The following is a 230686-nucleotide window of genomic DNA, read 5'->3' on the forward strand; positions in this document are numbered from 1 at the left end:
GCATCAGCGGGTACGGGTAGCAATAATCATGCGCTTATTGTGATAGGAAATAAGCTTAGACGCAAAAGCGATAAATGCGCCTGGCGAGGTACAACCGAACCCGCATATAACAGAATTTATCAGGGCACTAAACAAAACGGCCACGACGGGGTTATCCGCATGGCCGACCGGTTAGCGATACAGCGGTTTTTCGGCGACGGGCACCGGCAACTGAGTCTGCCATTCGGCCAGCGTCGCCTGGGCCAGCTGGCCGAGGGTCTGGTAAAAAGGATGTTCCGCCCCGGCGACAAACTGCGCCAGAAAGCGCCCGGACCAGGGAAGCAGATGCCAGGCAAGCAGTTGATGATACGCCTCGTCCTGCCCGGACTCGCACAGCCAGGCCGCCAGCAACAGCAGGGTGCCAAAGTTATCTTCCGGCTCCTGACTCTGCGCCGCGTGAGCGATACCGTGGGCACGCATCCACTCGCGCAATGCCAGCGTCGAATCGCCGAACAACACATTCTCTTTATCCAGCCACACGGATCCCCACGGCGGTGCCGGCAGCGCCCACGGCCCGATAAACAACCGCTGCCAGGCTTCGGCGAGAGGTTCATCGCTCTCGCGGGCAAACCCGGCGACCGGTACCGCTGTCAACGGGAAGGGCCACTGCGACTGCCAGCTGCCGTCGCGCAGGGCGTTCACCAGCGCGGCGGCCTGCTCGCTATCCGGCGGGAATGAAAAGAGCGCACCCAGCGTGCGGGCGCTTAAGGCGACGGCGTCGCGATATTGTGGTTGCATCATGTTTCTGGTTCCTTACTGCGGCGCGGGCCCGTGACCCATGGCTCATCGCGCCGAACGGTGTTTCCGACCATCCGGGGGAGCCATCATACGCAAGGCGGGGAAGAAGGATATTATCCCGCGTCAACTCCGGGAGAATATCCTTCACCTGAAATGGGCAGGGTATTACTGGGCGTCGCTCTCGGCACCAGACGAACGGGTGTAGGTAATTTTGAAGGTGTCGTTGGCGCAGTGACCGACCACCTGGGTACCGGGCTGGTCAGGCTGGTCGTTCGGCACAATGGCTAAGCTAAAGCCAGACGCCGGCACGCCGTTGTTGACGATTTTTTGCTGGATATCGTTTTTCACGCGCTCGCAGGAATCGGGGGCAGCCAGCACGGAGGTTGAACCCAGCAGCAGAACCACACATAGCCAGGGTGAGCGTTTCATCATAGACTCCTTATATTCAATCCATCTGGTTTTAAGCATAGCAGAACTGGTGTAAACAATTGTATTTGCTACTATGATTGTAATCTCCACAAAAGGAATCTGGCGTGAACAAACGGTTTTTGCTGATATCGGCGGTAATGGTCCTGAGCGCCTGTGATAAGCCGGCGTCGCCGCAAGCATTTACGCCGGAAATGGCGAGTTTTTCCAATGAGTTTGAGTTCGATCCCTTGCGGGGGCCGGTGAAGGATTTCAGCCAGACCCTCTTCGACGAGCACAACGAGGTGGTGAAGCGGGTGAGCGCCCATATGTCCAGCGAAGGCTGTTTCGACCTGCTGGATTTTGAGGACCGGGAAAATAAAACCGGTGCGACGCTGCTGCTGGACGCCAATTTTTATCTCGATGCCAGAACCCGCGAGAAGAGCCTGCGTCTGCAGGGGAAATGCCAGCTTGCTGAGCTACCCTCTGCGGGCATTGTCTGGGACACGGACGATAACGGCTTTGTGATCGCTGCGCGGGGCAAAGAGACCACCGCTACCTACCACTATGACAGCGAAGGCTATCCGACCGGGAAAACCACGGTGGCGAAAGATGAGCGTTTTACGGTGCGCTCTACGCCGGTGTCTGACCCGCGTAAAAAACTGGATTACACGGCGACCAGCACCTTCAATGACCGGCAGTTGGGGAGCGTGCATCAAACCTGCGATTACGATCGCCACGATAACCCGGTGGAGTGTGAACTTCAGGTGATCGACGATAGCGTGCAGCCGCCATTAACCCGTCGATACACCATTAAAAACAACATCGAATATTACTGAGCCGTAGGCTTCAGCAGCGTCTGACCCTGATTACGGTGTTCGCTAATGTACTGATGCTGGAACAGACACATGCGGATGGTGTTGCGGTACTCGCCGTTGATGAAAAACTCATGAATCAGCTCGCCCTCGACCATAAACCCGAGTTTACGGTAGATGTGGATCGCTTTTTCATTTTCGCTGTCGACAATCAGATACAGTTTGTACAGATTGAGGACCGTAAAGCCGTAATCCATCGCCAGTTTCGCAGCCCGCGTCGCCAGCCCTTTGCCCTGATAATCGGGGGAAATGATGATCTGAAACTCGGCGCGGCGGTGGACGTGGTTAATTTCGACCAGCTCGACCAGCCCGGCTTTTTCGCCATCGCATTCAATCACAAAGCGGCGTTCGCTCTGATCGTGAATGTGTTTATCGTACAGATCGGACAGCTCCACGAAGGCTTCGTAAGGTTCTTCAAACCAGTAGCGCATCACGCTGGCGTTGTTATCAAGCTGATGGACAAAGCGTAGGTCTTCGCGCTCCAGCGGCCGCAGTTTAATGGTATGAGCGTCAGGCATGATGATTCCTGTAGATAAAAGCGAACAGGGCGCCCGCAGGCGCCGGACATGAAGGAAGGATTAAGGTGCGATAGTACGGCCGGTGCGGCGATCGAGGCAGCGCAGGGTGTTCGGTTCCCAGTACGCATTCACGTTCGCGCTTTTCTGGCAGTTATCCTGAGCATCGAAAGCGACGTCGGCCTTATCCCACTCCTTCTCGGTGCGCGTATTGACCTTCTGGCGCAGTGAACGGGTGTCGTTCCACTGCTCTTTTTCCATGGTGGCCTGCTGACGGCTTTGCGCGCTATCGCCGGACTCAATCACCAGCTTGTTGGTTTGCGCAAAAGACGACGCGGTAAACACCACGGCGCTGACGGCCAGCATCGCCGTCAGGCACCAGCGTTTTTTTTGTGTCATTTTCATCACGATTTCCTTTGAGTGATAGCCCTGCGGCCATCTTCAAGTTTACTACATCTCCTGTCGACGGCATACCCGACAAAAGAGTGCGGACAGCGGGGATTATCGCGTAACATGGGCTGACCACCCAATCTCTTTACCTGTCTTTATGTTCAAAACAACACTGCTTTTCTTCGCGACGGCGATCTGTGAAATCCTCGGGTGCTATTTACCCTGGCTGTGGCTAAAGCGTGGCGCGACACCGCTGCTGTTGATCCCCGCCGGCGTGGCGCTGGTGATGTTTGTCTGGCTGCTGACCCTTCATCCGGCCGCCAGCGGGCGAGTATACGCCGCCTATGGCGGGGTTTACGTCTGCACCGCGCTGCTGTGGCTGCGTTTTGTCGATGGCGTCAAACTCAGCCATTATGACTGGGCCGGGGCGCTGGTGGCCCTGTGCGGCATGCTGATCATCGTCGCCGGCTGGGGACGCGCCTGACCGTTGCTGAGGTTGACGGGGCGCGACCGGAACCTGCGGCAGGTGCCGGACAGCGTGCCGGTTAACCACGACCCAGGTGCTTGAACTTAGGTTTTAGTTATTTACGGTTATAATCTGAAAGGCGCTGTGCCGCAATGTGAGAACAGCGCCTTCCACTCTATTCTGCTATGTTATCGCGCAAGGTCGATACCCGGCACCAACAGACCAATATGGGAAGATAGATAAATATACCCAGTAGAATCCAGATATTGTCATTTTCCAGCAGAAAACCTATATGTATTAAAAATATTATAAATAGAGTGAAAAGGATAAAATAGTGAACTGCGTTATGTTTTTTAGAAAAAGTGGCATACCTATAAAGCATATGTTCTCCTCCAAAAAATGGGGCGAAAATATACCATAGTATCTATCGGTTTTAAAGGTTTGCCGAAATAAGTTATGTCGAAGCATGGTTTCTGTTATCAGTACTGCAAATCCCTAACGATATGGCCCACACTAATATACTCATTAATGCGGGCCATTTTAAAAGGGCTTTGCTTATTCAGGCTCGTCAGATAAACATCCTGACTGCACAATAAATAAGTAAAAGAGCCAGAATTCGATTAACTAACCGGCCATGCTTGCGAAACAGTGACTGGAACACATGGCCAGCAAAAGCCCAGACCAGATTCCCTAAACACCCTATGATGGCAAGCAAGATACTAATGGCAGTAACCCATATAACACTCTGTGTATAAGGTAAAACAAATGCTGACAGGGCGGTGATCCCATAAAGAATAATTTTTACGTTGGCAAACTGAAGCCAGAAACTAACCCAAAAACTGAGAGGCCTGGCGGTGTTATCAGAGGTGGAAGGTGAGCTATTCGCAATTTTCCATGCAAGCCAGAGGATATACGCAGCGCCAACCCAAACCAGCCAACGGGTGGCTGACGGCAACAGACTGATCAAACTATAGGTAAATACACCGCAGACCAGCATAAGCACCAAAAAACCGGCACTCATACCTGCGAGGGTGCGAAGGCTACGCCTGAAGCCATATTGATTGACTGAACCCAGGGCCAGAATATTGTTAGGTCCGGGTGTTAGCGCGGTAATTAGAGTGTATGTCAAAAAAGCACTGATGATTGTTGGTGTCACTTGTCTTCTCCTTGTTCCCGGCGCATATTAGCCACCTATATACATTCAAAAAAGCGAATGTTTTTGATGTCACAATTTCAATATATCGATGTTTATGTGTGAGGAGGTTTTATGGATCTGCGTCGTTTCATCACCTTTAAAACGGTGGTTGAAGAAGGTTCATTTGCTCAGGCCGCCCGCAAACTTTGCTGCACCCAGTCAACCGTTACTTTTCAGATTCAACAACTTGAACAGGAACTGTCGTACCAGGTTTTCGAAAAAGTGGGCAGGCGAATGGCGCTCACACCCGCAGGGAAATTGCTTCTGCCAAGAGTTCGGGAGCTGACGCGCATACTTGAAGGAATGCGTCAGATATCTACCAGTGAGGAAGAGATTGCCGGTGAATTACGTGTGATGGTCGGAGAAACACTACTTGCCTATAAAATGCCCGATGTTCTCCGATTATTCAGGATAAAAGCGCCCAAAGTTCGCCTGTCTCTGCAGTCGGTTAACTGTTATGCAATCAGAGACTCGTTGCTGAACGATAATACAGATCTGGGGGTTTTTTACCGCGTTGGTCATGATGACGCATTGCATATGGAATATTTCGGACAACAAGAACTGGTGCTGGTAGCATCCCCCCAGTTGGTGGATTTCGATTTTACGCAGGGCGAGCAGCATATCCCGGTAAGTTTCATTATCAATGAACCTCAATGTGTTTTCAGGCAGATTTTCGAATCCACTCTTCGTGAAAGAAAGATCACGTTAGAGAACACAATTGAACTCTGGAGTATTGAGAGCATAAAAAAATGCGTGGCAGGAAATCTTGGCATTTCATTTTTACCACGATTCAGCGTGTCGCGTGAGCTCGAATCAGGTGAACTGAAAGAGCTTCCTTTCTCTTCTATCCCATTGTCAATTACCGCACTTTGTGCTCACCATGCAGGCAGAACAATAAGCCCCGCGATGAAAGTATTCATTGACTGTATGCACGAATGTCTGAGTTAACAGACTCTATGAGTTTCTCAGTGCACCTGAAGTAACGCACTGTGGAAAGCATTATGTAAATGTGCTGATCTTTGGTATCGGCAGACAGATTGCCTGCCATGTTTTCTACCATCTGGCAGAGAGTCAAATCGTGCTACAAACAAGATTGTATCAATGTTCCCCGGTCACTGATTTGATACTTTTACCACACTGGGGTGAAACTAAGCTGACAGATAGTTAGCGTATGCGTATTTTTCACTGCACTTAAAAATTTTATTTCCATTTATGAAGAAAATATCATAAATTTATCATTAACCTGGCACCGCCCAGTTGCTTAGCTACGGCACCGCCCATCGCTATGCTATTGATTAACAACCACGAGGTTGATCATGCAGCATCCCGTTAGATTTGGTCGTATAGCAGCCGTAATACCAGTAAAAAACATCAAAATTTCCAGTGAGTTCTACGTCAATGGACTGAGTTTCAATGATGTTTTTGCAAATGGGGACCCTGTGGGCTTTATGATATTAAAGCGTGAAGACGCTGAGCTACATTTGACTCTTCAACCACAGCACAAAGCGCCTTCCTTTCCCGTCGCGCACCTTCTTGTAGATGACGCAAATGCATTTTATTCCCAATGTCAGAATATCGGTGCCAAAATTATCAAAGGCATACAAGATAAAGAATACGGCATTCGGGCATTTGTTTTCGCTGATCCGGATGGAAATCGAATAGACGTTGGACAGATTCTGAGGAAGTAACTCAGCAAAGTGCCCTGTATGCTTCGAATTACGGAGTATCTCGCCTGAAGATAATAACTCCAAATGACCCGCCTTTGAGCGGGTTTTTACTTTTCGGCGATACGACAGGGGTATTCGCGAGATGCATTGCATCAATACCCTTGTCACATCGTCGTAAGCAGGGGGGCTAATCGGTAGAGAAGCCTTTTACTTCGATAATTTCCTGATTGATCCACCCTGTGATAACCAGAAAGCTTTTCTGAAATGAATTTTTGCTAGCATGTGCCTCAAGAGTTTGATTTGTTGTACGGTAACGTTGCTATCGGGTAGGTTGACGTTTGGATTAATTTGCATCTGTCTGCATTATCCTCACCTGCATACAGGAGGATGTATTTTTGATTATCCGGAAAGAACAGCAGAGTATCCCCGTTAACGAAATGTGTTATCCGAAAAGGAATTTGGTTATCTGTCACATCTTTTTTCACACCAGAAGCAACAATAAAATGATCGTCCCATTTCATAGTTGAAAGTCCGTACCTGAACCGTGAAATGGTAACATCCTGCCGTTGCGGGCAGGATAATTCGATTGCGGTGTTCGCAACTGCAGGAAAGACAGAAACGTTTAATACAATGGCGCACATAATTTTTTTCATAAATACCCTTTTTGACCTAACCTGTTAATATATCACAGATTATAAGTATTTAAAAATGCATGGGTTTCTGTCGCTCGCATTGAGAACTGCAAATGTATGACTAATATTGAAGTGTCTTAATCAACGGGGAGCAGGTCAACGTAACCCCGAGACAATTACATTCGCAATTTCAATCACTCCTCCACCATCCACATGTCAGCCTCTTCAAACATCTCCTGGACAACCCGGCTGATCTGTTCCTTTTCGTGTTTGCTGGCATCGGTATTGATTGCTGGCAGCGTCATCATTGGCTTTACCCGGACATCTGCATCAGGAAAGATCTTGTTCATTCGCTTTGTCAGTTCGTTAAGTATGGACTCGCGAGCACCTACTAACCCCTCGAAATTACGCTTGTCATAAACGAGTTCTACAAACATCACAGAGTTCCTCTTTATTGGTTATGCATACAGTGCTTATACTGTGTTTTTATACAGTTATCAATAGAGGGCAACAAATTGGGGTTTCCTTCACCGACAAATGACTATGTAGAGAAACACCTTTCAGCAGACTTCCTGTGCTGCACGCCTATGATGGCCTGACCGATTTTGCGAAGGTCTTGGGGCGCGCTTTTTAAGCATTACAGCATCTATCCCTATAAAAACAGGTTTTGCCAACGGCGAAGTGGCATCAGTTTATTTAAGAGTTAAGTGAAAGGTCTTTTGTTTTGAAATATCTTTTTTGATCAAGAACATCTTTTAAATATAAGGGTTTGAGGATAAATTACGCATTCATTAATCATGAGTAAGGAATTATAAAAAACTCCAGTAGTTCAAAGTATTATGAACGTTTAAATCAAATGCGAAATCCATTTAGCATGGTCAAAAATTTGCGGTGAAACGCTAGTCACCGATATGAACGGTTATTTTCTTGAAGTGTACATTTTGATGTTAAAAGACTGATGCATAACACAATGGATGCCAGTTCAGTATATAATTAAAAAGGGATGAAATTATGACAACAAAATGTTTTTTTTTGATGGCATTGTTAGCCAATTCAGTGGCGTTTGTATTGGCTCCGTCCGTGCAGGCGACAATTTCACTCGATAGAACCCGTATTGTCTTTCCTGGCAATGTGCAATCGGTGACCCTGGATATGTTCAACAAGGATCTGGCAATCCCATATCAGGCCCAGGCGTGGCTAGAAGACGAACAGGGCGAAAAACTGCATAACAAGAGTGCGTTTGTCGTTCTACCGCCGGAGCAGAGCATTGAACCCAAAGGTCAGGTACAACTGAAAATACAGGCGATGCCAGCTGTCAACCAGTTGCCAAAGGACCGGGAAACGCTGTTCTACCTGAACCTGCTTGGAGTTCCTCCGGAAAGCGACAAAGAAAATGTTGTGCAAATCAAGTTACAGACTCGCATAAAGATGTTTTATCGCCCTGAAGTGATAGCTGTTAAACCGCAGGCTATGTCGTTTCAGGAGGGTCTTACTCTGACTAAAAATGGCACCTCATATATTGTTAATAATTCAACACCTTATTTTATAACTCTGGCAGCAGCAAATACGAAGAAAGGTGGGACTGTTTTACAGGGTTTTACTCCTGTGGTTATCTCTCCCAAAAGCAGTGCCAGCCTGGATGTTTCCATTTCCGCGTTGGGAGAGAAACCAGTGCTGGCTTATGTGAATGACTACGGCCACCAAATTGCGCTGACCTTCCATTGTACTGGCACGACTTGCAAGGTAGATGAGAGCAAATCGGGCGAGTAAAATGAGGGTGGCCGCTGCTGTGCAGTAGAATATTAAAATATGGCATATCACGAGTTTCCGGTGTGGCAACATTATTTCAGACGGACAGCCTTCCTTAGAATATAATTCAGGAAATAGCGATGGCGCTGTTTAATAAAATGCTACGTGATGATTTTTAATCAAAATCGATATCAATGATGAAAAATAAAAATATTACATTCACTGTTTTTCTGCTTACGATGTTACCGCTTATGAAGTCACTCCATGCTGAGCCAAGGCTTATAGTGATGGATGCCTTTATGATGGATAAACACGCTCTTCTGTCGAATCTGTCCGTGACGTGGTCCACAATAGATTCTAGTGCAAGTTACCCAACGGGTTTACACCCCTACGACGATGGGTATAAATATTATGGGCCTGCGGTGCAGGGTCGCGAATATGGTGATGCTCAAGAAACCTCTTATCGGGATTACTGGGATACAATGTATGGTGGTGGTAGAACCATGATAAGAATAAAACCAGAAGATACGTGGATAACTCTGGCAGAAGAATATGGTAAAACTGCTGGTGTAAATGGAACGGGAGTATGGGCGCATTATACACCAGCGGTTTATTATTCACTCGTAAGAGTATGTACCGTAGTGACACGCGTGAGTCTTTCTACGACCTTCACAGAAACCGATGTTATGCCAGATCCGTTATCTTGCAGTAATATTCCACAAATACCTGACCCAGCAAAATGCGACCTCGAAATCATGGGGGGAAATATACTAGATCATGGAACTCTACTTGATACAGAAGTTAACGGGCACACGAAAACGACTACCGTTACCCTACGATGCACAAAGCCAGCAGCAGTGAAATTCAGGCTCCTGAATCATCCTGTAGAGCTTGGTAATGGGATCACCTCAACGGTAACCATCGAAGGTAGTGAATCACCGGTTATTGCTGTTAACGATTTCAAGAGTGCGACTATTGCATCGAGGTTGTCAGCATCGAATCCAACAGCAGGCCGTTTTTCTGGAAATGTTGTTGTTATTGCAAATGTTCAGTAAAAAATAGATCCGGTAAACAGGTAGGGTTTCTTTCGTCATATCTCTCATCGGAACGGGGATCTGCACCTCCCTGATTGGTATTCTGCCGACCTATGCCCAGGTGGGTATTCTCGCGCCGGCACCATGCTGGCGGAATATGCGCCGAAGGGTAAACGCGACAAATCTTCTTGTATGGTAGTTGATGGAAATCAAAGATGTCATACCAATTGCATGAGATGGTTTACCTCACAGAGGCATTCTCCTCGAGAATGGTTGATTAGTAATCATAAAAATGAGAGTCACCATGGAAAACACGCTTTTAACAGCCAAGGCAACGCTTCCTTCTTACGACCGCAGCAAAATGGTGTCGCGCATCGTCCATCTGGGATTTGGCGCATTTCACCGGGCCCACCAGGCGGTCTACGCCGATATCCTGGCCGCGGAACATGGCAGCGATTGGGGTTACACCGAAGTGAACCTGATTGGCGGTGAGCAGCAGATTGCCGATCTGCAACATCAGGATCTGATGTACACCGTCGCCGAAATGTCAGCCGATGCCTGGACCGCGCGGGTGGTTGGCGTGGTTAAACAGGCGATGCACGCCGAGGTCGACGGTCTCGAAAGCGTGCTGGCGAAGCTGTGTGAACCTCAGGTGGCGATCGTCTCGCTCACCATTACCGAAAAAGGCTACTGCCACTCACCGGCCACCGGTGAACTGCAGTTGAATCATCCGCTTATTGCCGCAGATATTCGCAACCCGCATCAGCCACAATCGGCACCGGGCGTGGTGGTTGAAGCGCTGGCGCGGCGTAAAGCGGCAGGTTTGCCGGCCTTCAGCGTGATGTCCTGCGACAACATGCCGGAAAACGGCCACGTGATGCGCAATGTGGTCTGTGCACTGGCGGGGGCTATCGACGGTGAACTGGCGGCGTGGATTGCGGAAAATGTGACTTTCCCGTCCACCATGGTTGACCGCATTGTACCGGCCGTCACCGCCGATACCCTGGAGAAAATCGAACAGCTGACCGGCGTGCGCGATCCTGCCGGCGTAGCGTGCGAACCTTTCCGTCAGTGGGTCATTGAGGACAATTTCGTCGCAGGCCGTCCGCAATGGGAAAAGGCGGGGGCTGAGCTGGTCGCCGACGTGGTGCCTTTCGAAGAGATGAAGCTGCGCATGCTCAACGGCAGCCACTCCTTCCTGGCGTATCTCGGCTACCTGGCCGGATATCAGCACATCAATGACTGCATGCAGGATGAGCACTATCGCCGTGCAGCCCGGGCCTTAATGCTCAATGAGCAGGCGCCAACATTAAAAGTGCAGGGCGTTGACCTGCAGCGCTACGCCGGGCTGCTGATCGATCGCTACAGTAACCCGGCGCTGAAACACCGTACCTGGCAGATTGCCATGGACGGCAGCCAGAAACTGCCGCAGCGTATGCTGGATTCGGTTCGCTGGCATCTGGCGCAGGGCAGCGACTTTACTCTGCTGGCGATGGGTGTGGCGGGCTGGATGCGCTACGTCGGTGGTGTTGATGAGCAGGGGCAGGCGATTGAAATTTGCGATCCGCTGCTGCCGGTGATTCAGCAGGTTGTGCAGAACAGCGTTGAGGGGCCGGAACGTGTGAAAGCTCTGCTGGGAATTGACGCCATCTTTGGCTGCGATTTGCCGCAGGAAGGCCGTTTTGTCGATGCGGTGACCGATGCCTGGCTGTCGTTGCAAGCGCATGGCGCGAAAGAGACCGTCGCTGCCTGGGCTAAAGCACAGGCATAATCTCGTCTACCATGCCGCCAGTCCCTGGCGGCATGTTTATGTGGTGAGACTGCTATGACGCGCAATAATCCACTCCATCATCTTATTGTCTTAGTCCTGATAGTTTCCTTCAAATAGCTTCACACCTTTCGGTACACAATATTTTACTGTGCATCCGCGAAAATAATGATCGGGCGCATAGACTATACATATCTTTAACTATGTCGAGCTAACTATAAATAATTGATGTTTATTTTAACGATTCTGCCGGTCGTCGAGTGGCTTATTTGTGCTGCGTTTAAAATAAATGTGGCATGATGGCTGCAGTGAAAAATAAATATCCTCGGGATTAGGAGTGCCGACTATGTATAAAAGAATTTTATTACCTGTCGATGTGTTCGAAATGGATTTGAGTGATAAAGCGATACGTCACGCAGAGTTTTTAGCGCAGAGTGAAGGTGAAATTACCTTACTGAACGTGTTACCCAACAGCAGTCGTTCTATTCTGCGCGGTTTTTCCGCCGATATTAAAAAGTTCGAAACCTTTATGGAGGAGGAGTCGCAGAAGAAAATGAAGGCTCTGTCTCGTCTGTTTTCCATTCCCGCCTCGCGGATCCATTCCCGGGTGGTATTTGGCAACGTGCGCGATCAAATCGTGGCGATCGGCAATGCCGATGAGTTCGATGTGATTGTGGTGGGCTCACGCACGCCGGGGCTGTCTACCCATCTGCTTGGCTCGAACGCCGAGTCCATTTTGCGCTATGCCAGAATTCCGGTGCTGGTAGTACGTTAGGGATTGCCATTCGGAAACCGGCGGCAGCGGTGATATTGTCCCTGCTGCCACCAGAAGTGATTATTCTTCGCTAAACCAGTCGCTATTTTCCTGTCGAATTAACAACACCGATTCACTAATTTCGTGCAGGTGAATGTTCATTGCCTTGCCCACCGCCTCAACATCACGTTTTTCCAGCGCCTGGAATATTTCATGGTGCTGGCGCAGGAGCATATCCGGAGAGGTGACGTGATCGAGGCTCATATAACGCACGCGGTCAATCGTCGCCTTAATATTCTCTACCGTATCCCAGGCGAGCTGGCAGTCGGCAATCGTCGACAGCTTCTGATGAAATTCATCGTCCAGCTGGAAGAAATCATTTAATTGCTGACGTTCAACGGCGATACGCTGCTGGGTAAGATTTTGCTCAAGCTGGTAGATTTGCTCGGTGGTGATCATCCCGGCGGCGCGGCGGACTACCGCACATTCGATAGCCTGGCGGACAAAGCAACCGTTGCGAACCTGCGACAGCGAGATTTTATTGACGTAGCTACCGCGCTGCGGGCGGATCTGAATCAGGCCGTTTTCGGCCAGCTTGATAAACGCCTCGCGCACCGGCTGGCGTGAAACATTAAAGCGCACAGACACTTCTTTCTCAGACAGCGGGGTACCCGGAGGGATCAAACAGTGGACGATATCACTGCGAAGGATGCGGTAAATTTGCTGATTGACAGGTTGTGTCGGATTGAGTTGCGATTCTGCGGCCATTGATGGTTACTTTTAGTGGATTATAAGCGTTATTTTACGCGTATTTTATCGGTTAGCCCATACCCGGCCGTCAAGCGGCCGGGTGGCGAGATTTAACCTGCGCGATGAACGCTCAGACCGGCAAAGCTCTGGCTTACCGGCATCATTTCCAGGGTGTTGATGTTGACATGCGCCGGCAGGTTCGCGACCCACCATACAGCTTCGGTAACATCTTCCGGCGTCAGCGCCTGGGTGTTCTCGTAAGTTTTACCGGCTTTGCTGTCATCACCTTTAAAGCGCACGTTAGAAAACTCGGTGCCGCCAACCAGGCCTGGTTCAACATCGGTCACGCGGATCGCCGTGCCGTGCAGGTCGGTACGCAGGTTGAGGCTGAACTGGCGGACGAAGGCTTTGGTCGCCCCGTAGACGTTCCCGCCGGCATAAGGCCAGCTACCGGCAGTGGAGCCGATATTGATGATGTGACCGCGGTTACGCTCGACCATACCCGGTAAAACGGCACGGGTCATATAGACCAGCCCTTTGTTGTTGGTATCGATCATATCTTCCCAGTCTTCGACACTGGCTTTGTGCGCCGGCTCGAGACCAAGCGCCAGACCGGCGTTATTGACCAGTACATCGATGGCCTGCCACTCCGCCGGCAGCCCGGCAATCATCTCTTCGATGGCGGCGCGGTTGCGGACGTCCAACTGCACCGGATAAAGGTTGTCGCCGAGCTCATCTTTTAATGTTTTCAGTCGCTCTTCACGACGCCCGGTGGCGATCACTTTGTGGCCGTTGGCGATAAAACGGCGAGTCATACTTTCACCAAAACCTGCGGTTGCACCGGTAACCAGAATAATCATCATCGCTCCTGTCAATTTTCTCATTAAGCCCCGAACCACGCGCACAACTGTAGAGGGCTGGCAATATCATCAGCACTGTAGCGACAAAAGAAAACGGCGTCTACCTTCAGCACGTGAGCAATACGTTTCCAAAACAGGGTATTGCGATGACGGAAAAAGGTTGATAACGCCGGCGGCAGAGGGCCATTTTCGGGCGATTTTGTCGAAAAATAAACTGCGCGGCATTCATGGCATCAATTGATCATCGCGGCATTTTGCCGATTGCTATTCTGCGCGCCGCGCCCGTTGGGCTGCCATTTTTGGTGGGGATTCCCTATTACACCTGCCCGCTGTGGCGGGGCTTTTGATGACAGGAGATTGACAGATGAATGAATGGGACGAAGAAGAGAGCATTGCGACTCACGCGACCATAACCCGTACCGGACTCGATATTCTTGGCGTCACCGGCGCGGTGATGATCGCTTTTGTGCTCTATTTTGTGCTCTGAAGCTACGCTGACCGCCTGAACATCGCGACCGCAGGCGGAAATCATTGCGGTTAATCAACACGTTGCCTAATCTAACTGGATAACCGAGTCCAGGAGATGATGATGGCCGAAAACAACCCTTTCTTAAGCATGAGCCTGCTGCCTTATCAGGCACCGCGTTTTGATCTGATTGACGATACGCATTACCGTCCGGCCTTTGATGAAGGGGTACGGCGCCAGCGCGACGAGATCGCCGACATTGTGAATAATCCCGCGCCGGCAGATTTCGGCAATACGCTGGTGGCGCTTGAACAAAGCGGGCAGTTGCTGACGCGCGTCACCCGGGTCTTTTTTGCCATGGCCGGGGCGCATACTAACCCGACGCTGCAGGCGCTTGATGAGCAGTTCTCCGCCGAACTGGCCGGGCTGGGCAACGATATCTGGCTCAACGATGCGCTGTTCCAGCGTGTGCAGCAGATATGGCAGCAACGCGATACTCTGACCCTCGACGACGAATCCCGGCGGCTGCTGGAGGTGACGTGGCAACGCTTCACCCTGGCGGGCGCGACGCTGGCACCCGAGCAAAAAACCGCGCTGCGGGCCCTGAATACCCAGGCTGCGGCGCTGCAAAGCCAGTTCCAGCAGCGGCTGCTGGCGGCGGTAAAATCCGGGGGGCTGGTGCTGGATGACCGCGATCGGTTAGCGGGACTTAGCGACGATGAGATTGCCGAAGCCGCCGACGCAGCGCGCGATAAAGGACTGAATGACCGCTGGCTGCTGCCGTTGGTGAATACCACCCAACAGCCGGCGCTGCTGGCGTTACGCCAGCGCCAGACCCGTGAGAAGCTGTTTGCCGCCGGCTGGCAGCGAAACCAGAAGGGCGATGCCAACGATACCCGTGAGCTGGTGCTGCGTCTGGCGGAGATCCGCGCCCGCAAAGCAGAACTGCTGGGCGTGGCGGATTATGCCAGTTGGTCGATGGCCGATCAGATGGCGGGAACGCCGGAGGCCGCATTGGCCTTTATGCGCCGGATTGCCCCTGCCGCGCGGGCGAGAGCGGAGCAGGAGCTGGCGGATATCCAACAGATCATTGATCACCAAGAGGGCGGTTTTACCGCCGAGGCATGGGACTGGCATTACTACGCCGAGCAGGTGCGCCGCGCCCGTTTTGCCATCGATGAGTCACAGCTAAAACCCTATTTTGCGCTCGACCGCATCCTGCAGGATGGTGTGTTCTGGACCGCCTCGCAGCTCTTTGGCCTGCGCTTCGTCGAACGTTTTGATATCCCGGTGTATCACCCGGATGTGCGGGTCTGGGAAATCTTTGACGCCAACGGCGAAGGGATTGCGCTGTTCTATGGTGACTATTTTTCGCGGGATTCGAAAAGCGGCGGAGCGTGGATGGACGTTTTCGTCGAACAATCGACGCTGCTGGCCCAGCACCCGGTGATCTACAACGTCTGCAACTATCAGAAGCCCAAAGCCGGCCACAGCGCGTTGCTGTCATGGGATGATGTCATCACCTTGTTCCATGAGTTCGGCCACGCCCTGCACGGGCTGTTTGCCAGCCAGCGTTACGCCAGCCTGTCGGGCACCAATACGCCGCGCGATTTTGTCGAGTTTCCATCGCAGATCTTTGAACACTGGGCCAGCGAGCCGCAGGTGTTCGCCCGCTATGCCCGGCATTACCAGACCGGCGAGGCGATGCCGGATGCGCTACGTGAAAGCATGTTGCGGGCCGCGAAGTTTAACAAAGGCTATGACATGAGCGAACTGCTGGCGGCAGCGCTGCTGGATATGCACTGGCATCGCCTCGCGTCAACGAATGTGCCGCAGGATGTCGATGCCTTCGAAACACAGGCTTTAGGCGAGGAACATATGGATCTTGCCGCGGTGCCACCGCGCTATCGCAGCAGCTATTTCTCGCATATCTTCGGCGGCGGCTACGCGGCAGGCTATTACGCCTATCTGTGGACCCAGATGCTGGCCGATGACGGCTATCAGTGGTTTGTGGAGCACGGCGGTCTGACCCGCGAGAACGGCCAGCGCTTCCGCGAAGCTATTTTGTCCCGCGGCAACAGCACTGATTTAGCAGAACTTTATCGTCAGTGGCGCGGGCACGACCCTAGATTGAGCCGATGCTGGAGAATCGTGGGCTGAATGCTTAGAGTGATTGTCTAATAAAACAGAACCGGGCGCTAAGCCTGCCTAATGCTGGTTACTTAAGGTGGCCAGCATTTTTTACGGTTTATCGCAGGCCTGTGAACCAAGCGTCGGCCATCATTATCCAGTCGACAATTTGAGCGACTGACAACTTAATTTCCGGTGCCAAGTGGGGAAACTCGGAACATAAAACTTCAAGCTATACCTGTGACCGATGGCGAGAGCCACCGGCGATTTTTTGACCTCTCAGGAGGTGAAGGGTGATCTTACCATATGAAGGAATAAGGGGGATTTCGCTGCTACAAGGCCGTACCTGCGACTATATTTGGCACCCACCCACTGATACTCAAACCAGAGCGCTGATAGCTATATGCCGGACGGAAATGATGTAGTAGACCTGCTGCAAAGTAGTTCGGTATCGTCTCAGTTTCAGCAGGCGTTTGTGTTGAGTAGAAGGTTATGGGGATATTAGTATTAAATACATTTCTCTACAGGTGGTAGTTGGCGAGTGTCAAGTATATTGGTAAATGTTGTATTGGATTTATTAACATCCGACGGGTTAAAAATAAAGCAACTTTGGAATTGCTTCCTGACTAGTCGCATGAAAACTTTTTTTTCTTCCTTGTTTTCATTGAAATTTATAAACATGGTAGACCTGTAATTTATGTTTATATATTCTGGGCATAATAAAATTTTATCTCCGAGGTTGAATGGGGCTGTTGCACTGATGTAAAAATGGCTATTATCCTTTATTTTTTTAGTATTCCAGTGTTCAGCAGGGAAAATTTCGCTTGAGTATTTTGTCCCATTTACTCTGTAAGTGTTCACGCACCAGTCTGCAATACCTATTGATATCATGGTTTTTTCAATCGCATATGCGTTAACTTCTTTGATTAGAGACATTGGAACTATAAGGAGCATGAATGCCATAGCTAAAAGCTTTATATTGATGTGGTTGTTTTTAATACTCGAATAGATATATGTAATGGCAGGCGTGAAAATGCATAGTATATAAATAATAAATAGTATTGTGATTGGTATGAATGTGTTTTTTTGAGCGCCAACAATTTGTTCTAAAAGAGATTGAATGGTCCGGAATGAAATTTTCATTGATGTGCATATAATCACTATTAACGCCAGGATTTTTAGTTTTTCGTTAAATCCAATAATGAATTTAATAATGAGCGTTGTTAATACTACGTTTATTGCTAGCGTCGTCATTACATAATGACCGGGGCTGATTCCTTTCATGTTAAAAATAAATGCAATGGATGGTATTGATATTGCGAAAAGTGTAAATGCTAATAAAATAACTAGCGATAATCTGATTGGTAATTGTGTGTTGTCTTCTTCAGTGTTTTTTCTAAATAAAAAAGGCACTAGTAGTAATGGAATTGATGGGGTCAATAGTTTGAAAGTGTACAGGAAAAAAGATAAAATTACAGGGACTACATTGGCGATGTTTGTCATGCTAGGCATGAATAAATCTAGTCGGTAGATTCCCTTTAAATGAAGCCAAAGTAAAACGCAAGAAAGAAATATAAAAACAGGAATGAGTTGGATGGCGTTTTTTATGATGCTGCTCGAGGAATCAAATAGTTTGCTAATCATATTGCTTATTTCATTCATTTCTAATTCCCATGGGAGTTTGTTGTTTTTGGGGCTGCATGCATGACTTTTGACGGTCAGGTTAATTTCATATTAGCTGATGCATGGTTGTTTTCTAGCAATGAAGAAAAAACTTTATATAAGCTATGGAAATAAATGATTTTTATATGTGGGCTATAAATTTTTTCGGTAGGAGGCAGAGCGAAGCGATTTTATCCCGCGGCAACAGCACTGATTTAGCCGAACTTTATCGTCAGAGGCGCGGGCACGACCCTAAGATTGCGCCGATGCTGGAGAGCCGTGGGTTGAACGCGTAAGCCGTCATTTGAACAGGCCACCAGCCAGAAATGGCGGTGGCCTGGGCTGCTTTGCGAGTAATGAAAAGATAACTCTTTGTAATTAATCTTTTTTAGCTGTTTATTTTCGCCCGTTTAGACCAGAATATGGCCTTCGACAACGAAATGGCTGAGAAGGAACCGATATGTTAGATAAATACTTTCAGTTAGATGGTGATAGCGGCGATACGGCTATCGAAAAGCATAAGCGTCTTCTTGCTGTTCAGGCCGCATTGGAGATTTCGAAAGCAGCGGTCTCTTCGTCGACCGCCAATTCCGGTATTCGTAGCCAGATGGATTTGCGCAACGTGGCGCAGGAAGTCGCTTCGCTGGCGGACGCCATCCAGGATGCCCTCGAAGGTTACGAGGAAGACTAACCTCGCCGCCGCTGCCCGGACTGGCCTCGCATCGCGAGGCTTTTTTATGCCCGGACCACCTGCGGTCTGGCTGTCTGCTATGGCGTTGCGGACCAGTTCTCGACCAGCGTGGCGCCGATCCCTGCAATCTGCTGATTGCGCGCCGCCATGGTGGCGTCGGTGTCGGTGAGGTAGATCACCACGATGCGTGACGGTTTTCCGTCCGGGCCGAGGGCGGCGATGATACCGCGTGAGCCGCGCTGTCCGGCCCCGGTTTTATCGGCGATAAACCAGCCGGGCGGCAGCGACGCGCGCAGCAGCGGGCCAGCGACCTGATCATCGATCATCCAGCGCTGTAACTGCTGTTGCGATGAAGCGGAAAGCACGCCGCCGGTTAACAAACGGCGCAGGGTGGAGGCCATCGCCTGCGGGGTGGTGGTATCGCGCACGTCGCCCGGCACGGCAGCGTTTAGCTCCGGCTCCCAGCGGTCGAGCCGTGAGGTGTGATCGCCGCTGCGGCGTAGAAACGCGGTTAATCCCTGCGGGCCGCCGATGGCGGTCAGCAGCAGGTTTGCTGCGGTGTTATCGCTCAGCGTAATAGTGGCGGCGCAGAGTTCACCAACGGTAAGTCCGTCGTCGAGGTGCTTTTCGGTTTGCGGAGAATATTCCACCAGATCCTGCTGGCGGTAGTGGATCCGGCGATCGAGTTTTTCCTCGCCGCTGTCGACCCGGGCCAGCACCGCCCCGCAGAGCAACACCTTAAAGGTGCTCATCATTGGAAAGCGTTGGTCCGCACGGTAGCCCGCCAGTAAACGGCCGGTGGTTAAATCCAGCTCAGCATAGCCAACCCGGCCCTGAAGCTGGCTTTCGGCGGTTTTAACGCGGCTGATAGTGGCCTCATGGGCCCAGGCTGGCAGGGCCAGCGCGGCGAGTAACGGGAGCAGGGCAAAGCGACTATGGTGCATCTCGGGGGATTTCCTTGGGTCTTATTGTGAGTGTTCGCTGAGGATGAAGTGGCTGCGGCAGGGCAACGGAAATCATGATAAATAAGACTTATGAAGATTCACAATTTCTCTTTTTTCCTTCATCATTCGCCAGCTTTTACCAGCAATAATTAATGCTTAGCGCAGTATCACTTATCTGAGTAAGCGCCTGGGGGTTTACGGCCTTGCCGCCTGGAAGCACTCGAATTATTTAGGCTATAAAACGCAATTTTTTATTTCAGGCTGGTATGAACTATAAGAATATACTGAAGGTAGCGTAAATGCTCTACGATGTCGGCAATCACACATTACTTATTGACCCATCCAGGAGGAACATGGTGGACCCGTTAATTAAGGTCATGCTGGTGGGGGGAAGGGCTGATGGCCTGCTGGTCAGCGTCGCCGATAATGCGACGGAGCTGTCCGTTACTGCTGCACAGTATGGTGCAAAATCCGGCCAGCCGCTGAGCTATCGGATCGTCTCGCAAACGATTGATGACGAACGCTACTTTTTTGGTGTGTTCAGTGAGTCTCACGATGACGCGGACAAGCTCAAACGAGTGGCGCTGAGCAGAGGCATGAAAAAGTCGCTTTGCTGAGCACTGCAAGGCCAATCGGTCGGCCCGTTAATCGCAACGGGCCGCCGGTCTGCGACCTACGTCGCGTTGTTATAGCCGGTAGCCGGCAGCAAGGTTTTACTGCCTTTCAGGGTGAACAGCGAGAGCACCGTGAACCCTAACGTAATCGACCCCAGAATCAGGTATGCCTGATGGAATCCGACGGTATCGTACATCCGGCCCACCCACGCAGACAGCACCACGCCAGAGAGCTGCTTCGATAAGTTAAAGCCAATCAGGAATAGGGTGGCGGACAGTTTCGGGTTAAATGCAGACGAAATATATTTAAAGGTCCCGACCAGCAGGAACGGTACTTCAAACATATGCAGCATTTTTAATATCACCACTTCGATTGCCGAGGTGGCAAACGACGATCCGAGAATACGCACCGACATAATAATCCCGGCGGTCAGCAGCGCGTTTTTGGCCCCGATGCGGTTTACGATGGCGGGAGCGCAGAACATAATCAGCGCATTGAGCAGCTCCCCGCCGGTGGTGACAAAGCCAAACACTTCAGTGCCGCGCTGCGGGTCGGCGAAGAAGCCTTTAAAGAAGTTGGCAAACTGCTGGTCGAAGACGTCATAGACGCTGGCAACCCCTACCACATAGATAATAAATCCCCAGAAGCGCGGCATCCGCAGCAGCTCTGCCGCTACGCGCAAGGAAAAGGCCTGACGGTTGGCGCCTAAGGCATCCATTACCTGAGCGCTGTTGCTGCTCTCCGGACGGGAAAACCACAGCAATACCCCCAGCACCAGCGCAAAGCCGGAGGCAATCCAGAAGGTGATATTGGGGTCAATGCCGAACAGGATGCCGGTGATGGAAGCACAAAGCGCCCAGCCGACGCAGCCGGCGACCCGCACCTTGCCGTATTCAAAACGGTTGGCGCGACTGACGCGCTCGATGTAGGCCTCTACCGCACCGGAGCCGCTGGAGAAGACGATCCCCAGATAAAGTCCACCCACCAGCGACCCGGCGATAATATTCATCTGCAGCAGCGGCGAGAACACAAAGATAAAGAACGGCGCGAACAGAATTAATAACACCGTGATGGTCCACAGCAGGTGTTTGCGCAGGCCGAGCTTGTCCGAAATCAGGCCAAATATCGGTTGGCAGATAATGGCGAACAGCGAAATAGAGGAGAAGACAATCCCGGTCTCGGTCTTAGTTAAATGGTTAACGTCCGCCAGCCATACCGGAAAAAAGGGAAAGTAGGCCGACATAATGAAGTAGTAAAAGAAAAAGAACAGCAGGAAGTAGATATAATTATGCCGTTCTCGTGGCGCCAGTTCAGAGAATTTCATAGAGATGTTCCGTTGTTATTATACTCGTCATCATCATTCCAGCTACTGCGCCGTAGGCGTACAGTAACCCATCCGTCCCTGTGCTCTTAGCTGATTTCCGCCTAATACATCCTGAATGATGCCGGTATAACTGTTTTTATTATGGGGAGCCGAGGCCCCCCGTTGTTGTTTTACTGGAAATGAATCGCTAACTGATACTGCCATTGTGTCTCGAGCAGCAGCCACTGCTGCAGCACGCTCGGTGTCCAGGAATCATCCCCGCCGACGCCCATATGCTGGCCGTCGAGGGTGATCCAGACGCCGCTTTCTGGCGTCATCCGGTGCCAGTGGTCGGTCTCCATTAACTGGGTGGTGCTGTAAGGCTGAACCGAGAAGTGGAAGCGCTTGCCCGCAACGTGCCAGCGTCCCCAGTCCAGTGCTTTATTGTCACAACGCAGGCCGTTCTCCGTTGGGAAGATATACGGCGTGGTCATCTCCTCTAGCGGAAGCTGCCAGCGGGCGAAGCAGGCGCTGCTTTTGCGATCCGGGTAGTTTTCATGCGGCCCGTAGCCGAGCCACGAGACCGGCGTCTGTTGGTCGGCGACCTGGAAATGAAGGCCGATGCGCGGCAGCGGTGGCAGGGTACCTGCACGCTCGCCGCTCACCGAGAGCTGCAGTTGGCCGGTGCTGTCAAAAGTCATACGCCATTGGCTGACGATGACCACTTCATCGCCGCGCAGATAGTGCCAGCGGCTGTCGACGATCACCTCATGATCCAGACGGTGTGCCTCGCAGTACACGCAGCGTCTTTCCAACTGATACAGCCCGGCGCTTTTCCAGCGCTCAACCCAGGCGTTGGGATCGATGCGTTCCACTTCGCTGACGCCAATATCGTTGTCCAGCGGGGCGCGGACGAACTGATCGCTCAGCGGCGTCAGCAACTGCTCTTTGCCCTCGACCTGCCAGTGGCTTAACAGACCGCTCTGGCGATCGATAATCCACTGCTGGGAACCGTGGCTGACGGTAAAGGTCTGGTCAGCGATCGCCAGCTCAGGCGCCGGGCCGTTGGCGGTTGGCGCGGGTAAGACCAGCGGAGCGGCGAGGGCGAACTGCCCCCAGGCCACCCGGTGCCCGGCATCAGACCAGGCAGTCGCCTGCGGCTGGCGAACTTCCAGCATCAGCCACACCTCTTTCGCACCAGTCGGTAGCGTCAGCTGCTCGCAGAGGGTGAATTCGCCGTGGCCCTGTGGGGAAAGGTTCAGGGCCAGGCTTCCGCTGGCAACGCTTTCGCCAGCGCATTGCACCTGCCAGTGCAGCTGTTCATTGTCCGTCGCGCGGAACAGATATTCGCTCTCCACGCTGACCCGCAGTGGAGATTGCTCCAGCAGAGCGAACTGGAAATATTGCTGGGCATGTTGCGCTTCAATCAGCGAAGGGTGAGGGCGGCGATCCGGGAAGACCAGCCCGTTCATGCAGAACTGGCGATCGTTAGGCTTATCGCCAAAATCGCCGCCGTAGGCCCAGCCGGTGGTGCCGTCATCGAAGGTTTTTTCAATCGCCTGATCGGCCCAGTCCCAGATAAAACCGCCCTGCAGACGCGGGTAGTCGCGGAAGGCCTGCCAGTAATCGGCAAAGTTACCGAGGCTGTTGCCCATCGCGTGCGCATATTCGCAGAGGATCAGCGGGCGCTGTTCGCCGGGCAGGCTGATCCACTTTTTAATGCCCCATTTCGGCACCGCCGGGATCGGCTGATCATACTCAACACGGGCGTACATCGGGCAGATGATATCGGTGGTGGTGCTGTCGGCACCTCCGCCTTCGTACTGCACCGGGCGCGTCGGGTCCTGGCGCTTCAGCCAGTGGTACATTGCTTCATGATTTGACCCGCCGCCGGACTCATTGCCCAGCGACCAGATGATGATCGACGGATGATTGCGGTTACATTGCAGCATCCGGCTGACGCGGGCGCTGAAGGCCGGGAGCCACGCCGGATCGTCGGAGAGGCGGTTCATCGGCACCATGCCGTGGGTTTCGATATTGGCTTCATCTACCACGTACAGGCCGTAGCGGTTGCAAAGCTCGTACCAGCGCGAGGCGTTGGGATAGTGTGAGCAGCGCACGGCGTTAAAGTTATGCTGCTTCATCAGCAGAATGTCCTGCAGCATATCCGCTTCGGTGACCACCTGGCCGCGTTGGTGATGATGCTCGTGGCGGTTGACCCCGCGGATCAGCAGCGGTTTGCCGTTAAGCAGCAACAGGCCGTTGTTGATCTCCACCTTGCGAAAACCGATATCCCAGGCTTCGGCTTCCAGCAGCTCGTCGCCGCGCCACAGCGCCACCACCGCGCGATAGCAGTGCGGCGTTTCGGCGCTCCACAGGGCCGGGCGATCGACCGCCAGGCGCAGCTGGGCGCGCTCAGCATAATTGCCGCGCTCATCGATCGCCGGTGAACCCGGCTGCTGACGCGCGCTGGCGACCTGCTGCTCGCCGTCCCACAGGCTGACCTCGGCCACCAGTTGGTCCAGAGTGCCTGCAGGGGCGCTCATGGTCAGATTAACCAGCAGCTCACCCTCGCGGTACAGGGCATCCAGCTGCGGGGTGAGCTGGACGTCGCTCAGATGCTGCTGCGGTTTGTTGAGCAGCCAGACCGAGCGGAAGATCCCGCTCATCCGCCACATATCCTGATCTTCCAGCCAGGTCCCGGCGCTCCAGCGCAGAACCATCACGCACAGACGGTTATTGCCCGCCTTCAGATAAGGAGTCAGGTCGAACGCGGCGGGCAGACGGCTATCCTGGGAGTAGCCCACCCATTCGCCGTTGCACCACAGGTGAAATGCCGAGTTAACGCCGTCGAAAATCACCTGGGTCTGACCTTCGGCCTGCCACTGCGGGTCGAGGGTAAAATTCAGGGAGTAGCAGCCGGTCGGGTTCTCTTCCGGGACCCGTGGCGGAGTGGTGTCGATAGGGTAGCGAACGTTGGTGTAGATCGGCGCGTCGTAACCTTCCATCTGCCAGTTTGACGGCACCGGCGTGCTACGGCTATCCGCCAGATCCTGCTCGATCCAGTGAGGATCGACAGCAAACGGGCTGTGGGCGTAGGAGAACTGCCACTGGCCATCGAGCAGATGACGGCGCCCGGAAGCACGGTTGTCCCGCGCGTCGGCAACCGTGCGCCAGCTGGCAAAGGTCGGGTGGGCCGTTAAGCGATTCAGGTGGGTAATGGTCTGGTTTTGCCAGTCTTCGCGGGCCAGAACGTCGTGAAACGTCAATGAGCGAACCGCGCTTGAGTCATGTTGTTGCATACGCATACCTGACGGATAAGTGAGAGAAATGTCATTCGCTAGACAAGAATGATGTCGTTATCAGATATTTTTTCTGGTGCCGCAATATTGGCGAAAACGAAACCGACCTTCGATCACGAAACACCCAAAAAAGCGCAGATTTTTGTCGTCAATAAGACATAAAATGTTAGCGGACGACAATGATAGTAAAACCCCTCAGTCTGACCCGAAAGGAGAGCACCATGCAGCGGCGTACGGCAACGTTAGAGGATGTGGCGAGTGAAGCCGGGGTGTCCCAGCAGACCGTCTCCCGGGTGCTGAATAATCCGCAGATCGTCTCCGCGCGGACCAGGGAAAAGGTAGTCCGCGCGATGCAGGCGCTGCACTATGTGCCCAACCGTTCCGCGCAGCTGCTGGCAGGGAAGGCGGCGCCTTCCATCGGGCTGATTACCGCCTCATTGACGCTGCACGCGCCTTCGCAAATCGCGGCGGCGGTAAAAAATCATGCGGGCATCCATCAGCTTGAAGTCTCGATTGCTATGCCGGAGCGCAGCGATTACGCCGCTTTGCAGGCGCGACTGGATGAGTTTCGTGCGCAACATATTCGCGGGGCGATAGTCAGTCTGCCGCTGGAGAGCAGTACGGCGGAGCGGCTGGTGAAGGAAAATCCCGATATTGCCTGCCTGTTTCTCGATGTCTCGCCGGAAACGGAGGTCTCCTGCGTGCGCTTTGATCATCGCGACGGCTGCGGCGCCTGCGTGCGGCTGCTGTGGGAATTAGGCCACCGGGAGTTTGGCCTGCTGGCAGGCCCGGAAAGCTCGATCTCTGCGCGTATGCGCCTTGGTAGCTGGCGCGAGGCGTTGCATCGCCAGGGCGTCAGCCATGCCCAGACCGTTTTCGGCGACTGGAGCGCCGCCAGCGGCTGGCACAAAACCTTTGAACTGCTCCATCTCCAGCCGCGTATCAGCGCGATTGTGGTGGCCAACGACCAGATGGCCTTAGGGGTGCTGAGCGCCCTGGCACAGCTCAACCGCAGCGGCAGCCGTGCGGTGTCGGTCACCGGCTATGACGACACTGCCGATAGCCTCTACTTCCAGCCGCCGCTTACCACCGTCGCCCAGGATTTCGATCTGCTGGGCAAAAGGGCTGTGGAACAGCTGGTTCAGCTGATGGTGACGCCCCAGATGCGGATCCGTGAACTGCTGCCCACTCGCCTGATTGTCCGCCAGTCTACATGGCCGTTTGACAGAGAACAGCAACAGGAGCAGTGGGTCGCTCAGCTTAAAGCGCTGGTTGAGAAGCTGTAACCGGCGTTGGTTTACCCTTCATTGAAGATGAATGTGCTAGCGTAGCCGCAATCATAAAGGGCGATGGACATCGCCTTTATGTAAAATGTAAAACACAATCTATCCATGCAAGCATTGATTCACCGCCAGACCGCTGGCGGTTTTTTTTTGCCTGTCCGCAGGCAAAACCCCGTCCGCCATTTTATTTAACTCTGCCATGCGGTGATAATTAACGCGCTTACCAGCATAAACACGCTGTTTTTCCGGTGAGTGGTGTCAAAACCTTCCGGGGTGAGAGTTTTGGACCCAGCATAAAATGCTGATGGCAGAAGGGCGATCTAGCCGCCGATGAAGCAGGCGACGGTCGCCACGGAAAATTGTCCAAATTTAAATTTAACCCTTTGTTACAGATGGGATTTATTTGGAGATCAATACTTAAGGCTCTGATTATGGATATTAAGGATAATTGATTGTGAATAAACTCTTCCGTAACACCCTGATTGCTGTCGCGCTGAGCGCAGGTTTCTCCGTTGCTGCACAAGCGGCCAGCACCACTGATGTTCCGCCGGTATCTCAGGATCCCGTGGTACAACATCTGAAGCTGAGCAACGATCAGGTGAGCAAAATTCAGACCCTGCGTACAGAATTTGAGACCAACGTTAACAATATTAAAATCGACGGCTTCAAAGACGGCGCGCTGGTGGATGTTATCCATTCCGGCAAATGGGATGATGCGAAAGTGAAGCAGCAGCTGGCGGCCTTTGGGCAGTTAGATCAGCAAGTGCGTTACTACCGCGTGAAATACTATTTTGGCGTGAACCAGGTGCTGACGCCTGAACAGCGTACTCAGGTGAAAAACGATCTCGTTGAAGCCCTGAACTGATTTCCGACCCGCCAGCAATGGCGGGGTTATCCTGCCGCAGGCGCTCATCGCCCGCGCGAAAACCTAAAAATGAGACATTATGAAGAGACTTGCATTCATCGCTCTCAGCTTCCTCGCATTGACCAGCCTGTCTGCTGTTGCCGGTACCAAAACCGTGGTGGACTATGGTGTGGTACAGCAAAGCCAGATCATCAGTAATCAGAGCCACTCGCGGCCGCTGCGCACTCTTGCTGCCGGTGCTGTCGGCGGCGTAGTCGGGCACCAGTTTGGTAATGGTAAAGGGCAGACCGCCATGACCGTTGCCGGTGCCGCTGCCGGGGCCAGTGCCTCCCACTATCGCCAGTCACAGCGCCAGGCCATGCAGGAAGTCCAGTTGACCATCAAGACCCAGTCTGGTCAGATAATCCAGGTGCTCCAGCAGTACGATGGCCGAATGAGCTTTAACCAGGGCGACAAGGTGCGCATCCTGACCTCCGGCTCGAACACCAGCGTGGATAAAGCTGTCTGATGCTGACCTGACCGCCTGCGAATGACGCAAGCGGTCTTCCGTTGTGCCATTTCCCTCCGCGTTATCTCTCCCGGAAACGGGAAAAAATCATCATTAAGCGCAATTCCGTGATACTATTGATAATTATTATCAATAAGGATGTGATGATGAAACGCAAATACGCGCTGTTTTTAGCCGTCGGTTTCCTGCTGTCGGCCTGCAGTAGCCCGGTCAGGCAAGACGAGCCGAAGCTGCTTCACCTTGTCCAGCCAGTTTATCCCTACTATGCAGCGGCTAATAATATTCGCGGTGAAGTGAAGATTCGCTTTGATATTGGCGCCGACGGGAAAGTCGAAAAGTTATGGATCCTGTCGTCTGAACCGCAGCACCTGTTTGATGACGCGGTGATTAGCGCGGTTGCAAAATGGCGTTTCGAACCCAACAAACCCTTTAAAAACATGACCAAAACCATTCGGTTTAAGCTGCAGCCCACGCTGTAGTAGCGATGAGACGTCTTCTCTGTGGATGTCCGCCGGACTGGCACAAGCTCCATTTCTTGATCTAACTCGCAACTTTAAACCTATACTCTCTCAGCGATCGGATGGCGATCGCTGGCGGCTCGGTGCGTGGCTCTATGGTTCCCGTCACGGCATGGCAACAGGCCACCTCAGCGCCATACGCAAGACCTGCTTCAACCTTCGATAGCTAACGGTATTCAGGAGAAGAGACATGGGTTACGTAACGACGAGCGATGGTGTTGAGATTTTTTATAAAGACTGGGGACCAAAAGAGGGCAAGGTGATTTTCTTCCACCACGGCTGGCCGCTCTCCAGCGATGACTGGGATGCGCAGATGCTGTTCTTCGTAAATAAGGGCTTCCGGGTGGTGGCGCACGACAGGCGGGGGCATGGCCGTTCCAGCCAGGTGTGCAGCGGTCACGATATGGATCACTACGCGGATGATGTCGCTGCGGTGGTTCAGCATTTGGGTGTACAGGGGGCAATGCATGTCGGCCACTCGACCGGCGGCGGTGAGGTGGTGCGCTATGTGGTGCGCCACGCGGAGGATAAGGTCTCAAAAGCGGTGTTGATCAGCGCCGTTCCGCCGTTGATGGTAAAAACCGACAGCAATCCGCAGGGTACGCCGCTTGAGGTATTTGAGTCCTTCCAGGCGCAGCTCGCGGCCAACCGGCAGCAGTTCTATTATGACGTGCCGGCCGGGCCGTTCTATGGCTACAATCGTCCCGGTGCGACACCGTTACCGGGCGTTATCTGGAACTGGTGGCGACAGGGGATGATGGGCGGAGCAAAGGCGCATTATGACGGGATCGTGGCCTTCTCGCAGACGGATTTCACCGAGGATCTCAAGCAAATCGCCATCCCGGTACTGGTGATTCATGGCGATGATGACCAGGTTGTGCCTTATCATGATTCCGCAGTGCTTTCGGTCGACCTGGTACAGAACGGAACCCTGAATACCTATAAAGGAGCGCCGCACGGGATCCCCACCACCCACGCGGATCAGATCAACGCCGACCTGCTGGCGTTTGTGAACAGCTGACGATGCACCAGTTGCGAATTGCTGGCTGCGGCTTTCGCTAATACCCGCTCCACCAGGCAGTCCGTTCGTCCGCGTTTCGGCGCCAGAGGCGGGCTGCCTGTTTTTTTACGCAGACATTATTTTGCTATTTCTTATTGTTTATTGTCCTATTAAGAATTATCTCACCTCGATTCTTCTCGTTCTGAAAAATTAACATCACGCTTGTCGTTATGATAATGGCTGTATTATCCTGTCAGCACAATACAGTAACGGATTATTAAGGGCGTCATTGTGAGTGGTATCGTCTACATTATTGTCGCTGCAATACTATTACTCGTTTCTGTCTGGAGTTTGATCTCCTATATTAATGACAGAAAGAAAAATCAGCTGCCATTCAGAAGAAATGGTATTGGAAGAAATGAACGTTATTTTCGCAAGCATGGGCTTTGACCGTCATTACGAATGATTACGCTAATAAAACGGTTAAGCTCCTGTTTATTGGCGATCTCAAAGGATTTCATAATATTACTTTTATGACTGAAGATGGTTTTATAATGCACTTGCAGATGATCGGCGATGGTCATGCTATTCATACCGATCCAGAGCGCCTGAGCCACCTTTAACTGCGTCGGGGTTAACGATTTTCGCGGGCATTTGATACATTTAAATCGTGGGTTATCGGGGCGCGAAACCGAGCGGCGTAAACCAGCCATAGCGCTGAGCTTCCGGCGCAGTATCGCCGAAAATTCCGTAACCGATACCTGACGATGAATGAAAGTCGCATCATGAATGCAGGTAGGCAGCTGGTGGCCGGGCGTGGTCGCGGTTCTCGGCTGGATAATAAAAACCGCTGACGCTGCCTTGCGGTTTACCAGCGCTTTTTGACATAACAGATGTTCACCCATCGTCATTTCGGTAATGATCACCTCGGCATCCGCAATATTGCTTATGTCAGTAATGACCAACGGATTATTCCGGCCCTTGTCACTGATAATCTCAGTGACAAGATGCGTTATTGCCTGGCGCAGGAAAATATCTGAAGTATTAATTAATATCGTCGTCATGGTCGGGTTTCCGTACCTTATGGCTGATGAGTTAATAAAACGTTCGGCATTTTTATAATTTATTGTTTTTCCGGTTGCAAGCGCGAATATTTATCTTGCACGAAAAGCTTAGTTTTGCGCAGGGTTATTTGCTAGAATAAATGCATTGGACAGGGTGTCTGGTTAGGGTGTAATGGATGAGGAATATAGTTTTTGAAGCAACGCTTCACTGGGTTGAAGAAAATATATATCGGAACCCTTCCGTCGAGGAGTTGGTCAGCCACGTTGGCTACTCCCGGCGATTTATTTATAGCGTGTTTCAGGAATTTACCGGGCAGCCCATTGGTTACTATATTCGCATGCGTCGAATGACGCTGGCGGCAGGTAAATTAAAACTGACCCGGCAGTCTATCGCCGCCATTGCCCATCGGTTTCACTATGACTCCCATCAAACCTTTTCCCGTGAGTTCAAGAAAACCTTCGGCGTATCGCCGCGGGCCTACAGGAACAACCCGCTGTGGGATACGACCTTGCTACATTACAAAATCAGCTCTGCGTTTCAGTCACTGGCGCCGCCGGTAGTGGTGACCCTTGCGGAGCAAGACTTCGCAGGGCACAGGTTTAATTATGAGGTGCTGCCGCAGGATAACCACCGGCCTGAAAAAATAGCCAGTAAGAAACAACTCGACCGCTATCGCCTGGCAACCGATGACGATATCTACATCCTTTCTCGTTTTCATCCCGGGGCCGATAATCAGCAGATGATTGCCGTGGAGGCGTTTATCGGGGTGAAAAGTCCGCACCTGGCTTCTGCAGTCACGCATACCGTGGCCGCCGCCGGGCGCTATTTGATGGTCTCGTTTACCGGCAGTTGGCAGGAGTATGCCAGCCTGTCTAATTATATCTATATCAATGTGTTGCCACGTTATGGCCTGTGTCGTCGGCAGGGGGATGACATCGAGTGTTTTAGCAGAGATGATCGCCAGTGCGCGCAGACGGGGCAGGATCTTTATACGCTGACTTACTATGTCCCGGTCATGAACCTGTAGCCCACGCCATCATGCGCTGGTGCACTTTTGCGCGGGCATAAAAAAGCCCCATTGTGCATGGGGCTGAGCAGGGCTCTGGTGCGGTTATTTGACCTGTTCGATTTTAGGCGGCTGCCAGGAACCATCAAGAATCGCTTGCTCGCCCCAGTAGGCGCGAATGTACAGCGACAACGTCCCCTGTGGTGCCGGGAGCCAGTTGTTGGTTTTATCGCCACCCGGATCCTTCTGGCTGATGTACAGCGTCAGAGAACCATCGTCGTTATATTTCAAATCCTTATTTTTGGTACCCAGCGAATAACGATTGAGCTCGTTCGGGCTGAACAGATGCTTGCTGTTATAAAGGGTCAACGACCAGAAGCCTTTCACCGGCGGGAGACCGCCTTTCAGGAAGGTGACGGTATAATCATGATCCCCGGAGAGCTGAGCCCCTGTCGCATCATTATCGCTATAGAAATACTGGGTTTCATCCGGCTTGTTATCGAACATGTTCGATTTGGCCGTACCGGTGCGGTTGTAATAATCGACGCCGAATTGCGCATTGTTTTTCGAGCGGTTCCAGCCATTGCCCGCCGGTACGCCGTTATTTTTCCATTTAAAGAACTCGGCAATGACGTTTTTGTCGGTATCGATCGCCGCTTCATCCATCCATTTACGGATCTGCGGGTCTTTCTTCCCGGCTTCCACCAGATGACGATACTGGGCGTACATTGCTTCTTCACCCGGGAGCGGCGGAACCTTATTCAGTACGTTGGCAAACTGGTCGAAGAATTTCTCCGGGATAACCCAGCGGGTTTCGCCGCTGCTGGCATCCGGCGCGTCGCCAATGGACGGGATTTTGGCATATTCAAACGATTTCATCTTGCCGGTGAATTCGCTCAGCGGGTAGGTCATCACCTCTTTGATAGGCGCCTGGATAGCCGCACGGTCTTCTTTGGTATCGTCCATCTGGATACGCGGGATAATGTTGGCCATTTCGGTGGAGGAGCGGATCACGCCATTAAAGCCTTTTGGCGTTTCGCCTTTCCAGTTCGGCCCGACCAGCAGATAGAAACCGGGCTTAGTGCCGTACGGTTTGCCGACGTTACCGATTTGGTTGGTACGGGTGTCGTAGATGGCGTAGACCCAGAAGCGCTTGCCGAAATCCGGTACCTGAATGACGATGGGGCTTTTATCCAGCTCGAAGAAACCGAGACCGTATGCCACATCCTGGTTCGGACAGGTGACAAACGTCTCCTGCGGTTTGATGTAGTCCGTCAACATGCTCAGCTGGCCCATCGGCGCCACCGGCACCATCCCTCCGTTGAGCGCCGGATAAGGCGCTTTTGTGATGGTCTCACGACGGTTGAACTGGTTTACCATCGGCCATCCCCAGAGGTAAGCCTGTTGGGCTACCGCTTTGACATACGCTTCCGGCATGGTGACTTCGGCCGGGGTGGTCGCCAGCTGATCAAACTTACTGGGGTGCGGAATGGTCAGGGGGGCAGATTGCGCCGCCGCACCCGCGCTGAAGGCGAAGAGGGTTAACAACGCCAGGTATTTAAGTTTCATTGCTGATTCCTTGCTGATTAATGCGTCTGGACCAGGTCATCTGGCACCCAGGTCTGATCGTAGAAGCCGTCTTCAGTGCCATACAGGCGCAGTGCGACCAGGAAGTTGCGATCGGGAACGGTTTTGATAAAGGCGCTGTCCGCGACGCCGTCAGGTTTATTCGGACCAAACCAGATATCGATGGAGCCATCGCTGTTTTTGGGCAGGTTGTAATAGCCATTGGTGGAAGGCAGCAGCTGATCGGTTTCAGGCATCGTGCCGTCGGTAATGTTATAGGCGGTTACCGCCCAGAACAGCGCCGCTGGCGGGTTTGGCGGCAGATGCAATTTATAGGTGTTGCCGCCGTTGAGGAATTTACCGGTGTTATCTTTGGTGGCGAACGGATATTTCGATCCTGCACCGGTGGTGTGCATCACCATCGCCGCCGCACTGGAATAGGCTATCTGGAAGAAGGCCGCGCGCTGATTTTCATCGAGAGTACCGTACTGCATCCACTCTGCGGTCGCCCCGGCCCAGGAAGTTTCCCACTGGCGGTCTTTATAGTAAAGCTGGCGCTGATCGTCGCGGCCTACCTGACGACGGGCGAGGATCATCCGCGGTGCGGTTTCCACCGCTTTTTTCAGCAGCTCTTGCTGTTTTTCCGTAGGGGTGAAGGGTTTGCCTTTGACGATGCCGATGCTGAGCAGCGCGCTGCGGGTGGCATCCGGGATGGCGGTCAGCGGTTCATAATCGACGAAGTCCTTCAGCTTTTTCCAGTAACTGCTGTCGGTGGGATACATCATATTGATGCGTTTGCCGCTGGCGTCCGGGAACTGCATCGGCTTGGCCTCTTTTTCCACATCCCAGAGTGGGTAAATGCGCGTGGTTTCAGCATTTTTTACTGCCGGGGCCGGGTCGGGTTTGCCATCGCCTTTGCCCATAATGGTGCGGAAGAACAGGAAGACGTTGTAGGTCGGGGATTTAAAGGTGTAGTAACCCTGTGGAACCGGGCCGTCATAATCAGGCGGTAACAGCAGGTACAGGCCGCCACGCGCACGGTCCGGTCCGATCGCACCGACGTCGGTGATGGTCTTCTGGAAGAAATCAGTAAACATGCCAATCACGTTTGCCGGGGCCTTGATAACCAACGGGCCGGTTTCTTTGAGATCCAGATAGCTCATGGAATAAATAACGTCGCCGTTAGGAGTGGGCACCACGGCGCGGCTGTCCATGCGCTCTTTCCAGATCGGCAGGACATTGTAGTCTTTGCCAAACGCTGCTTCCGAACCGTCACGTAGGCCGATGGTGTTTAATAAAGGCAGCGTTTGAATATAGGCATGAATAGCATCTTGATAATAAAGTTCATCGCTCAGCGATTGCGCCTCTTGCTGAGGGAGCCAGTTACCGTTATTTAATTGTTTCATTAGCGGCGACAGCGGGGCGCTGGTGGTTGAGGCAAAAGCATTACTGCAACCGAGGCAGGCAAGCAAAACCGCGCTCGCCGCAAAGCGTAACGCCGGGACTTTTATTTTCATCATAACTCCATCAACAGAACAGCGGTTTGTAAAATGTAGCACATAGAATTTCGTTGATATCAAAATAGAAACTCAGGAAACACTCTTTTTGGCAGGTAATTGAATCTACTTCCGTATCAATCGGAAATAACGCGATGAGTGTCGGCTTAACATCGGGATTAGTTAGATTTTAATCCTTGTTGAATTTCAAAAAAGTCCCTGTGGAGACCTTTTGCAAAAAAGTGACGGCAGAAGATTGATACCCTGCGTCCAGGATGCCATAGTTTGCTGCACAAAGAGGATGAAAAATGAAACTAGTGTTTGAAAATATTCATGAATTTTACCGACAGCAGAATTTCAGTCGCCATCGTGACGACGTCATCGCGGTGGCTGAGCGTTTTGAAATGAAAGCCAATGCGCCGCTGCATCTCGATAAAGGCTTTATTTACTATGTCGATACCGGGGTGCTGTCCATCGCCGTGGATAATGACCCCAGAATTATCGGGACTACCATTGAGTATATGCCCATTGGCCTTCTGGAACGGTTTTGTCCGATTGCCGATTTTAAATATTCGGCGCTCACCACCACAAGCATGCTTAAAATTGCGATGGCGGATTTTGATAATATATTCTTCGGGGAATCTAAAGAATATACGAAAGAGCTGGCGGCAGTGCTTTCGTATATGCTGATTTTTATTTTAGATGTGCATGTTGAACGCAGAACCGACTCCGGTTATCACACCATTAAAGCCATGCTGCATCGTTATCTGTATCGCCGGAGCGTAAATACCGATGAAAAAGAGGGCATCGCTAACTTTATTATCCGCCGGACCAATCTTTCCCGCAGCTACGTTTTCCGGGTGCTGGCCGAGCTAAAAGAAGGGCAATATATTACCGTCAGTAAAGGCAAGCTCATCTCGATAGACCGAAAGCTGCCGAGCGACTATTAGCCCGCAGATCCACGGGATAGCAGTGAGTTTTCCCGCACGGGCGCTGTGTCGTTTCTCTTTTACGGTCATTCCAGGATATATTGGGAACACTATCGTCATTATCCCTTTGCAACAGGTAACATCGGCCATGGCTCTGATCCCTAAAAACTATGCGCGGCTGGAAAGCGGCTATCGTGAGAAAGCGTTAAAAATCTACCCGTGGGTGTGTGGGCGCTGTGCCCGCGAGTTTGTCTACTCCAACCTCCGCGAATTAACGGTTCACCATATCGACCACGATCACACCAACAACCCGGAAGATGGCAGCAACTGGGAGCTGTTGTGCCTGTATTGCCACGATCACGAGCACTCGAAATACACCGAAGCGGATCAGTACGGCACAACCGTAGTGGCGGGTGAGGACGCGCAAAAAGACGTGGGCGAAGCAACCTACAACCCCTTTGCCGATTTAAAGTCGATGCTCAATAAGAAGAAATAATCGTCGCCCTGACGATCGCCTGGTCGGGTAACAGACGCAGCCCGCCAGGCACCAGCCGCAATATAAGATGGTCGTATTCTTCAGACAATTGACTTCATTTGTAATACAATTACGCCCGTAATGAATATGAGGTCTAATTGTATGAATATTTACCAAGCCCAGCCCCAGGATATCGATACCGTCCTGCCTTTATATCTTGGCTATCGCCGTTTCTACCAGGTTGAAGAAAACGCCCCGCAGGCCAGGGATTTTATCCTCAAACGTCTACAGCTCAATGAGTCCGTTATTTTCTACGCCGAGATCGACGGCAAAGCGGTCGGTTTTACTCAGCTGTATCCGCTGTTCTGTTCGCTGGAAATGAAACGCATCTGGTTGCTTTACGATCTGTTCGTCGTTGAGTCCGCCCGCCAGCAGGGCGTCGCGCAACAGCTTATTGCCCGCGCAGAACAGCTCGCGAAAGAGAGTGATTCAGCGTTTATCATGCTGAGTACCGCCACGGATAACACCCAGGCGCAAGCGTTGTACGAGCACAATGGCTTTGTGCGCGATAACGATTTCTACGTTTACAATAAGCTGCTGCAGTAAACGAGAGATGTTGGCTGGTATGCAGCTCACTTAATATCCGGCGCTGAAAAAGCCCCAGAAGGTGAAATGGGGCTTTTCGTGTTATCAACAAGGTTGAAAAAACGCTTACTGAGCCTTCAACTGACTCCCCTCAGCAACATACGTTTTCTGATTATCCGGGCCGATAAATTCACTGGCTGGCTGTCCGACCACGAGGTTGGCATACGCTGTCGATTTCACCGCAATATAATTCTCCGCGTTATCTGGCGATCCTGAACCGGTATATTTGGCAATATACGGATAAGGAAATACCGGGCGGGTCATTTTCAAGGTTGGCATTTCGGCAGCCACCGGCGAGCTTGCGCGCTGTACGCCGTGGAAATGAGCTTCTGCATCCTGATCCCTTTTCGGTTTATTCCCCAGGGCTGGAATCGCCGGTTTTTCCTGCGCATTCGCGGACGACTTACCTGCAATCAGTGCCTTTGGTGCAATATGTTGCTCGGTCCATTTTATCAGTGGCGACAGTAGGTCGAGCTGGTCTAAGCCTTCGCCTCCGCCACAATGGCCGACACCGGGCAACAGGAACAAACGAACAAACTGCTCGGTAGATTGCTCACCGAGATATGCCTCAACGCCACGGTTGTGGATAAGCCACCCGAGGGTGGCTTTTTAATAATCACAGCAGCAACAGGCTTTACCACATTAACGAAGGCCAGGCCCATGAGAGTACCCGCCACCAGGGCCGCCTGGGCCTCCACCGTGACCTCCCGGAGGGAGGATACACCCGGATAGTGACATCGCTCCGCAGAGCACAAAAACTAAACAGATTATTTTTTTCATGATGACTCCTGAACTGGGAGTGTTAATTCAAAAACATAAATGTGAATATTTTATGGAGAGCATGGTGTGATCCGCGCTATCGCACATTAACCAGGATTAATCCAGAATAAAACCTGAGTTTACTGCCCCAAAAGAGGGGTTTAACCACGGATAAAGAACAGGTACTTAGGGACAGGGACTTATTATAAATAAGAGTTTGGGCGATGGTTTCAGCAAAACGTAAATCCCAAAATATTCATAATTGGTTGTCGGTTTAAAAATTGAAAACGCTAAATCATCCTACCGACATTAATTTTCGCGATGATGAAAACATTCAGATGAAAAGCCTGAAAGCAGAAAGCCCCCTGGCGCGATTGCAGCAGGGGGCTTTTACGGGTGGGGATTATCGTCGTTCATCAGTCATCCCATTTGTGGCTTAGATACGCAGCAAGAAATCCGAAGAACAGAATGGTTCCTAGTACTGCCATAAATACATGCATATTTCCCAGCATGATTAACCTCCATCAGTGTGTCGTGTGCGCTAAGTTGTCCTTTTTGAACGTGGTGTACGGTTGTTGAATGAATCATAGCCTGGCTAATCTAAACAAATAATTAACCAGGTATACAATTTCGTGATGAAACAAATTAACGTGTAGCGATCACAGTGGGCGTTCAAGCACGAACAGATAGGCCTCTCGCGACCAAAACAGCCCGGTTCTGCGGCGCTCCACGGACATGGTTTTGACTTCCCAGCCCTGCATCGTGAACTCATTGAGGAAACGGCTCATCTTCTCCGGGTCGGCTTTGGCTTCACCAAAAAACAGACTTCCGAGAATTCCTTCTTTATAGATAACAACGCGACACTCTTTTTTCATCAGACAGGCTCCTTGCACAATCTCATCAATGTGAACGCCATTGTGACTGGCTATGTCGATTTTTCCACTGCTGCAGGCGAAAATTTCTGACGATAGCGGGAAGGGCTGATGGCGAACTGTTGGCGAAAATGGTGGCGCAAGGTGCTGGCATCGGCAAAACCGCTGAGTTCGGCGATTTTCTCAATGCTCAGACGGGTATGGGTAAGATGCTGCTGCGCGCGCTGCAAACGCTCCTCCAGCAGCCAGCGGGCCGGGGTTTTCCCAGTGGCGGCCTGGAAACGGCGTAAAAAGGTCCGCGGACTCATGCCCGCCTGCTGCGCCAGCGAGCCGACGGTGTGGCTGGCGGCGAGATGCTGATGAAGAAAATCGAACACCAGCCCCAGCCGCTGGCTTTCTCGCGCCTGGGCGACCGGGCGCACCACCTGCTGAGCCTGCGCGCCATCACGATGCGGAGAGACCACCAGCCGTCTCGCCACCGTGTTGGCGGCCTCAATGCCGAAATCTTCACGCACAAGATGCAGGCACAGGTCGATACCGGCGGCGCTGCCGGCGGAGGTCATCACGCCATCGGCGCCGACATACAGCACATCTGCCACTACCTCAATCAGCGGAAAACGTTCGCGCAGGATCTCGGTATAGCGCCAGTGGGTGGTGGCGCTTCGACCGTTGAGCAGCCCCGCGGCGGCCAGGACAAACACCCCGGAACAGATGGATATAATCCGACAGCCCCGCGCATGGGCAGCGGTTAAGGCCTCGCACAGTACCGCAGGCACCGGAGCATCAATGCCGCGCCAGCCGGGAACCACGATGGTATCGGCCTCGCTGAGCAACGCCATGCCGCCATCGGTCATCAGCCGGATCCCGCCTGTCGCCCGCAGCTCGCCGTCATCTACCGCGGCCACTGCAAAATGGTACCAGCGTTCGCCCATCTCCGGGCGGGGAAGGCCGAACAGTTCGACGGCAATACCAAACTCAAAGGTACATAAGCCATCGTAGGCCAGTGCCACAACCCGATGGCGTGACGGCGTGGAGGGGGAATTTGTCAGGATTTCAGCGTTTTCTGTCATCGTTAGCGGCGGACGGGAAGTGGAGAGGCTCGATAAAGTAGTGGTACCACAGAGAAGGAGAATAAGCCATGAGTGTTGTTACCGCCTTTACCCCAGCCACTTCCAGCGACGCCGTAGCCTGGTTTCGCCACAAGCTGAGCCTTGAAACCGACTGCGCAGATGTCCATAGCGCCATGCGTGATGGCGAGGGTGACTTTGTCCTGCTGCATGTCGTCGGCAGCGCCGAAGCCTTTGCCCGTCGTCATCTGCCGGGGGCACTGCATTTGCCGCACCGGCAGATCGATGCTGAACGGATGCAGGCCTGGCCGCGAGAGACGCTGTTCGTAGTCTACTGCGCTGGCCCGCACTGCAACGGCGCCGATATCGCCGCCCTCAAACTGGCGGAGCTGGGGCGACCGGTGAAAATGATGCTGGGAGGGATCACCGGCTGGCAGGATGAAGGTTTCGCGTTCGCGCAATAGTGTCGATGGCCGGTGGCGTAAGGTCGTCGGCCGCAACATGAATTTAATTCATCTCCCATGAAATATTCTCGTTTGCTGCTGACGGCAGTGCATGCCAGTATTTGGACATATAGCCATCCAGAAGTCTATAAATTCAAATAGTGAACTATCACGGCAGGCAACTAACTCTGCTCACCGCTAAGGAGACACCATGCAACGTCAACAGGCCCCGTTCCGCGCTGATATCGTCGGCAGTTTTTTACGTCCGGACGCAATAAAACTCGCCCGTCAGCAGCTCGCCGAAGGCGCCATTGATGCTCAGCATCTGCGCCAGATCGAAAACGAGGCCATCCGTCAGCTGGTACAGCAGCAGTGCGACTGCGGCCTGCATGTGGTGACCGATGGTGAATTCCGCCGTGCCTGGTGGCACTTCGATTTCTTTGACGGCTTACAGGGTGTTGAGCGCTACGATTCCGACAAGGGGATCCAGTTCAACGGTATTCAGACCAAAGCGCACGGGGTACGAGTCACCGGCAAACTGGGGTTTGGCGATCACCCGATGCTGGAGGATTTCCGTTTTCTGAAAAGCATCAGCGGCGATGCCCAGCCGAAAATGACCATTCCGAGCCCGAGCGTGCTGCACTTCCGCGGCGGGCGTAAAGATATCGACGCCACCGTCTACCCGGATCTCGCCGACTACTTCGACGATCTGGCGACCACCTGGCGCGATGCGATCCGCGCGTTTTATGACGCCGGCTGCCGCTATCTTCAACTCGACGACACCGTCTGGGCCTATTTATGCTCCGATGCGCAGCGTCAGCAGGTTCGCGAACGCGGTGATAACCATGACGAGCTGGCGCAGACCTACGCCCGGGTGCTGAATAAGGCCCTGGAAGGTAAGCCGGAAGATTTAACCATCGGCCTGCACGTCTGTCGCGGTAACTTCCGTTCGACCTGGATCTCCGAAGGCGGCTACGAGCCGGTGGCGGAGGTGCTGTTTGGCGGCGTTAATGTCGATGCCTTCTTCCTCGAGTATGACAATGACCGCTCCGGCGATTTTGCGCCGCTGCGCTTTATCCGCCCGGGCAAGCAGCAGGTGGTGCTGGGGTTAATCACCACCAAGAACGGCGAACTGGAAAATCCGCAAGGGGTGAAAGCCCGCCTTGAAGAAGCCTCACAGTTCGTGTCGTTACAGCAGATTTGCCTCAGCCCGCAGTGTGGTTTTGCCTCGACCGAAGAGGGTAACGCCCTGACCGAGTCCCAGCAGTGGGATAAGGTCCGCCTGGTTACCGGGATCGCCGCGCAGGTCTGGTAAGCGCTCGTCATAGCGCAGCGTTGCACCGTTTTGAAGCAACGCTGCCGCTTTTTTCCCTTCCCCCCGCGCTACATCGCGCTTTCTGATTGCCAGACAACCTGGCACCATTTTTGCCTTATCACTTCCGGTTAGTCGTTAATTCATTTTTTGTCTTTGCGCTATTCAGGAGTGAATCATGCAGCGTCGAACATTATTAAAAGCTTTTGCACTCTCCGCCTCTGTGATCAGCATGGGCTACTCATTCCAGGTTTACGCCGCCGACACCATTAAAGTCGGGATTATGCACTCGCTTTCCGGGACGATGGCGATTTCCGAAACGCCATTAAAAGACGTGGCGCTGATGGCGATCGACGACATTAACGCCAAAGGCGGGGTACTGGGAAAAAAACTCGAGCCGGTGATAGTGGACCCCGCCTCAAACTGGCCGCTGTTCGCTGAAAAGGCCCGCCAGTTGCTGACTCAGGATAAAGTCGCGGCGGTGTTTGGCTGCTGGACATCGGTATCGCGCAAATCGGTGCTGCCGGTGTTTGAAGAGCTGAACGGCCTGCTGTTCTATCCGGTGCAGTACGAAGGTGAAGAGATGTCGCCTAACGTTTTCTACACCGGCGCGGCGCCTAACCAGCAGGCGATCCCGGCGGTGGAATACCTGCTGAGTGAAGATGGCGGCGGGGCGAAGCGCTTCTTCCTGCTGGGGACGGACTACGTCTATCCGCGTACCACCAACAAAATCCTGCGCGCCTTCCTGCATGCCAAAGGGATTCAGGATAAAGACATCGAAGAGGTCTACACCCCGTTCGGCTACAGCGATTATCAGACCATCGTGGCCAACATCAAGAAATTCTCTGCCGGTGGCAAAACGGCGGTGGTGTCCACCATCAACGGAGACTCCAACGTTCCGTTCTATAAAGAGCTGGCAAACCAGGGTCTGAAAGCCACCGACGTGCCGGTGGTGGCCTTCTCGGTGGGTGAAGAAGAGTTGCGCGGCATCGATACCAAACCGCTGGTAGGGAACCTCGCGGCCTGGAACTACTTTGAGTCCGTGGATAACCCGACCAACAAACAGTTCGTCGCCGATTATCGCGCCTATGCCAAAGCCCATAAGCTGCCGAACGCCGATACCGTAGTCACCAACGACCCGATGGAAGCCACCTGGGTCGGGATGCACATGTGGGCGCAGGCGGTGACCAAAGCTGGTACGACAGATGTTGATAAGGTGCGGGCGGCGATGGCCGGACAAACCTTTAAAGCGCCGTCGGGTTTCACGCTGACCATGGATGCCACCAACCATCACCTGCATAAACCGGTGATGATCGGGGAAATCGAAGCCAACGGCCAGTTTAACGTGGTCTGGCAGACCGAGGAGCCGGTTCGCGCCCAGCCGTGGAGCCCGTGGATCGCTGGTAACGATAAGAAGCCCGATCACCCGGTAAAAACCGCCGCGAATTAATCCTGTCCACCCGGGCCTGGCCCGGGATATTTCACCGTAGCCCCGGCATGCGTTGCTATGTCCGGGGATACCCGTAACGGGTGATAGCACAAGGAGACGATCATGAACGCATGGCGCATCATGAGTTACGGTTTTGCTTTGCTGATAATGCTGCTGCCGTGGCAGACCCAGGCCGCGGAAGCCGACGATTTTGTCGTGGCAACCCGCAGCCAGCAGGCGCAGCTGCTGGAGCAGTGGGCCGCCGCGCCCCATGCGCAACGACTGCCGCTGCTGCGGGCGTTAAAGGCGGAAACGCTGACGGTAGATGGCAGCGGTCATGCCTTCAGTCAGCAACAGCCGCTGGGTGCAGCGCAGACGCCGCAAGGGGCGACAAAACCGGTTCGCCTCACCAACCGCCTACGTAATCTGGTCGCCGGGGCGCTGGCGACGCATTTGCTGGTAAGTGACAACGTCACTGAAAGGCTCTCCGCCGTCAAAACCCTGCAGCGGGAGGCGACGCCGGAAATGGCTGGCCTGCTCGAGCAGCGTATGGCGCAGGAGACTGATGACGGAGTGAAAGCGCAGCTGGAGATTGCGCTGGCCCGGCTGCAGCTGGCCAGCCCCGACAGCGCCCGCCGCTTAGCCGCCGTTGAGCGGCTCGGCCACGCCGTTGACCCGGACACCCAGGCGCTGTTAATTCCCTTTACCGATGCCCAGCATGAGCCGGACACTCAGGTCCGTCAGGCCGCGGCCCGCAGTCTCAGTCAGATTAAACAGCGTCTGATGCTGGGCGACATTCTTGGGCAGGCCTTTATGGGACTGTCGCTGGGGTCGGTACTGCTGCTGGCGGCGCTGGGACTGGCGATCACCTACGGTCTGCTGGGCGTTATCAATATGGCCCACGGCGAAATGCTGATGCTCGGCGCCTACAGCTGCTGGCTGGTTCAGCAAGCGCTGGCGCAATTCGCACCGCAGTGGCTGGCGTTTTATCCGCTGATTGCGCTGCCGGTGGCATTTATGATCACCGGCGGTATCGGGATGGCGCTGGAACGCACCATTATCCGCCATCTGTATGGCCGGCCGCTGGAAACGTTACTGGCGACCTGGGGGATCAGCCTGATGCTGATCCAACTGGTGCGCATGCTGTTCGGCGCGCAGAACCTCGAAGTGGCAAACCCGGCCTGGCTTTCCGGCGGTTTGCAGGTGTTGCCGAACCTGATCCTGCCGTGGAACCGACTGGCGGTGCTGGGCTTTGTGCTGCTGGTCCTGTTCTTTACCTGGCTTATCCTCAACAAAACCCGTTTGGGCATGAACGTGCGGGCGGTAACGCAGAACCGGGCGATGGCGGCCTGCTGCGGCGTACCAACCGGGCGGGTTGATATGCTGGCTTTTGGTCTCGGTTCGGGGATCGCCGGGCTGGGCGGGGTGGCGCTGTCGCAGCTTGGTAACGTCGGTCCGGAGCTGGGCCAGGGCTACATCATCGACTCGTTCCTGGTGGTGGTGCTCGGTGGCGTAGGCCAGCTGGCGGGAAGCGTGGTGGCGGCCTTTGGTCTGGGTATCTTCAATAAAATTCTTGAGCCGCAGCTCGGCGCGGTACTGGGCAAGATCCTGATCCTGGTACTGATTATTCTGTTTATCCAGAAACGTCCGCAGGGACTGTTCGCACTGAAAGGCAGGGTGATTGACTGATGAGCCAACCGATAACACTGACGCTGGCGCGTAAAGCGCCGCGACCTTTGCAGTGGCTCGGGCTGCTGCTGATTCTGGGACTGGTGAGCATGCCGTTTCTGGCGCTGCTTCCCCAGTCGCATCCACTGGCGGTCTCGACCTGGCTGCTGACGCTCACCGGAAAAATCCTGTGCTACGCCATTGTGGCGGTCGCGTTGGATCTGGTGTGGGGCTACGCCGGGATGCTGTCGCTGGGCCACGGCATCTTCTTCGCGCTTGGCGGTTATGCGATGGGGATGTACCTGATGCGCCAGGCGGCAGGTGACGGTCTGCCGGCATTTATGTCGTTTTTGTCGTGGAGTGAACTGCCGTGGTTCTGGTGGGGAACGCAACATTTTGCCTGGGCGATGCTGCTGGTGGTGCTGGTGCCGGGTGTGCTGGCGCTGGTATTCGGCTGGTTTGCCTTCCGCTCGAAAATCAAAGGCGTCTACTTCTCGATCATGACCCAGGCGCTGACCTATGCCGGGATGCTGCTGTTCTTCCGTAACGAAACCGGCTTTGGCGGGAATAACGGCTTTACCGGGTTCACCACGCTGCTGGGCTTTTCCGTCACCGCGACCAGCACGCGGGCGGCGCTGTTCTTAGCGACGGTTCTGCTGCTGTTATTGACGCTATGGATCGGCTATCTGCTGGCGCAAAGCAAGTTTGGCCGCATCCTGACCGCGGTACGCGATGCCGAAAACCGCCTGATGTTCTGCGGCTACGATCCGCGTGGATTTAAGCTGCTGGTGTGGACGCTGTCAGCGGTGTTGTGCGGACTGGCGGGGGCGCTTTACGTCCCGCAGGTCGGAATTATCAACCCCAGCGAAATGTCGCCGACCAACTCCATCGAAGCCGCCATTTGGGTGGCGCTGGGCGGGCGCGGCACCTTGATTGGACCGGTGCTGGGGGCCGGACTGGTGAACGGCGCCAGGAGCCTGTTTACCGTGGCGATGCCGGAGTACTGGCAGCTGTTCCTCGGTCTGATTTTTATTATCGTGACCCTGTTTTTACCGCGCGGGGTCATTGGCCTGTTGCGTAAAGGAGATCGCTGATGCAACCAGATGATGGTTTATTTACCCGTCAGCAACCGACGGACCGCTTTCGCGAACAGACCGACCCGGTGCTGCAGCTGGAAAAAATTAACGTCAACTTTGATGGTTTCCAGGCGCTGACCGACCTCTCCCTGCAGATTGGCGTCGGGGAATTGCGCTGCGTCATCGGGCCCAACGGCGCCGGGAAAACCACGCTGATGGATGTGATCACCGGCAAAACCCGGCCGCAAAGCGGCAAGGCGCTGTATGACCAGTCGATCGATTTGATGACTCTCGATCCTATCGCGATCGCTCGTCAGGGAATTGGCCGCAAATTCCAGAAACCCACGGTGTTTGAAGCGTTAACCGTCGCGGAAAACCTCGAGCTGGCGCTGAAGGGCGATAAGTCTGTGTGGGCCAGCCTGCGGGCGCGGCTCAACGGCGAGCAGGAGGACCGCATCAGCGAAATCCTGCGCCTGCTGCGTCTCGAGGCTGAACGCGGGCGTGCGGCGGGGCTGCTCTCCCACGGGCAAAAGCAGTTTCTCGAGATCGGCATGCTACTGGTGCAGGAACCGCATCTGTTGCTGCTCGATGAACCGGCGGCCGGGATGACCGATGCCGAAACTGAGTATACCGCCGAGCTGTTTCGTACCCTGGCCGGGCAGCACTCGCTGATGGTGGTGGAGCACGACATGGGGTTTGTCGAAACCATCGCCGACCGGGTAACGGTACTGCATCAGGGGCAGGTGCTGGCGGAAGGGTCGCTGCGCGAAGTGCAGGACAACGAACAGGTGATTGAAGTTTATCTCGGACGTTAAGGAGCGCGGATGCTACAGGTTAACCAGTTACATCAATACTATGGCGGCAGTCATATTCTGCGCGGCGTAAATTTTGAGGCCCGTCAGGGCGAAATCACCTGCCTGCTGGGGCGCAATGGCGTGGGCAAAACCACGTTGCTGAAATGCCTGATGGGGCTGATTCCGGCCCGCAGCGGCGACGTTATCTGGCAGGAAAAGCCCATCACCCAGCGCAAGCCGCACCAGCGGGTGCAGGCCGGGATTGCCTATGTGCCGCAGGGGCGCGAAATCTTTCCCCGTCTGACGGTGGAAGAGAACCTGCTGATGGGACTGTCGCGCTTTCCCGCCAGGGAGGCCAGCCAGGTGCCGGAGGAGATTTATCAGCTGTTTCCGGTACTGAAAACCATGAAGCAGCGGCGCGGTGGTGACCTCTCCGGCGGTCAGCAGCAGCAGCTGGCTATCGGACGTGCGCTGGCCAGCCGCCCGCAGTTACTGATCCTCGATGAACCCACAGAGGGCATTCAGCCGTCGGTGATCAAAGAGATAGGAGAGGTGATCCGCCAACTGGCTAACCGTGGCGACATGGCAATCCTGCTGGTGGAGCAGTTTTATGATTTCGCCGCGGCGCTGGCGGATCGCTATCTGGTGATGTCTCGCGGTGCGATTATTCAGCAGGGCAATGGCGCGGATATGGAAGCCGAAGGGGTACGCGGCATGGTGACCATTTAACCTCCCCGGCCCGGCGGGGCCGAGGGTTGTCTGCACCGACGCTATTTACGCAGCAGTCGTTGCAGGCGTGCCTGACGCCAGTTGCGGATGAGCCCGCCGAAGACAAACAGGCGCAATCCGCGCACCAGCAGTAGTGCACCCCAGATCGCGGCCACCCAGGCAGACCAGTAATAGTCCGGATGAGTAAAGCGGTTTAGCAGCACCAGCAGCACGCATACCACCAGCGCCGTCGACAGCGATCGCAAAAAGCGGCTCTCCTGATGCAGGCGCGCTTTTGCCTCTTCAATACGTTGGTCCAGCGACGTCTCGTTGCCCGCTGGCGCATCAGCGGTTATGTCGGCGACGTTGACCTCAAACACCGCTGCCAGGGCACTGAGGGTTTCGAGCGCCGGACGATCGCCATTTTCGATGCGCTGAATGGTCCGCACGCTAACGCCGGTGAGTTCGGCTAACTGCTCCTGGGACCAGGCGCGTTGCAGACGTAATTGTTTAACCTGATTGCTGCTGTTCATGTTGTCTATCTCCGGGTGAAAACCTGAGATGGAGTGTGTGACAGGGCGTGAACGGGCACCACGATCCGCACCCGACAGCCACCCGACAGTAACCTGACAGCCGCATGACACGTGGCTCAGGCGCTGGCGGTCGCGCAGCCGCCGCTGTGCCACGGGCGCGCTTTCATGCCGCGTAAAATCATTATCCAGGCGACGATTATCGCCACCATCAACACCACAAACAGCGACCAGTGTGGCATATGAGTCAGGATAGCGCCGGTCATCATTGGGTTAAAGGCCGCACCCAGCCAGCCCAGCGACTGGGCGGAAAAGTAGCTGGCTTTCATCCCCGGCGGGGCAATGTTATCAATCAGCATGTATTCGCCTGGGGCATAGATAATCTCGCCGAGGGTAAATACCGCGGCAGACAGACCCCACATCAGCAAGCTGCTGTCAGAGATCATAAAACCGCCCAGCCCAAGGATGAAACAGACCGTACCGAAGGTCATCAGCGGGCGGATGTTTCTGGCGCTGAGTCGCCGACCGACGGCGTACTGCAGGGAGACAACCACCGCGGCGTTCACCGGCAGCACTACCGCCACTACCTTTTCGGCAAAGCTGCTATCGGCAACCACCAGCACATACTGGGAAATACAGGACGCGAAGGAGCCGCCAACAAACGAGGCCAGCAGGCCGGAAAAGGTAAACCAGAGTAGGGCCCGGTCGCGTAGCAGCACCGACGGCGACCACTGCACCGCGTTATCCTGGGCGACCGCCGCCGCTGTGCGCTGGACGAAAAGCTGAATAAACACCAGCGGTACCGACGCGCAGGCCGCTGCCAGCCAGAATGGCAGGTTGATGCTGTGCATCACCAGCAGCGTGCCGATGGGCGGCCCGACGGTCCAGCCAATATTGAGAATGGTATAGTTGAGGGAAAAAATCCGCGCTTTTTTCTCCGGCGACAGCATATCGGCAAACCAGGCCTTCAGCACGGTGGCGAAGACGGAATAGGCGCAGTTGATCAGGGCGAAGAAGAACACCACCAGCGTCACGCTATTGACCAGCGGAATGGCAATAAAGCCGCCGATAAAAGCCAGTATCGCAATCAGCATATAGCGTTTTTTATCAAACTTATCCGCCAGGATGCCAAACCCCATGCTGAACACCACGCCAATCGTCAGGGCGATGGACAGCGCATAGCCAATGTGATCCACCGCCAGATGGTACTGACGGGTGAGAAAGATGGTCATAAAGGGGAGCGTGGCGCCGCGACCGATAGTCAGCAACAGCGAGGACGCCAGCAACGCAATGGTCGAGCGCCTGATGGTCGGTATCATTTTTCTGCCTGATGAAATGTTATTTTTATGTTGTACCCTTCAGAAATATCATGCTCTTACTAGCTTGTATAGCCTTGCCAGGTGTCCGGAGGTGCTTTCCGACCCTGCCAAAAATAATGATCTATCCGCCGGGGCAGTTTTTCGGTACTTTGATTTAGTTCACAAAAATTTACATAACAACAGAGGCAGGGTATGACACGTAAAGACGGGCTGCTGGCGCTGCTGGTGGTCGTGGTATGGGGGCTTAATTTTGTCGTGATTAAGCTCGGTCTTCATAATATGCCGCCACTGATGCTGGCCGGACTGCGTTTTTTACTGGTGGCCTTTCCGGCGCTGTTGTTTGTCGCCCGGCCGAAAATTCCGCTGCGCTTGCTGCTGGGCTATGGGCTGACCATCAGCTTTGGTCAGTTCGCCTTTTTATTCTGTGCCATCTCTTTAGGCATGCCCGCCGGACTGGCGTCGCTGGTCCTGCAGGCGCAGGCGTTCTTCACCATTATTCTCGGCGTTTTTGCCTTTGGCGAACGGTTGCAGGGCAAGCAGCTGGCGGGGATTGCGCTGGCCATTTTTGGCGTGCTGGTGCTGGTTGAGGCGAGCCTCGGCGGCCAGCATGTGCCGGCGATTGGCTTTATGCTGACCCTGGCCGCCGCGCTGAGCTGGGCCACGGGTAATATCTTTAATAAGAAAATCATGTCCCATGCCGAGAGGCCGCAGATTATGTCGCTGGTGGTGTGGAGCGCCTTGATTCCTGTCCTGCCGTTTATGCTGGCGTCATTGTTTATTGATGGTCCGCAGGTGATGGCCGACAGTCTGCGCCACATTGATATGCTGACCGTGTTCTCGCTGCTGTATCTGGCGTTTATTGCCACTATCGTCGGTTACGGTATCTGGGGTTCGCTGCTCGGGCGCTATGAAACCTGGCGGGTGGCGCCGCTGTCGCTGCTGGTACCGGTGGTGGGAATGGCCAGTGCGGCGCTGCTGCTCGGCGAAACCCTGAACGGATTGCAGATGCTGGGGGCCGTGTTGATCATGGGCGGGCTGTATATCAACGTGTTCGGTCTGCGGGTGCGTCGGGCTGGTGCGGTGCCGAGATAAACCCAGGCGTTTGCGCTGATTTCACCGGCGCAAGCGCGGATTTTCATAAAGAAAACACGCTAAAAGGAATTTCAATGATTACGCTGTGCCCCATGCGCGAGGATCAATATCCGGGCTATCTGGATTACTTTATTGCCGATTACGCGCAAGAAATTGCGGCAAACTACCGGCTTTCGGCTGAGGAATCACTGGCCAGGGCAAAGCAGGAGATCGCGCGCGACCTTCCTGAGGGCGTTAATACGCCCGGTCAGGTCCTGCTGTGTTTAATGACCCGACAGGATAATAACGACAGGCTGGTCGGTTACCTGTGGTACAAACCCGATGCCGACCAGCGTCGGGTCTTCATCTATGATTTTTATATTCTCAGCGCCTGCCAGGGAATGGGGCTGGGTAAGCAGGCCATGCAGGTGTTTGAAGATGCGATGCGGGAGCAGGGGTTTGAGCAGATCGGGCTTCGCGTCGCGGGCGACAATGCGCGCGCCCGGCACGTTTATGAGGCCAGCGGTTTTCATGTCACCGGTATTAATATGAGCAAACGTCTGCAAGGGTAAACAGCGGCTTTCGGCAGGCAAAAAAAAGCCCCGTAAACGGGGCGAAATGCTCGGGTAGTGCAATTAGTTATAATAGGGTACGCCTAACTCATCCGATTTATCGCTACCGGCGGCCATATGATTGAAATCAAACGGCGAGTCGTTGTGCTCGGACGGCATAATCATGGCGTCGTGCTGATTGTGGCGTACCGGCGTGGTGGTTTGCTCCGCGAAGCTCTGGCTGGAGACCAGCGCGAGCAGGACAAAAGCAGCGGCAGCGAATAGTTTCATGATTTCCTCAATACGTCTTTTTGCAGGCGGTTAACAGCAGTTGTTCAGTGGCATCAGATAGCGGGAATCACCCGGTATATTGGTCATGCGATATTTATGCGGCGGAACGTCGAAATAGTTTTTAAAGGTTCTCGTCAGCGTCTGTTGCGATTCGAAACCGTAGCGCTCAGCCAGGTACAGAATCGGCTCGTTGCTCTGCTTGAGTTTTTGCGCGATTTCCGTCAGCTTGCGGCTGCGGATGTACTGGCCTAAGGAGTGACCGGTCTCTTTCTTAAACATTCTTTGCAGGTGCCATTTGGAGTAACCAGAACGCTCGGACACTTTTTCCAGCGACAGGGGCGATTCCAGGTTATCTTCGATCCACGACAAAATACTATGGATAGTGATGGCGTCATTATTGCGTCTGGACATCATCTTACCTCTTCTTATTACGGCAGGACTTTCTTGAGTAGATGCTCAAGGGTGACGATTTCGTCCGCCGACAGATTTTTTGTTAATTCCTGGTGCAACTTCTGACCCACAACCTGATGACACTGCTCACATAGCGCCGCACCGTCTGATGTCAATTGCACCAGTACACCGCGTTTGTCAGTAGGGTTGGGTAACCGTTCAATCCAGCCTTTGCAGACCAGGCGATCGAGCATGCGCGTCATTGCGCCAGGATCGACCGAAAGCACGGTTTTCAACTCAACGGGGGTAATGCATACCTCGCAACGAATGGAACAGAGCACCCGGAACTGGGTGGAAGTGATATCCATCGGGGAGAGATATTCGTTGAGCAGGCGATCTTTTTTCTGGTTAACCATTTGAATCAAGCGACCAAGAGGGATCATTTCGTTAAACAGATCACTGGTGTTTTTCACAATGGTTGCCCAGGCAATTAGTTAGTTGCTGTGGATATTATTGCCCAGGCAATCATAAGTCAACCTGACCGATTGCTGATGACACGATTTGCTAAAGTGAGCCATGCAGGAAGCAGGTGGTACCCGAGAAGCGGGTGCTGATGCTGGTATGATAACGCTGACAAAAGTTATACTGCCCCAGCAAAACGGTGATGAATGAAATATTAACGGGGCTTTAATTAATATGATTGAACTTTTTAAAGCGATTGGCCTGGGGCTGGTGGTCATTTTACCACTGGCAAATCCACTGACGACCGTGGCGCTGTTCCTCGGGCTCGCAGGCAACATGAATAATGAAGAACGTAACAAACAGTCGCTGATGGCGTCGGTGTACGTGTTCGTTATTCTGATGGTCGCCTGGTACGCCGGTCAGGTGGTGATGAGCACCTTCGGGATCTCTATTCCCGGCCTGCGTATTGCGGGCGGCCTGATTGTCGCTTTTATCGGTTTCCGCATGCTCTTCCCGCAGCAGAAATCGCATGACTCCATGGAAGCCAAGATGAAGTCGGAAGAGCTGAAGGATGAGCCTACCGCCAATATCGCCTTTGTGCCGCTGGCGATGCCCAGCACCGCCGGACCGGGGACGATCGCGATGCTGATCAGTACCGCCTCAACGGTGAAACACGGCGTTGATTTTCCCGACTGGGTGGTGCTGGTGGCGCCGCCGATCATCTTCGGCCTGGTGGGGATTATTCTGTGGGGTTGTTTGCGCAGCTCCGGGGCAATTATGCGCCTGGTGGGTAAGGGTGGCATCGAAGCGATTTCCCGCCTGATGGGCTTCCTGCTGGTCTGTATGGGCGTGCAGTTTATCATCAACGGCGTGCTGGAGATTATCACCACCTACCACGCCTGATGTAGTCTGTTCGTTAGATCGTAAAAAAGCCCGCGCGGGGAATAAACCGGGCGGGCTTTTGTTTATCTGTACTTGCTGAAATCAGCGATCAGGAGTGATGCGGTCGCTCTTCCAGCGACACCGGCCAGCGGCGGAATATCATCACCGCCCATACCAGCGCCACCAGTGCCGGAATGGCGCCAACGTAGCCGATAGAGGCCATCGACAGATGGGTACTGACCTGGCTACCCACCAGCGCACCGGCGCCGATACCGATATTAAAGATCCCCGAGAACAGCGACATTGCCACGTCGGTGGCATCGGGCGCCAGCGCCAGCACTTTCACCTGCATCCCGAGGCCGATAATCATAATGGCGATGCCCCAGAAGACGCTCAATATCATCAGGTAGTTCGCATTCTGCGAAGCCGGCAGCAGCAGCAGCAGACTGGCCAGCAGCAATCCAATGGCGATGTTGATAAGGCCGGACGCGTGCTGGTTACCCAGTTTGCCAAACAGAATGCTGCCGAAGATCCCCGCGCCACCCAGGGTCAGCAGCAGGACGGTGGCAAAATTACCGCTCAGCCCGGCGACGGTCTGGACAAAGGGTTCGATGTAGCTATAGGCGGTATAGTGCGCGGTGACCACAATCGCGGTCAGCAGATAGATGCTCAGCAGCGCCGGACGGCGGAACAGCAGTGGCAGACTTTTCAGTGAACCGGAATGCTCGCTCGGCAGTTTTGGCAGCAGCTTGAACAGACACACTAAGGTGACCAGCGCCCCCATACCAATGACCAGGAAGGTGGTTCGCCAGCCGAAATACTGCCCGACGATACGGCCAATCGGAATACCAAAGACCATCGCCAGCGCGGTGCCGGTGGCGATCAGGCTCAGGGCCTGTGCGCGTTTACCCGGTGGGGCAAGGCGAATGGCCAACGCTGAGGTGATCGACCAGAACACCGCATGAGCGAAGGCGATGCCGATGCGGCTAATCACCAGCACGTTAAAGTTCCAGGCAAAAAACGACAGCACGTGACTGGCAATAAACAGAATAAACAGGCCGATCAGCAGGCGACGGCGCTCCATCTGGCTGGTCAGCAGCATAAACGGCAACGACATCAACGCCACCACCCACGCGTAGATGGTCAGCATCATGCCCACCTGCGCGGTCTCCATGCCAAAGCTGTCGGCGATATCGGACAGCAGACCGACCGGCGCGAATTCGGTGGTATTAAAAATGAACGCGGCGATAGCAAGCGTGACGACCCGAAGCCACGCGACCCTGCGTGAAACCGTATTTGTGATCATAGATTCTGAGCTGATTACTGAAGAGAAGAGAGGCGTCGATCTTAAAACGAACGGTGGTGAAAATACAATCACTTTGTGATCTGGATCTCATTATTTCATTGGCAGACATTCCAGCGTTAACGGATTCATTTTTATATAGATAGTGTGCATGATTCGCTTTTATGTCATGTTGATGAGATGTAAAAACAGGAAGGATTGTAGGATGAAGGAAATTGATTTTTACCTCGTGGATGCCTTCAGCGACCGCAATTTTGGCGGCAATGCGGCGGCGGTGTGTCCACTTACCGAATGGTTACCGGATGACGTGCTGTTGAGCATGGCGCAGCAGCATAATCAGTCGGAGACGGCGTTTTTCGTGCGCAGCGATGAAGGGTATGAACTGCGCTGGTTCACCACCCAGTATGAGATCAACCTCTGCGGCCACGCGACGCTGGCTTCGGCACATATTATTTTCGAATATCTCGATCATCCTTCCGCCACCATCGTGTTCAGCACCCGCTTTGTCGGAGAGCTGCGGGTGACCCGCAACGGCGACTGGCTGACCCTCGATTTCCCGGCATGGCAGACCACACCGGTGGTGACGCCGCCGCCGGCGCTGTTATCCGGACTGGGGCTGAGTGAGGCGATTGAGGTGCGCGAAGGGCGCGACTATCTGGTGGTTCTCGAAAACCGCCAGCAGGTGGAAGCCGTCAGGCCAGATATGCAGCAGCTCGAGCAGCTTGGCAAAATGGTCTGTATCAGCGCCGCCTCTGATGATGTGTATGACTTTGTCAGCCGCTTCTTCTGCCCGGGCGAATCGGTCGCCGAAGACCCGGTCACCGGCTCCGCGCACAGTATGCTGATCCCGTACTGGGGCGATAAGCTGGCTAAAACGACGATGCTTGCCCGTCAGGTGTCGGCCCGTGGCGGCGATCTGCGCTGCCAGTGGCAGGGCGATCGGGTGCTGATCGGCGGCCAGGCAACCACCTACATGACCGGGTCGATTACCCTACGCTAAGGAGAAGCCGTGAAAGCGATTCCGATGTATCTGGTCTCCGCGTTCAGCGACAGCCCGTTTTCCGGCAACCCGGCGGCGGTCTGCCTGCTGGAGGAGTGGCTGGCGGATGACGTACTGCTGAAAATGGCCCAGGAACATAACCAGTCTGAAACCGCCTTCGTGGTACGGGAAGGCGAGACGTTTAGCCTGCGCTGGTTCACCACCCGCAATGAGGTCAATCTTTGCGGTCATGCGACGCTCGCCAGCGCCCATGTCATTTTCCATCATCTTGACTATCCCCAGGCATCGGTGGCGTTCGCAACTGCCTCCGGTCGCCTGACGGTGAGCCGTGAAGGTGACTGGTTGACGCTGGATTTTCCGGCCGGCGCCACCGAAGAGTGCGTGCCGCCTGCGGTATTGCTGGCCGGACTGGGCATCGACCGTTACGTCAGCGCCCGGCGCGGCCGGGCATGGCTTATCGAACTGGCGACTCGCGCAGAGGTTGAAGCGGTCCGCCCGGCAATTGCCATGCTGACGCCCGGTGAACATAAAGTGACGATCACCGCACCTGGTGACGGTGAATATGACTTTGTCAGCCGCTTTTTCTCTCCGGGAGAAGCGGTCTGGGAGGATCCGGTTACCGGATCGGCCCACACCATGCTGATCCCGTTCTGGAGCGCGAAGCTGGGGAAAAACACCTTGCTGGCGCGTCAGGTGTCAGCCCGCGGCGGCGATATGCGCTGTGAGCTGAAGGGCGATCGGGTGCTGATGTCCGGGCAGGCGGTAACCTGGCTGCAGGGGAAAATTCTGCTGCGCGACGCCTGAGGCGTCAGACGGATTGAGATCGTTGACCACGCCCGCGTTCTGCGGGCGTGTCATTGTGCACTGTCAGGCGGGAAGGCGGGCGATATTGGCTTTAATCACCGCGACCGATTGGGCGAATTTCTCGCGCTCGTCCGCGGCTAACTGCAGCTCGATAATCTGCTGAACGCCGCTCTGCGCCAGTACCGCCGGCACGCCAACCGCCACGTTTTTCTCGCCATACTCACCATCAAGAATGCATGAAATCGCCAGTGCGCGATGGCTACCGGTAAAGATATTGCGGCAGATCTCGGCGATGGTGCCGGCGACGCCGTATTCCGTACATCCTTTCCCGGCGTAAATTTCAAACCCCAGGGTGCGTACCTTCCCGGCAATCTGCTGGCAGTCGAGTTCCTGCCCGGTATGTTTGCGGTACACATCGGCAATTGGCGACCCGTAGACCGACGAGTGCGACCACACCGGAAACTGCGTATCGCCGTGTTCGCCGAGAATAAACGCGTCAATGCTCTGGGCGCCGATATCAAGGGCCTGCGCGAGCACCCGGCGCAAGCGGGTGGTATCCAGCCAGACGCCGGTGCCGATCACCTGGCTGCGCGGCAGTCCGGAGAGTTTCCATACCTGCCAGGTAATAATGTCGCAGGGGTTGGTGGCGACGAGGAAAATACCGTTGAAGCCGTTGGCCATCATCTGCGGCACGATGCTGTTGACGATGCCGGCCGTCGCGGTGAGTTCGTCAAGCCGTGTCTGGCCCTGCTTCAGGGCGCCGCCGGAGACGGTGATCACCGCGATGTCGACGTCGGCGCAGTCGCTGACGTCACGCGCTGAAATGGTCATCATGCCCGACATATAGGCCGCGGCATCGCTGAGATCCTGAACGTGGGCCTGCGCCCGGGCGGTATTCAAATCCACGAGGATCAATTCCTCACAGATATTTTGATTTAACAAGGCGTAGGCGGCCGACGTGCCGACGTTGCCGGCACCAATAATCATCACCTTACGTGCTTTGGTATTCATGGTTCTGTCCCGCTATCAAAGGTCATCTTATAAAATTACCGCCGCTCAATGGCTTAGCGCAAGCGCAGGACGGAGGTATAAGTTAACGCTATGAGGGCCAGGTGTACGCGCTGCGCTACAGTGGTCAAAAAAGGAGCTTACCTATGTACACCATCGCCCCCACCACGCTTGCCCACCCCGACTTGACGGCCCTGATTGCCCAACTGGATGCCTACCAGGAGTCCCTTTATCCAGCCGAAAGCAACCATCTGGTGGATTTGAGCCAGCTGGCGGCGGAGTCGGTGATCGTGCTGCTAATCCGCGACGCGCAACAGCAGGCGGTCGGCTGCGGGGCGATTGTGCTGGATAAGCAGGGCTTTGGTGAAATGAAGCGGGTCTATATCGATCCTACCCATCGTGGACAGATGCTGGGGGAGAGGCTGCTGGAAGCGCTGGAAAGCGAAGCTCTGCGCCGGGACTGCCATACCGTGCGTCTGGAGACCGGGATCCATCAGCACGCGGCGGTAAAACTCTATACCCGCAGCGGATATCAAACCCGCTGCGCCTTTGCGCCCTATAAGCCCGACCCGCTGAGCCTGTTTATGGAGAAACTGCTCGTTGCCGATCTTCGTTCAGCAGCGCTATAAACGCCTCCAGCTGGCGGTTTTTGGCGCCGCGGCGCCACACCAGCCAGGTGGTTAACCAGCGCCACTCTTCGGCCAGCGGCCAGGCGGAAACCTGTTGGTGCCCAGGCATGCTTTCGAGCATGCTGCGCGGGATCAGCGCCAGCCCGGCTCCGGCAATCACGCAGGCCAGCATGCCGTGATAGGACTCCATTTCGTGGATCCGTCCCGGCGTTGCGCGGTCGGCATGGAACCAGCTTTCGAAATGGCGGCGGTAGGAGCAGTTGGCGCGAAAGGCGTACACCTCGCTGCCGTTGACTTCGCTGGCCCTTGTGACCGGCGCATGGCCAACCGGCGCGACGATCATCATCTCTTCCGGGAACACCGGCAAGCCCTCAAGACCGGGATGCACCAGCGGCCCGTCAACGAATGCCGCACTTAAGGTGCCCTCCAGCACGCCGTCAATCATGGTACCGGACGGGCCGGTCGAGAGCGCCAGATGGATTTTGGGATAGCGCTGGTTATACAGTGCCAGCGTCGACGGAATACGCACCGCCGCGGTGCTCTCCAGCGAGCCCAGCGAAAACAGGCCCTGGGGCTCATCTCCGGCGACCACCATCCGCGCTTCATCAACCAGCGCGAGGATCTGCTGGCTATAGCGTAAAAAACTATGCCCGGCGGGCGACAGGCGCAGGCGCTGGTTCTCACGAATAAACAACTCAACGCCAAGGTCAGCTTCCAGCTGACGAATGCGGGTCGTCAGGTTAGAGGGAACCCGGTGCACCTTCTGCGCGGCCTGGGTAATGCTGCCGGTGCTGGCGACGGCGTTAAACATCTCAAGCTGGGTCAGGTCCATAGCGTTCTTCTTTTGTGAATGGGTTACTTAATATTATTCATTTTCAATGAAAGGAAGGGTACGCCAGAATGAGGTCAATTCGCAATCAACAGAGAGAGCAATACGATGACTTTATCGACAACGCACGCGGTTTCCATCAACCCGACCACGGGAGAAATGGTGTCGTCTCTTCCCTGGGCGACTGAACAACAAGTGGATTCGGCGATTGCGCTGGCTGAGCAGGGCTATCGCCAATGGCGCACCGTCAGTGTCGCCGAGCGTGCCGATGCACTCCGTCGTGTCGGCAGCGCGCTGCGTGCCCGCGCCGAAGAGATGGCGCAGATGATCAGCCTTGAAATGGGCAAACCGATCGCCCAGGCCCGTGGCGAAGTGACTAAATCCGCCAACCTCTGCGACTGGTACGCAGAGCATGGCCCGGCGATGCTGGCGACCGAAGCCACCGCGGTGGAAAATAACAATGCGGTGATTGAATACCGTCCACTGGGGGCGATCCTCGCAATTATGCCGTGGAACTTCCCGCTGTGGCAGGTATTGCGCGGGGCGGTACCGATCCTGCTGGCGGGTAACAGCTACCTGCTGAAACACGCGCCGAATGTGATGGGCAGCGCGGCGCTGATTGGCGAGATCTTTGACGCGGCGGGACTGCCGGATGGCGTCTTCGGTTGGGTGAATGCCACCAACGACGGCGTGTCGCAGGCGATTAACGACTCACGTATTGCCGCGGTGACCCTGACCGGGAGCATGCGTGCCGGTAAGGCTATCGGCGCCCAGGCCGGTGCTGCGTTGAAGAAATGCGTCCTTGAACTGGGCGGTTCCGATCCGTTTATCGTCCTCAATGATGCTGACCTTGATGAAGCGGTTAAAGCGGCGGTGATTGGTCGCTATCAAAATAGCGGGCAGGTGTGTGCCGCTTCGAAGCGCTTTATCGTTGAAGCCGGTATTGCCGAGGCCTTTACCAGCCGCTTTGTCGCCGCCGTCGACGCCCTGAAGATGGGGGACCCGCGTGATGAAGCCAACTACATCGGGCCAATGGCGCGCTTCGATCTGCGTGATGAGCTGCATCAGCAGGTGACCGCGACCCTGGCGGAAGGGGCAACCTTGCTGCTTGGGGCCGAGAAAATGGCCGGGGCGGGCAACTACTATGCGCCAACGGTGCTGGGCAACGTCACACCAGAAATGACCGGATTCCGCCAGGAGCTGTTTGGCCCGGTAGCCACCATCAGCGTGGCGCGCGATGCCGATCACGCGCTGGCCCTGGCCAACGATAGTGAATTTGGCCTGTCGGCCACCGTCTATACCACCAGCGTCGATGAAGCGCAGCGTTTTTCCCGCGAGCTGGAGTGCGGCGGCGTCTTTATTAACGGTTACAGCGCCAGCGATGCCCGCGTCGCGTTTGGTGGCGTGAAAAAGAGTGGCTTTGGTCGCGAACTGTCCCATTTCGGCCTGCATGAGTTCTGTAATGTGCAAACCGTATGGAAAGACCGCCGCTAACCGACGTCCCGCCTGACGACCGTCGCCGCACTCTGCTATACTCCCAGCCCGAATTTGACGGCGGGCAAGGAGCCGGGTGTGGCGACGGTCATCAATAATGCAATGCTGGAGACCATTCTGGCAGAAATCAGGCCGCTGATTGGCCGCGGAAAGGTGGCGGATTACATTCCGGCGCTGGCCAGCGTAAGCGGTAATAAACTCGGGGTGGCAATTTGTACGGTAGACGGTCAGCACTATGCTGCCGGCGATGCCCACGAGCGTTTTTCCATTCAATCTATCTCCAAAGTGCTGAGTCTGGTGGTGGCGATGAACCACTATCCGGAAGAAGAAATCTGGCAACGGGTGGGGAAAGATCCATCCGGGCAACCATTCAACTCGCTGTTACAGCTGGAAATTGAGCAGGGCAAACCGCGCAATCCCTTTATTAATGCCGGGGCGCTGGTGGTCTGCGATATGCTGCAAAGCCGACTGAGCGCGCCGCGCCAGAGAATGCTGGAGATTGTGCGTCGCCTGAGCGGCGTCAGTGATATTGCCTACGACCCGGTGGTCGCACGTTCAGAGTTTGACCACTCGGCGCGCAATGCTGCGATTGCCTGGCTGATGAAATCGTTTGGTAATTTCCATAACGATGTCGCCACGGTGCTGCACAACTATTTTCATTACTGCTCGCTGGAAATGAGCTGCGTCGAGCTGGCGCGAACCTTTCTGTTTCTCGCGGATCGCGGTGTCGCGCCACATCTCGATGCGCCGGTGATTGCCCCGATCCAGTCGCGGCAGGTGAACGCTTTGATGATGACCAGCGGCATGTACCAGAACGCCGGCGAGTTTGCCTGGCGCGTCGGCCTGCCGGCAAAATCAGGCGTCGGCGGGGGGATTGTGGCGATCGTGCCGCAGGAGATGGCGATAGCGGTGTGGAGCCCGGAGCTCGATGAGGCCGGTAACTCGCTGGCGGGAACGGCGGTGCTGGAGAAACTCACTCAACAGCTGGGGCGATCGGTATTCTGATGCGCTCAATCGATATGCTTTTTACTCGTCTGCAGGGTTCCGCTTTTCGCTCGCGCTTTCGGCTTGGCATCAAAGAGCGGCAATATTGCCTGGATAAAGGGGCGGAGGTAATAGACCAGCATGCGGCGGACTTTATCGCTCATCGCCTGGCCCCGGCTTATATTGCCAATGATGGTAAACAGACCCCAATGCGCGGCCATCCGGTGTTTATTGCCCAGCATGCCACCGCCACCTGCTGTCGTGGCTGTCTGGCCAAATGGCACGCCATTCCTGCCGGGCGCGAGCTCAGTGCCGACGAGCAGCGCTATGTGGTGCAGGTTATCCATCACTGGTTAGTGATACAGATGAATTCCCCACAGCGTTAGTCACAACCTACACCATAAGTTGTGATGTTCATTTATCAGGCATGTATATGCCTGATAAATATTCTCATGCTATGATAATCCGCTAACTAATTATTAACATAATAATTGCCTGAAACAATTAGACGGATAATTACTGAATGTCTTCACTGTCGATTCGGTCATTCACTGCGTTTCGTGAGGAACAGCCCGTGCGTGATGCACTGGTGTTATTCACAATCACTTTATTGCTCCACTTTCTCGGCGCGATGCTGCGTCTGGTACAGGAACTCTCTTTCTTCTGGCCGCTGAATGCCGTGCTGGCAGGGATCTTCGCGCGTTATGTCTGGCTAAATCGTAGCTACTTTTACGCCGTCTGTTTTGGGGCGATGCTGGTTTACGATGGCTTAACCTCGCGTTGGGGAATGGGCTATGCCTCGCTGCTGATTAACTTCTCGAATATTGTCTTTATTGTCACCCTGGCGCAGCTGGTGTTGTGGGATAAACGCCGCACCGATTCGATGCCCGGGCCGATAAATGTCCTCAATCTGTTCTGCTACTGTCTGCTGGCGGCGCTGCTCAGCGCGGCCGTTGGGGCGCTGGGCTCCGTGGATGTGGAACGAGAGACCTTTATTTCGCTGTTGGCGGACTGGTTTAGCGAACAGTTCTCTACCGCGGTGCTGATCCTGCCGTTTATCCTGACGGTGTCGATCCCCTCCGGAGTGAGCGGTTTCCGCTGGAATCAGTTGCTGCCGGTTATCGTGCTGGTGCTATCGGTTATTCTTGGGGTCGTCGTGGGGGGCGCCGGAAGCATCACCTTCCCGCTGCCGGCTCTGATCTGGTGTGCTATTCGCTATCCGCTGCCGCTGACCTGTCTGCTGACTTTTCTGACCGGCATCGGGGAGATCCTGCTGGTGGCTAACGCCCTGATTCACCTTTCTCCTGATACCCACCTGCAGCCGTGGCAGCTGTTTTCAACCCGTCTCGGGATTGCGGCGATGTTGATTAGTCCGGTGATTGTGGCGTCCAGCGTGGAGGCGATCAACAACCTGGTCAAACAGCTGGCGCTGCGGGCCGATTTTGATTTCCAGACCCGGGTGTATTCGCGTTCGGGATTAAGCGAGTCGCTGAAGCGCCAGCCGCTGTCCGAAGCGCAAGTGTTAACGGTGATGGTGCTCGACATCGATGGCTTCAAGCGAGTCAATGACCAGTGGGGCCATGAGTGCGGCGATTGCGTGCTGGCGCAGCTGGCCCAGCGGGTGCGGGAGCTGGCCGGCGAACAGGGAATGGTGGCGCGTATCGGTGGGGAAGAATTTGCGGTGGCCAGCCTGGGCGCGACGCCGCAGGCCGGGCTGCAGCTGGCGGAGAAAATTCGACAGGGCGTCGAGGCGCAAACCTTTGTCTGGGGGCAACAGCAGATCAAGCTGACCATCAGCATGGGCCTTGAGTGTCGCCCGATTGGTTCCGGGCGGATCACCGAACTCTTTAATCAGCTGCTGATGGTGGCCGACGATTATCTTATTAGCGCCAAAAAAGCAGGGTGCAATCGTATTTTCACGCCGACGCTGGCGGAGAATGGGCAATAAGAAAATGCGATGATAAAGCCGCTTGTGTTAAATATTAGTTAAAATCATAGTGATGTGGTTAATTTCAGGGAGCGACCCATGACCACATCCTTTTCTTTCCGTACCCTTTCGCACGACGATATTCTCGCCAATCTTTCCCGACTCAGCGATATTCTGGCCGACAGCGTCAATGGCGGCGCGTCGGTGAGCTTTATGCTGCCGTTCGACCCGCAGACGGCCGAGGCGTTCTGGAGCCGCACTGCACGCAGCGTCGACGCTGGCGAACGACTGGTGCTGGTGGCTGAACAGGCCGGGCTGATTGTCGGAACGGTACAGCTGATTACCGATCAACCAGAGAACCAACCGCACCGCGCCGACGTAGCCAAACTTTTGGTTCACCAAAATGCCCGCCGTCAGGGGGTAGCAAATGCGCTGATGGCATATCTGGAGCAGGAGGCGCGCCAGCAGGGCAAATCGGTGCTGGTACTCGATACCGCCACAGGCAGCGGTGCAGAACGCTTCTACGTCCAGTGTGGCTGGGAAAAAGCCGGGGAAATTCCGCGCTATGCCTTGATGCCAGACGGAAAGTTGACCGCCACCTCACTGTTCTATAAGTTCCTGCAATAACAGAGGCAGGTTTGATCAAAACACGGTTTTATTCTTAGAAAAGCTGATAAGTTATTACACCAATTACTCAGGTTGTATGACTACTCTAAGAGGGAACCTATTGTGAAAACATTAAATCGTCGTGATTTCCCCGGCGCGCAGTACCCTGAACGTATCATTCAGTTTGGCGAAGGTAACTTCCTTCGCGCCTTTGTCGACTGGCAGCTGGATCTGCTGAATGAACATACCGACCTGAATGCCGGGGTGGTCATCGTGCGTCCGATTGAGAGTGCGTTCCCGCCTTCACTCAGCACTCAGGACGGGCTGTACACCACCATTATTCGCGGGCTGAACGAGCAGGGCGAAGCGGTCAGCGACGCGCGCCTGATTCGTTCGGTCAACCGGGAGATCAGCGTCTACACGGATTACGACGAGTTCCTGCGTCTGGCCCATAATCCGGACATGCGCTTTGTGTTTTCTAATACCACCGAAGCCGGTATCAGCTACCACGCGGGCGATCGTTTCGACGATGCGCCGGCGGTGAGCTATCCGGCGAAGCTGACTCGTCTGCTGTATGAACGCTACAGCCACTTTGCGGGCGCGGCGGATAAAGGCTGGATCATCATTCCTTGCGAACTGATTGACTACAACGGGGAAGCGCTGCGTGAACTGGTGCTGCGCTATGCTCACGAGTGGGCGCTGCCGTCAGCCTTTATCACCTGGTTACAAGATGCGAATGCCTTCTGCTCTACGCTGGTGGACCGCATTGTGACTGGCTACCCGCGCGATGAAGCCGAAGCGATTGAAGCCCAACTGGGCTATAAAGACGGTTTCCTGGCGACCGCCGAACACTTCTACCTGTTTGTTATTCAGGGGCCGAAGTCGCTGGCAGCCGAGCTGCGTCTCGATAAACTCCCACTTAACGTCCTGATTGTTGACGATATCAAGCCGTACAAAGAGCGCAAGGTGGCGATCCTCAACGGCGCGCACACCGCGCTGGTACCGGTGGCCTTCCAGGCCGGTCTGGATACCGTGGGTGAAGCCATGAATGACCAGCAGATCTGCGCTTTCGTCGAGAAGGCCATTTATGAAGAGATCATTCCGGTGCTGGATCTGCCGCGTGACGAGCTGGAGTCGTTTGCCAGCGCCGTGACCGGGCGTTTCCGCAACCCGTACATTAAGCATCAGCTGCTGTCTATCGCCCTCAACGGCATGACCAAATACCGCACGCGTATTCTGCCGCAGCTGCTGGCAGGGCAGGCAAAATCGGGCAAACTCCCGGCCCGTCTGACGTTCGCGCTGGCGGCACTGATTGCGTTTTATCGGGGAGAGCGCGATGGCGAAAGCTATCCGGTGCAGGACGATGCCGAATGGATGACCCGTTTCCAGACCCTCTGGGCGCAGCATCGTGATGCGCAGCTCTGCACCAGTGAACTGGTCAAAGCCGTGCTGTCGGTGACCTCTCATTGGGAGCAGGACCTGACGCAGATCCCGGGTATGGTAGAGCAGGTGAGCCTGGACCTGGACGCTATTCTGCTGCGTGGCATGCGTGAAGCCGTCAAACCGCTGTGCTGATACTTATGATGTCGTGATGTGATGAGAACCCGGCCATATTGCTGCCGGGTTTTTTATCATCTGATAGTAGTTACAACATACTTATTTATTTTATGAATACCTGGCCCGAGCAGGTCTGAGATATCGAAAAATGTTCGCTTAGCAGGGCTGCCTGGCAACGTCCAGATAAAGCCGAATAGCGGCAAATCGTGCCCTCGGTGCTTGAACTAATTTTCTGACCGGAAAATAATGGCTTATCGTACATTCCGGGTGGGCTTACATCGCGCACGTTCGTGCAGACATCGCCTGATGGATGAAACGCCAAAGAGGATAGCCCATGGCTGTAGAGATTCGTGATATTCATCAACATGATAAATCACAGTGGTTGCTGCTGTGGGAAGGTTACACCGGTTTTTACGGCAGTCCGCAACCTGCGGAAGTGACCGAATTTACCTGGCAACGTCTGCTCGATGACGCCTCGCCGGTGGTGGGTCGTGTCGCGGTAGTGGACGATCGCGTGGTGGGTTTTGCGATCTGCGTTTTGCATGAGGGCACATGGGTGAAAACCCCGATATGCTATCTGGAAGATCTGTTTGTTGAACCGCAGATGCGCGGCCGGGGCATCGCCAGGCAGCTCCTGCAGGCCCTGCACGCCGAGGGCAAAGCTCAGGGCTGGTCGCGCCTGTACTGGCATACCCGCAGCGATAATCCCGCCCGCCGGTTGTATGACGAGTTTACTCCCGCCGATGATTACGTACGTTATCGCGTGACGCTGTAACGTTTATAAGCAGTAGGATGTGGTTTCACTCAGCCTGTCTGACCGCTGAAAACGACTCAGGAGAAGGAAAAATGGAAAAACGTATTGAGACCGCCATTAACCTGATTGTGTTTCTGTCACTGCTGGCCACCGCGTGGGATCTCTCACTGGTGCATCATCTTTCCTGGTAAACCTGCCATTCGGCGCCATCCCGGCGCCGTTGTTACGTTCTTTTGTCAGACGCTGTGCTTGCGGGCCACGATAAACAGGCGCGGGAATAACAGCAGCACCCTGGCGTTACACTGTAACGGATAGTGCTGTTGCAGCAACGTCAGATAACGCTGGAGAAAGGCTTCTCGTTGTTCGGCATCCAGCGCTTGCAGATACGGGCGTAATCCGGTCGATTGCAGCCAGTCGATTATCGCCTGGTGAGATGCCAGAGGGTGATAATAGGTGGTGCGCCATATATCAACCTCGCAGCCGCTGCGGGTCAGAATATCGTAGTAGGCCTGAGCCGACGGCAGCGGATGGCGTCCGCTCTCTGCAAACCCCAGCTCCTGTGCCGTCTGACGCATCAGCGTATGGGACGGTTCCTGCCAGTTATCCGGCATCTGCACCGCCAGCAGGCCATGCGGTGCAAGCTGGCTGACCAACTGCGGGAACAGCGTTTCATGGTCAGTCAACCACTGCAGTGACGCGTTGGCATAGATAAGGTCGGCCGGACGTTCAGGTTGATACTCGCGAATATCGGCGGTGACAAAGCGGCAGGACGGCAGGGCCTGCGCCGCTTCTTCCAGCATCGCCGGTGAGTTATCGACCCCTACAATGGTGGCTTCTGGCCAGGCATGATGCAGCAAGGCGGTGCTGTTCCCCGGTCCACAGCCTAAATCAACGGCAAACGTCACCGGCTGGTCTGCAATGCGGGCCACTAATTCTGCCGCAGGGCGAGTACGTTCGGCACCAAACTTCAGATATAACGAGGGATTCCAGTCTGCCATGCATATCTCCGGATACAATTAAGCTCGTTCATCAGCATAGTGGGTAATGCTCGAAGGTAAAACACATCATCCCGCTGACGGCGAGAGAAGCCGGAGAGCCCGGCTTTGACGGGGATTATTCGCTGTCTTTAAGGGTTTCGGCCCGTTTTGCCGTGGCGTAGACAAAATCCAGCATCGGCTCCAGGTCAGTGTCATAACCGGCCTGAATGATTTTTCCGCGCAGCCACTCGATTTCGCTGGTGATATCCGGGTGGAAAATGTTGTTGTCCTGGGCTTTACGTAACCACTTCAGCAGAAAGTTATTCTTCCCCCTGACGCCACCTGATTTTTTTGATTTTCCATGTATTTTCAGCGCGACCAGAATGCAGTAGTAGAAATGAACACGCTGATTAAAACTTTGATGCATTTGCGTATTTCCCGCCAGACTCAGGGACTCACTGTACAGGCCAGTGATTCGGATTGGGCTACGTAGCGGGCCTGGATCGTTGTCCTGCGATCTCTGTTATTTCACCCGTTACGCCAGTACATCTGTTACCAGATGTGACAGGGATGTTGGCACGGATGCAGAATCCCCGTCAATGAGTGATTATTTTTTTGCCTGTACAGTGCCTCGGCGGTGACCAAATCACGTACTTTATGCAGGGTCTAAACTGGCACGTTGTTGTCGGTAAACGCGAAAAATCAGAATAAATGCCAGCACCACGACCGCTGCGGCCAGAAGATAAATGGTATCCAGCGCGTAATACCCGGCTACCCATCCGGCCAGCGGCCCGGTCAGCCCCAGCGCCAAATCGAGAAAGGCCGAATAGGTGCCCAGCGCGGTGCCCTGGTTTTGCTCTTCAACCTGGCGTACCGCTTCAACCCCCAGCGCCGGAAACACCAGCGAAAAGCCGGAGCCGGTCAACAGGGCGCCGAAGCCGGCAATCCATGCGGAAGGGGCCAGCCAGATGATCACCAGCCCAACACACTCCACGGCAAAACAGACCAGCGAGACGCGCACGCCGCCATAACGGGTGATCATATTGCCGGCGACCAGCCGAATGCAGATAAACCCGACGCTGAATAGCGACAGCGTAAAGGCCGCACCTTGCCACTGATGGGCAGAAAAGTAGAGCGTAATAAAGGTCGCGATAACCCCGAATCCGACCGTGCCCAGCGCCAGGCCCAGGCCGTAGGGCCAGATTTTACGGACCACCACATGGAACGGCGCACGCACGCCCGCCGTCACGCTGACATCCTGGCGTGTACGGGCAAAGAGCAGGCCAACAAACGCTACCGCTACCACAACCACCGCAAAGCCGCTGATGCCAAAATAGCTGTTCAGCAGTACGCCCAGCGGCGCACCTACCGCCATCGCGACATAGGTTGCCACGCCGTTCCACGAGATAACGCGCGCGGTATGGATAGCCCCAACGGTTTTAATTCCCCACAGCGTTGCTCCGGTGGCGGTAAAGCTTTCGCCGACGCCGAGAAACACGCGGCCAATCAGCAATGCGCCAATCGCCAGCAGAGGCGTCGACTGCAACCCTACGGCAATCAGCGTAAACAGCCCGCTCAGCAGGCAGCAGACGATCCCGAAGCTGACCACTTTTTTGGGGCCCCAGATATCCGTATAGCGCCCGGCGTGCGGACGACTGAACAGGGTTGAAATGTACTGCAGGCTGATGACCACCCCGGCAATAAGCGTGCTGTAGCCCAGTTGATAGTGGATATAGCCGGGCAGCACGGCGAGGGGAAGTCCGATCGACAGATAGCAGATGCAGGTGAAGACGACGATCGAAATGATGCGCAGATTAAGCTGAGTATTACTGACTGAAGAGGTCATAACGCCATGGCAGTGAAAACAAACGGGCGCTCAGCATAGCGCAGTCCCACCCGCCGGGACGAGTAAAGGATGCGTTTTCAGCCGAACCCACCAAAATTCGCATTGCGACAAGACGAATCTGTGCAAGTCCGGGTTTTCACTGTATATATTTTCTCTCTGCCTCATCGGCTTGCTCATTATCCAGGAGGGAATATGACTGAAGATTTAGCACATAGCGAAGTGCTGTTTGTGGCGGGGTTTGGCCCCATTACGCAGAACACCGCTGACAGCCACTCGTTTTATTGCTCGGCGCTGGGGCTTCCCCTGAAGCCGATGCCCGGCAATCCCGACTACCTGCTGACTGATAAGGATGCGCTGCCTGGGGTGAAACATTTTGCCCTCTGGCCGCTGGCCCAGGCGGCGACGTCCTGCTTTGGTCAGGAACAGTGGCCCGCCGAAGTCGCGGTACCCCAGGCGTGGATTGAGTTCGAAGTGCGCGACATTGCGCTCGCCACCGATCAGCTACTCGCTAAAGGTTATCAACTGCTGATAGCCAATCGGGTAGAGCCATGGGGACAGACGGTTACGCGGCTGCTCAGCCCGGAAGGGCTGCTGACCGGCCTGACGATCACGCCCTGGCTGCGCGGGGCGGTATCATGAATGCTCTCCGGTTTACCACCGACAGTTAACGAGTAAAAGACAATGTCAAGAGTTGCTGACGCAGGCCGTTTTCCATAGAATCATCGCTTTCGGAGAATAGAGTAGATGTCCGTCGCCGATGCCCTTCTGGCTTATTCCTTAGCCGCCTTGCTGTTGACCCTTACCCCTGGCCTTGATACCGCGCTGATTCTTCGCACCTCCAGCGTTGAAGGCGGTAAGAAAGCGTTTCAGGCCGCACTGGGTATTGATACCGGTTGTTTTATCTGGGGCGCGATTGTCGCGTTTGGACTGGGGGCGCTCCTCGCCGCCTCTGAGATGGCCTATAACCTGCTGAAGTGGTGCGGTGCGGCCTACCTGTGTTGGTTAGGGATCCAGCTTTTGCTTCGCCCGCGCCAGAGCTTTGATACTCAGCCCGGCACGTCGGCGACAACCAGCAACTGGTTTGTCAAAGGGATGCTCGGCAATGTGCTGAACCCCAAAATGGGGGTCTTCTACGTCTCCTTTTTGCCGCAGTTTATACCGAGCGGCCATTCGCCAGTGATCTGGACTTTCCTGCTGGTCGCGATCCATGTGCTGATAGGCACGTTGTGGTCATTAACCCTGATTCTGGCGACGCGCTACGCTTCCGGTGTGTTAAAAAAACCACCCGTTGTTCGCTGGATGGATCGCGTCACCGGCGGGGTGTTTATGCTCTTTGCCGCCCGTCTGGCATTAAGCAGCCGCTGATCGGGTTACCTTGCCGCCATATTTCGCCCTGCAACGAAGTGTTTTTGTGGGGCTCCGCTACAGTTGGGTTTTCACATCACAGAGACAGGGTATGAATGTGCGTAAACCTCGGGCGGAACCTCAGGCTTTTCTGCTAGCGCTGGCCGCTTCAGCGGTGCTGATTATCGGGATGGGATTCGGGCGTTTTGCCTATACCGGTATTCTTCCGGTCATGCTCAGTGAGCAGATCGTCTCGCTCAGCCAGGGAAACCTGGCGGCATCGGTCAACTACGCGGGCTATCTTCTGGGGGCGCTGCTGCTCTCAAAAGCCCGGCCGGCTGACAGCACGCGGCTAAGCCTGGTCTCGGTCGGGCTCACCCTGGTGTGTCTGGCGCTGCTGGCCTGGGTCACCACACCGCTGGCAATTATCGTGGTCCGTGGTATCGCCGGGATACTCAGCGCGGTGACGTTGATTGCCGCCTCGCTGTGGCTGCTCCAGCATATGAAGCAGCACCACGGCGCGCCGGTGCTCTATTCCGGCGTCGGGATGGGGATTTTCTTATCCGCCGAAATTATCGCCCTTGCTAAAGCGTGGGCGCTCTCCAGCCCGCAGATATGGCTTATTTGCGCGGTCAGCGCAACGATCCTGTTGCTGCTGGTCGTGCGTCTGCTATTAACGCCAGCCTCCGAAACGCCGCACACGTCAGTGCAGGCGGAAAGCGTATTAACAGCAGGGCAAGGGCAAACCGCCGGGGCCTGGACATTACTGCTGGTGTACGGTCTTGCGGGATTTGGCTACATCATTACCGCGACCTATCTGCCGTTGTTTTTGTCAGGCTCGCTGGGCGGGGTGGATCCGGTGCAGATATGGGCGCTGTTTGGCCTTGCGGCGGTGCCGTCATGCTTTATCTGGCACAAACTGGTGGTGAAGTTCGGTTATCGTCGGGCATTGACCGGTAATCTGCTGGTTCAGGCAACGGGCGTCATTCTGCCAGCCTGGCAGCCGTCGTTAGGGTTGTGTTTGCTGAGCGCGCTGCTGGTTGGCTTTACCTTTATGGGGACGGTGACCATCGCGCTGCCGCAGGCCAGACGCCTGAGCCACCTGGTCAGCTTCAATATGATCGCCGCCATGACGGCGTTGTATGGGGTCGGGCAGATTGTCGGGCCTCTGGTGGCCGGTACGCTCCATCGACTGAGTGGTTCCTTTAGCTTGTCGCTGGTTGCGGCGGCCGCGGCGCTGTTTCTGGCGGCGGGCCTGGTCGTATTACCGCCATCGCCTCGTCGCGGTTAATGTGCGTCAACCAGCAGTGGCAGGGGTCATGACGCGGCGTAATTCAGTCAGCGCAGGGGAGCCGTAGCCCCGCCGCCAGATCAACTGGGTGCGCGCCGGCCGTATGGCTTGCAGTTGGCTGCCCTGCGGCAACGTCATCCGTTCGATAACGCTTTGCGGCAGGATCCCGGCATAGCCGCCGGAGGCTACGCAGGCGATCATCGCCTGATACGAGCCGACATCCTGAATATCGACCTTCCCGTCTGCGGCAAAATGGGCTTCGGCGATCGCCCGGTAGCTGCAGCCGCGCGGGAAGGCCGCCAGCCGGATGTTACCTGGCTTTTCCGTGGTGACCAGCATCAATTGTTCGACATAGAGCTCCGCAAATTCGATCTCTGCCGGACACGCGGGCTCATCTTCGGCCGTCAGCGGTAAACAGACCAGCGCGCAGTCGAGGGTGGCGTTCAGCACTTGCTCGATTAACGGCTGGGTCGGCATGACCTGCAGCGTCAGTTCAACCTCCGGGCACGCCGCCCGGAACGCCGGGAGCCGCGGCATCAGCCGACTGATTGCCGCCGCTTCCATCGAGCCCAACCGCAGGCTTCCCGCCGGTGTCGCCGGGTGCAGTGCCTGTTTCGCCTCGTCCGCCAGGCTCAGGATCCGCCGGGCGTAATCGAGGAAGCAGTTGCCGGCAGCGGAGAGCACCATTTTTTTATTCCCCCGCACGAACAGCTCGACCCCGAGCTCCTCTTCCAGCTGTTGGATCCGGGTGGTGATGTTCGATTGCGCACGGCCTAACTTTTTCGCCGCCAGGGTAATACTTTGCTCCTGGGCCACCATTTTAAATATCTGCAACGTGGCGTGGTTCATATTTTTGATTCTTAAAATGGAAATGATATTGATCTTAACATCTCAAAAAGAGAAGTTAAGTATCCGCTATCACATCTTCAGACAGGATTCCCGGCATGAATCGCCTCAGCCAGCTTATTGATACTGCATACCCCATTATCCAGGCGCCGATGGCCGGTGTCTCAACCCCGGCGCTGGCCGCCGCGGTCAGTAACGCCGGTGGCCTGGGCTCGCTGGGATTAGGTGCTTCGACGGTGGAGCAGGCGGAAGCGCTGATCAACGCCACCCGCCAGCAGACCTCGCAACCCTTTAACGTCAATCTGTTTTCTCATGCGCCGGCGCAGCGGGACCCACAACTGGATGCCCGGTGGATTGCGGCGCTCCGGCCGTATTTTGCCCGTTTTGGCTGCGAGCCGCCGGAAACGCTGACAGAAATCTATGACAGCTTTCTCGGGCATCAACGGATGGCCGAACTGCTGCTCGATCTCGCACCTGCAGTGGTCAGTTTTCACTTCGGCGTGGCGGACAAGACCCTGGTTCGCCGTCTGCAGGAGAAAGGCGTGGTGACCATGGCCAGCGCCACCAGCGTCGCGGAGGCGCAGCAGATTGCCGCCCAGGGGATTGATATCGTGATTGCTCAGGGCTATGAGGCGGGGGGGCATCGCGGGATCTTCGACCCATTGGCCGACGATCGCCAGCTGCCAACGGATACGCTGGTTCAGGCCATTAACCGCACCGTATCGCTGCCGGTGGTGGCCGCTGGCGGAATAATGGATGGCGCCGGTATTCATCACATGATGCAGCTAGGTGCGCAAGGCGCTCAGTTGGGCACCGCATTCCTGCTCTGTCCGGAATCCTCGGCGGATGCTGGATATCGTCAGGCGCTGACTCGCCAGCCCGCGCCGTCAACGGTGCTGACCAGCGCGATTTCCGGTCGTCCCGCCCGCTGCATTGATAACGCATTTTGCGAGCTCGGACGCCAGCATGCCGCGTCAGACGTCCCCGCGTATCCAGTGGCTTACGATGCGGGTAAAGCGCTGGCCAGCGCGGCAAAAGCGACGGGCGAGCAGGGCTTTGGCGCCCACTGGGCTGGGGAGAACGTCGGGATGATCCGCGCGCTGTCGGCCGCGGAACTGATGCACACGTTAATTGCGGAGTGCGGTTTTTCGGCAGCAAAAACTAGTCGCATTACCCGAGCTGGCGCATCTGTCCGATAAACTCCGCCATATTTCTGGCCGCCATTTTCTCCATCACTCTGGAGCGATGCACCTCGACCGTGCGCACGGCGATATGCATGTGCGTGGCGATATCTTTGTTCATCAGACCGGCAACCACACAGCGGGCGACCTCTTGCTCTTTGGCGGTCAGTGTGTCGAAGCGTCGCTTCAGCGTCTGCATGGCCGTCAGCCGTGCAGAGTGCTCGTAGCCTTTGCTGATGGCCGCCTGCAGCGCAGGCGTAGCCACGGGCTTTTCGAGAAAATCCACCGCCCCGAGCTGGATCTCTTTAACCGCCATCGGCACGTCGCCGTGTCCGGTGAGGAAAATAACCGCCAGCGTGCTGTCGGCCTCGCGCATCGCCTGAAACAAGCTGTGGCCGTCCATTACCGGCATCCGCATGTCCAGCAGCGCAATACCGGTGGTGGTCAGCGGCGCTTCCTGTAAAAACTGCTCGCTGTGATTCCAGCACTGTACGGTGTAGCCCATGCTTTCTAGCAAAAAGCAGCATGAGCGGGTGACGGCATCATCGTCATCGACCAAATGGATCATTGTCTGTTCTCGTTATCTGTCCCGGTAGGCCCAGTGGGAGCGAATCTGCAAAATGCGACATTTAAAAAAATGAGCGAGTTCAGAAACCGAAGGTATAAAAAAGGATCTCAAGAAGATCCTTTTTATTCGGTACATATATCACCTATTTCATTGACAGTAACTTGTCATAATCCGGGTAAATATCAGGTACATATTCACGATTGCCATCAGGATAGAGTGCATTGATATTTCCCGGTGGCGGATTAGGACTTTCAAGTATGACTGGCTTATTGATATGCACTAATGGATGCAGATAAATACCATCGGTATCAGATAAGCGATAACGTCTGCCCCATTTATCGTAATTAGTATCCCCTCCAAAAAATTTCAGCGTTGTTTTTTTGAACATATGATTTATAAACACCACAGGGAATAAATCTGTTTTCAGTTCCAGATACTTCCCACTGAACGCTTTAGCCCGCCCGGTCCCGTAGCCGTCACTGAGACCATAGTTCCCAAAATCGAAAATATAACTGGTATCGATAACCTCTTTTCCCTTTACCAGTGCAATATTGTCCGCAATTCTGAAGCTCACCTTAAGTGAGTTCAGTTGCCACTGGCACGAACCGCCACCGTCCACGGCGACCCGCAGACGGCGGATATTATCACCATCAGACACACCGAATGGCCGCTCAATATCGTTGTAGCCCGGTATATCATGCGGTTCATTGCTCGAGTTGTAGCGGACAGATTTGCACTGCGCCGAACGGTACAGCAGCTCGGCTGGCTGCAGTGTTATCCCCTCAGGGACCCGGAAAGTGACGTCCACCCACTTTGCATCCGCCGGAGGGGAAAGTGTCTTGTCAGGCCGGTTATCACACCCGGAAAGCACCGTTGCAACCGACACGACAACAGCGGTTTTACTGAGAAAGTTCAACTTCTTCCTCCGTTACCGCCGCAAAGCGGAGCAGGGCATTTTTCCCGGAGTCCTCTGCCTGTGTCAGCCTCAGCGCCACCGGCAGCATGTCCTGAAGGGCCAAAAACTTGCGGTTGCGTTCAACCTCATCCGGGTTACTGAAGTTTGCCTTTTGTTCAACGCCCTCCCGGAACAGGGCACGCATGGCTTTCCGGTCCATATCCCGCGCCGGATCGGCAAGCTCCAGCACCTGATTATGAATATAGGGCAGGTAGCGATGCGCCATCGAGTGGTTTGATGGCTTACTGAACCAGCCGGCTGATGCCGTATTTTCCCCCTTAGGGAACTGCTTCGCCAGCTCGCCCGGCGCCAGGCATTGTATGAATGCCGCCTGATGCTCTCCGGTGGATGTCAGGCATTCTTCATTCAGGGCAGGAACAAGATACAGTTTAACCGCCGCCTTCTCCGTATAGCTTACCGTTCCGCCCCCTATCCACAGCGCGTTTCGTTCACCGGACTTCATGACGCTCTGTTCCGCACGCAAAAATAAAACTGTCTTACCATGATGCCAGTAGGTGTCTCTTTCCTGTGTAATGCCCATATCCACGCCCGCATTTCCCCCGAAGGTTCGCGGTAAAAGACCGATTGCTGACGTGGTCACCCAGTCAAAGCCCAGTTTGTCACCCAGCCACCCCAGTTTCTCGTAAAGCTCGCTGTCCAGATCCACCTCCGGCGGTATCTGTGTCACCGTGTCATTATCATTGGCGTGGCGGTAGTGGATGATATCCCTCTGCAGGTACGCAGCAAGACGGCTGAACGTTCGCGGCATCCCGTAGGTGTACAGAACAGGCTGACTGGCTTTCATCTCGGCGGCATACAGCAGCGCCAGCGCCCCACCCAGACTGTGACCACAGATAAATAGTTTTTTACCACCTTTAGCCAACGATTCTTGGATACCACTTAATTTATCCCCAAACATCCGTTTAGCCAGCTGATAGGCTTCCAGAAAACCGCCGTGCACATTCCCCATCCCGCCCAGTTCTGCAGGGCACCGTTTCGGTCCAAAGGACACATCGGTCTGGACATTCAGCAGACTGTCGGTACCGCACCAGGCAACCAGAACGTGCGAGGCACACTCCACCGTAAACAGGCGGGTATCACCTTCTCCCGTGTCCCCGTCCCCGGTATTCATGTAGACAGGTGGCAAATAGCGGTCGCGGAACGGCACATCCACCGCCAGAGTGTGAAAATAATTCGGGTATTCCGCAAGCTGCGGCAGCCAGGACAGATCCTGACACTTCTGCCGGAAAAAATAATCGATGGTCGGATTATTCGCTTCGGCGGCATACACCAGATCGGCCATGATGCCGAGGTTCAGCGCGTTCGCCAGGTCATAGTCCTTCGTGTCGTGCAGGGGCAGCACCCACGCCCTGAACGGGCAAATTTCGATAACGTGGCGCTGCTCCAGAGCATCCCGACTGATTTCCGTCCCTTTCAGCGTTTTTCCCGGCGGAAAATGGAACACCGGAGGCTCAGGCGTATCCCAGCCCGGCATCTCCGGCAGTCGGTCGCACAGCTCCCCTATGGTCACATAGTGATGCCGGTACCCGGCGGTCTCCACCTTCTCCTGCACGTCCGTGCGCCAGTTTTTGTCCCACGTCTCCCGGCGAAAGGCGTTTCCGCTCACCGGCTGGCTGTTCGGATTACGCCGGATGCCCAGCGGACGCTGTTCCATGATGTCGGCCAGCTGCTGCCCGTCCGTTTTTACGTCTACCGCTATCCAGTACAGGTCATCGAACCGTACCAGTCCCTGACTGTCGGTAATGCTGGCGGGTGGATTCGGTGGCGGTGTGGGATCAAACTGCGTGTGACCGCCCCTGGCCCACAGCGCCAGCTCCGCCGCCGTGGCAAGCGGATGGTATTCCAGCTGCACCTTCAGGCCGGAAACCGGGTTGTTGTTCTCATCCATAAACTGCAGCTCCAGCCAATGCATCCGCTGCTTACCACAGGCGACCTCTTTGTACTTCATTTTGTGGCTCAGGCAGGTCACTGTTGTATTGTCCTTCGCATCCGTCATGCATTTAAATCCTTTTAGTTTCTCTGGTTAAATATCGGTCCATCATACACCGGAGGTATTTTATCGCCGTTGCCGGAGGGACAAACAAAAGTAAGATTTTATTCGGCTGTAGCGCAACACTATCGAGACATTTTAGCTGGGCGATGACGCTCCAGACTGGGTCTTCCGGGGTCAGCTTTGAGGCCACTGAAGGTGACTTCGTTTATTCTGGCAGTGCCCGGCTCTTCGGCTGACAGTAAGTGATTGATGGCAACCTTGCTGTCGAGTGAGAGTCGGGTAAATATAGTGTTTTGTTGCTTTGTTTCGAACTGGTATACGGTTGATCGTATAATCCGATCCAGATGCTCGGCGGCGGGGCGTTCAATCTGCTGCTCCTGACACCAGTCACTAACAAGTTCGCTGCCGTGTACAGCCTGCGGGTTTAACGGGAGGATAAATTCAGTTAACCAGGCGCTGAGCCTTGCTATATCAGTTTTATCATGGAGCCTGACACCCAGATATCGACGAATATTCGGGCGGTGCCGTTGAGCCTGCCGTCTCTGAAGAGGGTAGTTTTCAAGGGATACCGAAGTGCATCCGATCTGCTCAGCGATAGCATGCACAATACCTGAAGGGAAATCGTTTAATGATTCAGGGTAATAGCCTTGTACCTGTCGGAATTTTAGTTGAATAGCAAATCCCTGGCGCCCTGTATCGGTCATTCCAGGTAACAGGGAAAGCTCGTCAGCAAGCAAACGCCACTCGTCCCTGTCATCAAAAGTCTGCTCCGGTGACAACATCCCAACTCCCTGATTCATCAATGGGTAATCGCTATGTCAACCATTTCACAGGTGAGTGATCTTTACTCAGATCCAGTTCAAAAAAGTCAGATGTCGCATTTTGCAGCTTCGCTCCCACTGGGCCCGGTAGCGAAGGTCAGGGTGACCCGTACCCCACGCCGGCCATCCGGAGCAGGGTGATTATCAACGCGGATCTCACCGTTGACGCGGCGCAGCAGGCGCTGGCAGATGACCAGTCCAAGCCCCATGCCCGTTTTTTTACTGGAGTGGAAAGGGCGGAACAGGTTGATCTGCTGCTCCGAAGTGAGGCCGCCGGCGTTGTCCTGAATGACGATCGTGGGCGATGCGCCAGCAGCGCTTGTGGTGACCCAGAGGTCGCGGGCACCCGCCTGAACGGCATTGAGCAGAATATTTGCCAGCACCTGCTCCAGTAAAATCGGCGGAAGCCACAATCCGGCCGTTGGCGTGGCGTCATTGTGCACGCGGATATTCTCCAGTTGCAAAAGCCGCAGCACATGCCCGATCGTGTGGGCGACATCGCAGCGAATATCCGGCTCCGTCGCGTTTGCAGGCTCGGATTCGGACGCCGCCCAGCTGCGTAAATGTTTGATGATCATCCCGCAGCGCTCGGCCTGAGAGTCTATATGGCTGAGGGCGGTCATCAGGGCCTGCTGATTATCGGGCCGCGAGAGATGATTTAACCCGCCTTGCGCATACATCCGTATGGCCGACAGCGGCTGATTCAGCTCATGAGCAAAGCCGGAGGCCATTTCCCCCAGCACGCTCATTTGCCTGGCCTGTTCCAGGGTCTGCTGTTGCTCACGTAAGCGCTTGTTGGCCTGCTCCAGCGCTTTACCGCGCCGCTGGACCAGCACCATCACCCAGCCATAGTTGGCGATAAAAAGCACCAGCAATAATAATATCACCCCGATCATCAATTTATGCTGGTCCAGCCAGCCGAGTAGCGTCTGCGCCATGCGCTGCTGCTCGGGATGGCGATGCAGCTCGCGAAGCAGGGCCTCGGTGTCGCTGGTTGAGGCAGGTGCGCCCCAGCGCCAGCCGTCACTTTGCGCCGAGTTGAGCAAGGATCTGGCGACGGCATCGGCGATCCGATCGCCAACGCCAGGCAGAGCGGCAAAAGACCAGTCGGGATACAGTGCGGTGCTGGTCACGCAGGGAAAATCGCTGGTTTTTTGCAGCAGCGGGCGAAAGGCGCGTTTGTCGATAAGCCCTTCTTTATCCATGTTCTCCAGCAAGCACACCGGGACAATCGCCGCCTGGATGGCGTTCTCACGCAGCAGGTACAGGAGCGCATCCGCAGGAAAACCCATGTAACGTACCGTCAGACGGTCGTCCACCTGTAAACCGGCCTTCTGCAATTCGCGATAGCCCAGCAAATACCCACCAAACGCCTGCGCATCGACCGCGCCCAGGGTTTTCCCTGCCAGATCCGCTGGCTGTTGGATCGGGCTGTCACGGCGAACCAGGATGGCGCTGCCGGTCGCCATACTCTCCGCCGTGGCCCCGTCCCCCGAACGCAGCGAGGTCAGCCAGCGCAAATGATAGTGGCTGTTTAACTGGACGAATTGCGCCTGATTGGTCAGCACGAACTGGACGCGGCCGGTGTTCACCGCCTCGCGCATCTCGTTAAGGTCGAGGGGAAGGAGTCGAAAATGGGCATCGGCGACGCTGCGGTTTAACCCATCGATCAGCGGTTGCCAGTGCTGGCGGGTGGCTGCATCGCCGCGCAATGCCAGGATACCGATGGTCCAGTCGGCCGCGAAAACGGGGGAGGTCAGCGCGGTAACGATGAGCACCATAAGGAATGTTGTGATGCGCTCCATGCAACAAATGACCCCTTTCTTTTGCGCCAGATCAAGCCCGCCTCGTTTATGTGGTTAACCACAATAGAGCCAGACCCGGCAGGATTTTTAGACTGTAACTAATCACATTTGGTTAGGTAATACCATCCCTAATCCTTTCCCTCGCCGCGCACTGGGTGGAGAACAACATGGACATCAGTAAGCGACATTTTTTGAAGAAACTGGGCGTGGTCACCGCCGGCGCCTCTCTGGTGCCGTTGGCGCAAGCGGGCACCACCTTTCAGCCGCAACGCCATGGCGGCTCAGAGGCGCACCGTTACGCGATGCTGATCGATCTGCGCCGCTGCATTGGCTGCCAGTCGTGCACTGTGAGTTGCACCATCGAAAATCAGACCCCGCAGGGGGCGTTTCGCACCACCGTCAATCAATACCAGGTGACGCTGGAGCATCGCGATGAGGTGACCAACGTCTTGCTGCCCCGGCTGTGTAACCATTGCGATAATCCGCCATGCGTACCGGTCTGCCCGGTACAAGCCACCTTTCAACGTAAAGACGGCATCGTGGTGATCGACAACACCCGCTGCGTCGGCTGCGCCTACTGTGTGCAGGCCTGCCCGTACGATGCCCGTTTCATTAACCATGCCACCCAGACGGCGGACAAATGCACGTTCTGCGCCCACCGGCTTGAAGCCGGGCTGCTGCCTGCCTGTGTCGAATCCTGCGTGGGCGGGGCCAGAATCATCGGTGATTTAAAAGATGCCAGCAGTACGATCAGCACGCTGCTGGCGGCGCACCGGGATGAGATCAAGGTGCTTAAGCCGGAGAACGGCACCGCGCCTCACGTCTTTTATCTTGGGCTCGACGAGGCGTTTGTCTCACCGCTTCAGGGCCGCGCTCAGCCTGCACTGTGGCAGGAGGTCGAATATGAACATCTCTGAAATTGTCGCGCAGCCGCAGCCGATCACCTGGCTACCCTGGGCCGTGCAGTACTTCTTTTTTATTGGCGTATCGACCTGCGCGGTACTGGTGGCCTGCGGGGTGCGCTGGGTGCAGCCTGCCTGGCGTGAGCGAATCGAAGGCACTTGTCTATTCCTGGCGTTGACCTGCGGCATCACCGCGCCGCTGGCGCTGACCGCCGACCTGCATCAGACCGCGCGGTTCTGGCATTTTTATGCCTGGCCAACGCCGTGGTCGTGGATGCCGTGGGGAGCGCTGTTGCTGCCGTTGTTCACCCTGCTGGTTGGGGTGTGGTTTGTTCTTTTTCATCTGCGCAACCTGACCGGGCGCGAGACGCCGTGGCGGCGCTGGATTGCTGTGGCCAGCGCCATCGCCGCCATCGGCTTGCTGCTGTATACCGGGCGGGAAGTCTCGGTGGTGCGCGCCAGACCGCTGTGGTTCAGCTACTGGTTTCCGCTGGTAATGTTCATCAGCGCCATGTGCGCGCTGCTGGCGATGCTGGCGCTGATTTTTCGGCGGCACAGCGGCTTGATTCGCCCGCTGGCACAAGGGCAACTGGCGATGCTCGCGCTGCTGGGCGGATGCCTGCTGGCGTGGTACCACGGCGAAACGTTATCTGGTGCCGCGCTGCGCCAACAGTGGCACCTCGCCAGCACAATTCGCAGCGATCTGACCGTCGGCATCCTGCTATGGGCCTCGGCGATGGCGATCGCGATGTATAGCTGCTGCCGCGTACCGCCGCGTGTCCTGCTGCTGATCAACGTGGTTATTGTGGCCGGGCTGTGCTGGCTCCTGCGCTGGACATGGCTGATCGGCGGGCAGGAAATACCGAAATACAACGCCCTCAGCAATGACTACCAGTTGCCGATGGGAACCGATGGCCTGCTGGCCATAATCGGGACATTCGGCCTGTGGCTGGCGCTGATGATCGTGATTGGGGAGTGCGTTAATTGGTTTTCAAGGAGAGTTCAGCATGGCTAAGTTAACCCGTCGTCAATGGTTGAAAATAGGTGTCGCCGCCGGTGGCTTTGCGGCGTTTGGCCTGAGCTATCGCGATGTCGCGAAACGGGCGGTCGAGGGGCTGGTTAACGGGACCTCAGGTAAGGTGACGCGCGATCATATTTACGGCAACGCCCTGGTTCCGGAAGGCGCGGCGCAGAATGGCTGGCAGGGTAACTCCGGACAGGCGGTTTCCATGACCCAATGTTTTGGCTGCTGGACGTTGTGCGGGATCCGCGCGCGGGTGGACAAACAGACGAATACGGTATTGCGGATCGCCGGCAATCCCTGGCATCCGCTGTCCCATGAGCAACCGTTCGACAGCATGATGCCTTTCGCCGAGGCGATGAATAAAATGGCCGGTGAAAGCGGCCTGGCGTCGCGATCCACCGCCTGTGCACGGGGCGCCACGCTGTTGGAAAGTCTCACCAGCCCGCTGCGCCTGCTCACGCCGATGAAGCGGTCCGGCAAGCGTGGGGAAGGGAAATGGCAGCACATCAGTTTTGAACAGTTGATTGAAGAGGTGGTGGAAGGCGGCAACCTGTTCGGTGAAGGCCATGTTGAGGGGCTGAGGGCGATTCGTGACCTGACCACCCCGGTCGATCCGCGTCACCCGGCCTATGGTCCGAAAGCCAATCAGCTACTGGCCACCAATACCAGCGATGAAGGTCGGGACGGCTTTTTCCGCCGTTTCGCCCAACACAGCTTCGGCAGCAAGAATTTTGGCGCCCACGGCGCGTACTGCGGCCTGGCGTATCGCGCCGGTTCCGGGGCGCTGTTGGGCGATCTCGATAAGAATCCCCATGTTAAACCGGACTGGGAGCAGGTGGAGTTCGCGCTGTTTATGGGAACTTCGCCTGCGCAGTCGGGCAATCCCTTTAAACGCCAGGCCCGTCAGTTGGCCAGCGCCCGCGTGCGTCGCGACTTCAACTATGTGGTGGTGGCCCCGGCATTGCCGTTAACCACGGTACTCGCCGACGACCATGGTCACTGGCTACCGGTGCTGCCGGGCACCGATTCGGCCCTCGCGATGGCGATGATCCGCTGGATTATCGATAACCAGCGCTATATGGCTGAGTATCTGACTCTGACCAGTCGTGATGCGATGCAGCGTGCCGGGGAGAAAAGCTGGACCAATGCCAGCTGGCTGGTGATCGCCGACGCCCAGCATCCGCTGGCAGGGCAGCACCTGAGCGCATCGGCGCTGAGCGGTGAAACCCGTGAGAACGATGAGCCTCTGGTGGTTAACCCGCAGGGCAAGGTGGTTCCGGCGAGCCAGTGCGATCGCGGTGAACTGTTGGTTGATCGGACCGTGACTCTACACGACGGCTCCCTGGTGGCGGTAAAAAGCAGCTTTCAGTGCCTGAAAGCGTCCGCCGACCGCTTCACCCTCGCCGAATACAGTCAGCTGTGCGGGGTGGCGGAAAAACAGATTATGGCGCTGGCGAAGGCCTTTACCAGTCACGGGCGTAAAGCCGCGGTGGTAACGCACGGCGGCATGATGTCCGGCAACGGCTTTTATAACGCCTGGTCGGTGATGATGCTGAACGTGTTGCTGGGCAATATGAGCCTCAGCGGCGGGGTGTTTGTCGGCGGCGGGAAATTTAACGGCGAAGCCAGCGGGCCGCGTTACGACCTTGCGCAGTTCCCCGGTAAAGTGGCGCCAAAAGGCCTCAATATCGCGCGCAGCAAAGCCGATTATGCGCAGTCGGATGAGTATCGCGAGAAACTCGCCGGACAGCATTCCCCGTGGCCGGCAAAAGCGCCGTGGTATCCCTTTGCCGCCGGGCAGTTGACCGAGATCTTACCTTCGGCGCTGGCGGGCTATCCGTATCCGCTTAAGGCGTGGATCTCCAATATGGCGAACCCGCTGTACGGCGTACCGGGACTGCGCAGCGTGATCGAGCAACGCCTGCGCGATCCGCAGCATCTGCCGCTGTTTATCGCCATCGATGCCTTTATGAACGAGACGACGGCATTTGCCGATTATATCGTTCCGGATACGCATAATTTCGAGAGTTGGGGATTCAGCGCCCCCTGGGGCGGCGTAGCCACTAAAACCTCAACCGCCCGCTGGCCGGTGGTGTCGCCAGCCACGGTGAAAACGGCGCAGGGGGAACCGGTATCGATGGAGGCCTTCTGCATTGCGGTGGCTAAGCGCATGGGGCTCCCCGGTTTTGGCGATCGGGCAATACCCGATGCCCAGGGCGTAATGCAGGGGCTACACCGCGCCGAAGATTATTACCTGCGGGTGGCCGCCAATATCGCCTTTGCCGGGCAAAAACCGCTGCCGCCTGCCGGAGCCCAGGATATCGCGCTGTCGGGGGTTGAACGTATTTATCCGGACATCCGCAGTACCTTAAAGCCCGATGAGGCCTTGCCCGTGGCGTTTCTCTACAGCCGGGGTGGTCGCTTTGCACCGCAGGCCTCCGGCCGTCGCGGCGATACGCTCGGGGTGGAGTGGCAAAAGCCACTGCAAATCTGGAATCCACAGGTGGCGGGATACCACCATGCGATGACCGGCGAGCGTTACAGCGGCTGTCCGACCTGGTATCCGGCCCGTCTGGCTGATGGCCAGGCGCTGGAGGCGGTCTACCCGCTATCGCAATGGCCGCTGAAACTGATGTCGTTTAAATCGAATGTTATGAGCAGTTCGTCCACCGTGATTGAGCGCCTGCATCACGTGAAACCAAGCGGACTGGTGGCAATCCATCCTGACGACGGCAAGCGTTATGGCCTGCAGCATGGCGATATCGCGCGTATCAGCACGCCCGGCGGCAGCGTTGAGGTGCAGGTCAGCGTGCTTTCCGGGGTAATGCCGGGGGTGATCGCCATGGAGCACGGGTACGGGCATAAGGAGATGGGGGCGCGGCAGCACTGGCTGGACGGTGTGCCCATGGCGCAAAAAAAACATATTGCCTCGGGCGTCAATCTTAATGATCTTGGCTTTGCCGACCCGACCCGGAAAGTGCCAGGGCCGTGGCTGGACTGGGTCACGGGCGCTTCCGTGCGCCAGGGACTACCGGCGCAGATTGTTAAAGTGGAACGCGGGTAGCGGAAAGGGCTTAAGAAGAGGCAAAAGCGATGCCCTCCCTTGCGCCGGGCGGGCGTAGCCAGTATGGTGTGCGGCATTTCCACGGTATCAGGAACACACATCGCAATGCAGCCTTCGAAAGATCCTCTTCACGGCGTCACCCTTGAGGCCCTGCTGAATGCCCTGGTGGCAAAATACGGCTGGGCCGAACTGGCAAAACGGATCAACATCAACTGTTTTAAGAGCGACCCGAGCATCAAATCGAGCCTCAAGTTTCTGCGCCGCACGCCATGGGCGCGCAAAGAAGTCGAAGCGCTCTATATTGATTCGCTGGATGAGCCGGACTCTGAGCCAGCCGCGCAGCCGGCAGATAGTCCGTGGGCCAACTGGCAGAATAAGAAATAAAGGCGGGAAACGCCTACTGTGCCGTTTCACCGCGTAGCGCGCCTGGGGCTTTGCCGGTAATGCGCTTAAAGGCCCGGCTGAAGGCCGCCAGCGAGCTGTAACCCAGCCTGAAGGCCACTTTCTCCAGCGCCTGGCCTTCCTGGGAAATATACTGCACCGCCAGCCGCATCCGCAGCTCCGTCAGATAGCGCGCCGGGGTGGTGCCGGTGGCGGCAAGGAAGCGTTCGGCGAAAACGGATCTCGAGGTTCCGGCCTCGCGGGCAAGGGCTTCAACCTTCCAGTTGACGCCGGGCTGCTGATGCATGGCGTAGATCGCCCTGGCCAGTCGGGGATCGCGCAGCACCTGCACCCAGCCGGTGGCGTTGCCGCAGCCGCATTCGACCCAACCGCGGACGATCAGTGCCGCCACCACATCGGCCAGACGCGCCAGAATCCCGGCATAACCCGCCTGACGGGTGAGTGACTCTCGCTCCATCGCCAGCAGCAGCGGGTGAATTTCAGGCCAGGTTTTCAACAGCCGGCTCACCAGCATCACTTCCGGCATCGCCTTGACCAGCGGCTGCATTCCCCCCAGTTCAAAATCCATACATCCGCTGAAGATAACCGTGTTGTCCGCCGTTTTGCAGGCGCTATCGCCTTTCACGCAGCAGACGGTGTTGCACACCGGCTCGCTGGCGAGCTGCATCACGTCAATCACCGGCGCCTGCGCATCGGACATAAAGGTATGGCTCTCGCCGTTGGGAATAAACAGCGCGTCGCCGCTCTCCAGCGTTAGCTGCTGGCCGCTGGCCATCTGCAGCTGCACCGGGCCACGGCTGACGAAGTGGAACTGGGCTCTGCCGGGGACCGCGTTAAACGCGACGCCGAATGGAGAACCAAGTTCGATACGGCGGTAATGGACGCCGGAGAGGCGCATGCCGCGCAAGAGTTCACTGGTGAGATCGATAGGCTGGCGTGTCATCAAAACAATCCCGGACGAATTATCAATAATTGCAGAGTATGCATCATAGATCGTCCGAACGGAAACCCCTACGCTTGTCGCAATGTTAATTATTCTGGAGAGATGTATATGAGTTCCTGCATAACTGCCGAAGCGGAGATGGCTACGGCCAAACCCGCGTGGCGCGCCGTCTATGCTCTGGCATTGGGCGTTTTCGGCCTGATCGTTGCAGAGTTTCTTCCCGCCAGTTTGTTAACCCCGATGGCCGCCAGCCTGCGGGTGAGTGAAGGGATGGCGGGGCAGGCGGTCACCGCCACGGCCCTGGTGGCGCTGGTGACCGGGCTGCTGATCACCCCGGCGACTAAAAATATCGACCGCCGCTGGGTGCTGATGTTCTTTTCGCTGTTGCAGATCGTCTCCAGCCTGATGGTGGCTTTCGCCAGCTCGCTGGAGTTTCTGTTGCTGGGACGCCTGCTGCTCGGGGTGGCCATCGGCGGATTCTGGTCGATGTCCACCGCTACGGCGATGCGTCTGGTGCCTTCGGCCTTCGTGCCAAAAGCGCTGGCGGTGATCTTCTCCGCCGTGTCGATTGCGACCGTGGTGGCCGCGCCGCTGGGCAGCTATTTAGGCGGGCTGATTGGCTGGCGCAACGTGTTTATTCTGTGCACGGTGCCGAGCCTGGTGGCGCTGCTGTGGCAGCTGTGGGTTCTGCCATCGATGCGCCCGGAAAGCACCGGTAGTTTTGCCACGCTGCTTAAGGTCCTGCGTCGTCCCGGCATGGTGGGCGGGCTGTTGGCGACCATTTTAATCTTCAGCGGACACTTTGCCTTTTTCACCTATCTGCGTCCGTTCCTTGAAACCGTGGCTCAGGCCAGCGTGGAAGGGGTGTCGCTGATCCTGCTGGGCTTTGGGGTGGCGAACTTCGTCGGGACCTCCATCGCCGGGCATCTGCTGAGCCGCAGCCTGCGCCTGACGCTGGCGCTGGTGCCGCTAGTGATGGGGCTGCTGGCACTGATGATGGTCACCTTCGGTCATATCGCGATGGTAGACGGACTGCTGGTCGCCCTGTGGGGCTTTGCCTTCGGCCTGGTGCCGGTCGGCTGGTCCACCTGGCTGGCGACCACGGTGCCGGACGAGGCGGAAAGCGCGGGCGGCTTACTGGTGGCATCAATTCAGCTAGCGATCAGCGCCGGTGCGGCCGGTGGCGGGGCGGTGTTCGACCTCACCGGTGCCAGCGGGGTCTTTGCCGGCAGCGGGCTGCTGCTGATCAGCGCCATGGTGATGGTTTTTGCCAGCGTCCGGGTGACCTCGACCATCGCCAGCCGCTAGCCCGACACCTTCTTTCTTTGCTCCTTTAATCATGCGCCTGCGGGCGCATTTTTCGTTGGGCAGTCACCTCTGCGCTGCACGTCGCGGGAACAACGGGCCGCACTTCGTCGGTGCAACGCGAGCCGTTTTGACCTCCAGAATGCTGAAATCCAATCTAACCCATTGATAAAAATCAACTGTTCAACGTGGCACGCTTAATGCTTAGCAGTGTAAGTATTGCTGTGAACCGGGAAAGGCCGTGTTTTCGAGGAATTCAAACACTGGATGCAGGAGTGCACCGCGGCTGGGGTTTTTATACGTTGCTAACGGATTGTTGGAGCTTGCTTATGACCGTTCTTAGAGAATCTTTGGCTGTCGCCAAATCTGGCAAATGGACACAACTCACGCTGGGCCTGATCTGTATGGCATCGATTTCCAGTCCACAATATGTCTGGACGCTGCTGACCCGCCCGTTAACCGAAAAACTCGGCGTAGGGCTGGCGGAATTACAGGTCACCTTTTCGCTGCTGATTATCCTGCAGACCTTTTTCTCACCGTTCCAGGGGCGACTGGTTGAGCGATTTGGCCCCCGTCTGCTTATCTCCATCGGCACGGTGATGGCCGGGCTGAGCTGGGTACTCTCCGCCCACGTCAGCGGCCTGGCTGCGCTGTACCTGGTTTACGGTTGCATCGGCGGGCTCGGTACCGGGATTGTCTATATTGGCGTGGTCGGTTTAATGGTGCGCTGGTTTCCGCGCAACCGCGGGTTTGCCGCCGGTGCCGTCGCTGCGGGGTATGGCATGGGGGCGATCATGACCACCTTCCCGATCTCCGTCTCGCTGGGCAGCTACGGGCTTGAACAGACCATGACGGTGTTCGGGCTGATTTTCGCCGTGGTGGGTTTGATCGCCAGCCAGGGGCTGAAGCTACCGCCCGAGCGCGAGGCGATGCCGGTCAGCCAGACCGTCGCGCAGAATACCCGTCAGTTTACCTCTCGTGAAATGCTGCGCCAGCCGCTGTTCTGGCTGATGTTTGCCATGATGGCGATGATGTCGACCTCGGGGTTAATGGTGACCTCGCAAATGGCGGTCTTCGCGGAAGATTTTGGCATCAGTAAAGCGGTGGTCTTCGGCATGGCGGCACTTCCGCTGGCGCTGACCATCGACCGTTTTACCAATGGCCTGACGCGCCCGCTGTTTGGCTTTATCTCCGATCGCTATGGCCGGGAAAACACGATGTTTATCGCCTTCGCCCTCGAAGGGGTGGCGATGAGCTTGTGGCTGGCGTGCCGGGAAGATCCGCTGCTGTTCGTGTTGCTGTCCGGGGTGGTGTTCTTCGGCTGGGGAGAAATTTTCTCACTCTTCCCCTCGACGCTGACCGATACCTTTGGCAGCGAGTACGCGAGTTCAAACTATGGCTGGCTGTATATCTCGCAGGGTATCGGCTCGATTTTCGGCGGCCCGCTGGCGGCGCTGCTGTATCAGCACACTCACGGCTGGCACGTGGTCTTCAGCTGCGCCATCGGGCTGGATTTCATCACCGCCGCGCTGGCGATTATCGTACTGAAACCCTGGCGCGCGCGGTTTATCCGCCAGCATAGCGCCACCGCGTCCCGATAACTCTCGCCTTGTTCAGCACCGGGCGGATGCGTCCGGCGCTGGACCCCTTACTTACTCCGCCGTCATCGCCGGTTGCGGCAGGCCCGCCAGCGCGTTCTGCCGGTCCTGCTCGCCGATCGGCCGCAGCACCCGGCAGGGCACGCCTGCGGCCACCACGTCAGCCGGGATATCTTTGGTCACCACGCTACCGGCGCCGATGACGCTGTTGCGACCGATGGTCACCCCGGGATTAATTACCGCGCCGCTGCCGATCCAGACGTTGTCTTCCAGCGTGACGGTCTGCGAAAACTGCTGGCCGGTGATGCGCACGCTAGGGTCGATCGGATGGCCGGTGGTTGAGATGGTGACGTTCGGGGCAATCATGACGTTATTGCCGATAATCACTTTACCGTCGTCAACCACTACAAGATTGAAATTGGCATAGAAGTTGTCACCGAGGGTGATCTGATTGCCGTAGGCGACATGCAGCGGAGGTTCAATCCACACGTTTTTACCGACGCTGCCCATTAGCTGGCGGATCAGCGCCACGCGTTTTTCCGGTTCCGCTGGCGAGGTGTGGTTAAATTCAAAGGTCAGCGTCTTCCCGCGCAGGCGCTCCTCGGGCATGCCTTCCCCCATGTCGGTATATAAATATCCACCAGCGAGCCGTTCCCTTTGTGTCATCATCGTAGCAACCTTATTGTTGTTGGTATTGCCGACGGCAGCTGGCGCGGTTAAGGATGTAGGGCCATGTCCAGCAGGTTAGTCACAAAATGCCGTCGGTCGCAGAATTAACATGGCGATATATATCATAGGATTATATTTCGAGTCGATGGCCGAACCCGCCACAGCGGTCGCGGAAAAACGCTGCCGCGTCAACGGGTCTGGCAAAGAAATAGCCCTGAAAATGCGACACCCCCAGTGCCGCCAGCGTCTCCATCTGGCTTGCGGTTTCTACCCCTTCGGCGATGGTCATGCACTGCATTTCTCTGGCGATAGCGATGATGTTGCGCACAATCGCGGCTTTTGCCGTATCGTTTTCGATATCGGCGGTAAACAGCTTATCTATCTTGATGTAGCGAGGGCGGAAACGCATCAGGTGGTGATAATTGGCATTGCCGGTACCAAAATCATCAATCGACAGCGGTATACCGAGCGCATCCAGACGCGCGCACAGGGCATTCACCGCCGCGGTATCTTCAACACTGTCACGTTCTGTCATTTCGAGGCCAATACGTAAGCGCGTTTTTTCGGTCTGCTGCAGGAAGCGCTGGCAGCTCTCGAGGATCTGCTGGCTTTTAAAGTCGTCGGCCGACACGTTAAAAAACAGCATCGTATCCCCTTGCTCATTCAGCCCTGAAGCGGCAGCAATGCTGGCGACAGACTGCAGACAGAACGTCGTGATGCGGGTAATGAGTCCGTGCTGCTCTGCCAGGGGAATAAACCGGTCCGGCGCGATGGGGCCGAGCCGCGGGTGCACCCAGCGCAGCAGCACTTCCCCGGCCACCACTTTCCCGGATCGAGCCTCAACGATCGGCTGAATAAACGGCGTGAGCTGCTGCTTATCGAGCGCCTGACCTAGCATGAACAGCAGGGTGGTCCGCCGTTGCAGATAACGATAGCTGACCATCGCCAACCCGGCCGCCAGCAGCAGAATGCACGCTGCTGCCAGGTGTTCCTGTGGCGTCAGGCTGTGCCAGCTCAGGGTAACCGCTGGGATCGCGCTGAGGCGGTAGCCAAACTGCGGTGATGCGACTGCGATCCGTTGTTCATCGCGCCAGGCGTGGAGGATTTCGCCCCGGGCATTGACGGCCAACGTGCCGACGATCATGTTCACTTCTGCGGCAAGCTTTACCTCTCCGAGTGCCTGCTGCAGGGCATAATCATCGATGCCAATCAGCACGCTTTTCCCGTGTTGTTCAGCACGATACATAAGCAATGAGCGGGTGGTATCGTCGCTAATGTGCGGGCGCAGGAACAGGGCGCCGGCCGCTGTTTGCGGCAAGGCAATCGCGAAGCGGTTTTTACCGAACACCGAGGAGCAATGAACCCGGTTATCCCGGGCCAGATTAAGGGTTCTGATATCGGGCGTGGAAGCAACGATTTTACGCATCGCCATCTGCGTGGCGTTGCTGCAGCCGTTCCCCGGCAGGGTCACCGCGCTTTCTCCCGCCAGAGCGGCGTGGCTGATGATGCGATCGAGATTATCGCCAAGGGTGACCAGGCTATGGATGATGGCGCTGTTATTTTTATTTTTTATTTTCTCCAGCAGCAACATCCCGCCACAGGCAGCGATGACCAGAAACACCAGAAACGATAAAGATAGCGGGTAGAGACGAGACATGTGACACCGATAATTTAATTTAACCAGGCTATTTTAAAATTCATTTCTTCAATGCAAAATAAACACCAGGACAATGCTGATTAAATTCAGAGTAAAGCTACAGGTGTAGTCCCTGACGTTCATAAAAATAATCCATGGCTTATTTTCTTATGCTTTATAGCGGGTATGCTTTCTATTAATGTATCTAAGCTATTATTTCGCGCAGGGTCATTATCCTGTATCGCGAATGCTTTCCAATGAGGGCAATATGGAATTATTTGACGCTATCATTTCTGATGATTATTTTTTCAGGCTAGGCCTGAGCGCACTGCTGTCTAAAAAGTTTGTGGCAAAGGGCAGCTTCTTTATCGATATGCGCACCGCCAATCACGCTAAAATAAGGGCGTGTTCGTCGCATGCTGAAAAAATATTCGTCTTTATCTCCAGCGATCTCGACTATTACGCGTTAAGAAATCTCGATAACGTGACGGTGATCGACCGCGGTAGTGAGGTGCAGGATATTGTCAGTTGTGTGCTGCGTGATGAGTCAAACTTTGAAAGACACTCCAGACATTATATCTCGGAACGAGACGATGAGATCCTCACCTACCTGCACCAGGGGCTGGATACCCATGAAATCGTCGAGAAGCTGAGCGTCAGCACCAAGGCTTTTTATTCACACCGCGCGCGGTTAATTAACAAGCTCAATATCCGCAACCGCATCTCGTTATACCGAAATATATCCCGATACAAAGCCATTAGTCAGAAATAACGGACTGGCAGATGCTGGATATCGTCAAATTTTAATACTGTCTGCGTGTCATCATGTGGACAGGCAACAAAACTAATCAGGAGTCATTATGCCAAATACGACCAGTCGGGCAGTAATGAAGTTTATAAAAAGCTCAAAACTCAGCGCGGAAGCCTTAGAGGACCCAATGATTATTTATGAAACGAAGGACCCGGAAAACAGCCCGCAAGAGGACATCCTGAACTGTATGCGCGCGCGGGCAGGCCTGACCCAGGCGGAAGTGGCGAAAAGGTTGGGTCTGACGCCGCCGGCGGTGAGTCGTCTGGAAAAAAGATTTACCCACGCCAGTTTCAAAACCTTAAAACGCTACGCCGAGGCGTGCGGGTTCGATTTACGTTTTTACTATAAATGATACCGCATTATTCAAGCTAAGTTGCCCGATGCGCATTCGCATGTAATTTCTGCCTGAGGCCTGACGATAAGCGTCAGGCCTCAGGTGTATCCTGCTGCAGGCCATGGCTGGCGTCGGCCAGTAAGGTCACGGTTGAGGCAATGCCCGGGCGTAGCGGGTAGCGGCTCATCTGCAGAGGGTTCAAGGCGATGCGAACGAAGACGCGCGGTATCGTGCGATTCCAGTTGTTTTCCCCATTCAGATACGACAGCGCAGAAAGATCGAGATTCAGCCCGTCGACTTTTCCTTCCAACACCACCTGACTGCCGTACAGATCGGTCATGACCGAGACTTTCTGCCCAATCAGGATCCCGGAGAGTTGCGTCACTTTAAAACTGGCGGTGAGCCAGATTTGTTCGGCGGGGACAATGGCAAATAGTAACGCGCCGGAGCTGACATTCTCTCCCGGACGGACATAGCGCTGCACCACATAGCCGGTGCTCGGGCTGCGGACTTCAGTCTGATCCAGCGCCAGTGACGCGTCCTGAAACTCCGACGTGACCTTACGCATGATCCGTCGTTCGGCCAGATCGGCCGCCTGGGTGTGCCGCTGATTCTGGCGATATTGTTTGATAGCGCTGTCCAGCACCACTTTGCTGCTGCTGACCGCCTCGAGCGACTGTTGCAACTCCTTTTTGGATATCACCGAGGTGCTTTTAGATTGCACTGAATGATTATATTCACTGAGCGCCTGCTGGTAGCGCATCTGCGCCTTGATCATATTGGTATGATTGGTTTCATCGGTCACAAAGCGATCTTTGGTTTTTTGCAGCAGATTAATGATTTTGTTGCTGGCGAGCTGATATCTTGCCAGCGCCTGGGTATTATCCATGCGCAGCAGTACATCGCCTTTATTAACAAAATCCGCATGGGTTGAATCGACAAACACCACGCGCCCGCCGATCGGCGAAAAAATATTTAGTGCATTACCTTGAATATAAACATCCTGGGTGTCGGGCAGGCGATATTTAAACGGGATAGTGTCAGTGGGCAGTAATAAACAGGATGCGATGAAAAATGCCTTGAAAGAAAATCGAGGTTTCGGGCGTGAGGTTGTAGGGTGGTTAGCATTATTCATTAATGCACCATGACGTAATTTCATGATAAATCAGAACCCATCATCCAATAGGAGCAAAAGCTTCACGCGCTGGAAACTTGTTAATCGTTGAAAAGATAATATTGTTGAACAGAGAATGACGAAGATCATTACGCTGATAAAACATGGAATAAGGATAAGCTTTGACGCATATAAAACATAGCGGACACATCGGAAAATTATGCAGGCGATATCCTACGCGTGAAGTCCATAACAGATTAACAGGTAATAATTGACTGTTTTAAGGAATTAATGGAAATTGTGTCTGGAGAATGTAAGCTTAATGATGTTCCTGGCTAAAACAGAACGTGATAACGTGAATCGAATAAGGTAAAACTTAACTGTCTCGCGAAAGGGTATTGCTGCAGTCCATGAGGGAAAGCGTTTCTGGGTCTGTTAACGCGTTAACAATCGTACTCGATGTAGAATTGTAGTGAGATGAGAAAATGATAAAAAACAAAAAGTTAAGTGCAGTTATTGTTGACGATCACCCGCTGGCCCGTATGGCCATTAAAAATTTGCTGGAGAGCGAAGGCATTACCATCGTGGGCGAGGCGGGCGACGGCGCCCAGGCGTTGCAGATGGTTGAGCAAGAGTTTCCCAATTTGGTGATCGTTGACGTTGATATCCCGGTGATGAGCGGGATTGAAGTGGTTGAGAAACTGAGAAAAAAGGGCTTTGGGCATATTATTATTGTGGTCTCTGCTAAAAATGACCTGTTTTATGGCAAACGCAGTGCCGATGCCGGGGCGAATGCCTTTATCAGTAAAAAAGAGGGGATGACCAATATCATCGCGGCGATCCATGCCTCGTTGAACGGCTACAGCTATTTTCCGTTATCGCTGCATAGTTTTATGGGTAGTCTGTCTTCAGAGCAGGAGATGCTGCAATCGCTCTCAAGCCAGGAGATTAAAGTCATGCGCTATATTCTGAATGGCGCTGAAAATATGAAAATTGCCTCGGAGATGTGTATCAGTAATAAAACCGTGAGCACTTATAAAAGCCGTTTGATGGAAAAGCTGAATTGTAAATCGTTAATCGATCTTTTTTCTTTTGCCCAGAGAAACAAAATTGGCTAGATGCGCGTTATCCAGAATTTTCGGGTTGTTGTTTATGTTGATGACGGCGATCTTTCCGGTGCATGCGGCGGACAGCGAACCGGCAACCCTGACCCTTGCCAGCGATTACGAGGTGTTTACGCCTGCACTGCCATTAAGCCACTATGATCTGCTGTGGCTCGCCGCAAAGCGCACCCTGACCATTGGCGTTTACGGTGCCGAGACGCCGCCGCTGAACATGAGTGTAACTACCGGGCGCTATCGCGGGATGAACGCGGACTACCTGCTGCTGCTGAAAAATGCGCTGCAGGTCAGCCTGGTGATCAAACATTATGCCGATAAGCCGCTGGCGCTCGATGCGCTCAGGGAGGGTAAAATCGACATGGTACTGACCACGCCAACCGGCGAGGAGACGGTACAGCCGCCGTTTACCGTGTCGTTGCCGCTGGTTCGCTCATTCCCGACGCTGGTCACCACCCAGTCCGATGTGATGAATCCACTGTTTAATAATAAAGATGTGGTGCGGGTGGCGATTAAACGCGGGTATCCGTCGGCGCAGTTTATTAAAATCGTCTTCCCCAAAGCCGAGGTGACTGAGTACGCTGACAACTATCAGGCACTGGCATCCGTAGACAACAAAGAGAATGACTACTTCTTTGGCAGCAATCTGACCACCAGCTTTATTATTGCCCGCGACTTCTATCAGTCGCTCGATATGGTGAAATTCTGGCGTGAACCGCAGATCGGCAACCATTTTGTGGTGCTGGAGAGCCAGAAACAGCTGCTGGATATCATCGATACCTTTATTAGTTCACTGAGCGAGCAGACCCATAAGCAGGTCGCGCAATCCTGGGTGGATGCCGGCAATATTTCATTCCTGAACAAAGCGATGAAGTTTACGACCCGGGAAGAGCGCTGGATAGCCAAACATCCGGTGCTCAAGGTGTTGATCAACCCGTACTACGCGCCGCTGAGTATGCTGGACGATAACAATGAAATACGCGGTGTGCTGGGGGATATCCTCAATCTGATCCAGCTCCAGACGGGCTTTACCTTTCAGCCGATTATCGCCAATTCTAACGCTGAGATGGTCAGCACCATGCGTAACGGCGGCTGGGATCTGGTGGCGACGGCCACCTATAGCGCCGAGCGGGAAGAGGATATGCTATTTACCCACCCGTTTATTGCGACCCCGTTTGTTTTTGTCACCCGCGCCATGCATTCGCCCGAAGAGATATTAGTTCCTGGCTCGAAAGTGGCAATTCCGGCCTACCATAGCCTGAGCGATAAGCTGAAAAAGAAATACCCGGAGATCACCTGGGTTATCGCGGAAAATACCAGTACCGCGCTCAGCAAACTGATGCTGGGCGAGGTGGATGCGGTGGTGTCGACCCAGCTCGCCTCGCGCTTTATTATCGACCACTATTATCCTGGCAAAATGACCTATATCCGCATCCCGGATGAACCCTCGGCGCAAATTGCCTTTGCCATCCCGCGCGGCTCGTTAGAGTTGCAAAGTATATTAAACCAGGCGCTGGATGATATACCGCCGAAAGAGATCCTTAATCTCGCGGGGAAATGGGTCAAAGCGCCGGATGTGAAAATCGGCACCTGGAACCTGTATAACCGACCGTTTTACCTGGTTGTCGGGCTGGCGGCGCTATTGGTGATCAGCAGTCTGCTGTGGGGAGTTTATCTCCTGCGGGCCATCAGTAAAGGCAAGGCGTCGCAGAAGGCGCTGAGCTACCAGCTGATCTTTCGCCAGACCTTATCCAATGCCATGCCGGTTCCGGTGTACGTGATCACCCCCGATGGCGAACTGGACAGCTACAACAACGCCTTCGGCGACTTTTTCACCCCGGAACGCCGCGATGCCATGCATTATTCGCTGTTTGACCGTCGCAGCCCGCTGGCGGACATATTCCCCGAGCTGCAGCAGCAAATTCAGCAAGGGCTGGCGCCCGATGCGGTCATCACCCATCAGCTGATGCTGAATAATGGCGAAGAAGACCGTCTGATTCTCCACTGGCTGACCTCATGCCAGATGCCGGAAAATATGCCGGCGACGCTGATTTGCGGCTGGCAGGATATCACCGAATCCCGGCAGTTAATGAAAGCGCTGCAGGTGGAGAAAGACAAAGCGATCGATGCCAACCAGGCGAAAAGCCGTTTTCTTGCCAGTATGAGCCACGAGATCCGCACGCCCGTCAGCTCCATCATGGGCTTCCTTGAACTGTTGACCACCCATAAACAAAGCCCTGAAGAGGCCAAAGAGGCCATTCAGCTGGCATACAGCACCGCCCAGACGCTGATCGCGCTGATTGGTGACGTGCTGGATATGGAAAAAATCGAGTCGGGTAATTTCACCCTGGTGCAGGAGTGGGTCGATCTCGAATCCCTGATTAAGGCCACGGTGGCGAATTTTGAAGGGGTGGCCCGGCAAAAAAATCTCAGGCTCACCGTCCACTGCCAGCTTGAGGAAGGGAAAGCGCTGTGGCTCGATCCGCAGGCGATGAAACAGGTGCTCTCCAACCTGCTGAGCAACGCGGTGAAGTTCACCACCGAAGGGGGCGTCGAGGTGCTGGCGCAAACCCAGACCCTGGGAGATGAGCGGGTTTATCTGTCGCTCAGCGTCAGAGACACCGGCGCCGGGATCAGCGTGCAGGAACAGCAGCAGCTGTTTAAACCCTTCAGCCAGACCAGCGTGGGCAAACGGAGCCTCGGATCCGGGCTGGGGCTGGTGATCTGCCGGGAAATGGTTGAGCACATGTCCGGGCAGATTAGCATGACCAGCCAGCCGGGCCTGGGCACCACCATGATGGTGACGCTGATGACCCGGGTGTCGAATAAGAGCCCGACGGGGTTATTAATTGCCGAGCAGGAAGCGCCTCTGCCTGTGACCCTGAAGATCATGATCGCCGAAGATAACCCCACCAACCGTTTCTTACTGCGTCGTCAACTGGATACTTTTGGCTACCACGTTGAAGAGGCGGAAGACGGGCTACAGGCGCTTAATCTGATCAAAAAAATGGAGTACGACCTGCTGATCACCGATCTCAATATGCCGCAGATGGACGGGATTACCCTGACCCAGCGGGTCAGGGAGTTCAACTCGCAGATTATGATTTGGGGATTAACCGCCAATGCCCAGACCGACGAGAAAGAGCGCTGCCTGGAAGCGGGTATGGATCTGTGTTTGTTTAAGCCGGTCAGCCTGCAGCAGTTAAAAGTCGCCTTAAGCGGCATGAACCTCAATATGCCGGCCCAGCGCTTCCCGCTGGAGGCATTCGTCGATATGCGGACTTTAGAGGCGCACAGCCTGGGCGACAACGCCTTGATGTGTCAGATGCTGGAGCAATCCCGGGTGGAGAACGACCGGGATATTGCCGCGGCGTTGCAGGCGCTGGAACAGCAGGACTGGAACCTCGTGCAGCACCATTTGCATCGCATCAACGGCACGATGCAGATCCTCGGGGCGAAGAAACTGCACCTGATGGCCGAAGAGCAGGAAAATGCGCTGGCGGCAGGGGAAACCGGTGAGGTGATTAAGGAGGGGATCGGCCAGCTTGAGCAGCAGGTCGGGATGTTCAGCGCGGCCATTGACGCCTACATTCGTAGCAGCAAGTCGTAACCGCAAGTCGTAACCCACTCCTGATCGTTATTCACCGCCAGCGCGTGCGGTGAATAACGGTGTTGCTCTCCGGATTCAATGACATTGCGCGGTTATCGTCTGCGTGCTGTCTGACGGCTTCGCTAGCTGATAACTTGCCTGGCAACGTCCTCCCGTCCAGTTGATCTCGACGGTGCCTTTTTCCGGGGCGCCGTTGAGCCAGACTCGTTTACGTTCATCAACGATCCCTTCCGGAACGTTATCGTGATGTTTAATGCTGGCGGTCGCGCCGAAAGGGATCTCCTTTCCGCTTAACTGCAGCATGATTTTGTAGCCCGTGACGGTCGGGTAATCCGCCAGTACCAGCGCCCCTTTGGTGGGGACCACCGTCCGGGTGTCGTTCAGCACATCGGTGTTTTTATTCAACGATGCGGTGTCCAGCGATACATTGTTCTGACGATAAGGGGTGACATAGGGCACCACCGCAAAACCTTTGTCGTCAGTGTAAATACCGCTGTTGTTGATCACTTTCACATCCGCGGCGTTGTCGGCTTTCACCAACGCCATGGTCTCGCCAAGCGGCTGGGTGGCGGAGACACCGTAGGGATGCACCACGATGCCGCCCATCGCCCCGGCGGAGATCTGGCGGTTATCGCGGGAGTAGTGATAGCCAAGCTGATACTGTCCGTGGCTGCCTTTGTAATCCACCGCCGCGCTGCCCATGACGTCCGCGCCTTTGCTGTTGTAACCCTGCTGTACGTTCCAGTTCAGGTTACGCTCCTGCAACGCCGACCCGGACAGGCCAACCTGCGAGGTACTGTCACCTTTTTTATTGCTGTTGACCGATGCGGTCATCCAGCTATCCGGCAAAAAGCGCGAGAAGGGGATCTGCATCGTCAGGGAAACGATATGGTCGTTCTCGGTATGCCACGGGCCACGGGAATAGCTGTAGTTCAGGCCATAGTTGATATCTTTGATACTGGTGTTGTAGCCCACGTTCAGGTTCTGCTCTTTATCGCCTCCCCAGTAATCCTGCTGCCAGGCCGAGAGGTTGAGATTTCCCCATCCGCCAAGCCGCTGGTTAAGCGCTACCTGTGCCTTGCTACGTTTGTTGCGCTCGTAGCGCCAGTCGTTGCCTTCCATCTGGATATCGCTGCCCTGGCGGTAGATGTTCACATCGCCGTTTGCTTCCTGGAAATCGCGGAACCCGGACGAGGAGTAGCGGTAGCCCATCAAACTGAATGAGGTGCCCGTCGAGGCGAAATCTTTACCGTACTGCGCACGAAACGACACGCCGTTCTCGGTCTTGTCCGGCATCTGGCTATGCGCAAAAGTGGTATCGAAAGAGAGCGAACCAAAATCGCCAAACCCTTTGCCAATACCCAACGCGCCGGACTGGTACTCGCCCGATGTCAGGGTGCCGCCGTAGATCGTCGTATCCCACGGCAGGCCGTAGCTCATCGTCGCCTGTACAAACTCCGGCTCTTTATCCTTGCTGTTCGCCGCACGATATTTCCCCGCGGCCAGCGCATATTTAAACTGGCCTTCGCGCTGCATCACCGGCACCGCCGAAAAGGGCTGGATAAACTGGTGCACAGAGCCATCCGCTTCACGGACCGCCACTTCGAGGTCACCGCTGGCGGCGGTGGGGTAGAGATCGTCAATCACAAACGGTCCTGGTGGAACGTAGGATTGCCAGATAATGTTCCCGCCCTGACGGATCGTGACCTGGGCGTTGCTCTGGGCAATCCCGCGTACCACCGGCGCAAAGCCACGCACGCTTTCCGGCAGCATGGCATCATCGGAATAGAGCTGCGCACCGCGGAAATTCACGCTGTCGAACACCCCGGACTGGGTGTAACCGTCGCCAATTCGCAACTGGCTTTTCAGGGTTTTAATATCCCGCTCCAGCGAGGTGGAAATTGTGTTCCAGCGCTCTGCGCCATCGTTGTTGCTGTAGGTCGAGTAGTTGCGTAAGCGCCACGGGCCAACGTTAATGCCGCTGCGAAGGTTCAGGTAACTGTCGGTTCGTGAATCACCGCTGCCGTGACTGTTGGCGGCAGAAAAGGTGTAGTTCAGGAACATCATGTTTAGCCCGTCGTCCCAGCGGTCCGGCGATACCGAACCACGAGGATCGCGCTGCAGATACTCCTGCGGAATCGACAGATCCAGTTTCATCTCATCAAACAGGAAACTGACCCGACTGCCGGGCAGCAGATCGCCGATATTATCGATCGTCGATTCATCCGTCATGGTCATCCAGCCCGGTTGAGCGCTGGGTTTGACGCCCCATTTAACGTACTCAGCATGGGTCAACACCGGCGCCAGGTCGCTGTCATTGCCGATAAACGAGATATCGCGGGACTCAATGTAATTGCCGTTTAAATAGACATTAACATGATAGTTTCCGGGTACCTGGCCATTCGTTTTGCTAAAGCGCGAGATATCAATATCACGCGGGATATCTCTACGGGTTTCAATAAAGTCTGGCGAGAAATAATCCTCAGCCAGGGCCGCAGGCATATGGGTGCACAAATAAACAAAGACAGATAACTGCGTTAATTTAGCAAAACCTGACACAGCGTTGGCATGGCGCATAGAAGTCAAACCTACATTTTAAATTTATAATCAGCCGTTATGCCTCCAAAGTCATTAATCGCACTCCACGATATTTCATCACCTTTGGCGACGGACTGAGGCAAGGTTACCGTTTGGAAAGGTAAAACCATTGGCGGTTTAGCTAACGGCTTTCCATTCACCTTTACTTTGTAAAGCGACACGCTAAAGGGCGATGGATTATGAACAGTTAACTTATTTCCCTGCTGCGCGAAAGTTAACTGTTGATATGCCAGCGAAGGATCGCCTTTTAATCCTGCCGGACGGTAAAATAATTTCATTTTACTTTTTACCGCGATTAATAATTCATTCTTCGCATCCGGCGATGAAGACGGTATGGCTTTTATATTCAGCCAGTAAACACTTTCCCGGTCCTGAGGGACTGAATTGTTGGTCAGGGTCACGCGCACCGAATTTTGGGTGTGCGGGTTGAGCTTAAATAACGGCGGGGTGGTGGAGAACTCGCTGTCACCTTCGTCGCTGTTTTCATTTTTACTGACCCACGACTGGATCAGGTACGGTTTATTATCCGGGTTGTTCACGCTAATAGATGCCTGGCTGGCATTGCCGTTATACACCAGGCGGGTGCCGCCAATTTCAACGCCGCTGAAGGCGAATGAGGAAGCTAACAGCGAGCCAAGCGCGGCGGTTTTAAATACGGTTGCAAACATAAATTATCCTGAAAGAAGAATTCAGGGCCACGAATGGCCCTTTATTGATTACTGATAGATAACGGTAAAGGCCGTTGAGGAGTTCGCAGTACCGGCACCGACGGTACCGGTTGCCATGTATTTTGCGAAGTAGGTCAGGGTGTTATCGATATCTTCCTGCAGCGCGACGCTGGCGGAGGAAGAGCCAACCGGGATCAGCGTGGTGCTGTCTTGCTCATACAGGGCAACGCCAACGTTGGTGGCAGTCTGACCATTGCTCAGCGCCAGGATAGAGGTGTTGGCGCTGTCGGTGACGCCATCAAAACGGATGCTGGCGCTGGAAATGCTTTCCGGGCAAGAGGTCAGAACGATGTTAAAACGCTTAGCCGCAGCAGTGGTACCGGTGCCGCCAGCGAACGCGCTGGTAGATACGGTGCCCAGGTCAACCGGCTGCGCAATTGTCGAAGGATCGACAACACAAGCTGTGCCGGTAATATTACCGGTGAAGTTAATTACGCCATCGGCAGCATTGGCGGCCTGCAGTGCGCTGAAAGACAGAATAGTGGTAATCGCGGAGATCAAAGCAATCTTTTTCATATATAAATCCAATAATAAGTTAATGTTAAATGTGATTTTGATGAGTTAACGACATTCATTAATGTTTTCATCATCTCCGCAAACCAACCAGACCTGACAGCCTGTTGATTGCGGCAAAGTCTATGCAGGAATTTTTGTTTATTCCTGCTTGCACTATGTTTTGACAAACAGATTCACACTCGGCCTGTTTCTTCTTTATATAAAGAAAAAGAGACTGGCGTGAATGTTCCGTCCGGCGCATTCATTCAAACAAACCAGATTTACGACGAGGCATTTTTGCTCCCTTCATCGTAATGACTTGATGTAGACCTGATATATACTGAGAATTATTGACATACAGGTAGGGTAGAATTTCGCTAACCGACATCGCTTATCAACAACATAAAAATGCATATATTCTTTAGTACATTAAATCCAGTTCGTTGGAACAGGACTAATTCTACCTGGTTCACAGGATAGCAACATCAGTGATACCTTATTCTTCTGTGGGGATGGGACTACACGTATAGGACGAGGCTTAAAAATGGCGACTCGCAGGGGGGGAGGGTTGTTGCACAGGGAATAACTAATTTTATAGCGACAAGACCCGTTGCCAGGTAGTAGAAACCTGCCAACAAAGATCCCGCTATTATCAACGCGGGGTTGCATATATGAATCGCCCCTCTAGCCAAACTGTCCCCAGTAGGCACCACTTTTCGGCAGGATATGTTCCTGAAGCACCTTGAGTACGTTCTCGATATCGAGATCCTGGATAGCCTGAATCAGCGCAACATGTTGCTGGTGAGAGCGGTGCATATGCTCGTCATTGCTGCCCAGAAAGTTACGAATTGTCGCCATCTGTGCGGAAATCAGCACGTAGGATTGCTGTAAATAGGCATTGCCGCAGTAGGTGAATAAGGCCTCATGAAACAGATTGTCGAGGCGGATGTATTCATGTGTGGAATTAGTCTCAAGACAGACCGTCATGTGATCGAGATAGGAGGATAATGCTTGTACCAACTGGCGTTGATTGCGTTGTAGTGACAGTTTTACAGCTTTTGCTTCGACGAAATAGCGGTATTCCAGCAGTTCGTTAAACTCAATATCGCTCAGATTGAATACAAAAGTACCACTTTTAGGCCGAATATGTACCAACCCTTCGCCTTGTAGTCGTCTTAACGCATCACGCACCGGTGCTTTCGTTGACGCTAAGCGGGTTGCCAGCGCGGATTCTGATATTTTTCCGCCCATCGGCAAAGTGCCGTTAATGATCATATCTTTGATACGACGATAAATAACGTCTTTGAGTAGGTTACTTGTCATAGCGATCGAAAATTCCACAATACTGAGTTGGTGAGCGGCCATCTATGGCCAGCAATAGAAGTGACTGTATAACAGATTTACAGAGATGGGAAAATGATATGTGGCAACAAGTTGCAGTTGCTTATTGGAAATAAAGTGCCGCGCAACCAGGCGCGGCGGAGGTTATTGTGGCTGTGTCTGTCGGAGCAACATGTCAACCTGCTGCTGACAGGGAATGGGTGCTACGGCGCCATACCCCGTTGTAGTGAGTGCCGCGGCGGCATTGGCATAACGCAGAGCATCTTCCGGCGAATCGCCTTTGATCGTGCGGTAAAGGAAAGCACCCGAAAAGCAATCTCCGGCACCGGTCGCATCCACCGTTGCCACTTTATGGCCGGAATAGACAATGCGGCGATTCTGGTTGGCAAACATCGCGCCTTCTGCCCCCATTTTTAACACCACGTTCTTTGCTCCGAGTTGAAGGTAAATGTCCGTAATCTCATCCGCATGGTGTTTTCCGGTTAACAGGCGGGCTTCATCGAGGCTCGGCATGCAGTAATCTACATAACGGATTGTTTCATGAATGATGGCGCGGGCGCGGGCCAATGGCCACAGCTTAAGCCGTAGATTGGTGTCAAATGAAATCAGGGTCTGGTGTTGTTTACATAACTCAATCGCGTGAAAAAGCGCGTCGCTGACATTGTTGCCTATTGCATGTGTGATGGCCGAACTGTGAAACAGGCGGGCGGCGGCAATCGCTGAATCATCGATATCATCGATGGTGATAGTAGAGGCAGCGGATCCTTTGCGATAGAAGGTGAAGTGGTGGCCTTGCTGATTGTGTGAAATAAAATAGATGCCGGTGGCGGCTGTTTTGTGCACAGATACCCATTGGTGGTCGACGTTTTCTTCGTCCCACAATCTTCTAAAGTTCTGGCCAAATACATCATCGCCGAGTCGGGTTAACATGGCAACCTGAGCACCTTGTCTTGCCGCGCTAATGGCGAAATTCGACGTATCACCGCCATATCCACTGAGATAATGCTGCTCAGCCTCTTCGGCAGGAAGCTGATTAAATTCATAAAGAGGCTCACCGAAAGAAAGAATATCGAACTGCTTCATTGCATTCTCCATGTGATTTTTCAAAACGCCATCAACCAGGCTGGCTGATGGCGTGAGATGGGTCAGATGCGGCCGTATTTAGCAAGGCCTTCACGCAAAGAGCCGGACTGAATAATCAGTTTCGCCTGTTCCAGTTCACGGCTGTCAATTGATTGCGCCAGTGCTAATACTTCTTCTGCAATTTCCTGCGGTACGCATACAACACCGTCAATATCCCCGACAATTAAGTCCCCTGGATTTACGGTCACATCACCAATGGTGACAGGTTGGTTGGCGAAAATCGTTTTAAAACGACCCAGTGTTGTGCCTGGCGTCACCGTTTTAGCGTATACCGGAAAATCGTAATCGCGGCGGATCTCCGCCAGATCACGGACACCACCGTTTAATACCGCAGCTTCATGCTTATTGGCGACAGCCCCTGCCGTCATCAATCCGCCCCAGACAGCCACAGTCTCCAGCGATGGATTGCCGGTAATCACGATGACTGACCCGCTGGCGGATTCATCAATAGCGTCCAGCGCATGCTGTGGCGGTACTTTTTCATCGGTGACGTCTTCATAAATGGTGACCGCAGGCCCAACGATTTTCTTGTCATTAATACGGTTTTTAATTTCAAAAGGCAGGAACATGGTTTTGCCAAGTATCTGATCGCAGGCATCAGCAACAGAAGCCGTTGAATAAATAGCGCGAAAACCGTCGATAATTTGTTTGCTGTACATAGCTATTCCTCTCTTTATTAGCAATTACGGATTAATCCAGTTAAGTGGCTGCTGATCTTTAAATACCCGCCGCACTTCATATGCGGCTTTGCTTTGCAATTCGGTTACTGATTCTTCGGTAAACCAGGCGGTGTGGTCCGTGCATAAGGTGTTGTCCATTTGCAGCAATGGGCTTTTTGCACTGAGGGGTTCGGATTCAAATACATCGAGCCCGGCGACGAAAATACGTTGTTGTAATAAGGCGTTAATCAGCGCCTGTTCATCAATTAGCCCGCCGCGTGAGGTATTTATCAGAATGACGCTGGGTTTCATTTGCGCCAGTTCGGCCTCACCAATAAGGTGATGAGTTTCTGCCGTTAAGGGGGCGTGAAGGGAGATGAAGTCAGCTTCCCGGCATAACGTATCGAGGTCGACACGTGTCACACCAGTTTGTGCCGCTTGTTCATCAGTGAGAAGAGGGTCTACAACCAGAATGCGTTTAAAGCCGATCCCTGATGCTTTTTGTACAAAACAGCGGGAAATCCGACCAAAACCGACGACGCCCAGTACTTTCCCTGCCAGGCGAAACATGGGTTCCCGCTGGCCTATGCCCCATTGGCCCTCACGAACATCGCGGTTGCGGGTTGCAATGCGACGCGTGGCAGCAAAAAGCAGGGCCAGGGCGTGTTCGGCGACATCTTCTGAGCCATAGTCAGGCACATTAGCGACATAGATGCCTTTATCTCTGGCAGCCAGGCTATCGATATTATCCACGCCAACACCGTAGCGCACGATAATGCGGCACTGTTGCATCGCTTCAATCATGGTGCGATCGACGACGGCCTCGCGGACCATAACGGCATCAGCATTGCGGATCTGTTGTAATTTATCTTCAAGGGTGGCATTTATCGGTACGACAACAAACTCCGGGTCCCAATCGTGTAAAATACCTTCTTCAGCGGAATAATTTAAATATCCCGGTTCAATAATGACGATTTTTTTCATAATATTTACCGTTAATGCTTATTAAGCAATGATTTTTCTATGTTGATACAACACTATGCAATAATGTGTTTAATACAGAGTTAATTTAATGTGGTGTTATATAGTTAGAGCGCGACTGGATTTACATCCTTAACTGCAACGTTTTTTAGTTTTCGTATAATTAAAATGGTTATGATTCCGCCAATTAGCATAACGATACTTAAATATAACATCGGTGCCGCATCATTTTTTTCTAAATCACGCACAAGGGGAATCGTGTTTTGTGCGAAAAAGCCACCAAGGTTTGCCAGTGAGTTAATAATGGCGATACCAGCTGCTGCCGTTGTTCCTGAAAGGAACTTAGTCAAGTTCCAAAAGCAGGGCTGAATAGCAAACACAGACAAGACCACACCACAAATACAGATAAAGCTAACGACCGGTTGTGTGAAGGTCCATACCGAAAGCAACAGGCATATCGCAGCAGTGAACATAGGCAGTGCGACATTAATATAAGGGTTCTCGGTGCGTTCCGGTTTACTGGTGATCCAGCGCAACATCACGATGACCATCGCCCATGGGATCATATTCACCAGGCCATTCATCATATCCGTGGCACCGAATGTTTTAACAATGGTTGGCATCCAGTAACTGATACCATAGGCGCCGAAGCAGATGAAACCATATACCAGTGCGAGAGACAGTACCCGCCAGTCTGTCAGAGACTTACCTAAGCTATTAACTGATTTATCGGTATTCGCATGCTGTTCGGCATCGAGCTTGTTTATCAACCAACGCTTTTCTTCGTTATTTAAGAAACGCGCCTGCTCGGGACCTTGCGGAAACCATAGTAACACTGGAGCAATGAGCAGAATGGCAAGCAACCCGGTAGCCAGAAATAACCATTGCCATCCTTCAAGGCCCATAAATCCATGCATGCTAAGCAGTGAACCATTAATAGGGGCGCCAATCATATTCGCCACCATACTTGCCGTGACTAAAAAACCAACGATCCGTGGGCGATATTTTAAAGGAAACCACTTAGTAGAGTAATAAATTAGCCCTGGATAAAAACTGGCCTCGGCAATGCCAAGGATGAAGCGTAACGCATAAAACGTCGACATATTCTCAGTCCACGCCAGCGCCATGGTAATAACTCCCCAGGACAACAGACTAAGGGTAAACCAGAGTCTTGCGCCTACCTTTGACAAAATCAAGTTGCCGGGGACGCTAAAAATTAAGTAACCAATAAAAAATAGTGATGCGCCAAGGCCAAATGCAGCTTCGCTCCAGCCCAGGCTGTCCACCATTTGTAGTTTGGCAAAGCTAATATTTTGCCGATCGATATAAGCGACGATGTACATCAAAACCATTAATGGAACTAGTTTACTAGTCGTTTTTGTTACGATAGTTTTTTCTAAATCACTTTTTCTATCCAGGGACTGTTGTTGTATTGAGTCACTCATAACACCTATTTCCCGTAAAAAGTATAAAGTGGGATACGCACTATCACGTCATGAGAGCAGAGTACGTGCGTATCGTCCTGGAGAAATTTCCTCTTTAGGTTAGTCAGAATCTCCTGCAAATCTGACATGTCACAAATGTACCAGCCATTTTTTGTTTTGCGATTGAGTATGTCACCAACTGTGATCTTCATGGCGTAAAAAGGCTATAGTTAGCCCATTTCATGAGATATTCATCACATTTAATTTTCTAGAATCTACGAAACTGAAATGTCAGATTTGGACTGGAATCTATTGGATGTTGATCCAGGCAGTCGAGGGACATAACAAATCAGGGATGACATGCTGATATTCAACTTCGGCAGTAACAAAGCGGAATAGTGGCCGTGAGACGAGCCCATCGATTTGAGTTGCTTTACCGCGGCAGATTAATGAACCACGTTCATAAGGGCATGCCCCTGCGCCTACTTACCGCCTCCTGCGCTAGCCGCTATGCTGAACACATCGACAGCGCCAGAGGCCGACTCTTCGGCCACTGGCGGTCTGGTTACCGCAATTTCCTTGGTATCAGGAGTGAAGATGAAAGACGTGATTGTTGTTATCGGCAGCGGCGCCATCGCGCAGGCGATTGCCCGTCGTGTGAGCGTGGGTAAACATATTCTACTGGCGGACATTCAGGTCGGGAACGCGCAGCAGGCAGAAAATACCCTGTCCCGTTCCGGGTTTGAGGTCAGTCTTACCACGGTAGATGTCCGTTCACGCCAGTCGATACAAGAGCTGGTGAAAACCGCCTGCGCGCTGGGGGAGGTCAAAGGGATTATTCACACCGCCGGATTATCGCCTTCCCAGGCCACAGCACAGGATCTGCTGCGGGTGGATTTATACGGGAGTGCCGTGCTGTTTGAGGAGTTTGGTCAGGTAATTGCGCCAGGTGGTTCCGCGGTGGTGATTGGTTCGCAGTCCAGCCATCGCCTGGCCGTTGATGCTCTGACGCAGGCGCAGGCCGACGATCTGGCGGCTTTGCCGCCAGAGGCGCTGCTCGAGATGCCGCTGGTCAAAGCGATCGACGACAGCCTCTATGCATACCAGATATCTAAACGCGGTAATGCGCTGCGCGTGATGGCGGAAGCGGTGAAGTGGGGCAAGCGCGGGGCGCGCATTAACTGTATCAGCGCTGGTATCGTCTTTACGCCGCTGGCCTATGACGAACTTAACAGCCCGGAAAGGGGCGCCTTCTATCGCGATATGCTGGCAAAATCCCCGGCTGGCCGTGGGGGCACGCCGGATGAAATCGCCGCCCTGGCGGAATTTCTTTTTGGGCCAAATGGCACCTACGTCACCGGCAGCGATCTGCTGATAGACGGTGGCGCCACGGCGGCTTACAAGTACGGTGAATTGCGCCCTCAGTAAGTTTACGGATCAACCTCATATTGATTCAGCTCTGGCCATGCCCGGAGCTGGGTTAACCCCGCATATCAAAGCGCGTTTTTTTAAAATCGCGATACACCTCCGGATTAGTAAAGCTCGGGTATGTAGCTTTTCTGGCTGCAGATTTTAGCGCTTCACAATAGGTTTTATTACCGTCGCTGGTTGAGATGCTTAAAGCCGTACCATCTTTAGCAAATTCAATATGCAACCAGCACTTTTTCCCTTTCCAGCGTTGCGGGTCTTCCAGCTGGGCATCAATGGCTGCTTTGATGGCTCGCGCCTGGGCCCCCCATTCATCTTGATCATCCCAGCGTCCTGAACTGCAGCTACCTGTTGCCGTAGTTTTATGGCACCCGGAAGGATGCAATGGCGCGCATCCCGTTGCCAGACTGACCAGAATAGCCAGCAGTAAGACTTTTTTAACCATATCACCGCTCCCTGTATGTGCATTGTTCCTGGACTACAACCGTTTGAGGTCCCGCAAGTTTACTCTCATTCGCGCTGCTTCTACTGCCAATAAATACTCTCCGCAACCTAAAAGTGAGGGGGAGCATTCAGGCCGTCGGTCAGAACTCACAGCACTGTCTTATTTTGGTGCCCCACTGAAATTTCCCTGCATCATGATGATGCAGTCCGTCTGCGAATAAGACGGCGACACTGTTTTTATATCATTGATAGTAAACAGAATAATCAATGGCATGCTTTATGCTTATCTTTGTAAGAGTGACGATAACGGTTTTCACTATTTCAGGCAAATGAAAGGGGGCGGGTTTCGTGTAGGTGAAGTAACTATTGCCACGATCGGCTATTTAACAAGGAACAATGCTGATGCATAAACTCATAAAAAACTACGAAGCCGATGTCTATTTCGACGAGCTGATCGACCATGAGGGTAATCCCCGCCTTTCCGCACAGCGATTGATCCAATGCCTTGATTCACTGCCGCCGGACGAACTGGAGAAGCGTCGTCTGACGGCAGAGGCGACAATTCAGGAAATGGGCATCAGTTTTACGGTGTATACCGATAAAGGCAATATCGACAGGATCTGGCCATTCGATATTATTCCGCGCACCATTGATGCCAAAGACTGGGCGGTAGCTGAAACCGGCCTCAAGCAGCGTCTTACCGCCCTGAACCGCTTTATCAATGACCTCTACAACGAACAGCTGTGCATCAAAGACGGCATCATTCCCGAATATATCATTAAGGAATCGAAAAATTTCCGCCCCGAATGTGTCGGTATGTCGCCGCCGTATGGCGTATGGGCGCATATTTGCGGCACCGATTTAGTCCGGGATGAAACCGGGCAGTTCTACGTCCTGGAAGACAACCTGCGGGTTCCCTCCGGTGTCTCCTATATGCTGGAAAACCGCGCCATTACCAAGCGCGTCCTGCCGGAACTGTTTGAAAGTGACGATATCAAACCGATTGACGCCTATCCGGCACAGCTGCTGGAAACGCTGACGGCCCTGTCGCCGCGGCAGATTGAACGTCCGGAAATCGTGGTGCTGACGCCGGGGATTTATAATTCCGCCTACTTCGAGCATGCCTTCCTGGCCCAGCAAATGGGGGTTGAACTTGTAGAGGGCGCCGATCTGTTTGTCGGCGACGACGACTGCGTCTACACCAAAACGATCTACGGCCCGGAGCGGGTAGACGTTATTTACCGCCGCATTGACGATATGTTCCTCGACCCGGAAGTCTTCCATCCTGAGTCGGTCCTCGGCGTGCCTGGCCTGATGCGGGCCTGGAAAGCCGGAAACGTGGCCCTGGCTAACGCGCCTGGCGCCGGGGTGGCGGATGACAAGGTGGTCTATGCGTATGTCCCGGCCCTGATCCGTTACTATCTCGACGAAGAGCCGATTCTCCCGAATGTCGAAACCTTCCTCTGCCAGAATGATGACCACCGCGAGTACGTTCTGCAGAATCTGGATAAGCTGGTGGTCAAACCGGCCAACGAATCTGGCGGTTACGGCATGCTGGTCGGGCCGCACTCGACCAAAAAAGAGCAGCAGATGTTTGCCGAACTGATCCAGCAAAATCCGCGAAATTATATTGCTCAGCCGACGCTGAAGCTTTCCACCGCACCGGCGCTCATCGCCAAAGATTATCTCGAGCCGCGCCACCTTGATTTACGCCCGTTTATTTTGCAAAGCAAAGAGACCTACGTGACGACCGGCGGCCTGACGCGGGTAGCGATGAAAAAAGGCTCATTAGTGGTGAACTCATCGCAGGGCGGTGGCAGTAAGGATACCTGGATCGTGGAGAGCAAACGCAAATGAACATGCTATCAAGAGTTGCGGCGCGCCTGTACTGGAGCGCGCGTTATCTGGAACGCGTGGAGAATATCGCGCGGTTAGTCAGTGTGTATGACGACCTGCTTTACGATCTGCCACGCGATATCGCCGTTTCCTGGTATAACCTGATCGAAATTAACAGCGGCGTCGCCTTGTTCAGCCAGCGCTATAAGATTAAAGACGAACGTAATGTGCTGAAGTTTCTGCTGGCCGACGAGAGCAACCCCGATTCGCTGCTGTCGTCATTAAAAATGGTGCGTGAAAATATCCGAACCAGCCGCGATGTGGTGCCGGGCGAAATGTGGGAGCTGATTAATGAACTGGATCTCTATGCCAGACAGAACATCCGCCTGGGGATCAATCGCTCTGAACGGCATACCTATCTTAATACCGTGATTGAAGGCTGCCAGAAAATTATCGGCCTGCTGACCGGGTCGATGAGCCGCGATGCCGGCTGGCATTTTCTCAATATGGGGCGCTATCTGGAGCGCGCCGATATGAACACCCGCATTCTGGACGCCGCGAACTCGCTGATGATGCAGGCGCGTGAAGAAGAGAGCATCAAGCTAGGCCAGGTGGTGTGGTCTAAGGTGCTCAAATCGCAAAGCGCCTATCTCAGCTTTCGCCGGGTGATGCGCTGTTCGATTAAAGGCTCGCTGGTGGTCACGCTGCTGCTCACCGATGGGCATTTCCCCCGTTCGCAGCGCTATTGCCTGCAGCAAATCAAGCTGGCCGCCGCTGAACTGCCGCGGGCGTCGGCCGTTTCCGATCACATCGACAGTCTTCTGCTTGCAACCCGCGGCGTCGATAATTCACACGATCTGAACCGCGAATTCAGCCTGTATCTCAATGAGGTTCAGCTTAGCCTGATCGCGCTTCATCACCTGATTACCGATAACTGGTTTCATTTCCTGCAAGGAGATGCCGTATGACCATCCGGGTTGCGATTCAACATACTACGACGTACGAGTTCGATCGCTTGATCAACGTGGCACCGCATATTTTGCGCCTGCGGCCAGCGCCTCATTCACGTACCCATATTCATGGCTACTCGCTGAAAGTGACGCCCGAAGACCACTTTATTAACTGGCAGCAGGATCCGTTCGGTAACTATCAGGCGCGGCTGGTGTTTCCTGAAAAAATGAAACGCCTGGAGTTTGCGGTGGAGGTGATCGCGGACATGACCGTGATTAACCCGTTCGACTTCTTTATCGAAGAGTATGCCGAGCATTTTCCCTTTGCGTATGATGCCCTGATGCAGGAAGAGCTTGCGCCGTATCTGAAGATAACCGAACAGAGTCCTGAACTGGACGCGTGGCTGGACAGCGTGGATTGCGAGGAAATGGTGCCCATCGTGACCTTCCTGGTACAGCTCAACAGTCGGCTGGCTAACGAAATTGACTATGGCATTCGCCTGGAGCCGGGGGTGCAGAGCTGTCAGGAAACCCTGATGTTGCAAAAAGGCTCGTGCAGGGATACCTCGTGGCTGCTGGTGCAGATACTGCGTCATCTGGGACTGGCAGCGCGCTTTGCCTCCGGCTATCTGGTGCAGCTGACCGCCGATGTCAAAGCGCTCGACGGTCCGTCAGGCCCGGAACAGGATTTCACCGATCTGCACGCCTGGTGTGAAGTCTATCTTCCCGGCGCCGGCTGGGTGGGATTGGATCCAACCAGCGGCCTGTTCGCTGGCGAAGGGCATATTCCTCTAGCCTGTACGGCCGACCCGCAGTCTGCGGCCCCGATTACCGGCGCAACCGACCCGTGCGAATGTGAATTCAGCTATACCAACATTGTTACGCGCATTCATGAAGATCCGCGAGTCACGCGGCCTTACAGCGAAGATGAGTGGCAGAACATTAATGCGCTGGGACGCGCCGTTGACGTTGAGCTGCAGACCAACGATGTGCGCCTGACCATGGGGGGCGAGCCGACATTTATCTCCATCGACGATATGGATTCTGCGCAGTGGAATACCGAGGCGCTGGGTAAGGACAAATTACGTCTCGCCAAAGATCTGCTGCTGCGGCTAAAAGCGCAGTTCAGTCACGGGGGACTGCTGCACTACGGTCAGGGCAAGTGGTATCCGGGGGAGGAAGTCCCGCGCTGGGCATTGGGATGCTTCTGGCGCACCGACGGCGAGGCGCTGTGGCACGACCCGGAACTGCTGGCCCGCGTCGATCAAGATTACGGTCACGACATCGCTGATGCGCAGCGCTTTGGTCAGGCGCTGTGTCGGCAGCTAGGCGTTGATAACGGCTATCTGCAACCCGCCTATGAAGATACGCTCTACTATCTGTGGCTGGAGCGCGGGCTGCCGGAAGGAGCCGACCCGAGGAAGGCCAGGCTCGATGATGACCTTGAACGGCGACGGCTCGCCAGTTTACTGAGCCGCGGTATAGAAAGCGCGACGGGCTACATTCTGCCCGTTGCGTTTGCGGATCAGCAGTGGCGGAGTAGCGCCTGGCCAATGCGCGGCGGGCTGATTACGCTGATCCCCGGAGACAGCGCCATGGGCTACCGTCTGCCGCTCAATTCACTGCCGGCACTTACCGAAGATGAACGGGTTATCGACCGCGATCCGTTCGAGCCGCGCGAACCGCTGCCGGTCTGTGCGCAGGGGGATGCATCGGCCACCCCCGTTGTCCGACAGGCTCTACAGCAACAAAAATCGACGGCTAATGGCAGCCAGAGCGTGGTCCGCACCGCGCTGTGCCTCGAGCCGCGCGAGGGCAAGCTCCATCTGTTCCTGCCGCCAGTCACTCATCTGGAGAATTATGTCGCCCTGATCCACGCCGTCGAGGCGACGGCCAGCGCGTTGCAGCTCCCGGTGGTGATTGAAGGTTATGAGCCACCGAAAGATCCCCGCTTGCAGAAGCTGCTGTTGACGCCCGATCCCGGGGTTATCGAGGTCAATATTCACCCGGCCAGCCACTGGGATGAGCTGGTTCATAATATCGAAACGCTGTACGAGCAGGCGCACCAGACCCGCCTGGGAGCCGAGAAGTTTATGCTGGATGGGCGCCACACCGGTACCGGAGGCGGTAACCACGTGACCCTGGGTGGCGTGACCCCGGCCGACAGCCCGGTGCTACGGCGTCCCGATCTGCTGCGCAGCCTGGTGACCTACTGGCAACATCATCCCGGCCTGTCGTACTTATTTTCCGGGATGTTTATTGGCCCCACCAGCCAGGCGCCGCGTCCTGATGAAGGGCGCGACGAAGTGCTCTATGAAATGGAGATCGCCTTCCAGAATATGCCGGAAGGGCTGGTTGATACGCCATGGCTGGTGGACCGACTGATGCGCAACTTGCTGGTGGACGTCACCGGGAATACCCATCGCTCAGAGTTTTGCATCGACAAACTGTACGCCGCGGGCAGCAGTAGCGGCCGTCTGGGGCTGCTGGAGTTCCGTGGCTTCGAAATGCCGCCGCACGCCCGTATGTCGCTGGTGCAATTGCTGCTGCTTCGCTGTCTGGTGGCGCGTTTCTGGAACGAGCCGTATCACAAGCCGCTGGTCCGTTGGGGCACCCAACTGCACGATAAGTTTATGCTGCCGCATTACGTCTGGCAGGACGTCAAAGAGGTGGTGGATGACCTGCAGCGGCATGGCTATCCGTTTAAACTGGCGTGGCTGCTGCCGTTTGAAGAGTTCCGTTTTCCGCATTATGGGCGCCAGCAAATTGATGATATCGAGCTGGAGCTTCGCTGGGCCATCGAGCCGTGGCACGTGCTGGGCGAGGAAGTGACGCTGTCCGGAACCTCGCGCTATGTGGATTCCTCCGTCGAACGCATTCAGGTACGCCTGTCGGGGTTGACCGAAGGCCGCTACGTGCTGGCGTGCAATGGCCGCCGCGTGCCGCTGCGGGCGACCGGCAGGCAAGGGGAGATGGTGGGGGCGGTTCGTTATCGCGCCTGGGCGCCGCAGTCGGCGCTGCATCCTACGCTGGGGGTTAATACGCCGCTGGTGTTTGATTTGATCGATACCTGGAACGGGCTTTCCATTGGCGGTTGTAGCTATCGCGTCAGCCATCCTGGCGGGCGTAACTACGACACGCGACCGGTTAACAGCAATGAAGCCGAGGCCCGGCGGGTCAATCGCTTTTGGGATCATGGCTTCACCCAGGGGGCGTTGATCCCTCCGCCGGCCTTCAGCGCGCTCAGGACATTCTATGAGCACGAACAGGTTCCGCGCCCGATGGCTCCGCCTGCGGAAGAGCCTGGCGACGAATACCCGCATACGTTGGACCTTCGCAGGAAGTCTACTAGGATTTAGTTTTGAGCCGGGTAATCAGCATACATGACAGCTTCTTTTTCTGAATCAAGCGCGCCGGCCTGTGAGCCGGCCTCTTTCTCTGTCGGGAATGTGCCGACAGCCATCTATAACGAAGCCTGCGATCTGACGAACACCTTCCGCCCGCACTGGGCGGAGGTGATCAACAGCGTCAGCGAGATGGGTGTGGAGGGGATGGAAAACCGTCTTCGCCAGGCCCAGCGTATTTTGCGCGATGATGGCGCGACCTATAACCTCAATGGCGACCCGCTGTCGCCGAACGTCTGGGCGCTGGATATCATCCCGACGCTGCTGGCGGAAGAGGAGTGGTCCTGCGTGGAGCGCGGACTGGCACAGCGTTCACGGCTGTTCGATCTGATGCTGAAAGATCTCTATGGTGAACAGCGGTTGCTGAAAGACGGGATTATCCCGTCGGAAATTATCTTTTCTCACCCCGGCTTTCTGCGCCAGTGCCATGGCATCCGCCTGCCAGGGGCGCATAATTTGATTTTCCACGCGGTCGATGTGGTGCGCGGTGGCGATGGTCAGTTTGTGGCCATTGGCGATCGCACCCAGGCACCGAGCGGCACCGGCTACGTTCTGGAAAACCGTATCGCCGTTTCCCGCGTGCTGCCCTCGCTGTTTCGCACCAGCCATGTGCGGCGGCTGTCCGGGTTCTTTCATGCGCTACGCCATACCCTGGCGAGCCTCGCCAGCCATAAAACCGATACCCCGCGCATTGTGGTTCTGACGCCCGGCGCCTACAGCAGCACCTATTTTGAACATGCCTATCTGGCGAACTATCTCGGTTTCCAGTTGGTGCAGGGCGGCGACCTGACGGTGCGTAACGGCAGAGTCTGGCTGAAGTCCCTGAATGGCCTGTCGGAAGTCGATGTGATTTTGCGCCGGATGGATGATGCTTACTGCGACCAGACGGAACTGCGCGCCGATTCGCGACTGGGGGTGCCGGGGCTGCTTGAAGTGGTGCGCAACGGCAATGTGGTGCTGGCAAACCCGTTGGGCTCGGGAGTGCTTGAAGCACCGGCCCTGCTGGCGTTCCTTGCGGACATCAGCCAGTATCTGCTTGGTGAACCGCTATCGATCCCCACGGTGCAAACCTGGTGGTGCGGACGGGCGGAAGACCGCGATTTTGTGATTAGCCACCTTGAGCAGCTGATCATCAAACCGGCTTACCGCAGTTTTGACAGCAAAAGTATCTACGGCCATTGCCTCGATACGGATAGCCGCCAGCAGATTATTCAGCAGATCTCTGCCCGCCCGCACGATTACGTGGCTCAGGCCTATGTTCCGGGATCGCACGTTCCGGTCTGGGATAATCAGCGCATTGAGTATCGCCCGACGATTTTCCGCGCATTTACCGTCGCCACCGAGGAAGGGTACTGCGTGATGCCCGGAACCCTGTCGCGGGTCGCCGAGTCAGCGGAGGCGTTTATCGTCAGCGATCTGTCCGGCGCGCGCAGTAAAGATACGTGGATACTCGGGGAAAACGTCGATACCGCGCAGCCGACGCTGACGGACTCTCTGCCTCGCGATGAGGGGAATCTGCCAAGCCGGGTGATCGAAAACCTGTTCTGGTTTGGCCGCTATGCGGAACGCGCGGAGATGAGCCTGCGTCTGATCCGTATCCTGTTCAAGCAGCTCAACGGCGTTGAGTATTTTATGCCTGAAAGCCGCGACATTCTGTTGGGGGCGCTATCTGCGCTTACCGGAACGTTGCCAGAAAGCGACGCCCCCGACGACCTCAATCATGAACTCGCGTCGCTGGTTTGCGATGGTCAACGCACCGGCTCCATCAAGTTTAATATCCTCAATATGCTGGCCTGCGGCGAGCAGGTCAAAGAGATGCTCTCGGCCGATACGCGGATCATTATCAATGAATTACGCGATTATATTCGCACCGTAGAGGTTGCCTATCAGGACGGGTTGCCGGAGCTGCCGGAAGAGTCGCTGGATAATCTGGTGACCTCATTGCTGGCGTTATCTGGGCTGAATCACGAAAGCATGCTGCGCGGGATGGACTGGCGGTTCCAGGAGATTGGCCGTCGTGCCGAGCGGGCGCGCCTGACCGCCATTCTGCTGAAGCACACGCTGACCCCTGCGGTGCCGGGTCTACAGCAACAGCAAATTCTGGAATCGGTGCTGATGAGCGTTGAGGCGCTGATTTCTTTCCGGCGTCGCTATCGGGGGCAGATGAATATCATTTCTGGCCTGGATTTATTAATGCTGGACGGGACGAACCCGCGTTCGTTGATTTATCAGATCGATCGTCTGCGCAAATATCTCCTCGATCTGCCGCGCCAGGAGGCCCAGACCTCCAGTCTGACGTCAGATCTGCGGCCGATCATTAAATCCCTGACGGATATTCAGCTGGCTGAAGTGGAAGTGCTGGCACAGGTCGATGAAAGCAGCGGTGAGCGTTTGCAACTGGATGCCCTGATGACCCAGATAATCAGCCAACTGGAGCAATTCACAACCTTGTTGAGCGACAAGTATTTCGATCACGCCGACGGGCCGCAGCAACTGATTAACGCGCAGTGGAAGACTGATCTATGAAATATCGGGTACGACACCTTACCAGGTACCAGTACAATTCGCCGGTGACGTTATGCTACAACATGACGCACCTGTTGCCGCGTAATACCGCCAGCCAGCGCTGTTTACAGCGGCGGATCACCGTCACGCCGATGCCGGTTTATCAGAACGAGGGGTGTGATTATTTCGGCAACCAGACCTTTTATTTCTCGATTCAGGTGCCGCACGACACGCTGACCATTGAGATGGAAAGTGAGTTTGAGATTGACGAAATCCACCACGCGGATCTGCTGCAGAGCCACGCGCTGACCTGCGGTGAATATCGATACCTGCTGCATGCCAGCCCAACGGCGGACCTGCGCATGGCGAAAGAGTATGTACTGGATTCCGGGTTAATCCGTCATTCAGAACGGCTGGCCAGCTATGCGGCTGATCTGTTCCACGACGATGCCCCGGTGCTGCAGGCCGCAATGGCATTGACCCATCGCATTTTTACCGAGTTTACCTTCGACCCAGTGGCGACCAGCGTTACCACGCCGCCCGAACAGGTCTTAGAGGAGAAGCGCGGCGTCTGCCAGGATTTTGCTCATCTGGCGATCGCCTGCCTGCGTTCCGTCGGCTTACCCGCGCGTTATATCAGCGGCTATATTGAAACCCTGCCGCCAGAGGGGCAGGAAAAATTGGTCGGGACCGATGCGTCACATGCCTGGTTTGCCATTTTTATCCCTGACAGCGGCTGGCTGGAGTTTGATCCGACCAACGATCTCATGCCTCAGGGGCAGCATATCGTGACCGCGTGGGGCCGGGATTATGCCGATGTCACGCCGCTACAAGGGGTGATTTTCGATGGCGGGGCAACGCTGGCGCTGGAGGTGGCGGTAGATGTCCAGCGTCAGGAGTTTTCTGGCTGAATGAAACTGCCCCTCTGTACAGAGGGGCGAGTTGCGAGCTGGTTTAGTGTATTACCTGCGACAGGAACGCCCGGGTACGTTCTGATTTCGGGTTGGAGAAGAACTCCTGCGGTGGTGCCTGTTCGACAATTTCGCCGCGGTCCATAAAGATCACTCGATCCGCCACCGTGCGGGCAAAGCCCATTTCATGAGTGACGCACAGCATCGTCATGCCATCTTCTGCCAGGCCAATCATGGTATCGAGCACCTCTTTGACCATCTCCGGATCCAGCGCGGAGGTTGGCTCATCAAACAACATGATCTTAGGCTTCATGCACAGGGAGCGGGCAATCGCCACGCGCTGCTGTTGGCCCCCGGAGAGCTGCCCTGGGAATTTATGCGCATGTTCGGCGATTCGGACGCGCTGCAGATAGTGCATGGCCAGAGCTTCTGCTTCTTTGGTCGGCATCTTGCGTACCCAGGTCGGCGCCAGGGTGCAGTTCTGCAGCACGGTCAGGTGAGGGAAAAGGTTAAAATGCTGGAATACCATGCCGACTTCGGTACGAACGCGCTCAATGTTGCGGACATCATCGTTGAGATGAATGCCATCAACGACGATACGCCCTTGCTGGTGTTCTTCCAGGTGGTTGATGCAGCGGATGGTGGTCGATTTACCCGAGCCTGAAGGCCCGCAAAGCACAATGCGTTCGCGCGGCTTCACTTGCAGATTGATATCTTTTAATACGTGAAACTGGCCGTACCATTTATTCACATTTTCGAGCGAAATCATCATTGCGTCAGCAGAATTAGTCATTGTGTGTGTCATGTAAAACCTCAGTGCGATTTACGCCCGGTGTGAAAGCGCTTTTCCAGATACTGGCTATAGCGCGACATGCTAAAACAGAAAATCCAGTAGACCAGGGCGGCAAAAACATAGCCCTCTGTCGACATCCCCAACCAGGTGGGGTCAACTGTGGCCTGCTGTACGCTACTGAACAGGTCGAACAGGCCGATGATGATCACCAGGCTGGTATCTTTGAACAGCGCAATAATGGTGTTGACCAGCCCGGGGATGGTGAGCTTCAGCGCCTGGGGGAGGATGACCAGCATCTGGGTTTTCCAGTAGCCCAGCGCCAGCGATTCCGCCGCCTCATATTGTCCTTTAGGGAGCGCCTGCAGGCCGCCGCGCACCACTTCGGCAACATAGGCCGACTGGAACAGGATCACCCCGACCAGGGCACGCACCAGCTTATCGATGGTGGTTCCTTCGGCCATAAACAGCGGCAGCATTACCGATGACATAAACAGCACGGTGATCAGCGGCACGCCTCGCCAGAATTCAATAAAAATCACCGACAGGGTGCGCACCACCGGCATGGTTGAGCGTCGCCCCAGCGCCAGCAGGATCCCCAGCGGCAGCGCCCCGGCAATCCCGACAGAGGCGATAATCAGCGTCAGCGTCAGGCCGCCCCACTGGCGGGTCTCGACGCGCTCAAGGCCGAAAAAGCCGCCGTACATCAGGAACCAGACCACCAGCGGATAGGCCACCGCCCAGCAGGCGATATAGCGGCCCCGACGCGGCATCGATTTGATGAACATCGGAATGATGGACAGCAGACCAATGACCAGTGCGAGGTTGATGCGCCAGCGCAGTTCATGCGGATACAGGCCATACATAAACTGGCCAAAGCGGGCGTGGACAAACACCCAGCAGGCGCCTTCTTTGGTACAGTCGGCGCGGGTGGTTCCCAGCCAGTTGGCCTGGAAGACCAGCCAGTTCAGTGCGGGTGGAATAACGCTCCAGATAATCCACAGGCACAGCAGGGTTAGCAGGGTGTTGGTCCAGCTGGAGAGCAGATTTTTACGTGCCCAGGCCCAGGCTCTACTCGCCGGGTTGGTCGGCACTGGCGGTGTTTCATGTGAGGTCACAGACATAGTCATTACGTTCTCTTAACGCTCAACCAGCGCGATTTTGCGGTTGTAGAGGTTCATCAGCAGCGAAATTAGCAGACTGATAATCAGGTACACCGCCATGGTGATGGCAATGGTTTCGATTGCCTGACCGGTCTGATTCAGTACCGTACCGGCAAACAGTGAGACCATATCCGGGTAGCCGATTGCCGCCGCCAGTGAGGAGTTTTTCACAATGTTGAGGTACTGACTGGTCAGCGGCGGAATGATGACCCGCATCGCCTGCGGGATGATCACCTGACGCATGGTCACGGGGTTCGGCAAGCCTAACGAACGGGCCGCTTCACTTTGCCCGTGAGGGACCGACTGAATGCCGGAACGGATCACTTCGGCAATAAACGACGAGGTGTAGATCGATAGCGCCAGCGTCAGCGACGCCAGCTCCGGGATCATCACGAAACCGCCGCGGAAGTTGAAGCCGCGCAGCTGCGGGACATCCCAGTGGGTGGCGGCACCAAACAGCAGGTGGGCGACCAGCGGGAAGACGATGATCATCCCGGTGGCCAGCGGCCAGGTCCGGCGCATCTGGCCGGTCTTCAACTGATGTTGGCGGTTGTAATGGCGCAGGCCAATGCTGCCAGCGATCGCCAATCCAAGGGCAATCACGAACGGCCAGCTGCCGGGCGCCCAGGTGGGCCAGGGGATATACAGCCCGCGGTTGCTGACAAAGGCCAGGTCGAAGGCGCTCAGTGCTTCTCGCGGGCCGGGTAAATTACGCAGCACCGCGAAATACCAGAAGAATATTTGCAGCAACGGCGGGATATTACGGAAGGTTTCAATATAGATAGTCGAGAGCTTGCGCAGCAGCCAGTTATCTGACAGCCGTGCCAGGCCGATAAAGAACCCGAGTACGGAGGCAAAAACAATACACAGCGCGGAAACCAGCAGGGTGTTGGTTAACCCCACGAGGAACACGCGCGCGTAGGTATCACCTTCCGAGTAATCAATCAGATGCTGGACGATGCCGAACCCGGCACTACGATCAAGAAAACCAAAGCCGGAGGTAATACCGCGGTTGGCCAGGTTGATCACCGTGTTATGGATCAGATACCCCACGACAACAAAGACGGCCACAATGGCGGCTATCTGGTAAAGCCAGGCGCGAACCGTAGGATTACCGAACGAAAAATCCCTTTTTACGGTTGGGCGTTGAGACATGATGAAACCTCAATCAAAAAAGCGCATTGGGTACCGCAGGGTGCGGTACCCGACTGGAAACAGAATTAACGTACCGGCGGGGCGTACTGGATGCCGCCCTGGTTCCAGAGCGCATTCTGGCCACGTGCGATTTTCAGCGCGCTGTCTTTACCCACGTTGCGGTCAAAACTTTCCTGGTAGTTACCGACTTGTTTGATAATGTTGAACGCCCATTTGTTGTCGAGCTTGAGGTCTTTGCCGAAGTCACCTTCCGCGCCCAGCAGGTGCGCGATGTCCGGGTTGGACGGTTTCGCCGCAATCTGCTCGACGTTTGCCGAGGTAATACCCATTTCTTCGGCGTTCAGCATGGCGTACAGCGACCATTTGACGATGGTGAACCAGTCGTCATCACCACGGCGTACCACCGGGCCCAGCGGTTCTTTCGAAATCACTTCCGGCAGGACGATAAACTCATCCGGTTTGCCGAGCTTAATACGCAGCGCATACAACTGAGACTGGTCGGAAGCCAGCGTATCGCAACGGCCGCTGTCGAGGGCTTTCGCGGATTCGTCAGAGCGATCGAAGGTCACCGGGGTGTATTGCATTTTGTTGGCTTTGAAGTAGTCCGCCACGTTCAGCTCGGTATCCGTCCCGGCCTGAATGCAGACGGTGGCACCATCCAGCTCTTTCGCGCTTTTGAGGCCGGCTTTTTGGTGGGTCAGGAAACCGATCCCGTCATAATAGTTGACCCCGGCGAACAAGAATCCCATCCCGCCATCACGTGACGACGTCCAGGTGGTATTGCGGGACAGAATGTCCACTTCGCCGGATTGCAGGGCGGTGAAGCGCTCTTTGGCCGTCAGCGGGGTGTATTTGACCTTGCTGGCGTCGCCAAACACCGCGGCGGCCGTCGCCCGGCAGAGATCCACATCAATACCGGTGAATTTGCCGCTTGCATCGGCATAAGAGAAGCCCGGCAAACCATCACTGATACCGCACTGAACAAACCCTTTTTTCTTAATTGCATCCAACGTGGTGCCAGCATGCGCTTGCTGCGCGACAGCGAACAGAGACGCGGCGGCAACCAGAGTGGAGAGCATCATTTTTTTCATAAAGCATCCTGTATGGAGAAATCGTGTTGTTATGTGGTTGTGTGTGCATTTAATCGTACGTTTTTTTTACTGTGTCGGTCTGCCACGTCGATAAAGGCAATTTTGATGCCATCTTTTTATCTTGATGAAACATATGGAAATATTTATTTATCGACTGAAGTACCCAGAAAGTGACGGATATTCCCGAGCACCAAAAAGGAACAATACGAGCCGTTAGCGTCAAAAAAGGTGCAAGAGTTTCACAAAAACAAAGCACGGCGTTCATCCAGGCTGAGTAGCTACTGAAATGTTGTATTGACGATCGCTACGGCGTTGGAGCCTGGCTGTTGCGGCCTTGAGCGCTATCTGTTTGCGGGAATAGGGAAGGGATCGCCCACGGGCGGAAGAGATGCAAAGGAAAAACCACATATTATGTGATGCAACTATCGCCAGCATGATGACGACAACTGTTTCATCCGGGCATCATTAGATTTCTGTATTTTGGTAGAAAAAATAAAACAGAGTAATGTTGAGCGGGTTTAAAAATACTATTTCGCTGTTTATTTTGCACCGCCGAGGGAGTGCATTTATGCCTGTAAACGTGGGGATCTATATTTTCGATAATGTTGAAGTGCTCGATTTTGCCGGGCCTTATGAGGTCTTTACCTGTGCCTCCCGGGTACATCGGGGAGAACCGGCGCGGTTTAACGTCTTTACGATCGGCGAAACGCAGGACACCATCCATGCACGCGCCGGCCTGAAGCTAACCCCGGAAGTGACAATCGACAACCACCCGCCAATCGACTGCCTGATAATTCCCGGAGGCGTTGTTGATGCAGAGCTGAAAAAGGACGCGGTCATTGCCTGGATCCGTCAGCAGTCCTTAACCACGACGATAACCGCTTCCGTGTGCACGGGAGCGTTTTTACTCGCGAAGGCCGGTATGTTGACTGATAAATCGGCCACCACCCATTGGGAAGATATCGCCGATTTGCGTGCCATGTTCCCGCAGCTAGCCGTAAAAGAGGGCCTGCGTTGGGTTGATGAGGGGTCGATTGTCTCTTCAGCGGGTATCTCGGCGGGTATTGATATGTGTCTGCATTTAGTTGAACGCCTGGCTGACAGAGCACTGGCGGAACGGACCGCGAAACAGCTGGCGTTTGACTGGACCGAGAATACAGCAGGGAGCTGAGGTGTTGAAGAGAACGAAAGATGCGCCCGCAGGCGCATCTTTCGTTCTATGCCCCTTGGCGATAGCGAACAGTCATTACAGTTATTTTCTGGAAATTTCACTTTTTGCCATTTCGTTAAAAAGCATAATATTCTTAAAAATAAAAGCGTGCAGTTTTAATGATCGAATAAATAAATATTTTAAGACATTCATCCATATCGTGTGAATTGCTCGCTGTAATGTTTTAGCGTTATCTCCATAATAATCATTGATTTGATTTTTGAATGTTAAGTCAACCTCGGCACTAACATTTGAAGATTACCTGGATTAGTTGATTGATAAAATACGGGCAGAATATAAGCTAGTAAAACATCAAATTTGCAGCTCGCCAGATATTCTGGCTCGATCACCATTGCAACCAGCAATGTAAGTTACTTGTCTGTCTTCATACTGCGCGTTTGATGTTAACTCATTGTCTATTAATATGTAATCAACCACAAGGCAATCACTTGCTTTGCCCGTATCATTGTATGGTGATTGCAATTATTTAATATTCCCTGGAGATAAGTCATGCGTTCTGAAGATATTAAAGAAAAAACACTTGCCTGGTTTAACTACATTACCGGGCCTGCAAACAATGACGATGTATTTATGAGGAGCTCACAGGATATACTTGTTATGAATCCTGCGATAGCAGCTGCAACGCAAGAGTATATTGATGGAAATATTCACGATAGTAAGCTATTCAACACACCATCATCAGCCCCCCAAACCATTAGATCGCGAAAGCTACACGCTGAACAATAATAGCGACAGTAAATTTGCTAATTGGGTGGCGTATAAAATAACTAAAGCCAGCCAGGCAAGCGGACGGCCAAGAGACTGGAAACAGGATCCTGCATTACCTACAACTGATACGTTACCCCCAGATGCCTATATAAATGCAAATGCACTTCTTGGGGTAGATCGCGGACACCAGGCACCATTGGCTGGATTGGGGGGCGCGTCAGACTGGCAATCCCTTAATTATCTGTCGAATATTACACCACAAAAAGCGGACCTCAATCAGGGAGCCTGGGTAAGGTTAGAAACCAAAGAACGCGAATTGGCCAACCGAAGTGATGTTACTGCAGTTTATTCAGTAACGGGGCCGCTTTTCGAAAGGCATATTGCGACGTTACCTGCGGATCCTTTGGTTGAGATTCCTAGTGCTTACTGGAAGATTATTTTTATCGGCGTCAGTCCTGATAAAGGGCAGTATGCGGCTTTTTTGATGGATCAAACCACGCCGAAAAGCGCCAACTTTTGTGATTACCAGGTTACCGTAGATCTGATTGAGAGCAAAACAAATCCGAAACTGACTATTTGGTCCTCGCTACCAGCAAAAGTCTCAGCCTTGATCAAAGCGACGAAAGGAACTTTAGCTAACGAGATGGGGTGTTCCGTAAGCACATCAATCTGAATAATGTTTATCAGGCAATGTCCGCCTGTCTATAGGTACCGACTGCACGACGCAGGGAAGATACCGGTCGATAGATCCGGAGTCGGTACATATCGAGTCGAGAATCGAGAGAAATTCCGGTGCGGTGTTCATCCTACAAAAGTATTGAGCAAGAGATTGTAGCTCAATAAAGCCATGGTGATTGTCCTGTGGAAATCGTGCATTTTGGCTATAGGTCCATTGGTGCGCATAATGTATATTATGTTAAATAGGCTGTAAAGGTTAATGAAGCACCCTTTATACAGGCGATTTCTCAATGCCCTTGCTAGCATCCAATTCATCGCCTTCATGCAGTGGCAAAAATGATTAGCGCTTCCCTTCCCTGTAGCCACTGCAAATCTGGCCACAGCACAGCAATCACGTTCTGATGAAATTATCGCGCATCCTGCTCGTTTCAATGTTCGCCGGTATAATCGCTCACGGAATCGTTGTCACGTTTACTAAGGTTCCGGACAACCGCAGCAAAAATACCTGGAAGACACATCCCCAGTAAAATAAGGCTCCCGCCCAGTAAGACCCTGGCAGGCAATATCTCGTGTAGTAACCAGACGGCAAAAATGGCTGAAAACACTGGCTCAAGATTGTAAATCAGTATTGCGCGTGTCGGCGTGGTGAAACGTTGGTAGCGAGTCTGAACCCAGAACGCTAGCACTGTTGAGAAGATTGACGTCACCACAAGTGTAAATATCAACCCTCGATCCCACGTGGCTGGTATTGGCGGCTCACTCCTGCCAAACTGAATAAATATGATTAATACCGCCATCGTGGCAATTTGCAAAAAAGTCAGTGATAAGTTGTCGTGATGGGCACTAAATCTGTCGAGAGCCAGAATATGTATCGCAGTGAATACCGAGCCGATCACCACCAGTGTATCTCCCCACTGAAGTTGCCAGCCGTTAATATCAGACATTATATACAAGCCAGCTACCCCAAAAAGTGTCGCCAGTACGGCTTCATATGAAGGTAACTTTCCCGTTAATGGCCCGGATAATAACAGCACCCATATGACACTCAGACCCGCCAGAAATCCGGTGTTAGATGCAGTAGTCATCTGTAGCCCGAAAATCAGGAAGAGGAATGCCGCACCCAGTAGCATGCCTAAAAGAATCCCAACCACGAGCGTTTTTCCTGACATCGATCTCATTCTTCTGATGCTAAAAGGCAGTATCAGCAATGCTGAAAGTAGAAAACGTAATCCCAGTACCATCAATACCGGATGCTCGTTAACGGCTTGTTTCATCGCAGGAAAACCTATTCCCCACCCTGCCGCAACGCAAGCCAGCCACAACTCTGCAACCCTGCGCTTATTAAAGAATGTATCCATGCCCTTCCCCTTAAACTTTGAGCGACAGAAACCACATTTCCTTTCACTCAGAGAGTGATGCACCCCAGCCTGTCCGACTGGGGTGACATCGTTAAGCTGTTGCTAAATATTCTTATCGAAGAAAACGTCTAACTTTTGCACTGCCTGATCAACGTATTTAGGCACCCAGTAGGTCTCAATATGGGTGGCGCCATCGATCAGGAACAGCTCTTTGTCCTTCGTTCCGGTCGCTTTCGCGAACGCCTCTTCGGTCATATACAATGTATCCGCTTTTGTGCCGGCAATCATCAGCAGTGGTTTATTGATGAGATTGATATGATCGGTCACGTCAAAGTTCATCAAGTCCAACAAGCTGCTGGTAGTGTATTTAAACGTTGAATTCGGGTGTGCGTGCGTTTTCCAGTAGTACTCATAGCCCTGCCGATATAAGGCAAAGGGCAATTTGGCGATCTGTTCGTCTGTCAGGTTTGCATCGCCGGAATAAAGCACTTCGCCGCCGGCAACTTCCTGAGCGCGGGCATCAGAAGCCTGCTGAAGCCGCTGCTGGATAGTATCCAGCTGTGAATCCTGCATGCCATTGCGCCGTACCAGACCTGAGTTAAACATGCTGATGGTTGCAATCGATTTGAATCGTTTATCCGTCTCGGCGGCCACCAGTGAATACCCGCCGCCTCCGCAGATACCCAGCAGACCGATGCGGGAAGTATCAACGCCCGGATACTGGCTAATGTAATCAGCCATGCCGTGAACATCCTCAATGCGATTAGCCGGTTTATCCACACTGCGAGGTATCCCCCCGCTTGCACCCTGATAAGCCGCGTCGGCGGTAATCGTGATGTACCCCTGCCCGGCGAGGCGCTGGGCATATAAACCCGCGACCTGCTCTTTTACGCCACCATTAGGATGTGCAACCACCACGGCAGGGTATTTTTTGACAGGATCGTAATTCGCAGGTGTATAGACATTCGCCGCAATCTGGATGCCGTGCAGATCGTATTTCACCGGATGGATGTTGACCTTGCCTTTGACGTTCTCAGTGATGGCACCGTCATAGACCAGTGTGAAGGGATTTTTCTTGTAATCAGCCGCATTGACTGACGTCACTCCGGCTATTGCCGTGAGCAGTATTGCACTTAAAAGACTGAACTTCATTGTATCTCCCGTTAATTGTCAGCCTGGCCATGCATGCCAGCAGAATTAAATTTGCCGACTCAGGTTAGGGATATAGCGCTGTCAGCAACGTGACAGTGAAATAACATTTTTGTCAGGAAACAAGCTGGGACGAATGGGTATTCCTGACAACGTTGTCAGGTCACTGTCAGCATTATGCTGGCAATCAAGCGGCAGAATGGCCCTGGTTAAATGACATTCCTGTTCAATTCTCTGATAAAAGGAGCGAGCAATGAAAAATCAAAACATCCATTGTCGTTTTATTTTCGTTAATTACCCGATTCTTGCTTTGGTGTCTTATTTTCAGAAAATTCAAAGCCGTGTCACCGCAATAACCGTTAACTGACAGAATTGTCAGGGTGGCGTCAGCCTGACGACATCACACCCTTATTAGAATTATTACAGGTCATCCTCACCATCGTAGATAAGGACGCTTTGTAATGAACAGACATTTACGTTACCTCGGGCTGTTATTGCCTCTCTTTACCGTTTCATCCTGGGCTGCAGAGCAACCCTCCGCGGTCCAGATCGCGCCTTCCGGAAGCCAGAACGCAGTGAATGGGCCAGCAGAGAACTTTACCGGTCGCGTGCGGGTTGATCCCTTGTTCAAACCGGATAACGAGATTCAGGTTTCCGGCGCGTATGTCACCTTTGAACCTGGTGCCCGCTCCGCCTGGCATACGCATCCGGCAGGTCAGCGACTGGTTGTGACCTCCGGCATCGGGCTCACCCAGCAGGAAGGCCAACCGGTGCAGGTCATACGGGCTGGCGACGTTGTCTCTTGCCCGGCAGGCGTCAAACACTGGCATGGCGCTGCGCCTGGCAGCGCCATGACGCACCTGGCGATAACCGGGGTTGTAGAGGGTAAAAGCGTTGACTGGATGGAGAAAGTGACAGATGAACAATACCACGCCCATTAAGACCTTAACGGCAGCAGCACTGCTAACCTTTAGTTTCGCTCTCACGGCAAATGCTGCGCCAGTTAATACAGGAACCGCAGAAATGAACCAGGCACAAACGGTTTCAGATACGCTGACCGCTCGTCAGCAGGCTATCCCTTTGATTGCCGCATCGATGGCCAGCAGTCAGATGGATAAATTAAATGCTGCCCTGAATCAGGGGCTTGATGCCGGTCTCACCATCAACGAAAGCAAAGAAATTCTGGTCCAGCTCTACGCTTATACGGGCTTCCCCCGTAGCCTGAATGCCCTGAGTGAACTGATGAAGGTCGTCGAAGCGCGTCAACAACGGGGCATTGAAGACGTCGTGGGTAAAGAGCCGGTCGCCCCCGTCCCCGTCGGGGATGAGCTGCGTCGTGTCGGTACCGCGAACCAGACCACCATCTCAGGCGCTCCCGTCCGCGGCCCTCTGTTTGATTTTGCGCCGGTCATTAATCAATTTCTGCAAACGCATCTGTTCGGCGACATTTTTGCCCGCGATAACCTCGACTGGCAAAGCCGCGAGCTGGCAACGGTTGGCGCATTAGCAGCCACACCAGGCGTTGAAGCACAGCTGCTATCGCACACGCGAGCGAGTATGCGGGTCGGTCTGACGGCAGCCCAGTTGCGTCAGCTGGCGCAGGTGCTGCATGAACATGGCGAAAAGGATGCAGCAATACGAGCTGAAAAGGCGCTGCAGCAGGCGCTCGCGAGCAAATAGAGAGCGTTAATTATGGCGCATGATCCCACCCGTAGAATGCTGATTACCGCACCCGCAGCGGCAACGTTAGAGGCAATACGCGGATAATTGTGCGCATTGATGAGGCAGCTCAATAAGGGCAATCAAGGGTGCTAAATAATTAACGCCGCTAACTCAGATATGATTGAACGGCAAACATAACAGAGGATGTCATCTTGAAGACAATAGTAAAAACGCTGGCCATCGGCGTGATGGCAGGTGGCCTGGTGGCGCAGTCGGTCTATGCCGAGCCACTGGTCATTCAGGAACAAGGGAGCTTTGCTGCTGGTGGCACCATTATCACGGCACCAGGCACATTTGACGCGAAAAAGCCGCTGGACTCTGCCGGTCAAACTTATCATGGCGATCATGCATCGGTGTTCTACCAAATCCCGGAAAATCCGCATAAATACCCTATCGTCATGCTGCACGGTGCCGGTCAGTTCTCCCGTACCTGGGAAAGCACCCCGGATGGCCGCGAAGGGTTCCAGAACATATTTCTGCGTCGCGGGTTCTCAACTTATCTTGTCGATCAGCCACGTCGGGGCAGTGCCGGGCGCACAGCCGTAGAAGGGACGGTAACGCCAAAACCGGATGAGCAGTTGTGGTTTAATCAGTTCCGTGTTGGCGTGTGGCCAGACTATTTTAAAGGCGTCCAGTTCTCTCACGATAAAGAAACGCTGAATCAGTATTTCCGTCAGATGACCCCGAATACCGGGCCGTTTGATATCAATGTTATCTCGGATGCGATGTCCGCCGTCGTGGATAAATCCGGCCCGGCGATCCTCTTCACCCACTCGCAAGGTGGTGGACCTGGCTGGTATACGGCGATGAAAAACGACAAGGTTAAAGCCATTGTCGCCTTCGAGCCTGGCAGCAGCTTTGTCTTTCCGCAGAAAGAGCTCCCTGCCCCGATGCCAAGCGCGTTCGACACGCTGAAGGGTGAGCCGGTGCCGATGGAACAGTTTATGGCGCTGACTAAAATCCCGATTCTGATTATTTATGGCGATAACATACCGGATAAGCCTGTAACTATGCCCGCGCAAGACAGCTGGCGCGTGCGTCTGGCAATGGCTCGCGAGTGGCGTGACGTGGTGAACAAGCACGGCGGGGATGTGACGGTGACGCATTTGCCTGAGGTCGGTATTAAAGGGAATACCCACTTCCCGTTCTCTGACCTCAATAATGTGCAGATTGCCGATTTAGTCAGCCAGTTCATTCATGATAAAAAACTCGATTAACTGCCCATCAGAGGCCTGGTCGTGAAACAAACCAGGCCTCTGATACACATTATCGGCTAGTCCGGATTTCTGCCTGCGAACACCTCTTTAAATACCGGTAACGCCGAGAAGATATTTGGCCAACCCGAAACAAAGGCTAACTGAGTCAATATCTCTGAGGCCTGAATCTCGGTCAGGCCATTATCCATTGCCCGGTTCAGATGATAAGGCACCTGGGCCACCTGTCCGGCAGTCACCAGTGCGCTTACTGTTATCAGACTTCTGTCGCGCGGCGCCAGGTCAGGCCGCAACCACAGGTCGAGGAATAGCGCCTGCGTCGTGTACTTCACCACGCCCGGCGAAACCTTACCAAAGTTTGACTCGACCAGGGTGGCACGTTTGTTTTCCGTCTCTTCATCCAGAGGGAGAAAGTCCACTTTCTCACCCGGCAATGACGCCATATCAATATGGCGTTGCACAAAAATGTTATGTGCAACCAACGCCGCAGCGGTGGCATTAGGCCAGCCGGCGTAAAAGGCTAAGTGGGTAATCGTCTCCGCGATTTCCGCTGGTTTCACGCCACTGTCCAGCGCAACGTTAAAGTAATGGGGAAGTTCAGCCGTGTCGTGACGGCTGATAAGCGCCGCAACCGTCACTAAACTGCGGTCACGACGGGACAATTCCGGACGATTCCAGAGATCCTTTTGAATAAATCGTTCAGCATACGCAGCCATCGCAGGGGCGACGTCGGCAACAACGCTATGCGTATTATCTTCTGGTTTCATTGTTGAACTCCTGTTTGGCGTGGTCTATGAAGCGTATCCACGCAATAATTGCCCAGGGAAGACCCCAGGCATTCTTAGATATAAACAGATCAATTTAAATCAATCGTGAATTTTTACGCCAAGGCAGCCACGAACAAACTCAGGGTTAAAGTGTTTTACCGATTCACCAACATAGCCTAAATCAAGAGTGCTAATTTGCTCCATTTCACCTTCTGTCAATGAAAAATCCCAGATGGCGATATTTTCTTCAATACGCTGCTGATGAGTAGATTTTGGGATAACCGTAACGCCGCGTTGGATATTCCAGCGCAATATAACCTGAGAAATTGATTTTTGATGAGCGTCAGCAATATGCTGGAGCATTTTATTCTCAAACGGGTTATGTCTTCCACCGCCTAATGGTGCCCAGGCCTCTGGCTGAACACCATAGTATTTCATCGTTTCCAGGGCCTCGGGTTGTGCAAAGTAAGGATGCAGTTCAACCTGGTTCACCATCGGTTTGATTCTGACGGTCTCACAAAAGTTTGTTAACACGTGAGCATAAAAATTGGATACGCCAATGGCCTTAAGCTTACCTTCGTCGTAAGCATCTTCTAATGCACGCCACGCGCTAAAATAGTCGCGCATCGCCTGGTGCAATAAGTAGAGGTCAAAGTATTCAAGACCCGATTTAGCTAACGACGCCGCGATACCTTTTCTGGCCGTATCGTAGTCAGCCATGTCCTGAACCCATAGTTTTGAGGTAATAAATAACTCTTCACGTGTACATAAGCCACCAGCAATCGCCTGACGAACTGCGTCACCAACCGCGTCTTCATTGCCATATACTGCAGCAGTATCAATAAGGCGATAACCGGCACGGATGGCAGTTAACACAGACTGTTTGCACTCGTCTTTGTTGGTGACCTGAAAAACGCCAAAACCCGCCATCGGCATTTTAATGTTATTGCTTAATACTGAAAATTCCACTGTGAGTACCTCCACCCTGTAAGAGCCTTCATTTTAAGATAAAAATCCAACCACGATTAGTCTGTGAATTGCGAATGCATTAGTGCAAAAAATTCATTAATGAACCGATTCATTCTGGAGGTGAACACTTCCATCGCTGATGTTCTACAGAACTTGTGTACTTTTGGGGCAAAGCTATGGTTCAGAGAGTGCCTTCAGTACGACATTCAAACGCGTTTACGGCTGTTCGCCACTGGAACATCGGCGGCAGGCTTAAAATGGGCCGTCCCCCGCCGCTTATCAGCAATCCGCGCAAAATCGAGGATCGCGTCCTTTTAAAGTTTTTCAGTAAGCTCGTGCTTGTAATCATTTAACACAGACAGTATTTCATGCAAATAAACGTCTTCATTACCTTTCTGCCAGGCAATGCTGAGTGGTAAGCCTTTGATTGTTACTGGAAGCGCTAACGGTATGTATTTAATATTTTCTCTGTTCATCGTGTTATAGGATGAAGGCACCACCGCCAGACCTAAACCTGCCGCAACCAGGCTCAATATAGTCTGTTTCTCTTCAGCAAACTGGGCGATATGCGGTGTCAGACCCGCATGTTTATACAAACTCATGGTGAGATCATGGCTATGCGGCCGGGTCCGACGATCGGGAATAATGATCGGTTCATGTTTAAAATCTTCGATTGTAACTGCTGATCTATCGACTAAAGAATGATTCAGCGGCACCGCCAGAACACAGCTTTCCTGAGTAATAAACTTGACATCAATCGACGCATCTATAATTTGCGGTGCGCGAATGATAATGATATCCAGCCAGCCCGATTTTAATTTTGGCAGCAGGTTGATGGTTTTATCTTCGATGATATGAATGTCGCTGGTTGGGTGTTTTGGCAAAAAACGGTTGAGTAACGCCGGAACTAATCCGTGTGCTGCGCTATCAATCGCACCAATACGAAATGTTCGTCGCTCGTCTTTCGCTCTTTTTTTAAAACTCATCGCCAATGCATCAAATTGATCGATAACTTTACAGGCCTCATCGATAAATAAAGCCCCTTCTGAGGTTAACGAAACGTTACGTGTTGAGCGATTTAACAACCGCACGCCGAGGTCTTCTTCAAGCAGGCGAATGAAGCGAGAAAGTGACGCAGGCATCATTTCCATTCTTTGGGCCGCCCGACCAAAATGGAGTTCTTTACCCACAATCACAAAGCAACGTAGTTGATTTATATCCATTTTTATCTCGGAGAAGCATTATTCATATAGTTTATATAATCTACTTCGGCTGATCTGACAAGCTAAAACTGCATACTGGAGTTGATAACAAAAAACCAACACAACCCTACACAATCTGGAGCAGGTTAATATGAACTCTCAACTCGAAAAAAGGGTAATGCGTAAAATAACGCTGCGCATTATTCCCTTTATCATGCTGCTGTACTTCATCGCATTTCTCGACAGAGTCAATATTGGCTTTGCCGCATTAACTATGAATCAGGACTTGGGATTCTCGCCGACAATATTTGGTTTTGGGGCAGGTATTTTCTTCCTCGGTTATTTTCTCTTTGAAGTACCATCGAATTTAATATTGCATAAAGTCGGTGCTCGTATCTGGATCGCCCGAGTGATGATCACCTGGGGATTAGTTTCTGGATGTATGGCATTCGTGCAAGGCACCACCAGCTTCTACACGCTGCGTTTCCTGCTCGGCGTGGCTGAAGCCGGTTTCTTCCCTGGCATCATCCTTTATCTCAGCTATTGGTTCCCTGCTGCAAAACGCGCTCAAGTGACCGCGATCTTTATGGCCGCCGCGCCACTGTCTACTGCATTAGGGTCCCCTGTTTCTGCTGCCTTACTGGAGATGCATGGTCTGCTCGGCTACGCGGGCTGGCAATGGATGTTTATCCTTGAAGCGATTCCAGCTGTCGTGCTCGGTGTCGTCGTACTTTTCTTCCTGACTGACCGTCCGGCTAAAGCCAAATGGCTGACGGACGAAGAGCGCGAGTGGTTAGAAAACACCATGCAGGCGGAACAGATGGCTACGGCGGCAAAACAAAGCCATACCAGTGCATGGCGTGGCCTGGCCGATATGCGGGTACTGGCGCTGGCGCTGGTCTATTTCGGCACCTCTGCAGGGTTATACACACTGGGGATCTGGTCACCTCAAATCATTAAAAGCTTCGGCGCGTCGTCATTGGAGATCGGCTTCCTCAATGCTTTCCCGGCAATATTCGGCGTCATTGGCATGATTCTGTGGGCTCGCCACTCAGATCGCACTAAAGAACGCAGCTGGCATGTAATTGGTGCCTGCTTACTGGCGGTAGCAGGACTGGTTTACGCTGGCAGCGCAGGCTCCCTGTTCACCGTGATCGTCGCGCTGACGCTCGTCACCGTTGGGATTAGCGCATCCAAACCACCGTTATGGAGCATGCCAACGGTATTCCTTAGCGGCCCTGCTGCTGCGGCAGGGATAGCAACCATTAACTCCATCGGTAATCTCGGCGGTTTTGTTGGCCCAATGATGATTGGTGTCATTCGCCAGCAAACCAACAGCTATACCTGGGGACTCTACTTTGTTGCCGGGCTGCTGACGCTCTCAGCCATGATTGTTCTGATTCTTTCTATTAAGGGGAATAAACCGAAAATGGTAGATATTCCCCATCCACATACCCATAGCCATTGATCGGAGAAATACCTATGCGTAACTACAAAATTGCGGCCATTCCTGCTGACGGCATCGGCCCGGAAGTCATCTCAGCCGGTGTTGAAGTACTGCAGGCGCTTACCCGGCACGATCCGCAGCTGAAGTTTGATATACAGACCTTCGACTGGGGCTCTGACTATTACAAAAAACATGGTGTGATGATGCCGGAAGATGGATTAAGCACGCTGAAAAAATTCGATGCGATTTACTTCGGTGCGGTGGGTGCACCAGATGTACCTGACCACATCACGCTGTGGGGGCTGCGACTCCCTATTTGTCAGGGCTTTGATCAGTACGCTAACGTGCGCCCGACTAAAATTTTGCCGGGCGTTACTTCGCCCCTGCGCAACCGGGGCCCTGGCGATCTTGATTGGGTTATCGTGCGTGAGAACTCTGAAGGCGAGTATTCCGGTAATGGCGGCCGGGCGCACCGCGGTTTACCGGAAGAAGTCGGTACTGAGGTGGCGATTTTCACACGTGTCGGTGTCACGCGAATTATGCGCTATGCATTCAAATTGGCGCAGTCTCGTCCGCGTAAGCTCCTTACCGTAGTGACGAAATCTAACGCCCAGCGTCACGGTATGGTGATGTGGGATGAGATCGCGGCTGAAGTGGCTCAGGAGTTCCCGGATGTACAGTGGGATAAAATGCTGGTTGATGCCATGACGCACCGCATGACTCTGCATCCCAGCACGCTGGATACCATCGTCGCAACCAACCTACATGCCGATATCTTGTCTGACCTTGCCGGCGCGCTGGCGGGCAGTTTAGGTGTCGCTCCGACCGCCAATATCGATCCCGAGCGCCGTTTCCCATCGATGTTCGAACCGATACATGGTTCAGCATTTGATATCACAGGAAAAGGTATTGCGAATCCGATAGCGACGTTCTGGACAGCAGTTCAGATGCTTGAGCACCTGGGCGAACGTGATGCAGCAGCGCTTATCATGGAAGGCATCGAGTACGTATGCGAGAACGGAATTTTGACGCCAGATGTCGGTGGAACTGCCAATACCGCTGATGTTACACACGCTTTGGTGCATTTTATCGAAGCTAAAGTACACCTATCTGAGACCGCGTAATCATGAGAAATGAACAGGCTGCAGAGATCCTGCGGGATATTTTTCAACAGGCCATTGATAGTGCCCGTCCGGGGCCAATCATACCGCCCTATCTGCCAGAAAAACCCAAAGGTCGATGTGTGGTCATCGGTGCAGGTAAAGCATCTGCTGCCATGGCCGCGGCAGTGGATGCAGCCTGGCCGGATGTGGAGGTTAGTGGCGTAGTCGTAACACGTTACGGCCACGCCGTACCCGCCGGCAGGATCCGAATACTAGAAGCGGCTCATCCGGTATCGGATTCGATGAGCCAAACGGCGGCCATGCTGATAGCCCAGGCTATTTCAGATTTGTCCGCCGACGATCTGGTCATCGCTCTGATTTCAGGGGGCGGCTCAGCGCTGATGGCTTTACCTGTGCCGGGTATTACCCTTGCTGACAAGCAGGAAATTACCCGTGCTTTGTTGCATAGCGGCGCCAATATCAAAGAGATGAATTTAGTCAGACGTCATCTTTCTGCGGTTAAAGGCGGTAAGCTCGCATTACTTGCCCAACCTGCACGCCTGGTGTCATTGATCATCAGTGATGTCCCCGGCGATAACCCCACAGATGTGGCTTCCGGGCCGACGATTGCGGATAACAGTACGCCCGCCGATGCTCTCAACGTGCTCGAACGGTATCGTATCTCTGTTAGCGAGGCGGTGCGGAAGGTTCTGTTGCGCTCCTGCGACCAACCTTCCTTTCCCCATGGCCAGGTGAAAATGATTGCCACACCTTCAATGGCGTTGCAGGCGGCGGCAGAATCAGCCCGGCAACATGGCATTACGCCACTGATATTAGGAGATGCCATTGAAGGTGAAAGCCGTGAGGTCGCCATCGTGATGGCGGGAATTGCGCAGTCAGTGAAGGCATATGGTCATCCCGTTAAAAGGCCTGCCATTTTGCTTTCAGGGGGTGAGACAACCGTTACTGTAGGCGCGGGCAAAGGCGGAAAAGGCGGGCGTAATACGGAATTTCTGCTTAGCCTCGCCTGTTCCTTACAGGGTGAAGCTGACATCTGGGCCGTTGCTGGTGACAGTGACGGTATTGATGGTACTGAAGACGCTGCCGGAGCAATGATTTATCCCGATACACTGTCACGAGGAAACCATCATGGTCTCAATGCCAGGGAATATCTGGATGCACACGATAGCTATAGCTACTTTCACTCAACGAATGACCTGATTATCACGGGGCCAACGTTAACCAACGTCAATGATATTAGAGGGATATTAATTGCCTGAATGATCTGCTCTCTCTCTGGGAGAGCAGATCTGTTAGTTTTATAGTAGCGTTTAAAAGGCGCAGCGGCGCCTTTTGTTTTTCTGCCGCATTAGCCCAGACGTGATATCCGCGCCCGCGCCTCGTCAAGGTGGCCACGTAACGCCGCCAGGCATGGGGCGAACTGCGGGGAGAAACGACGACACTCGCTGACTAACGTGAAGAAGTTCTCAGCCAGCGCCAGGGCTTCGCGCCAGATCTCCCCGTCGATCGCCTCAAGCAGCGTCGCAGGCCGCAGGGTATTCACCATTGCGCCACCGGATTTAGGGGCAAACCCCATGGGCAGAATGTCGTAGGCTGGCGCAAGGTGGTACGGGCGGCCATGGCTGCTGAGGAACGACAGATTACCGTGGTGCATGTCGGTATTACCGATCAGCATCCCAAACGCCCAGAGCCGTGCCGTCCCCATGGCAGCATCTGGGTGAATCAGTTGCTGCTTCACCAGTTCATTTACCAGAACGGGCCAGCAGTCTCTCGCCCGACCAACAAACTCCGCCTCCAGCGCCCGTAAAGAAAACAGACCGATACGGCCCAGCGGCCCGGTGCGATCGAACCGGGGGATCTCCAGAAAGCGCTGTCCGCCAAAATCAAACACCTCGGTGTTAACTCCCAGCACTTTCAAGGCGAGATGCTCGGCCAGCAGCAGGTCGCGCCAGCGTTCGCTGACGGGGTTATCGTCCAGCGCGGTGAATTTCACCAGCACGTGACCGCGGTCGGTATAGGTACAGAATTTTGGCTGCTCGCCGCCAGCAGATGACCCCGGAACCTCCCCGGAGCTTACCGCCAGCGCCAGCGTGGGATAGGTCGTGGCGCGATCCACTGCTCCAGGCTCCGCCATTTCCAGGAACTGGGTTCTGGCTCGCTCCCCGATCAGAAGGTTCCCTACCGCATCATGCCCATGCGTCAGCAGCGCGCTAATCACCTCGGCGTCCGTCCACTCTTCCGGATTCGGCGACAACCCCAGCGCGGTTGAATGCGCGGAGGCATATGCCCGGCCAAGGTACCCCTGCGGTCGCATGTCGAACAACCACCACGGCAGCCCGTCGCTATGCAGACAGACGTTATCGGTCTGCTCCATGACATACCCGCCGGGGTGAACCGGAATGAGTTTCCCGAGGGGTTTGATTTGCCCCTCTTCAGTGATGCGGTAAATGGGGACGGAACTGAAGCCGCGAAACGCGTCACGCAAGGCATATTGAATAGATGGTCCGGCACCAATTCGCACGACCTCATCGCCCAGCGCTTTTAACGTACGGGAAACCGTGGGCTGACTTATACCCATAATATCAGTAAGTTGCCTTACAGGCGTTGGGCCCTGGCGTAGCAACTGGCGGATGGTGTCAGAACGGTTTGTCATGGCGATGAATCACTTTATGAATAGATGAGTGAATAGATTTTTGAATAGATAACTTATCAGCTATTTGCTCACCTGTCATCTACGCCGGCGGTCTGTCTCTATATGGAGACTTAGCGCATCGTCAGCACCATGCGAAACTTAACGTCTCCTGACTGTGATATTTTATTACAAGGACAGTCAACGTCTTTTGGAAATGGAGAGTGCGGATGAGCGTTAAAAAAATCGTTCTCATTGATAAATCATCGCCAGCGTTAGGTCGTTCCCCTCAGCACGGCACAGGCGGCGGTCTTTTTGGCTGGTATCGATCCGGTGATTACCTGTTAAGATTAAACAACAGGTTGGCCGCAGAGGGGACCGACTGGCACGCCGAGCTTGATACTACCGAATCCGATATAGAAAAACTCATCGCGCAGAACGCCACGCTACTGGTTTGTGTGCCGGGATTACGTTTTCAGTTTTACCACGCGGGGTTTGATAAAAACCATATTGTTTATTTAACGACGATGGAATATGCCTACGGTGATGTTATGCCGGTAATAAGAAAAATCAGGGAAATAAAAAATAAATTCGAGGCGTAAGCGGTGTGAAAATACCAACGGAGCGGTCATAGCATGAAGATATACTGGACGCGGAAAAGCATTCCTGAACTAGCAGGACTATCGCCACCTGCTGGCTAGAGGCGCAAATCGCGATAATGAAAGTGAATCCGACCGCATGATATGTGAAGCTGACGCCACAGAATATGCGCAGTGGCGGCCAGTTCGTCGCGGTATTGTTATCATTTTGGTTATTGCCGGGCTGTATCTTTTGGTTCGTTGATCATCACGACAGGATAGCCAGCGAAGGCACTGACTTTTTGAAAAACAAGAGGTTTACATTTAGTAATAAAATAACAAATATTACAATATCTGGCCGGCGAATCCCACTCACTACACTTATTTCTTGTGTGACTGTTTTATCTTCATTTCCATTGTATTTTCGCAATGGGAAAGAACCGACCTGCGCCAAATAACGTGAAGTATTAAGAAGATAAATACCCAAGACTGAGGTGGACTATGAGTGTTAACGTAAGTCTCGCACAAGTTTTGAAACTCGCGCCAAACTGCCGATCCAGCTACCGCCAGGCATTCGAACAGTGTCAACCTGTCCTCGATCGTTTTGGTATCTCGGCAAACGCCCTGCGGGTCGCGCATTTTATGGCGCAGGTACTGCATGAAAGCGGCGGTCTGACGATTCAGTTTGAAAACCTGAATTACAGCCCTGAACGTTTACCCATTGTCTGGCCCGGGCGTTTCAAGCCTAAAGGGCTATTGGATCCCAAGGCTTACGCGCACAACCCGCAAAAACTGGCCAACGAGGTCTACGGTGGGCGTTTGGGGAATACCGCCCCTAATGATGATGGATACACCTATCGTGGACGCGGTTTACTCCAGTTGACGGGCAAGGAGAGCTATAAGGATGCGACGAAAGACGTGCAAAAATGGCTGCCGACAGCCCCCGATTTCACCCAACGGCCAGATGACGTTTTCAGTGCCCAATGGTGTCTGATTGTCGCGGTAACCAAGTGGGAACAAAAAAAGTGTAACCTCTTGGCGGACGTGGACAGTATCAGGAAGGTCACCCTGGCTATCAATGGCGGATTAACGGGGCTGGCTGAACGTATAGAGTGGTTAAAGAGAACCAAAAAAGTATGGTAAACGCGGATACGACAACGGCGATTGATAGCACATCATATCAGCCCGCTTAGTGCCCCACCGGCAATTTGTGCAGAAATACCCTCCCCGACCATGCAAAACGGCCGGGGAGTTGGGTCCTTAATAATCGGCCCATCACTGGTACTCCAGTGCAAAGGTCGCCGTTGCCGTAAAGGGCCCCTGCTGCAACGTTCTGTTGGACAGCGCCGTCGGCTCCCCCTGGACAAACGCCTGGAGCGCAATATCCATATCGCCTGGCGTCAGAAGGGTCAGCGCTCCCTGAACGTTCAGCGGTAAAAGCTGACCACCGGAGGTTTCGATGCCTACCGCCACGCCTCGTGCCACACTCGACGCGTCCAGCGCCAGTAATCCCGGCAACGCCGGGTTCTCGGTACCGCTGAACGTCAGTTTCACGCCGGTGAGTACCGCCGTATCACAGTCATCGAGATACAGGTGGAACGGTCTGCTTGGGGTACGCGTTTCGCGATACAACGACTTATCGATAACCGTCCCGAAAGGCAGTTCAAAATCTTCACTTCCCGATCGTAGCGTACAGGGCGCATTCACCAGCGTGCCGCGAAAAATCAGATTCTCTACGGCCTGGACGGGTGCTGATATCAGCAACGCCCAGCCCATGCACAGCACGCCTTGCCATCGATTCATCAGGCACTCTCCTATTCATACTCGGCCAGTAAAGTGGCACGTGCCGTAAAGGCTCCCGGACCCGGCTTCTGCGCGGGATTGGCAACCGGCACCGCCGTCAAGGTGGGTGGGTTCACTGGATCCACGACCACGGGGGTATTTAAGGCAAACGCATTGCCTGCCAGCTCAAGGCGAATGCCCAGTCCGGTCTTGTCGGTCTGTACCGCGGCGCTATCAAAGCTCACCGGATTTCCCTGAACGCTCAGCTTAACGGTACCTGAGCCGCTACAAACCAGCCGGTACTGAATCGGTTCCCGGTAACGCATGCCATCCAGATTGCGGATGATCAGGTTGTTGCCAAAATCAACCTCAATCAGCTGACCATCATTGACAACACAGGGCAACGATTCGACCAGACCACCCTCAAAGGTGACCTGAACGGCATACGCTGACGGCACGCTGGCTGCTAACCACAGGGCCAGGACAAGGGGTCTTCCTTTCATTGCGATTTCCTTACTGATAATCCACCACTAACGTAGAGGCTGCCGTAAAGGCTCCCCCTGTCAGACTCCCACCCGTTTCCCTTACCGGCACTACGGTCAGTACCGGGCGTGCCGGGTCGTTAAACTTAAGCCACGTATTCACCGGCAGTTTGGCTCCGCCGCTGCGCAACTCCAGTCCCAGCCCGGTTTTACTGGTGCCCAGCACGCTGGCATTAAATCCTGCCCCGCCCCCCTGAAACTGCAGCCGCAATGTGGCATGGGTCGCCCCCGTGCAGTTCAGCGTGTAGGGGATGCTTTTCTCGTAATTCACGCCGTTGATCTGGCCCACCAACATGTCATTGGCAAACTTCACCGCAATATCATTGCCGCTGTTGATGACGCAGGGTGGCGGAACCACCAGGGTGCCGATGAACGTGACGTCCACCGCCTGTGTGGGGAGCACATAGCCCAGCGTCAGCATCAGACCCAGAGCCCAGCCCGGTCTCCTGTTCAGGCTCATATCACCTCCACCAGTAGTGTTGCCGTACTCGTAAACGCCCCGCCGGGTAAAATGGCGCCAGGGCGTTTCACCGGAACCGCCTTAATGGCGGGCGGCGTGGCGGAATAGCTAAAACTGAACCACTCCCCTTTCTCCAGCGTGTTGCCGTTCGGTTTCAGTAACCTGATCCCCAGATCCGCGATATTGGTGGCCAGTACCGTGCTATCAAAGGTGCTCCCGGTCCCCTGAACACTCAGGCGTAAGGTCGAGGGATTGTTACGGCAGCTGAGGGTAAACGGCACCGGCGTAATGTAATGGCTGCCATCGATACTGGTGGTTTCCAGCGCGACGCCACCATTAAATTCCACCGTGATGTCGCTGTTTCCATTCACGGTACAGCCCGGGGTGCTCATCACTACACCGGTAATAGTGAGCACCTCATAGTTGGCGGCCAACACCGCAGGCTGGCACAACATCAGCCCCCCGATAACCGCCGACAGGCTACGCCAACCCGTTGAGGCTGCGAGGGTTTTCAGGCGGCAGAACAGCATGTTGTTATTCATAGTTCAACCTGAAATTGACCTGGGCCAGATAGGCGCCTGCCTGCAAGGGCGCACCGGTACGCTCCGGTACGATGTAATAGGTCAACACGTTGTTGCCGGGGGTCATTAACTGCGGCTGTCCAGGCAGACCGGGCATGACGTTGCGATGTGAGACGTCCGTCAGGCGAATACCCATGCCGCTCACGCCGCGGGCCAGAAACAGCTGCGGATTCCAGGTATCCTGCGCCCCGGTAAAGGTCAGCGAGACCGCCGGCTGGTTAGCGCTCCAGACCAGGTTGCCTTGCAGATCGCGATTACTGGCTGCGTTACGCAGGCAGTCCTGCAGATGTAGCCTCACCGCCACCGGCGTGCCTCGATCCCCGACCCGATGTAAACGTGCGGTATCGACGTTCCCCAACGACACCGCCTGGTCGGCGCTGCTCATTTCGAGATGGCAAGGGCTCTCGGTTAACGCCCCTGTTACGCGCAGTACCCCGTGGAGACCGTCAATCGTCCCCGACGCGGCCTGCGCCATCGTAGGCAGAAAAATAACCAGCATCCCGCCGATCAAACCGTGGTTCCAGGCGGCTTTGCCGGGCAGTATTGTCTTTTCCATGAGGGGTCCTCTCACTCTTCCGTCACTCTTTATGCCCGCTGGACATCGCCGATCCCTTGTGTCAGCCACCCGGGATTATTTATCGCGTTTGCTTTCATCGACCTGGCAGGTATTGCTGGCACAACGAAACGATAAGGTGGGCTGACCGCCATAGTCGTTCACGTAGACCAGCACCGGCGACGCTCCTAACGCCGCGGCGCTACCGCCCAGCCGGGCACTGCTTTTCGGGGCGATCATCAGCGGTTCAAATCCTGTAACCACCGCACCACCTTTCTTAGCGCTCGCACCCAGCAAGGTGATAAAATATGGCGTTGGGTTATTGACGGTGTAGCTGTCGCCGTTTTTCGTCAGCGTCAACTGTTCCTGAAAAGGCGTTGCCTGCTGCTTCGCCGCCGCTTCCGCCAGGGCCACCGGGCGATAGAACATCTTGATGCGCGTCTGCAGCGCGATCTGCAGGACGTTGGCCTTATCGCTCTTCGGCGGAATTTCACGCAGGTTGAAATAGAACAGCGATTCACGATCCTGCGGCAAGGCGTTCGCGCCCGGCATCGCCTGGATTTTTACCTGAGTCTGCCCCTTAGGTTCCACGCGCTGCACCGGTGGCAGCACCGTAAAGGCGCTCTGTCCTTCCAGCTTGGTCCCCTGCGCATCTTCCAGCCAGCCCTGCGCCAGATATGGCAGCTCCTGGTTCTGGTTACGCACGGTCAGGCTGACCGATTTCTCATTACCTGGGAACACCACGCGGGTGCGATCCAGGGAGATGGCCGCCTGCGCGGAGGTCATCGCAACCGTCAGCGTAGAGACGGCCAACAGCGATGTTAAAAACGTATTTCTTGTGGTCATGACCTTGCTCTCTTTCTCGTAAACTGGCTTATGTGGCGTTGTGTACAGACCCATTCCTGCTCGTAGGCACGGGAACGGTTAACTCTTGATGCATGGCAACAGCAGGCTGCTCACCATGCCGGACGGGATTGCCGGCGGCAGCGTCAGTCGGCACTGCTCCTGGTTGTTCCAGTGCACGGTAAGGATCTCGCCGGCCTGCAGACCGCTCAGGTAGACGTTGCCCGCGTCAGATACCATGCCGGCTTCCTGCTGTCGGGCGTTGAGGACCGTGGAGCCGAATGGCGGGACAGACCCATCTGCAAGGCGGATCACCGCCATGGCTTTATCACCGGCGATAACCTCAAAGTGGCGGTAACCAATAGCCCCTTCGGTCAGCGTGCCCTGCACAACCGAACGGGTGGCCTGGGCGTTATCGGCCAGTTTATCGACATCGATACGGATGCTGTTGCGGTAATAGCTGGTCACATCGGAGACCACTGCTTTACCAAACAGGTTGGAGTTCACCGTGCTGCCATAACCGCCAACCGGGACGCCGGATACGCCATCGGTATCGACCAGCATACGGGTTCCCCCCAATAGGCCGACGCGATGCAGTGCGCCCCCTTCGGTGGTGAGCGTGGCGCCCCCCATCAACGACATGCCGAACTGGCTGTACTGCCCGGCACGATAGCTCGCCATACCATCAACCTGCGCCAGCGTTCCGCGGTGCGAGTAATAGCCGTTGAGATCGGCCTTACTGTCGGTTAACCCGGCGCGTAAGGTGTAGTTATCCGTATCACCCAGGCGGCTGGAATAGCTCACCGCATTGGTATTAGCGCTGGAGGCATACGAGCCGGAATAGCTCACCATGCCGGCATCGCCCCATGGCATCGACAACGCCAGGTACATGCCATCGTCGCTGGTATTGTTGAAGTTGTTGCGATAGGCCGTCAGCGACAGGTTAATGTTGCGGAAACGACCAATATCAAAGTAATGGGCAATCGTCAGGTTATAGCGGTCGTTGGTCGCCTGATCCCAGTAGGTCTGATGGCTGTAGTTCAGATAGGCGCTTAACCCCAGCGACTGCAGCTGCTGGTTGAAGGTAATGGTGTACATTTCCTTGCCACGCCCGACGGGCGTGCCGCTGACATTGTTGCGCGCGCTCAGGAAATCACCCATCGACATAAAGCGGTTGTCAGAGAACCGGTAGCCGGCAAAGGTCACCTGGCTATTGGTCTGATCAAAACGCTTCGAGTAGCTCAGACGGTACGATCCCCCTTGCTGCGTGTCCTGCTGCGGTAAGCGGGCACGCGACTGGGTGATATCCGCCGACAGCGCGCCGAAGGCCATCAGGTCGCGCCCGAGGCCAATCGACAGCGCAGAGTAATCATCGCCCGCCAGCCCGCCGCCATACAGCGACCAGCCGTTACTGACCCCCCAGGAGAATTCCCCGGTGGCGAATACCGGCCCGTTGACCTGATGCTGCCAGTCAGAAGGTCTGCCGGCCGCGACTTTAAAGCGCAGCCGCCCCGGACGGGTGAGATACGGGATAGTGGCGGTATCGACCTGGAAATTCTGCACGCTACCGTCGGCCTCTTCGACCCGCACATCCAACGCCCCGGACACCGCGCTGTCGAGATCCTGAATACGGAACGGTCCGGAAGGCACCAGCACCTCTTTGATGACCCGCTGCTGCTGGCTGATCACCACTTTGGCGTTGCCGCGCGCCACGCCGCTCACTTCCGGCGCATAGCCGCGCAGGTTCGGTGGCAGCATATTGTCGTCGGAAACCAGGCTGCCGCCGGTAAAGCGGAAGCTGTCGAAAATATCGGAGTTAAGAAAATCTTCCCCCAGCGTCAGCCGGGCGCGCAGAGGTGTCACCGCCCGCCAGGCGGTGTATTGCGTCCAGTCGAAGCTCTGATCGGTCGGCTTACCCGTTCCGGTCTGGTGATTAATTCGCGTCTGCCAGCTGGCACGTAAGCGCCATGGACCAAGGTTGGCACCGGTCACCCCGTTGCCGCTGAGGTTGTAGCCCTGGATGCCGGTCTGGCTCTGGCGTTGCGTTTGCGCATTGAAGTTGTAGTCCAGCAGGATCCCGGGGACCCCTTCTTCCCAACGCGCGGGCGGGTCCCAGTTGGCATCGCTGTAGACCAGATAGGCTTGCGGCACGCTGAGGTACAGGGTGTTGGTCGCCAGATCGGCGCGAATGTCCATGCCCTTCAGGCTACTGGCGTCCAGGCACTGCTCCTGGTGCCACCAGGTCAGTCCCTTCATCGCTTCATCAGTCAGGCCGAGGCGCTCGACCATGGTCGGCGTCAGACACGCGAGGCTGCCTTTGGGGTCGTTTTCTGGTGCGTAAAAGCTGATTTGCTGCGCCGGCATTCCCTGACTATTGAGGTTAATCCCCAACTCGTAGGTTCCGGGCAGAATAAAACCTTTGCGGCTGAACTGGCTTAAATCGATGTTGCTGCGATCTTTAAGATCGAGAATATCGGTGTTGAATTGAATATCATCCGCCTGCGCCACACTTACCGCCCCAAGCAATAGGCAACTCCTCAAACTTGCCTGACATAAGACGGCAAGGAGAGAGCGGGAAAAATAACGCGCCATGAAGAAATTCCCTTTAGTAATAATCGATTCTGAAGCGTATTGCCGAACGGTAATTCCCTACGTGCAGCGTTTGCTGATTACCCACCAGGCTCAGAGTGAAACGTAACAGCATCTCTTCTGGGATGAGGGATCTAGCCGGTAGGGCTTCTCCAGGAATGGCTCTGACGCCAGTGACATCGTGTATCATCAACGCCACCCCACGAGCCTCGCCTGTTAAGCCGAAATGACCACGGTCGGTATCACCGTCAAAAGTCACCATAAAGCGCTGCCAGCTGGGCAGCGTCGGGCTGATACGAGTCAGAACACAATTCACCAGGCGGATAGAAAAAATTTTTTTTGGCCCGTAGCCATCCCGAATCAACTGGCTTAGCGGTATTGTGCCCATGGACAGACTCTGATCACGCCCCCCGACGTCAATCGCGCATGGCGTCTCTACGATGGCGCCTTCCATGCTGACACGCCCTTCTCCCGCCAAGGCGGCAGAGCATATAGAGGAAGAAAAAATCGCGGCGCAGCAAATCAGTAATGAGGGTGCAGCACGCCTTGAAGCGTCATGAATCCATTGCATCGTCCTACTCCATGGATAATCAAAGGAACCTGCGGCATCGGCGCCGCAGGTTGACTAACACAGGATCAGGATTAGTTGTAATTCAGCATGAAATTGGTAGGAACACTGAAGCTACCCGGAACGATAGTCGCGGTGCTACCACCACCTTTCAGCGCCGCTGTAAAGGCCAGTGAGTTGCTGCCATTTTTCAGCTTTTGGCCGCTGGTTGGCGTGTTCAGTTTGACCTTAGCGCCATCGGCGTGAGCCATCAGAATATATGCCCCTTCGGCAGAACCGATCAGCGCCAGGCTCTCTGTATCATAGGAAGATGCTGCACCGGTAAAGGTCACATTGACTTTGTCGCGGGTACCTGGTGTGGTAATCACGCAATCGACCAGCTCAATGCTGAACGGTTTCGGTGTGGAAATACCGGTATTACCATTAGCAGCCAGAGCGACGTTAGAAATAGCGCCTAAAGGAATAGTCTGGTCAGTAGAACCTGCAGTAATAGAACACGGTGCATCAATAATTGAACCTGTGAAAGTAATTTTCCCTTCACCTTCATTTGCTGCATTTGCCACTGATGCCATACCCAACCCCATGGTCATAACGGTAGCCAATACAATTTTATTCAGTTTCATCTTTTTTCCTTAAGTCCTTAAAAACGCTAATTTAAGTTAATATAACGAGTCGCTCTGAATAGTATCCGCTCAGGCCAGTAATCCTCTGTTGCCGTTAACGCATATAAAGGGCTACTGGAAAAAACAGATCCGTTCAGTTTGCATCCTTTCATTTTTATAAAAAGGATCCTGGTAAAACAGGCAGAAGAATGTGTCTGCATCAAATTTAAACTCGTATATAACAGGAGTCTTATTTGCGCCAGGACAATCGAATTTATTAAATTCCAGGTCATTTTTATCATGCCTGATGATGCTAAGGCATTGAATAAAATGATGTTTATGATTTATTTTCCGCCGTGTTTTGGTGTGGATAAATTATCGCTAAATTTATTTTTTTAAAAGATGTTTTTGATCAAAAAATGCATTTCAAAACAAAATCACAACCACTTAATTCGTCGCTAAACCTGGCAATCTTTACGATGGGCGCAACTCCCTTTTGCGGGGTTAAATCCTGAAAATGCCAGTTTGGCGATCAATTTGCTCAAAAAGACGCTGATTGATAGCATATGAAACCACCACAAAACGTTGCCGTTCGCTATATCTCGGCACATTTAAGCCTGTAATACGCTGCTTTATAAGAATCTTCTTGCAGGTGAATAGCGAAATCTTAAAAACCACGGAGTGTAAGGGCATACGAATTTTCTTATTAGTCGAAGATAAATCTTAAAGACAATCGGAAAGGTTAATTGGAATTGACTGTTTTTCGTCAGGTTATAAAGAATACAACCCGCTGCTATCTCGATTAGATGTCTTGATTAGCGATAACTGCAGCTTCTAATTTCAGTAAGAAAAATAATTCAAAGGACGTATCGATTTTGTGCTGCCAGAAAGTGCATATTCAAGGAGATACAATGAAAACATCTATCGCAATTGCTCTGCATGACACTAATATTTTCTTTTTACAAGGCATGCGGCATATTTTAGATGACTACTTTCTTGCAAAAGGAATGAGCGTCAGATTTACACCTGCAAATAGCGGTCACCGGGCGAACCTGATTGTGAATAGTGCCTTCCCGTGGGGGGGTGAGAAAAAAATGATTAAAATCACGGTAATACACGATAATTTTTGGGGGGATTGTATTTATCTTCAGGGGATAATCAACCGTAATGAGAAACCGGCGGCGATAGTCAGTTTGTTGGATAAACTGCTGACCCCTTCGGGTACAAATACTTTCCGTGGGGACACAACCCTCATTCGTTTTACGTCCCGCGAACAAGAAGTGCTGTTAAAAATATCGGCGCAGCTACCGATGAGCCAAATCGCCCGTAAAATGCAGCTCAGCGTGAAGACCGTCAGCTCGCATAAACACTCGGCAATGCGCAAATTAAAACTCACCAGCAATCAGGAACTGTATGACTGGATGTTGCAGAGCGGCATGATCATCCAGCATAGAAATCATGCCTGGTGGTCAGCATCAAGCGAAGAGTCACAGCTTTCATAAGGAATACCACGCCGATGCAACAGGGCGAGAAGCCTGCCACGCTTCCCGCCCTTTCGATCAGTGACCTGTTTACCGGCTGCTATTTTTTGCCGTTGGGTTTTAACTGCTCCCCGGTTTTCAGGGCGAACAGCTCTTCGTCGCGGGTTGAAATACGCACGCTGCCGTCGGCTACCCGATATGCGCCTTCGGTAAATCCTGAACCGTTGAGAAACTGAGGGACGGCATCCGCTTTATTTTGCAGCGCGGCTTCGAGAGCTAACAGCGCATAGGGATCGATGTTATCGATATTGGCGTACTGGATATTTTGCTGGTCAACAAAAAAACCGTTCAGGCGGTGCTGCTGCAGGATGTTATCCGCCACCTTCTGGGCCAGCTGCAGATAATTTTGCTGGCTGGTGGCCTGCCACAGATCGATGAGGGCAAAAATAGCGTACGGATCGCTGTTTTTGCTGCCCATATTGAGCTGTGCCTTTATGCCGTCTGGCTCGCCGATATCCCCCAGCCCTTCGCTGCTGGCAATCCCGCGGGCAACCTTCCACAGTTCGCTATCTTTGGCCAGGGTATAGGCTCTGGCATAGGACAACAGAAATTCACTGCCGGCCGGATAAGGTTTCAGTACGCTGCCTTTTTTACCGTAGTAGCCATCACGCGGTAAGGTGTAATTCGACAGGTCGGTACCATTGGCCAGCATCGGGCGGAAGGTATTATTGCTGGCATCATAGGCGTAATGGGCAAAGGCTTTCAGTCCGTCGACCGTCCATTTCTGAATATCGGCGCCGTTGCTGCCCAATGATTTCGCTAGCGCCAGTTGCATCAGCGCATTTTCTGAATACAGCGTACTGGTCCGCCCCTTCAGCAGCATATTGCCTTCCAGCGCCGTCGGGCCAAACTCCGGGCCAAACTGGCGCTGGGCGCGATCGCCATATTTCGAATTGGTATCGCTGTCGTCGTTGGTTTCCGCCCGCTTGAGCGGCTGTGTAAATTGATAGACGCCAAGGCCGGTTTGCTTATCGCGCGGTAAAACGTACTGCTCCGCCAGGCGCTTGGCCCACACCAGTGCTCCCGGCTCGTTATTGTATTTGTACAGCATCGACGCGGAGTAAATCAGGTCATTACCGGCATTGAGGAAGCTCAGCCCCTTGGTGGCAAAAAATGGCGGCTGTTGGGTAAAACTACTGTCCCACAGTTTACCCATTTTCTTGTCATACTGGCCGTGACGACTGGTTTCGATCACCTCCCAGTCGTAGACATGCGCGTTCCAGAAACCGCGAATAAACCGCACCGTTGCCGGTTTATCCACGGCAAACATCAGCTCATAATAGGGATAGGCATTTTTTAATTCATGAACCAGTTCTTTCTCACTGGGGCCTTCGGGTTGCAGGGTTTTCAGATCAATAAAGCGGTGGCCGCCCCAGATCAGTAATCCGCTGTTGTCCTGATAATGCTTGAAATAATAGCGCACGGTCTCTTCGGCGCGTTTTTTGTATTTCTCGTCACCGGTGAGATTGCTCAGACCAACCAATACCCGCATCAGATTTTGCTGCGCTGAAAAGTTTGACAGCACCGCGCTGCGGCCATCAGGAAAGACCCACATCATCTGTTCGCCGGTTCTCGGGTCGACGCCGCTGGCAAGCAGTGGCGACGGGCTGCTGCCATGGTATTTATCCCCGGCTTTATCCAGCACGGTATCGGCGAAGATTTTCACGGCGTCTAAACGTGAATTATCGGCATACGCCGTGGAGCAAGACAAAAGCAATAAACTGCTGGAGACAGCGATTAAACGGAAATTCATTGAAACCCCTTATTCTAATAATAAGCCTGCTGCTCGGAGAAATGTATCTTTGCGGCGCTGAAGTGGTCCTAAACTATTCGCCCATATACATCTCCCGATAAGAAAATACGTATTTATCATGCACGCCGGACAGGAACCGCGCAGCACATCACAAAACATCGTTTCATTTTAATTGAAATGACTAGCGGTTTAGGATCTGGAGATGTTTATGCTTGTCGGAACCGTCCTCTCAGCAGCTATCGTTCATCAGATTCGTCTTAATTTGTGGCCAAATGGGTAACAGCATGGCGAGGATGGGAATCCGCGCTTTTTTTATCTACGTCATCTGGAGCCAGGCACATTTTTTTGTGTCGAGAACGGTGTATAAAACACAAACAAACTCGATAATTATGTTTATAAAATGTTATTAACACAGGCCAGGCCTGATAGTTGACTGACGGTATCGTCAGGGTTTCGCGCGGAGGCGTATTACCATATAACACGCTGTTATATAAAGCCTTTCCAAAAGTTTACAATTAAATATTTTTGTAACCATTTCCTTGCTGAATGTAAAACATTGGTTATATTTATGGGTAGATGTGTAATTCGAATATCCGAACACACCTTCCGTTTGGATGTGTAAACCGACGAGGAATTTAATGAAACTGACACCCATAATGAAGGGAATGGTATTAGCCGGTGTGCTATCTACCATTGCGCTTCCTGCCCTGGCGGACGTCACGCCAAAAGAAGCGACGGCGGAAACTAAGAAGACCAACGACGCGCTGTATAACCAACTCCCCTTCTCCGATAACACCGATTTCACCAACGCCCACAAAGGTTTTATTGCCGCACTGCCTACCGAAGTGATCAAAGGCGAGCAAGGCAACGTCATCTGGAACCCTGAGCAGTACTCCTTCATTAAGGAAGGCGAAAAAGCACCAGATACCGTTAACCCAAGCCTGTGGCGCCAGTCCCAGCTGATCAACATCAGCGGCCTGTTTGAAGTTACCGACGGCGTGTATCAGATCCGTAACCTTGACCTTTCCAACATGACCATCATTGAAGGGAAAGAAGGGATTACCGTCGTTGACCCGCTGGTTTCTGCTGAAACTGCGAAAGTCGGGATGGATCTGTACTACAAAAACCGCGGTAAAAAACCGGTGGTTGCTGTCATTTATACCCATAGCCACGTTGACCACTATGGCGGCGTGCGCGGCGTGATTGACGAAGCCGATGTGAAATCCGGCAAGGTCAAAGTCTATGCACCGTCTGGCTTTATGGAAGCGGCCGTAGCGGAAAACATCATGGCCGGTAACGTCATGAGCCGCCGCGCCAGCTACATGTACGGCAACCTGCTGAAGCCTGATACCAAAGGCCAGGTGGGCGCCGGTCTGGGGACCACCACCTCTGCCGGTACGGTGACCCTGATTGCCCCGACCAACATCATCGAAAAAGACGGCCAGAAAGAAGTGATCGACGGCCTGACTTACGACTTTATGCTGGCCCCGGGCTCCGAAGCCCCGTCTGAAATGCTGTGGTTTATCGAAGAGAAGAAACTCATCGAAGCCGCGGAAGATGTGACCCACACCCTGCATAACACCTACTCCCTGCGCGGCGCGAAGATCCGTGAACCGCTGCCATGGTCGAAATATATCAACGAAGCGATTGTGCGCTGGGGTGATAAAGCTGAGATCATCATGGCTCAGCACCACTGGCCGACCTGGGGCAACGAGAACGTCGTTAAGCTGCTGAAAAGCCAGCGTGACCTCTATCGTTACATCAACGACCAGACTCTGCGCATGGCCAACGAAGGCCTGACCCGTGACGAAATCGCCGCCAAATTCAAACTGCCGGACAGTCTGGCGCATACCTGGGCTAACCGCGGTTACTACGGTTCCGTCAGCCATGACGTGAAGGCTACCTACGTGCTGTACCTTGGCTGGTTCGACGGCAACCCGGCAACCCTCGACGAACTGCCGCCGGAAGAAGCGGCGAAGAAATTCGTTGAGTACATGGGCGGCGCCGATGCCATCATGAATAAAGCCAAAGAAGACTACTCGCAGGGTAACTACCGTTGGGTAGCGCAGGTTGTCAGCAAGATTGTCTTCGCTGACCCGAAAAACCAGGACGCGCGTAATCTGGAAGCGGATGCGCTGGAGCAGTTGGGCTATCAGGCTGAATCTGGCCCGTGGCGTAACTTCTACCTGACCGGTGCGCAGGAATTGCGTAACGGCGTGGTGAAAGGACCAACACCAAATACCGCCAGCCCGGATACCGTTCGAGCCATGACCCCGGAAATGTTCTTCGACTATCTGGCGGTACATATTAACGGTGAAAAAGCCGGTAATGCCAAAGCGGTGTTTAACATCGACCTTGGCAACGACGGCGGCAAATATAAGCTGGAGCTGGAAAACGGCGTGCTGAACCACACCGCCAATGCCGAAGCAAAAGACGCCGATGCGACCATCGTGCTTGACCGTGCGACGCTCAACAAAATCATCCTGAAAGAAGAAACGCTGAAACAGGCTGAAGATAAGGGCGAAGTCAAAATCACCGGCAACGGTGACAAGCTCAACGAGATGCTGGGCTATATGGACAAGTTCGAGTTCTGGTTCAACATCGTTACGCCGTAAGCCATCGCGACGTCATCACCATCAGGCCCGGGAAATATTCCGGGCTTTTTTATTTTTAAATAATATTTCTGAATGCGCGCCGAAAGGGAAACCATCGCCACCGAACGCACGGCCGAAGGTAACCGCCAGGCAGCAGAAATTCGTTCCAGAGCCGACCGCGATGCGCGGATCACCGTCGCCGACGCCTCGGTTAAAGCGGCGACCATTACCGCACAGGCGCAGAAAGACTCGGCGGCGATTTATGCCAAAGCCTATGCGCTTGACCCGCAGCTCTACAATTTGCTGCGCTCGCTCGACACCCTGAATGATGTCGTCAACAAGAGCACCCGTATTGTTCTGAGTACCGATTCCGCGCCGTTTACCTCGCTGGTACAAAAACCCAACGATGTCGCTAAGGCTGCGCCATGAAAAAACAATCCATCGGTAACAGCGCCTGGGGGCAATCCTACCGCATCGCGTTTTTTGACCTGTATGGCAGCCACGCTGCTGCTGGTGCTAATGATTTTCGGTCACATCCTTGAAGAGCGCAGCGTGATGGGCACCCGCCAGGCGATCGCCGGGCTAACGCAACTGACCCGCAGCAAGGCCCGTCGTGTGAAAGCCGATGGTTCGCTTGAGGAAATCGACAGCCAGTCTATTCGCCAGGGTGATGTGGTTGAAATTCGTGCCGGGGATAAAGTACCGGCCGACGGTAAGATATTGGGGTTCTACGCCGGAAACGCCGAAATTTCCGGCACGAGATTTTTAGTGATCTTTCGGCACGTCAATGACTCCATCTGCGATGCCTTGCGCCAACCTTTCCATCCATTTTGCAAAGCGAAAATATCCAGGGTATTGCAGACAAATGTAGTCCATCTGAACTTTTTGAAGAGCTGTCCATTACCCGCTTTAAAGCATCCATATAGTCATAACAACCCTGCAATAACTGAGCATCGCCATTTTCTGTCAGAGGGAACCGGCAGGCATAATCATGAACTATTTTCGCCAGCTGTTCGGCGGTTAAGTCGATCATTTTATCTCCTAGTTAGAGCCAAAGGAGGCAATTACCCCCTTTGGTTCTCCTCCTCATCAGGCACAACAACGATCGTTCCATGAGTCTCTATAGATAATATTACCCTCTGTATACTTCCAGGTAATTGCCTCATAACGCAATTCGAGAGTTTCCAGATGGGTGCTGCTCATGCCAGTAGGGGCAAGGTAAGGGGAAACTGTCGTGATTTTGACATTTTCCAGGATGATATTGAAATATTCAGACTCAATGCCCGATTCCAGTATTCGGTACATCTTGATCGTTGCTTTTTTCAATATGCGGCCTTCACATACGGCGCGATACAAAATAGGTGTCGTTTGGTCAAATTCTTTCACTATCGTGATCGGGCTATGGACGCGCGTTCCGGTAAGTTTTCCCCAACTGGGATCTACCGGGATGGTTACACCATGCGAAAATGATTTCAATTCGATGGAACCCAAACGCAGGGGCATTAAACAACTACCAACAATAGGCGATCCGTTTTCATCTTCAAGCCACAAATGAGCGGGGGTAGACATATAATTTCCTTATCAGTGATAATTTAAATAACTGTGATATTCACGCTGTCACCATTTACAGTAACGCGTAAAAATAACAATCATAACTATGGCGAATACGCCTATAGGCCAGACAGGGCTGTCAGGGAAAAAATACCCCTGAAGCAGTGCGAAAATAACCGTGAAAATCACAGGCCCGTAAAGCGATGATAGAAACCTGAGTTGCCACAGTAGAAATTTCTTTAGTGATTGAATCATGGTTATCTGATCATCCGGGTGATGATATTTGCTATGTCGGAATCAGATGACCATTGCGCTTCAAGTGCGCCCGCGCGCTCGAATACCGGGTCAATCAGGAAATACATCATTTCCAGTTGTTGCATGTAAAGAGCGGAGTAATAGACTGGATATTGGACGTGTAAACGATGGGCACTATCCGCCGCTTTCTGAACCAGGCCATATGTAGCCACAACCCCCGCAACCGTACCCGCTGCACGTCCTGTAAGGGCACTGAGTTGCATACTTAGATTCAATCCAATACGAACGCTGGTAGCGACCGCTAAAGCGTACCCTGCACCCGTAAGGGTGCTGGCAGCGATATGGACATTCACTGCCATAAGCGCTTTTTTTATATGCTCTAATTGAGCGTTAGTTTTGTATTTGAATATTACCTCAAAGTAGATCCGAAGCATTTCATAGACAACGTCACCATGTTGGATAATGCGAATAACAGCATTCCTGAAGCGCAGATCTTCCGTCTTTTGCTGTTGGCAAACATCGTTATATTCATCGGTGAAACAGGATGTGTAATACAGCAGGCGGGTCGCCCCCTTCCCTAATGTATCAACCTGGTTTCTGACCTGTTCGCCAACGGCAGAAATAGAATGATCGAGCTTCAGTGCAAGAATCTTGTTGGCCTTTAGGTAACTGATAACTTCATTGTTGTTGTACATAACTGCTCCATGCTAATTTTCATTAAATCCCGTTTTCCATTATTTTCCACGAGAAAGCGTCCGATAGACCGTGGGGCGAGAGACGGAGAATAATTCAGCCAGATCGCTGATAGAATACTCGCCGCTTCCGTGCATCCTGCAAAGCTCTTTCTGCTGTTTATCTGATAACTTCGGCTGCTTCCCCCGCAGTTTTCCTTTCGCCCGGGCAATAGCCATACCTTCTCGGACCTTCAAACTCGGCAAATGTCGCCAGCACATTGAAGAACATTTTCCCCATAGGGTCTGCCGGATCGTAGAGGCTGTTACCCAGAGCAAGCTTCACGCCACGGGCCTGAAGGGCATCAGCAATATCTCTTGCATCCGGAACTGAACGGGCCAGCCTGTCCAGTTTTGGTACGACCAGCGTGTCTCCCTGGCGAACTATTGACCTGGATACGCTGGTTGCAGGGCTGAAATTGGGGTAACGGAAATTTCGGCGGTTCCGGCGTAGAACCCCATATTGAGCGGCTATGCCAGCCTGGATGTGGCCTCCATTACCGGCGAGCAATCAACGCTGGGCATTTCCCGGCAAACGTCAGGTCGTCGGCTGCCCGGCGAGCCAGGCATACACTGACGCGAGATCCTGTTCGGCAAACCCGTCACCGACGGCCTCATCCCAACAGTCGGCAATTTTGGCCAGGATCGGTAATTCGGTATCCTCCGCGGCATCAAGCGCCAGCTTCGCGTCTTTCAAGGCATGACTCAGTTGCATCTGCGGTGTGAAGTCATTCCCGGCGATCATATCCAGTTTGCCTTTGATATAAGGCGCGGCCAGCGGGCCACCATCCAGTGCGCCCCACAACGCCTGCGGCGTAAAGCCTAACTTCGCTGCCAGCAGCGTGCTCTCCGCCACCCCTTCCATCATAGTGATCAGCCACGCGTTGAGCACCAGCTTCATCTTCTGGCTGTCCCCGGCTTCGGCATACCATTGTGTACCGCGGGCGATCGCAGCAAATACCGTTTCGGCATCTGCGCTGCGCTGGCGGTCGCCGCTGGCCAGCACCAGAATCTGGGCGTTCTCGGCGGGCTTTTTGGTGCCGGACACCGGCGCATCAAGGTAAACCATGGTCGGGCGCAGGGATTCCAGCAGGCCGATGGCATCGCGGGTACTCTCTACGCCAATGGTGCCCATCTGGCAAAAAATGGCCGAGGCCTGCGCAGTCGGGGCGATCTCGCGGATCGTCTGTAGGGTCGCTTCGCCATCGGTCAGCACCGACAGGATCACACTTGCCTGCGCCACGGCCTGCTGCGGCGTGTCATGGCGAACAAGCCCGTGCGCGAGTAAATCTTCACCCCGCTCTGGGGAACGGTTCCAGCCGTGAACGGTGAAGCCTTTTTTTAACAGATTACTGGCAAATGCATGCCCCATCGCACCCAGTCCCAGAACGGCGACAACCGGTAAACTCATGACATTTTCTCCCGCGTGTAGGTTTATTTCCTCCTGCCGTGACCTGAAAGTCCATCACAGCGGCGGAGTATAAGGTCATCCAGTATGCCTGTTTCTGCCATCGAGGCCACTACCATTCAGCGCGGATAGTTTTACCCACGGCACGGTTCAGAGATTGTTGCCATGCTTCCCGGCTCGAGCGGACGCTTGTGGAAATCGTCACGCTCGCTTGCAAACCGTATTTTCGGCATTGACCGTGCAGCAGGCAACTTTTTACGTGACACTGTCACTCATTAAGTCACCCCAAGATAAGCATTTCTGACCTCAGGGTTGTTTAACAGCTCCCTGCCCGTCCCGCTCAGTTGGATCTGGCCGTTAACCATCACATAGGCGCGATCGGAGAGCTTCAGCGCGTGATGCGCATTTTGCTCCACCAGGAACAGCGTCATGCCCTGCTGCGTCAACTCACGCAGGATCTGGAAAATCTGCTTCACCACCAGCGGCGCCAGTCCGAGGCTGGGTTCATCCAGCAGCAACAGTTTGGGGCGGCTCATTAACGCGCGGGCAATCGCCAGCATCTGCTGTTCGCCACCGGAGAGCGTCATGGCTCGCTGGGAGCGGCGTTCCTCAAGACGGGGAAACAGCTGGTACATCCGCGCCTTATCCTCGTTTTGATAGCGGTTGCCGATGGGGATGGTCCCCATCAACAGATTTTCCTCAACGGTCATGTCGGCAAAGATCCGCCGCCCCTCCGGGGCCTGGGCAATTCCGTTGCTGGCGATAAAGTGGGTAGACTGACGGCTGATATCTTCCCCGCGATAGCGAATTTGCCCCTCGGCGATGCGTGGTTGGCCGAAAATAGACATCAGCAGCGTCGATTTACCGGCGCCGTTGGCGCCGATCAGTGCCACCGTCTCTCCTTCATTGACCGTTAACGAGACCTGCTTCAGCGCCTGAATCTGGCCGTAAAACACGTCAACCTGACGAAACTCGAGCAACGGCTGGTTCATTCGGCGATCTCCTCTTCATCCGTGCCCAGATAGGCCGCAATTACGCTGGTGTTCGACTGGATTTCCTTCGGTTCGCCGCGGGCGATCACATCGCCATGATCGAGGACGATGACATGATCGGAAATCTCCATCACCATCCCCATATCATGCTCAATCAGCAGCACCGTGACGCCGTGATGCTGGCGCAGGAAGCGGATAATCTTGCTCAGGGTCTGCGTTTCCACCGGGTTAAGACCAGCGGCGGGTTCATCCAGACAGATCATCTCCGGCCCGGTACACATTGCCCGGGCGATCTCCAGCCGCCGCTGTTGACCATAGGAGAGCGTGCCCGCCAGCAGGTTTGCGCAATCCACCATGCCGACCACCTCCAGCCAGTAAAAGGCCCGGTCCAGCGCCTGGTTCTCCGCCTGGCGATAGCCGCGGGTATTTAAAATACCCGCCAGCAAATTCCGATTGACCTGCATATGCTGGGCCACCAGTAGGTTTTCAATCACCGACATGTCGCGAAACAGACGGATATTCTGGAAGGTCCGCGCCAGCCCCGCCCGGTTCACCAGATGGGTCCCGCCAAACATCTTGTAATAGAGACGGGTGCCCAGCGCCGACGGATGGAGAAAATCGGCCGGATGGATCTTTTGCCCGAGCACCTGAATTACATCGGTCATTTTGGTCCGGGCATGCAAGCGGATGGCCCCGCCGGTGGCGCGATAAAAGCCGGTCAGACAGTTAAACACCGTGGTTTTCCCGGCGCCGTTTGGGCCAATCAGCGCGGTAATTGACCCTCTCTTTACCTCAAGGTTGACGTCATTCAGGGCTTTAATTCCGCCAAAATGCATCATCAGATGCTCAACCTGCAAAATGTTGTCACTCATGGCGCCACTCCCTTACGTACCGCCACCCCGGTGCGGCTGGTGCGTACCAGCCCCCGAGGCCGCCAGATCATCATCAGCACCATTAATACGCCAAACAGCAGCACCCGATACTCATCAAAACCACGCAACAACTCCGGTGCCACCGTCAGCACGAAGGCCGCCAATACCACCCCAAGGGTCGAGCCCATGCCGCCCAGCACCACGATCGCCAGAATCAGCGCCGACTCGAAGAAGGTAAACGACGTCGGGTTGACGAACCCCTGATAGGTGGCAAAAAAGACCCCGGCAATCCCGGCCGTCGACGCCCCCAGCATAAATGCCGAGAGTTTCACCAGCACATGGTTCAGCCCCATCGCCCGACAGGCGATCTCATCTTCGCGCAGCGCCTCCCAGGCACGGCCGATGGGCATCCGCGTCAGGCGATGTTTAATGAACAGCACCAGCAGCACCACCAGGCAGAGCACGCCGTAAATAAAGATAAACTTGAGGTTAGGGTTATAGTTGATGTGCAAAAATTCGTGGATCGGCACCCCGCCGTCTTTTGCCCGCCGGCCAAATTCGAGGCCAAACAGCGTCGGCGCCGGAACTGAAACCCCATTAGGCCCGCCGGTAAAGCTGACCCAGTTGTTGAGTACCAGGCGGATAATCTCGCCAAAGCCGAGGGTGACGATCGCCAGATAGTCGCCATGCATACGCAGTACCGGGAACCCCAGCAACGCCCCCGCCAGCGCGGCCATAATGGCGCCAATCGGCAGCATCGCCCAGAACCCCAGCCCGAGATACTGATAGCCGAGCGCCAGGCCATAGGCGCCAATGGCATAGAACGCCACGTAACCAAGATCCAGCAGCCCCGCCAGACCGACCACAATATTTAACCCCAGACCGAGCAGCACGTAGATAAGCCCGAGGATCGCCACCGTCAGCAGGTATTTCGTGGCGATGAACGGAAAGGCAAACGCCACCACCATCAGCAGAGGCAGGATCCAACGCAGACGTGAACGATAGCCAACCGGACGCACGTACACACCATCATCCGCCCCTTCAAAGCGGGCGAGAAACTGACGTCCGCGACGGCTTTGCAACAGCAGGCTTAGCGCCAGCCGCCCGACCATCACAATCCCGACCAGTACCGCCACGCGATGCGTCGACATGTTGAAACTGTAACCCTTGAGAACAATGCCCACTATCGGGCCAAAGACAACCAGCGCACACAATCCGGCCAGGACGCTATCAATCAGACTACGCCTGATGTCGAGCCCTGGCTGACGGGATACTTCAGCCATGTTTTACCCCTTAAACCTTGGCAACCATTGGACGACCGAGCAGCCCCTGCGGGCGGAAAATCAGGATCGCCACCAGCAGAGCGAAGGAAAACACATCTTTGTAATCAGAGTTCACCAGTCCGGCAAACTGCGCCTCGGCAACGCCCAGCAGCAAACCGCCCAGCATCGCGCCCGGTAACGAACCAATTCCCCCCAGCACCGCGGCGGTAAAGGCCTTGATCCCGATAATGAAGCCGATATAAAAATCGAAGGTGCCATAGTTCATGGTGACCAGCACGCCGGCCAGCCCGGCCATCGCCGCGCCAATCACAAAGACCAGTGAGATAACCCGGTCGGTGTTAATCCCGAGGATCGCCGCCATACGCCGGTCCTGCTGTGTCGCCCGGCAGATCCGCCCGAGACGGGTGTACTGAATCACCCAGGTCAGGACGATCATCCCGACCAGCGCCGCCGCGAGGATAAACAGCTTGGTCCAGGTGATTTGCACAATGCCGTCGCCCACGTCAAAACGCAGAACGCCGGTGATAAGGGTCGGGATCCCCTGCTGATTAGGGCCCTGACTGATTTGCACATAGTTTTGCAGAATAAGGGACATGCCGATGGCTGAGATCAGCGGAGCCAGTCGGGTGGAGTTACGCAGCGGCCGGTAGGCAATGCGTTCAATGGTCCAGCCATAAACGCCGGTCACGACAATGGTGAACACCAGGGTGCCGAAGATCAGTAAAGGGAACGAGTGGATGCCAAAATAAGAGAGTAATGCCAGCCCGATAGCGCACAGGTAGGCTGAGACCATATACACCTCGCCGTGGGCGAAGTTAATCATACCGATGATGCCATAAACCATGGTGTAGCCAATCGCTATCAGACCGTATACGGCCCCCAGCGTCAGCCCATTGATCAGTTGTTGCAGAAAAAACGCTTCCATAGACACCATCCTGCCGGTAAACAGGCAGCGACGGCGCATCCCGCCATACGCTGCCTTTTTTACGAGTCACACCCTTTGTTACTCCAGGGCCTGAAAAGTCAGCTAGCCGTTAAAGCTGATGATATTTGCCTTTGTCATCCCACTGATAAACGACGTAATCCGACACTTTCAGGTCGCCTTTACCATCCCAGGCTTTTTTACCCATGACGGTATCGACGCTATTGGTTTTCAGCCATTCGCTGGCTTTGGTGTTATCGGTCCCGACAGCGTTATAAGCGGCGGCAATTGCCTGAATCGAGGCATAGGCATACAGGGTGTAGCCTTCCGGTTCAAAACCGCTGGCGCGGAATTTTTCGATCACCGTTTTCCCTTCAGGGATCGTGCGCGGGTCTTTACCGAAGGTCATGAGCACCCCGTTGGTGAACTGTGGACCACCGGCGGCAGTGACCAGCTCTTCCGTGACCACACAGTCGCCGGAGAAGAATTTGGCCTGAACGCCCTGTTCTCTCATCTGGCGAACCAGCGGACCGGCTTCCGGATGACATCCGCCGAAAAAGACCACGTCAGGCTTGAGCGCACCAATCTTGGTGACCAGCGCGTTGAAGTCCTTTTCGCCACGGGATAAGCCTTCGTACAGCACCTCTTTGGTGCCACGCTTCGCCAACGCGGCACGGGTGGCATCCGCCAGCCCCTGGCCGTAGGTGTCTTTATCATGGATCACGGCGATTTTTTTGGCCTTCAGCACATCCAGCATATAATTCGCCGCAATGGCCCCTTGCTGATCGTCACGACCGCACATGCGGAACATGTCCTTCATGCCGCGCTCGGTGATTAACGGGTTAGTCGAGCCTGGGGTGATGGTCAGAATACCGGCCTCGTCATACACCTCTGATGCAGGCATGGTCGAGGAAGAACAGAAGTGACCCACCACCGCAGAAACTCCAGACTCATCGACCAGACGGTTGGCCACCGCCACGGCCTGTTTCGGTTCGCAGGCATCGTCGCCCTGAACCAGAACAATTTTCTCGCCTTTGATTCCTCCTGCCGCATTAATATCCGCGACCGCCTGCGATGCCCCTTTCCAGTACTGGGCGCCATAGGTGGCGTTGGGGCCGGTGAACGGTCCTGCGACGCCTATTTTCACATCCGCCTGTGCGTAAAATGCCACGCTCATACAACCCGCAATCGCAAAATGAAGAGCTAACTTTTTAAGTTTCAGAGACATTCGATATTCCTCAGCGATCTATAGCCTGGCGCCATGAAATGGCGCGGAAAATATCATTTACTGTTTGGTATGTACTGTATACACCCTAAATAATTCGAGTTGCCTGTAGGCTGCAAGACCGTAAATCCCTCAGGTAAGTGACTGGGTGAACGGGTGCAGCCAACACCCGGGCAGCTTGAAGAATGACGGGTATAGCCGGGGTGGAAGAAGCAATAATCCCGCCAGGGAGAAATGACAAGCCAGATCGCTTACTGATGGATAGAGGTAACGCGTGATCGCCACGCTTACCGCCTCCGGCTAATGTGCATTTCAGTACAAGTCAGGAGGTCTGTTGCCATCACGTGGCGAGTCGGGAACTGAGGCGTCCATATTGACCAGCGAGCTAAACATAGCTGCTCTTTTTCGCCGTTGCGCACTGGCCTGGTGCAAAAGTGCGAAAATGATCATGAGAGTGAATAATTTTGTTGCAGTAGTGTGAACAAACTAACAAGAAGTTAATAGAAATCAAGGCGTGCCTCACCGGGCGCTGGCGGAAACGGAAATTTCACGCTATGTGCGCCGACGGGATCGCCGGGATACCGTCGCGCTGATTGACTTAGCGGCGCATCATAGGACAATGTCCCTTTTGCAACTCTTTCACGAGCTGGCGTATATGATCCACTGCTCTCGTAGCGCGCGTGTTGTCTCTAAAATCACTCTTGCCGGCCTGGCCGTCGCCGGCGCATTGTTGCTGGTCCATTGCACCAGCAAGCCGCCGGTATCTCTGGTAACCCCGCTGCCGTCGCCGATTAAACAGCCCGGTCTGCCCCGCAGCAATGAACCGGTACGCGGCGTCTGGCTGACCACGGTATCCCGCCTCGACTGGCCGCCGGTGGAGTCCGTTACCCTCAGCGATCCGCAGATGCGCATCCGCCAGCAGCAGAACGCTTTGACCGCCAAACTGGATAAGCTGAAAAGCCTCGGGATCAACACCGTGTTTTTCCAGGTTAAACCGGATGGTACCGCCCTGTGGCCGTCAAAGATCCTGCCCTGGTCGGATATGCTGACCGGTAAAATTGGTCAGGATCCGGGCTACGATCCGCTGAAGTTTATGCTGGATGAGGCCCACAAACGCGGGATGCGGGTACACGCCTGGTTTAATCCCTATCGCGTTTCCGTGAATACCCGGCCTCGTACCGTCAGCGAGCTTATCGCCACGCTGTCGCAAACCCCCGCCAGCGTCTTCGTGCTGCATCGTGACTGGATCCGAACTTCCGGCGACCGCTTTGTCCTCGACCCCGGTATTCCGGAAGTCCGCGACTGGATCACCAGCATCGTTGCCGAAGTGGTGGAGCACTACCCGGTGGATGGCGTCCAGTTTGATGACTACTTCTATACCGAAACGCCGGGCTCTACCCTGAATGACAATCAGACCTACCGCACCTACGGTCAGGGATATGCCTCAAAGGCGGACTGGCGGCGGCATAACACCCAACAGCTGATTGCCCAGGTCTCAAAGGCTATCAAGCAGCAGAATCCCACGATTGAATTTGGCGTCAGCCCCGCTGGCGTCTGGCGTAACCGCTCCCACGATCCGACGGGGTCTGATACCCGCGGCGCGGCGGCCTACGATGAGTCTTTTGCCGATACCCGCAGCTGGGTGCAGCAAGGGCTACTCGACTACATCGCCCCGCAGATTTACTGGCCTTTCGCCCGCGATGCGGCGCGATATGATGTGCTGGCAAAATGGTGGGCAGACGTAGTGAAGCCGACCGGAACCCGACTGTATATTGGTATTGCGCTCTATAAGGTTGGCGAACCGTCCAAAAATGAGCCTGACTGGATGGTCAACGGCGGCGTGCCGGAGCTGAAAAAACAGCTGGACCTAAACGAATCGACGCCGCAAATCCAGGGCACCATTCTGTTCCGGGAGAACTATCTCAACCAGCCGCAAACCCAGCAGGCGGTCAACTATCTGAAAAGCCGCTGGGGTGACGGTCAGAAGCCGGTGACGCCAGCGCAGTCCGCAAGCGTGAATGGCGTTTTTGCAGGTGAGAAGTAATGGCGTGATAGACCGACGGTGAGAAATCAGGCGGTAAAGTACGCGTTACCGCCTCAATCGCTTGGGGAATGTGGTCGGAAAAATAGTGCAAAATCTCCAGCATCTGCTCCTGAGCAAATCCCACCTCTTTGGCGGTGGCTAAAAAATGACGTGGATAGAGCGTACTAATCTCCGTTTTTCGGCCTTTAGTGGCCTTCATGCTCATCGAGAGTTTGAGATCGCTCAGATGCAGTCCCGTACCCCCCAGCAGCGGATACGCCGAAATAATGTCGTAGAACGGCGTCAGCCGGTAACTGCCTCCGGGCTGAAGGAACACTGAGAAATTCTTTGCATGGCCATCCGTGGCGCCCATTAGCCACTGGAAAACAATAAATTTCATAAAGTCATAACGATCTTTCAGCGCATCACTTGAGCCCAGCAGAAAGGCCATAACCTGACGAATCCCCGGCCCGCCATCTGACTCATACTTCATCGATGAAGGGAGGCCAAACGCCTGGCACAAATCTTCTTGTGGCAGACGCAGTAGCACCGTGTTGTCCAGCGCCCAGCGTCGGTCAAATCGCGCGACTGCCAACGCCCTGATGTTCCTGGTCTGAATAATTCCGGCGTCCGGCACCGTAAAATCCAGCGCCCGGGCCAGCGCTAAACACAAGAATTCATTGTCTACGCTCTCGCTCAGATCGAGCACCGCGTCGGGCTGGCGTATTTCACCGATCGGCAGCTTAATGATATGGGTGGTGGGGGTGGTTCCGGTAGGAATGCACCACTGATTGCCGATTTTCAGCAGCGCGGTTTTTTCCTGCGCGCCAGCCACTGAAATGCGAAAGTCATCATGCTCATTGACCATACCGAGTGGAATATCGGCCTGATAGGCGGTCAGCAGCGCGTCTAGCGCGTTGTCATCCAGCGTCTTCCAGCGCAACGTCCTCTGTCCGTTGTTTTCACCTGGCGGAAGCAATGTCACTGCCCCGACGCTGTCCCGACCAATTTCGGCCAGCAGATCAAAGGGCTGTTTTGACCGTGCCTGATAGCGTTTGACGATCCGGTCCCGAATCACGGGGCTGTCTGGCAGCAAATTATCGAAGTAATTAAATACTGCGTCACTGGTGATGTTACCGTACTGCAACGGCAGCGACAGGGAGAGTGGTCTGGCACGAGGGTTACGCATCCAGGCATCGTCATAGCGGAAAATATGCGCCCCGTTAGCTTGTTTAACTAACTCGCCAACTCGTTCGTTGTTCATCCATGTTTCCAGAGTTGCCATTACCAGTTCAGATCCTCTGTGTTGTCGTCATGCTCAGTGTTGTTGTCGCCGTTTTTCGCCTTTATGACCATCGACATTTCCAGCGACTGGAGAATTTTGAATAACGTGGTTAGCGACGTTTTATCTGGATGATTTTCAAAGTTAGAAATGGTGGCCTGCTTGATCCCTATCCGCCGGGCCAGATCGTTTTGCGTCCACTGATTTTTCTGGCGCATTAACTTAAGGTAGTTCGCCAACTGGACCGGACTGTATATCATCGGTAAATCACTCACGCCCTCTCCTTATCCTCTTGTGGGGATAAAGCATTATTTATACCCTGATAGGGATAAAGTCAACCAATAAAATATCCCCTTGTGGGGATAATGGCGATGATATCCCCACAAGGGGATAAACAAGAGAATGCGGTACTCAGTCGGCAGGAATTAAAAACTCATCGCCAGGCCGATGCCATAACCTCGGGTGTTATCCCCGAACATATAGCGCGCCACCAGACGGGTGCGGCTGATGAACACGGGATACTTGCTGCTGTCCAGCTCCAGCCCGACGCCAAGGGACGTGAGTCCGTTAAACCCCAGGGTTCCGCGTTGATCGCCGAGATACTCGGTGTGCGCCCCTTCCAGCACGTAGCGCACCGGACTTTTCAGCAGCGTCCAGTCGGAGACAGGCGCCCGTCGACGCAGGTACAGTCCAAGGTTTTCCGCGCTGGAGTGTCCGCTGACGGCTTCCGGCGTGCTGCCGAACGTTTGCAGGCTCATACCGGAATAGCGTAATTCGACATCGATATCCTGAACCTCAGAGAACAGCTCGTAGTCGAGCATCAGCGAACCGCCAAGCCCGTAGGCATTCAGCCGGCCACCGTCAAGAAACTTGAAATCCGCATCCCGGCGATGTTCGACCACCCTGCTGCCAATCCGCACATCGCTGGCCATCGTCCCGAGCATAAAATTGAAAATCGGTCGCAGCACCAGCGTGCCGCCCGATTTATCAGTGTACAGTTTGAAGTCCCAGCCAATGCCGCCGGTGCCGGTCAGACTGTTCCATTTAGTCGGCACTTTGCGACTTTGATCACCATCGCTCACCACAAATTGCGGATCATAGCGGCTGTAACCCAGAGTGCCTTCCAGATAAATGGGAAATTGCTGGCTTAAGGTGGCCCCGCCGCCAAACTGGGTAATCGACAGCTGGTTTTTCTCGTTTGTGCCGGACCCAATATTCAGGTCGCTGGCGGTGACATCCGGCACGACGGTGTAGCTCATCAGCATCAGCACGGCATTTGAGCGTTGTTTTAACTGACTGCCGTCAAGGGCGAAACTGGCCGGACACACCAGCAATAAGACGCTAAACAGCGTGGAAGTACGGCGCAAAGAGCCCCTCATTTCGTCGTTGAAACCTCAGCCATGGAGCAGAAGATGGGATGTTCAATCGCGTCTGATCATACAAACAAAACAGACAGTTGCCATTATCACTGAGTATAGCGGCAGTTTCACATTCCTCCTCTCACGGCCTCACCCGCGCGCGCAAGGCAGACGACCGATCAGGGGCGTTTAACGGCCAGCCAGATCGTCCGCCCGCCACAGTGCGGGTCTTCAACTACGTGTTGGAGAACATCAAAGCCGTGGGTGTCCAGCAGCTGGCGATACTCCTGCGGCGCCAGGCTGGCATGATACAGCGCATCCCCTTCAAACTGGCCAATCGCCTCACCGTTACCGGTGCCGCTGGTAAACATCAGCGGCGCATGGGGATTGGCGTGGGCCGCGAACCGCTGAAACAACGCCCGCTGCGCATCCCGGGTTTGGTGAAAAAAGCTGTCCCAGGCCAGCAGGCCATCAAACCGTCTTGCCAACGCCAGGCTCCGCATATCCGCGACCTGCCACTGCTGGCCGGGATAGTCACGACGACAGCGGGCAATCATCGCGGCAGAGCTGTCCACCCCGCTGACGGAAAACCCCTGCCGTAGCAGATACCCCGCGATCGGCGTGCCGTTGCCGCAGCCGATATCCAGAATGTCACCGCCGGGTCTGACCTGTGCCAGAAATGCGTCCAGCCAGGACTGCTCAAACAAGCTGGTCGGGCGCAACACGGCCCAACGATCCGCGTATCGCTCATACAGATCGATAATATCCTCGGCGCACGGATGATCTGGAATGCCGTTCTCATTGGATGACATAGTACGCTTCCCTTCAGGTTCAGTATTTTTCCACCAGATAGAGCTTCACTTTATTGCGCCCCTCTTTCTTGGCAGCATACAACGCCTTATCAACACGGTTAAATAACTGATCGATCTGCTCGCTCTGTTGATGCTCGGCGACGCCAATGCTGACGGTGATACTCGCCCCCTGTTCTGGAATGTGGAAATGACTCACCGCCAGACGAATCGCTTCGGCCATCTCCAGCGCCCGGTCGATGGCGGTGGCCGGGAGAAACAACAAAAACTCCTCGCCGCCCCAGCGATAAATTTTGTCCTGTGGCTTGCCGGCGGCTTCAAGAATGCGCGAAATCGCCAGCAACACCTCATCACCTTTCTGATGACCGTGGTTATCATTGATGGCTTTGAAATTATCGACATCAACCAGCAGCAGGCAAAAACCTTCCATTTTAAATAATGACGAATCCACAATGCGATAAAACTCACGGCGGTTGAGCAGCCCGGTTAACGGGTCGTGGGTCGCCGCAAATTCCAGCTCCTTTTTCAGGTGCACCTCTTCGGTTATGTCATGAATAATGCACAGCATCAGGCGAATGTTGTGCAGCACCACCGGCCCGGCGTAGGTCTGAACGTAGCGCAGCGATCCATCGGAGAGCACATGGGTAAAATTGAGCGGCTTATGCCCGCCCGGCAGGTTCGCCACGCTATGCATCACCGGCAGCACATCCCGGCCCATCGAGTTAATCTGCCAGGTATGGCGGGTACGCATCTCCTCGGCGGTGTAATTATAAAAACGCAGGGCGGCAATATTCGCATCAATAATTCGGCCATCTTGTGCCGGATCGATTAACAACATGGGCGCTGAGCTGGTCATAAAAAAACGGGCAAAAAAGCGATTACTGCGTCGCTTGTAATGTTGAGAGGCCGCAACGCTTAACGATTCATTCTTTTGCAGAATCTTCACGGCTTCAAACAGAATTAAGGTGTCATATTCTGCTGATTTAATTAACGTGGTTTTACAATAGACCGAAATCAGACCTTCGGTCGCTTTTATTGTCCAGACTTCGAATACTTCAACAATATTTTTGAAATAGTAAAGGTAGTTCTGCAGGCTGAGCTCCGGGCAGCTCGAGACGCTACCTTTGCGCATCTCGTCCAGCGACATCTCCCCACTGAGCGTTCTGGAGGCAGGGTTGGCATAGACGATGGTTTCTTTAAAAGGATGAACTACCCATACAGGAGTACTTAATAAATCAAAAATCGTTAGTTCTTTTAATAACATGCAGCCCTCCATCTGACAGGCACCACGCATCAAAATAATAACCTGTCGCCAATACCCCTCCATGGGATAAAGGAAATTGGAGGATTCAGGGAATGTCGATACATGATGAAGACGGGGGAAGTATAGTTCTTTTTTTATGCATTAATACAAGGCACAACAACAAACTTTGCCATGCCATTACGTAAACCGGGAAAATACCCGGTTTATCGTATTTTATTATTTCTCTATGCGTTCAAGCTGGGTTTTATCCGCCTTCTGCGCGCGGTCGGCCAGCCCCTGGAACTGCTCCGGGGTATAGAAGCCATCGGGCATCGGCAACGAGCGCATATCATGTCCCGGATGAATTTGCAGTTGCCCAAGCTGAGCAAGCGTAAAGCCATCCACCGACACCGGCAGCGTAAGCTGGTATGGAATGGCGTTTTCGAACGGCACCGGCGTCGGCAACCGCGTATCGCTCAGCGCATAGTTCCGTTTAAGCACCAGGAATTTATCCGGCACCCGCCGCTTGCTGTTCCACCAGTCGCCATCGAGCTTGCGGAACATCGCTTCGGTTTCGTTGCGTGGCGCCACCGTTAATTTAACCAGCACCTGCTTCAGCGCGCTCTCCATGGCCTGATTATACTCGTCGACGGAGTCAACATGGCCTTGCAGAATAACGTTGATCGCAAGCCTGGCGCCCAGCAGATTCGAATAGAGATCTTCTGGTGAAAATGCCGAGATCTCTTCCGAAAAACCCGGTACCGACTGGAAACCATACCACTGAGCAATCTCGTGCCACTGCGCCAGCTCATAGGCCAGATAGCCTGCCAGCCAGGCGGCAATTTCATAGCGCTGGTGCATAGAAGCCGGCGGCGTAAAGGCATTCAGCTGAATTCGCCGTACCCCCAGTTCTTCGCTGTAGAACACCCGCCCGCTTTGCCCCAGATTAGGGAAAATGCGGCTAAACAGATAAAAGGTGTTGTCTGCCGTATCGCGCACGTGGGCAATATCAATAAACCCACCGCGCCGGGTATAGATCAGGCCATTTTTCTCTTCGCTCAGCCCCACCAGATTTTTGACCGCCCCTAACGCGCTGTCGTTGTAATGATGCCGCCCCAGCGTATCGAGGGTTAAGACGTTGCCAATCTGATAAACCGGAATCGGCACCCCGATAGCCCTGACATGCAGGTCGTAACCAAAAGCACAGCACGGACGCAGCGATTCCGGCGCCGTCAGATGACTGACCACCGGTGTCACATGAGAAACGGGAACGATCGGCAATACCGGGTCCTGGGCACAGACCGAAAAAGCGGCCGCCAATAATACAAACAAGCCATTGCGCATTAACATTGTCTCCAGGACAGAAAATTATGCATCACAAACAGCGCCTGTGATGTTAAAAACGGTACTCTCCGGCGACAAAGAAACTGTTACGTTCGTTAAAGCCAATCTCGGTTAACACGTTAAAATTCTGCGTAATTTCATATTGCGCCCCGATCAGCATATTCCACGGCGAAGAGAGACGCTGCTTCACATCGAACTTGCCCTGATCGTCTTTATTGACGGCGGCGATTAACGGCTGAAGCTCCGGCGGCATGTGCAAATCAGAGAGGTTGCCTTTGAACTCCTGCTGCACGTTCTGGTACATGCTGCCCACCCAGATGCTTAAGTTCGACGGCCCGGCAATGCCCTGCAGATTAAAGCGGTAGCCGACCCGCGGTGACACGGTAGTGGCGGAGATTTTACCGTCGAGGATATCGAAATCGGTGCGGGTATAGTTGGTATCCACCAGACCAAACCAGTTGCCATAGCCCCCGGCGAGGGTAAAGCCGGTGCCCCAGGTGGTCCCTTTAAAATCCAGCGCGAAGTCGATATTTTGCAGCTGGCCGCTTTCATACAAACGATGCACCGACCCGGCAATCACCCGGTCCAGACCGCGGTATTTTGACGGGTCGGCGTCAACGGAGACTTTTGACAACGAGGAGCCACGAGTGTGGCCGACGATGCCGTAGACATTAAGAAAAGGAAACACCCACATATCCAGACGCAGGTTTTCAGTTTTGCTTTTCTGCCGCGTATGACCGGCGTCAATGGCAAACATATCGCTGGGTATGGCGTGGTTGCCAAGCGCCAGACCGGAAAAAGAGATACTGTCGACCAGGATATCCTGGCGAATGTTCATGTAACTTAAATTGACCCCGAACGGCAGCGGAATGGAATATCCACGCGCTCTTGCTTCATCACCCCAGATAGGGAAATAGCTGTCGTTACTGCTGCCGGTACTGTCGGCAGTGGTGGCCCCCCAGGCGGTACCCGACGTTAACAACAACGTAATTACGGTTTTAGTCCATCGCATTTTCTTTTATCTGACCTTAAAGTCCGGAACCTACATTAAAATAGACCGCCTGTTCATGCTCGCTGAAGGCGATATCTATCCCCGTATGTAATCCATACTGGCGCGCTATCAGGTAACGAAAACCTGTCCCCCACGCCACTTCTGTCTGGTCCCACAATGCATGCGCCTCATCGGCAGCGCTGCCAACGCCAACAAATCCTTGCAGGATCCAGCGCGGCGTAAACTCCCAGGCAAGCTGGGTTTGTGCGGTCGTCACGTAATCGCCCTGATAGCGGTAACGAGAGATGCCGCGTAATTCGATATAAGGACGCGCCATTGGCGTCAGGCGATTATCGTGATGGGTTAATGACTGGTAGTTACCGGCGACGGCGAGCGTTAACGTGCGGCTCAGCGGAAAAAAGTATTTCCCGTCTAAAGAGAACTGGTTGTAGTGATAATCGCCGCCTAACAATGAGCGGTAGAACCGGTACTCTCCCTGCACCGATAACCCTTTCTTAGGATAGAAAAAATTATCCGTCGTGTCATATTCAGCCACCATCCCTAAAGCCGACGACGTGCTCTCCTGACCAAATACCTGCTGCCAGACCCGATTGACCACCGGGTTTTCGGCTGAAATATCGGTTTTCGCGTACACCTGAGAAGCCCCGACAAACACCGGCGAATCGCCAACGCGGAACAGCAGTTTCTGTAACCCACCATAGCCTTTGGTTTGTGAGTGAATGGCCTTGTTTTGATCAAAATGACTTAAGCCGTCGCCGTAGATATCGAGTTTGATATTGGCGTAGCCCATCATCACCAGGTAACGAATGTGGTCGTCATTCCAGGTATGGCGATGGCCGCCGCCGACAAACCAGGTGCCGTTCTGCGTCGCGCCGCCGCCAAAAGCGGTCATCGGTGGGGGAATAAAATTATCCCCTTTGTGGGTGCCTTTACCGTGCAAAAAGAGACCAAACAGACCGCCGCCGTAGCCCACCGCCGGCTCGGTAATGACCATCGGCACCGGAAGAAATCCGTACTGGTTGTCCTGCAGGTAGTGGCTCATGTCCACCATGCCATCTTCAGGATCAAACAGACTGCTCGCTGTAGCAGAAGTAGAAAGCGGCCCGATAAGCGCTAGCAGTAAGGTTGAAAGCGGAAACTTCATGCACTCTCCGGGGATAAGATGGATTCTGAACACCCAGGTAACTGAAGAATAATGGGTTTCAGATAGCAAAAATATATCCTATGGCGCCCTGAACTACCAATTTTCGGTAACAGGTTTTCTTTAATTTTGGACAAAATAAGGAGATTTAGCACACAAATTGCTAACAAAAGTTAACGTGAATATGCAACGAGCGAGGCGGATTGCCGTTGCCAGAAGGTGTGACGTTGTCACTTATTCTGTCGCTTTTCAGCGATGAACCAGGGGATTGTAATCAAAAAGTGAATGCCGTATAACATGGCGCAACCGAGGGGTGTCCCGTGAGGGCTGAGATGGCGTAAGCCGAACCCTTTGAACCTGATCTGGGTCATGCCAGCGAAGGGACGGGTCGGCAATTTTGCCACGCTACCGCCATTGCCTGTTCATACTTCCGCACGCCCGGATCTCCCCTTACTCAGGAGGTCCTGTGATTCTTCCCCTCTTCACCCAGGGTATTTATGGTCGTCTGCGCCAGCAGGCAGGAGACGACTGGACGCACTACGTCGCCCACCCTTTTGTTCGCCAGCTTGCTGACGGCTCCCTGCCCGAACCGGCCTTCCGCCGCTATCTTACCCAGGACTATCTGTTCCTGATCCACTTTGCCCGCAGCTATGCCCTGCTGGTCAGCAAACTGCGCACCCTGCCGGAGATGCGCGCCGCGTCCGCCTCACTGAACGCTATTTTGGGCGAACTGCCGCTGCATGTCGGCTATTGCGCCGGCTGGGGGTTGGACGAAGCGCTGATGGCTGCCGAGCGCGAAGCCCCTGAAACGGTGAACTACACCCGCTACGTGCTGGATATTGGCCATTCCGGCGATACGCTGGATCTGCTGGTGGCGCTGATGCCCTGCGTCGCCGGCTACGCGGAGATTGGCCTCGGGTTGCTGCACGACCCGGAAACCCGCTTTACCGATAACCCCTACGCATCGTGGATCCGCAACTACGGCGACGCCGGCTATCTCGAGGGCGTCACTGCCGCCATTGGTCTGCTGGAAACCCTGTGGCAACAGCGCGGCGCCGAATCGCGCTTCGCGGATCTCAGTGAAATCTTCGCCACCGCAACGCGGCTGGAAGCAAACTTCTGGCAAATGGGGCTGAATGCCGCCACGGAGGCTACGGCGTGACAGCCCCGACCCTTCATGTCCGGGAGCTGAGCCTGCAGTTTGGCTCGCGGATGATTTTCGCCAATCTGTCGTTCGATCTTCCTGGCGGGCAGTGGACCTCGTTGCTGGGGGCCAGCGGCGTGGGTAAAACCAGCCTGCTGCGGATTATCGCCGGACTGGCCTCGCCAACTCACGGGCGGGTTTACGCCAGCGACGGCGAGCCGCTCGGCCACCGTCTGGCGTGGATGGGGCAAAAAGATCTGTTGTATCCCTGGTTGAGCGTGCGTGAGAACGTCGCGTTAGGGGCCAGGCTACGCGGAGAGCGCACCGACACGCCGCGCGTGAACCGCCTGTTAGAACAGGTTGGGCTCAGCCACTGCGCCGACGATCGTCCCGCCGCGCTCTCCGGCGGCATGCGTCAGCGGGCGGCGCTGGCACGCACCTTATACGAAGACCGCCCGCTGGTGCTGATGGATGAACCCTTTTCCGCGCTGGATACCATTACCCGCACGCGCATCCAGACGCTGGCGGCGGAGCTGCTGGTTGATCGCACCGTAGTGCTGATTACGCACGATCCGATGGAAGCCTGCCGGCTGAGCCATCGGCTGCTGGTGCTCTCGCTCGCGGCGGGCGGCATGGACGATTCACACCATCTGGCGGGAGTCCCGCCCCGTGCGCCGGACGATCCGCTGTTGCTGACCAGCCAGGCCGAACTGCTGCAACAGCTGATGAGGGCCAATGGATGAGCGGCAAACTGTTTCGCGGCGGCGTGGTGTTCTGTGGCCTGCTGCTGCTGTGGTGGCTGGCAAGCCGCAGCGGTATCCCGGCGTTCCTGCTGCCGTCACCGGCGGCGGTGGCCGAAGCCCTGTGGGTTAATCGCAGCTGGCTGAGCTGGCACACCCTGGTCACCCTCAGCGAGATCCTCAGCGGTCTGGCGCTTGGCGTGCTGCTCGGGGTGGTGCTGGCCCTGTGTATGATCGTCTCGCCACGGCTGCAGCGCTGGCTGATGCCGCTGGTGCTGACCAGCCAGGCTATTCCGGTGTTCGCCCTCGCCCCCCTGCTGGTGCTGTGGTTTGGCTTCGGGATGAGCGCCAAAGTCATGATGGCGGTGCTGGTGATCTTCTTCCCTGTGACCTCGGCATTTTTTGATGGCCTGCGGCGGGTCAATCACGACTATCTCGATCTGGCCCGCACCATGGGCGCTTCTTTCGGCGCGCAGCTGCGTCACGTACGCCTGATGGCGGCGCTACCGGCGCTCGGCTCTGGTCTGCGGATGGCCGCCGCCGTCGCGCCAATCGGCGCGATCATCGGTGAATGGGTCGGGTCGGCGGAAGGCCTCGGCTACGTGATGCTCAACGCCAATGCGCGCATGCAGACCGACGTCTGTTTTGCCGCCCTGTTTATTTTAGTGCTGCTGACGGTCCTGCTGTGGCTGGCGGTAGATGCCTTTTTACACCGGCTGATTAACTGGTCGCCGGAATAATGACCGACACGGAAACAAGGAATAGCCATGAAAAAATCGATGTTCGCCGGATTGACCTTCAGCGCCCTGCTCAGCGGGCAGGCCGTCGCTAACGAAAAGCTGACGCTGGTGCTGGACTGGTACATCAACCCGGACCACGCCCCGATTATGGTGGCAGAGCAGATTGGCGCGTTCAAAGCCCAGGGGCTGGACGTCAAGATCGTTCCGCCGTCCGATCCGGCGCTGCCGCCGCGTCTGGTGGCCGCAGGCCAGGCGGACCTGGCGATAACCTATCAGCCGCAGGTGCACTTCTTCGCCGATGAAGGGCTGCCGCTGGTCCGGGTCGGCACGCTGATTGACTCGCCGTTAAACACGGTGATCGCCCTCGATAAAAGCATCAAAACCCCGGCCGACCTGAAGGGCAAAAAGGTCGGGTATTCGGTGAGCGGTATCGAGCAGGCGACGCTGGCGACCATGGCGCAGAACGCCCATATCGACCCGAAAAGTATCAGCCTGATCAATGTTAACTTCCAGCTGACCAGCGCCCTGCTGGCGGGCCAGGTTGATGCGGTGATTGGCGGCTACCGTAATATAGAAGCGCTGGAGCTGAAACTGCAGGGCAAAGCGCCGCAGGTGATGAACGTCGAAGATTTCGGCGTCCCGGCCTATGACGAACTGGTGATTGTCGCCAATCGCGACCAGCTGCACGCGGCGAAAATCAAAAAGTTCCTCGTGGCGCTACAACAGGGTGTGAGCTATCTGCGCGCCCATCCGCAGGAGACCTGGCAGACCTTTGCCGCCGCCCACCCGGAGCTCAACACCGAACTGAACAAGCAGGCCTGGATACAAACGGTGCCGCTGTTTGCCGATCATCCGGCGGCGCTGGATAAGTCGCGCTATGAAGCTTACGAACAGTTTTTATATAACAACAAGTTGCTCAAAAAAATCACACCTTTGAGCAATTATGCGGTTGAACTGCAGTGAGTAACCCTACCGCTGACGGAACTTTTTCCGTCAGCAAACCCAGCGAAGCGGTAATTACCAACCGCTGATTTACTTACCAGAAATTACACTTTTATTGCTGTTAATGCGTTAAAAATAAACCATGAAAATCAGGTGGTTATCATTGATTTTGGCAATGTAAAATTAACGTAAAAATACCTCAATAAATAAAACGTTGAATGCAGATTTAAAAAGCCATATATTGTGCGCGCTTTATGAATGGCGATTCATTTTCTTAAACCAATTATTCAACCAGAACTCAACCGTAGCGCTGGTTGTGGGAGTGATATGATGACGGATAAAGTCCGTATTGATACTTTAAGTGCAGATTTATTGGACGCTAACAACGAAACCTTTTTGGCCCGTCAGGCTGAATTCGAATCGAACGTCAGGAGTTACCCACGTAAGCTGCCGCTGGCGATTGCTAAAGCGGAAGGTGTGTGGTTAACCGATGCGGATAACAAACAGTACCTGGATTGTCTTGCCGGTGCTGGGACCCTGGCCCTTGGCCACAACCACCCTGATGTGCTGCAAAGCATCCAAAGTGTCATTACCAGCGGCTTGCCGTTACATACTCTCGATCTGACCACCCCGTTAAAAGATCGCTTCTCCGAATACCTGCTCTCTTTGCTGCCTGGCGAAGGGAAAGAATATTGCCTGCAGTTCACCGGCCCGTCCGGCGCTGACGCCGTGGAAGCGGCCCTGAAGCTGGCGAAAAAATACACCGGTCGTTCTTCCGTTATCAGCTTCTCCGGCGGCTATCACGGGATGACCCACGGTGCGCTGTCGGTGACCGGTAACCTGTCACCGAAAGAAGCCGTTAACGGCATGATGCCGGAAGTGCAGTTTATGCCGTATCCGCACCAGTACCGCTGCCCGCTGGGTATCGGCGGTGAGGCTGGCGTCAAAGCCCTGACCTACTACTTCGAAAACCTGATTAACGACGTGGAAAGCGGCGTGCGTAAACCGGCGGCGGTGATCCTTGAAGCCGTTCAGGGTGAAGGCGGCGTAAACCCGGCTCCGGTCGAGTGGCTGCAGCGCATCCGTAAAGTGACTCAGGAACACGGCATTCTGCTGATCATCGACGAAGTTCAGGCTGGCTTTGCCCGTACCGGTAAACTGTTTGCCTTCGAACACGCCGGCATCGAGCCGGACATTATTGTGATGTCAAAAGCCGTCGGCGGCGGTCTGCCGCTGGCCGTTCTGGGTATCAAGAAACAGTTTGATGCCTGGGAACCAGGTCACCACACCGGCACCTTCCGCGGCAACCAGCTGGCGATGGCAACCGGCCTGACCACCCTGCGTCACCTGAAAGATAACAACATTGCTGGCAAAGTTGCGGCACAGGGCGAGTGGCTGAAAGGCAAACTGGCCGAGATGCAAAAACGCTACCCGGTGATGGGCCACATTCGCGGTCTGGGCCTGATGATCGGTATTGAGATCGTTAACCCGAACGACGCACAGGATCACATGGGTTGCTACCCGGCTGACGGCGCGCTGTCTGCCCTGCTGCAGAAGAAATGCTTCGAAGCGGGCCTGATCCTTGAGCGCGGCGGTCGCGGTGGCTGCGTACTGCGCCTGCTGCCGTCCCTGCTGATCAGCGATGCTGAGCTCGGGATTTTCCTCGACAAATTTGAACAGGCCATGCTGGCCGCCGGTGTAAAACCGGTCTGAATGGAGCGAATGACCGCAATGTCCAAATTGAATCCGATCCTTGCCGGTTCGCCGCAAAGTATTGAGGCCTACCAGCAGGTTATCAACCAGACCAGCCAGGCCGTCGCGCAGTGGCTGCAGCAGCCTGAGATGTACCAAGGGAAAAGCGTCGCCGAACTACGCGAGCGCATTACTCTTGAGTTCACCGAGCAGGGTCTGGGTAACCAGGCGGCGATTGAACGTGCGATCGAGTACTTCCTGAAAGACAGCCTGTCGGTACACCACCCGCAGTGCGTGGCGCACCTGCATTGCCCAAGCCTGGTGGTAAGCCAGGCGGCGGAAGTGCTGATCAACGCCACCAACCAGAGCATGGACTCCTGGGACCAAAGCCCGTCGGCCACCATCATCGAGATGAAGCTGATCGAATGGCTGCGTGTCCGGGTGGGTTACCAGCCAGGCGACGCCGGTGTATTCACCAGCGGCGGCACCCAGAGCAACCTGATGGGCCTGATGCTGGCGCGCGATGCGTTCTTTGCACGTCAGGGTCACTCAATCCAGCAGGATGGTCTGCCGGGCGATATTCGTAAGTACAAAGTGCTGTGCTCTGAAAACGCCCACTTCTCGGTGCAGAAGAACATGGCGCTGATGGGCCTCGGCTACCGTTCCGTCACGCTGGTCAAAACTGACCGCTTTGCGCGCATGGATGTCGAAGACCTGAAAGCGAAAATCGCTGAGGCGCAGGCCAACGGTGAGCAGATCATGGCTATCGTGGCAACGGCCGGTACTACCGACGCCGGTGCTATCGACCCGCTGCGCACCATTGCCGGTATTGCGGCAGAGCATCAGATCTGGCTGCACGTCGATGCGGCATGGGGCGGCGCGCTGCTGCTGTCCGAGCAGTATCGCGATTATCTGGACGGCATTGAGTGCGTGGATTCCATTACCCTGGACTTCCACAAGCAGTTCTTCCAGACCATCAGCTGTGGCGCGTTCCTGTTAAAAGATCCGCGTCACTACGAGCTGATGCGCTACCAGGCGGCCTATCTGAACTCCGAGTTCGATGAAGAGCATGGCGTGCCGAATCTGGTCTCCAAATCGCTGCAGACTACCCGCCGCTTCGATGCCCTGAAGCTGTGGATGGGCCTGGAAGCGCTGGGTCAGAAACAGTATGCCGAAATCATCGATCATGGTGTCACCATGGCGAAGCGCGTTGCGGAGTACGTCACGGCACAGCCTACGCTGGAGCTGGTGATGGAACCGCAGCTGGCAAGCGTACTGTTCCGTTCACGTCCACAGCAGATGGCCGGCAGCGATGCCGTAGCCATTGCCCTGCTGAACCAACGTGTCGGCGACGCGCTGCTCGATTCCGGCCGGGCCAACGTCGGCGTGACCGAGCATAACGGCGTGACCTGTCTGAAGCTGACGCTGCTGAACCCGATTGTCACCCTGGATGACGTGAAGGTACTGCTGGATCTGGTTGAGCGTACCGCGCAGGAGCTGCTGGCGAAATAAGGCGTCACCGAATGCCTGGCATTCGGGCCTGTTGTTGCAGCAGCGTACAAAAAGCCGATAACTGTGGTTATCGGCTTTTTTATGCCTGAAACAAAACGTGACAGCGTCACATGTTTTCAGCTTCTGGCCTCCTGCAACAGCTGCTGGATAACCTGCTCCTGCCGGGCATAATCCCCCTCGCCAAACGCGGTGTAACGCAGCTGACCGTGAGCATCAAACAGATAATGGGCCGGCCAGTACTGATTACCGAAGGCATTCCAGATGGCATAGCCGTTATCCGCCACCACCGGATAGGTAATTTTCCATTGCGCGACCGCCTGACGCAGCGCCGGCAGCGAACGTTCCCACGGGTATTCCGGCGTATGCACCCCAACCACCACCAGGCCCTCGGTGCGATATTTGTTGGCCCACTCGCCTACGTGCGGCAGCGTGTGCTGACAGTTAATACAGTCCCGGGTCCAGAAGTCGATCAGCACCACCTTCCCTTTCAGGTCTTCCGGGCGCAGCGGCGGACTGTTGATCCACCCGCTTCCTCCGGCCAGCGACGGTAACGCGCTGGAAGGCGGCGGTGCCACGGGTTGTAGTACCGCCGCCGGCTGAACCATCGGCAGACCCGCGCTCAGCCGCTGCTCCAGCGCCTGAGTCAGGCCGCTGGCCCCTTGCAGGTAACGATCTGCCCCGCTGGCAATTAGCGTCACCGAAGCGAGGATCGCCGCCCCCGCCACCTGGCGCAGCCGCTGGCTGAACGCCAGTCCGCGTTGCAGACGCGCCACCAGTCGCGAACCAAACCACCCCAGTAGCGCCAGCATCAGCGCACAGCCGCTGCCGTATGCCGCCAGCAGGACCCCGGTGGTGACCGAACTGCCGCTGAGAAAACCAACGCTGAGGATCGCCCCCAGCACCGGGCCGGCACAGGGCGCCCACAGCAGGCCGATGGCCAACCCTGCCAGCAGGGCCGAGGCACCACCCGCCTGGCGATAGCTGCGATCGTTTATTCGATTACCCAACGCCACTAGCGGCGCGCTCAGGCGCTGGGCGATACCGGTCGACAGCAGACTCAGGCCGACCAACGCCAGGAACAGCAACGCCAGCCAGCGCCCCACCACGGTCAGGGTCACCACCCAACTGCTGGTGACGGTCACCAGCAGCGACACGCCGGTAAACATCAGCACCATACCGCCGAGGGTCAGCAGCAGATGCCCGCGTTTCCCGCGCAGGCTGGCAAAAATAAGCGGAATGACCGGTAAGGTACAGGGACTCAGCAGCGTCAGCATGCCGCCAAAAAAAGCGATTAGCACAGACATCATCTTCACCTCATCATCAACGCGTGGCCGGAAGTGGCTACAGGCCCATTACAGCAGGCGGATGTCGTGGCAATGTGTCTGACATCGTGGGGTATTGTCAGCTCAGGTATCGCTTTCCACGGGAGATACAGAAGGATACAAAGCGGCGGCGTCGAGGCGCAGGCTGACCTCAAGCCCGCCCTGCTCACGGTTGCGCAGTTTAAGGGTACCCTGCATCTGGCTCGCCAGATGCGCGGCAATCGCCAGCCCTAACCCGGTACCGCCGGTATCGCGGTTGCGCGAGTTTTCCAGGCGATAAAACGGCTGCAGCACAGCATCGAGATACGCCTCCGGGATCCCCGGACCATTATCACAAACCGCAATAATCGCGTCGCCGTTGTCGCTATATTCCAGGGTAATCGCGACAGATTCACCGAACTTTAAGCCATTATCGATCAGGTTAGTCATAATCCGCCGCAGCGCCTGCGGCGCAACCCGTACCGGTGCATCGCCCGCAGCAGGCGTAAAGGTCACCGGCCTGCCGACGTCGGCATAGTCCAGCGCAATGCTGTCCAGGAATGCATTCAGGCTCAGGTTCTGACGCTTCTCTTCCAGCGGCTGCGCCGAACGGGCAAAGGCGATGCCTTCCCTGACCAGGCGGCTCATATTATCAAGATCCTGCAGCAGCTTATCGCGCAGCTCCGGCGCGTCGGCCATCTCGACCCGCAGCTTCATGCGGGTAATCGGGGTCTGGAGATCGTGGGAGATAGCCGCGAGGATCCGTGCCCGCTCCTGAAGATGGTCGTGGATCCGCGTCTGCATCGCATTAAACGCCCGGGCGGCGTGCTGCACTTCCAGCGGTCCCTGCTCCGCCATCATTCCCGGAGTGCTGTCCGCCGGTTCAAGGGCATCAATCGCCCGGGTAAAACGGGTCATCGGGCTGACCACCTGGCGCACGGCATACCACGCGCAGGCCAGCAGCAGCACAAACTGAGCGAACAGCACCGCCGGGAGCCAGCGGGCGATGGCCGGTAAGCGCGGCCACAGATCGATGCTCAACGGCGTGCCGTCGTGGAGGATGACGTGCGCCTGAATGTGCTCTCGCGGACCGGGCAGCGCCACAATACTAAGCGGATAGTGTCCGCTGAGCGCCTCCTGTAACGAACGCACCGCATCGCGGGAACGCCAGCTGGTGGGATATTCTCCGCTCGAACCGGCAGAGAGCTGATACCGGTAGTTACCCCGCGCCAGCCGTGCCAGCCAGTGCGGGCGCTCGGCGGCGGGCAGCCGGTCAAGGATCGCCACGCTGGTGGCCACATCGTATTCGAGGTTGCCCAGCATCACGCTACGGGCGCTGCTCATCCGCTCATACAGCAGCAGCGACAGCGTCAGGGCGTTAGTCAGGATCAGGGCGAGGAAAATCATCACCATCAGCCGGGCGCGCAGCGAGGCGGGCCACAGTTTCATTCCCGCGCCTCACGGATGGCCACCGGCACCGACAGCACATAGCCTTCGCTGCGCACGGTTTTGATGTAGGCCGGTTCGCGGGCATCTTCGCGCAGCCGCTGTCGCAAGCGGCTGACCAGCAAATCGATCGACCGCTCAAACAGCTCCGCATCGCGTCCCTGGGTCAGATTCAGCAATTGATCGCGGTTGAGCACCCGCTGCGGATGGTCGAGAAAAACCCGCAGCAGACGATACTCCGCCCCGCTGAGGGCCACAATGATACCGTCGTGATCCAGCAGATGACGTGCCGAGGTATCCAGCTGCCAGTCGCCGAAGGCGATCAGCCTGCCCGCCTCGGTAATTTGCAGATTGGGCGGCAGCGCGCGGGTTCGCCGCAGGATGGCTTTAATGCGCGCCAGCAGTTCACGGGCGACAAAGGGTTTAACCAGATAGTCATCGGCACCCATCTCCAGTCCCAGAATACGATCGCTGTCGTCGGCACGCGCGGTCAGCATCAGCACCGGGATATTGTGCTGACCGTCGTTGCGCAGCTGGCGGCAGAGGGTCAGGCCGTCGTCGCCGGGCAGCATAATATCCAGCACGATCAAATCCACATGCTGGCTGTGCAATACCGACCACATTGCCTTGCCGCTGGCGGCTCCGGTGGCGCGATAGCCTGACTTTTGCAAATAGTCGCTGAGCAGTTCGCGAATATCGCGGTCGTCATCGACAACTAAAATGTGGTCAATATGTTCCAATGCCGGCTCCATTCAGAATGAGTACAACTCAAAAAGAATATGCGTTGTTGCCGGAAGCGCAACCCCACGCCCCCGGCGCAGGGGCTACAAACGGTCGGCATCAATCACCGCTTGCGCAAAGTGCAGCGGATCTTCCTGAGGCGGGTTGTGGCCGATGTTGCCGGTTAAGGTACGGTGCTGATATTTTCCGGTAAATTTCGCCCGATAGCTTTCCGGTTTCGGATGTGGCGCGCCGTTGTTGTCACCTTCAAGGGTGATGGTCGGCACGCTAATCGGCGGCAGCTGCGCCAGCTTTTGCTCATAGGCAGCATAGCGCGGTTCGCTTTTATCGATCCCCAACCGCCAGCGATAGTTACTCACCGTCACCGCGACATGGTCCGGGTTATCCAGCGCTTTGGCACTGCGGGCAAATTCGGCGTTGCTGAATGTCCAGCCCGGCGAGGCCTGATGCCAGATCAGCTGCGCGAAGTCGTGGGTGTTCTGGCGATAGCCCGCCTCACCGCGCGCGGTGGCGAAATAGAACTGATACCACCATGACAGTTCCGCCTGCGGCGGCAGCGGTTTTTCACCCACCTGCTGGCTGCTAATCAGATACCCGCTCACCGAAACCAGCGATTTCACCCGTTCCGGCCACAGCGCCGCCACGATGTCCGCCGTCCGCGCACCCCAGTCAAACCCGGCGAAATCGGCCTGTTTAATCTGCAGGGCATCCATCAGCTGGACAATATCTTCCGCCAGGGCCGAAGGCTGACCGTTACGTGGCGTGCTGGTGGAGAGAAACTGTGTGCTGCCATAGCCGCGCAGGTAAGGAACGATCACCCGAAACCCTTTTTGCGCTAACGCCGGTGCCACCTTCTCGTAGCTATGGATATCATATGGCCAGCCGTGCAGCAGGAATACCGGCTGACCATCGCGCGGGCCAATATCGACATAGCCGACGTTCAGGTCACCGGCCTTTATGTGTTGAATATGATTGAAGGCCTCGGCATCTTCCGCCGCACACACGCCAGCCGACCACAGCGCCGATAACGCCAGCATCAGCGCGCTACTTTTACGAAACAGAGATAATGTGTTCATCAGCAACCCCACTTGTTAACGGAGAAATAAGAGAGTACGCCAACAGTTAAGCAGGGTTTTGTATATGGCATATGGTGGAACAGGCGGGTTTTTGTATCACTGTGTAGAGCGCGGTACGCCAGATACAATGTGGTACAAAGCAGCTCTGAATCTATACCGAAGAGTGCCCGGCCAGAAGCTGGCCGGGTGTTAGCGGGTTATTGCGCGTCGACGCTGTCCACCTGCGGAACGTTAGGATCGGCCGCTGTATCATCGTTCGGCGCATTGGCCGGATCAAAGATGTGGTCGAGGATAGCGCGCGCCGTCGGCCCGGCCACCACGCCATCGCCGCCGCCGTTCTCCAGAATCAGCGCCATCGCCACCTTTGGATGCTGATACGGCGCAAACAAGGTGTAGAAAATATGGTCGCGCAGGCGCACCGGGATCATTTTGGCGTTGTAGGTCTGATTCTCTTTCAGGCTAAAGACCTGCGAGGTCCCGGATTTCGCCGCAATCTGATAGGGCGCGGTATGGAACAGTTTATAGCCAGTGCCGTTCGGCAGGTTCGCCATCCCGTACATTCCGTTGCGCACGATGCCCCAGTACGGCGATTTCGGGTCGCCGACCTGCGGGGTATTCTCCGGCGGCTGGTAGCGTTCGACTTTATTGCCCTGCTTCATCGAATAGAGCAGATGGGGATTTTTCACCTTACCGTTGTTAATAAGCGTGGTCAGCGCTTTCACCATCTGGATCGGCGTGGCTACCCAGTACCCCTGGCCAATCCCCACCGAAATGGTATCCCCTTGATACCAGGGCTTCTTGTGGACCCGCTGTTTCCATTCACGGCTCGGCAGCACGCCAGCATACTCTTCATTCAAATCGATACCGGTGGACTGGCCGTAACCAAACTTGCTCAACCAGCTATGGATCCGGTCGATACCCATTTCAAAGGCCACCTGATAGAAGAAGGTGTCGGCGGACTCTTCAATCGCTTTGGTCACGTTCAGCATCCCGTGGCCGCTTTTCAGCCAGTCACGATAGCGGCGTTGGGTGCCGGGCAGCGTCCAGGTTGGCGCGCCAAAGAAGCTGGTGTTGGGGGTAATCACCCCGGCGGAGAGCGCCGAGAGCGCCATATAAGGTTTTACCGTTGACGCCGGGGGATACAGCCCCTGGGTGACGCGGTTGATCAATGGCCGATCCTGGTTATCGAGCAGCGAACGATAGGCTTTAAAACCAATGCCTTTAACAAAAGGATTCGGGTCGTAGCTGGGGCTGGAGACCATCGCCAGAACGCCGCCATCGCGCGGGTCGACGGCAACCACCGCCGCACGCTGGCCTTTCAGCACCCCTTCGATGTACTGCTGCAAATGCAGATCCAGCGTCAGATAGATATTCTTCCCGGCGACCGGCGGCACCTCTTTGAGCAGGCGCACGACGCGACCGTGGTTATCCACCTCCACTTCCTGATAGCCGGTGGTGCCGTGCAGCTGCTGCTCGTAATAGCCTTCAATGCCTTGCTTGCCGATGTTGTGGTCCGCGGCATAGTTCTCTGACTCGCCGTTTTTCGCCAGCCGCTGCAGGTCGCTGTCGTTGATTTTCGAGACATAGCCCACCACGTGGGCCAGCTGCGCGCCATAGGGATAATCGCGTTGCTGGTAGTTCTCTACCGTAACGCCGGGAAAATGAAACTCGTTCACCGCAAAACGGGCCACTTCGACGTCGCTGAGATCCGACTTCAGGGTCACCGGCTTGTAGCGGCTGTTATGGTGCATATCGTCGCGGAAGCTGGCGATATCGTCCGGGGTTAAATCGACGATCGGCGTTAAGGCGCTCAGCAGCGCGGTCATATCCGGGATTTTGCTGGGGATCACCTCTAAGCGATACAGGGTGATGTTCTGGACCAACGGGATACCGTTACGGTCGAAAATAAGCCCGCGGCTCGGCGCGATAGGCACCATTTTGATGTCATTCTGGTTCGATCGGGTCTGGTAAAAGTCATGCTGCTCAACCTGCAGGTGGTAGAGGTTAAAAATCAGCACGCCAAAACAGACCACAACCAGTAGAAATGCGACCACGGCTCGACGAATAAACAGCATCTCTTCTGCTGAGTGATCGCGTATTTCATCTCTCAATTGGCTCATTAACGGCAATTCACTTGAGTTTCAATGGAAGGCTAAAAAAAGAAAAAGCGCAGCAGGATAGCCTTATCAAGGCGTTAGCCCTACAGAAAGGTTGCTAATGATTTAGGAGAAATGTTTCAGCATGTTAAGCAGGCAGGATAATGGTGCCATGTAAGTGTGACGCCGTCACGTTTGAGCCTCTGCCCGATGCAGGCAGAGGCTTCAGGGATTACTGGTGATTCAGCCAGGCGCGCCAGCCGCCAAAGTCGGTGATATCGGTGGCACCTTGCAGGCCATAAGCCTCACAGATAAACCCGCTCAGCCAGCGGCCATCTGCCAGTTCCACCTTCCCCAGCCCCAATGGCGCGGGAATGGCCGCCAGCAGCGAACCCAGCTCCGAAGAGGGGAGATCCCAGACTTCCACGGCAATCGCCGCGCCACGGTCGTTATCCCGGACCATACCCGGACGTTTGCCGTCAGCCAGAGCGTACAGCCGGTAATGGGCGGCGCTTTGCAGCGCCGTCAGCAGCCGTCCGCCCCGCTCCCGCAGCTGGCCATTCAGCGCCAGCCCGTCAAGATGAGCGCCGCACACCACCAGGGACAGGCGATCGTGGCTGGCCTGGGGGAGCGGCAACGTGTCGGGAATCAGGTGACCGCCAACCAGCGGTAGCGGCTGGATCCGCTGGAAAGCATCCGCCAGCCCGAGCAGGTACTGGTCGGTAAAGACCCGGCCAAACAGGGTCACGCCGGAGGGCAAGCCGTTATCCATAAAGCCGACCGGCACGTTGACCGCCGCGTAATCCAGCAGGTTCATAAAGTTAGTGTAGTAACCGAGGTCGGCATTGCGCTTCACCGGTTCGGCCTCCAGCTCCGCCAGGGTGACCGGGCGAGGATAGGTCGGCGTCAGCACGCAGTCCAGTCCCTCCAGCAGCGCATCGCACTGCGCCTTATAAGCCTGCAACTGGTACATCGCTTCGAAGGTTGCCACCGCGTCGGTCTGCGGCGCTTTTGCCAGCACGTCGCGGATCACCGGCAGCACCGCCTCCGGCTGCTGCTCAATCAACGACCCCACCACCGCATAGCGTTCCGCTACCCACGGCCCCTCATACAACAGTCGGGCGGCGTCGAGGAACGGCGTCATATCGAGACTGACCGGCACCCCGCCGAGGGCCATCAGCCGCGCTTTGGCCTGTATAAACAGCGCTTCGCTCTGCGAGCAGCCGAGGAAGTTCAGCGTCTGCGGAACCCCGAAGCGGAAATGTGCCGGCGGTGCACCAAACGCCTGACGACCGTTCCACTGCGGGTTACGGCGGCTGTAGGCATCCCGCGGGTCATATTTCGCGGTCAGCGCCAGCAGCTGGCTGGCCTCTTCTGCGGTAGCGGTCAGGAAGGTGGTGCAGTCCAGCGTCCGGCAGGCCGGGACCACCCCGGCGGTGGAGATCAACCCCTTGCTGGCCTTCAGGCCAACCAGATTGTTCAGCGAAGCCGGTACCCGCCCGCTGCCCGCGGTGTCGGTGCCGAGGGCAAAACTGGCGACGCCCAGCGCCACCGCCAGCGCCGACCCGGAGCTTGAACCACCGGACGGATAGTCCGCATGATAGGCATTGCGGCAGCGTCCGTACGGCGAGCGGGTGCCGTTCAGGCCGGTAGCAAATTGGTCGAGGTTAGTTTTTCCGACCGGTATCGCGCCGAGGGCAATCAGCTGCGCCACAATGGTGGCATCCTCGGAGGCGGTGCGTGACCACGCCGGACAGGCGGCGGTGGTGGCGATCCCGGCCAGATCGATATTATCTTTGATGGCGAACGGCACGCCGTACAGCGGCAGCGTGTGCGGATCAACGCCGTCGAGCGCCGACAGCCACGGCTCCTGCTCCTCGGCCGTCAGAATATGGATAAACAGCTGGTATTCCGGGTTCAGCGCCTGCGCCCGCTGGCGCAGGTCGGCCAGCAGCTCGCGCGGCGTGAAATCCCCGCGTTGCCAGGCCTGCGCCAGACTGCTCAGGCGTAAATCAAAGGTCCGCAGGCTCATACTTTTTCCTCCAGAATCACCGCCACACGTTGCCCGGCGCGAACCGACGCACCGGGTTGAACATTCACCTGCTGGATCACGCCATCGCATGGCGCCAGCAGCGGGATCTCCATCTTCATCGATTCCAGCACCAGCAGCACATCACCGGCGCGAACCCGACTGCCCGCCACGGTCTGCACCTGCCAGAGGTTGCCGGAGATCGGGCTTTCCACCCCCTGCTGTCCACCCTGCAGCGGCGCGTCGTCGCCCTCTTCGCTCAGTACTTCCTGGCTGTCGAAATGCGCCTGCCCGCTGGCGATCCAGCGATCGCGTTCGTCATTAAAGGCGCGCTGCTGATGCTCACGAAACGCCTCAATGCTTGTCGCCTCACGGGCCAGGAACTGCTGGTACTCCGCCAGACGCAGCGTGCTGTGTTCGATGCGCAGCGGATAGCGGCCCAGCGGGAAATCGCGGCGGATCTGCAGCAGTTCGTCGGCGGAGACCGGGTAAAAACGCAGCTGATCGAAGAAGCGCAGCAGCCACGGCTTACCGGCAAATTCGGCCACCTCGTGATAGCGATTCCACATTTGCAGCGTACGGCCAACAAACTGGTAGCCGCCGGGGCCTTCCATACCGTAGACGCACAGATAAGCCCCGCCGATACCGACCGAGTTTTCCGCAGTCCAGGTGCGCGCCGGGTTGTATTTGGTGGTCACCAGCCGGTGACGCGGGTCGAGCGGCGTCGCCACCGGCGCGCCAAGATAGACATCCCCCAGCCCCATCACCAGATAGCTGGCGTCGAATACCGTCTGCCACACCGCCTGCTCATCCGGCAGATCGTTAATCCGGCGGATAAATTCGAGGTTGCTCGGGCACCACGGCGCATCCCGGCGCACGGTGGTCATGTATTTGTCGATGGCCTTGCGACAGGCCGGGTCATCCCATGACAGCGGCAGATGCACCACCCGCGTCGGCACCTGCAGATCGTCGCTGACGCACACCGTGGCCCATTCACTCGCCACCCACGCCAGCAACGCATCGAGGGTCAGGGTTTCCGGCTGGAAGTGCACCTGCAACGAGCGTATTCCCGGCGTCAGGTCGATCACCCCAGGGCGGGACTGGCCCTCCAGGGCCTGCATCAGGGCGTGAATACGAAAACGCAGCACCAGATCCAGCTCCGGCTCCCCCGCCTCCAGCAGCAGATGGGTATCGCCGGACAACCGCGCCACCAGGCGTTTATCCGCCTCGCCGCAGCTCATCACAATCGGCGAACTCAGCGGCGCGGGTTGCCAGGCGACGTCGGCGATCTCAAGGGTAGCCAGCTCCGCGTGGTAGCCCGCCGCCAGCTGACGGGCGGTAGGCAGATCCACCGCCACAAAGCGGACTTTATCGCCGGCTTTCAGCTGGCCGAGCTGCCACAGGTCGGCCTCAATGACCGTCACCGGGCAGACAAACCCACCGAGACTTGGTCCGTCTGGCCCGAGGATCACCGGCATATCGCCGGTGAAATCCACCGCACCGACGGCATAGGGGTTATCGTGAATATTCGACGGATGTAGCCCCGCTTCGCCGCCGCTATCGCGCGCCCACAGCGGTTTCGGGCCAATCAGCCGCACCCCGGTGCGGCTGGAGTTAAAATGCACTTCCCAGTCGGTGGCGAAAAAGGTGTCGATATAGTCGGCGGCAAAAAACTCCGGCGCGCCGTGCGGGCCGTAGATAACCCGCAGCGTGCGGGTCCCGGCGAGAGGATGCGCCAGCGCCGCAGGCAGCGTGGCGTCCGGTACCGCCGGTGCATCCGCTGCGAGATGCAGCACATCCCCGCTGCGAAGCGCGCGCCCGGCATGGCCGCCGAACTGCCCCAGCGTAAAGGTGCTTTTGCTGCCGAGATACTCGGGTACCTGCAGCCCGCCGCGCAGGCAGAGATAGCTGCGCACGCCGGCGTCGGCCACGGCGCCAATTTTCAAGGTCGCCCCGGCGGGAATGGTGAAGACCTGGTGCATCGCCTGGGCGACACCGTCCAGCGTCACCGCGATCTCTGCCCCGCTGACCACCGCCTGCGTCTGGCAGTTAAATTTCAGCGTTGGCCCGTTAAGGGTGATCTCCAGCGCCGCTTCGCCTTGCGGATTGCCCAGCAGACGGTTGCCCAGACGCAACGCCCGGTCGTCCATCGGCCCGGATGGCGGGACGCCTACCGCCCAGTACCCCAGGCGACCGGGATAATCCTGCACGCTGGTCTGCGTTCCGGCACTGAGGACCTCGACGGTCGTGGCCCGGTAGTGCAGCTGATCCAGACAACGCGTCCAGGGCTCGCCATCGGCAAACGGCGCGAACGCCAGAATGTGCTGCAGGTACAGCCGGTTAGTTTCGACGCCGTACAGACGGGTCGCCGCCAGCGCCTGCGCCAGTTCAGCTATCGCCGTATCGCGGTCATCCGCACAGGCGATCACTTTTGCCAGCATCGGATCAAAAAATGCCGGGACTTCACACCCGGCTTCCACCCAGCGGTCGATACGCAGGGTCTTACCATCCGCCGGCGGGAACACCACTTCGGTCAGCAGCCCCGGCGACGGCTGGAACTGACGGCCCGGATCTTCGGCGTACACTCGCGCCTGAATCGCGTGGCCGCGTGGTTTCAACCCGTCAAGCAACGTGGACAGCGGCGGTAAATCACCGGCGGCGAGGGCAATCATCCAGCCCACCAGGTCAACGCCCCAGACCTGCTCGGTGACGCCATGCTCCACCTGCAGGCGGGTGTTCACTTCGAGAAAATAGAAACGCTGCGCCGCGCTGTCGTAGACAAACTCCACCGTCCCGGCGCTGCGGTAGCTGACCGCTTTACCGAGGGCAACCGCCGCATCACAGAGGGCCTGCGCCATGCCAGCCGGTAAGCCGGGCGCCGGGGTTTCTTCGATCACTTTCTGATTACGCCGCTGGATCGAACAGTCACGTACTCCGAGGGCGATCACCTCGCCGTGGCCGTCGCCAAAGATCTGCACTTCCAGATGACGGGCGCGTTCAATGTATTTTTCGACGAAGACGCCAGCATCGCTAAAGTTGTTCTTGCCGAGGCGCTGGACGGTTTCAAAGGCTTCCGTCAGTTCGGTGGCGTCATAGCACACCCGCATCCCGATCCCGCCGCCGCCGGCGGTGCTTTTCAACATCACCGGATAGCCGATGGTTTGTGCCGCACGGCAGGCTTCATCGCTGTCGGCCAGCAGGCCGGTACCTTCCAGCATCGGCACGCCCTGCGCTTTTGCCAGCGCCCGGGCGGTGTGTTTCAGGCCAAAGGTTCGCAGCTGCTCCGGGGTCGGGCCGACAAACACCAGCCCGGCGGCTTCGCAGGCTTCGGCAAAGGCGGCGTTTTCCGACAAAAAGCCGTAGCCGGGATGAATCGCCTCGGCCCCGCTGTCGCGCGCGGCGGCAATGATCTTGTCGGTCACGAGATAGGTTTGCGCCGCCGGGCCGTCGCCAAGGCTAATGGCCTGATCGGCTTCGCGAATGTGCAGACTGCTCAGGTCCGCATCAGAATAGACCGCCACGCCTTTCACCTGCATGGCGCGTAAGGTGCGCAGAATGCGGCAGGCAATGGCGCCACGGTTAGCAATTAATAAGGTCTTGAACATACACGGGACTCACATCGTGGCGGGTCGTCCCGCAGCAAAAGAATCAGCCTCCCCAGGGTCGTCCCCGGGGCGCGCAAGGAGTCAGGGCTTACGCGTAGGTGTAGTTGTCAGACGTTCGGCGCGCACGGCAAACAGGCGGTAGGCCAGCAGGCGCCAGCGTTGCCAGCGGTTCAGTTCCATACCAGCACCTCCGCCGGCGTTGGGTTCCAGCCGTTGCAGGGGTTATTCAGCTGCGGGCAGTTGGAGATCAGCACGATGATGTTGCATTCGGCGCGCAGCTCAACGTACTTCCCGGCGCCTGAGATCCCGTCTTCGAAGGTCAGGCCGCCCGCTTCGGTCACTGGCACGTTCATAAAGAAGTTAATGTTGGCGGCGATATCGCGCTTATGCAGCCGGCCGTCATGCAGACAGGCGCACAGAAAGTTGTCCCGGCAGCTGTGCATGTAGCGTTTGTCCAGGGCATAGCGCACGGTGTTGCTCTCCTGGGCGCAGGCGCCGCCAAGGGTATCGTGACGCCCGCAGGTATCGGCCACGATGGTCAGCAACGGGTTGCCGAGATTGGAGTACAGCACGCTGCCGGTCGTCAGGTAGACATTGCCCTGACGGCGCAAGGTGCGCTGTGCATCGTACCGTTCGCGCGGGTTATCGGCATGGTAAAACAGGGTATCGACCGCCTGATTGCCTTCAAGATCGAGCAGGCGCAGGGTCTGGCCTTGTTTGATTTCGAACATCCACGGTTCGCCCGCCGGGATCTCGTGGCGATAGACGGCATCGGCCGGGTTACGGGTACTGGTGACAAGGTTCATCGCAGACTCCTTATAAGGCGAACAGCTGGGTGTTGGTAAAGGCGCGCTGGTTCTCATCGCGGGTAAACAGCGATTCCACCGTCGCCTGCTCGTCGTCGGCCTGGTACCAGCTCAGTTGAACCGGGCGTGGCGCGTAGTCGGTAGCGGGATCCAGCGGATGCGGCATCGCGGTCATGACCATCAACACGTCCATCGGGGCGAACAGCTCCACGTAACTTCCCGGCGCGGAGTGCGCGGTGCAAAACGCAAAACGCCCCGCACTGTCAACGGTCACTTTGCTGAAGAAGTTGACCACCATCAGCAGGTCTTCGAGGCCGAGATCCCATTTGCCCATTTCAACCAGCAGGTTGTCGGTGCCGTTGCGATGAAAAGCGTTGCGCAGCTCCTGGTAGCGTCCGGTACCATATTTTTCTGCCGTCTCCTGAGCATTGAGCACGCCACCGAACGGGTCGTGCCAGCCGCAGCTGTCGGCGACGATACCGGCCAGCACCCGTCCCATATCGGAGTAGAAACAGTGACCGCGGGTCAGACGCGCGGTGTGTTGCCCTTTGAGGGTGTCCGGCAGGTTCAGTCGTTCGCTCTTTTCGTGGGGGTTGAGCATCATCATGCTGAGGTTAGCGCCGCCGTCGAGGTCGGTGAGACGCAGGATCTGTCCGCGACGCAGAATGAACGAGGTCTGTCCCCCGCCCGGCAGACGCTCTTCGCGCAGGCTCGGTGAAGTGTGTAAAGGCGTGGTCATCAGGCTATCTCCTTAAGGTGTAGACGTTGTCATGGGTGCCGGTACCGAGCATGTGTGACATCCGGGTCTCGTTGAGCGGAATATCGTAGGTAATGCGCGCCCCGAAGGCGTTGGGGGCCTGCGGGTCGTGGCGCACTTTGTCGAACACCAGCAGACGGGTGCCGAGGTTGAACCCTTCGGCCAGATCGTGGGTGACCATAAAGACCGTCATTCGCGTCTCGCTCCACAACTGGAGCAGCAGCGCGTGCATATCTTTGCGAATACCGGGGTCGAGCGCGCCGAACGGTTCGTCGAGCAGCAGCACCCGCGGCTGCATCACAAACGCCTGGGCGATCGCCAGCCGCTGCTGCATCCCGCCGGAAAGCTGCGCCGGGTAGCGATCCAGCGCATGGGAAAGGCCGACCTTGTCCAGCATCTGCACCGCCTGTTCACGGGCCGCGCGTTTGCGGGCGCCAAACAGACGACCAAAGCACGGGGATGCCGGCAGCTCCAGACCGACCGCGACGTTATCCAGCACATTGAGGTGCGGAAAAACGGAGTAGCGCTGAAACACCACGCCGCGGCTGCGATCCGGCTCAGGGGCCAGCGGCTGGCCGTCAAGGGTGATCTGCCCCCGGGTCGGCCTCTCCTGGCCCAACAGCAGACGTAAGAACGTCGATTTGCCGCAGCCGGAGGCCCCAACCATCGAGCAAAACTCCCCTTCTTTCACCGTTAAATTGATGCGTTCCAGCACCACGTGGTCGCCGTACTCCTGCCAGATATTCTTGATGGTGATAAAACTCATGCCCGGCCTCCTTCGGCCCACGGGAAGCAGACTTTGTGCAACTGGCGCAGCGCCAGATCCATCAGCCAGGCCAGCAGGGTTATCCAGATGACGTAGGGAATAATCACGTCCATCGCCATGTAGCGGCGGACGAGGAAAATGCGGTACCCCAGCCCGGCGGTGGCGGAAATGGCCTCCGCCGAAATCAGGAACAGCCAGGCCGAGCCGAGCAGCAGGCGCAGCGAGGTGATTAAGCGTGAGAGCAGTTGCGGCAGCACCACCCGCAGCACCACCGTCCAGCTGTTGGCGCCGAGGGTCTGCGCCTTGATAAACAGCTCCGCCGGGATTTCCCGCGCCCGTTGCTCAAGGTCGCGGGCGAGCATCGGGGTAATGCCGATTACAATCAGCATCACCTTCGACAGTTCGTCGAGGCCAAAGACAATAAACAGCACCGGCAGGATCGCCAGCGGCGGAACCATCGACACCACGGTCATCAGCGGTGACAACGCGGCACGGTAGACCGGAAACACTCCGGCGACGATGCCGATGCTCAGGCCAATCAGCGCCGACACCGCCAGCCCAATCAGCAGGCGGGTCAGGCTAATCACGGTGTCGGCCCACAGCAGGTATTCGCCACTGCGCTTGTCCGGCATAAACGCCATCCGTTCGACCGCAGAGGCCATCTGTGACAGCCCCGGCAGCAGCTTGTCCTGGGGGTTTGCCTCAAGACGAATGGCAGAACCAAAACACCAGGCGGCAATCAGTAACACAAAGGGCAACAGCATCAGCATCAGCCGCATGCCCTGCTGTGGATGGCGGTTAATTTGTCGCATGGCGATCACTCCCGTGGTCAATGATCAGAGCTGGCCTGCGGCGGCCATTTTCAGGTAGCTGTCGTCAAAGCGCAGGCGGACGTTGCCGCTGTCGCCGACGGTGACGTTGCCCGGGAAGCCCATGCCGATGAAGTCGGCGCTTTGCGCCCCCTCGCCGAGCAGCCCTTTATCAAAGGAGAACTGCGCCACTCGCTGCATGGTTTTCGCCAGCTCCGGGTCGCTGATAAAGGCCAGGGTCTCAGCCGGGGTCCAGAACAGATGGGTCGTTTTCAGCTGTGCCTGGTAACCGGCAAGATCGGTTCCGGAATCCGCCGCCATCGCATTCAGCGCGGGTGTATCGCCGGCGTGCATTTTGCTCATCATTTCAAACCAGGCGCCGGTCAAGGCTTTACCCAGCGCCGGGTTATCTTTCAGGGTTTGGGTGTTGACCACCATCATGTCGATAAGCTCGCCAGGCACCTGGGCAGAGCTAAAGACTTCAGTGGTTTGCGGGGTCTTTTTGATGGCCGACAGCTGCGGGTTCCACGCCACGGTGGCGCGGACACTGTTGGTGCCGAAGGCCGAGACAATATCGGCGTCGGAGGTATTCACCACTTTGACATCTTTTTCCTGCAGACCCGCCTTCTCAAGGCCGCGAACCAGCAGATAGTGCGATACCGACAGTTCCGGGAGATACACCTGCATCCCTTTCAGATCGCCAAGCTTTTTATCCACGCCTTTCAGCACGATGCCGTCATTGCCGTCGGAATAGCTGCCGGTGATCAGCGCGGTGGTGTCAACGCCACCCGCCGCAGGAATGGTCAACGCATCCATGTTGGTCATGGTGCAGCCATCAAACTGGCCGGCGGTGTACTGGTTAATCGACTCGATGTAGTCGTTGAGCTGAACGATATTGATTTTGATGCCGTACTTAGCGGCCCATTTATCAATGATTTTTTCGTTACTGATGGCGCCCCAGGGCATCCAGCCGGCATAGATAGTCCAGCAGACGTTGAACTCTTTTTTGACGGCGGCGAAGGAAGGAGTGCTGGCCAGCAGCGCCAGCGATAACACAACACTACGGATGACGCGGGATCTCTTCATGATGAACCTCTGGTTGGCACAAAAATAACAGGAGCAGCGCGACACCTGACGGTGCTGCTGTCTCCCGGGCTTTTGTCCCGCCGTGTAACCTCGCAGAGGTCGCCAGCTCTCGGACCAGACGTTCATTTATATGAACCGGAACCCTAGCCAGCTATTGGTCATCTCAATGGTATGTTGCGCTGCCTTCTGCAAGAGTAAAAGCAAAGTGCATGCCAAAAATTAAAGTGTGTAAATTCAGGCTGATACCTGATGATTGCGGGGAATGACACTACAATGGGGAGTCGTTTTGGGGCAATGCGTCTAATTGGTGCAGAGCGCCTGCCCCGCAAAATAACCGTCGGGCTATACGATGGAATAAACGCGATAAATCAGGCCCACCGGCAGGTTATTTCTCCTTTTCTGCCTCTGTGAGCAGTAACTCACCGGAATTCACATGCTTAGCTTTTATGTAAGTGCTGCTTTTATCGCCAGACGAGTCGCGGCAGTGTCCTATACTGATTAGCTAATGAGAATGTCCGTATGAGTCTTCTAAGTCGCTTTACGTATTTTGCGCTTACCCACAACTATTATATGGATTTCTTTATCGCCCATTGTTAAAAGGATATAACTATTAATTCCGTAGATTCATTCGAGTATCAGTTATTGGAAGCAATGTATATCGTAATGGCATTCACAAAAGCAAACGGAGCCTGATATGAGCACGTCGAACGATCCATCGAACAACGCATCCGCCGGGAAGTGCCCTTTTCACACAGGGACGCCCACACAAAGTGCCGGTGGCGGCACCAGCAACCGCGACTGGTGGCCGAATCAACTGCGCGTTGATCTGCTGAGCCAGCATTCCAACCGCTCAAACCCATTGGGTGAGAATTTTAACTACCGTGAAGAGTTTAAGAAACTCGACTACGCCGCGCTGAAAGCCGACCTGCGCGCGCTGCTTACCGACTCCCAGGAGTGGTGGCCGGCAGACTGGGGTAGCTATATCGGGCTGTTTATTCGTATGGCCTGGCACGGCGCCGGTACCTATCGTACCGTTGACGGACGTGGCGGCGCGGGTCGCGGCCAGCAGCGTTTTGCGCCACTGAACTCCTGGCCGGACAACGTCAGCCTCGATAAAGCCCGCCGCCTGCTGTGGCCGGTGAAACAAAAGTATGGCCAGAAAATTTCCTGGGCCGACCTGTATATGCTGGCCGGTAACGTGGCGCTGGAAAACGCCGGTTTCCGCACCTTTGGTTTCGGCGCCGGTCGTGAAGATGTCTGGGAACCGGATCTCGACGTTGACTGGGGTAATGAGAAAGCCTGGCTCGAACACCGTCACCCGGAAAGCCTGACCCAGCAGCCGCTGGGAGCTACCGAGATGGGTCTGATCTACGTCAACCCGGAAGGCCCGAACGCCAGCGGTGACCCGCTCTCCGCCGCCGCCGCTATCCGTGCCACCTTCGGCAACATGGCGATGGATGATGAAGAGATCGTTGCCCTGATCGCCGGCGGTCATACCCTGGGTAAAACCCACGGTGCCGCAGTTACCAGCCACGTGGGCGCGGAACCAGAAGCGGCACCGATTGAGGCTCAAGGTCTCGGATGGACCAGCAGCTTCGGCAGCGGCGCTGGTGCCGATGCCATCACGTCGGGTCTTGAAGTGGTCTGGACCCAGACCCCGACCCAGTGGAGCAACTACTTCTTCGAGAACCTGTTCAAATATGAGTGGGTCCAGACCCGTAGCCCGGCTGGCGCCATTCAGTTCGAGGCCAAAGACGCAGAGGATGTGATCCCCGATCCGTTCGATCCGGAGAAAAAACGTAAGCCGACGATGCTGGTCACCGACCTGACGCTGCGCTTCGACCCGGAATTTGGCAAAATTTCCCGCCGTTTCCTGAACGATCCGCAGGCCTTCAATGAAGCCTTTGCCCGCGCCTGGTTCAAACTGATCCACCGTGATATGGGGCCAAAATCCCGTTACCTCGGCCCGGAAGTCCCGAAAGAAGATCTGATTTGGCAGGACCCGTTACCGGCAGCCAGCCATAACCCAACCCCGGCGGATATTGCGACGCTGAAAACCGCTATCGCTGATGCTGGCCTGCCAGTTAGCGAGCTGGTCTCGGTGGCCTGGGCCTCCGCGTCCACCTTCCGTGGCGGTGACAAACGTGGCGGCGCCAACGGTGCGCGTCTGGCGCTGGCTCCGCAAAAAGACTGGCCGGTCAACGCCATTGCAGCGAAGGTTCTGCCAACGCTGCAGGCGATTCAGAAAGCTTCAGGCAAAGCGTCGCTGGCGGATATCATCGTGCTGGCCGGTGTGGTGGGTGTTGAACAAGCCGCGGCAGCCGCCGGGGTGCAGGTCAGCGTACCTTTTGCAGCGGGTCGCGTAGATGCTCGTCAGGATCAGACCGATATCGAAGCGTTCGATCTGCTGGAGCCGCTGGCGGATGGTTTCCGTAACTATCGCCGCATTGAAGGTGGCGTATCGACCGAAACCTTACTGCTGGATAAAGCGCAGCAGTTAACCCTGACCGCGCCGGAAATGACGGTGCTGGTCGGCGGCCTGCGGGTGCTGGGCGCCAACTATGACGGCAGTCAGCACGGGGTCTTTACCGACCGCGTCGGCGTTCTGAGCAACGATTTCTTCGTCAACTTACTCAGCATGTCCACCGTCTGGAACGCCACCGACGAACAGGGTGAACTGTTTGAAGGTCGCGATCGTAAGAGCGGCGAGAGTAAGTACACCGCGACCCGTGCCGATCTGGTCTTCGGCTCGAACTCGGTACTGCGCGCCCTGGCGGAAGTTTACGCCTGCCAGGATGCACAGCAGAAACTGGTGGAAGACTTTGTTGCCGCCTGGACCAAAGTCATGAACCTCGACCGTTACGATCTGTAATCTCCCTCCCCGGCTGGCGCCTTGCCCGCCGGGTTTTTTCCCTTGCTGGTAACCCCCCACCAACGCGCCGCTTAAACAAACTGCTGGCATAAATCACATATAAACTCACCGCTATATATTGACATATACAGCGATATTCTTTATTTTTTTGTCATACAAATAAAAACCGTACCCTTCAGACTGAGGCGAGGTTTTCCCCGCCTTACTCCGCTTTCATTCGTCTGAACTTAAAATTAATGCGCTCATATAAACTCGTTTTATTAACCGGGATGATTCCCTGTTCGCCCGTTTTGCTGGCGACCCCTGCATATGCGGCAGAAACCATGATTGTTACCGCAGAACCGCAAACGCAATCCCTTGATGATGTCACGCCTGCCGCTGAACAACAGGCCACGTTGGGCAACCTCGGTAAGCAGAAACTGATTAACGTTCCGTGGTCCGTGCAGACGCTGTCTGACTCTCTGACTCGTCAGGTGCAGGCCAGCAGCGTCAAAGATATCTATCGTTATCTGCCCTCCGTCCAGGGCGACGGCGTTCGACCGCAGACCCGCGGCATGCAGGGTAGCGTCGTCCAGAACAACATGATTGATGGTCTGAACGCGGTATCGACCACCGAGTACCCCGCCGAACAGTTTCAGCGTATCGAAGTGCTGAACGGCATGGCCGGTGCGCTGTATGGCCCGGCGAACCCGGCCGGGATGTTTAATCTGGTATCAAAACGGCCCACCGATGTGCCGCTGCGCAGGGTGACCGTAGGCGGTGGGACCGCTTCCGGCGCGAATGCGGCGCTGGATCTCAGCGGCCCGCTGGATGCGGGAGACAGATTGAAATACCGCCTGAACCTGATGGATCAGGACGGCAGCAGCTATACTCACGGCAGCCGCCAGCGCAACCAGTATGCCGGTCTGGCGCTCGATTTCCAGCTGACCGATCAGACGGTGCTGGAGAGCAATTTCAGCTACTACCACTTCTATCAAAAAGGACTTCCCGGCTCCTTTGCCCTGGCAAAAGGCACCCACTTCCCGTCGCCGCTGGACCCGACCAAAAGCAAATATGGTCAGTACTATGCCGGTAACGATGACACCACCACCACCGCAAGCCTGCATATTAAGCATGATTTTGACGGTAACTGGCTGCTGGACGTCGGCGTGCTGCGCCAGATTGCCGACCGTGAATCCACCACTGTGACCAATACGCTCACCGATAATCACGGCCATTACACCACTACAACGGCAAACTCTGCCGCCAGTCGATTTACCATCAACAGCTACCTTGCCAATCTTACCGGCAGCGTGGAGACCGGCTGGCTACAACATGACCTGGCGGTGGGGATGCGCGGATTCGTATGGAAAAACTATAATCCGCGCGATGGTGGTACCCAAACGCTGGGACACTCATCGCTGGACGAGTCGCCGGATTACGCCCGTCCTGCATACCCTGACTTTACCGACCGCTATCATTCAGCGACCACCACGCAGCACGTTTTTTTACTGAGCGATACTCTGACCTTCAATCCACAGTGGAGCCTGTTGCTCTCGGGTAGCGAAAACCTGTTTACCGTCGACAACTACAATAAAAGCGGCAATCGCAGCAGTAATCATAATGACCGGGGCGCCAGCGGTTCCGCCAGCCTGATGTATAAACCAGGTGAGAATGTGACGTTCTATACGACCTGGGCCAACAGCATGCAACAGGGCGACACGGCCCCTGCCGGGGCGAAAAATGCCGGAGATGTCCTCGACCCGTATCGTAGTCATCAGGTAGAGGTCGGCGCGAAATATGCGCCACACCGCGACCTGCTCTTAACCGCCGCGCTTTTCCAGGCCGAACGTCCGTTTGCCTACACCAACGACAGTGGTGATTTTGCTGAAGACGGTACGCAAAAGAACCGTGGTCTGGAGTTGATGGCCGATGGCCGCGTCACTCGTAACCTGCGGCTACTCGGCGGCGGAACCTGGCTCGACCCACGTCTGCATAACACCGCCAGCGCCGACGCGGATGATAAGCAGGTAGTCGGTCTGCCGCGCTTTACCGCCAATATGCTGGCGATTTACAGCCTCGATTCGCTGCCGGGACTCGACGTCAACGGCAATATCCACTACGTCGGGCGTCGCGCCACCGATAATGCCAACGACAGTTGGGTCAGCAGCTATACCACCGTTGATATCGGCAGCAATTATCGCACTCGCGTGTTCGGCACCGACACGACCTTCAGGTTAGCAGTCACTAACATCACCAACCGTCACTACTGGACCAATATCGTGCCTGGTGCGCTGACAGGCTATACCGGCGCCGGTTATGCCAGCGCCCAGCTCGGTGCACCGCGTGAAGCGACGGCTTCGGTTCAGTTTGATTTCTGAGGAAAAGCATGAAAAAAATCGCCGCTGGCCTGTTGATGTTGTTGTTGGCCTTCCCCGCGCTGGCCGAACACCAGGTGACGGACGACGCCGGTAACCGGGTGATCCTACCGGATCGGGTGACTCAGGTGGCAGAAGGCTGGTATGCGCACCACTCGCTGCTGATGACGCTTGGCGTCGGGGACCGCATCGTAGCGACGGTTAATCGTCCGGATAGCCGTCCGTGGATGTTCTATCTCGATCCCCGGCTCACTCAGGCGCTGATAAGCCGCGGCCCGCACTTCACCAGCGAGGCACTGCTGGCGAGGGGTGCTCAGGTGGTGTTTGTCGCGCAGGGCAACGCCGATGCCGACGCTTACCGTCAGGCAGGATTAGCGGTGATGGAAATGCGCTTTACCGACTACCCGTCGCTGGCCCATGCCGTGGCAACAACCGCTGAGGTCTTCGGCACGCCCGAGGCGCAGGCCAGAGCGCGGGCCTACAACCAGTATCTGCAGCAGGTTCTCTCCCATGTCGGGGAGCGGACTCGGGATTTGCCCCCTAACGAACGGCCACGCGTACTGCATATCCAGTCGCTGAAACCACTCAAGGTCGACGGCAGCAATACGCTGATCGATACCTGGATTCAGCTGGCCGGTGGGCAAAACGCCGCCAGCGGGATCGTCGGCAATATGCAGGAGATCTCCCCGGAGAAAGTCCTCGCCTGGCAGCCAGATGCGATCATCCTCGGCCCCGGATGCGGCGATTTGGCGCACTCGGCTTATGGTCAACTCTTCTCGACGCTGCAGGCGGTGAAAAAGGGCAAAGTCTGGCAGAATCCGGCGGGGGTTTTCCCCTGGGATCGCTACGGTACGGAAAGCGCATTACAGATTCAATGGGCCGCAAAACAGCTGCAACCGCAGCGCTTCGCCGACCTCGATATGACGGCCATCACCCGCGATTTTTATCAGCGTTTCTTTGATTACCCGCTGACTGAGTCACAAGCTAAGCGGATATTGCAGGCGTTGCCACCGGAGGGAAAATAATCGCTACCGTCTACCCGAGTGGCCCCGGTAAAGCGGGGCCAGTTGGTTTCGGTGCACCGTCCCCTCTCATCCTGCCTGTTTACCTCTGGCAGTAAGTCATATCCTTCAAATTCACCGGTTCAACCTGACGTAAACCAGTTCACCCCACTGCCACATTCCTCTATGACCAGATTTTTCGCTGAAGAATGTTAATGAGAAGAGCAATTAAAAATTTAAAACCATTAACAATCCAATAACATTAGCAGGCAAACATTTTATCTGAGGAAAATAATAATATGTCTACCACCCAGGTTCTGGGGGATGCGCCTTTTGCATCCCTAGGACACTCCCACTCCAGCTTAACCCAGCGTATTGATGCCCTGCCGGCCTCATTCGGCCTGTGGTCGTTTATTACGCTCCTGGCGCTGGGCGGCTTCTTTGAACTCTACGATCTTTTCCAGACCGGCTATATCAGTACCGGTCTGCTGGCCGAAAACATCTTTCATACCGGCCAGCAGGGGATTTTTGGCATCTCGGATCAGGCCGCGTTTGCCTCTGCCACCTTCTTCGGATTGTTTATCGGCGCCAGCCTGCTGGCACCGCTGGCGGACAAGCTGGGCCGCCGCCTGACGTTCATGTTTGCGCTGGCGTGGTACGGCGTGTTTTCGCTGCTGATGGCCTTTCAGAACAGCGCCGAAGGGGTGATCTTCTGCCGCTTCCTGGTGGGCATCGGGCTGGGCATTGAGCTGGTGACCATCGATACCTACCTGAGCGAATGGGTGCCGACGCACCTGCGCAACAAAGCCTTTGCCTTCGCTTTCTTTATTCAGTTTCTGTCGGTGCCCGCCGTGGCGCTGATGTCGTGGATGCTGGTGCCGATCACCCTCTTCGGCCTCACCGGCTGGCGCTGGGTGATTATTTTCGGCGCCCTGTGTTCGCTGATCATCTGGGTGATTCGTAAAAAACTGCCGGAGTCAGCCCGCTGGCTGGAAGTAAAAGGCCGTCATCAGGACGCCCACGCGGTAATGAGCGAGATGGAACAGCGCTGCGGTATTGCCCCTTCGGCACCACATCAGCCCGACACCAGCCAGGCCCAGCGCAAAACCGGCTCGTTTAAAGCCATCTGGGCGCCGGAGTATCGCCGCCGCACGATCATGCTGATGGTGATGAACTTCTTCCAGGCAATTGGCTTCTTTGGTTTCGGCAACTGGCTGCCGGCGCTGCTGTCCGGCCAGGGCGCCAGCATTACCCACAGCCTGCTGTACGCCTTTTTCATTACCCTCGCCTACCCGATTGGCTGCCTGTTCTGCACCCGTTTTGTTCACCGCTTTGAGAACAAATGGCAAATCGTGCTTTCGGCGCTGATGACGGTGGTGTTCGGTACCCTGTTTGCGCTGCAGAACAACCCGGTGATGCTGGTGATCTGCGGCTTTATGATCACCTGGTCCAACGCCTGGTTGACCATCAGCTACCACGCCTATCAGGCCGAGGTGTTCCCGACCCATATTCGCGCCCGCGCGGTTGGCTTCTGCTACTCCTTCAGCCGCCTGTCGACGGCGATAACCAGTATTCTGATCGGTATTATTCTGCAATACGCCGGGGCGCCGGGCGTGATTAGCTTTATCGTGGTTAGTATGCTGATGGTGATGCTGTCGGTGGGTATTTTTGGCCCGAAAACCCGTGGTATTCAGCTGGAAGATATCTGATAAACACGCGCCGCGCCGCCGGGAAATGTCTGGCGGCGCGATCCCAGAAACCACAGCGGTTACTCGTTAAATATCCGCTGAGCATCTGCAAAGCATTTTTCCGCCAGCGACGACACCGGCTCTTTATTCCGCATAATCAGCGCCAGCATGGAATCCACTTCGGTTTCGGCGATGGGAATAATGTCGAGATTATCGCTTAACACTTCCAGACCATTGTTGAGCGGCATGATCGCGCAGCAGATCCCGGCCTGTACTGCCTGGATTATCTGGAAGGTCGAGTCGCTTTCAAACACCGTTTTCGGCGTCAGCCCTTTGCCCTTAAAGCTCATCTCGATAGATTCGCGGTAGTACATGCCTTTGGTGAGAAAACCGAGCGGCAAGGCGGCCAGCGTCTCCCAGTCCGGGGTTCCCTGGGCAAACTGAAAATGGCGTTTATCGTGCAGCAGCCCCATCCGCGTGGTCGGCAGCCACTGCACGTGGAAAAGCTGGCTGTCGACATGGTGCAGATAACAGATCCCGAGATCGAGCTGGTTGCGGCTTACGCCGTCGATAATCTGTTCAGAAGTCAGCGAAAGCAGGCTGAACTGCAGCTCGGGGTATTTCTCGCTGAGCGGTTTAATCAACTGCATCGGGTTCAGGCTGGCCAGCGGCACCATTCCGACCCGCAGCTGCCCCACCATCTGACCGCGGCAAATCGCCGCTTCCGCTTCCAGCCCGTCATGGGCCGCCAGCAGCGCCCGCGCCCACGCCAGAATGCGCTCGCCCTCCGCAGTAAAGCCCTCGAAGCGCTGTCCACGCTGGATCAACACCAGATTCAGCTCCTCTTCCAGACTACGGATACGCATGGATAAAGTGGGCTGGGTAATATGGCAAAGCGCCGCAGCCTGACCAAAGTGACGGGTTTGATCGAGGGCGATCAGGTATTTGAGTTGTTTGATATCCATGGTTGACCCGGTGTAGAACCGTCCGCTAATGACGAACCTCGCGACGATGCAGACCTCGTTCGTCGCGGAAAAAAAACTTGTTAGCTAAATGTTACGTTCCGCATCGGCCAAATACAAGCCGCGCCGGGAATACGCAGGCGATACCGTGCTGTTCAGTACCGGTGATTGGGGGATGTAAATGGTGATCGTCCGACCGCCAGTGGGTACCGGCAGCCGGACGGGAGGGATTAGCGTACTCCTGCGAGCGGCAGGATCTCTTTTGAACGCAGGGTCAGACGAATCGGCACCGATTTATACGACGGCGTACCGCTCTCTTGATCGATATAGTCCAGCGGAACCAGCACGTTAGCTTCCGGATAGTAGGCGCCGACGGTGCCGGCAGCGATGCTGTAGGCCACCAGGGTAATATCCTCCAGCCGCAGGTCGCTGTCCGGCAAGGCGGTGGTGATATCCACCCGGTCGCCATGCTCCAGCCCCTGCTTCGCCATATCCTCCTCGTTCATAAACAGCACGTCGCGGCGGCCAAAAATGCCGCGGTAGCGGTCATCCATGGCGTAAATAGTGGTGTTGTACTGATCGTGGCTGCGCAAGGTCACCAGGCGCATCACCTCGTCGCCTTCGACCTGCACATTTTCATGAACCCCGTTGAACACTGAGAACATCGCTTTACCGCTCGGGGTCGGCCAGATACGCTCCGTCGGCGGCAGCGGCATCCGGAAACCGCCAGGGTGGCGAATGCGCTGGTTGTAGTTGTCAAAACCGGGAATGGTGCGCTCGATCAGATCGCGGATACGATCGTAGTCCGCCACCAACGAAAGCCAGTCGATTTTAGTGGCGGGCAGCGCCGCCATCGCCATACCAGCTACAATCGCCGGCTCCGAACGCAGCTGCGGCGAGGCCGGTTTCAGCTTGCCTGACGAGGCGTGAACCATCGACATCGAATCTTCCACGGTGATCGACTGGCGCCCGGTCTCCTGCTCATCCAGCTCGGTACGCCCCAGGCACGGCAGAATAAAGGTCTCTTTTGCCACCAGCAGATGCGAGCGGTTAAGTTTGGTACCGACATGCACGCTGAGATCCAGCCCGCGCATCGCCGGGAAGGCCCGCTCATGATCGGGCATCGCCACCGCAAAGTTACCGCCGAGGCACAAAAGCACCTTCGATTTACCCTCGATCATCGCCTGCAGCGCTTTTACCGCATCATGACCATGCTCCTGCGGCGGCGCGAAACCAAATTCCGCCTGCAACTTCGCAAGGAAGCTGGCGCTCGGTTTCTCGGTGATGCCGACGGTGCGGTTTCCCTGAACGTTTGAGTGACCGCGCAACGGGCAGATCCCGGCGCCGGGTTTACCGATATTGCCGCGCATCAGCAGCAGGTCGGCGATCAGCCGGACGTTCGAGGTCCCTTTATTGTGCTGGGTGATCCCCATGCCGTAGGTAACGATCGTCGCCTTCGATGCCGCATAGGCTTGCGCCACCCGCTGCAGGTCCGCGCGGGTCAGGCCGGATTCACGTTCGATATCCTGCCACTGGGTGGCGAGTAAATCGTCGGCGAAGGCCTGAAAATTCTGGGTATGCTCGGCGATAAACTGCCGGTCGAGAACGTTACCCTGCGCCTCTTCCATCTCCAGCAGCGCCCGGGCAATCCCCTTCAGTGCCGCCGCGTCACCGCCCGCCTTGACCTGGAAATAGGTTGAGGCGATATCCGTGGAGCCGTAGGTCGCCATCTCGATAACGTTTTGCGGATCGGCAAAGCGCTCCAGCGCGCGTTCTTTCAACGGGTTAAAGACGATAATCGGCACCCCACGACGCGACAGCTCATGCAGCGTGCCCATCATTCGCGGATGGTTGGTGCCGGGGTTATGGCCGATAGAAATCACCAGTTCGGTGGTGTCAAAGTCATCCAGAGAAACCGTGCCCTTGCCAATCCCGATCGACTGCGGCAGCCCGACGCTGGTCGATTCATGGCACATATTGGAGCAATCCGGGAAGTTGTTGGTGCCCAGTTCACGCGCAAACAGCTGGAACAGATAAGCCGCTTCGTTGGAGGCACGACCGGAGGTATAAAATTCCACTTCGTCCGGCGCCATAGTGCTGACCACCTCGCCGATACGCGCAAAAGCCTGTTCCCATGAGGTCGGACGCAGCGTGTCGCTGTCCCGATCGTAGACCAGCGGCGTGGTGATACGCCCGTAGCCTTCCAGTTCAAAATCGCTTTTTGCCAGTAGCGAGCTGACCGTGTTGGCCGCCAGAAATGCCGGGGTCACGCGCTTGCTGGTCGCTTCCCAGGTCACCGCTTTGGCACCGTTTTCACAAAACTGGAAGGTCGACTTGTGCTCTTTGTCCGGCCACGCGCAGCCGGGGCAGTCAAAACCATCCGGTTGGTTGGTGCGAAGCAGAGTTTGCGGCGCAACGAGGGCATCCATTTGGGTACGCACAGCGATAGCGGTCGCTTTCAGTGCGCCCCAGCCGCCGGCCGGACCGTCATAGGGATGCACGCCAGGCACTGCACGTCTTTTCATGTTCATATCTGCTCCTGAATGCCCGTCGAACGGCGGGTCGACGTAAAAACGATACGTCCGCCGTGATAACCTCAGGCGGACGTTTTGTTAACGAAAGCATAACAATCAGGTGCGGAACTGTATAATCAATGTTATCTATCACACGTTAGATTTAACTTATTTAACAGTCGTGCCCGGCAGTCGATCAGGTCAGGTTGTAGTAGCGGTCGGGGCGTAGCGGCTCCGGCAGCGGGTGCTGGCCGGTCATATCCAGCAGGTTGCGCTCAATGGTGTTGCACATGGCGTTGAGGGGTAAATCGTTCGCCGCGGTGCCAAACGGATCTTCCAGCTCTTCCGCCAGCGAATCCCAGGACAAAAAGGTGTACGAGATAAACACCGAGACAAACGGGGTCATGTAGTGCAGATCCCCCACCAGGGCAAACGGCAGCAACGAGCAGAACAGATAGACGGTACGCTGCAAAATCAGGGTATAAGCAAACGGCACCGGCGTGCCAGCCAGCCGCTCGCAGCCGCCGAGCACATGGGCCAGCTCGTCGAGTTTATTGTCCATCAGGCCGTAGGTGATATCGCTCACCTTGCCGTCGACCCGCAGCTGTCCCAACTCGTTGCCCACCAGCACCAGGATGCGGTTAGTCGGCATCGCGCTGCGGAGGATCTCCGCCACCGTTTCTGCGGGTAACAGCCGGTTGAGGTCGGCCTGGGGATCGGTTTTTCGCAGCTGGTGTTTCAGGCTCCAGCCAAAGGCGACCAGATAGCTGGCGATTTTTTGATGGGTGTGATGCTCTGCCGGCAGGATGTTTTTCAGCTGCCGCATCAGGGTGCGCTCGGCAATCAGCACCGTGCCCCAGAGATTGCGCGCTTCGACAAAACGGTTGTAGCTGGCGCTGTTACGAAAGCCAAGGAAAATCGCGATGGCAATCCCCAGCAAGCTAAACGGCGCGACGGTCAGGTGGATCCCCAGCTGTTCATACCACTGATAGCTGATGATGGCGGTAACCGACATCAGGACATTCAACAGCAGGCGAAAAACGATTTTTGACAGCACGGAGCCGTGCCAGTCAAACAGGCGAAGAAACCAGTGTTGTTCTGGTCGAATGATCATGATCTAACTTCCTGAATGCCGATTCTGGCAATAGCGTAACGCTATTAACCGATTGGCTTATTGTATTGAACAAATCCCCGGCATACTGCAAGTGTACGCGCGTTGGTGAATAACCATAAACCAGCGATGGAATAATGGCGGATCAAGTATGGTCCCTTTTTTGCGTTCAGGCAATCCTCCACCTGCGGAGCGTGGAACCAGCTATCATGCGGCATCAAACTCCGTAATGGCGATAAGCAGGAAATAGCGGTCGTTTTCTCCCCGGCGCGAAAAATAACATCGACGCGCGTTGCGGTTCCCGAAATAATACACCGTGCGCGGGCAAAATATATGCTAATCAAATAAAGTATGGTACCGGGAAAATAGCATTATCATGGTGCGAACCGCGCCAGAAAATAATGCTCTACGAACGATAAACATGTTCATTTATATATGTTAATTAATGCTCGTTCATACGGCGCATCGCACAATGATAAGCCCCATTACGCACCGAAGCGCGCAGCACTCTGGCCACCCCATGCACCGCCAGCCTCGCGGTATGTCGCTGCACAGGATGTTGTCGCAGCGACAGCATTTCCTGCGCCCAGGGCGGCAACAGATCTACCCCGGCACGCATCAGCAACTGCCCCACCGGCTGGCTCAGGCGGCTGGGTAATCGGGTGTTGAGCAACACATCGGCCACCTCCCGCGTACGTTCATCGCAGCGCAGCGACGGCCGCATATCCTGCAGATACTCCGCCACCTGGCGCGGAGTCAGCGGAATATCCCGGGCGCCCAGACGGCGGGCAATTTCCGCCGCTTCATGAAAATATTGCGTCTGCTGGGCTTCGCTGACTACGGTGCGCTTGTAGCGCAGGTGCGACGCCATAAAGCTGCTGCATTCCGCCACATGCACCCAGGTCAACAGCGCCGGGTCGCTGGCTTCATATGCGGTACCGTCTTTATCCCAGCCGCTGACCCGCAGGTGAATCCCGCGCACTTTGGCAATCAGGCGCTCGGCATCAGGAGTGGTGCCAAAAGTGGTGGCAGAAATAAACTGGCTGGTGCGCCGCAGGCGACCAAAGATATCGTCACGAAAGTTGGAGTGATCCGAGACGCCGGCCAGCGCCAGCGGGTGCAGCATCTGTAACAGCAAGGCGCTGATGCCACCGCACAGCATCGAAGTAAAATCGCCGTGTACCTGCCAGATGGCGGAGGACGGGCCAAACAGCCCCGGTTCCCCTTTCGGCTGCTCAAAATCAATCTCTTTTAATGCCATACCGGTGAGACCCAGAACCTGGGCCTCGATCGCTTCTCGTATGCGGGTCATTGCTGTGCCTGATGCTGTCGTGACGGCAAAAGATACCACTATCTGGCGCAAAACTGCGCCCGAAATTTAACCCGAATGAAGATATTCCACGTAACGCGGTGAAGAGAGTGCCCGCGGCAAGCGGGCACAGGAGGCTAAAGGATCAAGGATTTAGCTGGTAGTCGAGACTAATTTCGGCGTTGAGCACCTGCGATACCGGGCAGCCGGCTTTCGCTTTTTGAATAATGCCATCAAAGGCCGCCGCATCAATGCCCGGCAGGACTATCTGGCTCTGCAACGCCACCTGAGTAATGGCAAAACCGCCGGCGGATTTATCCAGAGTCACCACGGCAACCGTGTCAATCGACGTGGCCGTGTACCCCTCTTCGCTCAGCATCAGCGACAGCGCCATCGAGAAACAGGCGGCATGCGCCGCGCCAATCAACTCTTCGGGGTTGGTCCCCTTCACCCCTTCAAAGCGGGTATTGAAACCGTAGGGCTGCTGGTGTAACGCGCCGCTTTCGGTCGATACCGTCCCCTTCCCGCTTTTCAAATCCCCTTCCCAGTGCGCCTGACCTTTCTTATGGATTGCCATCGATTCGCTCCTGTTGAGATGTCGAATCATGAGTATAGATGGCGTGAACGAACCCGGGTCCCGATTCGGATAATTCTATCGAAAACAAAATGTTAACGCAGCGCACGCCGCATACCAGTTTTTAACATCTTAATGACAATGATTAACATTCGCGCAACAGATCACATTTTCATCATTGCGGGATAGCGAATTTTTTCGGCTCATCTACTATCAGTTCATTGCACGATATATCGTAATAAAAGATATATCTCAATTGAGCATTGTCTTGATCAGCACAGGCGACCGCAGAGTCGCCACGTATCCGATACCTGAAGTGATGACTGAAAGAGAGAACCCTACAATGCAGCACATAAATGAGATCGTCGGCCAGCCCCCCTTCAACGTGACGCGGGCCAGCCATGTGGTTCTGAACGTACGGGACCTGGAGGCAAGTAAACATTTCTATTGCGAGCTGGTTGGCCTGATCGTCAGCGATGAAGATGCATCCACCGTCTGGTTACGTGGCCTGGAAGAGCGAGGTCACCACAGTCTGGTGCTGCGTAAAAGTACGCAACCGGGCTGCGCGCGTATCGGCATGCGGGTCCACAGCGATGAGGACATCCTGCAGGCGCTGGCGTACTTCAACGACCAGGGCATTGATGCCCGACTGGTGGATGTTCCCTGGCAGGGATTAACCCTGCACGTCAATGACAGTATCGGCGTACCGCTGGAATTATGCGCCAGCATGGAGCCGTGTGAGCGGATGTTCAAGCAGTACGATCGTTATCGCGGCGCCTGCGCCCAGCGTCTTGACCACTACCAGCTGCAGGCCAGCAACGTGCGTTCCGCCTTCGACTTCTATCAGCGCCTGGGCTTTCGCACCAGCGAATACACCTGGTCCGAACTGGAAGGTGAAACGCAGCTGTGGGGCGTGTGGATGCAGCGCAAAGGCAACCCGCACGACATCGTCTTTACCAACGGCGTCGGCCCGCGCCTGCACCACTTTGCCTACACCATCCCGGACAGCAACGACATGATCCGCGCCTGTGATGTGGCCGGCGCGCTGGGCTATGCCCCGCAGCTGGAGCGCGGCCCAGGACGCCACGGGATCAGCGGTGCGCTGTTCATCTATTTCCGTGACCCCGACGGGCATCGCATCGAGCTGTTCAACACCCATTACCAGCACATCGATCCGGAACCGGCGATCGGCTGGGATCTCGCCGACCCGAAACGGGCCGACCAGTGGGGTCTGCCGGCACAGAACAAGTGGTTTACCGAAGCCACCACCTTCGTCGGGGTCACGCCGCAGCCGCCGCGTCTGCGGGTGGATCCGCCGGATTTGGAACGCTTCCTGGCCATGGCCAACGACGCCTGATTTTGCACATCGTCACACGCTGTACCTCATCGCTCCCGGCGTCGCACGCGACCTGAGAGCAAACTTAACAGCATCCAGGAGTACGATTGTGGCTACATTTTTTCAAAATGCTTACCTCAGAATTCTGGTGACCTACGCCCTCGGCGTGATGGCGGCAATGACCGTCAGCGAGGCGGTGACCGAGCTGGGCGCCATTGCCAGAGAGTTTCAAATTAACGGGCACGGTCAGGTGGGGCTGATCATGTCGCTCCCTTCCCTGATGGTCGCCCTCGGCGCGCTGCTGGCGGGCTACACCGTCGACCGCTTCGGCGACCGGGTGGTGCTGCTGATTGGCGCGCTGGCGATCGTCACCGGCGATCTGCTGGTGATTGCTTCTCCGACCTTCAAGCTGCTGCTTATCTGCCGCGCGATTACCGGCGTCGGCTACGTTCTGACGGCGGTGGCCGCGGTGACGCTGCTGATCCGCATCACCACCGGTAAACAGCGAACGATGGCGATGGCGTTGTGGTCGACCTTTGTCCCCGCCAGTTTTCTGCTGCCGTTCCTGACCGCCGGCCTGGCGGAGCACTTTGCCGACTGGCGGGCGGCGTTCCTGGCCCACTCGATCCTGACGCTACTGCTGGTGGTGCTGGCGCAACTGTGCCTGCCGCGGCGCAGTGCGGAAGAAAAGGTAATGTTCTCTCGAACCAGGGGTCTGCGCGATGTCCTGAAAAGCCCGCTGCCGTGGCTGCTGGGGATCTCCTTCGGTGCTGATGCATTTTTGCAGACCGGCGTGATCACCACCCTCGCACCGTGGCTGGCCAAAAGTTATGGCGTGGATGTGCTGGCGGTCTCGCGCTGGAACGTGGTGGCGATGGTCTGTAACGGCATCGGCTGTCTGATGGTCGGCGCCCTGCTCAACCGCGGGGTCCGGGCGACGCTGATTGGGGCGATGGGGATCGTGCTTACGGGTCTTCCGGCGCTGATGATCTTCAGCCTGCAGTTGGGGCTGTGGCCTTCGCTGGTGGCGTCGTGGGTCTTTACCTTCGGCAGCGGTCTGCTGGTGGGCATGTGGGCGCTGGCGCCGGTGGTGGCCCCTTCGCGGGACAGCATTGGCGCAACCAGCGGGCTTATTACGCAGTTGACGTTGATCGGCGTGTTTCTCGGCCCGCCGCTGTTCTTCAATGCGTTGCACAACCATACCGGTCACTCGCTTTCGCTACTGGTGATGGGAGGACTGGCGGTGTGCCTGGTCGGTATCCCTGTGTGGTTACGCGATCCGAACCATAAACCGACCGTTGAACATCGCGCCACCGAGAGCGCAGGCATTAACAAATCGTCCGTGAACTAACTGTTTGTGAATTAACGATGGCAGGCCATCAGGCCTGCCGATAAAACACACTGAGGAAGTCATTATGTTGGATATCGTCATTATTGGTGCCGGTCCGGCAGGGCTGGCTGCAGCCCTGCGCTTACACCAGCAGGGGTTTACCCCACGTTTATTTGAAGCCGTACCGGAAATTAAACCGCTGGGCGTCGGCGTGGATATCAAACCTTACGCGGTGAAAGAGTTAACAGAACTGGGGCTTTACGAGGAGTTTTGCGCAATCTCCGTCGAGGCTCAGGAGTCCATCTTCTATACCGGCTATGGCCAACAGATTTTCGGCGAACAGTGTGGTCGCCATATGGGGTATGAGCATGACCAGCGCTTTGTACACCGCGGTCATTTGCAGATGATGCTCTACCGCGCCGTGCAGGAACGTCTGGGCCCCGATGCCATTACTCTCGGCTGCCGCTGTGTGGATTTCACTCAGGATGAGCACGGGGTGACCGTGACCTTCGATAACAGCAGCAACCCCGCCGCACCGCAGCAGGTACGCGCCGACGTGGTAATTGGCGTCGACGGCATTCGTTCCGCGGTACGCAGCCAGCTGCTGCCGGCGTCTGAGCGCAGCCACTTTTCCGGCCTGACGCTGTATCGAGGCGTCACCGTGATGCCGCCGATCAAGACCGGCGGCTCGATTTTGCACATCGGCGACCCGATTCGTCAGGGCACCCTGATCGTCTACCCCATCCAGGACAACGTCGATGGCCAGGGCAATCAACTGGTCAACTGGGTGATTGAACAGGCGGAAAAACCGCAAAGTGAAGAGGACTGGAACCAGCAGACCGGCGTGAAAGAGATCGAGCATGTGTTCGACGACTGCCAGCTCGGTTTTCTCAACGTCAGCGAGATGATCCGCCAGGCCCGTGAATGCTACCTGTTCCCGCTGATCGATCATGACCCGCTTCCCCAATGGTCGTTTGGCCGGATCACCCTGCTCGGCGACGCCGCCCATGCCATGTACCCACGCGGCGGCAACAGCGTGTGCCAGGCGTTCGTTGACGCCCGGGTGCTGGCGGAAAAACTGAGCGCCATCAACGACCCGGTCGCCGCACTGCAGGCCTACGAAGAAGAGCGCCGCGAAAAGGTGAACTGGCTGGTGCTGGCGTCCCGTGGCGAAGGCCCGGAAGTGGTGCGCCGGATTGTCGAGGAGCGCAGCGGCGGTAAGCCGTTTGACGATATCGAAGCTATCTTCCCTCATGAAGAGGCGCTGGCGATTTTTAGCGAATATCACGCCAAAGCCGGGATGCGGATCCCAGGACAAAAAGAGAACGCGGCGCCCGGAAAATATCAGTCCGTTTTTGCTACAGAACAGAAATAACAACACCCCAACGTCATATCAAAAACAAAAGGAAAGTACAGATGAGTAAAATTATCGATGCCAACATGCACTGGCTGCCAGGCGACCTGTTTTCTGACCAGAAACTGCTGAACGCGTTTCTCGACTGCGTGCCGAAACAGTACGGCGTGCACACCCGGGTTGAGCAGATTGAAGGTAAACCGCTGCGCCAGTTGATCATCGAACAGCCCAAAGGCTACGTGAACCTTAACTACGCCGAAGGCCAGTACACTCTTGAAAGCCAGTTGGCGGACATGGAAAAAGCGGGCATTGACCATGCTATCTTCCGTCTGCCGGTATGGCAGGAGTGGCTGGATCTTGAGACCTGCAAAAAGGTCAACGACCGGATGGCCGAGTATGTGAAGCGCAGCGGCGGCAAGATGTCGGCGCTGGCGGTGGTACCGCCATGGGGTACCGAAGATTGCCTGCGTGAAGTGGATCGTTGCCTGAATGAACTGGGTTTTCGCGGGGCGCAGATTGTCGCGCACTACGGGCAAATCTACCTTGACGATCCGGCGTTCCGCCCTTACCTGCGCTACCTGAACTCACTGGAGGTGCCGGTGGTGGTTCACCATACGCCGCTGCCGGTGGACTACAACTCGGTGCTGCCGTACACCAACCAGCGTCGCCAGTTTGGTCGCTGTATCGACCAGGCCACCGCCGTCGGACGCGAGCTGTTCAGCGGTATGTTTGATGAACTGCCGAACCTGCGCTTTATCCATTCCATGCTGGGTGGCGCGTTCTACGCCTTCGCCGATATGCTGGTGCCGCCGCAGCATCAGTTCAATGATGCGGTGGATCGTTTCCAGACCGGGACCGGCAATCTGCGCGCGCAGTTAAGCAACAATATCTTCTTTGATACTTCCGGGGCACCGCAATGGGGTAAAGCGCAGTTGGAAGCCGCAGTGAAGGTGATCGGTGGCAAAAATATCATCTACGGTAGCTCCTACCCGATTCGTAAAGACTGGTTCTTCCAGGGGGTAGATACGATTCAGAGCCTGGATATCTCAGCGGAAGATAAAGCCAATATCCTCGGCGGAAATGCGGCGCGGATGTTCCATCTCGACTAATCCGTTGGCAAACATGCAGCCAGCTTCACGGGACGTTTTTTCACCAACGGGCTGGCAGTGAGGAGGGACGGAACATCCCACAGACCGTCCTGAATCCGCCATTTTCAACCAAACCATCTACACCATAAAAAAAGGGTTCATAAACAACATGAACCCTTTTTCGTGCGCCACCCTCAGAGCTACATCACCAACATCAGCTCCGCTGCCAGCGAATATCTAAGGTCTCGCGAACCGCCGCCTCTGCCAGATGGCGTTCCAGAATGGTTTCCATCTCCGCAAGATCGTCGGTCTCCGACGCGGTCAGCGTAATCTGTAGCGCGTTATCCAGCACATCCAGCCGCACATCGCCGATGCTCAGGCGAAACTGCCCGCTGATCTCATCGCTGACCACCGGGGTACGATGTTGAAAATGACTGCACAGCCGGCGCATAAAGCGCGGCGCATTTGGCGTCGTGATATGGGCAATACTCGAATGCAGCCCTTCAGCGGGTACCGGGGTAGTCAGCAGATGCTCAATCCGCTCGGCGGCCAGATGAATCGCCTGCGCCAGGCTATCAATCATCCCGGCGGGCAGCGGCTCATACTTAATCCGCAGGCTCAGCGCCCGCTTCAGATGATCCATCGCCTCGACCATCACCTGCGGTGACTCCCGGCTGGCCTGCGGCGCCACCCGCGACTTAAGCATATCCATCACCGACTGATTCGCCGTCAGCCAGGCCTGACCTTCCTCGGTAATGCTGTAGCGTTTGCGACCGCCCTTTTCCAGTTCAATCACCGCATAGTTACGGTCGTACAGCCAGGTCAGGGTCGGATAGATAACCCCTGGACTTGGTTTATACAACCCGCCGAAGCGTTCTTTAATGTCATGAATGAGTTCATACCCATGGCTCGGCTGTTCAGACAGCATTGCCAGGAGCAGCACGCGTAGCTCACCGTAATCGAATACCCGCCCACGACGCCCGGTCTGCCCCGCATTCTGCGGGACAGCCGAGGTTTTCGTGTCGGCGGACTTTTTTCCGGAGCGTTGTGTTTGTTCCATCGTCGACTCCATTTTTTCGTCCATTGCAACATAACTAGACTTTAAATATATCGTAAAGCGATGATGTCGATCTGAATTTTATTCGCGTGAGGAATAAGAGTGGGTCCTGCGGAGAAAACGTTGGTGAAATGGCGGTTAAAGTACGGCGATAAAATCACACTGTACGCGAATATTGCCGCTGAGTACCGCATCAATGGCGTAGCGGGCCGGGCGCGATGCCGGATCGGGGAAATAACGCAGCCAGTGAGGGTTGACCCGCTCCCGTTCGCTTTTATCTGCCATCCATAGTGTCAACCGGGCGATATTATCCAGCGAGCCTCCGGCATCCTCAATCACGGTTTTGAGATTCGCGAACATTAACGCGCACTGGGCATCGATATCATCCGGGACGACCCCGCTTAGCGGCTCGCGGCCATATATCACGCCGGAAAACACCATATTGCCAATCCGACAGGCCGCCGGCACGGGGTTACTGTGGACAAAGCCCTGACTATAAATACTGCTTCGATCACTCATGTTTATGCTCCTGTCGGGATCTGCCGCTACGGCAGATCCCGTTGACAATTAATAATCGTTATCCGGCATCATCGCGCCAAATTTATAGACCAGGCGCAGACGTTCGGCATGATAATCACCGGTAACCGGCGACGGTGAGTCAATATAATCAAATTCAAATTCGGCATGTAACCGTGGCGTCAGGTTATAGCCTAAGATCATAAACCCGGCATTAATATCTTTGGCGGCAATCGGATAATAAATACCGCTGGAGTCTTTTAAATCCAGCCGCGTATAGCCGATAACCGCCAGCGCGTTTTGATTATGATAAACATAGCGCACTGCCAACGCGTCGCCGGGCTGATTACTGGTAATCATCGACGCCAGCGGCTGCCCGGCCTCAATGGGGGTCGTGTCATAAATACCGAAGTTATATGGCGCAAAATAGGCACCATTTAAAAATGCATCATCTTTACTCGGCACATGGGTGGCAATTACCGAGAAACTGTGTTGCCGCGAACGAATACCAATGCGTGCGGAATAGAGATCGGTATCGATATTTTTATACGGCCAGGATTGATCGGAAGTATCCCATTCATGCAGATATTGCGCGCCAAAAAATGGCGTCCAGTCACCGATGCTCAACCCCCAAACCGGCAGTTCAGTCCCGGCAAAAGCCATCTGCGCCCGCTTATCGAAATGATAATACCAGGCTTCCGCCTGAGCATCGTACAGATGACCATAGCGCAGCCCGAAGGTGGTGAAACCATCGCTGTCCACCGACGGGATAGTGGTGTCGTCCACTTCAGGCGCACCGGTATCGCCTTTGCCAAAGGTATCAGAACTAAAGGGCTTGAAGCGATATATCCGGTAGCCGTACAGCTTCAGCTGCTGCTTATCCAGCAGGCTGTAGTCGCCGCCAAAACCTTCATACAACGCCGGGATCATCGTCCGGCCTTCACCGCCGTTGGCAAAAGGCGTATCCAGCGCGATACGCCCGCCCTGCAGGTTAAAACCATATCCGCGGTAGCGCAGATAGGCTTTACCCAGCACATTGATATTATCCGCCGGCAGATAGCCTTCGGTTTTTTCACTATTATCAGGATTCAGTCCCAGGTTCCATGAACCATATTCCGCGACGCCAAAGCTAAAACCATAAAATTCGGGGCTGACATATTGAATATCACCGCCGAAGGCGTGGGTTTGTTTATCGGCGACGGTGCCACTGTACTCCTTAAAAAATTGCATCGTTTTGACTTCGCCATAGATATTACCTTGCGCCAGCCAGTCGTTAAATGAATCAGAATCATTGCCAATGGGGGCTGTATTGGCGTAAGCGCTACTGCATAATAACGCCAACGGAAATAATGCCCGCGTCGGGACTCTGAATGAACCGTTTAATTCCATTGCCAGATAACCTCATTACAGGGGACAGAGATATTTTTTATTTACCGCTTATTACCGCTAAGTGAGTGGCGCGTCAGTGCGCCCACCCGCGCCGTGAATAAGAGCCACGGCGACAGGTGATATTGACAGAAATGAACTGCACAGCTTACGGCTGAATCTGTTTCAATAACGCTTTACCATAATCGTTGCCATTAGGAATACGCGTAATCGTATGAATATGAAAACGCGCCGGCTGTTCGTTGGTCAGCCACATCCCGCTATGGTGGTCGAACTCCAGCATCACCACCGGGCTCTGGATGCGGTAATAAAAGACGTCGTCATCGCCGCAGCCGCCGATCCAACACCACCAGGTGTCCGCCAGGTGCTGCTCGATTAATGCCAGCCGGTGCTGTCGCGGAGCATCGGGTAGAAAATCCAGAAAACAGGCCACCGTCGCCATTAGTAGCGCCCGCTGTGACGGAGTAAATTCCGCCACACAAATGCCTTCATAGGGAATAATACGGTTATCCTGGAATGCGCCGCCGAGATGACGCTGGTCGGCAAAATTAAAGCGTTCCGCTGGCATCGCCGGGTCTTCCATGTGCTGGAAAATCGTCGCCCGTGTCTGCTGGTCTGGCGTCAGCGCCTGCATTAATTCAAGGCCGCAGCGCTCCTCTTCGGTAAACAACGCCCCGTCACTGTCATCGCCACGGTCGATAACGTTCGGCTCCACGCCCATAAAGGTCGGGGCGATGCTCAGCTGGCGACCGACGATAAAGCAGCAAAAGGCGACGTGGTGACCGTAGATATTCCAGCCCCAGGGTCTGTCGACGGATGGCTCGCCAAACAGCATGAAGTGAAAGCTCCAGCGATTCATGATGTTGTTAAGGTCATACAGCTCGCCGAGAAAATGGTTGGCGTCCATCAGCCGGGTGACTTTGTTAAACCCGCTGTCGCTGGTACAGGTCCGCAGCAGGCCGAGAAACGCCTCGCGCGTCGCCGGGCCGGTATCTTCGAGGCGCACGCCATAGTCATTGAACGGGATTTCCGGGTTATACCAGGCCCGCCACTGCGGGGCGTCAATGGGCTGACAGACGTGTTGTCGGGCGCTGGGGTCCAGCGTCTCCAGCAGCACCGTGGCAGCGGCAACCGCCTCTTCAACGGCAAAACCTTCATCCGCTAACGGGAACAGTCCGTGGCGAACCGCCCCGTCAGTGGTGATCCCGCAAAACGTCTCATCCAGTTTCGCCTGCCACTGGGCCTGCAGATCGCGGGCTTTGTCCGTCGCCAGCATCCTCGCGCCGTAGGTGGCGACGTCAACATTGCGGGCCGCCAGAATTCGTGGCGCGTCGGCGGGCAGCAGATAGTCGCGAAACAGGTGTCGGCTCATCTTGCTTCTCCTGTCGCAGCGTCAGCGTCTTCGTCGGCAATTACGCGGTGGGTCATCGACCCCAGGCCATCGATAGTCAGCTGCATCACATCTCCCGGCTGCAGGAAGCAACCGCGCGGCGCGCCAATGCCTGAAGGAGTTCCGGTGGCAAGCACGTCGCCCGGCTCCAGCGTCATCACCGAGGAAAGATATTCAATTTGTTGATAGATGTCGTAAATCATATCGCCGGTGGCCGCCTGCTGGCGGCATTCGCCGTTTACCGTCAGCGTCATGTTCAGCGCCATCGGGTCGGCGATCTCATCGCTGGTGGTCAGCCACGGACCCAGCGGCCCGTGCGTATCGAAGGATTTCCCCAGCGTGAAGGTCGGCGATTTTTTCAGCCAGTCCCGGGCAGAGAGATCGTTGACGATCAGGTAGCCGGCAATCACCCCTTGCGCCTCACTGGCGCGGACGTGGCGACAGCGGCGGCCGATAACCACCCCGAGCTCAATTTCATAATCCATCTGCTCGCTCAGACGCGGCTTCACCACCGGGTCGAACGGGCCGTTGATGCAGGACACCTGCTTGTTAAACCACAGTTGCGACGACGGGATCGCGATGCCCGCCTTCCGCGCCTCCTCAGCATGCTTGCGGTAGTTCATGCCGATGCCGAGAAATTTTTGCGGATCGATAATCGGCGCCTCAAGGTGGACATCCTCCAGCGCCACCGCCGGGCCGGTCGCCTGTTCGAGCCGTACACGGAGCGCCGGCAGGTCGTTGAGCAACAGGCGCATCGAATGCTCGATGCCGGCAACTTCGGACAGATCGATAATCGTGGAACCGACAACTTTTCCGAGACGCATTCGTCCCTGGTGGGTATAGCGCACGAGCTTCATATCACTCCTTTTTATGCCGCGAAGGGCGTCATTTGTGACAGCACAATCTGCCAGCCCTGCGGGGTACGACGCAGCACCAGCGTGGAATAACCGTGGCGAACCTGTTCAGTACCATCGCTCAGCAAACGCACGACATTGCAGATTTCGCCGCTGATAATGGCAATATCGCCCAGCAGCCGGATCTCCGGCGTTGACCGCTCAATAGCGACAAAACCTCCCATTTTGAGCACATGTTCGAGGAAAGCGTCTTTACTGTGCGCCATACCGGTACTGTGAATATGCAGCAGATCGTCTGCCAGCAGCGGCGCGAGGCGCCGGCGGTCACCGGCAACCAACGCCAGCTGGCGTTCATTCTCCAGCGCCAGCAATGCCTGGATATCGGCGTTCATAGCAGCCCCTCGTAGGACCCACCGTCGAGCTGCAGGTTTTGCCCGGAAATGTAGGAGGCCTGATAGCTACACAGAAAAGCGCAGGCGGCGGCAAACTCGTCCGGGCGGCCAAAACGACCGGCGGCGATGGTGGCTTCATTGCGGCGGCGCGCTTCTTCCAGGCTAATGCTCTCTTTGGCCATCAGTCGCTCCAGCATAAATGCCTGGCGCGGCGTATCGATGCGCTCCGGCAGCAGGTTATTGATGGTCACGTTGTCGGCGACCACCTCGCGGCTAATGGCTTTACAGATCGCCGTCAGCGCGGTGCGGGCCGAGGTGGAAAGCCCCATCATGTAGTGCGGCGCCTTGACCATAGCCGAAGTGATATTGACGATCCGCCCGAAGTGCCGTTGCTGCATGCCCGGCAGCCAGGCCCGAATCAGCTGCACTGCCGGAATGAAATTGGCCGCCATCGCCGACAGCAGAGCCTCTTCATGCCAGTCGGCGAGCGCCCCGGGTTGCGGACCGGCGTTGTTGGTGACCAGAATGTCGATCTGCGGGTAAGCTGCGAGGATCGCCGCCCTGCCTTCCTGCAGTGTCAGGTCGGCCACCATCGTCGCCACCGCAATGTGCGGAAAACGCGCGCTCAGGGCCGCCGCGGCCTGTACCAGCTTCTCTTCATGACGCCCGTTGAGGACGACGTTTACCCCTTCAGCCGCTAGCGCCGTCGCGCAGGCCAGGCCCAGCCCCTGCGATGATGCGCAGACGAACGCCTGCTTGCCGGCAATCCCCAGATCCATTCTCCGCTCCTGAATGTTAATCATTGGTAAAATAATGTACATATATTGATATATCTCAAATTGCGATATGTCTAGATATGCTCAGAGGATTAGAATGAAAGTCGGAGATGGCTCACGAAAGAGAACCATCCACAAAATATCCGTGGCGCCAGATTGCAGACAGGAACAGACCTGCAGACCGCGTGATGCGGGTTCTGCAGGGTATCTTCAGGATCGGGCTGCGGGAGACAGTATCGTTAACTGATTTGCGCCAGCTGCTGCTGGATTTCGTCGAGGAACAGCGGCAACGCGCTGGGCTGGTAATCCCGGGAGAGATAAATGCCGTAGACGCTCAGCGCTTTCGGGGTCCAGGCGGGCAGCACCGGCTTGAGTGCCCCGCTGTTCAGAGCGCGCTGTGCCTCCAGCACCGGCAGCATCGCAATACCGCATCCGGCCACCGCCGCGTCGAGCAGCAATGAGGAGATCCCGGCACTGAGGTTGCCGGAGACCGCCACCGACACCGCTTCCCCCTCGGGATCGGTAAACTGCCACTGCGGGGCGGCAAAATGGCTGTAATGCAGGCAGTTGTGCTGGCTCAACTCTGCCAGAGTCTGCGGCTGGCCGTGCAGCTGTAGCCAGCGCGGAGAAGCACACAGCACCGAGCGACAAACGCCAAGGCGGCGGGCGATGGCGCCAGGCTCCGGGTTGTCGGTAATACGAATCGCCACGTCGATGCGTTCGCCAATCAGGCTCACCGGATGGTTATTGATATCCAGCTCAAGGCGAAGCTGCGGGTAACGGGCGAGAAAATCTGGCAACAGCGGCGAAATCAGCTGCATTGCCGTGAAATGGGCGCAGGCAACACGCAGCGTCCCGCTGGGTACCGCCCGTTCGGTTTGACCGGCAATTTCGTCCGAAAGCTGGGTCAGGCTGCGGGTTTTTTGCAGCACTTTCTCACCGGCGGCGGTTAAAGTGAGTTTACGGGTCGAACGGTGGATCAGTCGGGTTCCGGCCCAGTGCTCCATTTGTTCCAGGTAGCGACTGACCATTGGCCGCGACATGCCCAGCGCGCGGGCGGCAGCGCTCAGGCTTCCCAGTTCGCAGATCCGCATGTAGACCTGCGCGGCGATAATTCTGTCCATCTCTCACTTCCATCTGCACGTTTTATGAAACTCAGCATCTCTTTTTTCAGGAATTTTCGCAAATAAGGAAATCCGTAAAATAGCGTCATTCACCTGATACTGAGAAAAACACCATGAAATTATCTGCCCTTGCTATTGCCACCGCCCTGTTCAGCAGCGCCGCGCTTGCCGCGCCCTTAACCCTCGAGACCTATAACCCGCAGGATAAAGGGATATTTGCCGTTAACTCGACTCTGGTCTCAGGCCCCCATGAAGCGGTGCTGTTTGATGCGCAATTTAGCGTGAAAGACGGTGACAAGCTGGTTGAGATGATCCGTAACAACGGCAAACCGTTGACCCGTATCGTGATAACGTCCGGCGACCCGGATTTTTATTTCGGACTGGAGCCGCTGGTAAAGGCCTTCCCGCAGGCGAAAGTGGTCGCCACCGCCGAGGTAGTGAAGCATATTAACGCCACCAAAACGGCGAAGCTCGCCTGGTGGGGCCCGCAGATGAAAGATGGCGCGCCGAAGCAGCTGTACACTCCGCAGGTAATCGACGCCACCACCTTCACCATTGACGGTGAAAAAGTGGAGATCCGCCAGCCGCAACACTATGCCGCCTTCGTCTGGATCCCGGGCAATAAAACCCTGCTCGGTGGAACCGGCGTCGCCTGGGGGATGCACGTATGGACCGCCGATACCCAAAGCGCAGAAAGCCGCCAGCAATGGCGTGAGACCCTCAATGATATGGCCGCCCTGCACCCGCAGCGGGTGATCCCCGGTCACTACCTTGGGACGTTACCGGCTGGAGACCGCGCGATTACCTTCACCCGCGACTATCTGCAGCAGTTTGAGCAGGCGCTGAAGACGCATCACGATTCCGCTGGTGTGATCGGCGAGATGAAACAGCGCTGGCCAGGGCTGGCGGAAGAGAGCTCGCTAGAGCTGAGCGCGAAGGTTAATACCGGCGAGATGAAGTGGTAGCAAACAGTAATGTGGTCATTCGACACGCTCTGTCGACCGAGTTAAAAAGCGACTTAAAGCAAGAAGGCGATCGTGGAGATCGCCTTCTTCGGATCGGTTAACCGTGATGGCCAACGTGATGCGGGATTATTTCGCCAACAGTTCTTTGCGGATAATCTCAGCGCCGGCGCTTAATGCCTGCAGCTTGCCTCTGGCAACCTGACGCGATATCGGTGCCATGCCGCAGTTGGTTGACGGGTAGAGCTTGTCGGCATCAACAAACTGCAGCGCTTTGCGCAGGGTGTTGGCCACTTCGTCCGCCGTTTCAATGGTGTTGGTTGCCACGTCGATTGCCCCGACCATCACTTTTTTACCGCGAATCAATTCCAACAGGTCCATCGGAACTCGTGAGTTATGGCACTCCAGCGAGATAATATCGATTTTCGAGGTTTGCAGTTTCGGGAACGCTTCTTCATATTGTCGCCATTCGGAACCCAGCGTCTTTTTCCAGTCGGTGTTGGCCTTGATGCCGTATCCGTAGCAGATATGTACCGCGGTTTCGCATTTCAGCCCTTCGACCGCTCTTTCCAGCGCGGCGATACCCCAGTCATTAACCTCATCGAAAAACACATTAAATGCCGGCTCATCAAACTGGATAATATCCACCCCGGCCGCTTCTAACTCTTTGGCTTCCTGATTGAGGATCTTCGCAAATTCCCATGCCAGTTTTTCGCGGCTTTTATAGTGGTTATCATACAGCGTATCGATCATCGTCATCGGCCCCGGCAAGGCCCATTTAATCGGCTGGTTGGTGAGCTGACGTAAATATCGCGCATCGTCGACAAAGACCGGCTTTTTACGGGCAACTTCACCCACCACGCTCGGCACGCTCGCCTCATAGCGATTACGAATTTTCACCACCTGGCGGTTCTCAAAATCCACGCCGTCGAGATGTTCAATAAAGGTGGTGACAAAGTGCTGGCGCGTTTGTTCGCCATCGCTGACGATATCAATCCCCGCCAGCTGTTGTTCCTGAAGAGACAAACGCAGGGCATCCTGTTTGCCTTCAGCTAAGATTTCATCCTGCAATTTCCACGGCGACCACAGCGTCTCCGGCTGCGCAAGCCACGAAGGTTTCGGTAAACTGCCCGCTGTCGACGTCGGTAATAATATTTTCATAATAGAAGACCTTTTAATGTGTTAATTACAGCGCGCAGCTAGCGGACCATTGTTCGAGAATATGTTTATAGGGTTGGATGAAGTTCTGTTCCGTAAATTTACCCTGCTCAATCGCCAGATGACTCCGCTCTTCACGGTCGTAAACAATTTTTGTCAACGAGTGATCCTGGTTGCTGAGGTTCGGCTGATAGTATTGCCCGGCGGCGGCGTTGGCATTGTAAATTTCCGGGCGGTAAATTTTCTGGAAAGTCTCCATGGTGCTGATGGTACCGATCAGCTCCAGGCTGGTGTAATCACTCAGCAAATCACCGGCGCAAAAGAAAGCCAAAGGCGCGACGCTGTTTTTAGGCATGAAGTAACGCACCTGCAGGCCCATTTTCTTAAAATACTGCTCAGTCAGCGAAGAGTCCTGCTGCTGGTACTCATCCCCCAGCACCGGATGCTGATTCCCAGTGCGGTGATAGACATCTTTGCTGGACACACTCAGACAGATCACTGGCGATTTGCTAAAGTGCTGGTGGTATTCATTTGAATTGACGAAATGCTTGAAAATATTGCCGTGTAATTCGCCAAAGTTTTCAGGAATACTAAAGTTAGTCTGATTTTTATTGTGTTCCAGCAGCAACACGCTGAAGTCATAGTCACGGACATAAGACGAGAAGTTATTGCCGACGATACCTTCAATACGCTCGTTGGTTTTTTTATCAATGATATTAGTTTTCAGGATTTCAATGACCGGGAACGCATCGCCCTGCGCTTCGACGTTCATCTCAACAGAAATGATTTCCAGCTCAACGGAATAACGGTCACCTTTAAGATTATCCCAGTACGCCAGGGTATTAAAACGATTGTTAATCATCACCAGGGTGTTACGCAGGTTCTCCTGACGGTTCTCTCCCCGGGCCAAGTTGGCGAAGTTAGTGGTAATACGCGTATTGTCCGAAGGGTTATAATTCTCATCGAAACAACTGCTTTTAATGGTGAAGGTGAAGTCTTTGCTCATGATGTCTTGTACCTGCGTTCTGCGATGAAAGCTGAATTTATTGCCTGAACAACCGCAATAACCACTAATTAAATGTGGCTTTCATTTTGGCTACCGTTAATGAGATATATTTTATGCCAGAGCCTTTAGAGCAGAGAAAGCGACTTAATTTCATCACAACATGAGCCATTTTCATGGTCGGGGAATAATGCTAACAGCGGAGGGTTGCGCAAACGGAGGGGCTAAAGGAATTGGTCTGAAAAATCTAAGGTTATTCTGGTGTTGGATGAATATGAGACCATAATGTTATTATGGTTAATTAAGGCAGATCCGGCTCATTTAATTGATATTTAAAAACGCGGCAATAATTAATGACAATAATTAAATCGGACTATAAAGTAAAATTTCACTGAAACTGAAAGATGATAACCATCCATTCGTTTTACGCCCTTTTCGCACACTCGATAAAGAAGAAGATGTCTTCTGGCAACCTCTTTCGCAAACTCAATAAAACCGGCGGGATGGTGTTCATGTGTTTTGCTGCAGGACTCCTGATTTCCGCCCTGCATCCGTATATCTGAGCCGCTGTTTGCCTTCAGGCGGTTGGTGCCCACATTCAGACTGATGAGGTTGCCATTGCCGACAAAATAGACCACGATAGATAGCACGGTATCCATCGGGTGCCGTTCTTAGGGTTACATTTCGTCCGGCGACGCCGGGCTTGTCCTTGAAACAGAAGTGGATTAAGGAGTAAGAATGAAATCGAACCACCATGCACGTCATCTTCTCGGTCTGAACTATAAGCTCTCCCAGCAGAAAAAAGTGGTGCTGGACGGCGAGAGTGAAACCACCATTAACCATGCTCATGCCACCGGCCGCAAACGCCGCGCTGGCTAATTCTTCAGCTGAGTGATGATAAAAACACCGTCCTTTCGTCAGGATGGTGTTTTTTTAACACAATTCCCCCTCTTTGATAGCATCTGCTCTATAATCTGCCCCGCTGCTTTCCCTGCCAGCCCGCACGCTTATCGCCGCGCCCGGTCTGAAGTGAACATCAAGGAGTTAGTGCGATGCAATTCACCCATAAGAAAAACCGTTCTCTGTATATCCCTTACGCCGGCCCCGTTCTGCTCGAATTCCCCCTTCTCAACAAAGGTAGCGCCTTCAGCATCGAAGAGCGCAGCAGCTTTAACCTGCTGGGCCTGCTGCCAGAAGTCGTTGAGACCATCGAAGAGCAAGCAGAACGCGCCTGGATCCAGTACCAGGGATTTAAAACTGAGATCGATAAACACATTTACCTGCGCAACATCCAGGACACCAACGAAACTCTGTTTTACCGCCTGATCGGCAACCATCTCGACGAGATGATGCCGGTTATCTATACCCCGACCGTCGGCGCGGCCTGTGAACGTTTCTCCGAGATCTACCGCCGCTCACGCGGGGTTTTCATCTCCTATCAGAACCGCCACAACCTGGACGATATCCTGCAAAACGTCCCGAACCACAACGTCAAAGTTATCGTCGTCACCGACGGTGAACGTATTCTCGGTCTTGGTGACCAGGGTATTGGCGGGATGGGGATCCCGATCGGCAAACTGTCGCTGTATACCACCTGCGGCGGTATCAGCCCGGCCTATACGCTGCCGATCGTGCTGGATGTCGGCACCAACAACCAGCAGCTGCTCGACGATCCTCTGTATATGGGCTGGCGTCATCCGCGTATTACCGATGACGACTATTACCAGTTTGTCGATGACGTGATCCAGGCGATTAAACACCGCTGGCCGGACGTTCTGCTGCAGTTCGAAGATTTCGCGCAGAAAAACGCCATGCCGCTGCTTAACCGCTATCGCAATGAAATCTGCTCATTCAACGACGATATTCAGGGTACCGCTTCGGTTACCGTCGGTACGCTAATTGCCGCCAGCCGCGGTGCGGGAAGCCAACTGAGCGAACAGAAAATTGTCTTCCTCGGCGCCGGTTCTGCCGGTTGCGGTATCGCCGAGCAGATCATCGCGCAGATCCAGCGTGAAGGACTGAGTGAAGAAGAAGCACGCCAGCGCGTCTTTATGGTTGACCGTTTCGGCCTGCTGACCGACGCCATGCCTAATCTGCTGCCGTTCCAGAGCAAGCTGGTGCAGAAGCGCGACAACCTGCAGCAGTGGGACACTACCAACGAAGTTCTGTCCCTGCTCGACGTGGTGCGTAACGTCAAACCGAATATTCTGATCGGCGTGTCTGGCCAACCGGGCCTGTTCACCGAAGAGATTATTCGCGAGATGCATAAACACTGCCCGCGTCCGATCGTGATGCCGCTGTCGAACCCGACCTCACGAGTGGAAGCGACGCCGCAGAACATCCTGAGCTGGACCGACGGCGAAGCGCTGGTTGCCACCGGCAGCCCGTTTGCGCCGGTCACCCTCAAAGGCAAGCAGTACGTGATTGCCCAGTGCAACAACTCCTATATCTTCCCGGGTATCGGTCTTGGGGTTATTGCCTCTGGCGCTTCCAGAGTCACGGAAGACATGCTGATGGCCGCCAGCGAAACCCTGGCAAAACACTCGCCACTGGTAAACAACGGCGAAGGCCCGGTGCTGCCAGAGCTGAAAGATATCCAGACCGTTTCGCGCGCCATTGCCTTTGCGGTCGGGAAAGTCGCCCAGGAGCAAGGTGTCGCGGTCAAGACTTCGGCCGAAGCGCTGCTGCAATCAATCAGCGATAACTTCTGGCTGCCGGAGTACCGCAACTACCGCCGGACCTCGATCTGATTGTTCGCCGTACTCGTTCGATAAGCTTAACGGGCCTGCTTGCAGGCCCGTTTTTTGTGCCCCGCCCCCACCATCTTTTGTCGCTAGCCAAACCCCGGCCGGAGTTCTACACTGCCTCTACCCATTAACCCACTGGATAAAATAAGGAGGACCCCATGCTGTTACGTGAAATATCGACTTTTTCACTGACATTTGGTCATCGTACCCGCTCAAGCGTTATCGATATCGTGCTGCGATAACTTCGGCTTGAGCGAAGACACCAGAGACTAACTCCCTTCCCTCGGGCTTACCGGGTTATCGTCAGCGATGTTTGACGAGGCATTTCTATGCCTGTAACTCTTGAGTAAGTTCACGATGAGTACATTATTTACCGCACAATCCCTGCATGTTGAAACAGCATTCGGGCCGCTTTTCATCGACCTCTCTTTTACGCTGAAAAAAGGCGACCGTATTGGCCTGATAGGCCACAACGGTTGTGGCAAAAGCACCCTGCTACAGGTGCTGGACGGCACGTTGACGCCGAATTTCGGCAGCGTGGCGCGGGCAAACCATTGCCTGCTGGCGAGGGTTGAACAGCATATCGCCACAGATTTGCTGCAGCATCCTCTGGTTGAGGTGGTGCTGGCACGCCTGCCCGCCGCCGAACGCGAACGCCAGCGCTGGCAGGCTGAACGGCTGCTGGCGGAGATGGGGTTTATCGCCACGGAATTCAGCCAGCGCGCCGCGACGCTTAGCGGTGGTCAGCATACCCGCCTGCTGCTGGCCCGGGCGTTGATTCAACAGCCGGACCTGTTACTGCTGGACGAGCCGGGCAACCATCTCGATCTCCCGACCTTGTTGTGGCTGGAAAGCTTCTTGCAAAACTGGCAGGGGAGTTTCGTTGTGGTGTCGCATGATAACCTCTTACTGGATGCTGTAACTAATACCAGTTGGATCCTGCGCGACAACACCCTGCACGCCTTCTCTCTGCCCTGCACCGCCGCCCGGCAAGCGCTGGCGGAACGGGATGAAAGTGACGCGCTGCGTCATAAGGCTGAACAGCGAGAAATTGACCGCGTCAGCGCCAGCGCCAGACGGCTGGCGACCTGGGGACAGGTTTATGACAACGAAGATCTCTCGCGCAAAGCCAAGCAGATGGAAAAGCAGGTTACCCGCCTGAAGGTGAGCCAGACCGAACTGACCAACGGCACCCCGTGGCGACTGGTGTTAAACGGCGATGCGCTGCGCGCTGACCGGTTGCTTGAAATCTCGCAGCTCCCGGTCGCTCCAGCCCCAGGCCTGCCTGCCCTGTTCACCGCCGAACATGCGCGCCTGCGCAGCGGCGATCGGGTGGCAATCATGGGGCGTAACGGCGGCGGCAAATCGTCGCTGCTGCGCCTGCTGTGGCGGCAGATGCAGGAGACGGTTGCGGTTGACGGACTCAGCCTGCATCCCCGGCTGAAGCCCGGCTACTATGACCAGTCTTTGCATCAGTTGCCGGATAACGCCACTTTGCTGGAGGCGCTGGAACCTTTTGAACCCGCCGCGGAATCCCGCAAACGGTCGCTTATCGGCGCCGGTTTTGGCTGGAGTCGTCACGGACAAAAGGTCAGTACCCTCAGCGGCGGCGAGCGCTCGCGGCTGCTGTTTGTCGGCCTGTCGCTGGCTCGCTACAGTCTGCTGTTGCTGGATGAACCGACCAACCATCTGGATATGGAAGGTAAAGAGGCGCTGGCAGGCTGCCTGCGGGACTATCCCGGCGGCCTGCTGTTGGTCAGTCACGATCGCCAGCTGATCGACCAGAGCTGTAACCGCTTCTGGTTGATTGACGACAACGGACTGAGCGAGTGGTACAGCGCGGACGAGATTTAC

207 protein-coding genes, 7 pseudogenes and 2 riboswitches (2 of these 216 only partly in view) are annotated in these 230686 nt (G+C 55.2%); of the genes and pseudogenes, 97 read left to right on the plus strand and 117 right to left on the minus strand.

What is annotated here, in order from left to right; all coding sequences use genetic code 11:
• The 3 genes from clcB to ACMYSN_RS01600 all read right to left on the minus strand — a co-directional run.
• Positions 1-4, minus strand: partial view of a voltage-gated chloride channel family protein gene (clcB, locus tag ACMYSN_RS01590; RefSeq protein ID WP_462496742.1) — the 5' end (the start) only. Its footprint begins 1292 nt before the window's first position; the window shows 4 of its 1296 coding nt (coding positions 1-4); it begins with the start codon at positions 2-4; the stop codon falls past the left edge of the window.
• Between the two features lie 167 nt (positions 5-171).
• Positions 172-780, minus strand: coding sequence for a Tat proofreading chaperone DmsD (gene dmsD, locus ACMYSN_RS01595; protein ID WP_462496743.1), 609 nt, complete (start codon positions 778-780; stop codon positions 172-174).
• Between the two features lie 162 nt (positions 781-942).
• The gene (locus ACMYSN_RS01600; RefSeq protein ID WP_434587297.1) at positions 943-1206 is read right to left on the minus strand and encodes a DUF1161 domain-containing protein; all 264 of its coding nucleotides are present in this window, start codon (positions 1204-1206) and stop codon (positions 943-945) included.
• A gap of 137 nt (positions 1207-1343) precedes the next feature.
• Here ACMYSN_RS01600 and ACMYSN_RS01605 point away from each other — a divergent pair, with 137 nt between their 5' ends.
• Positions 1344-2021, plus strand: coding sequence for a YnfC family lipoprotein (locus ACMYSN_RS01605; protein WP_462498181.1), 678 nt, complete (start codon positions 1344-1346; stop codon positions 2019-2021).
• Here ACMYSN_RS01605 and speG read toward each other — a convergent pair.
• A complete protein-coding gene (gene speG, locus ACMYSN_RS01610; protein WP_123754493.1) occupies positions 2015-2575 on the minus strand; it encodes a spermidine N1-acetyltransferase in 561 nt (186 codons plus the stop codon). The genes ACMYSN_RS01605 and speG overlap by 7 nt on opposite strands.
• Before the next feature lie 60 nt (positions 2576-2635).
• Entirely contained in the window at positions 2636-2977 is a 342-nt protein-coding gene (locus ACMYSN_RS01615) for a DUF1283 family protein (protein ID WP_123754492.1), read from the minus strand.
• A gap of 142 nt (positions 2978-3119) precedes the next feature.
• Here ACMYSN_RS01615 and ACMYSN_RS01620 point away from each other — a divergent pair, with 142 nt between their 5' ends.
• Positions 3120-3446: a YnfA family protein gene (locus ACMYSN_RS01620; protein WP_123754491.1), complete on the plus strand. Its 327-nt coding sequence runs from the start codon at positions 3120-3122 to the stop codon at positions 3444-3446.
• A gap of 550 nt (positions 3447-3996) precedes the next feature.
• Here ACMYSN_RS01620 and eamB read toward each other — a convergent pair.
• Positions 3997-4584, minus strand: a complete 588-nt coding sequence (gene eamB, locus ACMYSN_RS01625; RefSeq protein ID WP_462496744.1) for a LysE family translocator — start codon at positions 4582-4584, stop codon at positions 3997-3999.
• A 111-nt stretch (positions 4585-4695) separates the two neighbouring features.
• Between eamB and ACMYSN_RS01630 the strand changes: the two genes are divergently transcribed.
• Both ACMYSN_RS01630 and ACMYSN_RS01635 read left to right on the plus strand, forming a co-directional pair.
• A complete protein-coding gene (locus ACMYSN_RS01630; protein WP_462496745.1) occupies positions 4696-5571 on the plus strand; it encodes a LysR family transcriptional regulator in 876 nt (291 codons plus the stop codon).
• 368 nt (positions 5572-5939) lie between these two features.
• Positions 5940-6311 (plus strand): VOC family protein, encoded by a 372-nt coding sequence (locus tag ACMYSN_RS01635; protein WP_462496746.1) that lies wholly within the window; start codon positions 5940-5942, stop codon positions 6309-6311.
• 266 nt (positions 6312-6577) lie between these two features.
• Here the strand turns inward: ACMYSN_RS01635 and ACMYSN_RS01640 are convergent, their stop codons facing one another.
• Both ACMYSN_RS01640 and ACMYSN_RS01645 read right to left on the minus strand, forming a co-directional pair.
• Positions 6578-6943 carry a P-loop NTPase family protein gene (locus ACMYSN_RS01640; protein ID WP_462496747.1) on the minus strand — a complete coding sequence of 122 codons (366 nt, stop codon included), beginning with the start codon at positions 6941-6943 and terminating at the stop codon, positions 6578-6580.
• Positions 6944-7116: 173 nt separating this feature from the next.
• Positions 7117-7359: a DinI family protein gene (locus ACMYSN_RS01645; protein WP_462496748.1), complete on the minus strand. Its 243-nt coding sequence runs from the start codon at positions 7357-7359 to the stop codon at positions 7117-7119.
• A 574-nt stretch (positions 7360-7933) separates the two neighbouring features.
• Here ACMYSN_RS01645 and ACMYSN_RS01650 point away from each other — a divergent pair.
• From ACMYSN_RS01650 to ACMYSN_RS01670, 5 genes and pseudogenes are all read left to right on the plus strand, one after another.
• Positions 7934-8692 carry a fimbria/pilus periplasmic chaperone gene (locus ACMYSN_RS01650; RefSeq protein ID WP_462496749.1) on the plus strand — a complete coding sequence of 253 codons (759 nt, stop codon included), beginning with the start codon at positions 7934-7936 and terminating at the stop codon, positions 8690-8692.
• 173 nt (positions 8693-8865) lie between these two features.
• Positions 8866-9726, plus strand: a complete 861-nt coding sequence (locus ACMYSN_RS01655) for a hypothetical protein (RefSeq protein ID WP_462496750.1) — start codon at positions 8866-8868, stop codon at positions 9724-9726.
• 37 nt (positions 9727-9763) lie between these two features.
• A pseudogene (locus tag ACMYSN_RS01660) lies at positions 9764-9936 on the plus strand (MFS transporter); the annotation flags it as partial.
• A 73-nt stretch (positions 9937-10009) separates the two neighbouring features.
• A complete protein-coding gene (locus ACMYSN_RS01665; RefSeq protein ID WP_462496751.1) occupies positions 10010-11476 on the plus strand; it encodes a mannitol dehydrogenase family protein in 1467 nt (488 codons plus the stop codon).
• Positions 11477-11819: 343 nt separating this feature from the next.
• Positions 11820-12248, plus strand: coding sequence for an adenine nucleotide alpha hydrolase family protein (locus ACMYSN_RS01670; protein WP_462496752.1), 429 nt, complete (start codon positions 11820-11822; stop codon positions 12246-12248).
• Between the two features lie 60 nt (positions 12249-12308).
• Here the strand turns inward: ACMYSN_RS01670 and ACMYSN_RS01675 are convergent, their stop codons facing one another.
• A complete protein-coding gene (locus ACMYSN_RS01675; protein WP_462496753.1) occupies positions 12309-12995 on the minus strand; it encodes a GntR family transcriptional regulator in 687 nt (228 codons plus the stop codon).
• 92 nt (positions 12996-13087) lie between these two features.
• Positions 13088-13837 (minus strand): bifunctional NADP-dependent 3-hydroxy acid dehydrogenase/3-hydroxypropionate dehydrogenase YdfG, encoded by a 750-nt coding sequence (gene ydfG / locus ACMYSN_RS01680; RefSeq protein WP_123754485.1) that lies wholly within the window; start codon positions 13835-13837, stop codon positions 13088-13090.
• 364 nt (positions 13838-14201) lie between these two features.
• Here ydfG and ACMYSN_RS01685 point away from each other — a divergent pair, with 364 nt between their 5' ends.
• Together ACMYSN_RS01685 and dcp are read left to right on the plus strand one after the other, a co-directional pair.
• A complete protein-coding gene (locus tag ACMYSN_RS01685) occupies positions 14202-14324 on the plus strand; it encodes a hypothetical protein (protein WP_255417649.1) in 123 nt (40 codons plus the stop codon).
• A 102-nt stretch (positions 14325-14426) separates the two neighbouring features.
• Positions 14427-16471: pseudogene (gene dcp, locus ACMYSN_RS01690) on the plus strand (peptidyl-dipeptidase Dcp).
• A gap of 469 nt (positions 16472-16940) precedes the next feature.
• Here the strand turns inward: dcp and ACMYSN_RS01695 are convergent.
• Positions 16941-18095 carry a hypothetical protein gene (locus tag ACMYSN_RS01695; RefSeq protein ID WP_462496754.1) on the minus strand — a complete coding sequence of 385 codons (1155 nt, stop codon included), beginning with the start codon at positions 18093-18095 and terminating at the stop codon, positions 16941-16943.
• Positions 18096-18220: 125 nt separating this feature from the next.
• Here ACMYSN_RS01695 and ACMYSN_RS01700 point away from each other — a divergent pair.
• Both ACMYSN_RS01700 and ACMYSN_RS01705 read left to right on the plus strand, forming a co-directional pair.
• Positions 18221-18391 (plus strand): annotated as a pseudogene (locus tag ACMYSN_RS01700) (hypothetical protein); the annotation flags it as partial.
• Between the two features lie 164 nt (positions 18392-18555).
• Positions 18556-18786 carry a hypothetical protein gene (locus ACMYSN_RS01705; protein WP_123754483.1) on the plus strand — a complete coding sequence of 77 codons (231 nt, stop codon included), beginning with the start codon at positions 18556-18558 and terminating at the stop codon, positions 18784-18786.
• Positions 18787-18863: 77 nt separating this feature from the next.
• Here the strand turns inward: ACMYSN_RS01705 and bla are convergent, their stop codons facing one another.
• Positions 18864-19730, minus strand: a complete 867-nt coding sequence (gene bla, locus ACMYSN_RS01710; protein ID WP_462496755.1) for a serine hydrolase family protein — start codon at positions 19728-19730, stop codon at positions 18864-18866.
• 356 nt (positions 19731-20086) lie between these two features.
• Here bla and ACMYSN_RS01715 point away from each other — a divergent pair, with 356 nt between their 5' ends.
• Positions 20087-20347, plus strand: a complete 261-nt coding sequence (locus ACMYSN_RS01715) for a hypothetical protein (RefSeq protein ID WP_174509397.1) — start codon at positions 20087-20089, stop codon at positions 20345-20347.
• A gap of 56 nt (positions 20348-20403) precedes the next feature.
• Here the strand turns inward: ACMYSN_RS01715 and ACMYSN_RS01720 are convergent, their stop codons facing one another.
• Entirely contained in the window at positions 20404-21669 is a 1266-nt protein-coding gene (locus ACMYSN_RS01720; protein ID WP_462496756.1) for an MFS transporter, read from the minus strand.
• Positions 21670-21839: 170 nt separating this feature from the next.
• Positions 21840-24950, minus strand: coding sequence for a beta-galactosidase (locus ACMYSN_RS01725; RefSeq protein WP_462496757.1), 3111 nt, complete (start codon positions 24948-24950; stop codon positions 21840-21842).
• 221 nt (positions 24951-25171) lie between these two features.
• Between ACMYSN_RS01725 and ACMYSN_RS01730 the strand changes: the two genes are divergently transcribed.
• The 6 genes from ACMYSN_RS01730 (at position 25172) to ACMYSN_RS01755 (ending at position 29574) form a co-directional block, all read left to right on the plus strand.
• Positions 25172-26236, plus strand: coding sequence for a LacI family DNA-binding transcriptional regulator (locus ACMYSN_RS01730; RefSeq protein WP_462496758.1), 1065 nt, complete (start codon positions 25172-25174; stop codon positions 26234-26236).
• Positions 26237-26687: 451 nt separating this feature from the next.
• A complete protein-coding gene (locus ACMYSN_RS01735; RefSeq protein ID WP_462496759.1) occupies positions 26688-27098 on the plus strand; it encodes a Spy/CpxP family protein refolding chaperone in 411 nt (136 codons plus the stop codon).
• Between the two features lie 79 nt (positions 27099-27177).
• Complete coding sequence (locus ACMYSN_RS01740) at positions 27178-27606, plus strand: glycine zipper 2TM domain-containing protein (protein ID WP_462496760.1); 429 nt, start codon at positions 27178-27180, stop codon at positions 27604-27606.
• 143 nt (positions 27607-27749) lie between these two features.
• Positions 27750-28085: a TonB family protein gene (locus ACMYSN_RS01745; RefSeq protein ID WP_462496761.1), complete on the plus strand. Its 336-nt coding sequence runs from the start codon at positions 27750-27752 to the stop codon at positions 28083-28085.
• Positions 28086-28314: 229 nt separating this feature from the next.
• A complete protein-coding gene (locus ACMYSN_RS01750; RefSeq protein ID WP_123754475.1) occupies positions 28315-29145 on the plus strand; it encodes an alpha/beta fold hydrolase in 831 nt (276 codons plus the stop codon).
• Positions 29146-29415: 270 nt separating this feature from the next.
• Complete coding sequence (locus ACMYSN_RS01755; protein WP_462496762.1) at positions 29416-29574, plus strand: small membrane protein; 159 nt, start codon at positions 29416-29418, stop codon at positions 29572-29574.
• Here ACMYSN_RS01755 and ACMYSN_RS01760 read toward each other — a convergent pair.
• Positions 29550-30188, minus strand: coding sequence for a helix-turn-helix transcriptional regulator (locus ACMYSN_RS01760; RefSeq protein ID WP_462496763.1), 639 nt, complete (start codon positions 30186-30188; stop codon positions 29550-29552). The two genes, ACMYSN_RS01755 and ACMYSN_RS01760, sit on opposite strands and share 25 nt — an antisense overlap.
• 176 nt (positions 30189-30364) lie before the next feature.
• Here ACMYSN_RS01760 and ACMYSN_RS01765 point away from each other — a divergent pair, with 176 nt between their 5' ends.
• Positions 30365-31216 (plus strand): helix-turn-helix domain-containing protein, encoded by an 852-nt coding sequence (locus ACMYSN_RS01765; RefSeq protein ID WP_462496764.1) that lies wholly within the window; start codon positions 30365-30367, stop codon positions 31214-31216.
• Between the two features lie 84 nt (positions 31217-31300).
• On the opposite strand, the gene ACMYSN_RS01770 is transcribed toward ACMYSN_RS01765, so the two are convergent.
• The gene (locus ACMYSN_RS01770; RefSeq protein WP_462496765.1) at positions 31301-32764 is read right to left on the minus strand and encodes a DUF1254 domain-containing protein; all 1464 of its coding nucleotides are present in this window, start codon (positions 32762-32764) and stop codon (positions 31301-31303) included.
• 17 nt (positions 32765-32781) lie between these two features.
• The gene (locus tag ACMYSN_RS01775) at positions 32782-34278 is read right to left on the minus strand and encodes a DUF1254 domain-containing protein (RefSeq protein WP_462498182.1); all 1497 of its coding nucleotides are present in this window, start codon (positions 34276-34278) and stop codon (positions 32782-32784) included.
• Positions 34279-34565: 287 nt separating this feature from the next.
• On the opposite strand from ACMYSN_RS01775, the gene ACMYSN_RS01780 reads away from it, so the two are divergent.
• The 3 genes from ACMYSN_RS01780 (at position 34566) to ACMYSN_RS01790 (ending at position 36267) form a co-directional block, all read left to right on the plus strand.
• Positions 34566-35207 (plus strand): helix-turn-helix domain-containing protein, encoded by a 642-nt coding sequence (locus ACMYSN_RS01780; RefSeq protein WP_462496766.1) that lies wholly within the window; start codon positions 34566-34568, stop codon positions 35205-35207.
• Positions 35208-35334: 127 nt separating this feature from the next.
• The gene (yajD, locus tag ACMYSN_RS01785) at positions 35335-35682 is read left to right on the plus strand and encodes an HNH nuclease YajD (RefSeq protein WP_123754471.1); all 348 of its coding nucleotides are present in this window, start codon (positions 35335-35337) and stop codon (positions 35680-35682) included.
• Positions 35683-35823: 141 nt separating this feature from the next.
• Complete coding sequence (locus ACMYSN_RS01790; RefSeq protein ID WP_462496767.1) at positions 35824-36267, plus strand: GNAT family N-acetyltransferase; 444 nt, start codon at positions 35824-35826, stop codon at positions 36265-36267.
• 105 nt (positions 36268-36372) lie between these two features.
• On the opposite strand, the gene ACMYSN_RS01795 is transcribed toward ACMYSN_RS01790, so the two are convergent.
• From ACMYSN_RS01795 to ftrA, 4 genes are all read right to left on the minus strand, one after another.
• Positions 36373-36834 (minus strand): tannase/feruloyl esterase family alpha/beta hydrolase, encoded by a 462-nt coding sequence (locus ACMYSN_RS01795; protein ID WP_462496768.1) that lies wholly within the window; start codon positions 36832-36834, stop codon positions 36373-36375.
• A gap of 647 nt (positions 36835-37481) precedes the next feature.
• Positions 37482-37577 (minus strand): protein MgtS, encoded by a 96-nt coding sequence (gene mgtS, locus ACMYSN_RS01800; protein WP_004102377.1) that lies wholly within the window; start codon positions 37575-37577, stop codon positions 37482-37484.
• 147 nt (positions 37578-37724) lie between these two features.
• Positions 37725-37940 carry a DUF4177 domain-containing protein gene (locus ACMYSN_RS01805; RefSeq protein WP_123754423.1) on the minus strand — a complete coding sequence of 72 codons (216 nt, stop codon included), beginning with the start codon at positions 37938-37940 and terminating at the stop codon, positions 37725-37727.
• Between the two features lie 50 nt (positions 37941-37990).
• Positions 37991-39007: a transcriptional regulator FtrA gene (ftrA, locus tag ACMYSN_RS01810; protein WP_462496769.1), complete on the minus strand. Its 1017-nt coding sequence runs from the start codon at positions 39005-39007 to the stop codon at positions 37991-37993.
• Positions 39008-39075: 68 nt separating this feature from the next.
• Between ftrA and ACMYSN_RS01815 the strand changes: the two genes are divergently transcribed.
• The 7 genes from ACMYSN_RS01815 (at position 39076) to urtE (ending at position 46455) form a co-directional block, all read left to right on the plus strand.
• Positions 39076-39468: a rhodanese-like domain-containing protein gene (locus ACMYSN_RS01815; protein ID WP_462496770.1), complete on the plus strand. Its 393-nt coding sequence runs from the start codon at positions 39076-39078 to the stop codon at positions 39466-39468.
• A gap of 190 nt (positions 39469-39658) precedes the next feature.
• Positions 39659-40762, plus strand: coding sequence for a cobalamin-independent methionine synthase II family protein (locus ACMYSN_RS01820; protein WP_462496771.1), 1104 nt, complete (start codon positions 39659-39661; stop codon positions 40760-40762).
• A 175-nt stretch (positions 40763-40937) separates the two neighbouring features.
• Positions 40938-42209 carry an urea ABC transporter substrate-binding protein gene (urtA, locus tag ACMYSN_RS01825; RefSeq protein WP_462496772.1) on the plus strand — a complete coding sequence of 424 codons (1272 nt, stop codon included), beginning with the start codon at positions 40938-40940 and terminating at the stop codon, positions 42207-42209.
• A gap of 102 nt (positions 42210-42311) precedes the next feature.
• Complete coding sequence (urtB, locus tag ACMYSN_RS01830; RefSeq protein WP_462496773.1) at positions 42312-43877, plus strand: urea ABC transporter permease subunit UrtB; 1566 nt, start codon at positions 42312-42314, stop codon at positions 43875-43877.
• Positions 43877-44950, plus strand: a complete 1074-nt coding sequence (urtC, locus tag ACMYSN_RS01835) for an urea ABC transporter permease subunit UrtC (RefSeq protein ID WP_462496774.1) — start codon at positions 43877-43879, stop codon at positions 44948-44950. Before urtB ends, urtC begins: the two co-directional genes overlap by 1 nt.
• A complete protein-coding gene (urtD, locus tag ACMYSN_RS01840; protein ID WP_123754416.1) occupies positions 44950-45747 on the plus strand; it encodes an urea ABC transporter ATP-binding protein UrtD in 798 nt (265 codons plus the stop codon). Before urtC ends, urtD begins: the two co-directional genes overlap by 1 nt.
• A 9-nt stretch (positions 45748-45756) precedes the next feature.
• Positions 45757-46455 (plus strand): ABC transporter ATP-binding protein, encoded by a 699-nt coding sequence (gene urtE, locus ACMYSN_RS01845; protein ID WP_462496775.1) that lies wholly within the window; start codon positions 45757-45759, stop codon positions 46453-46455.
• A 41-nt stretch (positions 46456-46496) separates the two neighbouring features.
• On the opposite strand, the gene ACMYSN_RS01850 is transcribed toward urtE, so the two are convergent.
• Together ACMYSN_RS01850 and ydeE are read right to left on the minus strand one after the other, a co-directional pair.
• Positions 46497-46967: a helix-turn-helix domain-containing protein gene (locus ACMYSN_RS01850; protein WP_462496776.1), complete on the minus strand. Its 471-nt coding sequence runs from the start codon at positions 46965-46967 to the stop codon at positions 46497-46499.
• 116 nt (positions 46968-47083) lie between these two features.
• Entirely contained in the window at positions 47084-48283 is a 1200-nt protein-coding gene (gene ydeE, locus ACMYSN_RS01855) for an MFS transporter (protein ID WP_462496777.1), read from the minus strand.
• Positions 48284-48475: 192 nt separating this feature from the next.
• Between ydeE and eamA the strand changes: the two genes are divergently transcribed.
• Both eamA and ACMYSN_RS01865 read left to right on the plus strand, forming a co-directional pair.
• Positions 48476-49375: an O-acetylserine/cysteine exporter gene (eamA, locus tag ACMYSN_RS01860; protein WP_462496778.1), complete on the plus strand. Its 900-nt coding sequence runs from the start codon at positions 48476-48478 to the stop codon at positions 49373-49375.
• Between the two features lie 74 nt (positions 49376-49449).
• A complete protein-coding gene (locus ACMYSN_RS01865; RefSeq protein WP_462496779.1) occupies positions 49450-49926 on the plus strand; it encodes a GNAT family N-acetyltransferase in 477 nt (158 codons plus the stop codon).
• 63 nt (positions 49927-49989) lie between these two features.
• On the opposite strand, the gene marB is transcribed toward ACMYSN_RS01865, so the two are convergent.
• The 3 genes from marB to marR are packed head-to-tail and all read right to left on the minus strand — an operon-like array spanning position 49990 to position 51059.
• A complete protein-coding gene (gene marB, locus ACMYSN_RS01870) occupies positions 49990-50196 on the minus strand; it encodes a multiple antibiotic resistance protein MarB (protein WP_462496780.1) in 207 nt (68 codons plus the stop codon).
• Positions 50197-50226: 30 nt separating this feature from the next.
• Positions 50227-50607 carry an MDR efflux pump AcrAB transcriptional activator MarA gene (gene marA, locus ACMYSN_RS01875; protein WP_123755483.1) on the minus strand — a complete coding sequence of 127 codons (381 nt, stop codon included), beginning with the start codon at positions 50605-50607 and terminating at the stop codon, positions 50227-50229.
• Between the two features lie 17 nt (positions 50608-50624).
• The gene (gene marR / locus ACMYSN_RS01880; RefSeq protein WP_123754409.1) at positions 50625-51059 is read right to left on the minus strand and encodes a multiple antibiotic resistance transcriptional regulator MarR; all 435 of its coding nucleotides are present in this window, start codon (positions 51057-51059) and stop codon (positions 50625-50627) included.
• A 223-nt stretch (positions 51060-51282) separates the two neighbouring features.
• Here marR and ACMYSN_RS01885 point away from each other — a divergent pair, with 223 nt between their 5' ends.
• Positions 51283-51951 (plus strand): MarC family NAAT transporter, encoded by a 669-nt coding sequence (locus ACMYSN_RS01885; RefSeq protein ID WP_123754408.1) that lies wholly within the window; start codon positions 51283-51285, stop codon positions 51949-51951.
• An 88-nt stretch (positions 51952-52039) separates the two neighbouring features.
• Here ACMYSN_RS01885 and ACMYSN_RS01890 read toward each other — a convergent pair whose 3' ends face one another.
• Positions 52040-53236 (minus strand): sugar efflux transporter, encoded by a 1197-nt coding sequence (locus tag ACMYSN_RS01890; RefSeq protein ID WP_462496781.1) that lies wholly within the window; start codon positions 53234-53236, stop codon positions 52040-52042.
• A gap of 202 nt (positions 53237-53438) precedes the next feature.
• On the opposite strand from ACMYSN_RS01890, the gene ACMYSN_RS01895 reads away from it, so the two are divergent.
• Positions 53439-54233 (plus strand): PhzF family phenazine biosynthesis protein, encoded by a 795-nt coding sequence (locus tag ACMYSN_RS01895; protein WP_462496782.1) that lies wholly within the window; start codon positions 53439-53441, stop codon positions 54231-54233.
• A gap of 9 nt (positions 54234-54242) precedes the next feature.
• Entirely contained in the window at positions 54243-55037 is a 795-nt protein-coding gene (locus ACMYSN_RS01900; protein WP_462496783.1) for a PhzF family phenazine biosynthesis protein, read from the plus strand.
• A 63-nt stretch (positions 55038-55100) separates the two neighbouring features.
• Here ACMYSN_RS01900 and ACMYSN_RS01905 read toward each other — a convergent pair whose 3' ends face one another.
• Positions 55101-56048, minus strand: coding sequence for an L-lactate dehydrogenase (locus ACMYSN_RS01905; RefSeq protein ID WP_462496784.1), 948 nt, complete (start codon positions 56046-56048; stop codon positions 55101-55103).
• Positions 56049-56191: 143 nt separating this feature from the next.
• On the opposite strand from ACMYSN_RS01905, the gene ACMYSN_RS01910 reads away from it, so the two are divergent.
• A complete protein-coding gene (locus tag ACMYSN_RS01910; RefSeq protein ID WP_462496785.1) occupies positions 56192-56674 on the plus strand; it encodes a GNAT family N-acetyltransferase in 483 nt (160 codons plus the stop codon).
• Here the strand turns inward: ACMYSN_RS01910 and ptrR are convergent.
• Positions 56628-57506, minus strand: coding sequence for a putrescine utilization regulator PtrR (ptrR, locus tag ACMYSN_RS01915; RefSeq protein ID WP_123754402.1), 879 nt, complete (start codon positions 57504-57506; stop codon positions 56628-56630). The genes ACMYSN_RS01910 and ptrR overlap by 47 nt on opposite strands.
• 105 nt (positions 57507-57611) lie before the next feature.
• On the opposite strand from ptrR, the gene sad reads away from it, so the two are divergent.
• The 7 genes from sad to ACMYSN_RS01950 all read left to right on the plus strand — a co-directional run bounded on the left by sad (position 57612) and on the right by ACMYSN_RS01950 (position 64846).
• Positions 57612-58997, plus strand: a complete 1386-nt coding sequence (sad, locus tag ACMYSN_RS01920) for a succinate-semialdehyde dehydrogenase (RefSeq protein ID WP_462496786.1) — start codon at positions 57612-57614, stop codon at positions 58995-58997.
• 78 nt (positions 58998-59075) lie between these two features.
• Entirely contained in the window at positions 59076-60002 is a 927-nt protein-coding gene (gene glsB / locus ACMYSN_RS01925; RefSeq protein ID WP_462496787.1) for a glutaminase, read from the plus strand.
• Complete coding sequence (locus tag ACMYSN_RS01930) at positions 60002-60367, plus strand: DUF4186 domain-containing protein (RefSeq protein WP_462496788.1); 366 nt, start codon at positions 60002-60004, stop codon at positions 60365-60367. Before glsB ends, ACMYSN_RS01930 begins: the two co-directional genes overlap by 1 nt.
• Before the next feature lie 137 nt (positions 60368-60504).
• Positions 60505-61929, plus strand: coding sequence for a GGDEF domain-containing protein (locus tag ACMYSN_RS01935; protein ID WP_462496789.1), 1425 nt, complete (start codon positions 60505-60507; stop codon positions 61927-61929).
• Positions 61930-62007: 78 nt separating this feature from the next.
• A complete protein-coding gene (locus ACMYSN_RS01940) occupies positions 62008-62535 on the plus strand; it encodes a GNAT family N-acetyltransferase (RefSeq protein WP_462496790.1) in 528 nt (175 codons plus the stop codon).
• Positions 62536-62637: 102 nt separating this feature from the next.
• A complete protein-coding gene (locus ACMYSN_RS01945; protein WP_462496791.1) occupies positions 62638-64089 on the plus strand; it encodes a tagaturonate reductase in 1452 nt (483 codons plus the stop codon).
• A gap of 316 nt (positions 64090-64405) precedes the next feature.
• On the plus strand, positions 64406-64846 hold the full coding sequence (locus tag ACMYSN_RS01950) for a GNAT family N-acetyltransferase (RefSeq protein WP_462496792.1): 441 nt from the start codon (positions 64406-64408) through the stop codon (positions 64844-64846).
• A gap of 215 nt (positions 64847-65061) precedes the next feature.
• Here ACMYSN_RS01950 and tam read toward each other — a convergent pair whose 3' ends face one another.
• The 3 genes from tam to ACMYSN_RS01965 form a co-directional block, all read right to left on the minus strand.
• Positions 65062-65823, minus strand: a complete 762-nt coding sequence (gene tam, locus ACMYSN_RS01955; protein ID WP_462496793.1) for a trans-aconitate 2-methyltransferase — start codon at positions 65821-65823, stop codon at positions 65062-65064.
• A 115-nt stretch (positions 65824-65938) separates the two neighbouring features.
• Positions 65939-66229: a hypothetical protein gene (locus tag ACMYSN_RS01960; RefSeq protein WP_123754392.1), complete on the minus strand. Its 291-nt coding sequence runs from the start codon at positions 66227-66229 to the stop codon at positions 65939-65941.
• 228 nt (positions 66230-66457) lie between these two features.
• Positions 66458-67648 (minus strand): MFS transporter, encoded by a 1191-nt coding sequence (locus ACMYSN_RS01965; protein WP_462496794.1) that lies wholly within the window; start codon positions 67646-67648, stop codon positions 66458-66460.
• Positions 67649-67840: 192 nt separating this feature from the next.
• Between ACMYSN_RS01965 and ACMYSN_RS01970 the strand changes: the two genes are divergently transcribed.
• From ACMYSN_RS01970 to ACMYSN_RS01980, 3 genes are all read left to right on the plus strand, one after another.
• On the plus strand, positions 67841-68287 hold the full coding sequence (locus ACMYSN_RS01970) for a VOC family protein (protein ID WP_462496795.1): 447 nt from the start codon (positions 67841-67843) through the stop codon (positions 68285-68287).
• A 105-nt stretch (positions 68288-68392) separates the two neighbouring features.
• On the plus strand, positions 68393-69013 hold the full coding sequence (locus ACMYSN_RS01975; RefSeq protein WP_123754389.1) for a LysE family translocator: 621 nt from the start codon (positions 68393-68395) through the stop codon (positions 69011-69013).
• A 91-nt stretch (positions 69014-69104) separates the two neighbouring features.
• A complete protein-coding gene (locus ACMYSN_RS01980) occupies positions 69105-70283 on the plus strand; it encodes a YbfB/YjiJ family MFS transporter (protein WP_462496796.1) in 1179 nt (392 codons plus the stop codon).
• A 6-nt stretch (positions 70284-70289) separates the two neighbouring features.
• Here the strand turns inward: ACMYSN_RS01980 and ACMYSN_RS01985 are convergent, their stop codons facing one another.
• Entirely contained in the window at positions 70290-71132 is an 843-nt protein-coding gene (locus ACMYSN_RS01985; RefSeq protein WP_462496797.1) for a LysR family transcriptional regulator, read from the minus strand.
• A 95-nt stretch (positions 71133-71227) separates the two neighbouring features.
• Between ACMYSN_RS01985 and ACMYSN_RS01990 the strand changes: the two genes are divergently transcribed.
• Positions 71228-72328 carry an NAD(P)H-dependent flavin oxidoreductase gene (locus ACMYSN_RS01990; RefSeq protein WP_462496798.1) on the plus strand — a complete coding sequence of 367 codons (1101 nt, stop codon included), beginning with the start codon at positions 71228-71230 and terminating at the stop codon, positions 72326-72328.
• Here ACMYSN_RS01990 and ttrR read toward each other — a convergent pair.
• From ttrR to ttrS, 5 genes and pseudogenes are all read right to left on the minus strand, one after another.
• Complete coding sequence (gene ttrR / locus ACMYSN_RS01995; protein WP_462496799.1) at positions 72300-72878, minus strand: tetrathionate respiration response regulator TtrR; 579 nt, start codon at positions 72876-72878, stop codon at positions 72300-72302. The two genes, ACMYSN_RS01990 and ttrR, sit on opposite strands and share 29 nt — an antisense overlap.
• A gap of 142 nt (positions 72879-73020) precedes the next feature.
• Entirely contained in the window at positions 73021-73794 is a 774-nt protein-coding gene (locus tag ACMYSN_RS02000; protein ID WP_462496800.1) for a hypothetical protein, read from the minus strand.
• Positions 73778-75850: a lipase family protein gene (locus tag ACMYSN_RS02005; protein ID WP_462496801.1), complete on the minus strand. Its 2073-nt coding sequence runs from the start codon at positions 75848-75850 to the stop codon at positions 73778-73780. The genes ACMYSN_RS02000 and ACMYSN_RS02005 overlap by 17 nt, the downstream gene beginning before the upstream one ends.
• 103 nt (positions 75851-75953) lie before the next feature.
• Positions 75954-76647: pseudogene (locus ACMYSN_RS02010) on the minus strand (DUF4158 domain-containing protein); the annotation flags it as partial.
• A gap of 68 nt (positions 76648-76715) precedes the next feature.
• The gene (gene ttrS, locus ACMYSN_RS02015) at positions 76716-78473 is read right to left on the minus strand and encodes a tetrathionate respiration histidine kinase TtrS (RefSeq protein WP_462496802.1); all 1758 of its coding nucleotides are present in this window, start codon (positions 78471-78473) and stop codon (positions 76716-76718) included.
• A gap of 167 nt (positions 78474-78640) precedes the next feature.
• Here ttrS and ttrB point away from each other — a divergent pair, with 167 nt between their 5' ends.
• From ttrB to ACMYSN_RS02035, 4 genes are all read left to right on the plus strand, one after another.
• Complete coding sequence (gene ttrB / locus ACMYSN_RS02020; protein WP_462496803.1) at positions 78641-79390, plus strand: tetrathionate reductase subunit TtrB; 750 nt, start codon at positions 78641-78643, stop codon at positions 79388-79390.
• A complete protein-coding gene (ttrC, locus tag ACMYSN_RS02025) occupies positions 79377-80390 on the plus strand; it encodes a polysulfide reductase NrfD family protein (RefSeq protein ID WP_462496804.1) in 1014 nt (337 codons plus the stop codon). The genes ttrB and ttrC overlap by 14 nt, the downstream gene beginning before the upstream one ends.
• Positions 80383-83463 carry a tetrathionate reductase subunit A gene (gene ttrA, locus ACMYSN_RS02030; RefSeq protein ID WP_462496805.1) on the plus strand — a complete coding sequence of 1027 codons (3081 nt, stop codon included), beginning with the start codon at positions 80383-80385 and terminating at the stop codon, positions 83461-83463. The genes ttrC and ttrA overlap by 8 nt, the downstream gene beginning before the upstream one ends.
• 105 nt (positions 83464-83568) lie before the next feature.
• Positions 83569-83847: a VF530 family protein gene (locus ACMYSN_RS02035; protein WP_462496806.1), complete on the plus strand. Its 279-nt coding sequence runs from the start codon at positions 83569-83571 to the stop codon at positions 83845-83847.
• A 13-nt stretch (positions 83848-83860) separates the two neighbouring features.
• On the opposite strand, the gene ACMYSN_RS02040 is transcribed toward ACMYSN_RS02035, so the two are convergent.
• Positions 83861-84808 carry an AraC family transcriptional regulator gene (locus ACMYSN_RS02040; protein WP_462496807.1) on the minus strand — a complete coding sequence of 316 codons (948 nt, stop codon included), beginning with the start codon at positions 84806-84808 and terminating at the stop codon, positions 83861-83863.
• 108 nt (positions 84809-84916) lie between these two features.
• Here ACMYSN_RS02040 and ACMYSN_RS02045 point away from each other — a divergent pair, with 108 nt between their 5' ends.
• Together ACMYSN_RS02045 and oxlT are read left to right on the plus strand one after the other, a co-directional pair.
• On the plus strand, positions 84917-86116 hold the full coding sequence (locus ACMYSN_RS02045; protein ID WP_462496808.1) for an MFS transporter: 1200 nt from the start codon (positions 84917-84919) through the stop codon (positions 86114-86116).
• A gap of 326 nt (positions 86117-86442) precedes the next feature.
• Positions 86443-87714, plus strand: coding sequence for an oxalate/formate MFS antiporter (gene oxlT, locus ACMYSN_RS02050; protein ID WP_462496809.1), 1272 nt, complete (start codon positions 86443-86445; stop codon positions 87712-87714).
• Between the two features lie 51 nt (positions 87715-87765).
• Here the strand turns inward: oxlT and ACMYSN_RS02055 are convergent, their stop codons facing one another.
• Positions 87766-88380, minus strand: a complete 615-nt coding sequence (locus tag ACMYSN_RS02055; RefSeq protein ID WP_462496810.1) for an LbetaH domain-containing protein — start codon at positions 88378-88380, stop codon at positions 87766-87768.
• A gap of 130 nt (positions 88381-88510) precedes the next feature.
• A complete protein-coding gene (locus ACMYSN_RS02060; RefSeq protein ID WP_462496811.1) occupies positions 88511-90037 on the minus strand; it encodes an EAL domain-containing protein in 1527 nt (508 codons plus the stop codon).
• A gap of 247 nt (positions 90038-90284) precedes the next feature.
• Between ACMYSN_RS02060 and ACMYSN_RS02065 the strand changes: the two genes are divergently transcribed.
• Both ACMYSN_RS02065 and ACMYSN_RS02070 read left to right on the plus strand, forming a co-directional pair.
• Complete coding sequence (locus tag ACMYSN_RS02065) at positions 90285-90788, plus strand: response regulator transcription factor (protein WP_462496812.1); 504 nt, start codon at positions 90285-90287, stop codon at positions 90786-90788.
• An 88-nt stretch (positions 90789-90876) separates the two neighbouring features.
• The gene (locus ACMYSN_RS02070) at positions 90877-91179 is read left to right on the plus strand and encodes a helix-turn-helix domain-containing protein (RefSeq protein ID WP_462496813.1); all 303 of its coding nucleotides are present in this window, start codon (positions 90877-90879) and stop codon (positions 91177-91179) included.
• A 73-nt stretch (positions 91180-91252) separates the two neighbouring features.
• On the opposite strand, the gene ACMYSN_RS02075 is transcribed toward ACMYSN_RS02070, so the two are convergent.
• Positions 91253-92107, minus strand: a complete 855-nt coding sequence (locus tag ACMYSN_RS02075; RefSeq protein ID WP_462496814.1) for an HlyD family efflux transporter periplasmic adaptor subunit — start codon at positions 92105-92107, stop codon at positions 91253-91255.
• A gap of 653 nt (positions 92108-92760) precedes the next feature.
• On the opposite strand from ACMYSN_RS02075, the gene evgA reads away from it, so the two are divergent.
• Together evgA and ACMYSN_RS02085 are read left to right on the plus strand one after the other, a co-directional pair.
• Positions 92761-93393, plus strand: a complete 633-nt coding sequence (gene evgA / locus ACMYSN_RS02080; protein ID WP_174509254.1) for an acid-sensing system DNA-binding response regulator EvgA — start codon at positions 92761-92763, stop codon at positions 93391-93393.
• A 34-nt stretch (positions 93394-93427) separates the two neighbouring features.
• Entirely contained in the window at positions 93428-97003 is a 3576-nt protein-coding gene (locus tag ACMYSN_RS02085) for a hybrid sensor histidine kinase/response regulator (protein ID WP_462496815.1), read from the plus strand.
• A 75-nt stretch (positions 97004-97078) separates the two neighbouring features.
• Here ACMYSN_RS02085 and ACMYSN_RS02090 read toward each other — a convergent pair whose 3' ends face one another.
• The 8 genes from ACMYSN_RS02090 to ACMYSN_RS02125 all read right to left on the minus strand — a co-directional run bounded on the left by ACMYSN_RS02090 (position 97079) and on the right by ACMYSN_RS02125 (position 106393).
• The gene (locus ACMYSN_RS02090; RefSeq protein ID WP_462496816.1) at positions 97079-99505 is read right to left on the minus strand and encodes a fimbria/pilus outer membrane usher protein; all 2427 of its coding nucleotides are present in this window, start codon (positions 99503-99505) and stop codon (positions 97079-97081) included.
• 86 nt (positions 99506-99591) lie between these two features.
• A complete protein-coding gene (locus ACMYSN_RS02095; protein WP_462496817.1) occupies positions 99592-100269 on the minus strand; it encodes a fimbrial biogenesis chaperone in 678 nt (225 codons plus the stop codon).
• A gap of 48 nt (positions 100270-100317) precedes the next feature.
• A complete protein-coding gene (locus ACMYSN_RS02100; RefSeq protein WP_462496818.1) occupies positions 100318-100845 on the minus strand; it encodes a fimbrial protein in 528 nt (175 codons plus the stop codon).
• Between the two features lie 663 nt (positions 100846-101508).
• On the minus strand, positions 101509-102147 hold the full coding sequence (locus ACMYSN_RS02105) for a GntR family transcriptional regulator (RefSeq protein ID WP_462496819.1): 639 nt from the start codon (positions 102145-102147) through the stop codon (positions 101509-101511).
• A gap of 162 nt (positions 102148-102309) precedes the next feature.
• Positions 102310-103248 carry a sugar kinase gene (locus tag ACMYSN_RS02110; protein ID WP_462496820.1) on the minus strand — a complete coding sequence of 313 codons (939 nt, stop codon included), beginning with the start codon at positions 103246-103248 and terminating at the stop codon, positions 102310-102312.
• A 62-nt stretch (positions 103249-103310) separates the two neighbouring features.
• Positions 103311-103967 (minus strand): RraA family protein, encoded by a 657-nt coding sequence (locus ACMYSN_RS02115; RefSeq protein ID WP_462496821.1) that lies wholly within the window; start codon positions 103965-103967, stop codon positions 103311-103313.
• Positions 103968-103991: 24 nt separating this feature from the next.
• Positions 103992-104951, minus strand: coding sequence for a C-terminal binding protein (locus tag ACMYSN_RS02120; RefSeq protein WP_462496822.1), 960 nt, complete (start codon positions 104949-104951; stop codon positions 103992-103994).
• A gap of 104 nt (positions 104952-105055) precedes the next feature.
• Positions 105056-106393, minus strand: coding sequence for an MFS transporter (locus tag ACMYSN_RS02125; RefSeq protein ID WP_462496823.1), 1338 nt, complete (start codon positions 106391-106393; stop codon positions 105056-105058).
• Positions 106394-106969: 576 nt separating this feature from the next.
• On the opposite strand from ACMYSN_RS02125, the gene ACMYSN_RS02130 reads away from it, so the two are divergent.
• Entirely contained in the window at positions 106970-107800 is an 831-nt protein-coding gene (locus ACMYSN_RS02130) for an SDR family oxidoreductase (protein WP_462496824.1), read from the plus strand.
• 52 nt (positions 107801-107852) lie between these two features.
• Here the strand turns inward: ACMYSN_RS02130 and ACMYSN_RS02135 are convergent, their stop codons facing one another.
• A complete protein-coding gene (locus tag ACMYSN_RS02135; RefSeq protein ID WP_462496825.1) occupies positions 107853-108245 on the minus strand; it encodes an energy transducer TonB in 393 nt (130 codons plus the stop codon).
• Positions 108246-108646: 401 nt separating this feature from the next.
• Here ACMYSN_RS02135 and ACMYSN_RS02140 point away from each other — a divergent pair, with 401 nt between their 5' ends.
• The 5 genes from ACMYSN_RS02140 to ACMYSN_RS02160 are packed head-to-tail and all read left to right on the plus strand — an operon-like array spanning position 108647 to position 117850.
• Positions 108647-110101, plus strand: a complete 1455-nt coding sequence (locus ACMYSN_RS02140; RefSeq protein WP_462496826.1) for a circularly permuted type 2 ATP-grasp protein — start codon at positions 108647-108649, stop codon at positions 110099-110101.
• Positions 110098-111048, plus strand: a complete 951-nt coding sequence (locus tag ACMYSN_RS02145) for an alpha-E domain-containing protein (protein ID WP_199733665.1) — start codon at positions 110098-110100, stop codon at positions 111046-111048. The genes ACMYSN_RS02140 and ACMYSN_RS02145 overlap by 4 nt, the downstream gene beginning before the upstream one ends.
• Positions 111045-114389: a transglutaminase family protein gene (locus tag ACMYSN_RS02150; RefSeq protein WP_462496827.1), complete on the plus strand. Its 3345-nt coding sequence runs from the start codon at positions 111045-111047 to the stop codon at positions 114387-114389. Before ACMYSN_RS02145 ends, ACMYSN_RS02150 begins: the two co-directional genes overlap by 4 nt.
• Positions 114390-114413: 24 nt before the next feature.
• The gene (locus tag ACMYSN_RS02155) at positions 114414-116960 is read left to right on the plus strand and encodes a circularly permuted type 2 ATP-grasp protein (protein ID WP_462496828.1); all 2547 of its coding nucleotides are present in this window, start codon (positions 114414-114416) and stop codon (positions 116958-116960) included.
• Positions 116957-117850 carry a transglutaminase family protein gene (locus ACMYSN_RS02160; RefSeq protein ID WP_462496829.1) on the plus strand — a complete coding sequence of 298 codons (894 nt, stop codon included), beginning with the start codon at positions 116957-116959 and terminating at the stop codon, positions 117848-117850. Before ACMYSN_RS02155 ends, ACMYSN_RS02160 begins: the two co-directional genes overlap by 4 nt.
• Positions 117851-117893: 43 nt before the next feature.
• On the opposite strand, the gene ACMYSN_RS02165 is transcribed toward ACMYSN_RS02160, so the two are convergent.
• From ACMYSN_RS02165 to ACMYSN_RS02180, 4 genes are all read right to left on the minus strand, one after another.
• Entirely contained in the window at positions 117894-118655 is a 762-nt protein-coding gene (locus ACMYSN_RS02165) for an amino acid ABC transporter ATP-binding protein (protein ID WP_123754371.1), read from the minus strand.
• A gap of 8 nt (positions 118656-118663) precedes the next feature.
• Positions 118664-119764 carry an amino acid ABC transporter permease gene (locus ACMYSN_RS02170; RefSeq protein WP_462496830.1) on the minus strand — a complete coding sequence of 367 codons (1101 nt, stop codon included), beginning with the start codon at positions 119762-119764 and terminating at the stop codon, positions 118664-118666.
• 15 nt (positions 119765-119779) lie between these two features.
• Positions 119780-120958 carry an amino acid ABC transporter permease gene (locus ACMYSN_RS02175; protein WP_462496831.1) on the minus strand — a complete coding sequence of 393 codons (1179 nt, stop codon included), beginning with the start codon at positions 120956-120958 and terminating at the stop codon, positions 119780-119782.
• Between the two features lie 65 nt (positions 120959-121023).
• On the minus strand, positions 121024-122049 hold the full coding sequence (locus ACMYSN_RS02180; protein ID WP_426616995.1) for an amino acid ABC transporter substrate-binding protein: 1026 nt from the start codon (positions 122047-122049) through the stop codon (positions 121024-121026).
• A 568-nt stretch (positions 122050-122617) separates the two neighbouring features.
• Between ACMYSN_RS02180 and ACMYSN_RS02185 the strand changes: the two genes are divergently transcribed.
• Positions 122618-123220 (plus strand): DJ-1/PfpI family protein, encoded by a 603-nt coding sequence (locus ACMYSN_RS02185; RefSeq protein WP_462496832.1) that lies wholly within the window; start codon positions 122618-122620, stop codon positions 123218-123220.
• Between the two features lie 697 nt (positions 123221-123917).
• On the plus strand, positions 123918-124661 hold the full coding sequence (locus tag ACMYSN_RS02190; protein WP_462496833.1) for a DNA/RNA non-specific endonuclease: 744 nt from the start codon (positions 123918-123920) through the stop codon (positions 124659-124661).
• A 433-nt stretch (positions 124662-125094) separates the two neighbouring features.
• On the opposite strand, the gene ACMYSN_RS02195 is transcribed toward ACMYSN_RS02190, so the two are convergent.
• Both ACMYSN_RS02195 and ACMYSN_RS02200 read right to left on the minus strand, forming a co-directional pair.
• Positions 125095-126024: a DMT family transporter gene (locus ACMYSN_RS02195; RefSeq protein WP_462496834.1), complete on the minus strand. Its 930-nt coding sequence runs from the start codon at positions 126022-126024 to the stop codon at positions 125095-125097.
• A gap of 102 nt (positions 126025-126126) precedes the next feature.
• On the minus strand, positions 126127-127176 hold the full coding sequence (locus tag ACMYSN_RS02200) for an alpha/beta hydrolase (protein ID WP_462496835.1): 1050 nt from the start codon (positions 127174-127176) through the stop codon (positions 126127-126129).
• 458 nt (positions 127177-127634) lie between these two features.
• Here ACMYSN_RS02200 and ACMYSN_RS02205 point away from each other — a divergent pair, with 458 nt between their 5' ends.
• The 3 genes from ACMYSN_RS02205 to ACMYSN_RS02215 all read left to right on the plus strand — a co-directional run bounded on the left by ACMYSN_RS02205 (position 127635) and on the right by ACMYSN_RS02215 (position 130112).
• Entirely contained in the window at positions 127635-128114 is a 480-nt protein-coding gene (locus ACMYSN_RS02205; RefSeq protein WP_462496836.1) for a cupin domain-containing protein, read from the plus strand.
• A complete protein-coding gene (locus tag ACMYSN_RS02210; RefSeq protein WP_462496837.1) occupies positions 128092-128853 on the plus strand; it encodes a carboxymuconolactone decarboxylase family protein in 762 nt (253 codons plus the stop codon). The genes ACMYSN_RS02205 and ACMYSN_RS02210 overlap by 23 nt, the downstream gene beginning before the upstream one ends.
• A gap of 194 nt (positions 128854-129047) precedes the next feature.
• Positions 129048-130112, plus strand: coding sequence for an alpha/beta hydrolase (locus ACMYSN_RS02215; RefSeq protein ID WP_462496838.1), 1065 nt, complete (start codon positions 129048-129050; stop codon positions 130110-130112).
• A 56-nt stretch (positions 130113-130168) separates the two neighbouring features.
• On the opposite strand, the gene ACMYSN_RS02220 is transcribed toward ACMYSN_RS02215, so the two are convergent.
• The 3 genes from ACMYSN_RS02220 to ACMYSN_RS02230 all read right to left on the minus strand — a co-directional run bounded on the left by ACMYSN_RS02220 (position 130169) and on the right by ACMYSN_RS02230 (position 133068).
• Positions 130169-130876, minus strand: a complete 708-nt coding sequence (locus ACMYSN_RS02220) for a carboxymuconolactone decarboxylase family protein (RefSeq protein WP_462496839.1) — start codon at positions 130874-130876, stop codon at positions 130169-130171.
• A gap of 99 nt (positions 130877-130975) precedes the next feature.
• Positions 130976-131845, minus strand: a complete 870-nt coding sequence (locus ACMYSN_RS02225) for an aldo/keto reductase (protein ID WP_462496840.1) — start codon at positions 131843-131845, stop codon at positions 130976-130978.
• A 314-nt stretch (positions 131846-132159) separates the two neighbouring features.
• Entirely contained in the window at positions 132160-133068 is a 909-nt protein-coding gene (locus ACMYSN_RS02230) for a LysR family transcriptional regulator (RefSeq protein WP_462496841.1), read from the minus strand.
• A 130-nt stretch (positions 133069-133198) separates the two neighbouring features.
• Between ACMYSN_RS02230 and ACMYSN_RS02235 the strand changes: the two genes are divergently transcribed.
• Genes ACMYSN_RS02235 through ACMYSN_RS02245 form a run of 3 tightly spaced genes read left to right on the plus strand, consistent with a single transcriptional unit; the run spans position 133199 to position 136877 of the window.
• Positions 133199-134515 carry an MFS transporter gene (locus ACMYSN_RS02235; protein WP_462496842.1) on the plus strand — a complete coding sequence of 439 codons (1317 nt, stop codon included), beginning with the start codon at positions 133199-133201 and terminating at the stop codon, positions 134513-134515.
• 14 nt (positions 134516-134529) lie between these two features.
• On the plus strand, positions 134530-135618 hold the full coding sequence (locus tag ACMYSN_RS02240; RefSeq protein ID WP_462496843.1) for an isocitrate/isopropylmalate dehydrogenase family protein: 1089 nt from the start codon (positions 134530-134532) through the stop codon (positions 135616-135618).
• Positions 135619-135620: 2 nt separating this feature from the next.
• On the plus strand, positions 135621-136877 hold the full coding sequence (locus tag ACMYSN_RS02245) for a glycerate kinase type-2 family protein (RefSeq protein ID WP_462496844.1): 1257 nt from the start codon (positions 135621-135623) through the stop codon (positions 136875-136877).
• A gap of 89 nt (positions 136878-136966) precedes the next feature.
• Here the strand turns inward: ACMYSN_RS02245 and yjjJ are convergent, their stop codons facing one another.
• Entirely contained in the window at positions 136967-138271 is a 1305-nt protein-coding gene (yjjJ, locus tag ACMYSN_RS02250) for a type II toxin-antitoxin system HipA family toxin (protein ID WP_462496845.1), read from the minus strand.
• 206 nt (positions 138272-138477) lie between these two features.
• On the opposite strand from yjjJ, the gene ACMYSN_RS02255 reads away from it, so the two are divergent.
• Positions 138478-138849 (plus strand): nitrogen fixation protein NifS, encoded by a 372-nt coding sequence (locus tag ACMYSN_RS02255; protein ID WP_462496846.1) that lies wholly within the window; start codon positions 138478-138480, stop codon positions 138847-138849.
• A 477-nt stretch (positions 138850-139326) separates the two neighbouring features.
• Positions 139327-139968: a glycoside hydrolase family 19 protein gene (locus ACMYSN_RS02260; protein WP_462496847.1), complete on the plus strand. Its 642-nt coding sequence runs from the start codon at positions 139327-139329 to the stop codon at positions 139966-139968.
• A gap of 132 nt (positions 139969-140100) precedes the next feature.
• On the opposite strand, the gene ACMYSN_RS02265 is transcribed toward ACMYSN_RS02260, so the two are convergent.
• The 9 genes from ACMYSN_RS02265 to ACMYSN_RS02305 form a co-directional block, all read right to left on the minus strand.
• Entirely contained in the window at positions 140101-140628 is a 528-nt protein-coding gene (locus ACMYSN_RS02265) for a fimbrial protein (RefSeq protein ID WP_462496848.1), read from the minus strand.
• Between the two features lie 11 nt (positions 140629-140639).
• A complete protein-coding gene (locus ACMYSN_RS02270) occupies positions 140640-141110 on the minus strand; it encodes a fimbrial protein (protein WP_462496849.1) in 471 nt (156 codons plus the stop codon).
• Positions 141111-141120: 10 nt separating this feature from the next.
• Complete coding sequence (locus ACMYSN_RS02275) at positions 141121-141609, minus strand: fimbrial protein (protein ID WP_462496850.1); 489 nt, start codon at positions 141607-141609, stop codon at positions 141121-141123.
• The gene (locus tag ACMYSN_RS02280; RefSeq protein ID WP_462496851.1) at positions 141606-142151 is read right to left on the minus strand and encodes a fimbrial protein; all 546 of its coding nucleotides are present in this window, start codon (positions 142149-142151) and stop codon (positions 141606-141608) included. Before ACMYSN_RS02280 ends, ACMYSN_RS02275 begins: the two co-directional genes overlap by 4 nt.
• Positions 142144-142746: a fimbrial protein gene (locus ACMYSN_RS02285; protein ID WP_462496852.1), complete on the minus strand. Its 603-nt coding sequence runs from the start codon at positions 142744-142746 to the stop codon at positions 142144-142146. Before ACMYSN_RS02285 ends, ACMYSN_RS02280 begins: the two co-directional genes overlap by 8 nt.
• A 75-nt stretch (positions 142747-142821) precedes the next feature.
• On the minus strand, positions 142822-143589 hold the full coding sequence (locus ACMYSN_RS02290; RefSeq protein WP_462496853.1) for a fimbria/pilus periplasmic chaperone: 768 nt from the start codon (positions 143587-143589) through the stop codon (positions 142822-142824).
• A gap of 78 nt (positions 143590-143667) precedes the next feature.
• Positions 143668-146178, minus strand: coding sequence for an outer membrane usher protein (locus ACMYSN_RS02295; RefSeq protein ID WP_462496854.1), 2511 nt, complete (start codon positions 146176-146178; stop codon positions 143668-143670).
• Between the two features lie 13 nt (positions 146179-146191).
• Positions 146192-146746: a fimbrial protein gene (locus ACMYSN_RS02300; RefSeq protein WP_462496855.1), complete on the minus strand. Its 555-nt coding sequence runs from the start codon at positions 146744-146746 to the stop codon at positions 146192-146194.
• A 71-nt stretch (positions 146747-146817) separates the two neighbouring features.
• A complete protein-coding gene (locus ACMYSN_RS02305; protein ID WP_462496856.1) occupies positions 146818-147366 on the minus strand; it encodes a fimbrial protein in 549 nt (182 codons plus the stop codon).
• A gap of 890 nt (positions 147367-148256) precedes the next feature.
• On the opposite strand from ACMYSN_RS02305, the gene ACMYSN_RS02310 reads away from it, so the two are divergent.
• Entirely contained in the window at positions 148257-148847 is a 591-nt protein-coding gene (locus tag ACMYSN_RS02310; RefSeq protein ID WP_462496857.1) for a helix-turn-helix domain-containing protein, read from the plus strand.
• 79 nt (positions 148848-148926) lie between these two features.
• Here the strand turns inward: ACMYSN_RS02310 and ACMYSN_RS02315 are convergent, their stop codons facing one another.
• Entirely contained in the window at positions 148927-150639 is a 1713-nt protein-coding gene (locus ACMYSN_RS02315; protein ID WP_462496858.1) for a pectate lyase, read from the minus strand.
• A gap of 638 nt (positions 150640-151277) precedes the next feature.
• Here ACMYSN_RS02315 and ACMYSN_RS02320 point away from each other — a divergent pair.
• The 3 genes and pseudogenes from ACMYSN_RS02320 to ACMYSN_RS02330 form a co-directional block, all read left to right on the plus strand.
• Entirely contained in the window at positions 151278-153254 is a 1977-nt protein-coding gene (locus tag ACMYSN_RS02320; protein ID WP_462496859.1) for an alkyl/aryl-sulfatase, read from the plus strand.
• Between the two features lie 72 nt (positions 153255-153326).
• Positions 153327-153662, plus strand: coding sequence for an SPFH domain-containing protein (locus tag ACMYSN_RS02325; protein ID WP_462496860.1), 336 nt, complete (start codon positions 153327-153329; stop codon positions 153660-153662).
• A gap of 126 nt (positions 153663-153788) precedes the next feature.
• Positions 153789-153899: pseudogene (locus ACMYSN_RS02330) on the plus strand (hypothetical protein); the annotation flags it as partial.
• A 99-nt stretch (positions 153900-153998) separates the two neighbouring features.
• On the opposite strand, the pseudogene ACMYSN_RS02335 reads toward ACMYSN_RS02330, so the two are convergent.
• From ACMYSN_RS02335 to ACMYSN_RS02380, 10 genes and pseudogenes are all read right to left on the minus strand, one after another.
• Positions 153999-154266, minus strand: a pseudogene (locus ACMYSN_RS02335) (arylsulfatase regulator).
• Positions 154267-154322: 56 nt separating this feature from the next.
• Positions 154323-154802 carry an Hcp family type VI secretion system effector gene (locus ACMYSN_RS02340; protein WP_462496861.1) on the minus strand — a complete coding sequence of 160 codons (480 nt, stop codon included), beginning with the start codon at positions 154800-154802 and terminating at the stop codon, positions 154323-154325.
• 239 nt (positions 154803-155041) lie between these two features.
• On the minus strand, positions 155042-155734 hold the full coding sequence (locus ACMYSN_RS02345) for a hypothetical protein (protein WP_462496862.1): 693 nt from the start codon (positions 155732-155734) through the stop codon (positions 155042-155044).
• 39 nt (positions 155735-155773) lie between these two features.
• Positions 155774-156155: pseudogene (locus tag ACMYSN_RS02350) on the minus strand (recombinase family protein); the annotation flags it as partial.
• A 153-nt stretch (positions 156156-156308) separates the two neighbouring features.
• Positions 156309-157181, minus strand: a complete 873-nt coding sequence (locus ACMYSN_RS02355) for an NAD(P)-dependent oxidoreductase (RefSeq protein ID WP_462496863.1) — start codon at positions 157179-157181, stop codon at positions 156309-156311.
• A 272-nt stretch (positions 157182-157453) separates the two neighbouring features.
• A complete protein-coding gene (locus ACMYSN_RS02360; protein ID WP_123754325.1) occupies positions 157454-158170 on the minus strand; it encodes an ABC transporter ATP-binding protein in 717 nt (238 codons plus the stop codon).
• Positions 158167-159042: an ABC transporter ATP-binding protein gene (locus tag ACMYSN_RS02365; RefSeq protein WP_123754324.1), complete on the minus strand. Its 876-nt coding sequence runs from the start codon at positions 159040-159042 to the stop codon at positions 158167-158169. Before ACMYSN_RS02365 ends, ACMYSN_RS02360 begins: the two co-directional genes overlap by 4 nt.
• Positions 159039-160325 (minus strand): ABC transporter permease family protein, encoded by a 1287-nt coding sequence (livM, locus tag ACMYSN_RS02370; RefSeq protein ID WP_462496864.1) that lies wholly within the window; start codon positions 160323-160325, stop codon positions 159039-159041. The genes ACMYSN_RS02365 and livM overlap by 4 nt, the downstream gene beginning before the upstream one ends.
• Positions 160326-160335: 10 nt before the next feature.
• On the minus strand, positions 160336-161250 hold the full coding sequence (locus ACMYSN_RS02375; protein ID WP_123754322.1) for an ABC transporter permease subunit: 915 nt from the start codon (positions 161248-161250) through the stop codon (positions 160336-160338).
• A gap of 109 nt (positions 161251-161359) precedes the next feature.
• The gene (locus ACMYSN_RS02380) at positions 161360-162418 is read right to left on the minus strand and encodes a branched-chain amino acid ABC transporter substrate-binding protein (RefSeq protein WP_174509025.1); all 1059 of its coding nucleotides are present in this window, start codon (positions 162416-162418) and stop codon (positions 161360-161362) included.
• Between the two features lie 748 nt (positions 162419-163166).
• Between ACMYSN_RS02380 and ACMYSN_RS02385 the strand changes: the two genes are divergently transcribed.
• Entirely contained in the window at positions 163167-164516 is a 1350-nt protein-coding gene (locus ACMYSN_RS02385; protein ID WP_462498183.1) for a glycoside hydrolase family 10 protein, read from the plus strand.
• On the opposite strand, the gene ACMYSN_RS02390 is transcribed toward ACMYSN_RS02385, so the two are convergent.
• The 8 genes from ACMYSN_RS02390 to ACMYSN_RS02425 form a co-directional block, all read right to left on the minus strand.
• On the minus strand, positions 164422-165780 hold the full coding sequence (locus tag ACMYSN_RS02390; RefSeq protein WP_462496865.1) for a type II toxin-antitoxin system HipA family toxin: 1359 nt from the start codon (positions 165778-165780) through the stop codon (positions 164422-164424). The two genes, ACMYSN_RS02385 and ACMYSN_RS02390, sit on opposite strands and share 95 nt — an antisense overlap.
• The gene (gene hipB / locus ACMYSN_RS02395; protein ID WP_462498184.1) at positions 165780-166037 is read right to left on the minus strand and encodes a helix-turn-helix domain-containing protein; all 258 of its coding nucleotides are present in this window, start codon (positions 166035-166037) and stop codon (positions 165780-165782) included. The genes ACMYSN_RS02390 and hipB overlap by 1 nt, the downstream gene beginning before the upstream one ends.
• A 165-nt stretch (positions 166038-166202) precedes the next feature.
• Positions 166203-167156 (minus strand): hypothetical protein, encoded by a 954-nt coding sequence (locus ACMYSN_RS02400; RefSeq protein ID WP_462496866.1) that lies wholly within the window; start codon positions 167154-167156, stop codon positions 166203-166205.
• 158 nt (positions 167157-167314) lie between these two features.
• On the minus strand, positions 167315-167947 hold the full coding sequence (locus tag ACMYSN_RS02405) for a class I SAM-dependent DNA methyltransferase (protein ID WP_462496867.1): 633 nt from the start codon (positions 167945-167947) through the stop codon (positions 167315-167317).
• Positions 167948-167966: 19 nt separating this feature from the next.
• Positions 167967-169208 (minus strand): GGDEF domain-containing protein, encoded by a 1242-nt coding sequence (locus ACMYSN_RS02410; RefSeq protein WP_462496868.1) that lies wholly within the window; start codon positions 169206-169208, stop codon positions 167967-167969.
• Positions 169209-169424: 216 nt separating this feature from the next.
• A complete protein-coding gene (locus ACMYSN_RS02415) occupies positions 169425-170531 on the minus strand; it encodes a DUF4056 domain-containing protein (protein ID WP_462498185.1) in 1107 nt (368 codons plus the stop codon).
• A 52-nt stretch (positions 170532-170583) separates the two neighbouring features.
• Positions 170584-171543 carry a hypothetical protein gene (locus tag ACMYSN_RS02420; protein ID WP_462496869.1) on the minus strand — a complete coding sequence of 320 codons (960 nt, stop codon included), beginning with the start codon at positions 171541-171543 and terminating at the stop codon, positions 170584-170586.
• 16 nt (positions 171544-171559) lie between these two features.
• Entirely contained in the window at positions 171560-172687 is a 1128-nt protein-coding gene (locus ACMYSN_RS02425) for a BamA/TamA family outer membrane protein (protein WP_462496870.1), read from the minus strand.
• A 296-nt stretch (positions 172688-172983) separates the two neighbouring features.
• Positions 172984-173085, plus strand: a riboswitch (TPP riboswitch).
• Positions 173086-173150: 65 nt separating this feature from the next.
• Here ACMYSN_RS02425 and ACMYSN_RS02430 point away from each other — a divergent pair.
• From ACMYSN_RS02430 to ACMYSN_RS02455, 6 genes are all read left to right on the plus strand, one after another.
• Positions 173151-173846, plus strand: a complete 696-nt coding sequence (locus tag ACMYSN_RS02430) for a TenA family protein (RefSeq protein WP_462496871.1) — start codon at positions 173151-173153, stop codon at positions 173844-173846.
• A complete protein-coding gene (locus ACMYSN_RS02435; RefSeq protein WP_462496872.1) occupies positions 173843-174571 on the plus strand; it encodes an ABC transporter ATP-binding protein in 729 nt (242 codons plus the stop codon). Before ACMYSN_RS02430 ends, ACMYSN_RS02435 begins: the two co-directional genes overlap by 4 nt.
• Positions 174568-175308 carry an ABC transporter permease gene (locus ACMYSN_RS02440; protein WP_462496873.1) on the plus strand — a complete coding sequence of 247 codons (741 nt, stop codon included), beginning with the start codon at positions 174568-174570 and terminating at the stop codon, positions 175306-175308. The genes ACMYSN_RS02435 and ACMYSN_RS02440 overlap by 4 nt, the downstream gene beginning before the upstream one ends.
• Before the next feature lie 27 nt (positions 175309-175335).
• The gene (locus ACMYSN_RS02445; RefSeq protein ID WP_462496874.1) at positions 175336-176271 is read left to right on the plus strand and encodes a type 2 periplasmic-binding domain-containing protein; all 936 of its coding nucleotides are present in this window, start codon (positions 175336-175338) and stop codon (positions 176269-176271) included.
• 306 nt (positions 176272-176577) lie between these two features.
• Positions 176578-177963, plus strand: coding sequence for an aspartate aminotransferase family protein (locus tag ACMYSN_RS02450; RefSeq protein ID WP_462496875.1), 1386 nt, complete (start codon positions 176578-176580; stop codon positions 177961-177963).
• A gap of 9 nt (positions 177964-177972) precedes the next feature.
• Positions 177973-179454, plus strand: coding sequence for a pyridoxal phosphate-dependent decarboxylase family protein (locus ACMYSN_RS02455; protein WP_462496876.1), 1482 nt, complete (start codon positions 177973-177975; stop codon positions 179452-179454).
• A 116-nt stretch (positions 179455-179570) separates the two neighbouring features.
• Here ACMYSN_RS02455 and ACMYSN_RS02460 read toward each other — a convergent pair whose 3' ends face one another.
• From ACMYSN_RS02460 to ACMYSN_RS02515, 12 genes are all read right to left on the minus strand, one after another.
• Positions 179571-180758, minus strand: coding sequence for a cytochrome c biogenesis protein DipZ (locus ACMYSN_RS02460; protein ID WP_462498186.1), 1188 nt, complete (start codon positions 180756-180758; stop codon positions 179571-179573).
• A gap of 102 nt (positions 180759-180860) precedes the next feature.
• Complete coding sequence (locus ACMYSN_RS02465) at positions 180861-182204, minus strand: sensor histidine kinase (RefSeq protein ID WP_462496877.1); 1344 nt, start codon at positions 182202-182204, stop codon at positions 180861-180863.
• Positions 182201-182941 carry a response regulator gene (locus ACMYSN_RS02470; protein ID WP_123754307.1) on the minus strand — a complete coding sequence of 247 codons (741 nt, stop codon included), beginning with the start codon at positions 182939-182941 and terminating at the stop codon, positions 182201-182203. Before ACMYSN_RS02470 ends, ACMYSN_RS02465 begins: the two co-directional genes overlap by 4 nt.
• An 84-nt stretch (positions 182942-183025) precedes the next feature.
• The gene (locus ACMYSN_RS02475) at positions 183026-184018 is read right to left on the minus strand and encodes an alpha/beta fold hydrolase (RefSeq protein ID WP_462496878.1); all 993 of its coding nucleotides are present in this window, start codon (positions 184016-184018) and stop codon (positions 183026-183028) included.
• A 197-nt stretch (positions 184019-184215) separates the two neighbouring features.
• Positions 184216-186138, minus strand: a complete 1923-nt coding sequence (gene mrdA, locus ACMYSN_RS02480) for a penicillin-binding protein 2 (protein WP_462496879.1) — start codon at positions 186136-186138, stop codon at positions 184216-184218.
• A 208-nt stretch (positions 186139-186346) separates the two neighbouring features.
• Complete coding sequence (gene atzF / locus ACMYSN_RS02485) at positions 186347-188146, minus strand: allophanate hydrolase (RefSeq protein WP_462496880.1); 1800 nt, start codon at positions 188144-188146, stop codon at positions 186347-186349.
• A complete protein-coding gene (gene uca, locus ACMYSN_RS02490; RefSeq protein ID WP_462496881.1) occupies positions 188143-191748 on the minus strand; it encodes an acetyl-CoA carboxylase biotin carboxylase subunit family protein in 3606 nt (1201 codons plus the stop codon). The genes atzF and uca overlap by 4 nt, the downstream gene beginning before the upstream one ends.
• Before the next feature lie 170 nt (positions 191749-191918).
• Complete coding sequence (locus ACMYSN_RS02495; protein ID WP_154143811.1) at positions 191919-192554, minus strand: urea amidolyase associated protein UAAP2; 636 nt, start codon at positions 192552-192554, stop codon at positions 191919-191921.
• Between the two features lie 10 nt (positions 192555-192564).
• Positions 192565-193293 (minus strand): urea carboxylase-associated family protein, encoded by a 729-nt coding sequence (locus ACMYSN_RS02500; protein WP_462496882.1) that lies wholly within the window; start codon positions 193291-193293, stop codon positions 192565-192567.
• Between the two features lie 4 nt (positions 193294-193297).
• Positions 193298-194077, minus strand: coding sequence for an ABC transporter ATP-binding protein (locus tag ACMYSN_RS02505; RefSeq protein WP_462496883.1), 780 nt, complete (start codon positions 194075-194077; stop codon positions 193298-193300).
• Positions 194074-194889: an ABC transporter permease gene (locus tag ACMYSN_RS02510; RefSeq protein WP_123754299.1), complete on the minus strand. Its 816-nt coding sequence runs from the start codon at positions 194887-194889 to the stop codon at positions 194074-194076. The genes ACMYSN_RS02505 and ACMYSN_RS02510 overlap by 4 nt, the downstream gene beginning before the upstream one ends.
• Before the next feature lie 24 nt (positions 194890-194913).
• A complete protein-coding gene (locus ACMYSN_RS02515; protein ID WP_462496884.1) occupies positions 194914-195972 on the minus strand; it encodes an ABC transporter substrate-binding protein in 1059 nt (352 codons plus the stop codon).
• A gap of 59 nt (positions 195973-196031) precedes the next feature.
• Positions 196032-196130, minus strand: a riboswitch (guanidine-I (ykkC/yxkD leader).
• 536 nt (positions 196131-196666) lie between these two features.
• On the opposite strand from ACMYSN_RS02515, the gene katG reads away from it, so the two are divergent.
• The 4 genes from katG to ACMYSN_RS02535 all read left to right on the plus strand — a co-directional run bounded on the left by katG (position 196667) and on the right by ACMYSN_RS02535 (position 203911).
• The gene (gene katG, locus ACMYSN_RS02520) at positions 196667-198844 is read left to right on the plus strand and encodes a catalase/peroxidase (RefSeq protein WP_462496885.1); all 2178 of its coding nucleotides are present in this window, start codon (positions 196667-196669) and stop codon (positions 198842-198844) included.
• A 236-nt stretch (positions 198845-199080) separates the two neighbouring features.
• Positions 199081-201204 (plus strand): TonB-dependent receptor, encoded by a 2124-nt coding sequence (locus ACMYSN_RS02525; RefSeq protein WP_462496886.1) that lies wholly within the window; start codon positions 199081-199083, stop codon positions 201202-201204.
• Positions 201205-201212: 8 nt separating this feature from the next.
• Positions 201213-202226, plus strand: coding sequence for a TroA family protein (locus tag ACMYSN_RS02530; protein ID WP_462496887.1), 1014 nt, complete (start codon positions 201213-201215; stop codon positions 202224-202226).
• Between the two features lie 275 nt (positions 202227-202501).
• Complete coding sequence (locus ACMYSN_RS02535; protein ID WP_462496888.1) at positions 202502-203911, plus strand: MFS transporter; 1410 nt, start codon at positions 202502-202504, stop codon at positions 203909-203911.
• A 59-nt stretch (positions 203912-203970) separates the two neighbouring features.
• On the opposite strand, the gene ACMYSN_RS02540 is transcribed toward ACMYSN_RS02535, so the two are convergent.
• The 5 genes from ACMYSN_RS02540 to ACMYSN_RS02560 all read right to left on the minus strand — a co-directional run bounded on the left by ACMYSN_RS02540 (position 203971) and on the right by ACMYSN_RS02560 (position 210362).
• Entirely contained in the window at positions 203971-204855 is an 885-nt protein-coding gene (locus tag ACMYSN_RS02540) for a LysR family transcriptional regulator (protein WP_462496889.1), read from the minus strand.
• A gap of 227 nt (positions 204856-205082) precedes the next feature.
• On the minus strand, positions 205083-207383 hold the full coding sequence (locus ACMYSN_RS02545) for an FdhF/YdeP family oxidoreductase (protein ID WP_462496890.1): 2301 nt from the start codon (positions 207381-207383) through the stop codon (positions 205083-205085).
• Between the two features lie 178 nt (positions 207384-207561).
• Positions 207562-208479, minus strand: coding sequence for a bestrophin family protein (locus ACMYSN_RS02550; protein WP_462496891.1), 918 nt, complete (start codon positions 208477-208479; stop codon positions 207562-207564).
• 439 nt (positions 208480-208918) lie between these two features.
• Positions 208919-209788: an oxygenase MpaB family protein gene (locus ACMYSN_RS02555; RefSeq protein WP_462496892.1), complete on the minus strand. Its 870-nt coding sequence runs from the start codon at positions 209786-209788 to the stop codon at positions 208919-208921.
• 142 nt (positions 209789-209930) lie between these two features.
• The gene (locus ACMYSN_RS02560) at positions 209931-210362 is read right to left on the minus strand and encodes an OsmC family protein (RefSeq protein WP_462496893.1); all 432 of its coding nucleotides are present in this window, start codon (positions 210360-210362) and stop codon (positions 209931-209933) included.
• A 340-nt stretch (positions 210363-210702) separates the two neighbouring features.
• On the opposite strand from ACMYSN_RS02560, the gene hpaD reads away from it, so the two are divergent.
• From hpaD to ACMYSN_RS02580, 4 genes are all read left to right on the plus strand, one after another.
• The gene (gene hpaD / locus ACMYSN_RS02565) at positions 210703-211716 is read left to right on the plus strand and encodes a 3,4-dihydroxyphenylacetate 2,3-dioxygenase (protein WP_462496894.1); all 1014 of its coding nucleotides are present in this window, start codon (positions 210703-210705) and stop codon (positions 211714-211716) included.
• Positions 211717-211804: 88 nt separating this feature from the next.
• Positions 211805-213046 carry an MFS transporter gene (locus ACMYSN_RS02570; protein ID WP_462496895.1) on the plus strand — a complete coding sequence of 414 codons (1242 nt, stop codon included), beginning with the start codon at positions 211805-211807 and terminating at the stop codon, positions 213044-213046.
• Positions 213047-213110: 64 nt separating this feature from the next.
• The gene (locus ACMYSN_RS02575; protein WP_462496896.1) at positions 213111-214400 is read left to right on the plus strand and encodes a Rossmann-fold NAD(P)-binding domain-containing protein; all 1290 of its coding nucleotides are present in this window, start codon (positions 213111-213113) and stop codon (positions 214398-214400) included.
• A gap of 41 nt (positions 214401-214441) precedes the next feature.
• The gene (locus ACMYSN_RS02580; RefSeq protein ID WP_434584864.1) at positions 214442-215488 is read left to right on the plus strand and encodes an amidohydrolase family protein; all 1047 of its coding nucleotides are present in this window, start codon (positions 214442-214444) and stop codon (positions 215486-215488) included.
• A 193-nt stretch (positions 215489-215681) separates the two neighbouring features.
• Here ACMYSN_RS02580 and ACMYSN_RS02585 read toward each other — a convergent pair whose 3' ends face one another.
• From ACMYSN_RS02585 to ACMYSN_RS02620, 8 genes are all read right to left on the minus strand, one after another.
• Positions 215682-216527 (minus strand): DUF2218 domain-containing protein, encoded by an 846-nt coding sequence (locus ACMYSN_RS02585; protein WP_462496897.1) that lies wholly within the window; start codon positions 216525-216527, stop codon positions 215682-215684.
• 135 nt (positions 216528-216662) lie between these two features.
• Positions 216663-217043, minus strand: coding sequence for a RidA family protein (locus ACMYSN_RS02590; RefSeq protein WP_462496898.1), 381 nt, complete (start codon positions 217041-217043; stop codon positions 216663-216665).
• Between the two features lie 48 nt (positions 217044-217091).
• A complete protein-coding gene (locus ACMYSN_RS02595) occupies positions 217092-218429 on the minus strand; it encodes a hypothetical protein (protein WP_462496899.1) in 1338 nt (445 codons plus the stop codon).
• Positions 218430-218574: 145 nt separating this feature from the next.
• A complete protein-coding gene (locus ACMYSN_RS02600; protein ID WP_462496900.1) occupies positions 218575-219798 on the minus strand; it encodes a DUF3500 domain-containing protein in 1224 nt (407 codons plus the stop codon).
• Positions 219795-220673 carry a fumarylacetoacetate hydrolase family protein gene (locus ACMYSN_RS02605; RefSeq protein WP_462496901.1) on the minus strand — a complete coding sequence of 293 codons (879 nt, stop codon included), beginning with the start codon at positions 220671-220673 and terminating at the stop codon, positions 219795-219797. Before ACMYSN_RS02605 ends, ACMYSN_RS02600 begins: the two co-directional genes overlap by 4 nt.
• An 11-nt stretch (positions 220674-220684) precedes the next feature.
• Positions 220685-221062 carry a nuclear transport factor 2 family protein gene (locus tag ACMYSN_RS02610; RefSeq protein WP_462496902.1) on the minus strand — a complete coding sequence of 126 codons (378 nt, stop codon included), beginning with the start codon at positions 221060-221062 and terminating at the stop codon, positions 220685-220687.
• A complete protein-coding gene (locus ACMYSN_RS02615) occupies positions 221059-221841 on the minus strand; it encodes a Rossmann-fold NAD(P)-binding domain-containing protein (RefSeq protein WP_462496903.1) in 783 nt (260 codons plus the stop codon). Before ACMYSN_RS02615 ends, ACMYSN_RS02610 begins: the two co-directional genes overlap by 4 nt.
• A gap of 236 nt (positions 221842-222077) precedes the next feature.
• Positions 222078-222962 (minus strand): LysR family transcriptional regulator, encoded by an 885-nt coding sequence (locus ACMYSN_RS02620; RefSeq protein WP_154143800.1) that lies wholly within the window; start codon positions 222960-222962, stop codon positions 222078-222080.
• A gap of 113 nt (positions 222963-223075) precedes the next feature.
• Here ACMYSN_RS02620 and ACMYSN_RS02625 point away from each other — a divergent pair, with 113 nt between their 5' ends.
• On the plus strand, positions 223076-223927 hold the full coding sequence (locus ACMYSN_RS02625; protein ID WP_462496904.1) for a Vmh family MBL fold metallo-hydrolase: 852 nt from the start codon (positions 223076-223078) through the stop codon (positions 223925-223927).
• 126 nt (positions 223928-224053) lie between these two features.
• Here the strand turns inward: ACMYSN_RS02625 and ACMYSN_RS02630 are convergent, their stop codons facing one another.
• The 3 genes from ACMYSN_RS02630 to ACMYSN_RS02640 form a co-directional block, all read right to left on the minus strand.
• Positions 224054-225085: a methionine synthase family protein gene (locus ACMYSN_RS02630; RefSeq protein WP_462496905.1), complete on the minus strand. Its 1032-nt coding sequence runs from the start codon at positions 225083-225085 to the stop codon at positions 224054-224056.
• A gap of 25 nt (positions 225086-225110) precedes the next feature.
• Positions 225111-226088: a DUF1852 domain-containing protein gene (locus ACMYSN_RS02635; protein ID WP_462496906.1), complete on the minus strand. Its 978-nt coding sequence runs from the start codon at positions 226086-226088 to the stop codon at positions 225111-225113.
• 347 nt (positions 226089-226435) lie between these two features.
• Positions 226436-226744 (minus strand): hypothetical protein, encoded by a 309-nt coding sequence (locus tag ACMYSN_RS02640; protein WP_462496907.1) that lies wholly within the window; start codon positions 226742-226744, stop codon positions 226436-226438.
• Between the two features lie 79 nt (positions 226745-226823).
• On the opposite strand from ACMYSN_RS02640, the gene sra reads away from it, so the two are divergent.
• The 3 genes from sra to ACMYSN_RS02655 form a co-directional block, all read left to right on the plus strand.
• Positions 226824-226964 (plus strand): stationary-phase-induced ribosome-associated protein, encoded by a 141-nt coding sequence (gene sra / locus ACMYSN_RS02645; protein ID WP_123754269.1) that lies wholly within the window; start codon positions 226824-226826, stop codon positions 226962-226964.
• 173 nt (positions 226965-227137) lie between these two features.
• Positions 227138-228835: an NAD-dependent malic enzyme gene (locus tag ACMYSN_RS02650; protein WP_462496908.1), complete on the plus strand. Its 1698-nt coding sequence runs from the start codon at positions 227138-227140 to the stop codon at positions 228833-228835.
• A 354-nt stretch (positions 228836-229189) separates the two neighbouring features.
• Positions 229190-230686: the 5' portion of an ABC-F family ATP-binding cassette domain-containing protein gene (locus tag ACMYSN_RS02655; RefSeq protein WP_462496909.1), read on the plus strand. It continues 219 nt past the right edge of the window; 1497 of the gene's 1716 nt are visible here — the first part of the coding sequence; its start codon is at positions 229190-229192; the stop codon falls past the right edge of the window.

The organism is Klebsiella sp. R445, from assembly GCF_051131755.1.
In the GTDB taxonomy this organism is placed as follows: domain Bacteria; phylum Pseudomonadota; class Gammaproteobacteria; order Enterobacterales; family Enterobacteriaceae; genus Klebsiella; species Klebsiella lignicola.

What these genes read in the sequence shown, in the direction of transcription:
- oxlT (WP_462496809.1), top strand. Translation starts at nt 86,443, where the DNA reads ATGACCGTTCTTAGAGAATCTTTGGCTGTCGCCAAATCTGGCAAATGG.
- ydfG (WP_123754485.1), bottom strand. Translation starts at nt 13,837, where the DNA reads ATGATTATTCTGGTTACCGGTGCAACCGCAGGTTTTGGTGAAAGTATG.
- ACMYSN_RS02410 (WP_462496868.1), bottom strand. Translation starts at nt 169,208, where the DNA reads ATGTTATTAAAAGAACTAACGATTTTTGATTTATTAAGTACTCCTGTA.
- ACMYSN_RS02220 (WP_462496839.1), bottom strand. Translation starts at nt 130,876, where the DNA reads ATGAAACCAGAAGATAATACGCATAGCGTTGTTGCCGACGTCGCCCCT.
- ACMYSN_RS02650 (WP_462496908.1), top strand. Translation starts at nt 227,138, where the DNA reads ATGCAATTCACCCATAAGAAAAACCGTTCTCTGTATATCCCTTACGCC.
- ACMYSN_RS02145 (WP_199733665.1), top strand. Translation starts at nt 110,098, where the DNA reads ATGAACATGCTATCAAGAGTTGCGGCGCGCCTGTACTGGAGCGCGCGT.
- ACMYSN_RS01635 (WP_462496746.1), top strand. Translation starts at nt 5,940, where the DNA reads ATGCAGCATCCCGTTAGATTTGGTCGTATAGCAGCCGTAATACCAGTA.
- ACMYSN_RS02345 (WP_462496862.1), bottom strand. Translation starts at nt 155,734, where the DNA reads ATGTACAACAACAATGAAGTTATCAGTTACCTAAAGGCCAACAAGATT.
- ACMYSN_RS02230 (WP_462496841.1), bottom strand. Translation starts at nt 133,068, where the DNA reads ATGGATATAAATCAACTACGTTGCTTTGTGATTGTGGGTAAAGAACTC.
- evgA (WP_174509254.1), top strand. Translation starts at nt 92,761, where the DNA reads ATGATAAAAAACAAAAAGTTAAGTGCAGTTATTGTTGACGATCACCCG.
- ACMYSN_RS02450 (WP_462496875.1), top strand. Translation starts at nt 176,578, where the DNA reads ATGATGACGGATAAAGTCCGTATTGATACTTTAAGTGCAGATTTATTG.
- ACMYSN_RS02525 (WP_462496886.1), top strand. Translation starts at nt 199,081, where the DNA reads ATGCGCTCATATAAACTCGTTTTATTAACCGGGATGATTCCCTGTTCG.
- ACMYSN_RS01620 (WP_123754491.1), top strand. Translation starts at nt 3,120, where the DNA reads ATGTTCAAAACAACACTGCTTTTCTTCGCGACGGCGATCTGTGAAATC.
- ACMYSN_RS02465 (WP_462496877.1), bottom strand. Translation starts at nt 182,204, where the DNA reads ATGAAACTGTGGCCCGCCTCGCTGCGCGCCCGGCTGATGGTGATGATT.
- sad (WP_462496786.1), top strand. Translation starts at nt 57,612, where the DNA reads ATGACTTTATCGACAACGCACGCGGTTTCCATCAACCCGACCACGGGA.
- ACMYSN_RS01640 (WP_462496747.1), bottom strand. Translation starts at nt 6,943, where the DNA reads ATGAAAAAAATTATGTGCGCCATTGTATTAAACGTTTCTGTCTTTCCT.
- ACMYSN_RS02625 (WP_462496904.1), top strand. Translation starts at nt 223,076, where the DNA reads ATGAAATTATCTGCCCTTGCTATTGCCACCGCCCTGTTCAGCAGCGCC.
- ACMYSN_RS02580 (WP_434584864.1), top strand. Translation starts at nt 214,442, where the DNA reads ATGAGTAAAATTATCGATGCCAACATGCACTGGCTGCCAGGCGACCTG.
- ACMYSN_RS02235 (WP_462496842.1), top strand. Translation starts at nt 133,199, where the DNA reads ATGAACTCTCAACTCGAAAAAAGGGTAATGCGTAAAATAACGCTGCGC.
- ACMYSN_RS01780 (WP_462496766.1), top strand. Translation starts at nt 34,566, where the DNA reads ATGAAACTAGTGTTTGAAAATATTCATGAATTTTACCGACAGCAGAAT.
- ACMYSN_RS02320 (WP_462496859.1), top strand. Translation starts at nt 151,278, where the DNA reads ATGAAACTGACACCCATAATGAAGGGAATGGTATTAGCCGGTGTGCTA.
- ACMYSN_RS02460 (WP_462498186.1), bottom strand. Translation starts at nt 180,758, where the DNA reads ATGTCTGTGCTAATCGCTTTTTTTGGCGGCATGCTGACGCTGCTGAGT.
- marB (WP_462496780.1), bottom strand. Translation starts at nt 50,196, where the DNA reads ATGAAACTATTCGCTGCCGCTGCTTTTGTCCTGCTCGCGCTGGTCTCC.
- ACMYSN_RS01665 (WP_462496751.1), top strand. Translation starts at nt 10,010, where the DNA reads ATGGAAAACACGCTTTTAACAGCCAAGGCAACGCTTCCTTCTTACGAC.
- ACMYSN_RS02475 (WP_462496878.1), bottom strand. Translation starts at nt 184,018, where the DNA reads ATGAACACATTATCTCTGTTTCGTAAAAGTAGCGCGCTGATGCTGGCG.
- ACMYSN_RS01980 (WP_462496796.1), top strand. Translation starts at nt 69,105, where the DNA reads ATGAATGTGCGTAAACCTCGGGCGGAACCTCAGGCTTTTCTGCTAGCG.
- ttrR (WP_462496799.1), bottom strand. Translation starts at nt 72,878, where the DNA reads ATGATCCATTTGGTCGATGACGATGATGCCGTCACCCGCTCATGCTGC.
- ACMYSN_RS02355 (WP_462496863.1), bottom strand. Translation starts at nt 157,181, where the DNA reads ATGAGTTTACCGGTTGTCGCCGTTCTGGGACTGGGTGCGATGGGGCAT.
- ACMYSN_RS02055 (WP_462496810.1), bottom strand. Translation starts at nt 88,380, where the DNA reads ATGATGACACAAAGGGAACGGCTCGCTGGTGGATATTTATATACCGAC.
- ACMYSN_RS02185 (WP_462496832.1), top strand. Translation starts at nt 122,618, where the DNA reads ATGCCTGTAAACGTGGGGATCTATATTTTCGATAATGTTGAAGTGCTC.
- ACMYSN_RS01600 (WP_434587297.1), bottom strand. Translation starts at nt 1,206, where the DNA reads ATGAAACGCTCACCCTGGCTATGTGTGGTTCTGCTGCTGGGTTCAACC.
- tam (WP_462496793.1), bottom strand. Translation starts at nt 65,823, where the DNA reads ATGGCAGACTGGAATCCCTCGTTATATCTGAAGTTTGGTGCCGAACGT.
- hpaD (WP_462496894.1), top strand. Translation starts at nt 210,703, where the DNA reads ATGCAGCACATAAATGAGATCGTCGGCCAGCCCCCCTTCAACGTGACG.
- ACMYSN_RS02260 (WP_462496847.1), top strand. Translation starts at nt 139,327, where the DNA reads ATGAGTGTTAACGTAAGTCTCGCACAAGTTTTGAAACTCGCGCCAAAC.
- uca (WP_462496881.1), bottom strand. Translation starts at nt 191,748, where the DNA reads ATGTTCAAGACCTTATTAATTGCTAACCGTGGCGCCATTGCCTGCCGC.
- ttrC (WP_462496804.1), top strand. Translation starts at nt 79,377, where the DNA reads ATGAACATCTCTGAAATTGTCGCGCAGCCGCAGCCGATCACCTGGCTA.
- ACMYSN_RS02495 (WP_154143811.1), bottom strand. Translation starts at nt 192,554, where the DNA reads ATGAACCTTGTCACCAGTACCCGTAACCCGGCCGATGCCGTCTATCGC.
- ACMYSN_RS02305 (WP_462496856.1), bottom strand. Translation starts at nt 147,366, where the DNA reads ATGAAACTGAATAAAATTGTATTGGCTACCGTTATGACCATGGGGTTG.
- urtA (WP_462496772.1), top strand. Translation starts at nt 40,938, where the DNA reads ATGCAGCGTCGAACATTATTAAAAGCTTTTGCACTCTCCGCCTCTGTG.
- ACMYSN_RS01745 (WP_462496761.1), top strand. Translation starts at nt 27,750, where the DNA reads ATGATGAAACGCAAATACGCGCTGTTTTTAGCCGTCGGTTTCCTGCTG.
- ACMYSN_RS02510 (WP_123754299.1), bottom strand. Translation starts at nt 194,889, where the DNA reads ATGCGACAAATTAACCGCCATCCACAGCAGGGCATGCGGCTGATGCTG.
- ACMYSN_RS01605 (WP_462498181.1), top strand. Translation starts at nt 1,344, where the DNA reads ATGGTCCTGAGCGCCTGTGATAAGCCGGCGTCGCCGCAAGCATTTACG.
- ACMYSN_RS02365 (WP_123754324.1), bottom strand. Translation starts at nt 159,042, where the DNA reads ATGAGTGACAACATTTTGCAGGTTGAGCATCTGATGATGCATTTTGGC.
- ttrB (WP_462496803.1), top strand. Translation starts at nt 78,641, where the DNA reads ATGGACATCAGTAAGCGACATTTTTTGAAGAAACTGGGCGTGGTCACC.
- hipB (WP_462498184.1), bottom strand. Translation starts at nt 166,037, where the DNA reads ATGATATACAGTCCGGTCCAGTTGGCGAACTACCTTAAGTTAATGCGC.
- ACMYSN_RS02505 (WP_462496883.1), bottom strand. Translation starts at nt 194,077, where the DNA reads ATGAGTTTTATCACCATCAAGAATATCTGGCAGGAGTACGGCGACCAC.
- ttrA (WP_462496805.1), top strand. Translation starts at nt 80,383, where the DNA reads ATGGCTAAGTTAACCCGTCGTCAATGGTTGAAAATAGGTGTCGCCGCC.
- ACMYSN_RS02165 (WP_123754371.1), bottom strand. Translation starts at nt 118,655, where the DNA reads ATGACACACACAATGACTAATTCTGCTGACGCAATGATGATTTCGCTC.
- ACMYSN_RS02620 (WP_154143800.1), bottom strand. Translation starts at nt 222,962, where the DNA reads ATGGACAGAATTATCGCCGCGCAGGTCTACATGCGGATCTGCGAACTG.
- ACMYSN_RS02420 (WP_462496869.1), bottom strand. Translation starts at nt 171,543, where the DNA reads ATGCGATGGACTAAAACCGTAATTACGTTGTTGTTAACGTCGGGTACC.
- ACMYSN_RS02190 (WP_462496833.1), top strand. Translation starts at nt 123,918, where the DNA reads ATGGAAATATTCACGATAGTAAGCTATTCAACACACCATCATCAGCCC.
- ACMYSN_RS01905 (WP_462496784.1), bottom strand. Translation starts at nt 56,048, where the DNA reads ATGAATACCAAAGCACGTAAGGTGATGATTATTGGTGCCGGCAACGTC.
- eamA (WP_462496778.1), top strand. Translation starts at nt 48,476, where the DNA reads ATGACACGTAAAGACGGGCTGCTGGCGCTGCTGGTGGTCGTGGTATGG.
- ACMYSN_RS02325 (WP_462496860.1), top strand. Translation starts at nt 153,327, where the DNA reads ATGCGCGCCGAAAGGGAAACCATCGCCACCGAACGCACGGCCGAAGGT.
- ACMYSN_RS02295 (WP_462496854.1), bottom strand. Translation starts at nt 146,178, where the DNA reads ATGGCGCGTTATTTTTCCCGCTCTCTCCTTGCCGTCTTATGTCAGGCA.
- ACMYSN_RS02415 (WP_462498185.1), bottom strand. Translation starts at nt 170,531, where the DNA reads ATGCGCAATGGCTTGTTTGTATTATTGGCGGCCGCTTTTTCGGTCTGT.
- ACMYSN_RS02585 (WP_462496897.1), bottom strand. Translation starts at nt 216,527, where the DNA reads ATGGAACAAACACAACGCTCCGGAAAAAAGTCCGCCGACACGAAAACC.
- ACMYSN_RS02440 (WP_462496873.1), top strand. Translation starts at nt 174,568, where the DNA reads ATGAGCGGCAAACTGTTTCGCGGCGGCGTGGTGTTCTGTGGCCTGCTG.
- ACMYSN_RS02240 (WP_462496843.1), top strand. Translation starts at nt 134,530, where the DNA reads ATGCGTAACTACAAAATTGCGGCCATTCCTGCTGACGGCATCGGCCCG.
- ACMYSN_RS01655 (WP_462496750.1), top strand. Translation starts at nt 8,866, where the DNA reads ATGATGAAAAATAAAAATATTACATTCACTGTTTTTCTGCTTACGATG.
- urtD (WP_123754416.1), top strand. Translation starts at nt 44,950, where the DNA reads ATGCAACCAGATGATGGTTTATTTACCCGTCAGCAACCGACGGACCGC.
- ACMYSN_RS02285 (WP_462496852.1), bottom strand. Translation starts at nt 142,746, where the DNA reads ATGGAAAAGACAATACTGCCCGGCAAAGCCGCCTGGAACCACGGTTTG.
- ACMYSN_RS01985 (WP_462496797.1), bottom strand. Translation starts at nt 71,132, where the DNA reads ATGAACCACGCCACGTTGCAGATATTTAAAATGGTGGCCCAGGAGCAA.
- ACMYSN_RS01890 (WP_462496781.1), bottom strand. Translation starts at nt 53,236, where the DNA reads ATGATCACAAATACGGTTTCACGCAGGGTCGCGTGGCTTCGGGTCGTC.
- ACMYSN_RS02065 (WP_462496812.1), top strand. Translation starts at nt 90,285, where the DNA reads ATGGAATTATTTGACGCTATCATTTCTGATGATTATTTTTTCAGGCTA.
- ACMYSN_RS01885 (WP_123754408.1), top strand. Translation starts at nt 51,283, where the DNA reads ATGATTGAACTTTTTAAAGCGATTGGCCTGGGGCTGGTGGTCATTTTA.
- ACMYSN_RS02455 (WP_462496876.1), top strand. Translation starts at nt 177,973, where the DNA reads ATGACCGCAATGTCCAAATTGAATCCGATCCTTGCCGGTTCGCCGCAA.
- ACMYSN_RS02550 (WP_462496891.1), bottom strand. Translation starts at nt 208,479, where the DNA reads ATGATCATTCGACCAGAACAACACTGGTTTCTTCGCCTGTTTGACTGG.
- mrdA (WP_462496879.1), bottom strand. Translation starts at nt 186,138, where the DNA reads ATGAGCCAATTGAGAGATGAAATACGCGATCACTCAGCAGAAGAGATG.
- ACMYSN_RS01775 (WP_462498182.1), bottom strand. Translation starts at nt 34,278, where the DNA reads ATGAAAATAAAAGTCCCGGCGTTACGCTTTGCGGCGAGCGCGGTTTTG.
- ACMYSN_RS02540 (WP_462496889.1), bottom strand. Translation starts at nt 204,855, where the DNA reads ATGGATATCAAACAACTCAAATACCTGATCGCCCTCGATCAAACCCGT.
- ACMYSN_RS02095 (WP_462496817.1), bottom strand. Translation starts at nt 100,269, where the DNA reads ATGTTTGCAACCGTATTTAAAACCGCCGCGCTTGGCTCGCTGTTAGCT.
- ACMYSN_RS02400 (WP_462496866.1), bottom strand. Translation starts at nt 167,156, where the DNA reads ATGAGGGGCTCTTTGCGCCGTACTTCCACGCTGTTTAGCGTCTTATTG.
- ACMYSN_RS01790 (WP_462496767.1), top strand. Translation starts at nt 35,824, where the DNA reads ATGAATATTTACCAAGCCCAGCCCCAGGATATCGATACCGTCCTGCCT.
- ACMYSN_RS02290 (WP_462496853.1), bottom strand. Translation starts at nt 143,589, where the DNA reads ATGACCACAAGAAATACGTTTTTAACATCGCTGTTGGCCGTCTCTACG.
- ACMYSN_RS02175 (WP_462496831.1), bottom strand. Translation starts at nt 120,958, where the DNA reads ATGTCTCAACGCCCAACCGTAAAAAGGGATTTTTCGTTCGGTAATCCT.
- ACMYSN_RS02195 (WP_462496834.1), bottom strand. Translation starts at nt 126,024, where the DNA reads ATGGATACATTCTTTAATAAGCGCAGGGTTGCAGAGTTGTGGCTGGCT.
- ACMYSN_RS01760 (WP_462496763.1), bottom strand. Translation starts at nt 30,188, where the DNA reads ATGACGACGATATTAATTAATACTTCAGATATTTTCCTGCGCCAGGCA.
- ACMYSN_RS02635 (WP_462496906.1), bottom strand. Translation starts at nt 226,088, where the DNA reads ATGAGCAAAGACTTCACCTTCACCATTAAAAGCAGTTGTTTCGATGAG.
- yajD (WP_123754471.1), top strand. Translation starts at nt 35,335, where the DNA reads ATGGCTCTGATCCCTAAAAACTATGCGCGGCTGGAAAGCGGCTATCGT.
- ACMYSN_RS01750 (WP_123754475.1), top strand. Translation starts at nt 28,315, where the DNA reads ATGGGTTACGTAACGACGAGCGATGGTGTTGAGATTTTTTATAAAGAC.
- ACMYSN_RS02545 (WP_462496890.1), bottom strand. Translation starts at nt 207,383, where the DNA reads ATGAACATGAAAAGACGTGCAGTGCCTGGCGTGCATCCCTATGACGGT.
- ACMYSN_RS01965 (WP_462496794.1), bottom strand. Translation starts at nt 67,648, where the DNA reads ATGACCTCTTCAGTCAGTAATACTCAGCTTAATCTGCGCATCATTTCG.
- ACMYSN_RS01820 (WP_462496771.1), top strand. Translation starts at nt 39,659, where the DNA reads ATGCAACGTCAACAGGCCCCGTTCCGCGCTGATATCGTCGGCAGTTTT.
- ACMYSN_RS01695 (WP_462496754.1), bottom strand. Translation starts at nt 18,095, where the DNA reads ATGAATGAAATAAGCAATATGATTAGCAAACTATTTGATTCCTCGAGC.
- ACMYSN_RS02340 (WP_462496861.1), bottom strand. Translation starts at nt 154,802, where the DNA reads ATGTCTACCCCCGCTCATTTGTGGCTTGAAGATGAAAACGGATCGCCT.
- ACMYSN_RS02375 (WP_123754322.1), bottom strand. Translation starts at nt 161,250, where the DNA reads ATGGAAGCGTTTTTTCTGCAACAACTGATCAATGGGCTGACGCTGGGG.
- ACMYSN_RS02270 (WP_462496849.1), bottom strand. Translation starts at nt 141,110, where the DNA reads ATGAAAGGAAGACCCCTTGTCCTGGCCCTGTGGTTAGCAGCCAGCGTG.
- ACMYSN_RS02035 (WP_462496806.1), top strand. Translation starts at nt 83,569, where the DNA reads ATGCAGCCTTCGAAAGATCCTCTTCACGGCGTCACCCTTGAGGCCCTG.
- ACMYSN_RS02390 (WP_462496865.1), bottom strand. Translation starts at nt 165,780, where the DNA reads ATGGCAACTCTGGAAACATGGATGAACAACGAACGAGTTGGCGAGTTA.
- ACMYSN_RS02300 (WP_462496855.1), bottom strand. Translation starts at nt 146,746, where the DNA reads ATGCAATGGATTCATGACGCTTCAAGGCGTGCTGCACCCTCATTACTG.
- ACMYSN_RS02100 (WP_462496818.1), bottom strand. Translation starts at nt 100,845, where the DNA reads ATGAAAAAGATTGCTTTGATCTCCGCGATTACCACTATTCTGTCTTTC.
- marA (WP_123755483.1), bottom strand. Translation starts at nt 50,607, where the DNA reads ATGTCCAGACGCAATAATGACGCCATCACTATCCATAGTATTTTGTCG.
- ACMYSN_RS02445 (WP_462496874.1), top strand. Translation starts at nt 175,336, where the DNA reads ATGAAAAAATCGATGTTCGCCGGATTGACCTTCAGCGCCCTGCTCAGC.
- ACMYSN_RS02090 (WP_462496816.1), bottom strand. Translation starts at nt 99,505, where the DNA reads ATGCCTGCGGCCCTGGCTGAGGATTATTTCTCGCCAGACTTTATTGAA.
- ACMYSN_RS02130 (WP_462496824.1), top strand. Translation starts at nt 106,970, where the DNA reads ATGAAAGACGTGATTGTTGTTATCGGCAGCGGCGCCATCGCGCAGGCG.
- ACMYSN_RS02160 (WP_462496829.1), top strand. Translation starts at nt 116,957, where the DNA reads ATGAAATATCGGGTACGACACCTTACCAGGTACCAGTACAATTCGCCG.
- ACMYSN_RS02205 (WP_462496836.1), top strand. Translation starts at nt 127,635, where the DNA reads ATGAACAGACATTTACGTTACCTCGGGCTGTTATTGCCTCTCTTTACC.
- ACMYSN_RS02245 (WP_462496844.1), top strand. Translation starts at nt 135,621, where the DNA reads ATGAGAAATGAACAGGCTGCAGAGATCCTGCGGGATATTTTTCAACAG.
- ACMYSN_RS02210 (WP_462496837.1), top strand. Translation starts at nt 128,092, where the DNA reads ATGAACAATACCACGCCCATTAAGACCTTAACGGCAGCAGCACTGCTA.
- ACMYSN_RS02070 (WP_462496813.1), top strand. Translation starts at nt 90,877, where the DNA reads ATGCCAAATACGACCAGTCGGGCAGTAATGAAGTTTATAAAAAGCTCA.
- ACMYSN_RS01615 (WP_123754492.1), bottom strand. Translation starts at nt 2,977, where the DNA reads ATGAAAATGACACAAAAAAAACGCTGGTGCCTGACGGCGATGCTGGCC.
- ACMYSN_RS01730 (WP_462496758.1), top strand. Translation starts at nt 25,172, where the DNA reads ATGCAGCGGCGTACGGCAACGTTAGAGGATGTGGCGAGTGAAGCCGGG.
- ACMYSN_RS02140 (WP_462496826.1), top strand. Translation starts at nt 108,647, where the DNA reads ATGCATAAACTCATAAAAAACTACGAAGCCGATGTCTATTTCGACGAG.
- ACMYSN_RS01935 (WP_462496789.1), top strand. Translation starts at nt 60,505, where the DNA reads ATGTCTTCACTGTCGATTCGGTCATTCACTGCGTTTCGTGAGGAACAG.
- ACMYSN_RS02155 (WP_462496828.1), top strand. Translation starts at nt 114,414, where the DNA reads ATGACAGCTTCTTTTTCTGAATCAAGCGCGCCGGCCTGTGAGCCGGCC.
- ACMYSN_RS02405 (WP_462496867.1), bottom strand. Translation starts at nt 167,947, where the DNA reads ATGTCATCCAATGAGAACGGCATTCCAGATCATCCGTGCGCCGAGGAT.
- ACMYSN_RS02530 (WP_462496887.1), top strand. Translation starts at nt 201,213, where the DNA reads ATGAAAAAAATCGCCGCTGGCCTGTTGATGTTGTTGTTGGCCTTCCCC.
- ACMYSN_RS02040 (WP_462496807.1), bottom strand. Translation starts at nt 84,808, where the DNA reads ATGACACGCCAGCCTATCGATCTCACCAGTGAACTCTTGCGCGGCATG.
- mgtS (WP_004102377.1), bottom strand. Translation starts at nt 37,577, where the DNA reads ATGCTGGGAAATATGCATGTATTTATGGCAGTACTAGGAACCATTCTG.
- urtE (WP_462496775.1), top strand. Translation starts at nt 45,757, where the DNA reads ATGCTACAGGTTAACCAGTTACATCAATACTATGGCGGCAGTCATATT.
- ACMYSN_RS01960 (WP_123754392.1), bottom strand. Translation starts at nt 66,229, where the DNA reads ATGCATCAAAGTTTTAATCAGCGTGTTCATTTCTACTACTGCATTCTG.
- ACMYSN_RS01975 (WP_123754389.1), top strand. Translation starts at nt 68,393, where the DNA reads ATGTCCGTCGCCGATGCCCTTCTGGCTTATTCCTTAGCCGCCTTGCTG.
- ACMYSN_RS02265 (WP_462496848.1), bottom strand. Translation starts at nt 140,628, where the DNA reads ATGAATCGATGGCAAGGCGTGCTGTGCATGGGCTGGGCGTTGCTGATA.
- livM (WP_462496864.1), bottom strand. Translation starts at nt 160,325, where the DNA reads ATGGCTGAAGTATCCCGTCAGCCAGGGCTCGACATCAGGCGTAGTCTG.
- ACMYSN_RS02640 (WP_462496907.1), bottom strand. Translation starts at nt 226,744, where the DNA reads ATGGATACCGTGCTATCTATCGTGGTCTATTTTGTCGGCAATGGCAAC.
- ACMYSN_RS02500 (WP_462496882.1), bottom strand. Translation starts at nt 193,293, where the DNA reads ATGACCACGCCTTTACACACTTCACCGAGCCTGCGCGAAGAGCGTCTG.
- ACMYSN_RS01850 (WP_462496776.1), bottom strand. Translation starts at nt 46,967, where the DNA reads ATGAACAGCAGCAATCAGGTTAAACAATTACGTCTGCAACGCGCCTGG.
- ACMYSN_RS01740 (WP_462496760.1), top strand. Translation starts at nt 27,178, where the DNA reads ATGAAGAGACTTGCATTCATCGCTCTCAGCTTCCTCGCATTGACCAGC.
- ACMYSN_RS01805 (WP_123754423.1), bottom strand. Translation starts at nt 37,940, where the DNA reads ATGAAAAAAGAGTGTCGCGTTGTTATCTATAAAGAAGGAATTCTCGGA.
- ptrR (WP_123754402.1), bottom strand. Translation starts at nt 57,506, where the DNA reads ATGGACCTGACCCAGCTTGAGATGTTTAACGCCGTCGCCAGCACCGGC.
- ACMYSN_RS02200 (WP_462496835.1), bottom strand. Translation starts at nt 127,176, where the DNA reads ATGAAGTTCAGTCTTTTAAGTGCAATACTGCTCACGGCAATAGCCGGA.
- ACMYSN_RS01970 (WP_462496795.1), top strand. Translation starts at nt 67,841, where the DNA reads ATGACTGAAGATTTAGCACATAGCGAAGTGCTGTTTGTGGCGGGGTTT.
- ACMYSN_RS01705 (WP_123754483.1), top strand. Translation starts at nt 18,556, where the DNA reads ATGTTAGATAAATACTTTCAGTTAGATGGTGATAGCGGCGATACGGCT.
- urtB (WP_462496773.1), top strand. Translation starts at nt 42,312, where the DNA reads ATGAACGCATGGCGCATCATGAGTTACGGTTTTGCTTTGCTGATAATG.
- ACMYSN_RS02605 (WP_462496901.1), bottom strand. Translation starts at nt 220,673, where the DNA reads ATGAAGCTCGTGCGCTATACCCACCAGGGACGAATGCGTCTCGGAAAA.
- ACMYSN_RS02170 (WP_462496830.1), bottom strand. Translation starts at nt 119,764, where the DNA reads ATGTCTGTGACCTCACATGAAACACCGCCAGTGCCGACCAACCCGGCG.
- ACMYSN_RS02115 (WP_462496821.1), bottom strand. Translation starts at nt 103,967, where the DNA reads ATGTACAGCAAACAAATTATCGACGGTTTTCGCGCTATTTATTCAACG.
- ACMYSN_RS02560 (WP_462496893.1), bottom strand. Translation starts at nt 210,362, where the DNA reads ATGGCAATCCATAAGAAAGGTCAGGCGCACTGGGAAGGGGATTTGAAA.
- ACMYSN_RS01895 (WP_462496782.1), top strand. Translation starts at nt 53,439, where the DNA reads ATGAAGGAAATTGATTTTTACCTCGTGGATGCCTTCAGCGACCGCAAT.
- ACMYSN_RS02425 (WP_462496870.1), bottom strand. Translation starts at nt 172,687, where the DNA reads ATGAAGTTTCCGCTTTCAACCTTACTGCTAGCGCTTATCGGGCCGCTT.
- ACMYSN_RS02515 (WP_462496884.1), bottom strand. Translation starts at nt 195,972, where the DNA reads ATGAAGAGATCCCGCGTCATCCGTAGTGTTGTGTTATCGCTGGCGCTG.
- ACMYSN_RS01645 (WP_462496748.1), bottom strand. Translation starts at nt 7,359, where the DNA reads ATGTTTGTAGAACTCGTTTATGACAAGCGTAATTTCGAGGGGTTAGTA.
- ACMYSN_RS02255 (WP_462496846.1), top strand. Translation starts at nt 138,478, where the DNA reads ATGAGCGTTAAAAAAATCGTTCTCATTGATAAATCATCGCCAGCGTTA.
- ACMYSN_RS02120 (WP_462496822.1), bottom strand. Translation starts at nt 104,951, where the DNA reads ATGAAAAAAATCGTCATTATTGAACCGGGATATTTAAATTATTCCGCT.
- ACMYSN_RS02280 (WP_462496851.1), bottom strand. Translation starts at nt 142,151, where the DNA reads ATGAATAACAACATGCTGTTCTGCCGCCTGAAAACCCTCGCAGCCTCA.
- ACMYSN_RS01630 (WP_462496745.1), top strand. Translation starts at nt 4,696, where the DNA reads ATGGATCTGCGTCGTTTCATCACCTTTAAAACGGTGGTTGAAGAAGGT.
- ACMYSN_RS01950 (WP_462496792.1), top strand. Translation starts at nt 64,406, where the DNA reads ATGGCTGTAGAGATTCGTGATATTCATCAACATGATAAATCACAGTGG.
- ACMYSN_RS01940 (WP_462496790.1), top strand. Translation starts at nt 62,008, where the DNA reads ATGACCACATCCTTTTCTTTCCGTACCCTTTCGCACGACGATATTCTC.
- ACMYSN_RS01725 (WP_462496757.1), bottom strand. Translation starts at nt 24,950, where the DNA reads ATGCAACAACATGACTCAAGCGCGGTTCGCTCATTGACGTTTCACGAC.
- ACMYSN_RS02110 (WP_462496820.1), bottom strand. Translation starts at nt 103,248, where the DNA reads ATGAAGCAGTTCGATATTCTTTCTTTCGGTGAGCCTCTTTATGAATTT.
- katG (WP_462496885.1), top strand. Translation starts at nt 196,667, where the DNA reads ATGAGCACGTCGAACGATCCATCGAACAACGCATCCGCCGGGAAGTGC.
- ACMYSN_RS02150 (WP_462496827.1), top strand. Translation starts at nt 111,045, where the DNA reads ATGACCATCCGGGTTGCGATTCAACATACTACGACGTACGAGTTCGAT.
- ACMYSN_RS02315 (WP_462496858.1), bottom strand. Translation starts at nt 150,639, where the DNA reads ATGAATTTCCGTTTAATCGCTGTCTCCAGCAGTTTATTGCTTTTGTCT.
- ACMYSN_RS02600 (WP_462496900.1), bottom strand. Translation starts at nt 219,798, where the DNA reads ATGAGCCGACACCTGTTTCGCGACTATCTGCTGCCCGCCGACGCGCCA.
- ACMYSN_RS01650 (WP_462496749.1), top strand. Translation starts at nt 7,934, where the DNA reads ATGACAACAAAATGTTTTTTTTTGATGGCATTGTTAGCCAATTCAGTG.
- ACMYSN_RS02085 (WP_462496815.1), top strand. Translation starts at nt 93,428, where the DNA reads ATGTTGATGACGGCGATCTTTCCGGTGCATGCGGCGGACAGCGAACCG.
- ACMYSN_RS02595 (WP_462496899.1), bottom strand. Translation starts at nt 218,429, where the DNA reads ATGGAATTAAACGGTTCATTCAGAGTCCCGACGCGGGCATTATTTCCG.
- ACMYSN_RS02610 (WP_462496902.1), bottom strand. Translation starts at nt 221,062, where the DNA reads ATGAACGCCGATATCCAGGCATTGCTGGCGCTGGAGAATGAACGCCAG.
- atzF (WP_462496880.1), bottom strand. Translation starts at nt 188,146, where the DNA reads ATGAGCCTGCGGACCTTTGATTTACGCCTGAGCAGTCTGGCGCAGGCC.
- ACMYSN_RS01675 (WP_462496753.1), bottom strand. Translation starts at nt 12,995, where the DNA reads ATGGCCGCAGAATCGCAACTCAATCCGACACAACCTGTCAATCAGCAA.
- ACMYSN_RS01765 (WP_462496764.1), top strand. Translation starts at nt 30,365, where the DNA reads ATGAGGAATATAGTTTTTGAAGCAACGCTTCACTGGGTTGAAGAAAAT.
- ACMYSN_RS02045 (WP_462496808.1), top strand. Translation starts at nt 84,917, where the DNA reads ATGAGTTCCTGCATAACTGCCGAAGCGGAGATGGCTACGGCCAAACCC.
- ACMYSN_RS02005 (WP_462496801.1), bottom strand. Translation starts at nt 75,850, where the DNA reads ATGACGGATGCGAAGGACAATACAACAGTGACCTGCCTGAGCCACAAA.
- ACMYSN_RS01770 (WP_462496765.1), bottom strand. Translation starts at nt 32,764, where the DNA reads ATGAAACTTAAATACCTGGCGTTGTTAACCCTCTTCGCCTTCAGCGCG.
- ftrA (WP_462496769.1), bottom strand. Translation starts at nt 39,007, where the DNA reads ATGACAGAAAACGCTGAAATCCTGACAAATTCCCCCTCCACGCCGTCA.
- ACMYSN_RS02535 (WP_462496888.1), top strand. Translation starts at nt 202,502, where the DNA reads ATGTCTACCACCCAGGTTCTGGGGGATGCGCCTTTTGCATCCCTAGGA.
- bla (WP_462496755.1), bottom strand. Translation starts at nt 19,730, where the DNA reads ATGCACCATAGTCGCTTTGCCCTGCTCCCGTTACTCGCCGCGCTGGCC.
- ACMYSN_RS02060 (WP_462496811.1), bottom strand. Translation starts at nt 90,037, where the DNA reads ATGTCTCGTCTCTACCCGCTATCTTTATCGTTTCTGGTGTTTCTGGTC.
- ACMYSN_RS02125 (WP_462496823.1), bottom strand. Translation starts at nt 106,393, where the DNA reads ATGAGTGACTCAATACAACAACAGTCCCTGGATAGAAAAAGTGATTTA.
- ydeE (WP_462496777.1), bottom strand. Translation starts at nt 48,283, where the DNA reads ATGATACCGACCATCAGGCGCTCGACCATTGCGTTGCTGGCGTCCTCG.
- ACMYSN_RS02275 (WP_462496850.1), bottom strand. Translation starts at nt 141,609, where the DNA reads ATGAGCCTGAACAGGAGACCGGGCTGGGCTCTGGGTCTGATGCTGACG.
- ttrS (WP_462496802.1), bottom strand. Translation starts at nt 78,473, where the DNA reads ATGGAGCGCATCACAACATTCCTTATGGTGCTCATCGTTACCGCGCTG.
- ACMYSN_RS02590 (WP_462496898.1), bottom strand. Translation starts at nt 217,043, where the DNA reads ATGAGTGATCGAAGCAGTATTTATAGTCAGGGCTTTGTCCACAGTAAC.
- ACMYSN_RS02135 (WP_462496825.1), bottom strand. Translation starts at nt 108,245, where the DNA reads ATGGTTAAAAAAGTCTTACTGCTGGCTATTCTGGTCAGTCTGGCAACG.
- speG (WP_123754493.1), bottom strand. Translation starts at nt 2,575, where the DNA reads ATGCCTGACGCTCATACCATTAAACTGCGGCCGCTGGAGCGCGAAGAC.
- ACMYSN_RS02180 (WP_426616995.1), bottom strand. Translation starts at nt 122,049, where the DNA reads ATGAAAAAAATGATGCTCTCCACTCTGGTTGCCGCCGCGTCTCTGTTC.
- ACMYSN_RS02555 (WP_462496892.1), bottom strand. Translation starts at nt 209,788, where the DNA reads ATGACCCGCATACGAGAAGCGATCGAGGCCCAGGTTCTGGGTCTCACC.
- ACMYSN_RS02310 (WP_462496857.1), top strand. Translation starts at nt 148,257, where the DNA reads ATGAAAACATCTATCGCAATTGCTCTGCATGACACTAATATTTTCTTT.
- ACMYSN_RS02630 (WP_462496905.1), bottom strand. Translation starts at nt 225,085, where the DNA reads ATGAAAATATTATTACCGACGTCGACAGCGGGCAGTTTACCGAAACCT.
- sra (WP_123754269.1), top strand. Translation starts at nt 226,824, where the DNA reads ATGAAATCGAACCACCATGCACGTCATCTTCTCGGTCTGAACTATAAG.
- ACMYSN_RS01815 (WP_462496770.1), top strand. Translation starts at nt 39,076, where the DNA reads ATGAGTGTTGTTACCGCCTTTACCCCAGCCACTTCCAGCGACGCCGTA.
- dmsD (WP_462496743.1), bottom strand. Translation starts at nt 780, where the DNA reads ATGATGCAACCACAATATCGCGACGCCGTCGCCTTAAGCGCCCGCACG.
- ACMYSN_RS01990 (WP_462496798.1), top strand. Translation starts at nt 71,228, where the DNA reads ATGAATCGCCTCAGCCAGCTTATTGATACTGCATACCCCATTATCCAG.
- ACMYSN_RS01670 (WP_462496752.1), top strand. Translation starts at nt 11,820, where the DNA reads ATGTATAAAAGAATTTTATTACCTGTCGATGTGTTCGAAATGGATTTG.
- ACMYSN_RS01865 (WP_462496779.1), top strand. Translation starts at nt 49,450, where the DNA reads ATGATTACGCTGTGCCCCATGCGCGAGGATCAATATCCGGGCTATCTG.
- ACMYSN_RS02105 (WP_462496819.1), bottom strand. Translation starts at nt 102,147, where the DNA reads ATGACAAGTAACCTACTCAAAGACGTTATTTATCGTCGTATCAAAGAT.
- ACMYSN_RS02575 (WP_462496896.1), top strand. Translation starts at nt 213,111, where the DNA reads ATGTTGGATATCGTCATTATTGGTGCCGGTCCGGCAGGGCTGGCTGCA.
- ACMYSN_RS01910 (WP_462496785.1), top strand. Translation starts at nt 56,192, where the DNA reads ATGTACACCATCGCCCCCACCACGCTTGCCCACCCCGACTTGACGGCC.
- ACMYSN_RS01720 (WP_462496756.1), bottom strand. Translation starts at nt 21,669, where the DNA reads ATGAAATTCTCTGAACTGGCGCCACGAGAACGGCATAATTATATCTAC.
- ACMYSN_RS01685 (WP_255417649.1), top strand. Translation starts at nt 14,202, where the DNA reads ATGAATGAATGGGACGAAGAAGAGAGCATTGCGACTCACGCGACCATA.
- yjjJ (WP_462496845.1), bottom strand. Translation starts at nt 138,271, where the DNA reads ATGACAAACCGTTCTGACACCATCCGCCAGTTGCTACGCCAGGGCCCA.
- urtC (WP_462496774.1), top strand. Translation starts at nt 43,877, where the DNA reads ATGAGCCAACCGATAACACTGACGCTGGCGCGTAAAGCGCCGCGACCT.
- ACMYSN_RS02615 (WP_462496903.1), bottom strand. Translation starts at nt 221,841, where the DNA reads ATGGATCTGGGGATTGCCGGCAAGCAGGCGTTCGTCTGCGCATCATCG.
- ACMYSN_RS02360 (WP_123754325.1), bottom strand. Translation starts at nt 158,170, where the DNA reads ATGAACCAGCCGTTGCTCGAGTTTCGTCAGGTTGACGTGTTTTACGGC.
- ACMYSN_RS01930 (WP_462496788.1), top strand. Translation starts at nt 60,002, where the DNA reads ATGCGCTCAATCGATATGCTTTTTACTCGTCTGCAGGGTTCCGCTTTT.